Raw genomic sequence first — 230,686 nt, forward strand, 5'->3', positions numbered from 1 at the left:
TATCAAAAATTCTGACATTTGTCACACATTTTTTTTAATAAACAGGTCTTATGGAGGATTGTCATTAAAGTTTTACCTTTGCAGGAACCTCATTATGACTTTTGGCTAAATTCTTCTATCATATATGGGCGTATAGCCGCTAAGAAATACAAGGAACCTGTGACCATCACCATGTCACCTTCTTCCATTCTAACTAGTATCCTGTTCAGCCCCTCTCTCCAATCCTTTTGTATAGTTTTATCTGGATGCCGGCTATTCTGGAAGAGCTCCTCAGCCTTATTCATTCGTTCCAAAGGCATTTCCGTAAAGGTAATACTGGCAGCCCTTTGTCCAATCAAATGAATCATCTGCTTATAATCTTTATCCTTTAAGGCTGCAAATAAAATATGTACATTACGTTTTGGATAGCGATCTTCAATAGTAGAAAGTAAGGCCTCTATACCTGATACATTATGTGCGCCGTCTAAAATGATAAGAGGTTCGTTTGATACGATCTCAAAACGCCCTTTCCATTTGGCGGAAGACAGCCCTTTCCTGATGCTCTCCTCTTGAACAGGAAAGCCATACGTCTCACTTAGCACCAATGAACTAATGACAGCAAGCATCGCATTCTCAACTTGATGGCTCCCAAGCATACCAATGCGCAGATTTTCCAACAGGTGCCCCTTCCATTCCGCCGTAAAAACTTCCTCATCCATTGGCTGCAAATAATTTAACACTTTAAAATCTTTTTCAGAAGCATATAAGACAGCATTCATTTTTTCTGCCTTTTTTACTATAGGGTCAAGGGCTTCTTCATTTTTGACACCTGTAATAACTGAGATACCTTTCTTGATAATTCCTGCTTTTTCTGTTGCAATTTCACCTAATGAATTCCCCAAAATATTCGTATGCTCTAAAGAGATACTGGTTATTATCGCTATAAGCGGTTCAATCACATTAGTGGAATCAAGCCGCCCACCTAGACCGGTTTCAATAATCAGGATGTCTGGCTGCTCATTTCTAAAATGCAAAAAAGCTAATAGCGTGGTTACTTCAAAAGCAGTCAGATAATCTCCATTTTCCTCCGCTTCATTTAAAATGGGAATAATGGAATTCATTAATTCTACTAATTCATTATCCGTGATCATTTCTTCATCAATCATGATTTGTTCATTTAACTTTTCAAGATAGGGAGATGTAAAAGTACCGACCCGGTAGCCCTCTGAATTCAAGATATGTTTCAGATAGGTAAGCGTGGAGCCTTTTCCATTGGAGCCTGCAATATGTATACATGGTATACTTCGCTCAGGATTCGATAGCTTACACAAGACCTTTTCCATTCGGTCCAGTCCAAAATTCATTCCGAGTTTTGCTGTACGACTTGCTAGAAATTCTTCTGCCTGTTGATAATTTCGTATCATTTTTTTCACTCCCACACTGTTTGTCCCGTATGAATTAGTATGACATGATTTAACAAAAACACCCTGTTCAATTGCATCGAACAGGGTGCAGTCTAATTTTTAAGCCAATTCTTCTAAATCTTTCAGACGAGCTTGTACAGCTTCCTGTTTTTCAACATAGTCTGCCAGTTTAGCTCTTTCTTCTTCTATAACCTTTTCAGGTGCTTTTTTCATAAAACCTTCATTGGAAAGCTTTTTCTCAATTCGTTCAACTTCTTTTTTCCATTTATCAAGTTCTTTTTGAAGACGTTTTTGTTCTTCTTCAATATTTAATAGACCTTGCAACGGAAGAATTAATTCAACACCGGTAACGATAGCTGTCATTGCTTTATCATCGACTGGAATATCTGTACCAATTGTTAATTCTTCAGGGTTACAGAAGCGTTCAATATAGCTGCTGTTCTTTTCTAAAACAGCCTGTGTTTCTGCATCTTTAGCTTTCAAAGAAAGCTTGATTTTTTTGCTCAGCGGAGTATTTACTTCAGCACGGATGTTACGAACCGTGCGAATGATTTCTACAAGCAATTTCATTTCATCAGAAGCTTTTTCATCCGTTAAGTCCGGATTTACTACAGGCCATGATGCTGTTGTAATTGACTCGCCCTCATGAGGAAGGTTCTGCCAAATTTCTTCTGTAATGAATGGCATAAACGGATGCAATAATCTCATGGTTTGATCCAATACGTATGCAAGAATAGAACGTGTTGTAAGCTTAGCAGCTTCGTCTTCTCCATAAAGAGGGAGCTTCGCCATTTCAATATACCAATCACAGAAATCATCCCAAATGAAGTTGTATAATGCACGGCCAACTTCACCGAATTCGTATTTATCAGCCAATCTTGTTACGGTTTCAATCGTTTCGTTTAATCGTGTTAAAATCCATTTATCAGCGACAGATTTTTCGCCCGTTAAATCAATCTCTTCATATTTAAGGCCATTCATATTCATTAGACAGAAACGTGAAGCATTCCATATCTTATTGGCAAAATTCCAAACGGATTCTACTTTTTCATAGCTAAAACGCAAGTCCTGTCCAGGTGAGCTTCCAGTTGTTAAGAAATATCTTAGAGAGTCTGCACCATATTTCTCAATAACCTCCATTGGATCTACACCATTGCCAAGTGATTTACTCATTTTCTTGCCATGCTCATCGCGAACAAGGCCATGTATCAATACATCTTTAAATGGACGCTCTCCAGTGAATTCAATTCCCTGGAAGATCATTCTTGATACCCAGAAGAAAATAATATCGTATCCAGTCACAAGAGCTGCTGTTGGATAATAACGTTTAAAGTCCTCTGAATCTGTATCAGGCCATCCCATTGTCGAAAACGGCCATAATGCAGAACTGAACCATGTATCCAATACATCTGTATCCTGCGTCCAGTTTTCAATATCTGCTGGATCTTCCATGCCTACGTATACTTCACCAGTTTCTTTATGGTACCATGCCGGAATACGGTGGCCCCACCAAAGCTGTCTGGAAATACACCAGTCATGGATATTATCCATCCAGTTCAGATATGTTTTTTCAAAACGTTCCGGTACGAATTCTACTTTACCTTCCGTATTTTGTAATTCAATTGCTCGCTCTGCCAAAGGCCCCATTTTTACAAACCATTGTGTGGATAGGTAAGGTTCGACAACGGCACCGCTTCTTTCAGAGTGTCCAACCTGATGGATATGCTCTTCAATTTTGAACAATACTCCCTGATCCTGAAGATCTTTTACTATTTGCTTACGGCAATCGAAACGGTCCATACCTTTATATTTACCAGCCTTCGCGTTCATCGTTCCGTCTTCATTCATAACTAGAATTCGTTCAAGATTGTGACGATTACCAACCTCGAAGTCATTAGGATCATGTGCTGGTGTGATTTTTACAACACCGGAACCAAAATCCATCTCTACGTAATCATCACCAACAATCGGAATTTCTCTTCCTACGATTGGCAGGATAACTGTTTTTCCAATCAAGTGCTTGTAACGGTCATCTTCTGGATGAACGGCAACAGCTGTATCGCCAAGCATCGTTTCCGGACGAGTCGTTGCCACTTCAATATGTCCACTGCCATCAGCAAGAGGATAGCGCATATGATAAAAAGCACCTTTAACTTCTTTATGAATCACTTCAATATCAGATATTGCAGTTTTTGTGCTTGGATCCCAGTTAATAATATATTCACCGCGGTAAATGAGCCCTTTTTCATAAAGTTTAACGAAAACTTCACGTACAGCCTTTGATAGACCTTCATCAAGAGTAAAACGTTCACGTGAATAATCCAGACCCAAACCAATTTTTGCCCATTGTTCACGGATATGAGAAGCATATTCTTCTTTCCATTTCCATGTTTCGTCAACGAATTTTTCACGTCCTAAATCATAACGAGAAATTCCTTGATTGCGCAGTTTCTCTTCTACTTTTGCCTGGGTTGCAATTCCTGCATGATCCATGCCTGGCAGCCATAAAACGTCATACCCCTGCATTCTTTTCATTCTTGTCAAAATATCCTGAAGCGCTGTATCCCACGCATGGCCCAAATGAAGTTTACCCGTTACATTTGGAGGAGGAATTACAATCGTATACGGTTCTTTTTGTTTATCTTGTCCCGCTTCAAAGAATTTTCCCTGTAACCACCAATCGTATCTTCCTTTTTCGATTGACTGCGGATCGTATTTGGTCGGCATTCCAATATCCGTTTGTTGCTCCATATTTCATTCTCCTTTTTATTCATACTTTGGTGAAAATCCCAATAAAAAAACCGTTTCATCCTCTATAAAAAAGGACGAAACGGTATGTCTCGCGGTACCACCTTTGTTCCAACACAAATAAATAATGCGTCGGCACTTCATTTCTTTAACGGCTCTTCACCGGTTATCCGCTACTGGTTGACATGTTCACGGAAACAGCTCCTGGGCGACCTTCTGCGATGACAGATACTGAAGGAATCTTACAGCCGGTGGATTCCTCTCTCTTACAGTCTTCATCACATACTCTTCCCATTCAAAGCTTTTAGAAGATATTCTCATTTCACTTAAGCGGAAATCATTTTTAATACTGTTATCATACATAAGTATGCATCTACTCGTCAATCATTGTTGACGATTTTTTTATTTTTTATTCAATCCATTTAATCAGGCAGAATTTCATTAAATCTTTGAATCAATTGAATTTATTCCCAATGGACAGTCACCCGTCTGGGCAATATTTTATACCCTATCATAAAGGGGGAATACGCATGCGGAAAAAGGTACAATATAATATGCCTCCGTGGATTCGTAATACAAGAAATACGATACAGCAATTCTCTATACCATTTGCTGTCTTTCAAGGTATCCGGACATTCTTTTTTCCAACTACTTTCGATTTACTCCTGTTGTTTTTACTGATTGGTCTTGCCTTAGCTTTCCATTTTGATATTTTGTAATTTATTTAAATCTGTTGACTTTTGACCAGGTGAGTTCTACCTGGTTTTATTTGATACAGTCCTATCTATTGCTTTAGTTAATTGATAGTCTGAAATTTTTTCTCCAACTTCCTCATATTAATTAAGTTTCATCCTTCGCCTTTTTGCTTTCTTCTATTTGCTCCATCCTCATGATAATATATTCAATATTTTTCAATAACCAGTACTGCCTTTGGAATTTTCGGCAAAATTGTAACTCATCCTGTTTATCTTTTTTTCTCAAATATTGTTCAGCCATCTTGATACAATTGGCCGGATAAGCCAAGTAGGATAAAAATAATCGCATTTCTCCTTCCTTGAAAGGGAAATACTTCAGATAGAGATAAATCCACTCCACAATTTCTTCTCCCTGGATCGGGTAAGTTTTTAACTGTTTGACGACGAAAGGCAATAAGTCAAAATAAGGAGGAGCTGTTTTAGTCTGTTCAAAATTGATAAAATGTCCATATCCATTTTCGCTATATAAGAAGTGGTGAATCGAGATGTTTCCATGCGTTACAACACTGCGGACTTTTTCTTCTTCCTTTGTGACTTCAAACCACTCCTTAAGTTTATTTAAGGAATACGTCAGGGCCTGAGATAAGTCATAAAAGCACAGACAAAACAATTGCTCAAAAGGAGACATATACCATTTCTTTTCAATGGATACTACCATTTCACGGATGAATTCCTTTTGTTCCTCCCACTTTTTAACCGTTTTTTCAAAATGTTCTTCCCTTTCCTCTATAGTTGTATTGATATCCTTGACAGATATCGTATGCATTCTTGCCAGTTCCCTGAACATTTGCTGATGACGTTCTGTCCGTTCCTCTATAAGTTCATCCGGCAGCCAAGGCATAAGATAACTGATTTTATCTCGGGTTAACACAGCATATCTGCCATCTATTGCAGGAAAGATCGGAACAATTCGGTTATAACCGTTTTGATAAAGGGTCTGCACATTTTTGATAAAATCTAATCCTCTGGTTGCCGGGATGGTTTTAATCGCAAATATGCCATTATTCGTATATACTTTCTTCACTTTTCCAAAATCCTCGTAAAATTCAAGTTCCAATTGATAATTTTTTAGAAATTCAGCTATCCATTCCTGCTCTTTTCTTAACATTCCTGTGGCACCCTTTCTGCTTGTGCCTTTTTGGATATCCATCTACTCCAACACGACTATACTGATTGTCTAAAAAATCCGCGCCATATATTTCCCCTCTTTATAAAATGGGAACTGCACATCAGTCCTATATTATAAATTTCTAATAAAAAAGCAGAGCCATGAATGCTGCGCTCTGCTGTTAACTGAACCTATTATTTATAAGAAGCAGCAGCTTCAGGGATATAAATTACCTGACCAGCTCTAAGATCGGTTAATTCTATACCATTTACTCTCGCGATATGCTGAACGCTCGTTTTATATCGGTTTGCAAGAACTTCGATACTGTCTCCGCTCTGAACAATGCATACTCTTACTTTTGTTCGCTGGGTCTCTTCCTGCTGTGTAAACAAATCATATAGGAGTGATTTGGATTCACTTTCAGTTTGCTCTGCGTCCCCATTTTCATTTTCTCTTTTTTTCTTTTCTGTAGAGTATTCGTTTGAGCGATACTGTTTCTCTGCATACTTATGGAATGCCTGCTTTTCTTTCTTTTCATGTACCTGGGATTCATCTGTATCTTCTTCTATAGATGATTCCGTTTGATCCGGCAGTTCATCTACTTGGGAGTGCAGATGTTGCACTTTGTTTTTTACAGGACTTTCCTCATTATCGAATTGAATATTAGATGATGATACTTCGTCTAATTTTGGAGGTCCTTCATCAAATGTACGATCACTTGGAATTGAAAATGATTGCTTGGAATTTTCATGTTCCGTTTGGTTATCTGATTGTTCCGGTTCATACGCAAAAGGAGTATATTCCTTTTCCTCTGATTCATCATCTGACAGAACCTCGTCATCTGCTTGTTGTTGATTAACTTGAGGCGTTAGCTTCGATTCAACATAGAAAAGGTTATCTTGTTCAACATAAATATCGGAAGGCGGTGTAAAAGGAGTATAAGTATCAAAAAAATCAACAGGCGGATCAACCTGATTATTCGACTCCTGATTATCTTCTGCGATATCTTCAGCTTGGTTTAAACGGTATAAAGGCACTTCCTCCTGTTCGTCCTCTTGCTCATAATGAACATCTGATTGAATCGCAATCTCCTCTGCAGACTCTTCCACCTCATCAGCCGCTTTATTCCATAAATGAGGATGATGATCTTCCTCGTATTGCTGTGGTTCTTTTGGATAATGAGATGTTTCCACTCTTCCCTCTACCTCTGCCGCTCGCTGCTGATCATCAGGAAGATCCTCATAAACGCCACCAATCCACAAATCTGCTGCAATCTGCAGATATCCCTTTTCCGGCAACCTATAATCAAATGTATGAACACCCACATTAAGATCATCCATATCCCGGACTCTTTCTGCAGGAATCGTAATATCTACTGGAAATTGCTGATGGAATTCAAATAATTCGTGCTCCCCTTGTTCAATAACAGAAACATAACGCCGAAACGGATCATCCGCTCCATCTTTTTGTTCTTTTGTTCCAACCGGTTTATACTCCCCCATTAAATCCAGAGTACCCTTAAGAATGATATACTGTTCTGCCTGATGAGCTGAAACATTTGGTTCAAGTGATATGGAATAGAGTTCTTCAACTTCCTGTCCTCTTTGAAACCACACATTCTCTTCTAATGAAAGCCGCAATAACGATGCATTTTCCTCAGACACACGTTTTCCTCCTTCCAGCCCTTTTCATCTAAATGCCATTATCAACCTATGCTAAAGTTCCTGAAAATATGTTCCATCCTAAGCATATGCCTGTAAAAATAAACCCCCAGAGTTTTCACTCTGAGGGATTTCACTAACCATTTTATTTGTAACGCTTATTAGGAGATTAGCTCCAGTAAAAACTCGGGATGATTCAACTAATGCCTGGCAGCTATAAAAAAATCCCATCGAGCAAAGTATCACTTTATCGTTTAATGGCTTTAAAGGCTTTTTGAGCAGCCTGTATGGTTTTCTGAATGTCTTCATCGCTGTGTTCAACTGAGAGAAAGATTCCTTCAAATTGAGAAGGCGGCAAGAAGACGCCATTTTCCGCCATTTCTTTATAATAATCCGCAAAAAATTGTAGATCTGATTGTTTCGCAGACTCATAATCTGTGACCTGCCCATCCGTGAAAAAGAAGCCAATCATGGAGCCTGCACGGTTACAGGTCAATGGTACATGATACGTTTCAGCTGCTTCTTTAAAACCTGCCTCTAAGATGTCTGCTTTTTTAATAAACTCTTTATACGTATCCTCAGTTAGCTGTATTAATGTTTCATAGCCTGCTGTCATCGCAATTGGGTTACCTGATAATGTTCCAGCTTGGTAGATAGACCCACTTGGTGCAATTTGACTCATAATTTCTTTTTTACCGCCAAATGCCCCTACCGGAAGTCCACCACCAATTACTTTTCCAAGACAAGTTAAATCTGGAGTTATATCAAAATGACCTTGCGCACACTGATAATCAACACGGAAACCAGTCATAACTTCATCAAAAACTAATAAAGAACCATGAGCCTCCGTAATATCCCTTAATCCCTGCAAGAAACCTGGCAGTGGAGGTACCACTCCCATATTGCCTGCAACTGGCTCAACAATAACGGCTGCGATATCTTCACCAAATTGTTCGAAAGCAAGTTCTACACTCTTAAGATCATTGTAAGGAACCGTAATCGTATTCCGCGCAATACCTTCCGGGACTCCCGGGCTGTCCGGCAAACCTAATGTAGCAACACCAGAACCTGCTTTGATAAGCAATGAATCTCCATGCCCATGATAACACCCTTCAAACTTAAGGATTTTATCGCGCCCTGTATACCCTCTTGCCAACCGAAGTGCACTCATAGTTGCTTCTGTTCCGGATGATACCATTCGTATCATTTCAATGGAAGGCACACGATCAATAACAAGTTGTGCTAATTTATTCTCCATAAGGGTTGGAGCACCAAAGCTTGTTCCAGTTTCAGCAACCTTTTTTATCGCCTCCACAACCCGATCGTTTGCATGGCCAAGAATTAACGGTCCCCAAGAAAGAACATAGTCTATATATTCATTGCCATCGATATCATAGATTTTAGACCCTTTCCCCTTTTCCATAAAAATCGGATCCATATTCACTGATTTAAATGCACGAACCGGACTGTTTACACCGCCTGGTAATAAATTTAAAGATTCTTGGAATGCTTTCTTAGAATTTTCATATGAACGCATATATTGCAATCTCCTTTATAGATGGAATTAATTTTCTTTCAACCATTTAGCTGCATCTTTTGCAAAGTAGGTAATAATTAAATCTACACCGGCACGCTTCATGCCTACCAGCATTTCCATCACGATCGCTTTTTCATCGATCCAGCCATTTGCACCTGCGGCCTTAACCATGGAATATTCACCACTTACATTATAAGCTACAAGAGGTAGGTTAACTGTATTCTTCACATCACGAATGATATCAAGGAATGCCAGAGCCGGTTTCACAATTAGGAAATCTGCTCCTTCCATTGCATCAGATTCAGCTTCGCGCAACGCTTCAAGGCGATTGGCATAATCCATTTGATAGGATTTTCTGTCCCCAAATTGCGGTGCACTATTGGCAGCATCACGGAAAGGACCATAAAAAGCGGATGAATATTTAACAGCATAGGACATGATCGGAATATGCGGATAACCTGATTCATCAAGCCCCTGGCGAATGGCCGCTACGAATCCATCCATCATATTGGAAGGGGCAATAATATCTGCTCCTGCTTCAGCCTGGCTGACAGCTGTTTTTACAAGAAGTTCGAGACTTTCATCATTCAGTACTTCTCCGTTTTCAACCATTCCACAGTGCCCATGACTTGTATATTCACATAAGCAAGTATCAGCAACAACCAGGATTTCAGGATAGTGTTCTTTAACAAAGCGAATACCTTTTTGGACAATACCATGAGTGTGAAAAGCACCTGTACCGCATTCATCCTTATGATCTTCATCGGGCACTCCAAAGAGAATGACAGATTTGATGCCAAGTGAAGCCACTTCATCCATTTCCTCTTTTAAACGATCCATAGAAAATTGAAAGATTCCCGGCATAGAAGCAATCGGGTTCTTTTCATTTGTTCCTTCTGTAATAAAAATCGGATAAATAAAATCTTCTACATGTAAATGAGTTTCACGTACAAGCGCTCTCATAGATGCATTTCTTCTTAATCTTCTGTGTCGATCAAATTCAATATTGGCCATTTTAGGACCCTCCTCCATTACGAATAATACTGTGCTAATTCTTTCATCATATCTTCCACGGTATATTGCTTGGGGCATAGTGTAACAGCAATACCAAGCTCTTCAGCTCTTTTCCTTGTAACCGGACCGATGGCAACTGTCACTTTATCTGTCAAGCAGGCAAACAAATTATGTTTTTTCACTATTTTCATAAAATTATTTACAGTCGAAGGACTGGTAAATAAAAGAATATCAATCTTTTTATTCGTAAGTGAATCTACTAAAGCTTGTTCACTTGCAGTGGGCAGACGGTTAGAATAAACAATGGACTCTTCTGTGTGTATACCCGCAGCTGTCAGTCCATTAAATAAATAATCTCTCGACAAGTCACCCTTTATAATAAGGACGGATTCCCTCTTGTCCACGACTTCCATAAATGACGGTAAAAAAGATTCAGCCACGTACTTTGGTGGAATAAAAGATGGTTGCAAACCGTGCATCTGCAGTGCTGCACTCGTTTTCTTCCCAATCGCCGCTATTTTAGGAATTACTTGATCATGTCCCATTTCGTTCATCATATCACAAAATAGATCGACACCCGGCTTGCTTGTAAAAACGAGCCAATCAAAGGATGTGATCCTATTCAACTTTTCCTTAGCTATCTTAAGCAGATTTGCTTCAGGCTTTTGAAATGAAATAAGAGGTACCTTAATTGGTACCCCTCCATGCTCAGCAATCATGGTACACAATTGTTCGGCCTGCGATTCTTCTCTCGTAACTAGTACGCACTTATTCCGAAGAAACATGGAATGCTCCATTTAGCTTTCCATCTCCTCTTTAACCTTTTCGATTAATGCCTTCGCTCCTTGCTCAATCAAACGATTGGCAGCGGTCGCGCCTAAAGACTCAGCGTCACTACCGGAAACTTTTTCTCGATAAATGGTATTCCCGTCAGGCGATCCAACAAGGGCCTGGAAATGTAAAGTTCCTGTTTCATCTTTAAATGCAAACCCTGCAATGGGAACCTGACAGCCACCCTCCATTTTATTCAGGAAGACTCGTTCTGCTGTGACAGCTTCTTTTGTATCCTGACAAGTCAATTTAGCTAGTTCCTTCAATAATTCATGATCATCCGCTCTGCATTCGATTGCCAGTGCACCTTGACCCACTGCTGGAATACACGTATCTTCATCCAGAAAATCACTGACGATATCTTTCTTCCAGCCTAATCTTGAAAGGCCAGCTGCCGCGAGGACGATAGCATCATAATCTTCGTCCTTTAATTTTTGTATACGTGTATCTACATTTCCTCTAATCCATTTAATGGTTAAGTCCGGGCGTTTAGCCAATAATTGAGCACTTCTTCTTAAGCTGCTTGTCCCAACAATCGCACCTTCAGGCAATTCAGCGAGCGTAAGATTATTTTTCGAAATGAGTACATCACGATGATCCTCACGCACAGGAATACAACCAATCGTTAGCCCTTCCGGAAGCTCTGCAGGCATATCTTTCATGCTATGGATAGCCATATCAATTTCACCATCAAGCATGGCTTGTTCAATTTCTTTTACAAAAAGACCTTTTCCTCCCACTTTTGAGAGAGTCACGTCTAATATTTTGTCACCCTTTGTCACGATTTCTTTCAATTCGAATTCAAACGGTAATCCAAGATTTTTCAGCTGATCAATGACCCAATTAGATTGTGTCAATGCCAATTTGCTTCTACGTGAACCAATAATAATTTTTCTCATGATTTACCCTCCATCAATAGACATGAAATGCGGATATACTGCCGAAAAAGAAGAAATTCACTAGCACGAACAAGAATGAACCAATATTCCAATAAGCGAGTGATTTCCCATAAATCCGATTGTTAACTTTAAGATATAAATAGATTCCATATATGATTAGGCAGGCAAATGAGCCAAGAATTTTACTATCATACCAATTAATATCCGAAACTATTATATAGGCCCATTCAAGACCCAGTATTAATGATAATAATAACATTGGAACACCGATTGCTACCAATATATAAGACAGCTGTTCCAGTTTAGCCAGATCTCCCAGCCTGTTCAGCCTTTTCCCCCATTTCTTTCGCTTTAACAAATCATACTGTATTAAATATAAAATAGAAAAGACAAAGGAAAGAGCAAACGCCGCGTAAGATAAAATGGCAACTGTAATATGAATCATGGATAGCTCAGATAACAACTTTGTTTGCGCTTCTGCTGTAGAATAGGCCTCTAATGTTGAGAATATATGAATAACCATTAGCCCAAACCCTATCACGTTTGTAAAAAACATAAAAAAATCTGTCCGCAATATCCGGTTTAGGATAAGTGAGAAGGTAATCAATATCCACACGTAAAAATATAAACCTTCAAATAGGGTCAGAACCGGGAATCTTCCTACTTCAAACATATATAGAAATAAAAAAATTGTTTGCATGAACCAAACAATCGAAAGAAACCAGAAGGCTGCCTTATGAGCCTTCCGATTATTTTGTAAAAAATCTATGAAATAGAATAAGACACTAAGTCCATATAATATAATTGTAATTTCTTGCAATCTATTTAAATTGATATCAATCATATATCCCATCCTTGCTTATTATGGATGTGACACCATTTTTAAGACAGGTCTATTTTGCTGCAATGATTCTTTAGATTGGAATGGCACTATCGCCTTCTCTTCCTGCTCTTGTACATGCTCTTCTATTTTAAAAATTGAAACAAATGCCTGTAAGGCAGCCTCCGGATTGCCCATATCTGCAATATCTTTTGCATAATGAATTGGGTCTTTAAGCATCTGATTGATTATACTCTTCGTATGTTTATTAATGACCTTCCATTCTCTTTCACTTAGGCCAGGTAATTTACGTTGCATGCTTTCCATTGTTTCGGACTGAATATCCAATGCTTTCTCGCGTAATGCAGAAATAACAGGCACAACACCAAGCATTTTAATCCATTGATTGAATTCAACAAGCTCACTTTCAATCATAATCATAATTTGTTCAGCTGCTTCTTTTCTTTCTGCCAGGTTTGCCTGAACAATACCCTCTAAATCATCTATATCATAAAGAAAGACGCTGTCAAGTTCCATCAATTTAGGATCTAAATCACGCGGAACAGCAATATCAACCATGAAAATTGGTCGCCCTTTTCTCAAAATATTGATATTTTCCATCATTTCTTTTGTAATCACATATTCCTTAGATCCAGTCGAACTGATTACAATATCTGCATCAAGCAGGGAACATTGCAGTTCCTCAAGCATTTTTGCCTGACCTGAGAATCTTGATGCTAATTTTTCAGCTTTTTCTAAAGTTCTGTTAATTACCGTCACTTGATTGGCACCACTGCCATATAAGTTTTCAATAGCAAGCTGACCCATTTTCCCTGCACCGACAATCAAAATCTTCTTATCCTGAAGCGAACCAAATATTTTTTTGCCGAGCTCAACCGCCGCATAGCTGATTGATACCGCATTTTTATTTATTTCCGTTTCAGAATGAGCTTTTTTGGCAAGAGTAATTACTCGTTTAAACAGGTTGTTAAACAATACACCAATAGTATTTTCTTCCTGTGCCTGCTGGTAGCTTTTCTTCACCTGTCCAAGAATTTGAGTTTCTCCCATTACCATTGAATTCAATCCACAAGCGACCTGAAATAGATGGTTAACTGCCCCATCCTGTTCGTAAATATATAAATAGGAAGATAGTTCATTTTGATCGATTGAGAACCACTCTGCTAAAAATTCTTTCATATAATATCTGCCGGTATGCAGTTGATCTACTACCGCATATACTTCCGTCCGATTACATGTAGAAATAATGATATTCTCTAAAATGCTTTTTTTGTTACTTAATACTTTCATTGCTTCCGGCAACTGTTCTAGTTCAAAGCTGACTTTCTCACGGATTTCAACAGGAGCGGTTTTATAATTAAGACCAACAACAATTATATGCATTTCCCCTGCCACACCCCCATCTGAGCATATTCTTTTGCAAGTATATCATTGGCACACATGTAATCTTTTCCATAAAATGTGAACATTTTCGTAACTCTTTATCAATTATTCATTTAATTGAGAAATTTTAAGAAATAAAAAAACCTGATATAATCAATGTATAATAAATTAAATATTAATTACCAAATAGTTTCTCATGCAGTAGTATGTGTAAATTAAATCACTAATTGTACATTATCAAAGATTAGAATAATTATCAATAATAATAAACCGGGAGATTACAAATGAAAGAATATCGTTATTTTTCAAGTATTATTTTAATTGGCTTTGGTCTTTTCTATTTTTTAAAGTCCATTAACTATTCTCTTTTATCACCTTATTATTCATGGGGATCTCTTTGCATTATTATCGGTATTGCTTTTCTTGCCGAAAGCAAGTTTGGCAGTCAATCTGACTTTATATTACCGGGGATCTTATTCACTGGATTTGGCTTACACCAGTACATAACAGTACGGCTGGAATACTGGCCAGCTGAGCATACCGTCCTGTTTTTATTGATTAGTTTTGGGTTTTTATTGATTTCTTTAAAGAAAGGGATTGGAAAGAGTTCTGGCATCTTATTTCTTGCTATTGCCATCATCTTTATTTTTCACGAGAAAATACTGACCACACTCGGTCTGGTCCGCTATATAGATTTCTTTAATCATTATTGGCCCGTTTTCCTGATGCTCCTTGGCGGATTCGTACTATTTAAAAAGAAGAAAAAATAAAAGCAGACAGCACGGCAGCCCTAACCATAGTGGTCAGGGTTGCTGCACTAAGCTACCTGCCTTTCTTTTTATAGAAATCTCCAGTCTATTAACAAATGCCAGTTACAATTAACTACATTTGGATTATATTATGCTTTATTTTAAGAGGAGGTGTTAGAGGTTGAAGACAAACACATTTTTCATTCAATTTGCCATCAGCATACTTCTTATTTTCGGAGGAATGTTTACTATCCGTTATTTTAAAACAGGTGAGCTTTTGGTGGACCAAATAGGTATAACCGCCGGTCTACTCATTTTAATCGCTTCCCTCATATGGAGAATTAAATCCAAACAATCTACATAGTAGTTGTATGTCAGATTTTCACATACAATCCATCCTTAAAAAATTCCTGATTTTTAGAATTCTACTTCATTTGTTCGCTCTCTCATCCTCAGATCACTCATCACTTTCTTTTTTATAAATTCTTTAGATATAAGAATGAATTAAGCTGTCTATACATATTAAAAGAGCTGCATAACTAACATGCAGCTCTCTTTTCGCATCATTTTTATATTCGCGCCTGTATCGCATTCCAGGCTGTATCTTTTCCAAGGCCCGTTTCTGAAGAGAACAAAATCACTTCATCTTCTTTAACCATATTGAGTGTTTCTTTCACGACTTTCAGATGCTTTTGCCATTTACCTTTTGGAATTTTATCCGCTTTTGTTGCGATAATGATACAAGGAATCTCATAATGTTTAAGAAAATCATACATCATCACATCATCCACAGATGGTTTATGACGCAGATCAATGATTAAAAGCATCGCACGTAAAGTCTCCCGTGACGTGATATATGTTTCTATCATCCTTCCCCAGGCTTCACGTTCAGATTTAGGTACTTTCGCATATCCATAACCCGGAACATCGACGAAAAATAATTGTTCATTAAGCTTATAAAAGTTCAATGTTTGTGTTTTACCTGGTTTAGATGATGTACGAGCCAACCCTTTCCGATTGAGCATTTTATTTATAAAAGAAGATTTTCCTACATTTGAACGCCCAGCAAGTGCAAATTCCGGAAATCCATCCTTTGGATATTGCTCCGGTTTAACAGCACTCATCACAATCTCTGCTTGAGTAATTTTCAACTTTCTCCACCTACCAATGCATGTTGCAGCACTTCATCAAGTTGTGATACAAATACGAATTCTAATTCTTCACGAACACTTTCCGGAATATCATCAATATCTCTCTCATTATCAATCGGACAAATGATTTTCTTCAATCCTGCCCGATGAGCACTCAATGATTTTTCCTTTAATCCACCAATCGGCAATACGCGGCCACGCAATGTTATTTCACCAGTCATCCCTACTTCCTTACGAATTGCTTTACCCGTAAGCGCTGAAATCAAGGCAGTAGCTATTGTAATACCTGCAGATGGACCATCTTTTGGGACAGCTCCTTCAGGAACATGAATATGAATATCATATTTCTCATAGAAATCCTTGTCAATGCCAAATTCTTCAGCCTTAGAGCGTACATAGCTAAATGCCGCCTGTGCTGATTCCTTCATGACATCGCCAAGCTTGCCCGTTAACTCAAGTTTGCCCTTACCTGGAGATAAAGAAACTTCAATTTGAAGTGTATCTCCACCAAATGTCGTATAGGCAAGTCCAGTTGCTACTCCAACCTGGTCTTCACGCTCTGCTTCTCCATATCGGAAATATGGCTTCCCAAGGAATTCAATTACAACTTTTTCATTGACAATTACTTTCTTTTTTTCACCTGATACAATAATCTTAGCTACTTTACGGCAAACAGCTGCCAGTTGTCTTTCCAACGTACGAACTCCAGCTTCTCTCGTATATTGCCTAATGATTTTGATGAGTGCTTCCTCTTTCATTTGGAGCTGGCTTTTTGTTAACCCATGGGCTTTAATTTGTTTAATCAACAGATGATCTTTAGCAATATGGAGTTTTTCAATTTCGGTATAACCGGAAAGATTAATAATCTCCATACGATCACGCAAAGGTGCTGGAATCGTTGATAAATCATTGGCTGTTGCAATAAACATCACATTGGATAAATCATAGGTTTCCTCAATATAGTGATCGCTGAACGTATGATTTTGCTCAGGGTCAAGTACTTCCAGCATAGCTGAAGAAGGATCTCCACGAAAATCATTGGACATCTTATCAATCTCATCCAATAAGAAAACTGGATTAATGGTTCCCGCTTTTTTCATCCCTTGAATAATACGTCCAGGCATAGCACCTACATATGTACGGCGATGTCCGCGGATTTCTGATTCATCCCGGACTCCTCCAAGTGAAACACGGACAAAATTTCGATTCAGAGATTTGGCAATGGATTTTGCCAAACTTGTTTTACCTACCCCAGGCGGTCCTGCCAAGCATAGAATTGGTCCTTTTAATGAATTAGTCAGCTTCTGAACAGCTAAATATTCAAGCACACGCTCTTTAACCTTTTCAAGACCATAATGATCTTTATCCAGAATGTTTTCAGCTTTTTTGATATTCAGGTCATCTTTTGTTTTATTAGACCATGGAATTACAACCAGCCATTCAATATAATTACGGATTACTGCACTCTCAGCAGAGGTCGCCGGAATTTTTTCATAACGATCCAGTTCCTTAAGAGCCGTCTCCATGACATGGGCAGGCATGCCTGATTCCTTAATCTTCTTAGCCAATTCGGCAATTTCAGCAGCCTTTCCTTCTTTATCACCCAGTTCTTTCTGAATTGCTTTCATTTGTTCACGTAGATAATATTCCTTTTGGGTGCGTTCCATTGACTTTTTAACCCGAAGACCAATCTTCTTCTCGAGATTCAAAACTTCTTTTTCATTATTGATTAAACTAATCACTTTGTTTAATCTTTCTTTTACATCAATCGTCTCGAGTATTTCTTGCTTGTCTTTTAATTTAATCGGCAAGTGGGAAGTTACGATATCAGCCAGTCTGCCCGGCTCTTCTATATCTTCAGTTGAATTATATGTTTCGGTTGTAACCTTTTTTGAGATTTTTATGTACTGTTCAAAGTAATTTAATAAAGTTCTCATTAAAGCTTCTGTTTCTGGATCTTTATCTATTGTATCCTCTATCATTTCCAGCTTCGCAGTGAGGAAATCACTATCATCCTCATAGGAAACCATTTTTGCTCTTGATAAACCTTCTACCAAAACACGAATTGTTCCATTCGGGAGTTTAAGCATTTGTTTTACTTTGGTGAGTGTACCCATTTCATACAAATCATCTTCACTAGGTTCATCTGTAGATGCTTCCTTTTGGGTTGTTAAAAATATCAAATGGTCATCTACCATCGCTTTCTCTAGCGCCTGAACAGATTTTTCCCTTCCAACATCCAGATGGAGAACCATCGTTGGGAAAACAAGCAATCCTCGAAGCGGTAGGAGGGGAACGTTTTTGTCCATAATGTTTGCCATTTGCTGCACCTCCAAGACATGCTAATATATGTATTGATCATAGTCTTTTACCAATTTTATCGTATTTACTTGTTTGTGTCTATTTGGGACGACAAACGAAACCTTGTTACTTTTCTTCCCTATTCCCAAGTGTACGTAACATCTTTTATATTAATTTTAAGATAACATTCTTTTCCTGAAAATATGCAATGTAGACGAAAAAAAGGCTCGCTCTATGCAAGCCTTTTAATATTGCTTCCTTAGCCACTTTCCCTTTCGGATCGTGGCCTATTTTCGATAATAGTATCAATGGCAGTTGTACGATCAAATACTTGTTGAAATACTTCCTTTAGGTGCTTAACTGGTTTAATTTCAATGTTTTCAATTTGGTCTAGAAGAGCTTGTTTATTTTCTTCAGGTATTAGAACCACATCAGCCCCTGCTAATTTAGCTGCCGTCACTTTCGTAAACACACCGCCCACTGGTTTAACCTTCCCGTGAATACTAAGTTCTCCTGTCATCGCCACATTATTCTTTACCGGTATTTGATAAATAGCCGAGTAAATCCCAACGGCCATTGCGACACCTGCCGAGGGACCATCAATCGGTATCCCACCTGGAAAATTAACATGGATATCATATTTATCAGCTGGGACGCCAATTGTTCGTAGGACTGTCACGACATTTTCAATGGAACCCTTCGCCATACTTTTTCTTCTGATCGATTTACCAGCACTATTAATACTTTCTTCTTCTACAATACCTGTAATATTAACAGATCCTTTTTCTTCCGCATCAATAACCGTCACTTCAATTTCAAGTAGTACCCCTGTGCTTGGTCCAGTTACAGCAAGACCATTAACAACACCAATAGCAGATTCATTCGCAATAAATCTTTGATATCTTGGAGACATTTGGCTTGATTGAACAATCCACTCAATGTCTTCATCTTTAATATAATTTCTATTCTCTGTTATCGCTAAACCAGCAGCACTCTGAACCATATTCACAGCTTCTCGTCCATTGCCGGCAAAATTTCCTATAGTATTAAGCCCCCCCATACTGATATCTAAAGAAACACGTGTGGCAGCGTTCCTGGCAACCTGCTTCAATTCCTCTTGATTTAATTCACGAAAGAAAATCTCCAAGCATCTGGAGCGAATCGCGGGCGGAATTTCAGAAGGCGTTCTCGTTGTAGCACCGACAAGCCGAAAATCAGCAGGTAACCCATTTTGAAAAATTTCATGTATATGTTTAGGGATATTCGGATTCTCTTCATTATAATATGCACTTTCAAAATGAACTTTTCGATCTTCCAATACTTTCAATAATTTATTCATTTGTATATTGTGCAATTCTCCGATTTCATCAATAAATAAAATACCGCCATGTGCATTCGAGACTGCCCCCTGTTTAGGCTGGGGAATACCCGCCTGTCCCATCGCTCCAGCGCCTTGATAAATGGGATCATGAACAGAACCGATAAGTGGGTCAGCAATTCCTCTTTCATCGAACCTTGCTGTTGTAGCATCCAATTCAACAAACGTTGCAGTTTGCCTAAATGGGGATTTCAGGTTTGTTTTGGCTTCTTCCAATACCAGTCTCGCAGCAGCCGTTTTTCCAATTCCAGGCGGTCCATAAATTAATACATGCTGTGGGTTAGGACCACATAGTGCTGCTTTTAGTGCTTTAATCCCATTCTCTTGTCCAATAATATCTTCAAACCGTGCCGGTCTTACTTTTTCAGAAAGCGGTTCAGTCAATGAGATAGACTTCATCCGATGAAGCTGATCCATCTCCTTCTTCGCTTCCCTATCAATTGATACCTTCTGTACCCTTTGACCCTTCAACAAATTTAAAAAATACAATCCAATCACTATCCCAAAAAACAACTGGATAACGATAACCACACCCGTCCAACTCATATAAGAACCCTCCTGAAATCACTTCGTTGAGATACAAGCTAGTATCTCCCTAGAAAGGAAGGAATAAACATAAAAAAGCTGAGACGACTGGTCAGCTCCGACAAGCATAAGAGGAGGCGCGCAGGGAGGCGCTTTTTCCTCCCGTAGCGGCTACACTTATGTCTCGAGGAGCTAGGAGTCGAAGCTGGATTGACTAAAAAAGCTGAAACGGCTGACTAAGGAACGAAGACTAATTTCGCCACGTCGTGTGGCAACATCTTCATGACCTACAGGCCCGCGAGGAGCATAAGACAGGGGCTCGGAAGGAGGCGTTCTTCCCTCCTGCAGAGATCATGCTTATGTCCTGAGCTTCTAGCCGTTGAAGCTGGATTACATAAAAAGCTGAGACGACTGGTCAGCTCCGACAAGCATAAGAGGAGGCGCGCAGGGAGGCGCTTTTTCCTCCCGTAGCGGCTACACTTATGTCTCGAGGAGCTAGGAGTCAAAGCTGGATTGACTAAAAAGCTGAAGGGGTACGTCAAGGAACGAAGACTAATTTCGCCACATCGTGTGGCAACGTCTTCATGACCTACATCCTGTAGGCCCGCGAGGAGCATAAGACAGAGGCTCGGAGGAAGAGTACTAAAGGATCAAAGGCTAAGAACGCCACATCGTGTGGCAACGTCTTTGTGACCAACATCCTGTTGCCCTCCGTAGAGGCTATGCTTATGTCCTGAGCTCCTAGGCCCTGAAGCTGAACTCCATATAAAACTTAGACGACTCTTTCTTAGGAGTTTGGCCGGATTTTGAGAAAAGTTGGCTGGATTTACCGGAAGTTTGGCTGGATTAATGCATTTTTTGGCTGGATATCTAGCAGAATAGACTGGATTTACCGATTGTTTAGCATATTCTAATTCCCAAACTTAAATTTTCTTCATTAAATAAAAAAGTGGCTGATCACAATGTGATCAGCCACTTTTTATATGTTATTTTTTATCAAGCAGATGTTTTCTTCTCTACCGTTTCAGTTGTTCCATCTGCAAGAATAATTTTAGGGGATTTGCCTTCTGTGATTACATCAGCTGTAATGATACATTTTTTAATATCATCACGTGATGGAAGTTCAAACATAACATCCAACATGATTCCCTCAATAATGGAACGCAAACCACGTGCACCTGTTTTACGCTCAATTGCTTTTTTGGAGATTTCCAACAATGCGTCATCCTCAAAATCAAGTTCCACGTCATCTAATTGGAGCATTTTTTGATATTGCTTCACAAGTGCATTTTTAGGTTTAGTAAGGATTTGAATTAAAGCATCCTCATCTAATTGTTCAAGCGTTGCAATAACCGGCAAACGTCCGATAAATTCTGGAATCAATCCAAAGCGAAGCATGTCTTCAGGAAGAACTTTGACTAACAAGTTCTTATCAGTCACTTCTTCCTTAGCTGTACCTGATCCAAAACCGATAACTTTTTGGCCGAGACGGCGTTTAATGATAGGTTCAATTCCATCAAATGCGCCACCGCAAATAAATAGAATATTCGTTGTATCAATTTGGATAAACTCTTGATGTGGATGCTTTCTTCCACCTTGTGGCGGTACACTTGCAACCGTACCTTCAAGAATTTTCAACAATGCCTGTTGTACACCTTCACCTGAAACATCTCTTGTAATGGAAGGATTTTCAGATTTACGTGCAATTTTATCAATTTCATCAATATAAATAATGCCTTTTTCAGCTTTCTCTACATCATAATCCGCAGCTTGAATTAGTTTGAGCAAGATATTTTCCACATCTTCTCCCACATAACCAGCTTCAGTCAATGAAGTAGCATCAGCTATAGCAAATGGTACATTTAACAATCTTGCTAAAGTTTGAGCAAGAAGCGTTTTCCCGCTTCCTGTAGGTCCAATTAGACAAATATTGGATTTAGATAATTCTACATCTTCAATTTTGCTATTGGAATTCACACGTTTATAGTGATTGTAAACAGCCACAGCCAAAGATTTCTTAGCGTCTTTTTGTCCAATTACATATTCATCTAGGATCTCTAAGATTTCCATTGGTTTTGGTATATCTTTTAACTCAACTTCTTCTTCAGTACCTAATTCTTCTTCCACAATTTCAGTGCATAGCTCTATGCACTCATCACATATATAAACACCTGGACCCGCTACGAGTTTTCGGACTTGTTCTTGAGTTTTTCCACAGAAAGAACACTTTAATTGCCCTTTCTCATCATTAAATTTAAACATAGTTTCACCCCTTGGTATTATGGACTCTATCATGAAATCTGCAATTCTCTACGGTCAGATTAACAAATGAAGGGTATGTAAGAATTGTAACACACATTGCCCCACTTAAGGTAAGAAAAAGGCCGTACTCATTTTCCAGACTAAATGTCACTTATGTATATGTACATAATATCCATTCTTGACTTCTTTCAACCCTAAAAATCAAAAATGGAAGAGTTTTAACCCCTATTTATTTAGTTAATCTACACTGAATTCATAAAAAAAGCAATTATGTATGTGCTAAAATATTTCGATTCGAAAAGTCGAATCTTCTGGAAATGCGGCCTTTTTATTATGTAAGTATAGTATGTATAAAACAAGGTACGATAAAATCGCACCTTGTTAAGTTAATCATTATGTTAATTATGCTTCTACAGTTTTGCTGTTTTCAACTAATACATCGATTGCTTTTCTTACTAAAAGATCACCTTTAACACTTTCAGTACCGCCAAGTGCTTGAATAATCTGTTCAGCAGTTAAACCGTATTGCTCAGACATTGCTTGTACTTCTGTATTAATTTCTTCTTCAGTAACTTCGACATTTTCTGCTTTGCCAATTGCTTCAAGAGTTAAGTTGATGCGTACACGCTTTTCAGCTTCCTCTTTCATTTGCTCTTTAAGAGCATCTTTATCTTGGCCAGAGAATTGGAAGTACATATCAAGAGTCATACCTTGAGCTTGAAGGCGTTGTTCAAACTCTTGAATCATACGATCCGTTTCAGTTTCAACCATGGCAGCTGGAATTTCGATTTCTGCATTTTCTGCAGCTTTTTCGATAACAGTGTCTTTTACATGATGCTCTGCTTGATGTTTTTTAGATTCAACTAGACGAGTTTTGATTTTTTCTTTAAGAGCTTCTAATGTTTCAACTTCTTCATCCACATCTTTAGCAAATTCGTCATCTAATTCAGGAAGTTGTTTTGTTTTGATTTCATGAATTTTCACTTTGAATACTGCTGGTTTGCCTGCTAATTCTGCAGCATGGTATTCTTCAGGGAAATTAACTTCAACTTCTTTTTCTCCGCCGACTTCAAGACCAACCAATTGTTCTTCAAAACCTGGGATGAAAGAGTTAGAACCAAGTTCTAAAGAGTAATTATCTGCTTGTCCGCCTTCGAATGCTTCGCCATCAACGAATCCTTCAAAGTCTAAAACAACAGTATCACCTGTCTCAGCTTGTCCTTCTTCTTTAATTACAAGTTCAGCGTTGCGTTCTTGTAAAGTTTTGATCTCTTGGTCAATATCTTCATCAGTTACTTCAGTATCGATTTTTGTCACTTCAATACCTTTATATTCACCGAGTTTAACTTCTGGTTTAACTGTAACAGTTGCTTTAAAAATAAGTGCTTCGCCTTTTTCCATTTTCTCGATATCGATTTCTGGACGGTCAACTGGCTCGATTTTAGTTTCTTCGATCGCATTAGCGTATGCTTCTGGAAGAATAAAATCTAATGCATCTTGATAAAGAGATTCAACACCGAATTTCTTTTCAAATAATGCACGAGGCATTTTTCCTTTACGGAATCCTGGCACTTGTACTTGTTTAACCACTTTTTTGAATGCTGAATCTAAGCCTTCGTTCACTTTTTCAACCGGTACTTCAACAGTTAATACTCCGCTGTTACCTTCAAGCTTTTCCCATTTTGCAGACATGGTTTTCCCTCCACTATATATATTCCTAATAATCGTTTTCTCTTAACACGATATTATGTGCAACCAGATTTATTGATTTTAGGTAGTACAGCCTTACTGTACCTATGCATATTGCAACCACTATATTATAACATAGGTTTCCTACGTTTCAAGACTTGGACCCTCAAATAACAGGGAAAGTCATCCTCTCTAAATTCCGTATTTCTTCTATTATTGTATTTACACTCGAATTGGGTTCCTTCATTTGTATGCCATAAGCCTCTGAGACTATTCGAAAATAGGCCTCTGACCAATCCCTCAGATTGGTTATGTTCATTGGGTAAAGCAAAATATTATGCCTTTTGACCATTTCTACCGCTTGCTCAAACATAATTGGATTATTATTTTCCAATCTTTCGCTTAGTTCCTTATGTATTTCCGACAAAAAAAGCGTTTGTTCTATACTTGGTAAATCCATAACGTTCACTGTTAGGGTTTGCCCGAATTTATCCACCTCAACGACCCTATCAACTTCCTGCTCTATTAATAATGTTAAAGCAAAGGTTTTTAAAAATGGATGTTTTTCCTCTATTAGAAATTGGCAAAGCAATCCTACCCATGGTCTAATGTTTTGGCCTGAAAGTGAAGACAGCATAAAAAATTGCTCTTCTTCTGTTCCATTTTCAAGGATATTGGTCAGTTCCTCTTCTTGGATTAGAGTTGTTTCATCATCAGGTTCTTTATACCCTTGTTCTTGCACACCGCTCTGCTCTACAATCCGTTTACTCATGGCCAACAGATGCTCTAACGATTCTACCTTACCCACAGGTACTTGATCTTCCTCGAGCAATGCTTCCACAACGGAAATAATCTCGCGGTGTTCATTCAACTGGAGGAGTATCATTAAATAGATATTGATGACATGAAAATATTCGCCAATTCCATTTCCCATCATCTTTTTCACAATGGCTTTTGCATCTTGATAATTACCCAGCTGTACAAGTGACAGCGCTAAACCAATGTTGATATCTTCATCGTCCGGTTCTAAATCATAAGCCTGTCCAAAAAATTCACGGGCATGTTTAAACTTTTTTTCCTCCATGGCTTGCATCCCTTTTTTCAGGAGTAATTGTGCCAGGTTGGGGAAAGGAATCACCTTTTCATTCTTTGCTTGAATCTTTGTGTTCTTCATAACAAACCGCCTTGATTTTTGAATTGATTGTCGTTAGTTTAGCATGCATTTACATGAAAAACAAAACATTCCCATATAACAGCTTTCCATCATCCATTTGAAAAATACAGAAAGCAGGCATAGACCTTTTACCCTTGGTCTATGCCTGTTTCCTTTCTTCATATTGATTAATTTCCTCACTATATTGCAGTGTTAAGGAAATTTCATCCCAACCATTAATCAGCATATTCTTCCAGTATGGGTGTATATCGAATCTGGCTATGACTTCTTCCTGCGCCCTTAATTCTTGATTAGGCACATCAACCGTCAAATCCATAACTGTTTCCCGTCGTATCAATTCCTTAAGAGAACTCAAAATTTCTTTTTCTAATGTAATAGGTAAGATTCCATTTTGAAGGCAGTTTTGGTGAAAAATATCTGCGAATGATGAAGCTATAATTACTTTAAATCCATAATCTCCAAGTGCCCATGGTGCGTGTTCGCGAGAGGACCCGCATCCGAAATTATCACCTGCGACTAAAAAGGTTGCCCCTTTCGTCTCAGCTTGATTCAGCTCAAAATCCTCTCGCTCTGTCCCATCTGCCTTAAATCGCCAATCAAAAAACACATACTTACCAAAGCCGGTACGCTCAATCCGTTTCAGAAACTGCTTAGGGATTATTTGGTCTGTATCAACATGATCACGATCGAGAATGACGGGTTTACCTGTGTATACTGCCATCTTTTCCAAACTAATGACCTCCATTTCCAAGAATCATCGCTGTTTCCCGGACATCGACAAATTTTCCGTAAATCGCCGCGGCTGCAGCCATACGAGGAGATACTAAATGCGTTCTTGCCCCACTGCCCTGTCTTCCTTCAAAATTCCGGTTTGATGTGGAAGCACAATGTTCACCTGCCGGCACAACATCTGGGTTCATGCTTAAACACATGCTGCATCCCGCTTCTCTCCATTCAAATCCCGCCTCTTTGAAAATGGTATCCAACCCTTCTTCCTCAGCTTTTTTCTTAACGGCCTGTGAACCTGGTACCACCATTGCTCTAATTCCTGCAACAACTGTTTTGCCATCAATCACCTCAGCCGCTTCCCTTAAATCCTCTATTCTGGAATTCGTGCAGGAACCGATGAATACGTGCTGAACAGGGATATCTGTGATTGCTTGCCCTTCTTTTAGTCCCATATATTCAAGTGCACGCTGTAAAGTTCTAGCTGCTGTCGGCTCCATTAAAGTTGAATCTGGAATATTCCCAGTTACTGGACTGCACATTCCTGGATTTGTCCCCCAACTGACCATCGGAGAAATATCTTCTCCATTTATGTAGATTATTTTGTCATATGCTGCATCTTCATCACTGGCTAACTCTGACCAACGCTTACAATAGACTGCAAATTCCTCCGGCTTTGGTGCATATTTACGCCCCTTCATATAAGAAAAAGTTGTTTCATCCGGACTGACCAAACCTGCACGTGCACCACCTTCTATTGACATATTACACATGGTCATTCGCTCTTCCATCGACATATTTCGCACGACTTCTCCCGCATATTCCAAGATATATCCATTGCCAAAATGAGTACTATTTTGCGAGATGATGTAGAGTATGACATCTTTTGCAGTGACACCTTTATGGAGTTTGCCGTTTATTTCAATTTTCATTGTTTTTGGTTTGTTTTGCCAAATCGTTTGTGTCGCCAAGACATGCTCCACTTCACTTGTACCAATTCCAAATGCCAAGGCACCAAATGCGCCATGGGTAGATGTATGGCTATCGCCACATACAATCGTTTTCCCCGGCCACGTCAAGCCTAAATCAGGCCCAATGACATGAACGATTCCCTGATCTTCACTGTCCAGCCCAGCTAAAGGGACAGCAAACTCCTCGCAATTTTTTTCAAGAGCTGTCATTTGCCTTTTTGCCACCTCATCTGTAATGACATAGCGATTAACCGTGGGGACATTGTGATCCATTGTTGCGAAGGTTAAATCGGGCCTGCGTACCTTTCTTTTTTTAAGGCGAAGACCCTCGAAGGCTTGGGGAGATGTCACTTCATGCACAAGATGCAGATCGATGTATAATAAATCTGGTTTCCCCGCCTCCTTGTGAACTATATGATTTTCCCAGATTTTATCCACTATCGATTTACCCACATAGATCCCTCCTTATTTTAATGATTACTTTTCTTATTACTCCATTACGCGTACGCTCCCATAATGTGAAAAATAGCGTCCTTCTGCAAAATTTCTTCCTTAATAGCTTTAGCCATTTCCGTTGTTGACAATGCTTTACTGTCACCTGATATATCCATGGTATATTTACCGGAGTCCAATACATTTTTCACTGCTTGCTCTACCATACTTGCCTCCTTTTCCATCTGGAAGGAATGACGAAGCATCGATGCAGCAGACAGGATCATGCCAATGGGATTAGCTTGATTAAGACCTGTAATATCTGGGGCAGAGCCATGAATCGGTTCATATAGATGCAGACCATTTTCAGAAAGGCTTGCAGAAGGTAGCATTCCAAGCGATCCTGTTAATACACTTGCCTCATCACTCAAAATATCCCCAAACATATTCTCGGTCACAATAATATCAAACTGCCTTGGATTACGGATAAGCTGCATCGCCGCATTGTCTACCAGCATATGTTCAAGACCCACTTCCGGATATCCGCTTGCTACTTCCTCAGCTACCTCTCTCCACATTCGGCTTGATTCTAATACATTTGCTTTATCAACAGATGTCACTTTCCCTTTTCGTTCCTTTGCCAATTCAAAAGATAGTGTAATAATCCTTTTTACTTCTTCTCGTTCGTAATATAGGGTATCAATCGCATATTCCATGCCATCATGATAGTTACGCTCACTCGGTTTCCCAAAATATAAACCGCCTGTCAGTTCTCTCACAATTATAAAATCTGTCTCCTCAATGATTTCTTTCTTCAATGGTGAAGCATCCTGGATGCTGGCATAATAACTAACAGGACGCATATTTGCGTATAAATTTAACTCTTTCCTAATCTTTAATAACCCTTGTTCTGGACGCATCTCCGGTGGATTATGATCCCATTTTGGACCTCCGACAGCGCCAAGCAGCACGGCATCATTCCGTTTGCAAAGTTTGATCGTTTTGTCTGCAAGAGGCGTTTCCTCCGTATCAATGGCCGAACCTCCAATATGCCCATATTCATAGGTGAATTCATGTCCGAATCGTTCACCAATAGCGTTGAGGATTTCGAGGGCTCCTATCATAATTTCCGGTCCAATTCCGTCACCCGGCAATACAGCAATGTTCTTTTTCATTATCGAAATCCTCCTTATTGATTAATTCGTTATGACCATTGATTGATGTTCTTCCGTTAAGATCACACGGTTAACAGCATTTAAATAGGCTTTAGCTGACGCTTCCAAAACATCCTGGGCTAATCCACGCCCGCTCGTTTCTACTCCCTGATAGATAATCTTTACATATACTTGTGCCAACGCATCTCTTCCGCCGCCAACCGATTGAATGCGGTAATCCTGGAGCTTAACCGACTTTTGAATGCAACGCTCGAGCGTATTATATAAGGCTTCAATACTTCCGGCTCCAGTAGAAGCCTCTTGAATCCTGTCATTGTTTATTCCTGACAATGTAACGGTAGCAGTTGGAATCTGGTGGGTGCCATATTGAACCTGGATAGAGATTAATTCGTAATAGCTATCTTCTTTCGTTACTTTCTCTTCTAAAACTAATGCGGCGATATCATCATCTGTCATTTCCTTTTTACGATCTGCCAGGTCTTTGAAAACTTTGAAAAGCTGATTAACTTCTTCATTAGATACATGGAAACCCAACTCCTCTAACTTTGTACGGAAGGCATGGCGGCCCGAATGTTTGCCAAGCACCATGGAGTTAGAGCTTAATCCGACTAATTCCGGTTCAATAATCTCATATGTTGTTTTTTCTTTTAAAACACCATCCTGGTGAATGCCAGATTCATGCGCAAAAGCATTTTTTCCAATAACGGCTTTATTTGGCGGAATCACCATCCCTGTCAGCTTACTGACCAGTTCACTTGTACGTTTGATTTCTCCAAGTACAAGACCTGTTTCTGCCTGATAAAAGTCCCTTCTTGTATATAAACCAAGTGCGATTTCTTCAAGAGCTGTGTTTCCGGCTCGTTCACCAATTCCGTTAATGGTACCTTCAATCTGAGTAGCTCCTGCCAGAATCGCTGCCATCGAATTGGCAGTTGCTAATCCCAAATCATCATGGCAATGGGCAGATAATGTGACTTTTTGAATAGAGGGTACATGTTGCATCAAATAGCGGAAAACATCACCATATTCTTTTGGTGTGATATAACCGACCGTATCCGGAATATTAATAATTTGCGCTCCAGCTTTGATGGCTTCTTCCACAATCCGAGCCAAGAAAGGAAGTTCTGTACGGCACGCATCTTCAGCTGACCATTGAATAACAGGGAAATACTTCGCCGCATAGCGAATCGATGCTACGGCAGCTTCCACCACTTGGTCCTCTGTCATTTTCAGCTTATACTTCCTGTGTATAGGTGAGGTTGCGAGAAAAACATGTACCCTTGGATCGGCAGTATGCTTTAACGCTCCCCAAGCTGCATCAATATCACTTTCCACAGATCTTGCCAGGCCTGTTACCGTTGCATTTTTAACTAAGTCAGCAATTTTCTTAACAGATTCGAAATCACCTGGAGAGGCCGCAGGAAATCCAGCTTCAATGATATCGACCCCCAGCTTCTCCAGCTGCTTGGCTATTTCCAGCTTTTCAGTTAAATTCAATGTGACTCCGGCAGATTGCTCTCCATCGCGCAATGTCGTATCAAAAATGTTAATTTTTCGCACTGCCTACCACTTCTTTCTGTTTCTTTTTTTGCTGCTGAATGAATGGCATCATTTGACGAAGCTCTCTGCCAACTTGTTCAATTGGATGCTCCTTTTCCTGAGCTTGTGTTGCGTTGAATACCGGTCTGTTCACTTGATTTTCAAGCAGCCACCCTTTGGCAAATGTACCATTCTGGATTTCTTTTAATACTTGCTTCATTTCTTCTTTAACTGCAGGACCTACTATGCGTGGGCCTGATACAAAATCTCCCCACTGAGCTGTATCGGAAATAGAATAGCGCATTCCTTCCATTCCGCCTTCATACATGAGATCAACAATTAATTTCAGTTCGTGCAAACATTCAAAATAAGCAAGTTCAGGCTGGTAGCCTGCTTCAGTCAATGTTTCAAACCCTGCTTTAACCAAAGACGTTAAACCGCCGCAAAGAACTGCCTGTTCACCAAATAAATCAGTCTCAGTTTCTTCTTTAAAGGTTGTTTCAAGTGCTCCTGCTCTAAGTGCTCCAATCCCTTTTGCATAAGCCAATGCAACTTCAGTCGCTTCTCCTGAAACATCCTGGTAAATGGCAAACAGTGCCGGAACACCTGCACCCTGTTCATATGTCCTTCTTACTAAATGGCCCGGTCCTTTTGGTGCTACAAGAGAAACATCTACAAATATGGGTGGAATGATTTGATGATAGTGCACATTAAAACCATGAGCGAACATAAGCGTATGACCTTCTCTAAGTACCGGTTCTATTTCTGCTTTATAAACTTTTGTTTGATGTTCATCCGGCAAAAGAATCATGATTACATCCGCTTCTTCACTTGCTTCCTTTACGGATTTAACATCAAAGTCATCTTCCACGGCCTGATTCCAAGACTTACCCTTACGTAGTCCAATGACTACTTCCACACCGCTTTCCCGTAAATTCTGTGCATGCGCATGTCCCTGTGAGCCATATCCAATAACTGCTACCTTTTTATTCGCTAATATTGCTTCATTCGCCTCATTTTGATAGTACATTTTAGCCATAATTGTTCTCTCCCTTACCTTTTTATTTAAACAATTGAATAATTCTTTGATCCCTGGTTGCCCATTTGCGTGGAGCGAGCAAAAGCGGTCGTGCCTGTTCTCGCCAATTCCTTTATTCCATATGGTTTGATTAATTCGATAAAGGCCTCGATTTTATTCGATTCACCAGTTATTTGGATAACGAGGCTCTCCTTTCCAATATCAATAACAGAAGCTCTAAAAGGTTCTATAAGTGAATATATTTCACTTCTCGATTGTGGAGTGGCTGTTACTTTAACCAACGCCAGCTCCCTCGCCACTACGGATTGATCCGTTATATCCTGTACCTTAATCACTTCAATTTGTTTATTTAATTGTTTGGTAATTTGTTCAGCAATTTGTACAGATTCAACATTTACGACACAGGTTATTCGCGCCCGGTCTTCCATTTCCGAGTGTCCAACTGTAATACTCTCAATGTTATAATTCCGTTTTGTGAATAAATTGGTAATCCGGTTAAGTACCCCCGGCCTGTTTATAACGGTTAAAGTGATAATCCTCTTCACTTTTTCTTCACCCCCACCATTTCATTACTCCCTTTCCCGGGTGCAATCATTGGGTATACATTTTCTTCAGGTTCCACAAATATATTGATGAGAACAGGAGTATCTTTACTGAATTCATCACGGAATACCGTCTCCGCTTCTTCTTCCGTTCGCACATCATATCCTTGTATTCCATAAGCCTCGGCCAGCTTGGCGAATGATGGCTGGGACCGAAAAACACTTGCTGAGTAACGCGACTCATAAAAAATTTCCTGCCATTGGCGAACCATTCCGAGAGATCCATTATTAATAATGATAATTTTCACTGGTAAGTTCAGTTCAGCTATAACGGCAAGCTCCTGAATCGACATTTGTATGCCCCCATCACCGTTAATGGAGATAACCAAATTATCCGGTTCTGCAATTTGGGCACCTATCGCAGCTGGCAAGCCAAAGCCCATCGTACCAAGTCCGCCGGAGGTTACCCATGCATTCGGGCGTTTAAATGGATAATACTGAGCAGCCCACATTTGATGCTGCCCCACATCCGTTGTCACGATCGCATCCCCTTTACTCATTTCATATATCATTTCCATGACTCTCTGTGGTTTCATGTACTGACTGTTCCCTTTATCGTAATAGTAGGGTGCACTCTCCAGCCATGTCCGAACTTGCTTCCTCCACTCCTCATTATTAGACCTTTTGCCCTTCTGCTTGACTAATTGTTTGAGAGCGTGTCTGGCATCTCCTACAACCGGAATAGCGGTTGGGACATTTTTACCTATTTCTGCCGGATCTATATCAATATGGGCAACCATTGCATATGGGGCAAATTTCGATAGATTTCCTGTTAACCGATCATCAAATCTGGCACCCATATTGATTAATAAGTCACTTTCATACAAAGCCATATTAGCTGCGTAGATACCGTGCATTCCTCCCATTCCGATATAGAGAGGATGATCCGGAGGAAAACTTCCAAGACCAAGCAATGTATGAACGACTGGGATTTGCTGTTGCTCTGCGTATTCCAGTAAATACGGCGAAGCTTTCGCATGAAGAATTCCTGCACCTGCCAGAATAACCGGTTTTTTTGAAGAGCTGACAGCTTCTACAAGTCTTCTAATTTGTAAATAATTTGGTTCATACTTTGGCTGATAGCCTGGCAAATGGATTGTTTCAGGTTCCTCCTCTATTGCAACGAGCTGAGCCATATCTTTCGGGATGTCGATGAGGACTGGTCCCGGCCTTCCTGTAGAAGCTATATGAAAGGCTTCCTTCACCACTTTTGGGATATCTGCTGTATTTCGAATTTGATAATTATGCTTTGTAATCGGAGTTGTAATCCCTAAAATATCCGCTTCCTGAAAAGCATCTGTTCCAATTACTCCTGTACCAACCTGACCGGTGAAGACGACTAAAGGCAAGGAATCCATCATCGCATCTGCAAGACCTGTAACAATATTGGTTGCTCCAGGACCAGAAGTCGCAATAACCACGCCAGGCTTCCCACTTATCCTGGCATATCCTTCAGCCGCATAAATGGCACCTTGTTCATGCCTTGGCAATACGTGCTGCATTTCCGCCTTATAAAGCGCATCATAAATGGGTAAAACAGCACCACCTGGATATCCAAACAGAACCTCCACTCCTTGCTTTTCCAGGGCATTAACCAACATCTCGGCTCCGCTGATTTTCATTTCAGTTTGTTTCTTTTTCTTCTCAGCAAGAGCTGTTTTCTCCAACATGGAATCTACCTCCCGTTTAGTGATAGGCTCATTTGCCAGGTTCATTTTTTATAAAAATAAAAAAGCCTCTTCATCACATACGTTCCCAATTGAAACGCAGGGATGAAAAGACTTGTTTTCCTTTCCATGGTACCACCCTAATTCATGATCACACTTTCGTATCATGCACTCTTTACATTTTGATAACGGGTTGATCAATTAACCCGGTCTGCATTACTGAAGGGTTTCATACAGACACTCAAAGGGGAGTTCATAATTGGAAACAGCACCGATTCTCAGCACCACCGGCTCTCTGTACCTGTTCAACCCAATTATTACTTATCCTTATCATCGCTTATTTTTATTTAGTTCCATAAAATACAATTAATGGTTTTTTGTTATCTTATTGAAACTTATAATACGACCTTCCGAACACATAGTCAACTGATTTTTCTAAATTATTAGACTATTTAGTTAATTTAACAAGTTGTATACGCTTTCATCGTTTTAACCAAGCCGTTTCTCTGTTTTATTTTTTTGGTGAGCATGGTCATTTGTTTGTATACCTAAAGTGCCACGTTAAAAGAATTGGTTCTAACTCCGCCGGAATCATTTAAACCACATAAAATAAGCTCCCCAGACTGTAGAGAAAGTCCTTATTTTAATCCTCTTCAGGGCGCGGACTATCCACTACTTTCTCAGTGTACTCAAAGTCAAAACCACCAGACATTCATCGTCATGTGCGGGAGACTATGTGAAGGAAGCTGAATACCTTCGCCACACGGAGGAGAATAAACTCATAATGACCGAGAAAATCTATGCAAAGGCTGGAAAAGACTCCCTTTTCGTCGTCTTTGAGTTACCTTTGGACCACCTATGACCGGGTAAAGCCAGGGGAAAGGCGTAGCAAAGGTTGGGGAAGACCCTTATTCCCCGCCTATGAGTTCCATGCAGGCGATGCTTACTTTCGCTGTCATGAACTTAAAGAAGATGTCCATTTGGACTGGGAAAGTCCAAATGGCCTAAAACAGATGCGGATGGGTCTATTCCTCGAGAAAAAGCCACAAAAAGAAGGAATTCAGTAATTGGCCTCTATTAGGCCAATTTGAATTCCTTTTGTCTATAATCTGAGGAGCTAAAGAGCTTCCCGTTTAATTTAATAACTTTTGATGTCAATGTTTTAGTTCTATTTACTGTTATTTTGATCGTCCTCCATGCGAAGAAACTTATGATTAATTGTCACAGGCTCCTTTCAGCTTATGAACTCTGGATATTTTTATACTGGCTTTCATACATTTCATTATAACGGCCATTATGACGCAATAATTCTTCATGCGTCCCACTTTCCTTTATCTGTCCATCATCGATTACCATAATCGTATCTGCTTCACGAATCGTACTTAGCCTATGTGCAATCACGAAACTGGTACGTCCTTTCATCACTTTACGCATTGCATTCTGGATAGCAAGTTCTGTTCGTGTATCGACACTGCTGGTTGCTTCATCCAAAATCAAGATAGCCGGATTCTTCAATATTGCCCGGGCAATAGCTAGCAGCTGCCTGTTCCCATGGCTCAAATTAGCTCCATTTTCTGAAAGTATAGTCTCATAGCCATTTGGCAGTCTGGTAATAAAATAATGCGCATTTGCTGTTTTGGCAGCTATGACCATTTCTTCATCGCTAGCATCCAACCGACCATACTTAATATTTTCTTTAATGCTTCCCGTAAACAAATACGTATCCTGTAATACAATCCCAAATGTATCTCTTAAGCTCTCCCTTGTATAATCACGAATATCTACTCCATCGATTAAGATACTTCCTCCAGATACCTCATAAAACCGAGTTAAGAGATTCGTTATGGTCGTTTTCCCTGCACCAGTTGGCCCCACTAGTGCATTGTGGCTGCCCGCTTTTGCATCAAAACTGATATTTTTTAAGATGAGGTGATTCGCGTCATATCCAAATGAAACATTCTTAAACGTTACATTACCTACTGAATGCAGGAGGGGAACCGCATGCTCACGGTCTTTTGCTTCTTCATTCTCATCAATCACCTGAAAAACACGTTCAGCGCCTGCCACGGCCGACTGAAATACATTAAATATATTTGCCAAATCATTTAACGGTCTTGTAAACTGTCTTGAATAACTGACAAAACTAGCAATCACCCCTACTGTTACAGTCTCATTTATGGCCAATACACCACCCACAATCGCAATCGCAGCGATCCCCAAATTATTAATGGCATTCATTAAAGGCATTAAATACCCCGACCAAATTTGCGCCTTCCTTCCCGATTCAAACAGATTTTCATTAATTGACTCAAAGGTCTCGACGACTTGATTTTCCCGGTTAAATGCTTTAATAATCAACGTTCCGGATATCGACTCTTCTATATGTCCGTTTAATCTGCCTAAATGTTTTTGCTGCTCCCGAAATAAAACACGCGTCCGTTTAGCTATCATTTTCGTTAAAATATACATAAATGGAACCGTAATGCATGCCGCCACAGTCAGTACAGGGCTTAATGTAAGCATCATAATGAATGACCCTGTTATAGTGATTACTCCACCCATCAGCTGCGTTGTGGATTGTGAGATACTGCTTGAAACATTATCGATATCGTTGGTTACTCTGCTCATCATATCCCCATGGGCATGTGAATCAAAATAACCGATTGGCAATTTAAGCAGTTTATGAAATAACTTACTGCGGAGCCCTTGCACAACCCGCTGCGAAACCCTGGCCATCATCCAACCCTGAAAAAGAATCGATATCCCGTCTGTTATGTAAACCGCTGCTAATATGAGGATCATGATATGCAAAAGATTCAGATCAATTGGTTCTGCTGCAATTATATCCACGGTCTTTCCGATCCAATAAGGCACAAATAGGCTGATGAATGAACTAATGACAACAAAAGCAAAAATGATCCAAAGATTTTTCTTTTCGGTCCCAAAAAATCCCCATATTCGTTTTAAAGTTCCCGAAAAATCCTTAGGTTTTTGCACAGGAGCAAAACGTCCCGCACCGTGGCCATGGCCTCTTCCTCCGGCTTTTGGCATTGCAGACTCTGAAGGCCTGCTTCCATTTTCCATTTTATTTGCCATGGCTAATCATCTCCTCACCTATTTGTGATCGTATAATCTCTTGATAAACGGCATTATGATTCCTTAGCTCTTCATGATCACCAATCCCAACGATTTTCCCATTATCCATAATGATGATTTTGTCCGCATCCATAACAGAAGTGATTCTTTGGGCAATTAAAAATATAATCGAACCGTGTGTTCTTCCCTTAAGTGATACCTTCAATTGTTGTTCTGTGACTGCATCAAGCGCGCTGGTTGAATCGTCCAAAATTAATACGGAGGATTTTTTCAACAAGGCCCTTGCAATCGATAGTCTTTGTTTTTGGCCACCGGATAGGTTGATTCCCCCCTGACCAAGATGTGTATCATATCCATCTGGTAAAGCCACTATGAACGAATGGGCACATGCAGCCTTAGCGGCCTGAACCACCTCTTCCATACTGGCATCCCCCTTACCCCAAAGAATATTTTCTTTAATCGTCCCTGTAAATAATACCGATTTCTGCGGCACATATGCGACAGACTCTCTCAATATTGCCGGGTCGATTGTTTGAATATTTACTCCATCCATATAAATGATACCTTTTGATGGCTCATACAAACGCGGGATCAAATTAACCAAACTACTCTTTCCTGAACCTGTTGACCCAATGATCCCCACTGTTTCTCCAGGTTTCACTTTAAAAGTAACATCTTTGACTACATAATCTTCTGTCCCAAAGTATGAAAAGCTGACTTGATTAAAAAAGATGCCTTCTTTATGGTCAGCTTTTTCTTTTGTATCCGGATTTTTTGGAAGCTCTTCCGTATTAAATACTTCTCCAATTCTTCCGGCTGACACCCTTGCGCGTACAAAGAAATTGAATATCATTGAAATCATGGATAAGGAAAACAATATTTGAGTCATATAATTCACATAGGCAACAATTTGTCCAACCTGCATTTGACCATTATTAATATTCCAACCTCCTACTAAAAGGACGAGCACGATTCCAAAATTCACTGTTAACATGATCCCTGGATTAAAAACAGACATGACCCGATTCGCTTTAATAGAAGTAGCTGCCAAATCATCATTACGTTCTTCAAATCGCTCTTTCTCAAACTGAGAGCGATTAAAGGCTCTAATGACACGAATGCCGGATAAGTATTCTCTCATCACTCCGTTCAGTCGATCCGTCACTTTTTGTACTCGGATAAAGAAAGGAAAACTGAGTTTCAGATTCAGCATTATGATTCCAGCAACAATCGGAATAATAATTAATAGAATCCAAGAAATAGAGGCATTTAAACGGACTGCCATGATAATGCTCCCTATACAAATTAATGGTGCCTTCACCATAATTCTCATCAATCCGTTCACAAACACTTGTACTTGTGTTACATCATTTGTGAGCCTGGTGACAAGAGTTGCCGCTTCAAAACGGTTCATTTGCACTAATTTTAGAGATTGAATCTTTTTATATAAATCAGAGCGAAGTTCGGCTCCCATCTTTTGCGAAATATTGCTGGAGATAATATTCCTGCTTATTGCTCCCAATGCACCTATAGCAGTAACAAGCAGCATGACTCCGCCCATATCCAATACATATGAAAGGTCTTTATTTGCCACACCCTTATCTATCATCGTTGCGAGTATCGCAGGCAGAAGCAAATCACAGATGGCTTCAACCATTAAAAATAAAATTGCAACCGTAAATAAAACCCCGTATTTCTTAATATATTTTCGTAAATACCCCATACCCTCACCTTTTTCGTATACCGACATATGACTACATCCTTATTTTGCTAAAACCTTTTCAATCATACAAGCAAAAAGCCCAATTTACCTAACTTTTAAAAAAGCAGTATAAGAGCTTTTTAAAAGGATAGATAAAAAAACACACGGAGTTTCCATATCGGAATCCCGTGTGTTTTCGTAACTTACATATTTGATTTCTTTAGATAGAGATATACCGGGTAGCCTAGTGCTGTTATGGCTAATCCGATTAGAGAATATAAGGTATCGGTAAAGACCGTACATACCAATATATACACTCCACCAATGATTCCGACAAGGGGAACTAATGGATAGAAAGGAACCCGATAAGTCGGAACTAGATCCTTACGCTTTTTACGAAGGATGAAAACCCCGTAAATGGCCATCACAAAGAAAATCCATGTTGCGAATAAGGCCAGAGTAGACAGGGTATTAAACGATCCTGACAAAATATAAATAATTGATAAAACCACTTCAAAAATAAAGACATTAATCGGTGTACTTGTACGACTTTCAACACGTCCCATAACATGATGGAACGGGAAAATCTTATTTTGTGCCATTGCAAATGGAACTCGGACACCTGTCATCAAATATCCATTCAATGTACCAAATATAGAGACCAGAATTCCTATCGAGATAATCGCAGAACCGCCGCTTCCAAAAAGAATAAGGGCAGCATCTGTAGCTACTTTATCTGTCGAAACTATTTCCTGAACAGACAAGACGGAGAAAAAGGCTATATTTATTAGGACGTAAGCTGCAATGATAATCATGATTCCAAACAAAATAGAGCGTGGTAAGTCACGCTGAGGATTTTTCATTTCTCCAGCCATATTCCCAACACTCACCCAGCCTTCATAGGCAAACAATGTACCCAATATCGCAGCACCAAAACTGGTTATTGTAAAACTGTGAACCGCCTCTCCCGTAAAGAGGGTCGCTGTTTCTTTCCCCATTCCATGAATGATCCCAAACGCAATAATGGCGATAATCGGAATCATTTTAGCTATCGTAGAAATGAACTGAATCCTGCCTCCAAGTTTAGTTGAGATGATATTTAGTGCGGCCACAAATACTAAAATACCAATCGCTAACCATTTTTGCTGTAGGTCTGTCATAGGCATAAAGTACGTTGCTTGTGTGGCAAAAATGATGGACAGCGCAGCCAAAATGCCTGGTATATAGATTAACGCTTGAACCCACCCAAATAGGAAAGCAACTTTTTCTCCATAAAGCTCCTTCAAATAAGCGAATACCCCACCTGTCTCTGGGATAGCTGATCCAATCTCAGCCAAAGTCAGAGCAGCTGCCAGGGTAATCAAACCTCCAAGTAGCCAAGCTATAATAGCTGCAACTGGAGATCCTGCGCTTTCCAATACTGGAGTAGCTTTAAAAAATATACCTGATCCAATTACAACCCCAACTACAATAGTAAGGGCTTCTTTCAAACCAATCTCTTTCTTTAAAACAGCTCCCGCTGCATACATGTTCTTCTTTTGATGTTTTGGCATGGCATAATTTTTCCTCTCAAATTAAGTTCTCCATTTCACATATTCAAAATGTTATCTGAAAGAGAGAAGTTATTCAAGAGAATATTAGCGAATTGATAATATTAATATAACAAAAATCCAAATACTTTCAGTTAAGAACCTAAATTATTCTATATTATAAAATTTATAACAATTATAACCAATTATCCATCTCCTTCTATTTACTATTTTATAATATTATTTACCAGAAAAAGAGAGCTTACTGCATACCTTTTATAACAGAATCTGCCCAATATATGGATTATCATACATACACAAATACTGCGTTCGATGACTGATTTGCTGATCAATTTAAAAGTCCTAAATAAAACTGCAACAGATAACTTCCATTAATTACAAAAAAGGGCCCTCTTCCCTTCGAAAACGTTTATAATAAAGTTGAATATCAAATAGGAGGTTAGTATCATGAAAAAACCAGTATATGTCATCACAGGTGGATCAGGCGGAATGGGGAAAGCAACTGCTGAATTAGTTGGCAGGAAAGGGACTGTCCTTTTAGCAGATGTTTCAAATGAACGCTTACTTCAGACAAAAGAAGAATTATCTACAAAAGGAATCACAGATGTACATATCCAAACTGTTGATATTACTTCCAGGGAAAACGTTGCTGCTTTAGCAGAGAAATCTGCTGAACTTGGCACATTAAAAGGATTGGTACATACAGCTGGACTATCTCCTACAATGGCAGATTCCAGACGTATTACAGAAGTTAACCTAGTGGGAACAGGTATTGTTTTAGAGGCTTTCCTTCCACTTGCTACAGAGGGAACAGCTGTCGTTTGCATCTCCTCCATGAGTGGTTATATGGCTCCTCGCCAAGGTCCTTATGACGAAGTGTTAAAGCAGCCATTAGCTGAAAATGTGGTGGAAACGATGGAGCAGTTTGCTCAAGGGAATCCAGGAGCTGCATACACTTTATCGAAATTAGGTGTACAATTAATTGTTGAAGAACAGGCATGGATATGGGGAGAAAAAGGAGCACGTATAACATCATTATCTCCAGGTACAATCAATACTCCAATGGGCCGTCAGGAAGCTTCTAAACAAGCAGAAATGAAAAAGATGCTTGAGATTACACCTTTACGTCGTGAAGGAGAAGCCAAAGAGATTGCTACAGCAGTAGAATTTTTACTCAGCGATGCAGCATCTTATATCACAGGAATCGACTTACGTGTAGACGGTGGTACAGTAGCAAATCTTGCAAAACAAAAATTAACGTCAACTTCAAAATAGCATCATAATGTTCATACTTAATAAAAGATAAGAGCCTCTGTTACACTCATCGAGACGTAACAAGGCTCTTTTTACATGACCAATCATTGCAATCAATTATTTTTATAGCAAAAAGGTAAAATGACATTCCTTATTACCTCCTACCGCAAAATTTCCACTCCAAATGATAGTATGTTTAAAGTAATTGTAGATTTTCAATACAACCAGCAAAAAAAATCGTACCCAAACGGTTTACTGAACCGAAGAATACGATGTTTTTTTAATTTATCTTCCGTCAACGACTTCTTTTAAGATCTCATAAGAACGCTTTTGTTTAGCTGGATCATAGATATAGGATACAGCCATAATTTCATCCACATTATATTTTTCTTGGAATTGGATTAGCTGTTCACGTATAGAATCTTTTGCTCCAAGCAAAGTGACACTGGACATCGATTGAGCCATTTGCTTTTCAGGTCCTCTCCATAATTCATCCATATTTTTAACTGGAGGACTTAATGGGTTTTTTGTCCCGCGCACAACATTTAAGAAAAATTGCTGCATGGTGGTAGATTCCAATTCGGCTTCTTCATCACTCTCCGCAGCAATAACATTCAGGCAGACCATCATATAAGGAGCACTTAGGTATTCAGATGGCTGGAATCGACTTCGATAAATGGAGATAGCTTCTTCTAAATAAGTTGGAGCAAAATGAGCTGCAAATACATATGGAAGACCTAATTTGGCAGCAAGAACAGCTGATTCCGTAGAAGAGCCCAAAATATAGATAGGTATATTCGTGTCGACACCTGGGTACGACCTTACATAGCCCTGCGTCTCTTCCGGTCCTAAATAGGTTAACAAGGATTGTACGTCTGCAGGAAAAGTATAAACGGAATCCTTTTGTGAACGCCTTAAAGCATTAGCCGTCATCATATCTGTTCCAGGAGCTCTACCCAATCCCAAATTCAATCGATTTGGGTAAATTGTAGCCATGGTTCCAAATTGCTCAGCGACAACTAACGGGGAGTGGTTAGGCAGCATAATTCCACCGGATCCCACCTCTATTTGATCTGTGTGTTCCAGAATATGTTTAATTAAAATGGACGTCGCGGAACTAACCATAGTTGGTGTATTATGGTGCTCGGCAACCCAGTACCGCTTATATCCCATTTTCTCCGTGGCTTGTGCAAGTTCCACCATAGAATCAATCGCGCCTTTTGCATCTTGGCCTTTTCGAATAGGAGCTAAATTTAATACTGAAACAGGTATATTTATATTAACAAGTTTATTTGACATGTAGTTTGAATCCTTCCATAATAAAGTTTCCATTTAATAGTAACAAGGATATCACGATAAACAAACAATATTGCTTGAACAGACCATTTTCTAAAATAGACACCAATGTTCATTAGTTGTTTTTCATTTCAATAATCGATATACTAAGCGGACAAGTAATAGAATAAAGGAGTAATCAAATGACAAAAATCGAAGTGGGAGAAATCCTTATATTAGAAGGCGAAGACGGGCAAGAAGAAGAAATTGAAGTACTCGGTACACTAGAGGTAGATGGTTCTGAATATGCCGTTACCGGTCTTGTGGAAGAAATCAAACGCGATACAGAAGAAGATATGGAAATATTCTTCTTCAAAATTGACGAAGACGGTGAACTCCACGAAATAGAAAGCGACGAAGAGTTTCAAAAAGTCGCAAATGCACTTGAAGAGAATATGGAAGACTCAGAGTAATCTCCAGGAAAAAGGTTGTTCCAGATGCTTTTATGGCATTTGGAATAACCTTTTTTCTTCTATTCAGCAATATATCTCTTATACAGGGCATCATTTCATCCATTTATTAAATTGATTCAGGCAAAATAGAATAGTTCACTAAATTCAATTAATCAGCATCCTCTTCTTAATATACCTCCAACTTCATTAGCTTCCATAAGCTCGTCTAATTTCTTTATTAATTTTTCCCATTTTTCCTCTTCTTTTTCTTTGGTTTCTTTTTATATACTTGCTGCCTAGAGGGCTGGTTAAAAAATGAAGATTCACTAATGATATAGTAAGGTTCCATCGCATAAAAAAGATTACCTATTAGTACAGCAATAAATATGACTGTAACAGTCAATAAAAGGAAACCTAAATCCCCAAAGTACAGGATCTCACTTTCGATGATTATTTTAATTAAAAATAAGATTGCTAATATTACAGGAATAGCCATGGCCATCATAAACTTTATAAACGAAATAAATGATACCTCTTTCGATCCCTTTAAATCATTATAAATTAATAGGATTAACAATACGAAATGCATTAGAAAACCAACCATCAGTATATTATGTACGACAGATAGATAGTTATAATAAACATATTGATCTTTTGCAAACATTAATAGAGCAATAAAAGGATCAACAGCCAATTTGTATGAAAATAACAGTTCAGTAAAGGAAGAGAGCTTTTCCAATACTGAATGATTAATTAAAGTAAAAAGAATCAACCATAATATTTGAGCAAAAAAGATTGCCCCTTCCGCAAAAAAAATGAAATGCCAAGTATCTGATAGTGCATCCCAACCTATATTCTCTGCATGAACTACAAATAAAGATATGCCAATAAAAATAACTGAACACAGTAATGAAGCACCCAACATCATTGCTTACATCTATCCCTTCCATAGGTTAATCAAGAAATGCTTAGATTAATCACTTCTTAACATTAGAAATGAAGAGTTATCATCCCCTTTGATCAATGACTTTAGTAAAGAATCAAACTATGTACTTACTATCTAATCACAACAGTAAATTTAACCCATTTTTTATAAAATAAAACAATTTTTGTGAATGTATATTAAAATGATGTATATTTAAGAGAATAAGAGTACACTCAAGCGCCCTAACACTTTTTTATTGTTAAATGTATTACATGAGACTAGTAGAAGCCCTCTATGAACCTAGCTAACAAACCCCCATGAAAACTTATAAAATCATTTGAGCCATTAGCTTCAGAATTAGCAACCTCTTGGAATCATAAAGTTTTTTAATAAAAATTGATTTGAATGGAGGAAATTATGAAGAACAGTCTGAAGAAACAAGTTGGACTTGTTTTATCAGCCACTTTTCTTATCTTCTCATTTAGCCTGCCTGAAAGACCCTCGGCCGGTAAGTTGAAACCACCCGACGAAACCTTCACACCGGGCCAATGGTTCCTGGGTGATCGCCCACCAAATTATAACCCAGCAAAACCTCCAATTGTTTTTGTCCAAGGGAAAAACGGCAGCTCAACCAGTTGGTACGGAGAAACGACATACCATGGCATAAATGATATGTATACAAAAGCATATGAAGCCGGGTATCAAACAGTCTTTGTCCAGCTGTATGATGCAGCCGGAAACGGATCGGAAACTCAGTATACAAACGGAGAATTGCTTGCATCGATGCTTTCCGATATCTCCCAATACTTCAATGGTCAGAAAGTCAACATCATCGCCCATAGCAAAGGAGGCCCAGATACTCAGACAGCGCTTATTCATTATGGTGCCCATCCATATGTCGGCCGGGTCATCACACTGGGCTCACCGCATAGAGGCTCGGAGCTGGCAGACCTGTCATATAGTTGGTATGCAGGATGGCTCGGGGATTTGCTCGGTCAAAATGATGCCGGAACTTACTCTTTGCAGATTGGAGAAATGGCGAGATTCCGTTCTGTCACAGACGGCCATACGAACAGAAATAAGAATAAATACTATACTGTGGCAGGAACGGACCATGGACCTGTTTTATCTGCTCTTTCCCTGGGAGGAGCCTATCTATCTTCCTACGGGGCTAACGATGGACTGGTCACCCTAACAAGCTCTAAGTTGTCCTATGGCACACATCTGTTCACAGATAGCTCGGTTGACCATGATAATATTCGCATGGGCTCTAAGGTATTTTCGCGGATTGAACCTTATTTGAGATCATCCACTGTCACACAAAACGCGGTAACAGCCGATTCATCTGATCAAAATGAATCGGCCATGCAAAGCACATCTTCCCACTATATTCATGGTGAAGCCCTTGTCCAAAACCGATTTGTCCAAAAAGAGATTTACATCCCTGAAAAAACAACCGGTATAATCTCAATCTATACGGCCAGTCCATCCACAGTCGTTGAGCTAATTTCACCGGATGGAGCTACCATTCCCGCTTTAAAGCCGACTATCGACCAGATGATTTTTTCCGGTGCGAGTTTATATACTTTTAATCTTAAAGAATTCCTCCCTGGTACATGGACTGTCCAAATGAAGGCAACGGAAACCCATGATGCCTATCTATTAGCCTCTACTTTTGACGAAAAGGATGTCTATAAACTGGAAATGGCCGGAACTGGCAAAGCAGAGCAAACTGGATTCACAATTCACACTCCTAAAAATGCAAAAACAAGCAGCATATCCATTAAATTAATAGATAAAGCTGGGGTTGAGTTAAAACAAAACATCTTGCCGAAGACCACTAACGGAACCGTTTTATCTGCCAAACTCCCAAAGGTTACGAAGCCTGGCGTCTATAATATGACGATTGATATCAATACCATGCACCCTGACGGAAAAGAATCTGTTCGCACCTTGGTGAGATCTGTTTATATTGATTAACATGCATATCCAACCCTCTTATATATTATTATAAGAGGGTTGTTTCTTTCTTGCTTATTCAGGCTATAAAGCGGCCACAATATATCTTTTTATGCTCTGCTCCAAACAATAATCATCCACTGTGATACAAGTATATTTTCATTTCACCAGGGAATTATATGCAAATCATCCCTATTAAAAGGAGCAAGGTTTATGAATCTACAGAACGGCAAATTTTATTGGCAAACGACTTTTCCAGATCCTCCTTTATATCCACCATTAGAGGAAGATATACTTTGTGATGTTCTTATTGTTGGCGGAGGAAGTTCAGGGGCACAGTGCGCACACCTCTTAAACGAAAAAGGACTTAAGGTGGCAGTAGTAGATAAACGAAGGATTGGCACAGGCAGCACGATGACCAACACTGCCCTCCTTCAATACTTGGGAGATAAGATGTTGTACGAGTTGGTCAATTCTTTTGGTGAAGAATCAGCCATTTACCATACAAAATTATGCGAGCAAGCCATTTCTGAGATTGAAGAAACATCGAAAAAACTAAATATAGATTCCGAGTTTACACGAAGGGATAGCCTCTATTATGCCAGTGACCCCCAAGGAGAGACGAAGTTACAAAATGAATACGATTATTTGATCAATCATGGCTTCCATGTCGATTTGCTTAACGAAAGCCAAATTAAAGAGCGTTACCCATTTTCCAAGCAATCAGCTTTGTATATCCATAACGATGGGGAAATCAACCCATTTAAATATAATCATGGCCTGATTCAAGCAGCCCATCAAAAGGGTGTACAAATATTTGAGGACACGAAGATAACAGGAAAAAAATTCAATGAGGAGTACGCAATATTTCATACCGACCGCAATCATACCATCACAGCAAGAAATGTCATCATTGCTGCCGGCTACGAAGGGCTAGAATTTAAAAAAGATAAGGATTGTCTTTTGACCAGTTCATATGCTGTTATCACCAAACCGATTGAAAATCTACAGCAGTCTGACTGGTATAAGCAAACATTAATTTGGGAAACAGCACGCCCATATATCTATATGCGCACAACTGCAGATAATCGGATTATCATTGGAGGACTTGATGAAAACACAACCTATCCTGAGGATCGTGATTCAAAAATTATTCATAAAAAGACAAAGCTTATTCAAGAATTTAACAAACTATTTCCCAATATAAGAGCTGAACCCGAATATTATCTTGGAGCCTTCTATGGAGGGACACATGATGGGCTTCCACTTATAGGTCAGTATGATGAATTTCCACATTGCCACTTTCTATTTGCTTATGGAGATAACGGACTAGTCTATAGCAGTGTCTTATCTAAAATCATCACAGAAATAATCACAAAAGGTTCCCATCCAGCCTTTCATTTATATAGTCAAAAACGGAGGAGTAGCTGACCTAAAAAGGTCATCTTTATGGATTCTATATCTTAAATGCAAAAGAGGCAAAAACCTTTAAAGGTTTTTGCCTCTTTCTTAAGTTAGCGTCCCAGGAGAGATTCGAACTCCCGACCGACGGCTTAGAAGGCCGTTGCTCTATCCAGCTGAGCTACTGGGACATGTTTATGTTTTTTACTTTGTCCTTAACGACATTTATTATTATATAATCACTTTTATTTTAAGTCAATAACTTTTTTAAAAAAGTTTTTTAAAGTGAAGGGAAGATAACTCAAAAATCTTGATCTGCTTTCCCTTCACTTACTATACAACTTTTTTTTGATTTAGGAAAGTGTTGTTTTCAATTGCCAGCCTGGTAATTTTTCCCCTGACATTGTGTAAAAATCAACGATTGCATTCTGATCTTGCTTTTCGAGAATGACATAGGTTTTATATTGACTCCCTCTAGGGAGTCTAATACTTCCGGGATTAATATACAGGCAGTTATCAATTTTTTCCGCTCCTGCTATATGAGAGTGACCAAAACAAATAACATTTGCACCCATTTCTTTCCCTTTCAAGCTAATATTCATCAGCGTAGATTTAATATTGTATAAATGTCCATGTGTCACGAAAATTGTCCAGTCATCAAGATGTGCTATCAAATCTTCTGGAAAATCATCACCAAAATCACAGTTGCCCTGCACGGTTTGGTAATACTGAATGACTTGATCGTCACAGGACAGTTCTGAATCCCCGCAATGAATAAACAAATCTACCTCATCCTTATGTCTCTCATACAAAACGTGCAATTCTTCCTTTAAGCCATGGCTATCACTGACAATTAAACATTTCATAGGAATTCAACTACTTTTTCATCTAGTACTTTCACTAATTCTTTTAAAGCATTGGCTCGATGGCTGATTCTGTTTTTCTCCCCTGCTTCCAAGTTAGCCATCGTTGTTTGTTTTTCCGGCACAAAGAAAATAGGATCATATCCGAAGCCATTTTCACCATCCGGCGCTTCAGCAATAATTCCCTCACATGTACCGGCTACTGTGATTGGATCCATATTTGGTCCAACCAATGCAATCGCACAATAAAAACGCGCTGTTCGTTTTTTGGCGGGAATACCCTTCATTTCTTCGAGTACCATTTCATAATTAGCTCGATCATCTTTTTCTGGACCCGCATAACGTGCAGAAAAAATACCGGGACGACCGTCCAACGCATCAATAACTAAACCGGAGTCATCGGACAGAACAGGGATTTGCAATAGCTCAGAAATAGCATTAGCCTTCAAAAGAGCATTTTCCTCAAATGTGCTTCCCGTCTCTTCCACATCGATTGCATTTTCAATATCCAATAAGGTGATGACCTTAATGCCTTTTGGGGAAAATAAAGTTTCAAATTCTTTTGCTTTTCCTTTATTTTTGGTTGCAATTAATACGGTTTTCATATTCACTTACTCCTCCCAAGAGAAAAAGCGTATGCATGGTACGCTTTATTGAATTTTAGCTGCTATTTCTCCCAACGCCTCTTGTTGTATAGTGAATAATTGCTGTATGCCTTCACTCGCAAGGTCAAGCAACTCATTTAATTGATTTCTGGAGAAAGTCGCTTCTTCGCCTGTTCCCTGAAGTTCCACGAATTCCTCTGTGCCTGTCATAATAACATTCATATCCACCAAAGCCTGAGAGTCCTCATGATAATTTAAATCAAGAACTACTCCAAACTCTTCAATCATCCCGACTGACGTGGCAGCGAGATAGTTTTTAATTGGATAGGAACTAATTTTTCCCGACTCCTGAAGTTTATCTAATGCAAGAGCCATCGCCACGAATGCGCCCGTAATCGAAGCTGTTCGCGTTCCGCCATCTGCCTGAATAACATCACAATCAATCCAGATTGTTCTCTCACCCAGTGCTTCCAAATCGACTACCGCACGTAATGCACGTCCGATTAAACGCTGGATCTCCATTGTGCGTCCGGTTACTTTCCCTTTTGTGGATTCGCGCATGGTTCTTTGCTCTGTTGCTCGCGGCAGCATCGAGTATTCAGCCGTAATCCATCCCTTGCCTTCTCCACGCATAAAAGGTGGTACACGATCCTCTATACTGGCCGTACAAATCACCTTTGTATCACCTACACTGATCAACACCGAACCTTCAGGGTGTTTTATATAATTTGTTTCTATATGTACGGGTCTTAATTCATTTTTCTCACGACCATCAAATCTCATAAGTACCTCCTAAACTGTATGTATCATGACTAAGTGTAGCATACCCCAATTTAATAAAAAAGCACCCTGTCCAAACATCACAGCCATTTTTGTCCAAATTAAAAACAGGCAAGCTCCAATAAGGAACTTACCCATATTTATTGATTATTAGTATTTACCTGTGTTGACCGTTTCAGGACGTGTTACCGGTTCGGTCAGCTTCTTGCCATCTTCCTTGAGAAGCTCTTTCTCTCCGTTTACTTGAATTGCCACTTTTTTAATGTCCTTTTGTTCAGTCAGGGATAGGACCAGCTCATTCAATAAATGCCCAGAAACGATTTTTTCTTCGTCATCAAAGCTTGAATAAATAGATTCATTGAAATTAAGCGTCACTACGCCGTCTTCTATTTTAGGTTCATCCAATAGGGCAGCATCCGGCCTGAATTCTGTTACTAGCGGCGAAGAATAACCAGGACCTTTAATCAGACTGCTGACAACTGCTTCCACATTATCTTTTTCCTGATTGCTGATTCTTTTTGTCACTGGTACATAATAATAGTTATCTGTTTCACCGGACATATAATAAACTGTGACGGGTCGAGTATTCATAATATCTGTCGACTCTGTAGGATCATTGTTAATTCCCATTAATCTTGACGCACCGTCTTCAATGGCTGTTTTATTAACAGGCATTTCTTTTAACGTTTCCCCTTCAATTTGTAATTTTACTTTATCTACTTTATCAAATTGAGTTAACGTCCATGTCACCGATTCCAGTATTTTCATTTCGTCCTCTGCCTTATAATCCTTAAACTCTTTAGAAAAATCGACGGTGGCTGCTCCATCTTTAATATCTAGACTTTTCACAGTTGTATCTGCCGGCAAGACTGCTTTAAAACCATTCGGAAGCATCTCTGTTACCGGACCGCTCGCCACTAAATATTCTACTGCCTGTTTCGCTACACTTTCTGTATTTGGTAAAGGAATTGTTTGGGGCACAATGTATCCATTTGCATCCATTAAGTATAATTCTGTTTGTATCTTTCCTTGCTCTTCAGTCGTAATCGCTTCTTCCGAGTTCACGGCTTTTTCACCTTCACCCTCTTCCTTTAGATACGTAACATCCTGTGGTGGGTCGATTTCTTCTTTTTTTGGTAAATCGAACAAGCCGCAGCCTGAGACTAAAACAGATGAGATAAGTACCGTAGCGACTAACGTTGATTTCGTTCGTATAGGCATACACCATTCCTCCTAAGACAGTTTGTACTACATATATACGGGGCTTGGCTCATTTTATACCTTAATAGGCAGAAAAAATTCCGCACTAAAAAACCCTCTGCACCATACAGAAGGTAATTAAACACTTCTGAATGTGCAAAGGGTATTATATTTATTCTTCCTATTCACTCTGCTAAAAGCTTAGCATGTTCTACTGTTTCTACCGCTTCACCAAGCCATGAATAGGCTATCGATTTAAACATCCTTCTCGAACCAGTAGTATAGAAGCTATAGGTTGGTTGATTATTCTCCTTATTCAGCATACCTGCATGCTCCAATAAAACACTGGCTTCTCTCGCAGTTTCTTCACCGGAGGATATAACCGTCACATAAGAGCCCATATAATTTGAAATGGGTTCTGTCAGCAATGGATAATGCGTACAACCTAAAATTAATGTGTCCATACTTCTATTTTTCAGAGGCTTTAATGTTTCGGCTACAATTTTTTTTGCAATGGCACTGTTCCATTCACCGCTTTCTACCAGCGGTACAAATTTAGGGCATGCGAGACTTTCAATATGGACTCTTGGGTGAATACTCAATAATGCCTTATTATAAGCTTTGCTGCGCACCGTTCCTTCTGTGCCAATGATACCGATATTTCTTGATTTTGATACATCAATCGCTGCTCTTGCCCCTGGTTGAATAACACCCAGAACCGGGATCGGCAGAGTAGCCCTCATTTCCTCCAGTACCGCAGCCGTTGCGGTATTGCAGGCTATAATAAGCATTTTAATATTCTTCTTTAAAAGGAAATTAGCCATTTGCCATGTAAACTTTCGTACTTCATCCATTGGCCGGGGTCCATATGGACATCTAGCCGTATCACCTAAGTATACTAAGTTTTCATTCGGGAGCTGCCTGATAAATTCTTTAAAAACTGTTAATCCACCAACTCCTGAATCTATAAGCCCTATTGGGTTTTCTCTATCCAAATCAGATCGCCTCTATCTATCTTTTGCTTACACTCTAGCTCTAGTTCTATTTTTCAAACCAGACTGTCTATACATTTTCTTTAGTTTGTCCATTTTCCAATTCATCTTTTAGACACAAAAATAGAGTAGTGAGTCAAACCACTTACTTTGCATTTTACAATGACCTGTATAGTGATTTGTTATTCGCTACTCTTCCTAATTTATGGACTCATAAAGGAATTGTCAAGAACAATGATAATTAGATCAATTGATACATATACTTGAAATAAAGATCATCAAGTGATTCTATAACTCCAATTCACCCATTCGAAGTAGTTCTACGACCGCCTGGGAACGGCCCTTTACGCCCAATTTTTGCATCGCATTGGATATGTGATTTCTCACTGTTTTCTCACTAATAAAAAGGTCCTTGGCGATATCTTTCGTTGTTTTGTCCTGTACCAATAACTCAAATACTTCTCTTTCTCTTTTTGTGAGTAAAGGTTTATGAGTGAAATCGTTCTCCTTCAACTATTGTAACCCTCCTTGCTACCAGCCATAACCTTAGGATTGGGTATATATTTAGTCACGTTAGTGTATGTTACTGGTCTATAAGGAGTGACTATATTTAGATGTGATTAAACGTGTTTTTAAGATTGATGCTGCTTCTTCAATCCTGCAGCAAATAATTCCTTCATTTCATCTGTCCAGGCTACCGGCTTACCGGTGATTCTGGAAATTTGAACAATTGTTCCACGCCCTGTAAAACATGGAACTCCACCTTCCCGTACCCCTAGATAATGAATATCAACCGATGATTTACCTATTCTTTGTGCCTTCACTTTAATATCCAGTTTCTCATCGAAAAAAACTTGATTGAGAAAATCACATTGAAGATCTGCCACAACCGGGATTGTTTCATTGTTTGTATCCACCCAATCCTGCATCATTCCAAGACTTTTAAAATATTCAATTCGCGCTTGTTCAAAATAGGCAAAAGGGACTGTGTTATTCAAATGCCCAAACATATCAGTTTCTGAAAATCTCACATTGATAGGAGAAGAAAAAATAAATTCTTCTTTCCACTCCTCCATATTTTCAATATATGCAATTTTACTCATACGGAAACACACCTTCCCACTTAATGAATGATTATTCATTCATTATACAGAAAAATGTACGGAAATGTAATTATTTTACCGGGGAACTGTGTATTATTTTATCGATAATTGTCTCTTAACGCAGCAAACCTATGACCATTCTTTTACAAAGAATAATCTTGGTATATGGCATGATGAGTAGGTAAGTACGAAACAAACCAAAACCAAACTATTTAATCCTAATGAAAAGACCGTCTCTCAAACTATTGAATGACGGTCTTTTCTTGATACTGCTCTTATTTAAGCCTATGCGATTTTTAAGACGACAGTGAGCTGTTAGTGAAATCAATAGGCTTTCATATCGTCTATCAATCTTCTGGCATTTATCAGAAGTATTCTATTTACCTATCTCTTCTCTATAGCAGAGAGATTTGAATATAAAAAATGATTTTAAATCTTGTCACTTCCAAAGAAATTTTTGAAAGCTTGGATATTTGTATCACGATTTAATGCAGCAATCGATGTGGTTAAAGGAATCCCTTTCGGACAAACTTGCACACAGTTTTGGGAGTTACCGCAATCCTGTATTCCTCCATCACCCATTAATGCATTCAAACGTTCTGCTTTTTGCATCTCACCTGTTGGATGAGCATTAAATAAACGAACCTGCGATACTGGAGCCGGTCCTATAAAATTGGACTTATCATTTACATTCGGGCAGGCTTCCAGACAAACACCACATGTCATACATTTAGATAATTCATAGGCCCATTGGCGTTTTTTCTCAGCCATACGTGGTCCTGGTCCTAAATCGTACGTACCGTCAATCGGAATCCATGCTTTCACTTTTTTAAGTGAATCAAACATTCTGCTGCGGTCTACCTGAAGGTCGCGGATAACCGGGAATGTACGCATTGGTTCCAGTACGATTGGCTGTTCATATTGATCAACCAACGCTGTACAGGATTGCCGGGGCTTACCGTTAATGACCATGGAACAGGCACCGCAAACTTCTTCCAGACAGTTCATATCCCAAGTAACTGGGCTTGTTTTCTTGCCATCCTTTGTAACCGGGTTACGGCGTATTTCCATTAAAGCAGAGATGACATTCATATTTGGTCGATAGGACAGCTCAAATTCTTCAAAATAAGGCTCAGAGTTCGGGTTGTCCTGGCGTTGTATCTTAAACAGTACTTTACTTTCTGTAGCCATAATTAATTTGCCCCCTTGCTCTTAGAGTAATCACGTTTACGCGGCTTGATGAGTGATACATCAATATCTTCGTAATAAATATTTGGTGCAGATTTACCATCTACAAAGTCAGCCATTGTCGTTTTCATGAACTCTTCATCATTTCGTTCAGGGAAATCAGGTTTGTAGTGAGCACCACGGCTTTCATTACGCTGCAGGGCACCAAGTGTAATGACACGTGCCAGCTGAAGCATATTGTATAGCTGACGTGTAAAGGATGCTCCCTGATTGCTCCATTTAGCTGTATCATTAATATTAATGTTTTCCCATCTTTCAAGCAGTTCTTGGATTTTTTCATCCGTTTTTTGAAGCTTGTCATTATAACGAACCACAGTTACATTATCCGTCATCCATTCGCCTAATTCTTTATGGATGGAATATGCATTCTCAGTTCCATTCATGGACATGATCCGATTCCATTTTTCCATTTCAACATACTCATGTTGTACGTATAAGGAATCCGGTAAGGAGTCAGCACTTCTCGCAAGCCCATTAACATAGCGTACAGCATTGGGTCCTGCCACACTTCCTCCATAAATAGCAGATAATAAGGAATTTGCTCCCAAACGATTAGCTCCGTGCTGTGAAAAATCGCATTCACCGGCTGCAAATAAGCCAGGTATTTTGGTCATTTGGTCGTTATCAATCCATAATCCACCCATGGAATAGTGGACAGCAGGGAAGATTTTCATTGGCAATTTGCGCGGATCATCACCTGTGAATTTTTCATAGATTTCAATAATACCGCCTAATTTAATATCAAGCTCCTTTGGATCTTTATGAGAAAGATCCAAGTAAACCATGTTCTCACCGTTGATTCCCAATTTTTGATTCACACACACATCAAAAATTTCGCGTGTAGCGATATCACGGGGAACAAGATTTCCATAAGCAGGATATTTTTCCTCTAGGAAGTACCATGGCTTACCATCTTTATATGTCCAGATACGTCCGCCTTCACCACGTGCAGACTCACTCATCAAGCGAAGTTTATCATCTCCAGGGATTGCTGTTGGATGGATTTGTATAAATTCACCATTTGCATAGGTAGCGCCCTGCTGATACACAATCGCAGCTGCTGCACCAGTATTAATGATGGAATTCGTAGATTTACCAAAAATAATGCCGGGTCCTCCGGTCGCCATGATCACAGCATCCCCGCGGAAAGATTTAATTTCCATAGAGGTTAGATTTTGAGCTACAATTCCACGGCATATCTGTTCATCATCAAGCACCGCTCCAAGGAACTCCCAGCCCTCATATTTCTGTACAAGACCAGCCACTTCATAACGGCGAACCTGTTCATCCAATGCATAGAGTAATTGCTGCCCAGTAGTAGCGCCCGCAAAAGCTGTTCTATGATACTGAGTACCGCCGAAACGTCTGAAATCCAGCAATCCCTCTGGCGTACGGTTAAACATAACACCCATACGGTCAAACATATGAATGATCGATGGAGCCGCATCACACATAGCTTTTACCTGTGGCTGATTAGCCAGGAAGTCACCGCCATAAACGGTATCATCAAAATGTTCCCAAGGTGAATCTCCTTCACCCTTTGTGTTTACCGCTCCATTAATACCTCCCTGGGCACAAACAGAATGAGATCTTTTAACGGGTACGACAGAAAAAAGTTCTACTTTATGTCCTACTTCAGCGATTTTGATGGTTGCCATTAAACCAGCAAGACCGCCGCCGACTACGATTATATTCCCTTTACTCATAAACCGACCCTCTCCTTATTAAACTAGCAGACTCTCCTGCTAAGCTATTGCAATTGTTTAAGCCATGTTGATAAACGCCAGCAGAGTACGAATAGAAACAAAAGCTAAGAATACAAAAACTCCAAGAGTTATATATGTAAATATCCTTTGGGATTTTGGCGTTACGATAAGTCCCCATCTTAACGCAAATGACCATAGCCCGTTTGCAAAGTGAAATATTGCTGAAAGTACACCTACCATATAGAACACAATCATAAATGGATTAGAAAAAATCTCTACCATCATATCCGCATTCGCCGTGTCTCCTAATGCTACCTGTACTCTCGTTTGCCAAACATGCCATACGATGAAAATAACAGTCAGGATACCAGTGATCCTTTGTAAAGCAAACATCCAGTTACGGAAATAGCTATAACTTCCCACTGAATATTTTGCTGTGAAAGCAATATGAAGACCTAATACAGCATGGAATAATATAGGCAAATAAATTAGTACAATTTCCAAGGCAAGCCTAAAAGGCAAATCATGCATAAATTCAGCTGCTTTGTTGAATGCTTCAGGCCCTCTTGTCGCAAAATAATTGACCATTAAATGCTCAATCAGGAATAACCCGATTGGTAATACCCCTAACAACGAATGTAACCTGCGTAAATTAAACTCGCGACGACTCTCCATAGTTACCCTCCCTCTGAAAATGAAAAAATAAAAGTATAGCCTTTGGATAAGGACTATGCCTTAAATAATTGCGAGCAGACCTTCATCATAACCGCAATCATCTAACTCACCACCCATCTAAGATGCTAAAAACATTTTCCTGCAAAATTAATAGATGAATAGTATAAAAAAATAATAATTCCACATATTCTTACAATTATGTGACGGTTTTATTGTACTCCTTTCCACCAAAATGCGTCAAGAAAACGGATACAGAGTTTTCCTTTTTCTCAACATATTTTGGAATAAATGGATATTTTCCTATTTCTATATATTGCCTATCAAATACTTAGTAGAAAATGTATATTTATCCTTGCATCTACTCCCCTATATATAGCTATAATAATGTATGGAAAGAGGGGGAAGTATGGCAAAAGAAGAAAAGTTAGAGTCAGAGGAAATGACACCTGTCACCGACAATGAGCCGTTAATACCTGCATTTGGATATGAAATAATAAGAGAGTTCCTTTTGGAGGATTTATTAGGGAAGGAAGGCCCTCAAATCCTTTATTGGGCTGGAAAACAAATTGGAAGAAGATTTCCGTTATCGAATCCGGAAGAAATCATTACGTTTTTCCATGCTGCCGGATGGGGTGATCTTCGGCTTGTAAAGGAAACAAAAGATGAATTAAAGTGGGAGCTATCTGGTGAATTAATCCAACGTAGATTTTCAATTAACGAAAACGCCAATTTTCAATTAGAGGCAGGCTTTCTTGCCTATCAAATAGAACATCAAAGAAAAGTGGTCTCTGAAAGCTATGAGGAACAAAAGAAACGAGCGAAATTAGTTTACTTTACGGTAAAAAGCGATAATAAGGATACCATTTAAATCAAGACTTTATTTCTCAAAGAACCTATATGCCGATTAAATATGTATTCTAGTAAGAGGGGAGCTCCTGCAGGGGGTTCCCCTACTATTTTATATTTTAATCCGATTTATATTCTTAGCTGTGAAAGATCTGCACTTAATTGGTTTAAACAAAAAAACTGTACCTCAGTTTGCTGGCTTTATATCTGCCAAACAGGGTACAGTTTTCAACTTTTTAATTATTTTTTGGATCTTCATTTAGTTTTTCCAATAAAGCTTGTACGCTCGGTGCAGGAATTCCAAGCTGAGTAATTTCCTCAAATGTGGCTTCCTTCATCTTTTTAATGGATCCAAAATGCTTAAGCAATTGTTTTTTCCGTTTCTCACCAATACCCGGAATACCATCCAATACAGATTGGAAGCTGGATTTCCCCCTGATTTGACGATGGAATGTTATGGCAAAACGGTGAACTTCATCCTGTATTCGCTGCAACAGATAAAACTCCTGACTGGATCTGCCTAACGGAATAATTTCTAAAGGATTGCCGTATAGCAGTACAGAAGTCTTGTGTTTATCATCCTTTGCCAAACCTGCTACAGGTATCTCCATTCCATACTCATCCTCAATCACTTCACGAACTGCTTCAATATGCCCCTTGCCACCATCGACAATTATTAAATCAGGAAAAGGAAGGTTCTCCCGGAGTACTCGAGCATATCTTCTTCTGACAACTTCTCGCATGGAGTCATAATCATTCGGACCAATTACGGTCTTAATTTTATATTTTCGATATTCCTTACGTTCCGGCTTCCCATCAATAAACACAACCATTGCTGAAACAGGATCGACACCCTGAATATTTGAGTTATCAAAAGCTTCGATGCGACGGGGGATATGAATCCCCATAACTTCCCCTAAATTCTCAATTGCCTTAATAGTACGTTCTTCATCTCTTTCAATTAAAGAAAACTTCTCCTGCAAAGCAATTTTGGCATTTTTAACCGCGAGCTTCACTAAATCTTTTTTCGCTCCGCGCTTTGGCTGAGCTACTTTCACATCAAGCAAGCCTTCAGCCAGTTCTAAATCGATATCATCCGTCAGGAGTACTTCTCTTGGTTTAAAATGATTTGATTTTGAATAAAATTGTCCTAAAAAAGTAAGCAATTCGTCGGAAGGATTATCATAGATAGGAAATAACGATACATCCCTCTCAATCAATTTTCCTTGGCGGACAAAAAATACCTGAACACACATCCACCCTTTGTCTACTGCATATCCAAATATATCCCGGTCCGTTAAATCACTGAATACAATTTTTTGCTTTTCCATGGTTGCTTCTATATGTGCAATTTGGTCCCTTAATTCTTTGGCACGCTCAAAATCCAATTCTTCAGAAGCCTTATACATATTCGCTTCCAAATCCTTCTTAATATCCTTAAAACCTCCATTTAAAAATCTCGTAATTTCATCTGTGATCTGCTTATAATCATCTTCTCTGACCACTTTTTCGCAAGGCGCCAAACATTGGCCAATATGATAATACAAGCATGCCTTAGCAGGAAGTGTCGTACATTTCCTAAGCGGATACAGTCTGTCTAATAACTTTTTAGTTTCATTCGCTGCATGTACATTGGGATATGGTCCAAAATACTTCCCCTTATCTTTTTTCACGTTTCTTGTAATAATCAATCTGGGATGCCTTTCCGAGGTTATCTTGATAAACGGAAAACTTTTATCATCTTTAAGCATGATGTTATATTTGGGATCATATTTTTTTATGAGATTCATTTCTAATATCAGTGCTTCCATATTAGAAGAGGTAACGATATATTCAAAGTCCTCGATTTCCGAAACAAGACGTTGTGTCTTCCCATCATGAGAACCGGTGAAATAGGAACGAACCCTATTTTTTAATACTTTTGCTTTTCCTACATAGATGACCACATTTTGGCGGTCCTTCATTATATAACAGCCAGGCTGGTCAGGTAACAACGCAAGCTTATCTTTTATATGCTGCTTCAAAAGGGTTCCCCCCTCTTCAAATAGTATGGTTTCTATTATTATAAACGGAATTTATGAATAAAGGAGGTTTTAATACTTTCCATAAGAAAAAAGACTCCGGTCGTCCGAAGTCTTTTACATTAAACCTTAAGCATGCTTGGAAATTAAATTAACAAGTGCTTCTTTTGGTTGGAAACCGATTACTTTATCTACCACTTCTCCATCTTTAAAAAGAACAAGTGTAGGGATACTCATTACACCAAATTTAACAGCTGTTTCTTGATTTTCGTCTACATCTAATTTAACGATTTTGACTTTACCATCTAGTTCAGCATCAATTTCTTCTAATACAGGTGCGATCATTTTACAAGGTCCACACCAAGGTGCCCAAAAATCAGCTAAAACCAAGCCTTCGCTTGTTTCTGTTACGAACGTTTGATCTGTTACATGAGAAATTGCCATGTTTCTTACCTCCTAAGACTTACATTAAGTAAACTATAAGTGGAGTATACCACTGTTCTATATAGGATGCTACTGTCCTGCTTAATTATCCTGTATTTCAACGTATTAAAAGATACTTGTTTTAACCTTAATTAGAAAAACAGGGTAGCAAATTTGCTACCCTGTTTTTGCCTACTTAAATGATTAAGATTTAACAAGAAGATTTTTGAACTCTTCTGTTAATAAAGGAACTACTTCAAACAAATCACCAACAATGCCGTAATCCGCAACTTTAAAAATATTGGCCTCTGGATCTTTATTGATAGCAACAATTACTTTGGAATTGGACATTCCTGCTAAATGCTGGATAGCTCCGGAGATTCCACAAGCAATGTAAAGATCTGGGGTTACTACTTTACCTGTTTGCCCAATTTGTAAGGAATAGTCACAGTAATCTGCGTCACAAGCTCCGCGTGATGCCCCAACTGCACCGCCAAGGAGATTTGCCAATTCCTTAAGTGGTTCAAAGCCTTCTTCACTTTTCACTCCACGGCCACCGGCAACGATTACTTTTGCCTCTGACAGGTCTACTCCCTCAGTTGCTTTTCGCAATACTTCTTTAATAACTGTACGTAAATCCTTGATATCCACAGATAAAGTTGACACATCACCCGTACGGGACGGATCATGATCGAGCGGGTCAATATTATTAGGTCTGATGGTCGCAAATACTAACCCATCTGTCACAATCCTCTTTTCAAATGCTTTGCCGGAGTATATCGGACGTGTAAATACAATATTTCCACCTGCTTCTTCTACACCAATGGCATCTGAAATTAAACCTGAGTTTAATTTACCGGCGACTCGTGGTGCTAAGTCTTTCCCCAATGATGTATGGCCGAAAATAAGCCCTTCAGGAGATTCCTGTTCGATAACAGCTAATAAAGCTTGAGTATAGCCGTCTGATGAATACTGTTTAAGCAATTCATTCTCAACAACGATTACACGGTCTGCACCGTAATGAATGAATTCCTTGCCGATCTCTGCAACAGACTCTCCAAATACAACACCTACAACTTCTCCACCCTCAGCAACTGTCTTAGCTGCAGCGATTGCTTCATAGGATACATTACGTAGAGAAGAGTCTCTTGTTTCACCCAAAACCAAAATCTTTCTAGACATAATTTTACCTCCCGTTATTTTTCCCTTTGTGTTGGTTGCTATCTATCTCTTCACCAATAAAATGAATGATTCCTTTCATTCATTTTAAATTACCTTCGCTTCAGTGCGAAGCAGGGTAACCAGTTCTTTTATTTGTTCAGGAATTTCTCCTTGTAAGACCTTACCTGCATCTTTCTTAGGCGGCAGATAAATTTCAATACTCTTCGTTTTAGCCTCAACATCTTCTTCTTCAAGTTCGAGATCATCCAATTCCAATTCATCAAGCGGTTTTTTCTTCGCCTTCATGATCCCAGGTAAGGAAGGATAGCGCGGCTCATTTAAACCTTGTTGTGCTGTTATTAATAAAGGCAGAGATGTCTCGATAATTTCAGAATCCCCTTCCACATCTCTGGTAACGGTTACATTTTCACCGTTAATTTCAAGTTTAGTAACTGTGGTTACATAAGGGATATCAAGTAATCCGGCAACACGCGGTCCAACCTGACCGGAACCTCCATCTATCGCTACATTTCCCCCAATAATCAAATCTACTTCTTGTTCTTTCAAATATTGAGCCAATATTTTAGAAGTTGTAAATTGATCTCCATTTTCTACGTCATTTTCAATATTTATAAGAACTGCCTTATCAGCACCCATAGCAAGCGCAGTTCGCAGCTCTTTCTCAGCGTCTTCACCGCCGACTGTAACCACAGTCACTTCGCCGCCTTGTGCATCACGAACCTGGATGGCTTCTTCCACTGCATACTCATCATATGGATTAATAATAAACTCAGCACCATCTTCTTGAATACGTCCGTTTGATAATGAAATTTTCTCCTCTGTATCAAATGTCCTTTTTAGCAAAACATATATATTCATGTTATGCCCTCCTATTGTTCGTATTAATTTTAAAGATTGAGAAAACAATATATAAAACTCCTACTCCCCGAAGTTTTCACTTCGAAGAGCAGATGGTACTCACAGAATGATTCGCTATCACAAGCTTATTTCCCTTTAAATACCGGTAAACGTTTTTCTAAAAATGCTTGAATTCCCTCTTTGGCATCTTCAGTTATAAATATCTTACCAAACTGAATGGCTTCCTCCTCTACCCCTTTGTAATAGTGTTCATGTTTGGAGTAGTTAATAAGATGGATAGCTTTTTCAAGAGCAATCGGACTTTTTCTTGCCATTTTACCGGCAATTTCTTTAACAGCATCCATTAGCTCTTCTTCCTTAAAGGCATGATTTGCAAGTCCTGCTGCAACAGCCTCCAATCCAGAAATAGGTTCAGATGTGAACATCATCTCAGCAGCTTTGGCAGCTCCTACATACCGGGTGAGCCTTTGAGTGCCTGCAAAGCCCGGAATAAGGCCTAGCTGCAGCTCTGGCAAGCCTAGCTTAGCTGACTCCGTTACATATCGCAGATGGCAGGACATGGCGAGCTCCAGCCCACCACCTAATGCCGCTCCATGAATCGCAGCTATGACAGGTTTTTTAAACCGTTCAATTCGTTCGAATAAATCCTGTCCTCTTTTGGAAAGCCTAGAAAAATCTTCTTCAGATGCAACCGTTGTAAACTCTTTAATATCAGCACCTGCTGAGAAAAATTTCCCTTCCCCATAAAGAACAACAACCCGTACATCATCCTTTTGCTCAATTGAATCAAACATAGCAGATAAATCATCGAGTAGTTCAGAAGCCAATGCGTTTGCCGGTGGCCTGCTTATTGAAACATAAGCTACCTGATTCTCCTCGTATACATGTAATGTCTTCATGTGGACTACCCCTTTATTTGACTTAGTTCAGCTGGTTTAAGCACCCAATCCATTGATTATTAATTGTTGAACTGGTTCAGCTTGGTCGTTTAGATTATATTTTTGTTCATTCATTATCCAGGTCGTAACGATTTCATCTAAAGTACCAAATACCATATGGCGCGCCAGACGAACATCAAGATCATGTTTAAATTCACCTTGTTCGATACCGACAATCAGGATTGAATCGACAAGCTTCAAATATCCCTTAAGAACATCGTTAATTTTGTGTCTTATATCTTTATTTGATTGCCGTAACTCCAGCTGCGTGACGATAGCCAAGTGCTTATCCTCAGAAAGAATCTCAAAATGCTTGCGAACAAGCACCAGCATTTTTTCTTTCGCACTGGATACTCTCTCCATCTCTTCTTCAATGCTGGATATAAAACTCCCCAATTTGTCCTGGAACATGGAAATCAAAATATCTTCTTTATTCTTGAAATACAAGTAAATTGTACCATCTGCTACACCCGCCTGTTTTGCTATCTTGGAGACTTGTGCTTGATGGTAGCCGTTTTCAGCAATCACAATAACGGCCGCATCAATAATCTGTTTGTATTTTGGGCGGTCTTTTTTCATTATCATTCTTCCTCCTCTAAAATGAATGAATAGTCATTCATATTTTTATATTAGAGTGGGGGAATTATAAAGTCAAGTAAAATCTAGCCCCTTGATTATAAAAGAACTTCTCGTGAACTTTTATTAAGCTTCTCTTTTATCAATCTTTTGTTGTTTTTGTTTTTCTTCATCCACCAAAACACGTCGCAGGATTTTACCAATGGCTGTCTTTGGCAGCTCATCACGGAATTCATACAAACGAGGTACTTTATAGGCAGCCAAATACTTACGGCAGTACTCATTTAATTCTTGTTCGGAAGCTTCAGCATTTTCCTTCAACACAATGTATACTTTGACAGTTTCTCCACGATAAGGGTCAGGCACTCCCGCTACTACAGCTTCCTGAATGGCTTCATGCTCATACAATACTTCCTCAATTTCACGTGGGTAAATATTAAACCCACCTGCAATAATGATGTCCTTCTTACGATCTACAATGAAGAAATATCCTTCTTCATCCATATAACCCATGTCTCCTGTCAATAACCATCCATTACAGAAAGCGCTTTCCGTTTCTTCCGGACGATTCCAGTAACCTTTCATGACTTGCGGGCCCTTGATTGCCAATTCACCGACCTCACCTGGAGGCAATGGCTCTAAAGTTTCAGAGGAAAGAATAGCAGCGTCTGTACTTGGCCATGGTAATCCAATACTTCCCTTCACACGCTTATCACCCCATAAAAGGTTTGCATGAGTCACCGGGGAAGTTTCTGTCAATCCATATCCCTCAACTAATTTTCCCCCAGTTAGCTTTTCGAATTTCTGCTGGACTTCTACAGGAAGCGCTGCTGAACCACTTATACAGGCATCGATGGATGATAAATCATAATTTGAAATTTCCGGATGATTCAATAAGCCAATATACATAGTTGGAGCTCCAGGAAATAATGTCGGCTTCTCTTTTTGAATAGTCTTCAGAGTCGTGACCACATCAAACTTTGGCAATATGATCATTTCATGGCCTTTCATAATGGAAAGAATAAGAACCGTGGTCATCCCATAGACATGGAAGAAAGGCAATATGCTGAGGACCTTTTCTTCTCCTTCATTATATTTATACAGCCATGCATCACACATTTTTGTATTTGCTACAAGATTATTATGTGTAAGCATAACTCCCTTAGGAAAACCAGTTGTTCCTCCTGTATATTGAAGCAGAGCAAGGTCTTGTTCCGGATCACCTTGATACTCAATTTCAGTTTTAGGAGAAATTTTCAGAATTTCAGACATGAGGTGATGGTTGCCTTTATGCTCAACCTTGACGACCATATTATATTGTTTCTTTTGGATAGAAGGATAAAATAAATTCTTTGGAAATGGTAAAAAATCTTTGATGGAGGCAACGATGATATGCTGTAATTCTGTATTTTTCATGATACTCGAGACGCGTGGAAATAAAATATCCAATGTCACTATGACCTTTGCACCTGAATCCTGCATTTGGTATTCAATTTCTCTTTCCATATACAAAGGATTCGTTTGTACCACTATCGCACCCGCAATCAATGACCCATAATAACTAATGACTGACTGTGGTGTATTAGGCAACATGATGGCTATTCGATCACCTTTTTCAATGCCTAATGTTTTCAAATAATGGGCAAATTGCAGGGCGTATTCATACAATTTCTTGTACGTAATCGACGTTCCCATAAAATGAATAGCTTTCTTAGTTGGATATTTGTGAGCAGACTGTTTTAAATAATCCTGTATTAAATTATGTCCATACTCGATGCTTTTCGGGATTTCTTCTGGATAATGCTTAAACCATGGTTTTTCTTCCGGCAATGTAAAAACCTCCCTTAAAAAGCTAATTCTCCTAGTTAATTATAGTATAATGAATTTTATGTGACAATATTTTACTAATATTCCGTCAATTTAATTTCATTTTTATAGTACTTTACACACAAATGAACAGCATTGATGCAAGCAGACCTTCCAGATTATAAGTAATTGGTCCTCTTCTCAATTTATTGTATGCTTGTCAGCACCTTCCACCTATAGCATAAAAAAGAGCTTAAACAGTGGCTTCACCCAACCGTTTAAGCTCTTTCTCATGCGTAGAAAGTCATGTATATGATCCCGACAAGGATAAATAAAGCAGATACCACCAACAAAATTTTCCCCAGTGTTTCCATGGTTTCCTCCCATATACTCCCTCTTATTTCAATTCTACAATTGTCACACCAATTCCGCCTTCAGACGCTTCCCCAAATCTCATCGATTTGACGGAACGATGATTTTTCAAATAGTCTCTGACTCCCTGCCTCAAAGCACCCGTTCCTTTTCCATGAATGATGGATACACGCGGATAACTGGCAAGCAGGGCATCATCAATATATTTTTCTACTCTTGATAAAGCATTTTCGTATCGCTCGCCACGAAGATCAAGTTCCAGATTCACATGAAAGTCTTTCCCTTTAATCTTAGTAATGGTCTTTGTCTCAACAGGTTTCGGACTCTTTTTAAATTCGAGATCCTTTTCATTTACTTTCATTTTCATAATACCCACTTGGACATTCCATTCATGGTCAGATACCTTTTCTAGTAATTGTCCAATTTGCCCCCATGTGAGTACCTTAACTTCATCACCAGGTTTCAATACCCTCTCCGTTGAAGTCACTTGTTTTCTGGTCTTTTTGGATTCTTCCGGTTTTGCTTCGTTAAGTCTTCTCTTAGCTTCAATTAATTCATGTTCTTTTACATCTGCACTTTTTTCAATACGCAGTTGTCGCAAGTCACGGATAATTTCCTCCGCTTCTTTTTGCGCTTTTTCTATCAGTTGCCTTGCTTCTTGTTTAGCTTTTTCAATCAGAGTATCTTTTTTATCCTGATACTCCATTAATTGTTTTTCCAAATCTGTATGCAGACGTTCTGCATCCTTTAAGTATTCTTCCGCTTCCTGCCAGTCTTTTTCGGCTTCTTTTCGGGAGGTTTCCAATGATGCAATCATGTTTTCAACCTTATTGGACTCTGCTCCAACCATTCCGCGGGCATTGCGAATAATCCGATCATTTAGCCCTAATTTCGTAGAGATCTCAAATGCATTACTTCGCCCTGGTACCCCTATTAAAAGACGATATGTTGGGCTAAGCGTTTCTACATCAAATTCTACACTCGCATTTCTGACGCCTTCTTTATTATATCCATAGGCTTTTAGCTCAGGATAATGGGTAGTGGCAATCACCTTTGCTCCGCGTGAATGTGCTTCATCCAGGATTGAAATTGCAAGTGCTGCCCCTTCTTGAGGGTCCGTACCGGCTCCTAGCTCATCAAATAATACGAGTGACTCAAAGTCCAATGTTTCAAGGATTTCCACAATATTTACCATATGTGATGAAAATGTACTTAAGCTTTGCTCAATGGACTGTTCATCACCAATATCAGCATATACAGATTTGAAAACGGCTAACTCAGAACCGTCCATAGCCGGTACATGCAAACCTGCCATTGCCATCAATGTACAAAGACCTACCGTTTTTAGCGTTACCGTTTTACCACCTGTATTCGGGCCAGTGATCACCATTGTCCCATAAGTATCTCCAAGGATTATATCGTTAGCAACAACTTCTTCTCTCGGAATAAGTGGATGTCTTGCCTTTTTCAACTTAATGATTCCCTGATTATTCATTATCGGCATGGATGCATGAATGGCTTTGGCATATTTTGCTTTCGCAAATGCAAAATCAAGCTTAGCTAAAATAGAGACATTTAGTAAAATATCCTCCGCATGCTCTCCCACTACATTAGAAAGCATTGTCAGGATACGTTCCACTTCTCTGCTTTCTTTGACACGGATATCCTGCAGGGTATTATTTAATTGAACAATAGACTGCGGTTCTATAAACAAGGTTTGTCCTGATGCAGACTGATCATGAATAATACCGCCGTAATGACTTCTGTATTCCTGTTTGACAGGAATGACAAACCGGTCATTTCTAATCGTCACAATTGTATCTGATAACATTTTGGCAGCATTACTGGAACGAATCATACTTTCCAGCTTTTCTCTAACTCTTGCTTCGTTTGTACGCATTTGCTGACGCAATTGTCTAAGCGTGTCACTGGCTGAATCCAGAACCTCCCCATTGTCACCAATTGCCATATTTATATCTTTTTCTAATTCATTCAAGCTTACTAATTGATCTTTATATTCATAGAGGATAGGAAGCTCAATTTCATTTTCCTGCATATCTTCCAAAAATCTGCGTAAATTTCGGCCTGCCCGTAATGTGCTCGATGTTTCCATCAATTCAACCGGACTGAGGACACTGCCTATACGGGCACGTTTAATATGGGATCGAATATCAAATATTCCTCCAAGCGGTACGTTACCCTTTAAGCGGTATACCGTTGCTGCCTGGTCTGTTTCAAATTGAGAACGTCTAACTTCTTCTAAATCGGTGTTTGGCTTTAACTGTTCACTTAAATTCTTCCCTAGACTGGAAGATGCATGCTTTTGCAATTGTGTAATGATCTTTGTGAATTCGAGTGTTTTAAATACTTTATCTTGCATGGAGAAAGATCCTCCTTACTTTTTCTGTTAGTCTCTATTGAGGAATGCTAAAAAATCTTCCTCCAATTGAGTGTTTAATACGCTTTCTTTCTTTAACCAGCCACGCTGGGCATGTGCTACACCCACATCCATATTCTCCAACATATCAATGCTGTGAGCATCTGTATTAATAATGATTTTTACACCGGCATCCTGAGCCTTTTTAACATTCTCCGCTGCTAAATCAAGTCGATTGGGATTTGCATTCAACTCAAGCGCTGTATTTGTTTCTTTAGCCAGTTGAATAAGTAAATCCATATCCACAGCATAACCATCCATTCGCCCGATAACTCTGCCAGTCGGATGTGCGATAATATCGACGTGTTTATTTCTCAATGCGGTTTTCAAACGTTCCATAATCACTTCCTGCGGCTGCGAGAAGGAGGAATGAATAGAAGCAATCACGAGATCCAATTGTTCCAGAATTTCATCATCAAAATCCAAGGTACCGTCTGGAAGTATGTCCATTTCAATACCGGATAGAATCATGATATCATCATATTCCTCATTCAATTTGCGAATTTCTTCTTTTTGCTTCAAAACTCTCTCGGGTGTCAATCCGTTCGCAACTTTTAAATATTGAGAATGATCGGTAATAGCCATATAGCGATATCCTTTAGCACGGCATGCCTCTACCATTTCCCTCAACGTATGGGAACCGTCACTCCAGGTTGTATGCATATGAAGATCACCTTTTATATCCTCAAGGGAAATTAAACCGTAATCAGCATGATACTTCTCAATTTCAGTACCGTCCTGTCTAATTTGCGGAGGAATATATGGCAGGCCAAAATGTCCGTATAAATCTTCTTCACTATCAAATGTTTTTACATTCCCAGTTTCTAAATTCTCTACTCCATATTCACTAACCTTTTCACCGCGTTCTTTCGCTAATTGGCGTAACCGGACATTATGATCTTTAGACCCGGTAAAATAGTGCAATGCCGTTGCAAATTCAGCAGGTTTTACCAATCTGAAATCAACCGCAATTTCATAGTCATATGCTAAAGCGAGAGACACTTTAGTATCGCCAGCTGCAACAATATGGTCAATATTTGTAAGAGAAAGTATCTGCTCCTTCACACTGGACGGGTTGTCCGTCGCTATGATGAAATCCAGATCTTTTATCGTCTCGCGTCCGCGCCTTACACTGCCTGCTCTCGAAAAGCGAACAATATTTTCCATTGCCTGCAGTTTCAATTCGATATCTTCCACAATCGGAAGCATAACGGCCAGAGGCAGACGATCTGGTTTGGTTCCCATTGTTTTAATGGCCTCTAATATATTTTCTTCTGACTTTTTGGCGAAGCCGGCCAGTTTACTGACCTTCCCTTCCTCACAAGCCTTCTGAAGCTCTTCGGCATTTGTTATATGTAATTCTTTATAAAGCTTGGCAATCTTTTTTCCACCAAGGCCTTGCAGACGAAGAAGTGGAATCAGACCTTTTGGCACTTCCTCTTGCAGCTCTTTAAGAACCTCCGAGGATTCTGTTTCGATATATTCTGTAATGACAGCTGCCGTGCCTTTGCCAATACCGCTCAGTTTAGTAAAATCGTCTATCTCAGTCAGGCTTCGTTCATCCACTTCAAGCGCCTGTGCCGCTTTTCGAAAAGCAGATACTTTAAATTGATTTTCACCTTTTAATTCCATATATACAGCTATTGTTTCCAATAGTTTTATGACATCTTTTTTATTTATACTCATATCTGGCACCTACCCGTTTATTCATTTTAAAGATACCTACACCTTCATTATATACAAGCTGAATCAGATACTAAAAAAGAATGACTTCCCTATTGGAAGAGGAAGTCATGAGAATGGATGGAACCACAACTTTGTTACCCAGCTAGATAAGAATGGAGTGTCCATAATAATTGTTTTCGCCAAAGAGGAGTTTTGAATCATTTCTTGCAGGGATTCAATAGGCAGCATTGCAGCAATAAATAGGATAATAAAAGCACCTAAATACGTTTCTACAAAACCAAAAGCTCCCCCCGCCAATTGATTAAATTGTTTCAAAAGCGGTAAATGGGCAAGAAAGTCCAGCATGGAGCCTATTATTTGCAGGGCAATTTTTACAGCAATAAAAATAATAAAAAATGCGATTGCATTATAAAAGGCTGAATCGAGATTTGTTATATTAAATAACATATTAAGAGACGAGTCGGATTCTGTAGATGATGGAAAAGGAATCCACATTTCAAGCTTCGGACCAAGATCTTTATAAAATAATTTAGCTACTACCAAGGCAATAATAAAACTTAACAAATGAACCAGCTGTAAAATTAATCCCCTTCTTAAACCAATAAAAAAACCCATGGTCAAAGCTACTAATATAATTAGTGTAACCATATTATCCTCATTTCTTCTGATGTTTTAACTCTAATTCTAATCCTTCAATTTTCTCTAATAACTTATAATATTCATGCATGGCATTAACCGCAGTTAATACAGCCAATTTTGTCGTATCCAAATTCGGGTTCTTTTGACTGATTTCGCGCATTTTGTCATCCACCGAGCGGGCAACTTGTCGTACATGAAAAGTTGATTCATCCCCTACAATGGTGTATTGTTGTCCATATATATCAACGTTTACCCTGTTTTTATCCGACAAGGTGATTGCCTCCAATCATAATCATAAAAATCCTGTCTACTATCATAACACGAAAACCAAAATCTTGGTATTACTTGATAAAAACTACTATCATTCGTAAATTATCATATACATAAAATTCCGTCCTACCAATAAAAGGGCGGAATTTTAGCTAAAGAGGAGTAGAAAAATGGCGAATACTGTTATTATTGTATCAAAAGAAACGCTCTTAAAAATGAAATCCTATTATATTGATTCTTTAGTACCCAAAACACCACCCGGAGCCGTCTTCTCAGCTAAACGGAATGGAATGACGATTACAGCCTACCAATCAGGTAAGGTTTTATTCCAAGGATCTGTCTCTGATTCAGAAGTAGGTAAATGGAGTAATGGAACAGTCAGTGCTGCTGCTACTAAAAAAAATTCACCAGTTAAAAAAAGAAGTGTATCTGATCATATCTATCGGCCTCCACATACAATCAATGAGTTGAGTATTATTGGAACAGACGAAGCGGGAACTGGCGATTATTTCGGACCTATAACAGTTGCAGCCGCCTATGTTAGCAAGGAACACATTCGGGAACTTGAAAATATAGGAATACGTGATTCCAAAACAATACGCGATCCTCAAATATTAATCCTCGGTAAAAAAATCACAGGGATGATCCCATACAGTCTGCTTGTGCTAAAAAATGAGAAATATAATAGCTTACAGCAAAAAGGTATGAGTCAGGGGAAAATGAAAGCTATGCTCCACGAGCAAGCCATCAACCATTTACTAAGCAAATTAGAAGAAACAAAACCGGATGGGATTCTCATTGACCAATTTTGTGAACCGGATATTTATTTTCGTCACACTAATACGAACGGGAAACGTGATGTCCCTTTATATTTCAGTACAAAAGCTGAAGGAATATCCACAGCTGTGGCAGCGGCATCTGTCATTGCCCGTTATGCTTTCTTAAAACATATGGATCTACTTAGCGAGCAGGCAGGAATGACTATCCCAAAAGGAGCCAGCTCAAAAGTCGATGAAGCTGCCGCTGTCTTTATGGCTAAAAAAGGCGAAAGCGAATTAAACGCCTATGCCAAGCTCCACTTCGCCAATACAGAAAAAGCACGTAAACTTGTCAAACGAATCGGATTATAATAAAAAACTCGGACCGGAAGCATGAAATTGCTTTAGGACCGAGTTTTTTTATGCTGAAATTATGATGTAGTATGACTAGACACGACTTTAACAAATCTTCATATGTTGTATTTCAAAATAATCAAGCCGCTTTTAAGATTCCAGACGATTTTACAAATAATCGAGCCATCTTTATCATTAATCCAGCCAAACTTCACATGATTCCAGCCATTTCACAGCTAATCTCCATAGAGTGGGGATAAAACATCACTCTGCATAGAGATAACCCCCTAATAAATGATCATATTTTATTAAAAGACTAATCTACACAACCCTGGTTATGCGAAATCTAACTTCAGATCGATACTATTGAGCCGATTTTACAAATAATCCAGCCAACTTTATCATTAATCAAGCCAAACTTCGATGCAATCCAGCCAAACTTCACATGATTCCAGCCATTTCAGCTCATAATCCAGCCAATCTCCATAGAGTGGGATAAAACATCACTCTGCATAGAGGTAAATCTTTTTAACTGATTATGCTTAAATGAAAAAACTAATCCTACAAAGCCCTGCTTTTTTACATAAACTAAATAAAAAAAGATTGCTATTTACAGCAATCTTTTTTAGTAAATATACTATTCTCTCTTTGATTAGGGGAGCTGTCTTTCAACTCCCACCAATCATTTGAGTGTTAGTAGCTGAGGAGGCCTAGGAGTATGGCCCTTCAGCTTTTCTTTGGATCTAGCTTCCGGCCCTAGACGCTCGAGGTCGTAAGAATATCCACTACGGGAGGACTACTCTCCCTTCGTGCCTCTTCTTACGCTTGTCGCGTCTGAGCAAGGCCCTTCAGCTTTTCGTCTGATCTAGCTTCGACGGCTAGAAGCTCAGGATGTAGGTCATGAAGACGTTGCCACACGACGTGGCGTATTTAGTCTTCGTTCCTTAATCGAGCCCTTCAGCTTTTCTTTAGATCTAGCTTCGACTCCTAGTCCCTCGAGTCATAAGGATAGCCACTGCGGGAGAATAACACTCCCTACGTGACTCTCTCTTATGCTTGTCGGGCCTAAACAGTCGTCTCAGCCTTTCTAGTTACCCTCTCAATTGTGCTCCGGCTTTTTCTTCTACTGCTAACAGGACTTTGTTGTGGGCTTTGGTTACTTCTTCGTCTGTTAGAGTTTTTTCTGGGTCGAAGTATTTTAGGGAGAATGCTAATGATTTTTTGCCTTCTTCCATTCTCTCTCCTTCGTAAAGGTCGAATAAGTGAACTTCTTTTAATAGTTTTCCGCCCGCTTCTTTGATGATTGTGCTGATTTCTCCTGCTACTGCTTCGGCATCCACCACTAATGCAATATCGCGTGTTATGGATGGGAATCTCGGGATAGCTGTATATTGAATTGGTTGTTGTTCAGCATTTAAAAGTTTTAAAAGAGACAATTCGAATACATAGGTTTCTTTTAAGTCTTCTTTCTTTTCAACTTTCGGATGGATTTGGCCAACGAGACCAAGTAACTCTCCATCTAAAAGCAATTCAGCTGTACGTCCTGGATGCATTCCTTCTACAACTGCCTGTTTCCACTCAATACGGTCCTCTACACCTAGCTTGCGGAATAGACCTTCTAGGATCCCTTTTACGACATAGAAGTCTACTTTCTTCTTCTCTCCTTGCCATAAATTCGTGTTCCACAGACCTGTCACTGCACCTGCAAGATGTTCTTTTTCTTCCGGAAGCTCTGCATCAGACGTTTTTAGGAAAACAGCGCCTGTTTCATAAACAGCCATATTCTCATTTTGGCGGGCTACATTATGTTTTAAAACATCCAGCAAGCCAGGAATCAGGCTCAAGCGAAGGGTACTTCTTTCTTCACTCATTGGCATTGCCAAACGAATACTTTCACGTTGCTCCAATGTATACATAGTTGCCTTTTCTGCAGATGTTAAGGAGTACGTAACATTTTGCATTAAACCTGCTTCTTCCAAATAACGGCGTACAATGCGACGCTTCATTTGATAAGGAGTTAATACACCTGGTTTCGAAGCGCTAACCGGTAATGTTTTTGGAAGATTATCATATCCGTAAAGCCTTGCTACCTCTTCAATAATATCTTCCGGAATCGTAATATCTCCACGGCGTGTTGGTACCGTAATAATAAATTCTTCTCCATCCACTTTCACTTCAAATTGAAGGCGCGTTAAGATATCCTTCACTTCGTTCACTGATAATGATGTACCCAGTACCTTATTAATTTTTCCAAGACTGATACGGATAACCGCTTCTCCAATCTTCATTTCATTAAATTCTGCTTCTCCTTCAAGCACTGTTCCACCGGCAAGCTCTGCGATTAATTCAGCTGCACGCTCTCCTGCTGCACGGACGCGATTTGGATCCACACCTTTTTCAAAACGAGCACTTGCTTCTGAACGAAGGCCAAAATCTTTGGAAGCTTTACGTACAGGACCGCCTGCGAAATAAGCTGCTTCCAGTAATACAGTTGTGGTTTCATCTACAACCTCAGAATTGGCTCCCCCCATCACACCTGCAAGGGCAATAGTTTCTTTTCCATTCGTAATCACTAAATGATCATTGCTTAGGGTACGTTCCGCCTCATCCAATGTTGTTAGCTTTTCACCTTCATGAGCCATTCGAACGACGATTTCTTTAGATTGTAAACGATCATAATCAAACGCATGCAATGGTTGACCATATTCAAGCAAAATGTAGTTCGTAATATCAACCACATTATTATGTGGGCGTATGCCGCTCTTCATTAATCGGCTTTGCAGCCATAATGGAGATGGACCAACTTTTACATCTTTAATCACTTTGGCGATATAAAGAGGATTTTGTTCAGGCACATCCACTTTTACCGTCACATAGTCTTCTGCTTTCTCAGAGCCAGCTTTTACATTTACTTCAGGTAATTTAACTTCTTTACCCAAAATGGCAGCTACTTCATAGGCTACGCCAAGCATGCTTAAGCAATCAGAACGATTCGGTGTTAGTCCCAGTTCAAGAATATGGTCATCTAACCCCAGTTGTTCAAGCGCATTTGTTCCAGGGACCACATCATCAGGAAATACAAAAATACCTGTACTGAATTCTTTTGCGACTACTTTGGCTCCAATACCCAGCTCCGTCAAGGAACAAATCATCCCGTGGGATGCTTCGCCGCGTAGCTTGCTCTTTTTAATTTTAAAATTACCCGGTAAAACAGCTCCTACTTTTGCGACAGGAACTTTTTGTCCTGCTGCCACATTTGGTGCACCGCATACAATTTGAACCGGTTCTTCTTCACCGATATCCACTTTACACACACTCAATTTATCAGCATTAGGATGCTGCACTTTTTCAAGTACATGTCCGATTACCACATTTTGAATCACTTCAGCAGGAGACTCAACACCTTCTACTTCAATCCCGCTGCGTGTGATTTTTTCTGCCAACTCATTGGCATTGATTCCATCTAAATCAACATAATCCTGTAACCATCTATATGATACAAACATCATTTTTCCTCCTATCTAATTCTTACTCATGACGATGAAATTGATTTCCGAAACGAACATCATTTGTATAAAAATGACGAATATCATCAACGCCGTATTTCAGCATAGCGATTCTCTCTACACCCATACCAAACGCAAATCCAGTATATTTTTTGGAATCAAATCCAGCCATCTCCAGAACATTCGGGTGCACCATACCTCCGCCCAGGATTTCGATCCAGCCCGTTTGTTTACAAACAGAGCAGCCTTTTCCACTGCAAATTTTACAGGAGATATCCATTTCAACTGAAGGCTCTGTAAATGGGAAAAAGCTTGGACGAAGGCGAATTTCACGATCTTCACCAAAGAATTTTTTCGCAAATACTTCAAGCGTGCCATTTAGGTCAGCCATTGTAATATTCTCATCGACCACGAGACCTTCAATTTGCATAAATTGATGAGAGTGTGTGGCATCATCGTTATCACGGCGGTACACCTTACCAGGACAGATAATCTTAACTGGTCCTTTACCTTCATGCTTTTCCATTGTACGAGCTTGTACAGGTGATGTATGTGTACGCATTAAAATCTCATCGGTAATGTAGAAGGAATCCTGCATATCCCGTGCAGGATGGCTTTTAGGAAGATTCAATGCTTCAAAATTATAATAATCCTGTTCTACTTCCGGACCTTCAGCCACTGTATATCCCATACCCAGGAAAAGGTCTTCCAATTGTTCCGTAATTTTTGTTAACGGATGGTGGTTTCCTTTCTTAACAGGTGCACCTGGAAGAGTTACATCAATTTGTTCCTTCGCTAATTTTTGATTAACGGCTTCTTCCTCTAAGGCATGTTGCTTTTCTTCAATGGCCGATGCAATGGCTCCTCTGACTTCATTGGCAAGTGCACCGATTTTTGGTCTCTCTTCCGCAGAAAGGCTGCCCATTCCTCTCAGTACCTCAGTGATGGGACCTTTTTTCCCAAGATACGCAACACGAACATCATTCAAGCCTTTAAGATCAACAGCAACCTGCACTTTTTCCAAGGCTTCCTGCTGCAATGCCTGTAATTTCTCTTGCATAATAAAATCCTCCTATTCAAACTTTGATGAAAACCAATAAATGAAAACAACAAAAAACCCCGCCCCCAAAAAGGGACGAGGTTATCATCGCGGTACCACCCTTGTTAGCGTCCTATTTATTCAGGAACGCTCGCTTCATTTAATAACGACATTTCTGCCGGCTAACCTTTACACAAGTTAATTTCCTGTGGTCCCGGTTGCAGCTCCGGAGGTGAATTCACTGCCTGCCTTATCCATAAAAACGCTCTCAGTCTCAGGCGCTTTCTTCCTGTATGGTGGTCCAAACAGCTACTTAGTCCCCATCTTTGCTTTTCATCATCCAATTTTATTTACTCATTATAATCTATATTGGCGTGAGTTTCAAACGTTCATTTCACTCTTTATTTCAGGCCATACATTAGAATACCGGCGGCTACTGCCACATTTAATGATTCACTTTTTCCATATATAGGAATATAAACGTTTTGATCTGTTTTGTCTAAAAGTTCTTTACTGACACCACTGCCCTCATTGCCAACAAGAATAGCAAATCGATCTGCTTTACTGATTTCTCTGTAAGGCTTTGCCCCCTGTAAAGCAGTTCCATATACTTTTACGCCCGATTGCTGTAATTTATCCATCCAAGTCTCCAGGCTGCCTTTACGTATCGGAATATGGAAAAGGCTGCCTTGTGTGGAGCGAACAACCTTTGGGCTGTATGGGTCTGCGCATCCATCACCAAGTATAACCGCATCAAAGCCCGCTGCATCCGCTGTACGGATCATGGTTCCAATATTCCCTGGATCCTGAACTCGATCGATTAATAATACTGCCGAAATTCCTGCTTCTAAATCCTGAAAAGTTGGCTTCTTACAAACAGCCGCTATTCCCTGTGGTGTGTCTGTATCCGAGATCGCGTCAAAGATGTCTTTATGTACACTAAATAGATTAATGTCCCCGACTACCCACTTTTGCGGTAAATCAGTACCTTCCTTTATAATCATTTCTTTCACTAATCCGTGTGCAAGAGCTTCTTCCACTAAATGAAACCCTTCCACAAGGAACAGACCGCTTTTATCTCTGTCTTTCTTTGTCAAAAGTTTTTTCCATTGCTTTACACGTGCATTTTGCATTGATTCAATATATTTCAACATGGTCACCTTCTTATTAAACGTTCTTTCATTATAGCCCATATTTGATACATAGAAAAAGGAAAGAAAAGCAAAACTAAACCTGAGACCAGAATTGGAGGGAATATACATGAATTTAAATCTTAGAAATGCCATTATCCATAACGTAACAGGCAATACTCAGGATGAACTTGAAGCCACTATAGTAGATGCCATCCAAAGTGGTGAAGAAAAAATGCTGCCAGGCCTTGGTGTTTTATTTGAACTTATTTGGCAAAAAGCCTCCGAGAACGAAAAAAGTGAAATGCTCCACCTCTTAGAAAGTGCGCTCAGCAAATAATAAAAACGATGACGGAATTTTCTTTTATTAAAACTCACTAATTGTAAAAACGATCCGCATATTAAAATTCCACTAATACAAATGTTTTTTCAGCTAATTAAAATATCGAACTATTTCCTAAAACTCTCATCTAGAGTTTCGGAATAGTTCGATTTTTATTATTCTTCATCTGTTTATTACCTTTTAATTATTCAGCTTAGAAGTCGATATTTAATCGAAACGCTGATGATATAAATTTATAAACCTGAATATTTGAAGCATTATTGAATCAGACTCTTTTCTTTTTATCGTTGCATAAAAATATGTATAAGAAAAAAAACTCTTCAACTGTTGAATGCCTATATGGCATAAGTTGAAGAGTTTTAGTAAGAAATTAGATTACCATGTCCAATTAAAAGCGACTACTTTAACAGTCTTAGCTTTACCTTTTACGGAAGGTCCGATTTCAGGATAATTTAATTCAAAAGCCGCTTTACCTTTCGGCGTTAACGTTACGTCCACCGAACCGCTCAATACACCTATTAATTTATCGTTCTCGTCATATAGACCAGCAGCCACTCGTATATCGTCCGCTTTTTGATCGCCTTCGTTCACAATAGAGCCTGTTACAATATATGGACTACCGGTATCCCATTCATTCGTGCTCTCTGTTAGCTTCACATTTGAAGTGGTTAAATAATATGGTTTATTTTCTGTTGTATTGAAATCAAGATTTGCATAAGCTTTCTTCAACAAACTAGGATCTGTTACGGTTTCCAAAGTAGTGGTTTCCGTGAAATATGCTGTTTCACCCGGATTTAATACGTCTGGAACAGACAGAACCATACTAGATGTTCCAAGTACATTTTCTTCCGCATCTTCGTAGTTAATTTGAATACTACTGATATCTGCAGGAGCCGTGCCATTATTCGTCACTTCGGCTGAATAATTCACCCAAACCGTATCAATCGAATCTTTCCAACAAGTATACGTTTCTTGAGTGATTTTAACGTCTGCTTTTTTCTTTTCTTCCTGCGCATTGTTAGCTTCAGCTACATTTTCCTTTTGCTCTGATGTAGTTGTTTGCCCTTCACTAGAACATGCTCCAAGAATCATCAACGAAGACATTGCCAACAGCCCAACTGTTTTCTTCCATGACCATTTCATGTTTATTTCTCCTTTGTATGTTTATGTGAATTTTTAAGTATGTTCAGCACTCAAAAACCTTAACTCACGTTTACAAATTATAGTATCCTCAGTATTAATGGTCTAGTTGAAAAAATTGGTTTTTTACTCGTCATATCGAAAAAGATAATTCCCCTATATAGCTCTTTATATTGTTCTAGATTAAATAAAAGGGTCAAAGCTGTCATTTACGAACAGATACTTTACATATCTATTAATAAAATTTCCAAATATTATACTAAAAGGCACAATACGTTTTGAGGTGACCCCTGAGTCAAAATCTAACTTTTGGAGTGAAAGTCATTTTAGTATTGTGCCTTTTATTTAAGCTATAACATTTTATTCATTAATAAGACCCTATGTACAATTCCTTTTACACGATCTCGCAATTAGTCACCATCGTTCTTAATTTCTTCGATCAATCAAACGTAATCTGATCCACCATTTCCCGATTCAGGCGTTTAATCAATTCGACAATAAGAGTCACTGTATTTTCATAATCATCACGGTTTAATATCCCAGCATTAGAATGGATATAACGGGTCGGAATCGTAATTGCAATGGAAGGAACCCCACTGCCGCTTACATGAAACGAACCTGCATCTGTTCCCCCGCCAGGTATATGATCAAATTGATACGGTATATTCAATTCTTCTGCCACATTTATAATAAACTCCCTCAACCCTTTATGAGTTACTAGACTTGCATCATATAAAACCAAGCCAGGACCATCGCCTGCTTTTGTTAAACCGTCTTTTTCAGATAATCCAGGGGTATCAATTGCTACACCCACATCTACAGCGATCGCAATATCCGGTTGCACATAATTAGCTGCTGTTTTAGCGCCGCGCAGTCCAACCTCCTCCTGAACAGTCCCTACTCCAAAAACGGTATTCGGATGGGTCTCTCCTTTTAGGCGTTTTAATGCCTCTATCGCAACCGCACATCCGATCCGGTTATCCCATGCTTTGGCCATCAGCATTTTTTCATTTCTCATGACTGTAAATTCACAATATGGAGTCACCATATCCCCCGGTCGAATTCCCCATTCCAGCACTTCATCCCGGCTCGCAGCACCTATATCAATAAACATATTTTTGATGTCTGCTGGTTTCTTACGTGCTTCAGGTGTGAGGATATGCGGCGGTGAGGAACCAATCAAGCCTGTAATTTGTTCACCCTTGGATGTAGTGATTGTTACACGCTGAGAAAGCATAACTTGTGACCACCAGCCTCCAATCGTTTGAAAAAAGAGAAAGCCTTTATCGTCAATCCGTGTGACCATGAATCCTACTTCATCCAGGTGTCCGGCTATCATAATACGCGGTCCATTTGAGCTACCTGTTTTCTCTGCAACCAAACTGCCGATTCCGTCCGTAGTAATCTTATCGGCATATGGTTCGATTAGCCTTTTCATAACTTTTCTTGGTTCCTCTTCATTACCTGCAATGCCATTAACGTCAGTTAACTCCTTCAGTATAGTGAGCGTATCATCAAGATGTTTCATAAAGGGTGTAGCCTCCTTAAATATGTATATCATTCTGTATGCTTTTATCTGCTTATCTCCTCATTATACATAAGCTCTAATGATTCAGGCAGAATACTTACAATCCCATTAGCATCTATTATAATCGGAACAGGAATATCTTACTCCAACCCTCATACCATTCCTATTCTTTATTCCTGACTTGGATCAGCTATAAACTTCCGTAACGATAACCAAGTTCCTATTAAAAAAGCCTGCCAAACTTATCTTCGCTGATAAGCTTAACAGACTGCCTCAAGTATGACTAAAAAACTCACTCCATTTGATAATAACTTTCTTTTCCCTAAGAAAAAAGAGGAGGAGAACTAATGCTGAAAGGATAATCAATATCATCGTTGGAGAGAATTTGGCAATAGAATGGCCAAATACCGTATAAAAGAATGCCAATGGGATATTTGACCAGAAAACTGCTTTTGCGTAATCAGTAAAGCATTTACTGTTACCGATCAAATAAAAGTTCAGGAGATGGAAATGGATAAATGGGATTAGTCTTAAAACACTTGCCTGCTTTACATTTATCCTGCCTCCGAATTTCAGCGTACGTTCATCCAGCCTTTCAAGCTTACGCTGCAATTTCGGCATTTTAATAATCATGAAATAAAAAATAATCGATGATAGCCATAGTCCCATTAACGATAAAAGTGTGCCAAAAACTGCACCAAACATTATCCCGCCAGCCATGCAAACCACAGCTACCGGAATAAAAATATATTGCCTTACTATATGGAAGAGTACAAAGATAAGAGGTGACCAAAAACCGCCTGCCTCAATAAAAGCGAGCAACATGGTATAGTCGTAGTCCATATTTACACCCCATTCTGCCTTACAATGATGTTTAAGTCTTGGTTTACTTATTAATATATGTTCATGGCATTAATTATGACTGTATGGATAAAAGAATACCCGCAATGATGACGTCCAATATCGCCAGTAAGGGGAATCCTACTGTAAAAGCCATATGTTTTGTTTTATGCCGGAATAGTTGCATACCTAGAGTTCCGCCAATTGCTCCTCCAGCAAGTGCTAAAATCCATAAAGTTTTCTCACTTATACGATATTGATTACTTTTAGCTCTAGTTTTATCTATTTTCATCATAAGTAGTAAGGCCAAATTGATTATGATAAAATAACCGATCAGTATCGCTTTCATATTGTCCTCACTCTCCATATAAAAAGGCGCTCTCAATCGTTTGAGAAGCGCCTCTATAATTATTTATTAAGTTCTTTTTTAGCTGTTTCTGCTAATTGAGCAAATGCTGCTGCATCGCTAACTGCAAGCTCAGCAAGCATTTTACGGTTTACTTCGATACCAGCAAGTTTCAAACCGTGCATTAAACGGCTGTAAGAAAGACCGTTGATGCGAGCTGCTGCATTGATACGAGTAATCCATAATTTACGGAAGTCGCGTTTCTTTTGGCGACGATCGCGGAATGCATATTGCAAGGATTTCATTACTTGCTGATTAGCAACTTTGTATAATGTATGTTTTGAACCGAAATAACCTTTAGCTAGCTTTAATACTTTTTTACGACGTTTGCGCGTCACTGTACCGCCTTTAACACGTGGCATATCTAATTCCTCCTAAAATTGAGCGTTCTCAATTACTTGATATTGTCTAATAGATGACGAATGCGTTTGAAATCTCCGGAACTAACCATTCCACTTTTACGTAGTTTACGTTTTGCTTTAGTAGATTTGTTAGCGAATAAGTGGCTTGTGTAAGCGTGGCTGCGCTTAAGCTTACCAGAACCAGTTTTTTTGAATCGCTTTGCAGCGCCTCTGTGAGTTTTCATTTTTGGCATGGGAAATTTCCTCCTCGAAACATTACTTTTCGTTTTTCGGTGCTAAAATCAAGAACATGCTGCGTCCGTCCATTTTTGGCGCTGTTTCCACAGTAGCCACTTCTTTACATTCCTCTGCAAAGCGAACTAACACGCGCTGCCCGATTTCTTTATGGGTAATAGCCCGTCCTTTAAATCGAATGCTTGCTTTAACCTTATCGCCTTTTTCAAGGAACTTAATGGCATTGCGAAGCTTCGTATTAAAGTCATGCTCGTCGATAGTTGGGCTTAAACGAACTTCTTTTAAACTAATTGTTTTTTGGTTTTTTCTAGCTTCTTTATCCTTCTTCTGTTGCTCGAAACGGAACTTACCATAGTCCATAATACGGGCGACAGGAGGCTTTGCATTCGGTGCAACCAGCACAAGATCCAAATTCGCGCGTGTAGCAATTTCTAATGCCTCAACGCGGGATTTAATTCCAAGCTGCTCACCATTTTGATCAACTAGACGTACTTCTCGGGCACGAATGCCTTCATTTAAGATCAAGTCTTGTTTGCTAATAATAAGCCACCTCCAAGATTTTCTAGCAAATAATACTTCACATGCTTTTTAACATATAAAAAAGGCCGGTGCATGCACACCCGCCCATAAAAAGACATACCGTCTGATTATATCATCTGAACCAGCTAACAACTCATAAAAAGTGTCATACAGGTGAGAAGCGGGTGCTTCTGCTTACTAATGTGTCGTATTTAATTTGCTCACTAAAAATCATTTTAGCATGTTTCGCTGTATAATGTCAATAGAAGCTCACTCGCAGTGACAACAAAAGTTATTCTATCAAATAAAGTCCCTTGTGGCAAGAGGTTTTTGTATAAAGATTATAAAATGAAGAATCTGGCAATGCTTATTTTGTTCTAAAGGGGCACTTTCCAGTCTCTTCATTTAAATATAAAAATAATTGCGGTCTCTGGGTGGTAAATAGATATGGCAAATTTTCTAATCAAAAAGGGACCTACCCAAATTCCAGGAGGCCCCTTTATCTTTAAAGAAATTACTTCAATTCACCCTTAATAGTAGTCAGGAAGTCTTCAAATGGCATAGTTTCTGATTTTTGTTCCCCATACTTACGTACGTTAACTTTGCCGTTTTCCTGTTCCTGATCTCCCACTACAAGCATGTAAGGGATTTTTAACATTTGTGCTTCACGGATTTTATAACCCATTTTCTCATCACGTAAATCTACTTCTACACGTAACCCTGCGCGTTTAAGCCCGGCCTCAATTTCTTTTGCATAGTCAAGATGAACATCCGGAGATACAGGAATAACTTGAACCTGAACTGGTGCCAACCAAGTAGGGAATGCTCCTTTGTATTCTTCAATCAAGAATGCAACGAAACGTTCCATTGTAGAAACAACACCACGGTGAATAACAACCGGACGATGCTGTTTACCGTCTTCTCCAACATACGTAAGATCAAAACGCTCAGGAAGCAAGAAATCAAGCTGTACAGTAGATAGAGTTTCATCTTTTCCAAGCGCTGTTTTAACTTGAACGTCCAATTTAGGACCGTAGAAAGCTGCTTCGCCTTCCGCTTCGTAATAGTCAAGACCCATCTCATCCATTGCTTCCTTCAGCATGGATTGAGCTCTTTCCCACATCGCATCGTCATCAAAATATTTTTCCTTATCAGCTGGGTCACGGTAAGAAAGACGGAAAGAGTAATTTTCCATTTCGAAGTCTTTATACACCTCCAGAATCAGTGTTACGACACGTTTGAATTCATCTTTAATTTGGTCAGGGCGTACAAACACATGGGCATCGTTCAGCGTCATCCCACGTACCCTTTGCAGGCCTGCAAGCGCACCGGACATTTCATATCTATGCATCATGCCCAATTCAGCAATACGGATTGGAAGTTCACGATAGCTATGAATATCATTTTTATAAATCATCATGTGATGCGGGCAGTTCATTGGACGAAGAACTAGCTGTTCATTATCCATGTCCATTACCGGGAACATATTTTCTTGATAGTGATCCCAGTGACCGGATGTTTTGTATAAATCGACGCTGCCCATAATTGGTGTATAGACATGGTCATAGCCAAGCTGTTGTTCTTTATCTACAATATAGCGTTCAATGACACGGCGAATCGTTGCACCTTTTGGCAGCCATAATGGAAGGCCTTGTCCAATCAACTGAGAGTTCATGAATAAATCAAGCTCTTTCCCAATCTTACGGTGATCCCGTTCTTTCGCTTCCTCTAAAAGTCTTAAATGCTCGTCCAAATCTTCTTTTTTGAAGAAGGCTGTTCCATACACACGTTGAAGCATTTTATTATCGCTGTCTCCACGCCAGTATGCACCTGCAATGTTCAATAGCTTAAATTCTTTAATTTTACCTGTTGAAGGAACATGGACTCCACGGCATAGGTCAAAGAATTCACCTTGTTCATAAATAGTGACAGTTTCATCTTCCGGAATAGCATCAATCAATTCCAGCTTGTACTCATCGCCAATTTCCTCAAATAAACGCTTCGCTTCAGCTCGGCTGACTTCTTTACGAACAACATCAATGTTAGCATTAATAATTTTCTTCATTTCTTTCTCAATCAGCGGAAGGTCTTCCGGTGTAATGGATTTATCTAAATCCATATCATAATAGAAACCGCCTTCAATGACTGGACCTACGCCAAATTTTACATCTTTGTAAAGACGCTTAACAGCCTGTGCCAATAAATGCGCTGTACTGTGGCGCAATACCTCTAGAGCTTCCGGTTGATCCGGAGTCACAATCTCTACTGAAGCATCCTCTGTAATTGGTCGGCGCAAATCATATAAAGCTCCATTTACCTTTCCTGCAATTGCTTTTTTCTTTAATCCAGAACTAATGGAAGAAGCAATTTGCTCAGTTGTAATTCCAGATTCAAATTCTTTTACCGCACCATCTGGAAATGTAATTTTGATCATTTCAGCCATGTGAGCCACTCCTTTTTCTTTTTTCTACATAATAAAAAGCCCGTCCCTAATAAATTAAGGGACGAGCTATTGTATACTAAATAAACCCGCGGTTCCACCCAAATTCCGGCGCTGCTATTTTCAGCTCTTCCGGCACTTGTATCTTTTAACGGAGTTCCCGTCAGCCAATAATCACATTCTTGTTTTCCTGGCTGAAGTTCAAAGGCGGTAAGCATTTCAAGTCTATGAGGAAGCTTGCAGCCACTGGCTCCCCTCTCTGTTCACAGCTTTTTAAAACACTCATGTCCTTATCGTAACCTATCGAATATAAAACTTGTATGTAGGTTATTATAAAAGCTTATGATGACAATTGCAAGATAGATTCCATTCTTTTAAAATTAAGTACGTTCTTCTACCTGTTTAACCTGCTCATGAAAATAACTGATTCGAAATAACTGGATTCTCTCTTCAAAAATCTGTTTCAGCGTTGCAATAATTCGATTATCTTCATCGTCCGCATAGATATGAATTCGTTTTGGGGCCAGAGAAACCAGTGGTGCGATGGTGCCCGAATCAATAAACATCGGATTCTCCGCCATCAATTTTCGGTCGATTGCTTTTAGTATATCTTGTTTTGAAATCCGTTGAAAATAACGATTATAAAATTGAAACTCCTCGTGATACACTAAATGAATTTCCTCAACCTGCGGACTCCTTTCTTCAACCACACCCCTTAATACAGAGATAAATTCCTGATAATCCTGCTCGAGTTTGTATTCGTCAATTGCAAATCCAACCAATGAAATAAGCGATGCCTGTATATCCCTAAAACGAAAATTCCATAGGGATTGAAACGAAAAATCGATTTTCTGTTCAACTACTTGCTGCAACAATAGCTTTACTCGGTTTTTTAATTGATCCGGCAGATAATGATCTCCGCAATAGGCAGCCTCACCATCCCATATGAGCAGTGCCATTTCTGCAATTTGGCCAATTTCATCTTCATCCTTATAATAATATCGTTCCCGAATCACATCCCGAATTTTATATTCCAGATGATAGGTAGAGAAAAATGTATATAAAGCCTCAATGAGTGCGTGACAAAAAATTTCCTCCTGATCCGGTTCCCAAAGAAAGGAGACAGATTTTTGGCCATCTTCATGGACAGAATAAATTGCCTGTCGGATAAAAAAATCGTTGTTCTTACATCGAACAAGCCAATTAGCCTGCTCTTCCTGTGAATCAAAATACATCGTAAGCAACCCTATCCCTCCAGACTATCGGAACTCCTAATTTTATATATATGGGGCATGGCATCCCTTTAGAATGGATGGGTGGATATAATTACATAGAAATAAACCTAATACGAAAGAAAAACGCTACCTTTATATTAACCTAAAGCAAATCACTTGGTTCGAACTATAGGACAGGCAATCTTTTTTTTAAACCTGTAGTGTATAACCATTGTTTATGCCAACCTGCACCTTAGCTACATAAAAAACTGCTACTCACTAACAATCCTAACTAACAGGTGATATAACTTTTACACTATGGACGTTCGTTCCTCTTTTTAATCTCATCACTTATTTCCATTAAGGTAAGCAAAATTAAAAAAAGCATCATAAAATTAACTAGTTCCCCTGTAAAAAATGCCAATATAGCAATCAACACAATCCAGAACCAAAAATATTTTCTGTTCATAAATCCATCCCCATTTTTGTTTATATAACTTAATAAATTCGACACTAAAGAAGTGACTTCCTTCTTCCGCTGACCTGTCCCGTTAACGAAGAGGCTATTCAACCAACATTACTGTAATATGGTATTAAATTCTTCTTTATACAATAAACCCTCTTTAAAAAACAAAAAAAATGACCCCGATAAACATCGAGGTCATTCACATTCTTAGGATACAGCTTTATTTGTCATTCATATACTTTTAATCTCTGCGGTTTTTACCGTCCAGTTCAATCGGCTCCGTTAAGTTACGGATTCTCTCCATAATTCGTTTCCCTTTAACCCGTTCTTCTTCCCCGCGCTGTGAATACGTGAAATGGTGTTCTAATTCTTTTATATTGAAATTAGAAGTAAAGAAGGTTGGAAGGTTTTCATGCATCCGATATTGAAGAATAGGACCCAAAACATCATCACGAGACCAAGCACTCATTGTTTCAGCTCCAATATCGTCAATCATTAAAACAGGAACATCCTTTAGGGCATCCACCTTGCGATTATAAGAGTTTTCCGCGAAGGAACCTTTTAATTCTCTTAAATATTCGGGCCAGTACACGATATGAGACGACACGCCTGCTTCAGAGAGTGCATTTGCAATGGCACCAAGCAAATAGGTTTTACCCACCCCAAATTCACCATATAAGTAAAGGCCTTTATGCCGAACACCATTTTTATAGGCGTCAACAAAAATCTTTGCTTTCTCAACCGCTTCTACACGTGCTTCTGTCGTATACTCATCCCAGATTAAATTTGAAAAAGATGCTTCTACAATTTCTTTTGGAACATGGCTGGCATGAATCAGCTTACGTAACCGATTCCTCTCATCCTGCATTATTTTTTTATGACAGGGTTCATAGGTAACATCAATTCGTTTTCCCTGAATAAATAGGCGCGGGTTATGTCCCTGGATAAGATTTTTGCATTCAGATACAGAGGGACAGTGTTCACATGTCTTTGCTTGCATAGTAAACTCATAGAGCTTATTCATACTCTTTTCAATCATGTCACTTGTCAGCTCGCTGCTATGTTCATTTATAAATAACCGGACATCGGGATCTTTTAAAACAATATTTCTCATTTCATCCCATCTCTTTTGAAAACCTTCACGATTTCCGAGTTGATTCAAAGCATCCTGTATATTCTTCATCTCTGTACACCTCCTGCTTTATTTTGTATTTTCATTTTGTAATTTTTCCTTTAATTTTCTGACCCGTTCAGCAATTTCACTGGACTGAGCAACCGGTTCTTTCTTCTTCGTCTCGTCCATCCATTCAGGAATGATTTCCTTCCTGGAATTATTCGTTGTACGGCGTGTTGATTTATTCGCCTTCGTTTTCTTATCCTGAGCCCAGGTTTGATATTTCTTATGTTCACTCAAAGCAGTTTCATACGCTTCACGCACAGTCGTTATATTTTTCCTGGCCCAGTGCGAAGCAATTGTCTCCACATAGTTTGACTGCAATTTCATATCTGATTTTAACATGACATAGTGCAGAAGGACATTGACCACACCCGGTGGAAGCTTTTGATTAACCATAACTTTTTCTACTAATGCCAGATCATTGTCTGAAGGCATTGCCCCTTGTGACAGGCTGACTAAAAACTCTAATGGAGATGTTGTTTCAAAGGTATACAACAAATGTTCCTCCGGTGTTTTTGGCTCTACAATGGTACGCTCATACTCAGGCTGTTTCCGTTCAATCAATGTCGGCATTTCTTCACCATGATTAATATGGAAAAATTCCCTTGCACAGTTTCTAAGCTCTTCTATGTCTATTTCACTATGTTCATTTTGACATCTCAAAATCAATTTGCTCATATCAACTACGCTAATTTTATATAGGTATGACAGCATCGCAATAGCTTCAATTACATTTGGGGTAAATGCTTTTCTCGATATAAAACTGTTTTTAAGGGTGGCAAATAATAATTCGAAATCGAATTGTTCAATTAAATTATGGTTATACCCCCGTGGTTCTTTTGAAAAGAATTGAGTTTCTTCATCTGTCTCCGGATTGATCATTTCTTTTGGATTGCGAAATTCTGATGCAAATACGTCATTGAATGATTGAGTAATTTCCTCATAATCAGTTGGAATGCGTTTATCAGCAAACATGGAGAGCAGTCGTTCATAATGTCTGGATTCGAGTTTTTGCTTTAAGTAAATAGGCAGAAGATCATCATGAAAAAACTTTTCCGGACTTAAAGGACAAAGGATTTCATATATAAAAACATTCCCTTCAGGAGTTACTTTTTTATATGTCTTTAATAATCCTATTCCTTCAAGCCTTTTACGAAATTGAAAAATCTCATCCAAAGGCAAGCCCAGTACATCCATTAACCAACGATGTGTCGTTTGTTTGGAGTACATGTTACCTGTATTGACTTCATTTAATAAGGTCAAATACAAAGAAACAGCCAATCCTCCCACTAACGGCTGATATAAATACTGAATGGATTTGTGATCCATTTCCGATAACTTTTCCTTATATAATACGACATATCTGTCGTTAGGATTTACATACATCCATGAAAATTGCATTGTCTACAAACCTTTCGTAACCTCGGGGTTTTATAGTTGAAAAAAGAGCTAAAGAAACTGTCTTCAGCTCTACTTAATCCTCTTTTTTAATTAGTTCTTTCAACTCATCAATGAATACATTTATATCTTTGAATTGACGATATACAGAAGCAAAACGTACATAGGCAACTTCATCCAACTCAGCCAGCCTATCCATAACCATTTCACCTATTAAGTCACTTTTTATTTCGGAATGCCCTTGATTTCTTATTTCTTTTTCAACATCTGTCGTGATCTCTTCCAATTCTTTCAGGGCAACATGTCGTTTTTCACAAGCCCGAATCAGGCCTCTCAGTATTTTTTCTTTGCTATATTCTTCCCGTGCTCCATCTTTTTTTACAACAATCAATGGTATTTCTTCTACTTTTTCAAATGTTGTAAAGCGAAAGCCACAGGATTCACATTCTCTTCTTCTTCGTATCGAACGTCCTTCATCCGCAGGGCGGGAATCCAGCACTCTTGTCCCATTATGTTGGCAAGTTGGACATATCATATAGATTTGCACCGTCCTTTTCTATAGTTCTATCTTATTAAAACATATCGATTAGGACAAGTCTGTTTGTATAAAATGCGATTTTTTATCCTGGAAATGGCTAACCACCCATAAAAAAAAGAGATGCAGTAAACATCTCTTTTATACTCATTTATTATAAAGCTTTAGCTAGAACAGGACTGACAGCAACAGGACCCATGCCGCGAGGAATTTCAATATGTTCCCGTGTCTGCGCTTTTAAGGACTCCGCAATATAATCGACAGCTGTCTTTGGATCTAAATCCCCACATGTATATACATCGATACTTGCATAACCATGTTCCGGAAAACTATGTATGGTTAAATGTGATTCAGATATAATGACTACTCCACTCACACCCTGAGGTGCAAACTTATGAAAGGTCACTTCTCTAACTTCAGCTCCAGATCTTAGAGCCGCATCTACAAATATTTGTTCAATTTGATTAACATCATTCAATTTAGATAAATCGCAGCCCCATAATTCAGAAATGACATGACGACCTATTGTTTCCATGTTCTAATTCCCCCTTTAGCATTTTTTAAACGAATTTTAATTACTTTCGTTTCTGGCCATTACTACCACGGGGGAAAGTTAGTCCTGAGAGGTCCTAACCCTTTAAGTAGTACTGCCAGGGTGGTGAAGTTTACGAGATTTAGTATATATGGTTTATATTTCATTTGCAATCATACTCTTCAATATTAGTTAATAATTACCACAAAAATAACCTTACGCTAGATGTCACAGCTATTATTAATTGTATCCATTTGTCCGAATAAAAAACAGCCTGTGGCGCCCTTTATTTTCTAAGGACGCTCAGACCGTAACTGGAAATGTTTTTAGTATTTAACTTACTTTTACCTCGTTCTCCTGTAGAAGACGAGCCACGTGATTCACTAATTCTACAACTCGGCATGAATAACCCCATTCATTATCATACCAGGCTAGCACCTTCACTTTATTTGCACCAATAACCATGGTGGAAAGAGCATCTACTATTGCAGAATGCGGATTGGTATTAAAATCTACAGAAACAAGCGGTTCTTTGCAGTACTCAATAATACCAGCCATAGATCCTTCAGCAGCAGTTTTAAATGCTTGATTGATTTCATTTACGGTAACTTCTCTTTTAAGGTCTACTACTAAATCAACTAAAGAGACGTTTGGCGTAGGTATTCTTAATGAAATACCATGCAGTTTCCCTTTCAACTGTGGAAGAACAAGTGCCATGGCTTTGGCTGCACCCGTTGTAGTAGGAATGATACTTTGTGCACATGCCCGGGCTCTGCGTAAATCTTTATGTGGATTATCAATATTGTTTTGATCATTTGTATATGAGTGAATGGTAGTCATCAGTCCATTGTCAATTCCAAATTGTTCGTCCAACACTTTGGCAACAGGAGCAAGGCAATTGGTTGTACAGGATGCATTGGAAATCACAAGATGTTTGTTAATATCTAAATCATCTTCATTCACACCCATCACAATTGTAATGTCCTCATTAGTGCCAGGAGCTGTTAAAACGACACGTTTTGCACCAGCATTTAAATGAAGAGCTGCTTTATCTCGATGGTTAAATTTTCCGGTGGCTTCTATTACAATATCAATCCCAAGGTTTTTCCACGGCAGAAATTCTGGGTTACGATTATTAAGCAAAAGAACTTTCTTCCCATTTATTAATAAATGGTCATCCATAGCACATATTTCACCATTAAACGGACCATGATTTGTATCGTACTTTATTAAATGCGCCAATGTTTCAGGCGGATAGCTGGCATTAATGGCTACTATGTCAAGATGCTCATCCAATATTGCCTTTCGGAAAACCATTCTGCCGATCCGACCAAACCCATTGATAGCAACTCTTGCATTCATTTAATTTCCTCCTATATATAAGTTATACTTTTTATGAAAATTATGTAAATAGTATAACACATTGAAGAAAATACCGCATAGCAAAACACCCATTATTATCCAAATTAATAAGTCCATTTTATGAAAATAATATAAAAAGGCTACCTAAAAGAAATTTCTGAAGTGCACCCCAAAAGTTAGAGTCAAAAAATCTAACTCTTTGGGGGTCACCTCATTCCCTTCAGATAGCCTTATTATTTATACACGTAATTGTTCTATCAGCACATTGAGTTGCTCTTCAGTTTCGAAAAATGGCCCGTTATTATCTATAATATAATCGGCCAATTCTTTCTTATCATTAATGGGCATCTGTGCCTTTATTCTTGCGAGTGCATCACCCTCAGTAAAATGATCCCGCTCCATTAATCTTTTCAATTGAACTTCCGGCTTTACATACACAAGAATGACGCCCTCTACCATATATGTCAAATTACTTTCATATAACAATGGTATGTCCATGAAAACCAAATCTGCCCCCTGCTGAAGTGCTTTTTCGGTTTCTTCAATCATCCATTTTCTTACTGCAGGATGAACGATATGATTTAATATTTGACGTTTTTCGGAATCTGAAAAAACAATGGAACCTAATCTTTTCCTGTCTAATGTACCATCGGATAGGCAAATGTCCTGCCCGAATGCGTTTATGATTTCCTCTAATGCCGGCATACCCGGCTCAACGACTTTTCTTGCTGCAATATCTGCATCAATAACAGGATAGCCTTTAGAAATAAGCCATCTGCTAACACTGCTCTTCCCGCTGGCAATTCCTCCTGTAACTCCGATTATTTTCCCCATATCATTCCATTCCCTGTTAAATTATTTTGGTTAAACCCAGAAAAATAAGTACGAATCCCGGAATAAAAGAAAAGACTTTCGCCATAAATGAATCCTGTAGATACTTCCCTGCCTTAATGCCCAATGTCATTAATAAAGCACTCATACCAAAACAGAGGATTGCTTGGATAAACAAAGGGTAATGCAGAATGCCAGCGCCTATTCCAGCTCCAAATCCATCCAGTGATAGTGCTAAACCAAGAAAGAAAGCTTCTAATCCGGTAATAGTTCCTGAATGATCAAAATCAGCACTTAACGGCTTTTTAAGTATATGAATAACCAGCCCGATAGACTTTATCTCCAGTTGAAACAAGGTTCTTTCATCCACATATGGACAATTGCTTTCATTCCTTTTAAAGTAACTTGAAAGCGTCCAAATACCCAGTACAAGTAAGATTATGCCTCCAAGCTTTCCAGTCCAGGAATGCGCCATAAAATGCTCACTTAATGAACCCATTAACATGCCAAATGCCAAGCTTAATGCCGAGCATCCGGCAATGATGATGATCGAGCGAAACGGTATACTTACTTTTCGCATTCCATAGGTCATTCCAACCCCGCAACTATCGAGACTAACCGCCAAGGCCAATAACAAAATTGAAGCTATGTGCTCCATGCATAGGGGCTCCCTTCCATAATCAATACCCTACTATATGAAAGGAGCCCATATTATGTTCATATCCGTCTAGGATAATGGCTGACATTTTGGGCAGTAGACTGTCCCCCTGCCTCCAACAATAATTCTTTCCATGGTTGTTCCACAAATTTTACATGGCAGCCCTTTTCTTGAATAAGCAAACAACTCCAGTTGAAACATACCCATCTGACCCTGGGAATTCACATAGGAACGTACTGTGCTTCCTCCTTTTTCGATAGCGGTCGCAAGAGTTTCTTTTATTGAAGTATATAGTTTACTTATCTCCTCTTCTGTTAAAGTTGACGCTGCCCGCTCAGGATGGATACCTGAATGAAACAGCGCTTCATCCACATAAATATTACCAAGGCCCGCAACCACTCTCTGATCCAATAAAACCGCTTTGATAAAACGATTGGTCTTACTAAGTGCTCGACTTAAATACTCAGGTGTAAATTCATCCGAAAAAGGTTCTGGACCCACTTTTGAAAGAGGGAGTACATCTAATTCTGTCCCTTTCGAATGCAAATGCATCGTACCAAACTTACGGACATCTCTGTATCTTAATTCAGTATGATCCGTAAATTTGAAGATCACGTGTGTATGCTTATCGGCTGGTTCCGTCTCCTCATAGAGTCCATATTTGCCTTCCATCCGTAAATGGGAAACAAGGCTGTGATCATCTAAATGAAAGATCAGGAATTTGCCGCGCCTCCCAATCGCATGAATGGTCTGTCCCTTTAGCAGCATCCGAAACAGTTCAGTGTCATCCGGTTCTTTTATAATTTTCCCCCATCGTATATCTACATCATCGATTGTTTTTCCAAGAACCAATACTTCGAGGGTTCTCCTGATTGTTTCGACCTCTGGTAATTCAGGCATCCCTTTTCACCCCTTTACTCTATTTAGCATCATACCAGGTGTTCCCAAATGAATAATCCACTTTTAATGGAACTGATAATTCTATCGCATTTTCCATTTCTTCCGGAACAATTTTCTTTAAGATATCCAATTCCTCTGGCGGTGCTTCAAAGATCAGTTCATCGTGCACCTGAAGAAGCATTCGCGTTTGTAAATTCTCTTTCTTTAATCTGGCATTCATCCGAATCATCGCCAATTTAATAATGTCAGCTGCACTGCCCTGAATAGGTGTATTCATGGCAGTTCTTTCTGCAAAACCGCGGACGTTAAAATTGCGATTATTAATTTCAGGTATATATCGGCGTCGTTGCAATAAGGTACTCACATACCCTTTTTCCTTTGCTTCTTCCACAATATCTTTCATATATTGCTGCACACCAGGGAAACTCTCTAAATAACGTTCAATAAATACCCCAGCCTCTTTTCTCGTGATACCGAGACTTTGTGAGAGCCCATAATCACTAATTCCATATACAATTCCAAAGTTTACGGCTTTAGCCTGTCTTCTCATATTCGATGTTACTTGGGTCGCATCCACATGGAATACATCCATAGCGGTCCTTGTATGAATGTCCATATCAGTATTAAATGCTTCAATTAGGTTTTCATCACCCGCGATATGGGCCAGAACACGGAGTTCAATTTGGGAATAATCAGCTGCAAAAATGACCCATCCTTCTTCAGAAGGCACAAAGGCTTGTCTGATTTTTTTACCTTCCTCCAGTCTGATTGGGATATTTTGCAGATTCGGATCTGTCGAACTTAATCGTCCTGTTTGAGTCAAGGCCTGATTGAACCTTGTATGAACCTTCTGATCATCACGAATGACTTTTAACAATCCCTCTATATATGTGGATTGCAGCTTACCCAATTGTCTGTAATGGAGAATTTCCCTGACAATACTATGCTTGCTTTCCAATTTTTCAAGAACATCCGCAGAAGTCGAATAGCCAGTCTTTGTCTTTTTGATAATAGGCAAATTTAATTTTTCAAATAGGATGACTCCAAGCTGTTTCGGTGAATTAATATTAAATGCTTCACCTGCCATATCATAAATTTTAGCTTCAATATCCTTTAATCTGCCGGCAAGCTCCGCTCCCATTTCTTTCAGACGATTCACATCCACCTTCACACCCGTGATTTCCATTTCAGCGAGGATAAGTGCCAGCGGCAGTTCTAAATCCTGAAGCAAGCCAATTTGGTTAAATTCTTCAAGCTTCCTCTCCAGGCTTTCTTTTATGATAGTTAACGACAAAGCTTTACGAGCAATATGTTCTCCTACTTCAGCGATCGGCGGTATCGAACGTTTCGCCCCTTTTCCATAAAAGCTTTCATCTGTTTGGATATGCCCGGCGTTATGCTTTTTAGCAATGTCAGATATATCTACATCCGGTTCTGCGGGATTCAGAACATAGGAAGCCAAATAAACATCAAATTCTATTCCTTTTAAAGCAATGCCATCATGACTTAAAGCAACAATGTTTTGTTTGGCATCATACACAGTTTTTTTATACTCAGGGTTTTCTGCCCATTCTTTAAAAAGAGGAGATTTCACAGCCTTGTCCTTTTCGATAAAGAAAGTCCCATTCTCATTTGATATAGCCAGGCCAATTACCTCAGCTGTATGATAATTCGGGTCAAGCAGCTCCAAATAGAGTGAGGAATGAGCTGTCAGCATATCTTCAGTCACATCTTCTGCTTCCTGATAATCAATTTCTTCAAGCTGGGGCATCTCTTCATGAGCAGTTGGCTCCATTTTTTCGATCAAGGTAGCAAATCCCAATTCTTTATAGATCGATAGGAGCTTTTCCTGATCTGCACCCGAATAGTCTATATTATCAAGTTCCACTTCAATTGGGGCATTTGTTTCAATCGTTGCCAGTTGCTTACTTAAAATAGCCTGATCTTTAAATTCTTCCACTTTTTCTTTTAATTTTTTCCCGCTGATTTCCTCTGGAGAAGCCACAACACGCTCAAGCGTTACAAATTGATTTAATAATTTTAGAGCGGTTTTTTCCCCCACACCCGGGATTCCAGGGATATTATCTGAAGCATCTCCCATCAACCCTTTTAAATCAATAATTTGATTGGGCGTTAAATTATATTTTTCACGAATATGCGCCGGTGTATAATCCTCCATATCCGTGATACCTTTACGGGTAATACGTACAGTCGTTTTATCGGTAGCAAGTTGGGTTAAGTCTTTATCACCGGAAATAATTTGAACTTCATAATCCCCTTTTTCTGCCTCTAGTGCCAGTGTTCCGATAATATCATCGGCTTCATAATTGGCCAGTTCATACCAGGAAATTCCATAGGCATCCAATAATTCACGAATAAACGAAAATTGCTCTGATAATTCAGGTGGTGTCTTTTGACGCCCGCCCTTGTATTCTTTATATGTACTATGTCTAAAGGTTGTTTTCCCAGCATCAAATGCAACTAATATATGTGTAGGATTTTCTTCCGACATAATTTTATTGAGCATCATCGCAAAACCATATATAGCATTTGTGTGGATGCCCTTTTCATTATTTAACAATGGCAATGCAAAAAATGCCCTATAGGCTATACTGTTTCCATCTATTAAGATTAATTTTTTCTTCATGGCTACCTCCAGTATCCATCTATATTTTCAAATAGCTATCAATCAAATAGCTTGTTTAACTAAAATCACCGTGCTGTCAATGGTATGTGAGCACCTAATTTAATCATCATAGCAGGTGCAACCAATGAATACTTATAACAAGGCTTTTATTCTTTCATACGGATATAAAAAACCGTCAGTTCCCCTTATCCACTCTATTTTATCATGACTAGAGTTTGAAAGAAAAATGACGGTTCTTTTTCTATTGAGTTGTCAATTCCTTCATGATTGCCAAGTGATTCGTGCAAATGGATAGTTCTCAACGTTTCGACTGGAATTTAGGAAGGATAATCGTAAAAGTGGTACCAACATTCTTCTGACTTTGAATCGTGATTTCTCCGTTATGTGCCTCCACGATATGCTTCGCAATGGCCAGTCCCAACCCGGTTCCTCCTGATTCCCGACTTCGGTCTTTATCCACCCGATAAAACCTTTCAAATATCCGCGGGAATTCCTTTTCTTCAATTCCAATACCGGTATCCTCTATGGCTATAAATATCTTATCTGATTCTTCTTTAGCAGAAATTCGTACTTTACCGTATGAAGGGGTATAGGAAATCGCATTATTGACAAGATTTATGCTGACTTGTTTAAGTCGAAATGCATCTGCTTCACAAATAATCGGCTTGTTAAAATTCTGCATTTCAAATTCAATATGCTTCTTAGATGCTTTTTTCTCAAGCATAGTGTATGTATCTGTTAAAACAGGAATAATATCAATTTCCTGTAAATCAAGTTGGAAGCCTTGCTGTTCGACTTTTGAAAGCTCCAGTAATTCCTTAATTAATGATTGCAGCCTGTCGCTTTCTTTTAAAATAATAGATAAGAAGTGCTCTAATGCCTGAGGATCATGCATGGCTCCATCAAGTAGTGTTTCTGAAAACCCTTTAATTGATGTAACCGGGGTATTTAATTCATGTGACACATTCGCAACGAATTGTTTTCTTACAGATTCCAATTTTTTTAGCTCTGTAATATCATGGAAAACAAGCAAAATCCCCTTCCATTCACCTTTAGGTCCCATGATTGGTGCACCGTATACTTCAAAATTCTTCCGCTCAATTCCAATGGTCAGGACAATTTGTTTCTTTAACTTTTGCTCCGCCATAAAGATTTCTTCGATGATTGCATTTATTTCTTCATGTTTGATTACTTTATAATAGAGTTCTAATAAGTATTCTTCCTCATCTACCCTGAAAAGGTCCATATAAGCATGGTTAATCATGCTGACAAACCCTTTATCATCAATTAAAAGCAGAGCACTTCCCATGTTTTCAATCAGTGTGCTCAATCTGTCTTTTTGAATTTCATGAGCGATTTTCATTTCCTGCATATTTCGCGCTACTGTATTAATTAATTGGTTAAATACCCCAGTTTCATAATTTCTGCCAACGTACGAACGAGCTCGATAGTTACCTCTCGTTAATTCATAAGCTGCTTTCATCGCACTTTCAATCGGGATTGCAAACTTCTTGATCAGCTGATAGACAAATAAGCCGATCATCAAACAGGCAAAGCCCAAACAGCCAATTAGTATAAACCATACTTTTGTATAAAGAATCGAATCTTCATTCGCAGCCAATAGGAAATAGCTTGTATCCCCATTATCCATTTGAAATGTGTCTACATAGTAATAGGATGGCCCTGTTTTAATTTCCGTTTTTGTCCCTATTTGATTATCTGTTCTTACATCCTCCATAATTGCAGACAGAGAATCAGATTCTTCCCATTCCTTCCATCCTGCAGGCTTCTCTGTTTTATAGAGAATTTCTCCATCCTCCTTCATAACCAGGAAGGAAGATTCCAAATGTTTATTCAACTGTTTGAATTTCATATCTAACTGATTGCTATCTTCTGTTTCATTCAAGTAAAGGCTTAACAGGTGCCCCTCTTCCTTAAGATGGCTGAGCACAGATTTATCATAATAATAAAGGAACAACTTTCCGATTAATAGACCAAAGCAAAGAAGTAAGATTACTGTAGTAGCGGCTATTTCTGCGGTTAGTTTAAGCTTAAATTTTTTCATTCCCTCGGTTCCTCAAGTTTATATCCCAATCCGCGTACAGTTTTGATATATACAGGTTTTTTCGTCTCTTGTTCAATTTTTTCGCGCAAATGGCTAATATGCACATCCACAATACGCGTATCACCGGCAAATTCATAATTCCATATCACATTGAGAAGCTGATCTCTGGTCAGCACTCTTGATTTATTTCTGGCAAGATACTCTAGCAGCTCAAATTCCTTCGGCGTTACCTCCAGTAGCTCGTCCCTCAAATAAGCTTCATACCTATCAGGATAAATCTTTAATTCACCAATTATTATGATATCTGCCTCTTGCTTTTCGACAGAATTTTCCGTTGAGGAGGATCCCATTCCCGCTCTTCTGAGAAGAGCTTTTACACGCGCTACAACTTCTCGCGGGCTAAATGGTTTCGTCATATAATCGTCTGCTCCCAATTCAAGGCCAAGCACTTTATCAAATTCTTCATCTTTAGCTGTTAACATAAGAATTGGCGTCATTAATTTATTTTGTCTCAAAATTTTGCATACTTCTATACCATCCAACTTGGGCAGCATCAAATCCAGGATTATTATATCTGGCGACTCGGCCATAGCCATTCTTTTACCTGTCTCTCCATCCATTGCATTGAGTACATGATAGCCGGCTTGTTCCAGATTATAAGTTAGTAAGGTAATAATCGATTGTTCATCTTCCACTACGAGGACTTTTTTACTCATTGGCCCCTCCTGTAACTTTTTTCACTATACTATTCATTATATATGAACAAACGTTTTTTGGTAGTCTGTGTTACATACACTGTCTAATTGGATTATTTTGTTATCCCACTTTATTCAGTCTCCCCCCTAAAATGCAAAAAAATCGGAGAATAAAATCCTCCGATTTTTTAAACAGCATGAACTTAAGCAAGCACAGACATTACAGAACGAACAGCTTCAGCAGATTTATCAAGCGCTGCTTTTTCATCTTCCAATAACTCAAACTCTATAACTTTTTCAATTCCGTTCGCACCCAGAACAGTCGGAACACCTAAGTAAATTCCATTATATCCATATTCACCTTCCAAGTACGCAATCGCCGGGATTACTCTGCGCTGATCCTTTATAATCGCTTCAGCCATCTCAACAAGTGAAGCTGCGGGTGCATAGTATGCACTGCCGTTACCTAAAAGGTTAACAATTTCTCCTCCGCCCTTCCTTGTACGTTCAACGATTTCCTCCAAACGTTCCTTTGGCAGGAGTGTTTCCAGCGGAATTCCACCAGCATATGAATAGCGTATAAGAGGGACCATATCATCGCCGTGTCCGCCCAATACAAAACCAGTTATATCTTTAACCGATAAATGTAATTCCTGAGCAATAAATGTACGGAATCGTGCCGTATCCAATACACCCGATTGACCAATTACACGATTTTTAGGAAATCCAGTTTCCTTAAATACCGTATAGGTCATGGCATCAACTGGATTAGTTAGTACGATGATATAACTATCAGGAGAATATTTTACAATTTCCTTTGCTACGGATCTCATAATCTTTTGGTTCGTCTGAACAAGATCATCCCGGCTCATTCCTGGTTTACGTGCAATTCCAGCAGTAATGATTACCAGATCAGAATCCTTTGTATCTTCATAATTGGATGTTCCAGTTATGGATGCATCAAATCCCTGTACGGGTGCTGCTTCTGCCATATCCAGAGCTTTACCCTTTGTTGGATTCTCCATTTGCGGAATATCAACCAGCACGACATCCCCCAGTTCTTTTTGAGCTAAAAGAAAGGCAGTTGTAGCCCCTGTAAAACCACTTCCAATGACAGATATTTTTTTTCGGTTAAAAGACATTCTTATCTACCTCCAATTTTTAAAAGGAGCAATCCTTTTTATCGGATCACCCCTCCACAAATCTTTAATCCATATTTTTAATTAGTTCATCAGCAAATTGAGAACATTTCACTTCACTCGCGCCATCCATTAAACGGGCAAAGTCATATGTAACCACTTTTGAATCAATTGTTTTTTCCATTGATTGAGTAATTAACTTGGCAGCCTCATTCCAACCAAGATGCTCAAGCATTAATACACCTGATAAAATAACAGAAGATGGATTTACTTTATCAAGACCGGCATATTTAGGTGCTGTTCCATGTGTTGCTTCAAAAATGGCGTGCCCTGTTATATAGTTAATGTTGGCACCAGGTGCAATTCCAATTCCTCCAACCTGCGCTGCAAGAGCATCGGAGATATAATCTCCATTTAAGTTCATAGTTGCCACTACATCAAATTCCCTTGGTCTAGTTAAAATTTGTTGAAGGAAGATATCTGCAATGGAATCTTTCACAATAATTTTACCGGCTGCCTCTGCATCTGCCTGAGCTTTGTTAGCTGCCTCTGTACCTTCCGCATCCTTAATGCGGTCATACTGTGCCCATGTGAACACTTGATCGCTAAATTCCTCTTCAGCAACCTCATAACCCCAGTTTTTGAAGGCTCCCTCTGTATACTTCATTATATTTCCTTTATGAACGAGTGTAAGAGATTTACGCCCTTCTTTAATTACATAGTTAAGTGCAGCTCTGACAAGGCGCTTTGTTCCTTCTTCGGAAATAGGCTTGATACCAAGTCCGGAAGTTTCAGGGAAACGGATTTTAGAAACACCCATTTCTTCGCGCAGGAAGGTTAGTAATTTTTTAACCTCGTCTGATCCCTTTGCATACTCAATTCCCGCATAAATATCTTCTGTATTTTCACGGAATATAACCATGTCTGTGTCCTCTGGTCTTTTAACTGGTGAAGGAACACCGTTAAAATAACGAACCGGACGCAGGCAAGTATATAAATCAAGTTCCTGGCGCAACGCTACGTTTAAGGAACGGATTCCTCCGCCAACCGGTGTTGTAAGCGGTCCTTTAATCGCAATCAGATAATCTTTAATTACGTCAAGCGTCTCTTTAGGCAGCCATTCCCCTGTCTGTTTAAATGCTTTCTCACCAGCTAATACTTCTTTCCAAACAATTTCTTTTTCCCCATTGTATGCTTTGTTTACTGCCGCTTCTAATACTCTGGATGAAGCTGCCCAAATATCCGGACCTGTTCCATCTCCCTCAATAAACGGAATAATTGCCTGATTGGGTACTTGCAGCACTCCATCGACCACTGTGATTTTTTCTCCCTTGCTCATTCAAACCCCTCCAACATCATTATACAAGGTTAGTGAAACGCTTAGTTTCAGCTAACCTCTTCTCTAAATCTATAAATTTAAGTATAACTATCTTAAAGTTAATTAACAAACCATACTATTGATAACTATCAGATAATTTCAGGCACTTGTTTTTAACGTTCTTCAATCGGAATATATTTTTGCATACCCGGTCCCACATATTCAGCGCGCGGACGGATTAATCGGTTATTTTCATATTGCTCCAGTATATGGGCAATCCAGCCTGACATACGGCTCACTGCAAAAATCGGTGTAAATAAATCATGGTCTATCCCAAGACTATGGTATACAGAAGCAGAATAAAAATCTACATTTGGCGGCAGCGGCTTTTGTGAAGTAACCAACTCTTCGATTTTAGCCGATATTTCGTACCATACTGGTTCACCTGTTAGATTAGTCAGCTTTTGGGACATTTCACGAAGATGTTTTGCCCTTGGGTCTCCCTGTCTGTAAACACGATGACCAAAGCCCATTATTTTTTCTTTATTTGATAATTTAGTTTTTATATAGCTCTCAACATTTTCCACAGAACCTATTTCAGTCAGCATTTTCATAACTGCTTCATTAGCTCCCCCATGCAATGGGCCTTTTAAAGCACCGATTGCTGCTGTAACACCTGAATAGATATCCGAAAGGGTCGCCACACATACACGGGCAGTAAATGTAGACGCATTCAATTCATGGTCAGCATGTAAAACCAAAGCTTTGTTAAAGGCTTCGATTTCAATCTGCTCTGGCTCTTTACCATTTAACATATAGAGAAAATTCTGTGCATATCCAAAATCTTTACGCGGTGCAATAGGTTCTTTTCCTTTACGAATCCGTGAAAAAGCTGTCACAATGGATGGGACTTTGGCTTGCAGACGCAGTGCTTTTCTAAAATTCGCTTCTTCATCCATAATATCAGCTTCTTCATCATATAACCCCAATAAAGATACAGCTGTTCTTAGTGCACCCATTGGATGTACCTTATCAATCGGATACATTTTGAAGTGCTCAATCATTTCATCAGGCAATCCTGCATTTACAGCAAGTTGATTTTTCAAATCCTCTAATTCTAGCTTGTTGGGTAATCTTCGATGCCATAACAAATAAATAACCTCTTCAAAACTTGCATTATCAGCTAAATCATCGATATCGAATCCGACGTATGTCAATGTATCATCGATAATAGAACTGATTGAAGATGATGTAGCCACTATTCCTTCAAGACCTTTTGTAACAGACATGATCCATCTCTCCTTTGCTAGAAATCTCCCCTGTGTTCCTGATTTTCAGTTGATGAATTGGGTAATCGCTTTCCTGTAATGTATGTACTGCCTATAAGCTTTCATCACATTTATATCTCTTACTTATAAGTAAGCGTTATCATAAGAGCATAAAAATTACCCAGCTTCCCCCTTGATGAACGATTGCTCAGAATAACAATAGATTTCACATGAATTTTTTTACAAAAATGTGAAATCTATGTCTTGTTTTCAATTATAAACAATTAAGTGTAATTTGTGAAACGAAAACACCTTACAAAATTCTAAAATTATCCACTTATAAAACTATCTAAATAAATTAATAAGCTGCATCGCCAGATAGGCAATACCCGCTCCGATTAACGGTCCTACAGCTACCCCATTAAATAGACCTACAGCAAGGACTGTACCAAAAACAAGCGCTACCGTTATATGTGGATCATCTACCAGTAGCTGTACGCCATTCTTTGCTATTAATGCAACCGCAATCCCTGAGAGCATGGCAATCCAGGCGTATGGAGATTTCATGGCATCCGCTAACTGCTTAAATCCTATATGACCAGTAGCAATTGGAACTAGTACAGCAATCGTAATAATCGTAACCCCCCAATTAATCCCCTTTGCCTGAATTTGGCTGAACAACTTACCATCTAAACCAACTATTTTCATGACAATTAAAAAGAAAGCAGCAAATGTAAGTGAACTATTCTTTGCAACTAATCCTATAGCTAGTAAAATCCCCAAAAATATGTATGGACTATACATGGTGTCTCTTCCTTCCTGTTGAAAAAATATAGATATCAAAGTAACGCAAATAAGTCTGATTATTTCAAAAAATAGCTCTTTTGGCAATATATGAACTTTCCTTAGACTAAAGTAAAGACTATAATTAAATTTAGAAAGCGAAATAAAGGAGGACCGAATGAACCTTGAACATCTTTATAAAGTTTTACGCTTTGTGATTGTTATTGTTGGGGTATACCTGTCCTTTTATTTACTGCTTCTTACAGCTAAATATACGTACCCATTTATTATTGGCTTAGCGTTTGCCTATCTGCTTAAGCCCTTTATCTCATTCTTAACAAATAAACTTAAGATACCAAGAAGCTTATCCGTTATACTTTCTATGCTTGTTACCGTTGCACTTATTGCTGGTTTGATTACTTTTCTTGTATCTGAAGTGGTTGTCGGTATCACCTATTTGTCAGAAGTATTACCTGAACATTTAAATACGATGATTGTATTTACTCAAAATTACTTCACAAACCATATACTTCCATTTTACCAAAAAATTATATCCTTCTTTAATACCCTCGATACCGGACAGCAGGATACGATTCTGTCCAATATTGAGCACATAGGGAAGGAAGCAGGCAGCATGATAGGATCAATCCTTCAGTCCAGTTTAGGCTTTATCCCTGTTTTTATTGGCTGGCTCCCAAGCGTGGGAACAGGGACCCTATTTACTTTGCTGGCAACATTTTTCATTGCAAAAAGATGGGATAAATTACTTCAATACAGCGAAAAAAGCCTGCCGAATAAAGCAATGTATAATCTAAAGAATGTGCTTAAAGAGTTGGAAAAAGCATTATTTGGATTTATAAGAGCACAACTCACTTTAATATCCATAACCGCATTGATTGTTCTGGTGGGTTTGTTAATACTGCGGGTGAATTATGCTATAACGATTGCCCTTATTATCGGCTTTGTTGATTTACTACCCTATCTTGGTACAGGATTAGTATTTATTCCATGGATCATTTATGAACTGATTATTGGCAACCTCGGCTTAGCACTTGGACTTGGTATTTTATATACCGTGGTAATCGTCCAAAGACAATTCATGGAACCAAAAATTCTTTCCTCCAGCATTGGCCTTGATCCATTGGCGACACTAGTTTCAATATTTGTCGGATTTAAACTGATCGGGTTCCTAGGTTTTATCGTTGGGCCGATTGTCCTAGTTATCTTGCGCACATTATATAAATTGCATATCCTTCAGGATTTGAAAAACTTTATCATGGGCCCTAAACCTCCCATTATTAGAAAATAAATGGAAGGGCTGCTTCTAACGATTTTTATCGCTAGAAGCAGCCCCCTGATTTATCGAATAATTGTAATCGTCTTACGTGATTTGTTCATGTATTTTGTAAGCAAAGTATAAAGGATTGGCTTAAAACCTTTCCTTGTATAGGGAATAAGCAATAGAAACCCAGCAAAATCACTAATAAAACCAGGCAGCAAAAGCAGGAAACCTCCGACCAGAATACAAATCCCGTTAAAGACTTCTTCACCCGGCATAAACCCTTTACTCATTTGTTCTTGTGCACGTCGAATGGTTTGAAGGCCCTGTTTCTTAGCCAAAAATACCCCGATTATTCCGGTAAAAAAGATAAGGAAAACAGTCCAGCCAATTCCTAAATATGAACCGGAAACCAACAACACGATAATTTCTATAATCGGTATAAGAATGAAAAATATGGTTGTAAGCTTCATTCATAACCTCCTAATTGCCAAATGTTATTACGCCATTTCGTTTTAGTTTAGCATAATTCATAGTCAAGGATTAAAAAAAGAGCTGTTTAAATTAGCAAACAGCTAAACAAACAGCTCCATTTCCATCCTGCTTATTACAGAATTCCAGTATTTCCTTCGTAAATACGGCCACTGCGGCTATCTACAGTTATAACTTGGTTATGCGTAAATAGGCTTGTTGCATTTTCAACTCCAACAATAACCGGAATACCCTGGCTTAAACCTACAACAGCAGCATGACTCGTTAAACCGCCTTCTTCTGTTACCAAGGCTGCGCATTTTTCAATTGCTGGCATCATGTCTTTATCAGTTGCATTTGTAACTAAAATAGATCCTTCTTGAACTTTAGCAATCGCATCTTCAGCATTGTTCGCAATCACAACGCGGCCGCAAGCAGATTTTCGTCCAATTCCTTGGGCACTTGCTAACACAGATCCAATTAGATGGATTTTCATAATGTTTGTTGTACCTGATTCATTCACTGGTACACCTGCTGTGATAATAACCAACTCACCTGGTTTTACCAAGTTTTGCTCTGTAGCTGCTTGTACTGCATTTTCAAGCATGTCATCAGTAGTTGTTGTAAGAGTACCCAAAATTGGATAAACACCGGATACCAATGCTAATCGTCTCATAACTCTTTCATCAGACGTGATTGCGATAATAGGTGTTTTAGGACGGTAACGGGAAATCACACGTGCCGTTGAGCCGCTTTGTGTTGGTGTAATAATAGCTGAAACCTTTAAGTTTAAAGCTGTATGGGCTACAGATTGTCCAATTGCATCCGTCACACTATAATCATGATCTTTACTGCGAGCGGATAGAATGGCCTTATAATTTAAAGCAGTTTCTGCTTTACTAGCAATATTATGCATCGTTTGAACCGCTTCAACTGGATAATGGCCGGCAGCTGTTTCACCAGAGAGCATAATTGCATCCGTTCCATCAAAGATTGCGTTTGCCACGTCACTTGCTTCCGCACGTGTTGGACGCGGATTACGTTGCATAGAATCAAGCATTTGTGTTGCTGTAATAACCGGTTTTCCCAGTGTATTGCAGCGTTTAATTAAATCTTTTTGGACAAGAGGTACATCTTCAGCAGGAATTTCAACGCCAAGATCTCCACGTGCTACCATTAGACCATCAGAAACCTCTAAGATTTCTTCAATGTTTTCTACACCCTCATGATTTTCGATTTTCGGGATGATTTGGATATGACCGGCATTATGCTTTTCAAGTAATTCTCTGATTTCAAGAACGTCCGCGCCTCTTCTAACAAAGGAAGCTGCAATAAAATCAACTTCTTCCTGAATACCGAAAACGATATCTTCAGCATCCTTCTGTGTAATTCCCGGTAATTTCACAGAAACTCCTGGTACGTTTACACCTTTTTTGTTCTTAATCATTCCCGTGTTAAGAACTTTTGTATAGATTTCTTTTTTATCCTTATCCAAACCGGTTACTTCAAGGCCGATTAAACCATCATCTACCAAAATTCTGGATCCTTCATGAACATCATCAATGAGACCTTCATAAGTAATTGAGAATTTTTCCGGAGTACCAAGTACTTCAGTCATAGAAATCGTGACATCTTGACCAGCCACTAATTCAAAGCCATCATTCTCCATATTATGTGTGCGAATTTCCGGACCTTTTGTATCAAGTAAAATTCCTACAGTTTTGCCAGTTTCTTTAGCAGCCTGACGAATAGTTTGTATTCTTGCACGATGTTCTTCGTGACTGCCATGAGAAAAGTTAAGACGGGCAACATTCATTCCTGCCTCCATTAATGCTTTTAACTTTTCTAATGTCTCACTGGCTGGTCCAATCGTACATACGATTTTTGTTTTACGCATGTTGTATCCTCCTATTTTTACTTCTTAATTAAATTGAAAGCTCCTGAGATAATTCATACATTTTTTGGTCAATCGCATGCGGCATCTTTAACGCTTCAATAATGTCATAATCAACTAATTTGTTGTTAACGATTCCTACTGCGCGACCTCCTGTACCTTCAAGAAGCAATTCAACAGCTTTAGCAGCCAACCGACTGGCTAAAACGCGATCAGTCGCTGTTGGTGATCCCCCGCGCTGAACATGTCCTAAAACAGTCACGCGCGTTTCATGACCAGTGCGTTCCTGGATTTCTTTACCGATTTCCATACCACTGCCTACACCTTCAGCAACAATAATAATACTGTGTTTCTTTCCTCTATCATGCCCACGCTGCAGCTTATTAATGATATCATTCATATCATAGTTTTCTTCAGGAATAAGAATAGATTCCGCTCCACCGGCAAGTCCTGCCCATAATGCAAGATCTCCGGCATTTCTTCCCATAACCTCTATGACGTATGTTCGTTCGTGTGATGTTGCTGTATCTCTGATTTTATCAATAGAATCAATAACTGTGTTCAAGGCTGTATCAAATCCAATTGTGAATTCTGTCCCTGGAATATCATTATCAATCGTTCCAGGTACACCTATACATGGAAATCCATGCTCTGTTAAGGCTCTGGCTCCACGATAAGACCCATCTCCACCTATAACGACAAGCCCTTCAATTCCAAATTTCTTTAATTGCTCAATTCCCTTTAATTGAACATCTCTTTCCTTGAATTCTGGACAACGAGCAGTATACAGCATCGTTCCGCCTCTATGTATAATATCTCCTACTGAACCAATCTCCAGCTTTTTAATGTTTCCATTCAGAAGGCCTTGATATCCGTTATAAATTCCATAAACCTCTAAATCGTGGAAAATGGCTTTTCTTACAACGGCACGTACCGCAGCATTCATGCCTGGTGAATCTCCCCCACTTGTTAATACACCTATTCTTTTCATGATATCACCCCGTGTTTAGTATTATCCTCATTGAGTATACATCTGTAATAGACAGAAACACAATCACGAAATATAAGTTGTTTCCGTTTAATCATATTCACATCGCATCCTTATTCTATGATAACAAAAACCTTTCGTAAAGCCCCTTGTACCAAGGAAATTTTTATGAAAACGGTGCCATGATGGTTGTTCTTCAATATTTTTCAAGGTAATTTTAAATAATGGACATTTCTTGTATTTTTCCCTAAACCACAAAAAAAGAAACGTACATCTAATATGTACGTTTCAGATTGTAGACAAAAGGAATTCAGAATGACCCAATAGAGGCCGATTTCTAAATTATATATTGAATGAATGTCATTTTGATTAATACGAACGGATCAATACTTGGACGCCCACGTTCAGCCGAATATTTATCCTCAACCAGTGGATAGATAAACGAAAAATCAATGGCGGCTTCTACTTTACAAACCAAATGGTTCTCCGGACAAGTTGTTCTAACGTAATCACCTCTAACTGTTCACGATTCATTTGCCTATAGAGGATTTCTGGTTAAACAGAGAACGCAGTGACCTTTTTCTGCAGAATGGGTGGTGAGACTCCTGCGGGAAGAACAAGCGTATCGAGACCCCGCAGTGCAAAGCACGAGGAGGCTTGATGCTTGCCCGCGGAAAGCGAGCCCATTCTGCAGAAAATAGCGTGAACTGGATAGAAGAGGACAGAGAAAACAAAAAACTGTAGACAAGGTCCCCTAAAATAAGGACTTTGTCTACAGTCTGAAACGTACATCTAATATGTAGTACGTTTAATGATTTGTTGCAAAGTGAGCTGAAAAATCATACTTCCCTATATTTTTATATTTGTCATACCTTCTATTAACCAATTCCTCGCTGCTCATTTCTTTTAATTGATCCAACGACTTCTGTAAGATTTTATCTATTTCCTTTGCCTGATCTTTCACCGAACGGTGGGCACCCCCAAGTACTTCAGGAATAATCTCATCTATAATGCCCAACTCTTTCAAATCAGGTGCCGTAATCTTCATCGATTCTGCCGCTTTCTTTGCCATGGAGGCATCTTTCCAAAGGATGGATGCCGCACCTTCAGGAGAAATAACTGAGTAGGTGGAATTCTCAAGCATATGGATATGGTCACCCACACCAAGAGCCAATGCTCCTCCACTTCCCCCTTCGCCAATTACAATACATACGATAGGTACTTTTAAGCCAGCCATTTCGAATAAATTCCTGGCGATAGCTTCACTTTGTCCCCGTTCTTCTGCCGCCTTACCAGGATAGGCTCCCTTTGTATCAATAAAACAGATAATAGGTCTCTTAAATTTTTCTGCCTGCTTCATTAATCGTAAAGCTTTTCTGTATCCTTCCGGATGAGGCATACCAAAATTTCGGCGAATATTATCTTTCGTGTCTTTGCCCCGCTGATGGCCAATTACGGTCACTGGCATTCCATGATATTTGGCTATACCGCCTACTATTGCTTCATCATCACCAAAAAGTCGATCCCCATGACACTCAAAGAATGACGTAAATAACTGTTCTATGTAATCGCAGGTGGTAGGCCGCAATGAATACCTGGCTATTTCCACACGATCCCATGGCTTTATATTTTGATACAACTCTTTTTCCAATTCAGCCAGCCGTTCATCCAGCTTTATAATCTCCTCTGTAAAATCTCCATCCGAATATGTAGTCATTTTCTTCAATTCATTTATTTTTTTTTGAAGATCCTGTATTGGTTTTTCAAATGACAATTCTCCCGGCATCATTTATCCCCCCCTGTTGTATGAATATCAATAATAGCAGCCAATGTCTGTTTCATTTCACATCTTGGCACCACTGCATCTAGTTGACCATGTTTTAACAGGAATTCAGCTGTTTGAAAATCCTCCGGTAATTTTTCGTGGATGGTTTGCTCAATAATACGGCGACCGGCAAATCCTATTAAAGCACCAGGTTCTGCAAGATTATAATCCCCGAGTGATGCGAAACTTGCTGACACCCCACCAGTTGTCGGATGAGTCATAACTGAAATAATCAGTCCCGACCGTTCACTAAACCGTTTTAAAGCCGCACTTGTTTTCGCCATTTGCATGAGACTTATAACTCCCTCTTGCATTCTGGCTCCACCAGAGGCCGTAAATATAACAAATGGCAACTTTAATTCATCCGCTTTTTCAATAGCCCTTGTAATCTTCTCACCAACCACAGAGCCCATACTGCCCATCCGAAAGGTAGAATCCATTATGGCAACGACAGTGGTCTGACCACCGATTCGACCTACCCCTGTTACTACCGCTTCATTCTGATTCGTCTTGTTTCGATCACTATTTAGCTTTTCAGTATAATTAGGGAAATTCAATGGATTTCCAGAAATCATTTCCCGATCGTATTCCTCAAATGAATCCTTATCCAATAAGCTGCTTAAACGTTCAACGGCATTCATCGGGTGATGATACCCACATTTTGGGCAAACTTTATCATTCTTTAATATTTCTTTTGAGTAATTAATATTTTTACAGGATGGGCATTTCATCATAATTCCTTCAGGTACATCTTGTTTAGCTTGCTCGGAAGGAATAGTTGCATACTTCTTTTTCTTTGTGCGAGAAAACATGTCTTTCAACAAAGCTCTCGATCCCCTTTCGTATTACAATGAACCTACTCATTATTTCATCAGCCAGTGATTTCAGAAAAGCACCTTATCTATTATACCTGCCTTCCATTCAGATATATACAGACTATGGTAATAGGACAAACTACTTGGTGGACTCCGTTTCCTCTCTTCTGCTGCAAAGGACGTGGTTACTTAGAAAATTTATTATGTTTAATTATTTCCTTTAATGACTTAGTAAAACAAAAAAAACCTTTAAACCTCTCAATCCTATGTCCTAGTGAAGTCATTGAATTAAAAGGTTTGTAAGGTTTAGGAATTTGGCCTTATATAGTTTACAAAATGTACCTTTATAAGGCCAATATATGATGGTTTTTTATTCACTTATCACAAAATCTCTGATGTTTTCTCTGATTTTTGTCTCGTATATTTCAAGTGCTTCATCTTTTTGGCCGTTCTCAAGTAAAGCAGCCAAAATGATATACTGCTTCGGATCCTTAATGAAAAATTCATAGCCCGATGCTTTGCAATAACTATTTACCGTTTTCCATATTCTCTCCATCAAACGATTTTCTGTCAATTCGGCCAATTTGGAGAAGTAAGCCTCATCTGTAAATGCGTTGTTTTTGGCCCAATTATAAAAATCTTTAATAGCCTCTGGATTCCTTTGATTAAATTCAGCCATTATTCGTATACAATCTTTTTCCAGCAATATTTTCACTTCAATTAAATCTTTCTTTGTTTTACCTTCTAAAATAAAAAATGAACCGAGTAATTCTACAAGCTTATGCTCCTGGAAATCATGTATGAATGTACCTTCTCCCCTTCTTGTTTCAATCAGCCCTAAAAGTTCCAGTGCTCTCAAAGCTTCTCTGACTGAGGAACGGCCAACATTTAATCGATCTGACAGTTCCCTTTCAGAAGGAATTTTATCTCCTGAAACAAGATGGTCTTCTTCAATCATTCTTTGCAGTTTACGAACTATCTCTAAATATACTTTGGATTGTCCCTCAGTTTGCTGTTGCATCTGTCATCACTCACTTTTTCCAATGGAGGATAGTAATTCTGTCTTCTTTCTGATTTCTTCAGGGTCAACTTTTAATCTGGCAACCCCTGTTTCCATAGCCGCTTTTGCTACTGCTGCAGCTACTGCCGGCGCAACCCGTGGATCAAAAGGTGCCGGTATGACATAATCCGCGTGTAATTCTTCGTCTGCAATCAGATTGGCAATCGCCTCAACAGCTGCAACTTTCATTTTCTCATTAATATGAGTCGCTCTGACATCAAGTGCCCCTCTAAAGATTCCCGGGAAAGCTAATACATTATTTACCTGATTAGGAAAATCTGATCTTCCCGTACCCACAACAGCTGCTCCCGCTTCTTTAGCCAATTTCGGCATAATTTCAGGAACTGGATTAGCCATTGCAAAAATGATTGGATCAGGGGCCATAGATTTAATCATTTCTGATGTCAATGCACCAGCAACCGATACGCCGATAAAGACATCTGCATCTTTAATGACATCTTCCAAACTTCCTTCCATTCGATCTCTATTGGTGTATTTAGCGACTTGAGCTTTTACAGTATTCATACCATAAGCACGATCTTCGTAAATGGCACCTTTACTATCGCACATGATTAAATCGCGTACACCATAGTTATAAAGAAGTTTAATAATAGCTATACCGGCAGCCCCCGCGCCGTTCGCTACCACTTTTATCTCAGACATTTTTTTATTGGACAGTTTCAGGGCATTGACCAGACCTGCAACCGTCACAATCGCTGTACCATGCTGATCGTCATGGAAAACGGGGATATTTATTTCTTTTTTAAGTCTTTCTTCAATGACAAAACAATTTGGAGCAGCTATATCTTCTAAATTGATTCCGCCAAAGGTAGGTTCAAGTAATTTTACGGTCTCTACAATTTTATCAACGTCGTTTGTATTTAAACAGATTGGGAATGCATCGACTCCCGCAAATGCTTTAAATAGTAATGCTTTGCCTTCCATGACCGGCAATGCTGCTTCCGGGCCGATATTTCCAAGACCTAATACCGCTGTTCCATCTGATACCACGGCCACCATATTGCCCTTAATAGTATATTCATATACTGCCTCAGGCTTATCATGTATAAGTTTACATGGTTCGGCTACACCAGGAGAATATGCAAGACTTAAGTCATGTGCATTCCGCAGAGGTACCTTGGCTACCGTTTCCAGTTTCCCTTTATTTAAACGATGCATATGCAACGCTTCTTCTCTTAATGTCAATTACCTACACCCCTTTTTATTATATAAAGACAATTAAATCCATTTTTGGTCAGGCCTGAAATTATACTGTAAATATATCACAATATTCAGTCTTGTACATAGTTAATCTTCTTTGATTAAAACATTTCCTTCCCCTATAATTCCTTCTAAATCTGCTAATAAGGCAGGTGTAGGGTTCACCCAATTTTCTCTGGATAACTGTATGGTTTTTGCCTCTTTTTCATAATATACATATACTTTGGTGTTCCCACGGTATCGGTTCAGAATGTTTCGAATGGCCGTTAATGTTTTACTCGTTTGAACATTCGGAGCAACCTTTATATATACCGATTTGAAGAGTTCTTTTATTTGTGGAATATTATTCTCTAAATCATACATATTTTGAATAACAAATTGTTTCTTACTATTCCGTTCTTCCAGCTTTCCTTCTATTAAAACTAAACTTCCTTCTTTTAATAACGACGAGTATTGCTTGTACACATTTGGGAAAGCAACACCCTCCATATCGCCCGTTTCATCGCTTAAAAACAAGAAAGCCATACTTTCCCCCTTCTTCGTGCGAATTGCTTTAACGGATTGTATATAAGCTCCAATGAATCCAGTTGAGTTCAATGAGAACTTAGAAAGAGGCAGTGCCCCTGCATTTTTCAATAACGCCCTTGACCCGCTGATGGGATGTTCAGATAAGTATAAGCCTAGAACCTCTTTTTCTTTTTGTAATTTTTTATCCGTTGGCATCGAATCTACCACTATATATTTCGGCTTAATAAACAGATCATCAGCATCAAAAAAGCCGTCATCTTCGGAATCAGGACGAACCAATTCGGCATGTTCCAGTGCCACATCGATACTTGCCAGAATGCTTGCGCGGTCCATATTAAACTCATCAAATGCACCGGCATAACATAAATTTTCCAATACTTTTCTATTTATTATGCGTAACGGAATACGTATACAGAAGTCAAACAAGTCTTCGAATGGGCCATTCTTTCGTGCCGTAACGATTTCTTTTAAGACAGACGCTCCAATTCCTTTCACGGCTGCCAGGCTATAACGTACGCCTTGCTCTCCTTCAAGAACAAAAGGGAAGTGGCTTTTATTGATTGATGGTGGATAAACAGTATACTCTTTTGATTTTAATTCCTGGACATACTGAGCTATTTTCTCATCGTTTCCAATCACCGAAGTCATTAATCCAGCCATAAAGCTTGGAAAATAATTTGCCTTTAAATACGCCAACTGATAAGCAATTAAGCTGTAAGCGACCGCATGGCTTCTATTAAATCCATAGTTTGCAAACCGGACGATTAAATCATACACTTCATTAGCTATATGATGTTCATATCCTTTAGAAATAGCTCCTTTTACGAAATGAGCTCTTTGTTCATCCAGCACATCCTTTTTCTTTTTGCTCACAGCTCGTCTCAGTAAATCCGCTTCTCCTAAGCTGAAGCCGGCCATCGTGGAAGCAATCTGAATAATTTGCTCCTGATACACGATAATCCCGTAGGTAGATTTCAGAATCGTTTCCAATTCGGGAATAGGAAATGCAATGGGCTCACTCCCATGTTTACGATTTATAAAAGCAGGGATATTGTCCATTGGACCCGGTCTGTACAATGCATTAACTGCTACTAAATCTTCAAAGACGGTTGGTTTTAGTTTTTTGAGGACATTTTGCATGCCCGCAGATTCGAATTGAAAAATCCCAGAAGTTAAACCCTTGCTTAATAATTCAAATGTATTCCTATCATCCAATGGAATCTGATTTAATGTAATCCTTTTACCAGGCATCCGATTAATCTGTTTTATAATTTGATCAATTAAGGTTAAATTCCGCAGGCCTAGAAAATCCATTTTCAAAAGGCCGATTTCTTCTAAAATCTCCATTGGGAATTGAGTTAAATAAACACCTTCATGTCCATCCTGGATCGGTATTAAGTCTGTCAGCGGCTGATCCGTTATAATCACACCTGCCGCATGAATGGATGTATGTCTCGGGAGGCCTTCCCATTTCCTTGCAATTTCATAGATTTGTTTATGAAGGGCCGATTCGTCCCTCCATGAACGAAAACGACTGGATTCAGATTCAGCCAATTGTATGGTTAACCCGTTGATGGAAGGCAAGGAGCGGGAAAGCATATCCAGCTCCTTCGTATTTAAACCACATACTCTTCCTGCATCACGCAAGGCTGCCTTTGCTCCAAATGTACCAAATGTGATGATTTGAGCCACATGGATAGGCCCATATTTATTTGCTACATAACGGATTATTTCTTCTCTGCGGTTATCCGGAAAATCAATATCAATATCAGGCATTGTAACCCTCTGCGGATTCAAGAATCTCTCAAATAAGAGGTTATATTTGATAGGGTCTACATTCGTGATTCCCAGTACATAGGCAACCATTGACCCTGCAGCCGAACCACGTCCCGGCCCTGTTAAAATTCCTTGTCTATTGGCATGATTCATAAAGTCCCAAACGATCAAAAAATAATCACTGAATCCCATAGATGATATAACAGACAGTTCATATTCCAAACGTTCATAATGCTTTTTATCAGGATTAGAATAACGTTTCGCGAATCCTTTCTTGCAAATTTCCGTCAAATACTGTTGAGCTGACAAATCATTTGGTACTGGGAACTTCGGAAGTAATCTTTGATTAAATTCTAAGGTTACTTGGCATTGTTCAGCTATTCGGACAGTATTTTCGAGTGCATCTACATCGGATGAATACCATTCCATCATTTCCGATCGGCTTGCAAAATGCTTCCTTTCACCCTTAGGCAATTCAGTATAATCCAGTTCTTCTATCTTTATATTATTTTTTAAACACATCAAAGCCTGATAAGCGAGTGAGTCTTCCTCTTTCAAATAGCAGATATGGTGAGCAGCGACAAGCTGGGTGTTTGTTTGATCAGCCAATTGCTTGACCGCCTCACGTGCCATGTTGTCTGAATGCGATTCAGGCAGTGTAAGATAAAAAGAAAGATCACCAAACAATTTTTTATATTTCAGAAGGATTTTCTCTGCCTCACTGACACGGTATGTAAGCGCACTCTCGATTTCCCCTTCTCTCCCAGGAGAGATTGCAATTAACCCTCTTGCATATCCTTTCAACCATCTGAAAGGCAAACCATTTGGAGATTTCGTTTGAATCGCGCTCGATATTTTCATCAGATTGTGATAGCCCTCATTATCCTTCGCCAGTAAAATCAGAGGGTAGCTTTCCTTTTCTTCATCATCAAATATATCTGCAGTCAAACCGATAATAGGCTTAATTCCTTGTGCCATACATTCCTTGTAAAAAGACACAGCCCCATACATAACATTACGATCTGTTAGTGCTATACTGCTGAAACCATTATTCTTCGCTGAGGTAATGATATCCCTTATTGATAACGTACTCTCTAGAAGACTATAAGCGCTATATACATGAAGATGGATTAATGACATTACAAGTCACATCCTTGTTAACATTTTATTAATCAGTAGAAATTTTCTCTTATATCTATTATAGAAGTCCCATGCAAAAAAAGAAAATATGTTCGGTAAAGTTTTGATAACTTTTTCTAAGTTACATATTAAGTACTACACCCTCATATATATGTAAAAAAACAAAAAGGACGAGGATGATGAACCAAGCTTTTTTACCAGCTTTTATAAACAGTTTCTTCATATCATTTGGCGTTTTACTAGGCGGGTCGTTAATTGGTGGATTGGCTGCTTTCATAACCGGTCAACCCCCATTAACTCATGTATACCGGCTTTCAGAAGGATTGAGAATTTGGGCTATAGTAGCAGCTATCGGCGGGACATTTGATGCGGTCTATTCATTTGAACGAGGCATCTTTCACGGCGCGACCAAAGATTTATTCAAACAAATTTTAATAATTATTTCTGCACTTGGAGGAGCACAGGCGGGCGCACTTATTATCCAATGGTTGACACAGGAGCAACTGAATCCATGAGAATCCCTCCGTATTATAGAAACCCCCTGTGGCAGCGTTTTTTTGCAGGAATGATTATGGGGGCCATTATAGGCTGGGGTCTTTTTTTGTATATGTTTGGGGACTTGCAGGAAAAACAGATTCAATTGATTGAAACGCAACAAGATGCCATTAAAGATTTACACGATGAGCTTGAGATATGGCAAAATGAATATGAAATTTTAAACAAAAAAAATGAAAGTAAATTACTTGTGCAGGATATATCTATCCGTATAATAAACTATAAAAAATACAGATTGGATCCCCTCAGTATTTTTGAAGTAGAGCAAAGCATTAAGAAGGACTTTGACAGTTTATTAGGCAAAGATTTGGAAAGTGTCAGCCGCGGAAAAGAGCTCCTTAAAAGAGCCATTATTAATAAGGATATCAAATTAAACGGCAGGCACTACCAAGTGGAAATTAAGGAATTAATTATTTATACACATATCGAGATTGATTTATCGATTAAACAAATATAATAACAGCCGGGCACCTCATACCTGGCTGTTATTAATTTATTTAGACTAAGTAGTCAGAACAAACCTGGACGAGATCAGCGAGCACATGATCCATATCTTCCCAATTGTAAATGGTCGCGCCTGATGCCATAGGGTGACCCCCTCCATTGTATTTCATAGCCACCTTATTAATAACAGGTCCTTTGGATCTGAGGCGAACACGAATTTCCTCATCTTCTTCTATGAAAAATACCCATGCATTGATTCCCTTTACTGAACCTAATGTACTAACGAGTAAAGAGGCTTCAGAGGGTTTCACACCGAATTTGTTCATCGTCTCCTGCCTAATAACGACTACGCCTACTCCTGGATTAATTATTTTGAAGTTTTCAAATACATACCCATTCAGGCGAACGACCGATTCATCCACATCATACATGCCATTGTATATGTCGGAGCGATTAAATCCATACTGAATAAGCTCACCCGCATACAGGAATGTTTTGTCAGTCGTGCTTGGGTAAAGGAATCTTCCCGTGTCACCAACTATCCCCGCATACAATAAGCGTGCTGCTTCTTGATTCATACGGAACCCTTTATCTTTACCATACTCAAATAATTCATAAATCATTTCACTGCAGGAACTGGCTGATGTATCTACCCATAAAAGATCTCCATAAGGATCCTCATTCGGATGATGATCTATTTTAATGAGCATATCGCCTTTCGTGTAACGCTGATCACAGACCCTTGCCTGATTGGCTGTATCACAAACAATAACCAATGCCCCTTTATATACTTCATCAGAAATGACATCAAGCCTCTTTAAAAAGTGTAAAGACTCCTCTTCTTGCCCAACCATGAAAACACGTTTATCCGGAAACGAATACTTAATCATTTCTCCTAATCCGCATTGTGATCCATAGGCGTCAGGGTCCGGACGAACATGCCTGTGCAAAATAATCGTATTATATGTTTTTATTGCTTCTATAATCTGTTCTTTCATCGCTCTTCTCCTTTTAAGTTGCTTATTTATGTATACAATGCATCTGCTATCCCTAGTAAAGGATATAGAAAGGTCTGCTAAAATCCATATTGGTACATTTTTTCAAAATCTTGTACAATATAGGGATACAAACCATTTGGAGGCACAATGTATGATTATATTCGTATTTTTGATTGTCATGTCTTTTTCTTTTTTTATTTATTATAAGACAAAATATTTCAGAACCAAGCTACCTATGCAGCGAGCACATCTAACCGGTAAATCATCAATCTCTTTAGGATTGTTTGTAACTCTGTTTGGCCTTAATCAGCTATTCCTATTTCAATCGACTGTTACCTTTATCGTTGCTGCAATCTTCATCCTAGTAGGTGGAATGAGTGTTTATAACGGTATAAAAATGTATAAATACTATGCTCCCCTGGCTGAAGAAGAATATCATGCAGCTATGAAATAATGTATCACGGAAATACCAAAAAATAAGCAAATTGCCTTTATAGTAACTATAAAGGCAATTTTTTTATAACAGATTACGTTCTCTCTAATAATTGGCATGTCATCATCGCTTTTCCAACCAATTTGCCCTCATTGAAGACTTCTATATCAACTTTTCCAAACTTCCGGCCAATTTCCAGAACCTTTGGAACGATTTTGAGTCTGCTCTCCAGCTGTACAGGCTTAAGGAAATAAATTGTCATATTTTCAACAACTAAATCCCCGCGTTTATATCCTCTCATCACTCTGTTCGTCGCTTCAATGACCATAGCCGTGAATACGCCATAAGAAATGGTACCCAACTGGTTAGTCATTTGCGGCGTCACTTCACACTGATACGTATCCTCACCTTGAACAACAGTCATTTGATTCGCTATGACATCATCAATTGTTTCTCCAACCTGCGGCTGACGCTGGCTCATTTGCAGTGCCTTCAGGACATCTTGTCTGCTAATGATTCCAATCAACAGATTACGATTATCTACGACCGGCAGTAATTCAATACTTTCCCAAACCATCATATGGGCAGCTGAAGCCACACTTGTTTTTTCACCTACAAAGATAGGATTCTTAGTCATCACCTTTTCAATCTGCACGGAAGCGTCATGACCCAGAATATCCCTGGATGTAACCATTCCCTGCAAACGAAGACTTTCATCCACTACCGGAAAGCGGCTGTGTTTTGTTGTTCTATTCAGCTCCGTCCATCTTTCGATTGTGTTGCCCACTTTCAGGACTTCTGTTTGCTGAATTGGAATAAGAATATCTTCAACAAGTAAAATTTCTTTCTTGATAAGCTGATCATAAATTGCCCTATTAATCATTGTAGCAACCGTAAAGGTATCATAGGATGTAGAAATTACGGGCATTTGTAACTCATCAGCCAGCCTTTTTACGGATTCAGCTGTATCAAACCCGCCGGTAATGAGAACAGCTGCTCCTGCTGTTAATGCAAGTTCATGCGCCTTAACACGGTTCCCGACAATTAGAAGATTGCCCGCCTCTGTGTAACGCATCATGGCTTCCAGTTCCATAGCTCCGATGACAAATTTATTCAGGGTTTTATGAAGCCCTGTTCTGCCTCCGAGTACCTGACCATCCACTATATTGACTACCTCAGCAAATGTCAATCTCTCTATATTTTCTTTTTTCTTGCGTTCAATACGAATCGTTCCAACTCTTTCAATCGTACTGACATACCCTTTATTTTCTGCCTCTTTAATTGCTCGATAGGCGGTCCCCTCACTAACGCTTAGCGCTTTTGCAATTTGCCGTACCGAGATTTTTTGACCGATCGGAAGTTCATCAATATATGCTAGTATTTGTTCATGCTTAGTAGCCAAACTATTCACCCTTTTTCGTTATCCATTATTACTATTATAATGGGAAACGCTCCAATCAATCAACGTGACCTTTTATATTGCTTGGAAATAAGGGGTTTTTCTGCTTTTTTTGCCTGTACGGTTGTCCCTTTTTTGCCTTCATTATAAAGAATAGCTGATAGATTCCCTCCCATTACACTAAAGACCAGTGCAAGCCATGCGGATGAAAAAAGACTTTCTTCCAGATTCCCTTCAAATGATAAATAGGGAAGCGCCCATATCATCATGGCTAAACTGCTGACCAGACATATTCCATAACGGATTTTCATTGATTCATCCCTCCTATAGAATAAATATATGAATAAACGAAAAAAAAAGAAGCACACATATAGCTCTATGCTTCATGCGTGCTTCAATTCTTTATAATTCAATAGACTCTCCCGGATTCATTACTTGAACAAGATTCTTCCCACATAAGGAGGCAAAATAATAAGGATCCTGCTTAATAGGAGGAAACGTATTATAGTGAATAGGAACTACTAGTTTAGGATGTAGAAACTCTGCAGCCAAGGCAGCATCCTCCGGCCCCATAGTAAAATTGTCTCCTATCGGCAAGAAGGCTAAATCAATAGGATGACGATCACCAATCAGCTTCATATCCGAGAACAACCCTGTATCTCCAGCATGATAAATTGTTTTATCCTCAGCTGTAATCAATAGTCCAGCAGGCATTCCGCCATAAATCATTTGACCATTTTCCTCGAATCCTGTTCCATGAAAAGCTTGGGTAAGTTTAACTCTTCCAAACTCAAAGTCATATGCTCCTCCAATGGACATGCCATGTGTTTTTACACCTTTCCATCCCAGGTATGTACTTAATTCAAAATTACAAATAACAAGCGCATCATGATCTTTTGCTAACTGAACCGTATCCCCTAAGTGATCATCATGTCCATGGGTAATTAAGATATAATCAGGCTTTAGATCTCCAACTTTTAAATCAGTGAGATCATTTCCTGTAATAAACGGATCGATCAGCAGCTGCTTTCCTCTAGTTTCAATTTTTACAACGGAATGGCCATGGAAAGATACTTTCATTTAATTCAGCCCTTTCTCTGTTTTTTTCAATAAATACCCTTTTTCTTAAGTTATCTAACAATTTACTTTATACTATATAATTGATAATCTACTGTCATAGTAACATTTACATAAATTTTAATGGAGGTACGATATGAGTAAATTGAACCAATTGGCAAATTGGCTGACCGAAAAACAGGCTGATGCTGCTTTTATTACATCTACAGAAAATGTATTTTATCTTAGCGGGTTCTATAGCGACCCTCATGAACGCTTATTGGCTGTACTCGCATTTCCTACTGAAGAACCTATATTAATATGCCCACAAATGGAGGTTCCAGATGTAAAACAGGCTGGCTGGCGTTATGAAGTACTAGGGATATCCGATACACAAAATCCTTGGGAAGTCATTAAGGAAACATTGAATAAACGGAACATTACTATTCAAGCCTTAGCAGTAGAAAAAGAACATTTAACGATGGAACGTCTTGAAGGACTTAATTCCATCTTGAATCATCCTACATACTTATCAGCAGAAGAAAAAATGCGCCAAATGCGTATGATAAAAAGTCCATCTGAATTAAAAATCATTAAAGAAGCGTGTCGCCTTGCTGATTATGCCGTAAAAATTGGAACTGAAGAAATTGCAGAAGGTAAAACTGAAATGGAAATACTGGCTGCATTAGAGTATCAATTAAAAAAAGAAGGCGTATCGGAAATGTCTTTTGCCACAATGGTACTGACTGGTGACAATGCCGCTTCCCCTCATGGAGTTCCAGGACAGACTAAAGTCAAAAAGGGTGATTTGGTCCTCTTCGACTTAGGTGTAGTCGTGGATGGATATTGTTCCGATATCACACGTACAGTTGCTTACGGGCAAATAAATGAGGTCCAAAAGGAAATCTACGATACTGTACTCGAGGCCCAAATTGCTGCTGTTCAAGCATGTCGACCTGGTAAAACGTGCGCCGAAATTGATTTAACAGCCCGTACTATTATCAGAGATAAAGGGTATGGTGACTACTTCCCTCATCGCCTTGGCCATGGACTTGGCATCAGCGTGCATGAATATCCTTCCTTGACTGAAATAAACACTCTGCCTCTTCAGGAAGGAATGGTCTTTACAATCGAACCTGGTATATACGTGCCTGGCAAAGCCGGTGTACGGATTGAAGATGATTTGTATGTGACAGAAAACGGTGTGGAGATACTCACTAAATTCCCTAAAGAACTGGTAACCATTTAATAGTCAACAGACAGCGAGGATCACTCGCTGTTTTTATATGATTAAAAATAGAAACATCTAGCCGGGGTAAGAAAATTTCAATTTATATGCGACTCCAATAGTTATTTTATAATAATAATTCAAAAAATAATATATTTGAATTTGTAGTATTTTTATGAAATTAAACTTCTTTTCATAATATGTTCATATAATTTTCCGACTTTTCGTGTAATTTGTAGTATAATATAAATATACTTAAAGGAGGAGATTAATATGGCAATATCCTATAATAATATCCTTGTGGCAGTAGACGGTTCACAGGAAGCAGAATGGGCGTTTAAAAAAGCAATTGATGTGGCTAAACGAAATGATGCCAGATTAGTATTAGCTCATGTTGTCGACAACCGTACCTTTGCCGCAGTTGAAGCGTACAGCATTTCCATTTCTGAGAGTGCTGAACAATATGCAAAAGACCTTTTAGAAGAATATAAACAAATGGCACTTGATGCAGGCGTCAGAGATGTTGCCGTCTGTATTGAATTTGGCTCTCCAAAAGTGAAAATTCCTAAAGATATCGCCAAATCCTATAATGTGGACTTGATTATATGTGGCGCAACTGGTTTAAATGCCGTTGAACGTTTCTTTATCGGAAGCGTTTCAGAACATATTATCCGTTATGCAAAATGCGATGTAATGGTTATCCGTTCCGACGAGAAACCAGCTTAATAAAAAGTAACAGAGTAATCCGATTTAAACAGCAAAAATCCCATGTCTTTGGCACATGGGATTTTGCTGTATGATAGCTATTAATCAAGTAAACTCTTTGCTTGATCAATGGCCAGTCTCACTTGGTTAAAGCCTGTTCCCCCCGAGCTATTTCTTCTTCTCACAGCCTCTTCTGGTTTCAGTGCTTCATATACATCTTTTTCGATAAGTTCGGATGCTTCTTTTAATGTTTCGAATGGAATATCGAGAAGGTAATACCCTTTTTGTATACAAAAGAGTACTAATTTACCGACAATTTCATGTGCTTCGCGGAAAGGAATACCCTTTGCTGCCAAGTAATCCGCCAGTTCGGTCGCATTTGAAAAATCATTATACACCGCTTCCTTCATCACATTGGTATGAACTTTCATGGTTTCTATCATTCCATTAAAAATCTTTAAAGATCCTTTTACCGTTATGACTGTATCAAACATCCCTTCTTTATCCTCTTGCATATCTTTATTGTAAGCAAGCGGCAAGCCTTTTAAAAGTGTTAATAATCCAAACGCATTTCCATATACTCGGCCGGTTTTACCGCGAATCAGCTCAGCCATATCTGGATTTTTCTTTTGCGGCATTATACTTGAACCGGTTGAAAACGTATCATCCAACTCTATAAAATGAAACTCCTGACTGGACCATAGTATAATTTCTTCGCTGAATCTGGACAAATGCATCATGATTAAGGAGGCATTATTCAGGAATTCTGCAATGAAGTCCCGATCACTTACCGCGTCTAAACTATTTTTATATATTCCATCAAACCCCATTAACTCAGCCGTCAGTTCACGGTCAATCGGAAATGTGGTACCAGCCAAAGCACCTGCTCCAAGAGGCGATAAATTAATTCTCTTTAAGCTGTCCTGCAAACGATCCTTATCACGCTGCAGCATCCAAAAATAGGCCATGAAATGATGACCCAGTGATATAGGCTGAGCTCTTTGCAAATGGGTATATCCCGGAACAACTGTCTCAATATGTTTCTCAGCCACCTGAATCAGCGTTTTTTGAAATTCCGTAATTCCATCGATGATTTCAGAGACCTGAGCACGTAAATATAAATGCATATCGGTTGCCACTTGATCATTACGGCTTCTGGCTGTATGCAATTTACCTCCCAAAGGACCAATTTCATCTATAAGTAATTTCTCTAAATTTAAATGGATGTCTTCATATTCTACAGAAAAAGATAGCTCTCCTTTTTCAGCCTTTGCTTTTAAAGAGTTCAATCCCTTTTTAATGATATCAACTTCTTCTTCCGCCAGGATTCCACATGCACCAAGCATCGTCACATGGGCGAGGCTTCCTTCGAGGTCTTCCATGACCAACTCCTGATCAAAAGAGATGGAAGCACCAAAAGAATCAATCCATTCTTCGGCGGTTTTAGTAAATCTGCCTCCCCATAGTTTTTTCACACAGACACCTTCTTTTGATTATGAACCTGACTGTTTACTTTTGTAGGCAGTCCCCATAAATTGATAAAGCCAACCGCACTTTCATGATCAAATTCATCTGCTGATGTATAAGTTGCCAGATTTTCATTGTACAGAGAGTATTCAGATTTTCGACCTTCTATAATGGCATGCCCTTTAAATAGTTTAACGCGCACAACACCTGTAACAAAGCTTTGAGATTGTTTCAAAAACGCTATCAGAGAGTCTTTTAGAGGCGAGAACCATAAGCCTTCATAGATAAGCTCTGTTAGTTTCTTCTCAATAACCGGCTTAAAGTGTGCCAGTTCCTTTACCATTGTTAAATCTTCAAGCTCCTTATGCGCTTTAATTAATGTCAGCGCACCTGGACACTCATATATTTCTCTTGATTTAATTCCAACCAGTCGATTTTCTACATGATCAATTCTGCCAACACCATGTTTACCGGCAAGATCATTAAGATTTAGGATCAATGTGGACAATGGATACTCTATTCCATTTAAGGCAACAGGAACTCCTTCTTTAAAAGTGATTTCTACCATATCCGGGGCATCAGGAGTATGTTCTAAAGCTTCTGTTAAATCATATGCTCCTTCCGGAGGAGCTGCCCAGGGATCCTCAAGAACACCGCATTCATTGCTGCGCCCCCATAAATTTTGGTCAATAGAATATGGACTATCCAAATTGATTGGAATTGGTATATTGTTTTGTTTAGCATATTCAATTTCCTCTTCACGAGACCAGCCCCATTCTCTGACAGGAGCAAATACTTTTAAATCAGGATTTAATGCCTGAATAGACACTTCAAAACGTACCTGGTCATTCCCTTTACCTGTACAGCCATGTGCAACAGCTACCGCATTTTCCTTTTCCGCTACTTCTACCAGCTTTTTAGCTATTAACGGTCTCGATAAAGCTGATATCAACGGATATTTCCCTTCATACATCGCATGCGCCTGAAGCGCTATCAAAGCAAAATCATTCGCGAATTCTTCCTTTGCATCTATAACATAAGAAGTACAGGCACCAACCTTTATAGCCTTTTCTTTTATAAAATCTAAATCTTTACCTTCTCCTACGTCCAGGCAGCATGCCACAACGTCATACCCCTTCTGTTTTAACCAGGATATAGCAACCGATGTATCTAATCCCCCTGAATAGGCAAGAACTACTTTATCTTTATTCATGAACGATCCCCTCCGATGTATATTTATTCAATAAATAATATTTTTATGCATTAGAATATGTTATTCACTTTACCAACAATATGTTACTTTTTCAAGTGTTAACTGAAAATTTATTTTTAATTGAATTGTTTTACCATAGATGTAACACCTTGATAAAAAAAGAAATTAGTATATAACTGTCAACTTGTGTAAACTATTTTTATGAATTAAACTTTGGGGAGTGAAACAAGATGGACGATATTTTTATTTACAATGAACGCCTCGGTATACCGATTCCTCGTTTAAAGCAAGACTTCTTTGTCTATCCATTAGCCATGCAGCAAGCTATTCTTGTTCACTGGGAACAGATTAGAGGGACAATTCCGGAACGTATAACACAATTAGAAAGACTGATTCATCATAAATTAAATCTCTTAAATAATGAGGACGATTTTGAAGCAGCATGTACTCTTAATTATGAAATCGCTGAACATGCCGCAATCATTAATGATTTATGGATTTGGTACCGAACCAACCAGGATATAACAAGTAAGACTCATTCATAATGGATAAATCAATTAAAAAACCGCCCTTTTTTAGGGACGGCTCTTATTATTTTATTCACTTATTATGCAATTTCCAATGTACCAAGAGGTTTCACACCTTTGTTGATCTATACCTTCATTCATGATGAAAGACTCTCTTTCTCACTTAAGTATCGGTACTTATAAAATTTATCTGCGAAATCCGTCACTCTTTTAGTTAAGCGGTAATTTGCACTTGAACCAATCGCCGCACTGATAACCGGGAATCCTTTAAATACCTTTTTCCGAAAGAAATAAATAGCCATTGCCTTCATCATTTGTTTAATAGGCTGGTCAAACCAAAATATATTACTCATCTCTTCCTCCCCTTCATAAAAATAAGATGGGGGATGTTCCAGATCTTCCATTAGTGTTTCCCAGAAATATTTTTGCATTCGATCAGGCATTGTACCTGCATGGAATACCTTTAATGAAAGCATAATCTCATAAGGTGTATTCATTTCATAACCATATGAAATACCAATCAACTGAATGCTCCTTAAGTTGATTACCATTTGAGCCGGCAAATCTGCTGCCAATACTAAGCCACCATTAATAGCCGAAAATCCCCCCTGTACGAAAGAATAAAGCCGATGTCTGGCTACTTGCTGTTCAGCAATATAGGAGAGCTGATCAATGGAAAGATCTTTTAAGTCACTCAAGGTAGAGATATTTTCATTAAAAATACGCGCATTTGTGACTATTCGATTCCGTGCATCTATTTGAAATTGGGATTCATGAATCATGGCATGCAGGTGAAATAACCAATTATCCATTCTAGAGAAAAATTCCTGTTGTGTACTCTCCGGCAACAGCCTGAACATATTCTCAATCCATCGATCATAATACGTTTCAAAATCGGTTGGTTCACTTGCTTTCATTTCTGCTTCCCATTCTTTTAATTCCATCCAAATTTCCTGATCTCGTTTCGTAAATGCCATATAATCACCTCTTTAAATGGTCTATTATAAAAAGTATATCACATATTAACCTAATTTCTTCCTTCCGCAAAATATCATTACATTTGGTCATATCTGATTTGTATAGATGAATTAAATGGGTAAAATTCACTTATAAATATCGTACAAATTGATACATATAGAGAGGAATTAAATAGATTAAGCAGGGGAGATTAGCGGTTTTGGTAGTCAAACATAGCAGTTATGTATGTCACGATAATAAAAAAGCAAATATCGTAAAATTTTCATATTCATAAATAAACAAGGAATTCAGAATATGGGCCCTAATGCCATTTCTAAATTCCCTTTCAAATAGCTAAAAAGGAAAAACACCAAAGTGATTTTCCTTTTTATAGCCAGTTATTAATGTGTTAAACGTACTACATCACGGGCAATCATTACTTCTTCATCTGTTGGGATGATAATAACTTTAACCGGTGAGTATGGGTGGTTTACAAACTGTTCTTTTCCACGTACGTTATTTAAAGCTGGATCCCAGTATACGCCCATGAATTCCAAGCCTTTTAATACACGCGCACGAATTTCAGAACTATTTTCACCGATACCTGCAGTGAAGATGATTGCGTCTACGCCATTCATTTTTGCTGCATAGGAACCGATGTATTTGTGAATTCCATCTGCAAATTTAGATATAGCCAATTCAGCGCGCTCGTTACCTTCTTCAGCAGCTTGTTCAATATCACGCAAATCGCTGGAGAAACCGGAAACACCAAGCATACCGGATTTTTTATTAAGAATATTGATTACATCTTCAGCTGTTTTGCCTGTTTTAGACATTAAGAATGGGATTAAAGCAGGGTCTAAGCTTCCAGATCTTGTTCCCATTGTTAAACCTTCCAATGGAGTGAATCCCATTGTTGTATCGATTGATTTTCCGCCTTCAATTGCTGTAATACTTGCTCCATTTCCTAAGTGGCAGGAGATTAAGCGCAATTGCTCAAGTGGACGTTTTAATAACTCTGCTGCACGCTCGGATACATATTTATGAGAAGTTCCGTGGAAACCATATTTACGGATTCCGTAATCTTTATAGTAGTCATATGGCAAGCTGTACAGATAAGAGCTTTCAGGCATTGTTTGGTGGAATGCTGTATCGAAAACAGCAACCGCCGGTACGTTTGGTAATACTTCACGGAAAGCTCTGATACCAGTTGCGTTAGCACGATTGTGAAGCGGCGCTAATTCAGCCAAGTCTTCAATTTGTTCTAACACTTCATCTGTAATAACAGCAGAATCCTTAAAGATTTCTCCACCATGTACAATTCTGTGTCCAATTCCTTCAATTTCTTCAAGAGAATTGATGATTTTATATTCAGTAAGCTTTTCAAGCAAAAGCTTTACGGCAACAGAATGGTCAGGTATTTCTGTAACCATTGTTTTCTTTTCACCATTTACCGTAATTGTAAAAATGGAGTCTTGAAGTCCGATTCTTTCTACAATCCCTTTAGTGATTACAGTCTCCTCAGGCATCTCAAATAATTGAAATTTTAAAGAGGAACTTCCTGCATTAATCGCGATTATTTTTGACATATATTCTCTGCTCCTTACATTTGTGAATAGACGTAGATGTTACACGATAACTGTTTATTTAGAGGTTCTCGATTCCAATTAAAACATTGAAACAGCGTTCTCGCAAGCCGAAATTACTTTGTTACCGTTTTCACAATGATATTATTTTATTCTAATAATTCCTACTTGTCAAAAAAAAGCAGTGATGGTCATCGATTACCTATATTTACTTTTCTTCTTCTATCCATGCATCTATTTTATTTAACATGGAGGCTGTAGCTTCCCGGTCAGATAGTTTTGGCATATTAACGAGCAATACCTGTTTTGGTGCTTTTATATCATTCCCTTTTTTCTGCAGGATAAGAATGCTTTTTGACGATTGCTTAGACTGGAATAAACTCTCAGGCAGCTGAATCATCCCTTGAATATACCCCTCTTCATGAATAAACTGATGGAGTGCTTTAGCCTCTGATGTGTTGAATAGATCATTAGGAATTAAGAAAAATAAATAAGCCCCTTCTTTTGCGTACGTAAAACTTTGTTCTATTAATAAATGGTGGGCATAGGACATTCCGTTTTCTGATTTTAATTTAAACTCTGCCGCTCGTTGATCGTTTGGATAATAGCCAATTGGCAAATCACAAACAATTGCATCAGCGGGATTAATAAATAATGGCTGCAAACTATCCTGATGTAAAAATTGGATCGGATGTCCAATTAAATTAGCTCCGCAATAAGCCAACCTTATTAACGTATCATCTACTTCAACGCCTGTAGCATCTACTTCTTTATTATCTATCGTATTCAACACAGAAAACAGAAGGTTGCCTGTTCCAACTGCCAGATCTGTTATGGTTAATGATTCTTGTTTTTTTGTGAACTTTTCAAGCAGGTAAGCAAATAAGAATCCTAATGCATCCGGAGTCATTTGATGATTAGCCTGAACATTGGTTCTCATGGACTTCAATACGGCTAATTGCCAACCTTTTCGGATATCCTCTTTACTAAACTGATCTAAAGGTTTATCCTGATAGCTTTTCTTTAATCGTTTGACTGCCAGTTCACTCAATTCCTCCTGAAGTACGGCATCGTGGAACCAATTTTCTCCCGTATCCGCAATTGCTTCCATTTCGGTAATTCCTAGCTCCTCTTGTATTATCTTCGCTGTTGATGTTATCAATTCGTATATTGTTTCAACATTTGTTGTAATCATTATCATTTCCTCCAGCTTTTTGCACATTTACTTTCCCCATTGTAGTATTACGTTTCCTAAAGAACAAGTCTAATTCATTCATAAAACAAAGAAGACTTATCTCACGCCAAAAAAACGCCCCTTAATGTTAGAATCTCTGTCTAACTTCAAGGGGCAGTTCATTTCTTTTATTTTAAAATTTATTTCGCAGCTTTTGCCGCTTCAAGTGCCGCTTCATATTGCGGATGAGTAGTGCCTTCAGGAACATACTCCACATATGTTATTTTATTAGCGCTGTCGATAACAAAGACAGAACGGGCCAATAAACGTAATTCTTTCATCAATACACCATACGCTTCTCCAAAAGAACCATCACGGTGATCAGACACCGTCATCACATTTTCTAAACCTGCTGCTGCGCACCAGCGTTTTTGAGCAAAAGGAAGATCCATGCTAACCGTCAGTACAACAACATCCTCTAATTTTGCTGCCTCTTCATTGAATTTTCTAGTTTGTGCATCACAAACACCTGTATCCAAAGATGGTACAACACTGATAATTCTTACTTTCCCGTCTGTATCCTTCAGGGTTACTGGGGATAAGTCATTTGCCAGCACTGTAAAATCTGGTGCAGAATCACCTGCTTTTAATTCTTTACCAATCAAAGTAACCGGATTTCCTTTAAATGTTACTGTTGCCACACCAATTCCTCCTTATGTCCCGATATTATCTCTTCAATTTTAAGTATAGAGATATTCATACTTTTTGTAAAAAAATAACCACATTCGCATATGAAATGTGGTTACATTAAAATTCTTACTACCATTTACATGAAATTGTTCTCTGAATCACCTGTAGACGAGTCAGATGAAGACGGATTGGAGTTATTTTTTTTATTGCCATCTCCCATCTTGGAAATCATAGATCCTACTTTATCCATTGCAATCGGCGCTGACTCGAGTATTTTCTCAATAAGATGTGTGCTTTCATCTAGATGAAGCATTTTCACCCCTTGTGCATTTACAATCAGAAAAGCAATCGGCGTAATCGAAACTCCACCTGCACTTCCTCCGCCAAATGGATGACGATGCTCTTCGCCAGTTCCCTGGGTACTCCGGCTAATTTGATAGTCGCTTCCGCCGGCTGCATAGCCAAAACCAACCTTTGACACTGTCATAATCACACTGCCATCAGGGGTTTCTACAGGATCACCAATTATTGTATTGACATCAATCATACTTTTTAAGTTTTCCATAGCCGAATTCATTAGGCCTTCGATTGGATGATTGGACATTTTAAAACCTCCTGTATATCCGCATTTTGTACTTTCATTTCCTCAGTAATAGACGTGCCAGTTTCCAACCTGTATGAATAGTTTTTGCCATTCGCAGACGGGCTATGCATTCGATTTTAGTTTCAAATGGCTTCTTAACCGAAAAATGCGGAATGATTTCAATTTCAGGAAGTACTGTTAATAAAAAATATTGGCTGATGATGCTGATAATCCCACCAGATAAGCCCCATAATACTCCTGTTGCCAAAGCTGTAGTGGATGCTTCTCCAGTGCCATAATGGATTTCCATTTGTAAGTCTGATAATTCGATTTTAGAGGTAAACTTCTTTGTGTCCGATTGATAAATTCTTAATTGAGCCAATATCTCCTTCAGCTGTTGAAAGGCAACCTGAATATCTTCCATTGATATAGATTCTGTTTTAGCAGAGGCTCGATGGGGCGATTGATTAACTTGCCGATAGGTACTTTCTTGGTAAGAAGAAGGTTGAAATTTTTTATCAGACAACTGTACTTCTTTAGAATAGCTAATAAGCCCTCTCCATAACCGAATATTAATAACTGCTCTATCCCTTTCTTGACCGTGATAGTATTCAATATGTATGGTTACTTTCGATAGTAAAAAGATGGATATAAGAATCAGCACAACCAAACTAATCAGTAATATAAGCTTCATCGTTTATATCCCTCCCAATATGTTTTCAAACAAACAGTATAGTCAGGAATGGCGCTATTTAAACTTATTTAAATAAAATGAGTTTTTAAGGTTAAAAAAAAGACTCCTTCAAAAAAATTGAAGGAGCAGTTTTTTTTTAATTCATCCATTTCGTTTTTCTAACACAACTACCGTATCACTGAACATATCATGAAAGCCTTGTTTCTTCGGATTAAAGGCAATGACGATGTAGCCGAGCATGAACATGGCTGAAATATATCGGCCAATCCATTCCCTAAAGATCACCGATTTCCAATCCAAAGGCTCTCCATTCAGCAAAACAACTCGAAGGCCCATAATCATTTTCCCGAGAGTTTGAGATAGTAATTTGGTAGTAAGAACGAAGTAACCGAAAAATACTATGGAATCCACAATTAGATAGATGGATAAGATTCCTGTATCTTCCATAGGAATATCAAATATCCTAAAGATTGGTTTAATAAATAATCGACTTAAACTACCTATTACAATTAAATCAATGAGATATGCCCAAAACCTCATCCAAAAACCCGCACGTTGATGACCCAGAACAGAGTCAGGAGGCTGTACTTGTTCAGTTAAAGTCATCTCTTCTTGATAATCGGTCATACTTGTATCCTCCTTAATCCGCAGAATATAAATACATCATCCGTGGTGATTGATTTTCAGTCATTAAATTTTTAATTGTGCTTACCTCATCGACAGTACCGATCCATTGTTGCATTTTCATAGTAAATAATGAGCCTAGGCTACCTGATTCGGCTAAACGAACCACTTGTGCCTCTTTTAAATTTTCATTCTCTTTCATATTGGTAATGACATCCTCTAAATAGCCAAACTCATCGATCAAATGATTTTCCTTTGCCTGGCGTCCATCATATACTCGGCCATCGGCAATTTTTCTTACTTCTTCCTCAGACATATTCCGACCTTCTGCAATGACCTTCACAAATTGATCATAGGAATTAGTAACCATGGATTGAAGAATTTCCTTTTCATCATCCGTTACTTCTCTGAATGGGTTCATAAGATCCTTAAACTTACCGCTTTTAATGGTGACCATATCAATTCCATACTTTTCTGCCAAACCTTCGAAATTATAACTTTGCATAATGACTCCAAGTGATCCTGTCAATGTTTCCGGGCTGGCAAATATCTTGTCTGCCGGTGTTGAAATATAGTATCCACCGGACGCAGCCTGTGCACCCATAGATACATAAATTGGTTTTTTTGTTTCTTTTTTAATTTGCATTAATTTATTATGGATTTCTGCACTTTCCACAACACCGCCACCAGGACTGTTGACTCGTAAAATAATTCCTTTCACCTTATCATTGTCCTTGATAGCATTTAATCTTTCCATAAAGGATCGGTGATTATAGGCTTCAGTTGTAAAATAGCTTTCTTCCTCGCCTGTGTCCTGAATGACCCCTTCTACATCCATGACTACGATTTGACTGTTCACATCCCCTTCTTCAATGATGTCCTCCTCATATAAGGCATCTTCAAATAAGTCAGTCATAACAGATTCTTCACTAGAAAGTGATGAGACTGTATTCATGAGAATGGATACAAAAAATACTACTGCTGCTATTCCAAGTGCCAACCATCTTTTTTTGCTCATACTATTTTGTCCCCCAATCTACTTAAGTAATTCAAATGTTCTTATAATTCATGATAGAATGATTATATCACCATATTGGGTAAAATTAGTATTAGATTTACCTAAACCTACAAGGAGGGACAAAATGGGAGAACGCAGAAATATCTTTTTTTATTACAAACAAGGGCACGAAATAGTTGAAAGAATCAACACATTAAAGGAAAAAATAGTCAACTTTGGATTTACTACAGTTGATGAACATAAAGATGCCAACATTATTGTTAGTGTTGGAGATGATGGTACATTTCTACAGGCAGTACGTAAAACGGGGTTTAGAGAGGATTGTCTATATGCAGGCATTTCACTGAATAAACAATTAAATATGTATTGCGATTTTTATATCAATGATACTGAAAGCATGGTAGAAGCCGTCACTAAGCCCGTCATTGAAGTAAGAAAATATCCTACTATTGAAGGAACAATCGATCATGAAATACGTTTTGAGTGCTTAAATGAATGTACCTTCCGTTCGGCATTAGTTAAAACACTTGCTATAGATGTTCACATTGATGATATCTTCTTTGAGACATTCCGTGGCGATGGTATGATTATATCCACACCGACAGGAAGTACAGCCTACAATAAGTCAGTCAATGGTGCAGTTGTAGATCCTTTGCTTGACTGTATGCAGGTGAGTGAAATAGCATCAATGAATAATAACCATTATCGTACTCTTGGTTCCTCTTTCATTCTGGGGCCGAATCGCACGCTCTCCCTTCAAGTTAAAGATATTGAAAACGATTACCCGATTATTGGGATGGACAATGAAGCCATGAGTATTCAAGCAATCGATCGATTGGATTTTAAATTGAGCGGAAAATATATTAAAACAGTTAAATTACGCCATAATTCTTTTTGGGAAAAAGTACAAAGAACATTCCTCTAAGAGATTTCTACACTAAACAAAAAGGATGATTCTACTGAGGATCATCCTTTTTGTTGATATGACTAGCGCATTTTATATAATTCAGATTCCTTGTTTCTTAAGTTGACACGCATGATTTTGCCGCTGATTGTTTTGGGCAATTCCTCCACAAAGGCAATTTTTCTTGGATATTTATAGGGAGCAGTCAGTTGCTTCACATGGTCTTGGAGATTCCTAATTAGTTGAGGGTGATTAGGATCCACCCCTTTTTGTAAAACAATGAATGCCTTTACCACTTGTCCTCTCACATCATCCGGACTCCCAACAACAGCACATTCTTTTACATATGGATGCTTAACCAAGGCGTCTTCCACCTCAAATGGTCCTATTGTATACCCAGAACTGATGATGATATCATCACGTCGTCCTTCAAACCAAAAATACCCGTCTTCATCTTTTTTCGCTTTGTCTCCAGTTATGTAAAATTCACCTCTAAACTGCATAGCTGTACGTTCCGGATCCTTATAATAATTTTTAAATAATGCAGGGGTAGTTATATGGACAGCTATGTCGCCAACTTCGCCATTTTGGCAGATCCGTCCCTCATCATCAATGATTTCTACTATATTTCCCGGAGTTGGCTTTCCCATGGATCCTGCCTTTACCTTCATCCCCTTCATGACACCCACAAGAAGGGTATTTTCTGTTTGCCCATATCCATCACGTACAGTAATTCCAAAATGTTTTTGAAACGTATCAATCACTTCTCTATTAAGCGGCTCACCCGCTGAAACCGCACTGTGTAAGCTTCTAAGGCTATACCTGTTAAGATGATCTACCTTTGCCATTAATCGATATTCTGTAGGCGTACAGCATAAAACCGTTATCAAATGCTCATCAATTAGTGATAAATATTTATCTGCTTCAAATTTGCCATGGTAAACAAAACCCGTAGCACCCGAACCAAGGACAGATAAAAATGGACTCCAAATCCACTTTTGCCAACCAGGACCTGCTGTTGCCCATACAACATCTTTTTCACTGATTGACAACCAATTTGATGCTGCGGTCCTGAGATGTGCAAATGCCCAGCCATGAGTATGAACTACTCCTTTCGGTTGCCCCGTAGTACCAGATGTATAGGATAAAAAAGCTATATGATTTCTGCTTGTTTTTGCTATTTTTAACTCCCCAGATGCATGTACCATTTTTTCATCCAGCTGAATCCATCCTTCTTCATTGCCATTAATGACAAAAGATTTCTTCGCTATAATTTCTGTAAATAAAGCGGTATAGGGTTTATGGACAATGATAGCCTTGGCTTCTGAATGTGTACTTCGATACGCAAGATCCTTTTTTCGCAGCATTTCCGAACATGGTATGACCACTGCTCCAATTTTTAATATAGCTAAATAGATTACATAAGCTTCAATTAAACGAGGTATCATTACTAATACCTTGTCCCCCTCACTCAGCCCTTCCTCCATCAAAATATTACCAACCTTATTCACTTTTTTCATTAATTCTCCATACGTAATCTGTTGCTTCTCTCCAGATTCATCCTCCCAAATTAAAGCTGTTCTCATGCCATCCTTTTTATATTTCTCCACTTCACTGACTAGATTATATTGTTCCGGTGCGATTAGGCTGTGATTTTCCAACTCTCTTTCCTCCCTTATACAAATAATGGTAATCAACCTCCATTATACATCCATATAAAGAAAAAGTCAGAAATATCAATTATTTTAGGTAAGATTCTTAACAAGCAAGAACAAGAGACGGGCAAGTAGAGATTTTAACCTATAAAAAAAAGAAAGCGGACCTAAATCCGCTTTCTGTAGCCATGTTATTTAATTATTTGGAGTATCCTCCACCCAATTGTTGTTCAGCCATTTGTACTAAACGTTTTGTGATCTCTCCACCAACTGAACCGTTAGCGCGAGCTGTTGTTTCTGCTCCAAGTTGTACACCAAACTCAGAAGCAATTTCGTATTTCATTTGATCAAGAGCTTGTTCAACTCCTGGTACCAACAGATTGTTTGTGTTGTTTGACATGTGTTTTTCACCTCCTTGTGATAATAGAGTGTGTAAAAACACATATCTTCATTCTAGATTAAGAATGGTAATTGTTCACAAATAGGTTTAGAATAATTCTTCTGTTTCGGATTTCTCCTTTTTACCTGTAAAAATCAGCATTTCCGTATTCTCAAGGGCCTCACTTATCAGAGGATCAAAATCGACATAGCTTTCATAATGACCGACTTTTTCTCTTTTTGGCTTTGTTTTTGGATTGGAAGGTGTAAACACTGTACAGCAATCCTCATAAGGGCGGATCGATATATCATGGGTATCAATTTTCTCAGCAATCTCGATAATTTCGGTTTTATCCATTGCTACAAGCGGCCTAAGAATCGGAGTATTGGTTACCTCATTTATGGTATACATACTTTCCATCGTTTGGCTGGCTACCTGCCCTAAACTTTCTCCCGTTACAATCGCAAGCCCATTTTGTTTCTCCCTGATTGCATCTGTGATTTTTAGCATCAATCTTCGTGTAGTCGTCATTGTATAATTATCTGGTATTTGTTTCTGGATCAACTTTTGAATTTCGGTAAATGGTACAACATGTAACACCATTCGCCCATTCACTTCTGCCAGCTTATTAGCCAGATCTATTACCTTTTGTTTCGAGCGTTCGCTTGTGAAGGGAGGACTGTAAAAATGCACACACTCTATCTCCACTCCCCTCTTCATGGTTAAATAACCGGCGACTGGGCTATCTATCCCTCCTGAAAGCATAAGCATAGCTGAACCACTGCTTCCAATTGGCAATCCTCCAGCTCCAATGATTTTTTCACCAGTTATATAAGCTGCATCTTTTCTGACTTCCACCCTCAACTTCAAATCCGGATTATGGACATCTACTGTTAATCCGTCCACATGCTGCAAACAATAGCCCCCCACTAATCCATTTAAATCATACGTCGAATACGGAAATGTCTTATCAGCACGTTTAGCATCAATTTTAAATGTACTGATTTTCCTCGTTAAATGATTGATATAAAACAAAGCAGATTCCTGGATTGCAGAAATTTCTTTATCTACTTTCAATGCCGGACTTACGGATGAAATCCCATATATTTTTTTAACAATATCAATAATAGGTTGGTGATCTGCACCTTGTAAGTGGATGTACATTCTCTCATGCTGCGCCTCAATACGTACCTCCGGATAATCTACCAATGCATTTTTTATATTTTTACGTAATTGAGCAATAAAGCCTTTACGATTTCGTTTCTTTAATGTAATCTCACCATAGCGGATTACAATATGATCAAATTTTGTCATTTCTTTCTTACCTCACTTAACATTTGGATGGCTCTTTCAATTTCCATAATTGCTTTGTCTATCTCTTCGGGTGAATGATCATAATCTAAACTGATTCTTATAGAACTACCGGCTATTTTCTCATTTTTCCCCATAGCGAGAAGTGTTTGGCTAACCGTTTTTTTCTTTGAGGAACAAGCACTGTTTGTTGATACATAGATCCCAAACTCCTCCAAAGTATGAACGAAGGTTTCTGATTTAAGTCCAGGAATGGAAAAATTAATAATATGCGGAGCTGCATGTTCTTTGGGTGAATTAATCACAACATTTTCTATGCTGGATAGACCATGAAGAATCCTGGAACGCCACTCGCTCATTTTGACAATGCCGTCATTGCTCTTTTCTTTAGCCAATCTCATTGCTTTAGCTAACGATACAGCACCAGCCAAACTTTCTGTGCCGCTGCGCAGCCCTCTTTCCTGGTTGCCCCCTGACATTAAGGCCGAAAGTGTAACCCCTTCCCTTGCGTAAAGAATTCCGGTTCCTTTCAGTCCATGAAATTTATGTCCTGATAAAGAATATAAATCGATATAAGCATCACGTAAAGATAGTTCAACTTTACCAAATCCCTGAACTCCATCTACATGAAAATGTATTTTAGGATAATTCTTTAGTAAATCACCGATTTCATAAATTGGCTGTATAGTGCCTACTTCATTATTAACATGCATGACCGACACTAAAATGGTATCTTCACGTATTGCTTCCTTTACTTGTTGTAATTCCACTCTGCCATCTTGATTGACCGGCAGATAGGTTACCTCGTATCCCATCTTCTTTAACTGTTCAAATGGTTTTGTTACGGAAGGATGTTCCACGGAGGACGTAATAATATGCTTCCCTCTATTTCGATAATTTTCTGCTATCCCTTTAATAGCTAGATTATTGCTCTCAGTCCCTCCCGAGGTAAAGATAATTTCAGTACCCTTTACTCCCAGAAGACTTGCAATCTGCTCCCTTGCCTGTGTCAACAGCTTCTCAGACTTGTTTCCGAAACCATGCAAAGAAGATGGATTGCCCCAATAATCTTCTGAAACCTTTGTAAAAGAATCAATAACTTCCTTATAAGGTTTTGTTGTTGCGCTATTATCTAAATAAATCATGCTTTTTCCCCTTCCTATCAATAAGAAAATGTAGCATATCCCATTCTGTTTATAAAGTAATTTTCTCTATTGGCTTCATCTTATGCCGAAATGACAAAGTAAAAGACCAGACTGGTAAGTCCAGACTGGTCTATACATGGCTATGTTCAAGAAACTCCTGAATTTTTTTTAGTGAACCCGGTTCTACTTTTTCAATCGCTTCAGCAGCTTGCTCTAATGCATCCTGGTATTGATAATTACGGAATTGCTTTTCTGCTTCAGTCAGGGCAACAGCGACTGTTGGGTATTGGCTTCTGTATCGGTTTCCATATTGGATGACCTTCTCAGCCAGCAGCACTTGTTCAGTCAATTCAACAGTAGCCTCCTGAACACGACTAACCGCAACACTTGCGATATCAAGATGATGCATGACCGCATTCATATTCAATGGTTTTTCTTCTAATTTCCCTACTACTTCCGCAATACTTTCCTTTGCCTGAACAACCATTAATTCATAGGAAGTCGGTAGACCTGGAATATTGCTTGCTTTAATGATACGTATGGATTCCGACATGTTTTTTTGCAGCTTTCTGATCAAGTCTCTTGATTCCATTTCATCCTTACGAAGAGTATTTAATTTCTCTTCAAATTCTTTTTGCAAGCCTTCCAGTTCATCCAATTTGGAATCAAGCCCTATGATGTCCTCTTTCAATGCAGTATAAGCGGTCTCTTTTTCTACTATTTTTTCTTTGAGCATTTCCCATTTTGATTTTAAGGTAATCAGCGTTTTGTCTATATTAGATCGTGCTTCCAGTTCTTTTTCAGGCATTTGATAAATTTGTTTAACCAAATCGGTCTCTTCATCAAGCCTATCGAGCTGGTCAATTGAATTATCCAGCTTTTGCTGATATAAATCTTTAACGGATAAGACATACTGACGGGCCATAACCTCTTTTTCCAGAAGGTCATAATAGGATTGAATGGATACGTTTAATTCTTCAATCCCTTTTGCGGCTTCTTCGATATTGGTTTCCACAATATTATTCCTGTATGTCTCTAAATCCTGTTCCATTTTTTCGATTTCTGTCTCAAAATACATATGGCCCAGCGGATATCCTTGCTCACACATTTCCGCATATCCCATTTTCAGTTCATGTAAAAGTCCTGGTATATGTATTTGGCAATGTCCAATTAAATCGGGAATGACATCTAATTTCTCTTTTAGATTTTGCAATTTAGCCTGTATTCCAAGGACTTGCTCTCTGGCTTCCAAATAATCTCCCGATTCTGTCTGATTAGTAAATATTTCGAAATCTTGAGCAAGCTTGTCAAATTCCTCTTCAAGTTTTTCCGCTGCTTCTCCGTAACTATGACGATGCGCCAATAGTCGTTTCTTTTCTTCACGGTATGCTAGTAAAAGCTCTTCAACCAGTTTTTTATTTTGTTCCTCGCTGCCCACAAGTTCATTCAGTTCATGGAGCATGGCTGAGAGCGTTATTTCTATTTCATCCATAACATGCTCCATTTGCCTTTGAACCTGTACAGATTTATTAAACCGGTACTTGTCTGCATATTCTTCTGCATCAAACAGCAACGTCTCAACCTCGGCAAGGCGATCAGTTTGAATGATATCCCATTCATTGCGCCATCTTTCAAACATTCTTTCTGTTTGCCCAGTCATATTCAAGCTTTTTACCCGGGCCAGTTCTTCTGCGATTGGCCTGTTCATGATGTCTATTTTTTTATCTGCAAGTCGATCTATTTCTCTGTAGTGCTTCTTCCTTGCCAATATTCCAACAATAAAAGCAATGAAGATAATCACCAGTATCCCTATCACATACTTCATATGAAGCCTCCTATTCAACACGAGACAAATAATATCTAAATAAGTTCATATCAATGATTTAATGATAACATGGTATAAAGTATTTTTAACTAATAAAATCTACTTTTTCTGCAAAAAATTGTCCAATGCTCTCTTTTAGTGTCCAGAAATTATTAAGAATACGATAATTATGTCGAAAAGGAGGTCCTTTTTAATGAGAATGAAGGACGGACACGTACATACCTCTTATTGTCCGCACGGAAGCGATGAACCTATTACTGCTTATATCGAAAAAGCGATTGATTTGGGATATGAAGAAATCACATTTACAGAACACGCACCTTTACCCAAGGGATTCCTAGATCCAGCACCTACACGTGATAGTGCCATACAAATGGAACAGTTATTCCTATATATAGAGGAGATAAAGCGCTGTAAACAGAAGTATAAAGCGAAGATTACCATTAATATCGGGCTGGAAGTCGATTATATAGAAGGCTGGGAAAACGAGACAAAAACATTCTTGAATGAAATTGGCCCTTATTTGGATGATTCCATCCTATCTGTTCATTTTTTAAACAATAATGACCGATGGTTTTGCCTCGATTACAGTGAAACGGAATTCGCTTCTATGATTAAACAGTACACGTCTGTCGATTTATTGTATAAAGCCTATTTCCATACGCTTCAAAAATCGATCATAAGTGATTTGGGACCATTTAAGCCTAGAAGGATCGGCCATATCTCTTTGATAACAAAATTTCAGAAAAAGTTTCCAAGCAAAGTGGATTTAGAAACCTATTTACTGCCAATCCTTTCATTAATTAAAAGACATAGATATGAACTGGATGTAAATACGGCTGGTCTTTTTAAATCTTTATGTGGTGAAACATATCCCCCTCTTCCTATAATTGAAGCAGCCATGAATATGGGGATTCCCCTCTGTTATGGGTCTGATGCTCACCATCCAACCGATCTTGGAAGAGGTTTAGATACACTGGGACACCGCAAATAGTAACTTAAAGTTAAAATGTTTAGCATCTGATTAGATGGGAACAGGACAAATACGATCTTCAAATAGACAGTCTTTAAGGAAACGTTCAATTTCTAATTGATAGGTGTTTATAAAATATAATTCGTTTGGGAATAATTGCCAAACCTCTATGAAGTACTGAGCCTGAATAAATGGTTCATTCAGCAAGGCTTTAAGTTTCATAACAAACATAGATCGATTAACCTTTTTCAATTCACCACAATCCATACCGGTATCAAGGAATAAATTGATAAAATATTTTTCTTTCGATAAATAAGTTGTATAAATTTCCCTGTTCAAACTTGAGTCTACCGAAATTTCTCTTAATACCAGACGAGTTAACCAATATTTATCTCTATAATACCGCAAACAAAATTTGGTATACTTTAAGATGCATTCTTTAGGACCAATTATTGGGAGCTGCTCAGCTATATTCTCAATTCCTTTCGTATAGCCTTCAAAAAAATCTGTAAAGCAATATTCAAGAAGACCTTGTTTATGCTGAAAGTGATACGCGATATTAGCAGAGTTACCTCCGGCACGACGGGCGATGTCTCGGATTGAAGTTGCCGAGTAACCTTTCATATAGAATAAATAGACAGCAGCTTCAAAAATGTCATCTTTTTTAGTAGATAGTTTATCCATAAATTCATCTCCCCCTATGATGGACATTTTCAGGAAATATTAAGTGATACAACTGTCTTAACATGCCAAACAGGTCTTTCACCTGGATTATCCCCTTATATGAAGTACTTCTTCTTTTAAGGGACTTATCCTCCTATAACTTATCGACAAAAAGCACGTACTGACTATGGTTAGATATTATTTTCAAATGAGAATGACAAGGAAAGGAGAATGATGATGTTTCAAGCCGAAAAATATACCAAACCGAAAGAGGAAAACTATCAATTAGTGGCAAAACAACTTAAAGCACTTATGGAGGGGGAAACCAATTTAATCGCCAATTTAAGCAATGCATCAGCCTTATTAAATCAATTTTTAGATGATGTAAACTGGGTCGGCTTCTATCTTTATGAAGAAAATCAGCTTATTCTTGGCCCATTTCAGGGTCTTCCAGCCTGTATACGAATTCCTTTAGGCCGGGGAGTATGCGGAACAGCAGCTGAAAAAAGAGAAGTAATCAGGGTAATGGATGTTCATCAATTTCCCGGACATATCGCTTGTGATGCTGCATCCCAATCAGAAATTGTTCTCCCAATACTGAAAGATGACCGTCTTATTGGCGTACTCGATATAGACAGTCCATCAAAGAACCGGTTTGATGAAGAGGATGAAAATGGTTTAAAACAATTTGTTGATACACTTGTTCAATCCATCAAATAAATAATAGGGCTAAGCTGGTAATGATGTGACCCCCAAAAGTTAGTTTTCACTCTAACTTTTGGTGTGCGGAACCGGCTTAGCCCCATTTAATTTAATTGGATACTACTACTTGATTTTTACCTAATCTCTTCGCTGAATACAGGGCATCGTCAGCCTGCTGGAAAAGGTTTTTGATTGTATTGTTTTTGTCCTTGGTTGATTCCCAATAAGATACACCACACGAGATGGTAACCGGGGGTTTGGTTTCTTTCCTTACTGTTTCAACTAGCCTTTCCGCAACTGCTTCCCCAACACTTCTCGTTGCCTTTGGAAGAAAAATAGCTAACTCTTCTCCTCCCCACCTAGTACCTATATCCGTGTCTCTAATACTGTTCTTAATTAAATCTGCCACCTGAATAAGGACTTCATCGCCTGTTTGATGTCCATATGTATCATTTGTCAATTTGAAGTCATCAATATCAATTAATATAAAAGTTCCCTCAGTTTCAGAATTAATTAATTCAAGCATTCTTTCTTCAAGATAATTCCTTGAATAAAGGCCTGTTAAATAATCTGTAATCACCATTTTTTCAAGTTCTTCTCTTAAAATAGAGTTAACAAAAGACATAGAGGAATGATGAATAAGAGATTGCATTAATTTAAACATATCAAATGTAAAATGATACGCTGTTCGATGAAGGACGATACAAAAGCCATCCAGTTTTCCACTATGTATCATTGGAAAGGCCATCAGTGATTTATAGTAGCCATCCTGTCCGACTTTATCAAAATCCATGTCTCCGATGTACAAAGCTTCCCGATCCTGTTCCAAACTGTCTTTAACATATTGAATATAGCCCTCGGATGCATCATCATTGAAAAAAGGTGAACTTCCCGGCACAAGTTTTGTCTGTCCATTATTAATCATAAAAAATCCCACTTCTTCCGCCAGGAAAGATTTATTAATTTGTTGTTTCATATAACTAACCGTTTCACTAAGCCTTAAAGTAGAATTGAGGCGATGTGAGGTTTCATTAATCAGTCGTAAATCTGCAATTAAACGTTTCGATTGCTCATATAATTGAGCGTTTTCAAGTGCCCCTCCAGCCGTATTAGCCAACAGCGAGATAAATTCAATCTCATTATCAGGGAATATGACTGTTTCTGGTGCAATGACCTGTAAAACCCCATAAACTCCCTGCTTACCTAATAATGGTGCATATAAAACAGAATTATTCATTTCTGCCGTATTTTCAAATTGAACACTGCCAGATACATAAGCCTGCATGGCAGATAAATTTTCTCCATCCATTTCAAGGCTTTTAATTGGAAGATTTAATGTGTTATCACTATCTTGTGACATTAATAAATAATACACAAAGGACGGGTATACTTCACGCAGCGTATCAATTACTTCAGCCAAAACGGAATGCATATTCATAGAGGAGTGAAACTCAGTCGTAATCCGTTGCAATAGTTTATAACGCTTTTCTTCTTTTTTCCTATTAGAAATGTCAATTGCCTTATAAAACAATTCGCCTATCACTGCCCTCAATTCTGAATAATCAATCCAATTATCTTTTTTTATCCCTTTATTTTCTGAAAGAACGACAAACAGTCCCATCATTTCTCCATCATGATGCAAAGGAATTCCAAGTGCATGTGAGGTTTCATTTAATGATAAACAAGCCCCCTCGCACAATTCTTTTCGCGATGATTCCAGCACAGTATCAAGCGAAATATTGTTGACAAAGTGATTGTGACGATCTGTCTTCGAAGCTATCTTTTCAAGGCAAACCCTTTGTTTCCATGGATCGTTAAAGTAACAGGCAATCTCATCCACCATTAACAATTCCATCAAGAATTCTATCATTTTATCCGTAAATCTTTCTAAAAAGAGATCATTATCATCTTTAATCATGCAGTTTACAAATATGCTTTTTATTTTTAATTCCCAACTCTGACTCAATTGATTATCTATCATCAAATTAATCAACACCTGTGGTTATCTTTCATCCCATAATTAGATGGAATTAGATAGATTTTTTAAAAAAGTGATACTTTATACCTATTTTACCAATATATACTAAAATAATCACTACTTTCTTTCAATATATTTATATTTATTTATTTTAACCAGTGAGGGATATATCTTTTATAGTTATCCCAACCTAAAGAAGTTCTTGACTTATACCCCACTAAGTTATACAATAATCTTTGTGTAAAATATCGCAGCTTATGTTCGCTTCATTATTTGTTCATTTCATTCCTCTTACAAGAGGTGTATCTTGTAACCCGCTGCTGCTAGGGCGAAGGTACATGAAAATGAAATGGCAGTAATGATTGTAAACAGCGGTTTTTATTTTACAAAAATAAAAACATTTCAAGGAGGAGTCCTCTTATGGCTCGTTATACAGGTCCAAGCTGGAAATTATCCCGTCGTTTAGGTATTTCCCTAAGCGGTACAGGTAAAGAATTAGAAAAGCGTCCTTACGCTCCAGGACAACACGGTCCTAACCAACGCAAAAAGATTTCCGAATACGGTTTGCAATTGCAAGAAAAACAAAAACTTCGTCACATGTACGGTGTGAACGAACGTCAATTCCGCACAATGTTTGATCGTGCTGCTAAAATGCCTGGTAAACAAGGTGAAAACTTCATGATTCTTTTAGATTCTCGCCTTGATAACATTGTTTACCGTTTAGGTTTAGCACGTACTCGTCGTCAAGCACGTCAGCTTGTAAACCACGGACATATCTTGGTTGATGGACGTCGCGTAGACATCCCATCTTACCGTTTAGCTCCTGGCCAAGTTATTGGCGTACGTGAAAAATCCCGCAACCTTGATATCATCAAGGAAGCAATCGAAGTAAGCAACTTCGTACCTGACTACCTAACTTTCGATGCTGACAAGTTAGAAGGTACATTCACACGCTTACCTGAGCGTTCTGAATTACCAGCTGAAATTAACGAAGCTCTTATCGTTGAGTTCTACTCTCGTTAATTAATACGCTTTGTAAATAGCGTAAGTAATAGCCCTAGAAACCTTGTTCAATCATTGGTTCTAGGGTTATTTTTTTCTGTATTATAGAATATGTGATTCTCCCCCAATGCTTGCCGAGGGCGGAATTGTTAACCGACTACTTAAAATGGATAGACAGACGCTTATCTATTTTTTAATCAGTTGCCAATGAATTTGTAAATAGTCCTTCTGGAAGAATAACAGGACAGTAGCCTTTTGAACTTTAATTACATACCAATATCCTCTGCTCATATAAGATTAAATAATGTTGAGTTGGTATTCCTAATAAGGACAAGTTGTAGCCAATTGAAAAATGTTGATCATTTTGCAGTGAAACAATCCCAATATATTTTTCTCAACAAGAAAAAGCCCACTATGAAAAGAAGGCTTTAAGAGTATGCATTATTAATCATGTACTTTTCCAAATTTCCAGACTGGTACCTTCTTGCTGAATTTAACCTTTAAAGCATCTAACATTGTCTTTCTATTAAAGTGACTTACAAATAAAAAAATAAAGGAAGCGCAAAAAAATAGTACCCTAAATCAAATTCCGCATGTATTCTTCAATTTTTAAAATAGAATCTTCATACCGCAGCGACAGTGCTGTCTCCCTTCCTTTTTCACTTAAAGATTTCCGTAGTTCTTTATCTTTTAGTAGTCTTTCTAAATGATTAGCGAATTGTTCAACATCCCCTGGATCTGCTAATAGACAATTATGCTCGGATACCGCATAATCCCTTACTCCGCCACAATCTGACGAGATGACAGGCGTTCCGCATGACATTGCTTCTAAAGGAGGCAATCCAAATCCCTCATACCATGATGTAAATAAAAGTAAATCTGCTTCCTGATAATTTTGAATGAGCACTTCTTGACTTGGATGTACAATTGTTTCAATTGGAAAAGTCGTATGATTAGATGGAGGTGATTGGCACACCCACTTCACGTGAAAACGCAATCCTCGATCCCAAACTAATTGCAGGGCATTAATTGCATCGATAAAAGATTTAAAACGTAAATGTGGATTCCCAACTAATAACACGGTCAATAAATCTTTATCTTCCTTTTTTTCAATTGGTTTATATACATTGACATCTATTCCAATCGGAATGACCTCGGATGTAATCCCGAATCGGGCCTTTAACGAACGAGATACAAATTTCGAAATACTTGCAATAGGTATATCTGACCTATAACATGACTCCAAGTACAATTTTATATTATTAAATTTGTTGTATTCTGGAACATCGCCAAACAACAATTCATGCCCTTGTTCATAATAGAAAACAGGTGTATTTATATCTTTTAATTCTAATAGTTGTGGATACCAGCCTGCGACTACAACATCACAGTCATCCACATATTTTTTAAAATGTTCATAAGGTGGAATAATCACTTCACGATCTACTTCTATATCAGTCCATGGCGGCAATGCTCTTTGCCCTTCCAGGTTTCCTCGATAATAGACTGTAACATGGTGACCTTTACTTCTCAGCATTTCCATCTGAGCCAATAACATTTTAAGTCCACCAGTTAAATTTCGATGAGGCAACAGGTAGCCGATTTTCATGGGACTATTCTTTCCTTTAAAAGACTTCCTCCTATTCGTAGGATAAAATTTAAAGATATTGGCACCATTATTGCCAACCATCACTTGACTGAATTGAAAATCATAATCAATAAAATCGACTATATTCCATCGACTTTTATGTGTTTCGAGTATATTTCCTAAGTATTCTCCTTGGGGTGCCGGCATAATCGGAGTAGATACAATTAAAGATTTATTTGTAACTTCCAATAATTTATCGATTATGCGTAAGCCTTCTTCCTTATCAAAATGTTCTAAAACATCAATTAATAAGAGTGTGTCATATTTCTGTATTAAGGTAGGTAACACAGAATGAATATCACCATAATACATTTTATTATATACATAATCATGAATTGGGTTATTATAGCCTTCAAACCCTTCGATCCCATCCAGTTGCAGATGCCAGGTTTCCTTATCATAACGTTCGTATGGTATGTCAATGCTTTCACGCAGTAAGACACCGTATTTACCAAATCCCACACCTATATCGAGGATCGATTGAGGACCATCCATAAAAACTAAATCAATGATAGCTGGAACTGCTTGATACCAACTTGTCGGCAAATTTACACCTCCTCTTTAGTCGAAAAGCTTAAGTTCTACGCTCCGCAAAATTATAAGCATCTTTAAATTTTTCCGTAGTAGCTTCTTCATCTTTTACGGTCATGCATAAACTAGCTATGAGCATCTTACACCTCCACACGCTCTCCTCCTAAGTGTATGTTTCCATAACTTGTCTCATGATTATTAGACTAACCTCTGTTTATAGAAGAATAGCTTCCTTCAGAGGGTATACCCAGGTGTTATTGTTTTTGAAAGGCTCTTTTCGTTAAGATTGTTGCTCCTGGAGTAAATTCTATACTTTATTAACAATAGAAGAGGCATTTAGCTTATACACTCTCTTCTTACCTGAATAGATTATATACAGGACAATCCTTGTTTTATCATTCGAGTTAGGAAGGACTGTTCAAGAAATTATAAAGGAGAAATCATATGTCACAACCAAACATCCCCAATATTTCCCCTGCTATTACAATTACAAGGGATGATGCCATTAACCTACTCTTAGCCTCCATTGCCATGGAAGAACTAGGGCTCGCCCATATTATTAATGCCGAAGGAGAAAAACTTCAGTACGCACTTGGCACATTACCTGGTTTGACTCCACTAGCTTCCTTAGACGATATCTTGCAAGTTAATACCAGTGTGCAAGATACACTGGAATTAGCGATAAAAAAAGAACTACTACTAGACAGCAAATTAAGGCAAGTGACTGAAATTACGGATGGAAATGGGCCTACGGGCGCTACGGGGGCTACTGGAGTCACTGGACCTACTGGCGACCCTGGTGCTACTGGACCTACTGGACCTACTGGACCTTCCGGCGATCCTGGTGCTACTGGATCTACGGGCGCTACTGGACCTACCGGCGACCCTGGTGCTACTGGACCTACTGGACCTTCCGGTGACCCTGGTGCTACTGGACCTACTGGTGCTACTGGACCTACCGGCGACATTGGAGCTACCGGTGCTACTGGACCTACCGGCGACATCGGGCCTACTGGGGCTACTGGACCTACTGGCGACATTGGAGCTACTGGTGCTACTGGACCTACCGGCGACATCGGGCCTACTGGTGCTACTGGACCTACCGGCGACATCGGACCTACTGGGGCTACTGGACCTACTGGCGACATCGGAGCTACTGGTGCTACTGGACCTACCGGCGACATCGGACCTACCGGCGCTACTGGACCTACTGGAGTCACTGGACCTACCGGCGACATCGGACCTACTGGTGCTACTGGACCTACCGGCGACATTGGAGCTACTGGCGACATTGGAGCTACCGGTGCTACTGGACCTACTGGCGACATCGGACCTACTGGTGCTACTGGACCTACTGGTGACATTGGAGCTACCGGTGCTACTGGACCTACCGGCGACATCGGACCTACCGGCGCTACTGGACCTACCGGCGACATTGGAGCCACCGGCGCTACTGGACCTACTGGCGACATTGGAGCTACCGGTGCTACTGGGCCTACTGGTGACATTGGAGCTACCGGTGCTACTGGACCTACTGGCGACATCGGACCTACCGGCGCTACTGGACCTACTGGCGACATTGGAGCTACCGGTGCTACTGGACCTACTGGCGACATCGGACCTGCCGGCGCTACTGGACCTACCGGTGACATCGGACCTACTGGGGCTACTGGACCTACCGGCGACATCGGTCCTACTGGGGCTACTGGACCTACGGGCGACATTGGACCTACGGGCGCTACTGGATCTACTGGAGTCACGGGACCTACCGGCGACATTGGACCTACCGGTGCTACTGGACCTACCGGCGACATCGGACCTACCGGTGACATCGGACCTGCCGGTGCTACGGGACCTACTGGCGACACTGGCGCTACTGGACCTTCTGGACCGACCGGCGACACTGGCGCTACTGGACCTGGTGCTATCATTCCATTTGCCTCTGGCATACCTTTGATACTCACTACTGCACTAGGCGGAGTAGCTGATACGACAGGTCTTGTAGGGTTTGGAAATTCAGTAGCCGGGATTAGCCTTCTTGGAGGGCTTATCGATCTCACAGGTACTGGTGGAACTGGAACTCTCCTAAACTTATCCTTTTCAGTTCCGCGTGACGGAATTATCACATCAATTGCAGCTTACTTCAGCACTACAGCGGCACTGGCTCTTGTAGGATCTTCTATAACGATTACAGCACAGTTATATAGATCAACCACTCCAGATAATATCTTTAGTCCAATTCCTGGAGCTTTAGTAACATTAGCCCCATCACTCACAGGTTTAGTTGCAATTGGTGAGATTAGCAATGGTCTTACTACAGGATTATCGATTCCGGTTGCACCAGAAGATCGTCTACTATTGGTTTTCTCTATCACGGCTACTGGTCTTTCTTTAATAAATACTGTCTTAGGTTATGGAAGTGCGGGTCTTGTAATTAGTTAATCCCATTAATAAGAATTGAATTTATTTGAAACTCTAGGAATATCACCTTAGCTGGTGGTATTCCTTTTTTAATTATCTAGATAATTAAACATGAAAACTACACAATTTTAAATAGAGGGAGAGAAAACTTTCTACGGATGAACGGATGAATCCTTTCCCGAACTAGCACCTAATTATTTGCCTTGAATACAATGTTATATAGTTAGGTGGTTATCACATCATGGTTCTTTAGAGATCACTATATTTTGTAATCTTTGTAATGAACTTTAATATTTCTAAATAATAATAGAATGTCGCTACTAGAAATAACTTGATCGTTTAACCTGGCTATTTCTGAACAAGACAAAATAAAGAAAGTGGTGAAATTTATGTCTCTCCCTAATATACCGAATATTACACCAGTAATTTCACTAAATCGCTGCGACACTATTAATTTACTTCTATCTTCTATAGCTTTAGAGGAGATTGGCTTGTCCCATATACTAAATGCAGAAGGAGAAAAACTTCAAGCATTTCTTAAATGTTCCCCCAAAAATTCAAATGATTTTTTGGACATTAATGAAAGCGTAAATAAGACACTTCGTACAGTTGTGAAATCTCAAATTTTGCTGGAATTTAAACTAGATGACGTTATTGATCTAGCTAGAAAAGCACATTGTAAAGATGAATGTGGCGATGATTGCTATAAGCATCATAGAAAACACCATAATAAAGATGAAGATTGCGAGGATTGTCATAAGGATCACAGAAAACATCATAATAAAGATGAATATTGTGAGGATTGTGGTAAGGATCATAGAAAACATCATCCTGTAGATGAATGTTGTGAGGAATATTATGAGGAATATTGTGAGGATTGCCGTAAGAATCGTGGTAAACACCATACTAAAGATGAATATTGCGAGGATTGTCGTAAGAATCATAGTAAACATCATACACAAGAATTCTTGTAATCATTGTAAAGACGGAACACTGGGATGAGATGTTTAAGATGTGATGTGAGCCTATATAAAAATTCTCCATATTATTAAATACTACCTCATAAAGAAAGGAGAGCAATTGAAAATGGATGATGTCATAGCTCATAAAAATGGAGAATTAGAGTATATAAATTTCTTTCATTCTTTTTTACTATTTCTAACTAAAACATTCGACTCCATTTTATCTCATGAATCGTTACCTTTCAAAGAAAGCAATCAAATGGAACGGAATGTTATGACCTCCCTCTCTTTATTGTGGACTTTGCATGTATCCATTTTTTCCAAAAGAATATTAAATTCTAAAGCTTCACACGAAAAGTCAATCCTACAAACCTTTGATGAAAATCAATCAGAAACGATTCTGCCTCTTCTTCAACAATTAAAGAAAGAAATTGAACAATATCCTTTTTTTAACAAAAGTTATAAGATCCAATGCGAATATATGTTAGAACAAATTCTTCAATATTATCATTTAAAATCTACTGCCACATCTATCATAGTAGAATCAAATCTTAAAGCTCCTCCTCCCTGGTTATTAAAGAACTTTTAAACAGGATGGTTATAATTAGAACACCTTATAGGACATCTTTAGGAAGTGAGTTTATGAATAATTATCCATCAATTACTCTCTGTATGATTGTGAAAGATGAAGCTGATTGCATTAAGGATTGTTTAGAAAGTGTCAAAGGAATAGTTAGTGAGATTATCATTGTAGATACAGGTTCTACAGATCAAACAATTGAAATATGTGAGAATCATGGTGCGAAAGTATATGCTTATGAGTGGAAAAACGATTTTTCGGATGCACGGAATTATGGATTATCTTTTTCAACAGGAGATTGGATTTTATGGTTAGATGCAGATGAAGAATTAGATGCCGCTAAAAAAGCCCAAATTCCAGAGATTTTAGCAAAGACGAATGCCCAACTACTTTCTCTACCTGTCCTAAATTATTATGGAAAAACAAAACCTGTTGATAACAATGATGCCTATTTGATATACCAATTGCGGCTGTTTCGTAATCATATAAATATTACCTTTCAGAATCGGATACACGAGACAATTGTTCTACCGCCTGAAGTAACGGAGAAAGATATTGAAAACATTGCAGTGCCTATTCATCATTACGGTTATATGCTGGAAGTAACGGAAACGAAACAAAAGGGAAAACGAAACATTCAAATTTTGCAACAAGAATTATCTGATCCTGTGCACAGTCCTTGGATAGAATACCATTTGGCAAGTGAGTTTTATAGGCAGGAAAACTATCAACAAGCATTTCAGTTAGTAAACCAATCCATTTTACTTTTTTTGCAAAACAACCAGATGCCGCCTTCCCTACTTTACAAAATGAAATATGCGATATTAATAGAAACAAATAGTCTGGAAGGTGCGTGGCCAAGTATTGAGAAGGCGCTTCTTCTCTATCCAGATTATGTAGATTTACATTTTTATATGGGCTATATTCTATATAAAATGGAAAAATACACCGAAGCATTACAAGCATTTGAAAAATGCTTGGAACTAGGAGATGATCATACAAAACATCTTGTTTTAAAAGGGATGGGAAGTTTTAGAGCATGGAGATACAAAGGATTGTGTCTTGAACAACTGGGCAAGTTAGATGAGGCACAAGAAGCATATCTGTGCGAAAAGAATACAAAGATGAATTAGTGTTGCATTAAAATATGTTTTTAATATTACAACCCAAAAATTTTCAAAATGAAGACTCTTTATTCCATCCAGAGTCTTCATTGATTTTTCATCTACTCTTTTCCTTTTAAAATAACTTTTCTTAAGTCTATCCGAGAGTGCTGAAAAAATTTCATAAATCTGATGCAAAGCTAAAAAGGCTGCTTTCCGTTCGTCATTGAACGCAAAGCAGCCTTTATTCATGGTCCAATTTAATCCTGTTTCTTTCATGAAATCATAACTCAACTCAGATTGATGGCAAATATGACCATCGAACCTTGAAACTATAACTCTTCTTTACTCAATGTATCTATATCTCATTGATTAATATTTTTAAAAAACTCCTCATTATATTTTACTTTAGCGTCATTCGGCCGAAACTTTTTAGCTTGATTATTATGTTCTTCCGCAAGTCTAATGTCGCCTATTTCCCAATAGCACACACATAACTGAAGATGTGGATACCAGGTTGAGTAAGCCTCTTGCTTAAATCCTTGGTGATCACCTTCCTCTATTTCAATGGCTAAGCGATACCATATTATGGCCTCTCTAAATTTCCTTTTGCCTTTATAGTAATCTCCTAGTCTACAAGAAACTTCCGGGCGTGGAACATCATAACAGATCGACATTACTAATGCTTCTTTTTCTTTCTCTAAATTGCCGAGATTTCTATAACATTCCGCCATATTTATACATGCTCGGATTTCGTCCTCAACCCAGCCTTTTTTTGTCGCTAAAAATGCTTGATAATAAAGAATTGATTTGTGAAACTGAGCATGGTCTTTTAATTCATTTGCATAATAATAAATATCTCTTGGTGTGAATTCTTCTCCGCTTTCCAAGCGATACTCATAAATTTTAAGGTTGCGGTCGCTTTGAATAGATTGAGACGACTTTTCATTTTTTCTGTGTGTTATCGCTATGTCAGCAAAAAAAATATTGCCACCAACTTCTAAATATTCATGGACAGGACCAATCCATTTAAAGTTGTTTTTCCGTTTAACTAGACGATTTCTTCTGAAACTAAAGCTTGGATTTCCATATTCATCAAACGCAATATGATAAATCATTGATACTGCATCAATGGAAAGATCAAGTTTATTTTTTAAACTTTTAAATTTTTGCAGATCCTCTTTAAGGAGAATGTCATCCGCATCTAACCATAAGATATAGTCCATTGTTGCATGGCTGAAAGCAAAATTTCTTGCAGCAGAAAAATCATTAATCCATGGAAAATCAATAACTTTTTCCGTGAAGTCTTTTGCAATGTCCTTTGTCTTATCTGTCGAACCTGTATCAACAATAATTATTTCATCACAAATTTCCTTTACACTGCTTAAACATTGATGTAATACTTCTTCTTCATTTTTCACGATCATACAAAGAGATATTGTATACATTATCCATCACCACCAATTGGAAATTTCTAATAATATATGGTGTTTTAAAATATTTGGAAACCAAGTTAAATATCTTATGCAAGTTAAATCAAAAAAGAACGTAATAATACAAACCATTTCTTTGTACCTTGAATAGTCTAGATAGAACAACTAAGTACGTCGCATAACGCTGGTTAACTATACTGGGTTGTTTAATTAAAAGAAGAAAGAGAGATGTTTTGATGTATGTCCCAGTCAAATATTCCTAATATTACACCAACAATTACAATCGATAGGGATGATGTAATTAACCTGCTCCTTGCTTCCATTGCATTGGAAGAATTAGGGCTCGCTCACATCATTAATGCGGAAGCAGAAAAAATTCAATATGCTCTTGGAACCTTACCTGGATTGACTCCAACAGCTACATTAGCACAATTATTAGCAGTGAATGACAGCGTTGAAGATATACTTGATTTGGTAATAAAGAAAGAATTGCTTTTAGAAAATAAATTAAAAGAAGTAATCAGAATTATTCCTCTACCATGAAAATCTGACTCCAGCATTATTCTCTGGAGTCTTCTTATGTTTCTTGATGTTCTTTTGAGATCCACCCCTAAGCAATACCTTTTTTAGTGGTAAGTAAACTCTAATAAAGATACAAGTAATCCTATCTTTTCAAATAGGCTGCGTACTCACTTCCCATATTCAGATAAAGAATCTGCTCGCTTATTTTTTAATGAAAGAACTGTCAATACTTCCGCTTTATTTACAACTTAAGGGACATTTGACTTACCAGCTTCTCCTCACCTGAATAGAATGTAAACAGAGCAAACCTTTTTTATCATTTACGTAATATGAGGGACTGTTCAAAAAAAGTAAAGGAGAAATCATATGTCACAACCAAACATTCCTAATATTTCCCCTGACATTACACTTACAAGGGATGATGCCATCAACCTACTTTTAGCTTCCATTGCGATGGAAGAATTAGGGTTAGCCCATATCATTAATGCCGAAGGAGAAAAACTACAATATGCACTGGGTACAATACCTGGTTTGACTCCACTAGCTTCGTTAGACGATATCTTGCAAGTGAATACCAGCGTCCAAGATACGCTGGAATTAGCAATGAAAAAGGAGATATTACTAGACAGCAAATTAAGGCAAGTGACTGAAATTACTACTGGAAGTGGACCAACTGGAGCTACGGGGGCTACTGGACCTGCTGGCGCTACTGGTGCTACCGGGGTTACCGGCGCTACTGGTGCTACTGGTGCTACCGGGGTTACTGGCGCTACTGGGGTTACCGGCGACACTGGTGCTACAGGAGCTACTGGGGTTACCGGCGCTACTGGGGTTACCGGCGCTACTGGGGTTACCGGCGCTACTGGGGTTACCGGCGCTACTGGGGTTACCGGCGCTACGGGCGACATCGGACCTACTGGACCTGCTGGCGCTACTGGTGCTACCGGGGCTACCGGCGACATTGGACCTACTGGGGCTACTGGTGCCACGGGCGCTACCGGTACCACGGGCGCTACCGGCGACACTGGGGCTACTGGCGCTACGGGTGCCACGGGCGCTACCGGCGACATCGGTCCTGCTGGCGCGACGGGAGCTACGGGTGCTACCGGCGACACTGGTGCTACAGGTGCTACGGGCGCTACCGGTGACACTGGTGCTACAGGTGCTACGGGCGCTACCGGCGACACTGGAGCTACAGGTGCTACGGGCGCTACCGGCGACACTGGAGCTACTGGTGCTACGGGCGCTGCCGGCGACATCGGTCCTGCTGGCGCGACGGGAGCTACGGGTGCCACGGGCGCTACCGGCGACATCGGTCCTGCCGGCGCTACGGGTGCCACGGGTGCTATCGGCGACACTGGAGCTACTGGCGCTACGGGCGCTACCGGCGACATCGGTCCTGCTGGCGCGACGGGAGCTACGGGTGCCACGGGCGCTACCGGCGACATCGGTCCTGCTGGCGCGACGGGAGCTACGGGTGCCACGGGCGCTACTGGCGACATCGGTCCTGCTGGCGCGACGGGGGCTACCGGCGACACTGGGGCTACTGGTGCCACGGGCGCTACCGGCGACATCGGTCCTGCCGGCGCTACTGGGGCTACTGGCGACACTGGTCCTGCTGGAGCTACAGGTGCCACGGGCGACACCGGTCCTGCTGGAGCTACAGGCGCTACCGGCGACACTGGTCCTGCCGGCGCTACGGGGGCTACGGGCGACACTGGTCCTGCTGGAGCTACAGGTGCCACGGGCGACACCGGTCCTGCTGGAGCTACAGGTGCCACGGGCGACACTGGTCCTGCCGGCGCTACCGGCGACACTGGTCCTGCTGGAGCTACAGGCGCTACCGGCGACACTGGTCCTGCCGGCGCTACGGGGGCTACGGGCGACACTGGTCCTGCTGGAGCTACAGGTGCCACGGGCGACACCGGTCCTGCTGGAGCTACAGGTGCCACGGGCGACACTGGTCCTGCCGGCGCTACGGGGGCTACGGGCGACACTGGTCCTGCCGGCGCTACAGGTGCCACGGGCGACACCGGTCCTGCTGGAGCTACAGGTGCCACGGGCGACACTGGTCCTGCCGGCGCTACCGGCGACACTGGTCCTGCTGGAGCTACCGGCGCTACTGGCGCTACGGGGGCTACGGGGACAGGATTAGCAGAATTCGCGTATATTTATAACCTAACTGCTCAAACGGTTGCAATAGAAGCGGATGTTCCTTTTGATTCAAATGGAGTTCTTACTGCTGGTATTACACATGCTCCAGGAACCCCTTCAATCCTATTTTCCGTGCCAGGTCTATATGAGGTCACTTTTTCCGTGTCTGGTACAGAACCAAACCAATTTGCACTATTTTTAAATGGTACGGAGGTTCCTGGAACAGTCTACGGTTCAGGTGCTGGTACACAGCAAAATAGCGGGCAAGCAATTTTTGCCATAGCAGCTGGCCAAACTCTTACTCTTCGCAATCATTCTTCTGCTTCAGCGATTGGTCTTGCGAGCGTAGTCGGAGGCACACAAGCAAACGTAAATGCTTCTGTTGTTATTAAGAAATTAGACTAATTTCGAATGTAAGTATAACTCTTGAAAGAAAAATACACCGCCTTCAGATTTCCTACCTGCTGGCGGTGTATTTTTTTGATGAATCTACGACAAAGTTTCTCGCATCTGGATGTGCATTGGATTAGTTTTAGCACTGAAGCATCATTAATTACGGAAAGTCCCAATTATTTCCACCAAATTGAACATTATGCATTTTTTGAAAATCATCGGAACCTTTTCCCTACATTAAAAGAGCTGCCTAATTCAGACAGCCCCTCACACATATATATTATACGTACTTAATAAGCGTGTATTTCTTTTTACCGCGGCGAATTACCGTGAATTGTCCTTCTAATTTATCAGCTTCTGCCATTGTATGAGCGAGGTCTGTGACTCTTTCTCCGTTGATGTAAATGGCTCCATTTGTGATATCCTCACGTGCCTGGCGCTTAGACGAAGAGATTTTTGCATTTACAAGTAAATCTACTAATAGTAATTCTTCGTTGCTGCCAACTTCAAAGCTCGGAACATCCTTGAAGCCTTGGCGAATTTCTTCTACTGATAATTGTTTAATATCCCCGCTGAATAAAGCCTTAGAGATATTGATGGCTTGCTGTAAAGCTTCTTCCCCGTGCACAAGCTTTGTTACTTCTTCAGCAAGTGCCTTCTGAGCCGCACGTTTTTCCGGAGCTTCAGCAACCTCTTTCTCAAGCGCTTCAATCTCTTCTTTGCTTAAGAATGTAAAGTATTTAATGTATTTAATGACATCGCGGTCATCTGTATTAATCCAGAACTGGTAGAACTCATACGGAGATGTTTTTTCACGATCAAGCCAAATCGCTCCGCCTTCTGTTTTACCAAATTTAGTTCCATCGGATTTCGTAACAAGAGGAACCGTTAAACCAAAAGCTTTTGCATCTTCCTTCGTTTTACGAATCAATTCCAGCCCCGCTGTAATATTTCCCCACTGATCACTTCCACCGATTTGCAAACGGCAGCCTTGTGTTTCGTATAACTTAAGGAAATCAAGAGATTGCATAATCATGTAGCTAAATTCGGTAAATGAAATACCTGATTCAATACGAGATTGTACCGAATCTTTTGCAAGCATGTAGTTAAGACCAAAGTTTTTACCAATATCCCTTAGGAAAGTAATTAAGTTCATATTGCCAATCCAGTCATAGTTATTGGCCATGATTGCTTTATTCTCGCCAGTTTCAAAATCAAGGAAACGGGAAAGTTGATCTTTGATACGTGCAGTCCATTGATGAACAACGTCCTCCGTGTTTAACGTACGCTCTGCCTTTTTACCACTAGGATCTCCAATCATTCCTGTTGCTCCGCCAACTAATGGGATTGGCTGGTGCCCAGCTAACTGGAAGCGTCTCAGGATTAAAATAGGCAGCAAATGGCCAATATGCAAGCTATCAGCAGTCGGATCGAAACCGGCATATAATTTCACGCTTTCTTCCTGTAATAATTTTTCCAAACCCTCTTCATCAGTAAATTGATTTACCAGACCTCTGAAACGCAAATCATCTAAAATATTCATTATTCTCCACCTCTTATTATTTAAAATAATATAAAAAAACGCCCCTTCATTAAAATGAAGGGACGATTAACTATCGCGGTACCACCCAACTTGCGAAACATGACAATTGTCTCGCCGCTTATCTTTTTAACGGAAAGGTTCCGGCATTCGCTACACAGCTTTATACAAAGCTTTCCCGAATACTGCTCGAGGAGGTAATTCATTATTCCGCTTGTACCGGTTTGCACCAACCACCGGCTCTCTATAACATTGGCGGACTAACTACTGGGTTCCTGTAATCGCATCAACTATAAAATTAAATGTTATGCTTTTTTTACCATAACAGCATACTCCTTGTCAAACCCAATAATTGTATTGTTTGTTATTAAGAAGAAACTATATCTACCAGAACCCTTGCTTATGCTATAATGTATGTGATTTGTTGGGAGAGTGAATGAATGAAAGATATGTTTATAAAACTTAAAGAAAGACTCACACCATTTTATAACTATATAACCACACCAACTGTAAAGCGAAAAGCAAGAATTTCCTATCAGGTAATTTGGAATTATTTATTAATCTTTCTGATTGTATGTATCATAGGGATTGCTTTTGCAGGAGGCGTTGGGGCCGGTTACTTTGCGTCAATGGTAAAGGATGAACCGATCAGGAGCAAAGAGCAGCTCCTATCCAGTATGTCCAATTATGAAGAAACATCTGAGATTTATTTTGCAGGCAATGTATATATGGGGAAGATGCGGTCAGATCTAGAGCGAAAAGAAGTTAAACTGGAAAATGTTTCAGATCATGTCAAGAAAGCATTGATTTCCACTGAGGATTCCTATTTTTATGAGCATAAAGGTGTTGTACCAAAAGCCATTATTCGAGCTTTACTTCAAGAAGTGACAAATGCTTCTGTCCAATCAGGGGGAAGCACACTGACACAGCAATTAATTAAACAACAAATATTAACAAATGAGGTTTCCTTTGATCGTAAAGCCAAGGAAATCCTGCTGGCACTTCGCCTTGAGAAATTCATGGAAAAAGATGAGATTCTAGAAGCCTATCTTAATATCTCGCCATTTGGCCGAAATTCCTCCGGCCGTAATATTGCCGGCGTCCAGGCAGCAGCGGACGGTATATTTGGCGTAAATGCCAAAGATTTAACTCTACCACAAGCAGCCTTTATTGCAGGAATGCCCAAAAATCCATACCTTTATACACCATTTACTCAATCTGGTGAAGTGAAGGAGGATGTTACTCCTGGTATCAACCGGATGAAAACGGTCCTGAAAAGAATGTATACAAATGGTGCCATTACAAAAAAAGAGTATGAAGCTGCGTTAAAATATGATATTACGAAAGATTTTGCCAAGAAACAGTCATACCCTACTGAAAAGTACCCATACTTAACCTATGAAGTAGAGAAAAGAGCAATTGAACTCATGATGCCAATATTGGCAAAGCAAGATGGTCTTTCAAGCAAAGATTTAGAAAAAGACGACGATCTTTATAAACAATATTATACCTTGGCTGATCAGGCCATTCGACAAAACGGCTATCAAATCCATACAACCATTAACCAAAAAATGTATGACAATATGCAGAAAGTCACTAAAAATTTTCCTTATTATCAGGGTACTCGACAGGTAACGAAAACAGATCCTGAAACGGGGAAAACCTATATAGAGAATGAACCAATTGAAGTTGGTGCTATGCTCATTGAAAACTCAAACGGAAAAATACTTAGCTTCGTTGGAGGCCGTGATTTTGAGCGAGAGCAGCTTAATCATGCCACAGCTGCTGTCCGTTCCAATGGATCAACGATGAAGCCACTACTTGTATATGCACCAGCGATGGAGTATGGAGTTTCTTATCCAGGTAAAACGTTGGTCAATGCTCCTGTGAACATTCGCGGTTGGAGTCCAGGAAACTATGCCGGCGGAGGGATTACCGGAATAACCTCTGCACGTGAAGCGCTAAAGAGATCTTATAATATACCGGCAGCGGTTCAATATGCAGAAATTTTAAATCGTAAACCGGTAACATTTCTCGAAAAAATGGGCTTCACTTCTTTAGAAGAGCAAGATTATACAAACCTAGCCACTTCTTTGGGTGCATTGGCCAGAGGCGTAACCGTAGAAGAAAATACAAATGCCTATGCAACATTTGCAAATGGCGGACAATTCGTAGATAGCTATATGATTGAAAAAATAGTAGACTCAAACGGAAAAACTATTTACCAACATAAAAAGACGAAGACGAATGTCTTCAGTCCGCAGACAGCTTATTTAACAATCGATATGATGAGAGATGTCATCAGTTCCGGAACAGCAGCCGGTTTAAACAGTAAATTGAAGTTTTCAGCGGACTGGGCCGGCAAAACAGGTACAAGTCAGAAGTACCATGATGCCTGGATGGTTGCTACAAATCCAAATGTTACATTTGGGGTTTGGATGGGATATGATTCAAATGCATCTGTGGATACATATGGAATGAGTTATTCACAGCGAAATCAAACCTTATGGGCACAGTTAATAAATTCCGCTTATGATGTTGCACCAAACATAGTTGGGCCTTCAAAGCGGCACCAAATGCCAGGCGGAATTGTATCCAGATCCTATTGTTCGTTGAGCGGATCATTAGCATCTAAAGCCTGTGCAGATGCGGGACTCGCAAAATCTGATTATTTCAATGCCAAGTATCTTCCTTTATCTGAGAATGGCAACCTTCCGACATCAAGTGAAAGATATGTATTTATAAATGGAAATAAATATGTAGCACTGGATTCTACTCCGGAGGAATTCACAGAAACTGGTCTTGTTATCAATGCTGACTTCTCTAACATTGTAGGTGCAAAATACCTTATTGATAAATCAACTATTACGCCAAAAGGCTCTGATTTTGAGAATTCGTTCGTGGGCGGATCGAAAATGAATGATAATGGAAAGGCTCCTGGAGCACCATCAGTTACTTCAAAAGAGAATGTTATTAGCTGGAGTTCTCCTGGAGATTCTGATATCGTCGGCTACCGCGTATACGTAAATGGCAGCAAAGTAGCCAGCATCAAAGGAAATAATTCGCTAAGCTATAAAACAGATGGTAAAGGATCGTATTACATTACTGCGGTAGATATAGCAGGTAAGGAATCTGCCCCATCCTCCATGATTAAATATAAAGCAGAGACTAAGGCTAAAGAAGTTAAAAAAGAAACCTCTACAGATAAGAAAGAAACAAATGATAAGAAGAAAACTACAGATAAGAAAGAGCCAGTACCTGTAGAAAATTCAGAAGAAGAATAAAATAAAAGGCTGTTCCAGGTTGTTTAACCAGACTTGGAACAGCCTTTTCTACATCCTATTATAATCGTATACATAGACTATATAGTAGGAACTTAAATTATTACTTTGTCCATCCAAAACTCTCGCTACAAAATAGTAAGCTTCGGCTTGTATACACAAACAATAATAGGTAAAATATGTATAAGGTTCGATTGGAGGATAATGATGTGCAGATAAAAAGTTTTATCGTGACTTTTGGATCATTTATAGTGACAACCATCATACTTTATTTTCTTGGTGAAATGTTTAATATATCTTGGTTGCAGATGCACTATGAATACAGAAATGTTTCAAATGAGTTCTATCTTTCAATAGGGTCATTTGTACCCATCCTTATCGGTTTAATAACAAGCTTTTTGGCTGAAAAGTTTTATATATACAGGTATACAAACACAAGATAGTAAATCTATATCAAATTTTTACACATGATTTCCCCTTGTAATTCATCGATCGTACAAACCTTTTCGCTTCAAAATCCCAAGTTAATTAAAATTTTTCTCGAATGGATATTAGTTGGATCGATAATTACCTTTAGTTTCTTCAATTTTGATTCTTTAGCTTTTTCGATTAATGTTTTAGCAATTTCCGTTCCATAGCCTAAACCCCAATATTTTGGCAATATCATATATCCAATTTCAGCTTCTTTAAGCCATTCTTCATTTTTGTTACATGACCCAGTCCAATAAATTCACCAACATTGTCAAAGATTTTATATGTACCGAAATTTTCGTTTTTATATTTCTCATTACGCTCTACTAACTTATGAAAATTTACTTAAGCTTCCTCAAAAGAAATCGAACGGACTTTTATTTGAGCCATAACCTTCTCATTCCTTACAAGGCTATAATAATCCATAAAATCGTTTTCTTGAACCTTTACTAGTTTAATTTTCATTACCTTCTCCCTTTCCCTATAATTAAAAATATATATGCTGAGGCATAATAGAAAATAAAAAGAGGTGTTCATAAGGTCATCGAAACCTTATAAACACCTTTGTTTTTAATCTTCCATTGTTGATAAGTCACCTGTAGGCAATTCAAGCTCCCAGGCCTTCAATACTCTTCGCATAATTTTACCGCTTCGTGTTTTCGGCAGCTTTTCCTTAAACTCAATCTCTCTTGGTGAAGCGTGAGCAGCAAGCCCTTGTTTAACAAATAGCCTGATTTCTTCTTTAAGCTCATCCGAAGGCTCGTATCCGGACCTGAGAGCAATAAACGCTTTAATAATTTCGCCGCGTACCGGATCCGGTTTGCCTATTACTCCTGCTTCAGCAACTGCTGGATGTTCAACCAACTTGCTTTCAACTTCAAACGGTCCTACCCGTTCTCCGGATGTCATAATGACATCATCGATTCTGCCTTGGAACCAAAAGTACCCATCTTCATCCATGTAGGCAGAGTCCCCCGAAACATACCATCCGGAAGGCATAAAGTAGGATTCATATTTTTGCTGGTTATTCCAGATTTGTCTCATCATAGATGGCCAGCCTTTTTTGATTGCTAAATTGCCCATCCGATATGGAGGCAATTCATTCCCCTGATCATCCACTATAGCAGCCTCCACCCCAGGGATCGGTTTCCCCATAGAGCCTGGTTTAATCTCCATACATGGATAATTACAAATAAGCTGAGCTCCGGTCTCTGTCATCCACCATGTATCGTGGATTCGTTTTGAGAATACTTTTTGCCCCCACTTAATGACTTCAGGATTTAAAGGCTCCCCAACACTGAGCACATGGCGGAGACTGGATAAATCATATTGTTTTACCACCTCATCGCCAGCTCCCATGAGCATGCGGAATGCTGTAGGAGCACTGTACCAAACGGTTACATGGAAATCTTCAATGGTTTGGTACCAAGCCTCCGGGCTAAACCGTCCTCCAGTGACCACAGAAGAGGCACCATTTAGCCAAGGAGCAAATATCCCATAAGACGTTCCTGTGACCCACCCTGGATCTGCTGTACACCAATATACATCCTCTTCTTTTAAGTCGAGTACCCATTGACCGGTTTTCAAATGTTGGATCATTGCATTATGTGCATGCAAGACACCTTTAGGCTTACCCGTTGAACCCGATGTATAATGGAGAATTAACCCATCTTCCCGGTCCACCCATTCTATCTCTAATTTTTTCGACGCATTTTCATATTTACTGTTAAAATCTATATATTTGCCAGTCTCCTCTACTTGATCTCCCACTACAAAAATATGCTTTAAAGCCGGAAGATCATCCGTAGGTATTCTGGATACTAATTCAGGCGTTGTGACGATTACACTGGCTTCACTGTCTTCTAAGCGATCTTTAACCGCTCCTTCCATAAAGGCTTCAAATAAAGGTCCCACAATCGCTCCCAATTTAATGGCACCAAGAACAATAAAATACAATTCCGGTGATCTTGGCATAAAAATAAATACCCTGTCACCTTTTTTTACATTGCCGGATTCCTTCAGTACATTTCCTGCCTTATTCGATAAATCTTTCATATCACTATATGTATACTTCTCATAGCGATTAGGGTCTTTATAATATAATGCTACCTTATTGCGCCTGAAATTTTCAGTGTGTCTATCAATACATTCGTATGCTGCATTCACTTTTCCTGTGGTATGCCAAGAGAATTCCTTTTCTACATCCTTCCAGTCAAATGATTTATAAGTACCCTCATAGTTTGCTAAATTATAATCCCCTTTTTCAATAGAAAGCGCTTCCAGTTTCATAATTATTTCCCCCCTGATCATGATAATATATTGATAGTATAGTACAAAATCCAATTTATCTCAATTTTTTAAATATTTTATTAAATTAAGACAATATGGTACAATCTTTATAATTGTAGTGACTTTTAAGATAAACATACCTATTCATTTTAAAATAGCAGAATAAGAACTCTGAATTTCCACTACATCTGACCTAAAAAGTTCATATCATGGAACGTTTACTTATTTTAAAGTACTGTATAATAGCTTTAAAATGTGACCTGGGTGGTGTATGAATGGAACATAAGAAAACGTATTATTCGAAAGAATTTAAAACGCCTCGCGGGCCGCTTGTTATTGAGGGTCCAGTCTCACATAATCAATTGGAGGATCTCCAATTTCATGAAGGCCTTGTTGCCTTTAGAGTTCCCGAAAAACAGCACAAGGCTCTCATACAAATCAGTAGCCTTCCTGAAGGCCGAATTATTATTGCGAGGAATCGCGATGTAATTGTTGGATACGTTACGTATTTATATCCTGACCCTTTGGAACGCTGGTCAGAGGGAAAGATGGATGATTTGATTGAACTCGGTGCTATTGAAGTCATTCGTGAATACCGTGGCTGTTCGGTCGGTAAAAATCTACTTCGAGTGGCTATGATGGATGAGTGGATGGAAAATTACATCATTATTACGACAGAATATTATTGGCATTGGGATTTAAAAGGCAGCGGCTTAAATGTATGGGAATATCGAAAAATGATGGAGAAAATGATGAGTGCCGGTGGATTGGAATGGTATGCTACTGATGACCCTGAAATATGCTCCCATCCGGCTAATTGTTTAATGGCCAGAATAGGGAAAAATGTAGATAAAGAGAGCGTTCAAAGATTCGATCAATTAAGATTCATGAATCGGTATATGTATTAACGATTACCGATTGTCGACTTTTCGAGGGGGGCTACTTGTGATTATTGAGGATATCATGATTAAAGATGTGATTACGCTGCAAAAAAATGCCACACTCCAGCAGGCAATTGATCTGGTGAAACAAAAGAAAATTAGGCATATACCAATCATAGATGATGAACAGCAATTAATTGGCCTATTATGTGATGTGGATATCCGCTCTGCAACTCCATCTATCTTCCATATAGAAGAATTCAAGGAAGACCTTTTAAAACCAATAAGCGATATCATGATTACCGATGTTTATACAGCACACCCTCTTGATTTCGTAGAAGAGATTGCCTTTGTGTTCTATGAACAAAAGATATCCTGTATGCCTGTAATCAGTGAGAACAAATTGGTCGGGATTGTTACGGAAACCGATCTTCTGCATACGTATGTTGAACTTACAGGGGCCAATCAGCCTGCCTCTCAAATTGAAGTGAAAGTCACCAATAAACCAGGTACGCTTAGTGAAATTGCGGAAGTTATTAAAGGACAAAATGTGAATAGCATTTTCATTTATCCGTATAAAGAAGACCCCGCTTTTAAAATTCTAGTCCTGAGAATTCAAACAATGAACCCTCTGAAGATTGTTCAGGGGCTGAAATCGGCCGGATATGAAGTAGTGTGGCCAAATGTTCCGGAGAGCAACCTATGAAGGAAGCTTCATTTGTTTATTCAGCCGATTTACTTTCCTATAAATTTAATGATGAGCATCCATTTAACCAAAAACGTCTGCAAATAACAGTGGATTTATTAAAAAAAATGGATGCCCTGAAAGAGGAAGACTGTATCAAACCCAGAATGGCCACAGATGAAGAGTTAAACCTCGTGCATGACCTCGAATACATCCATTCAATCAGATTGGCTGGACAAGGTAAACTTGACCCTGACAAAGCATTAAATTATGGAATTGGCACCGAAGATACCCCCATATTTCCGGGTATGCACGAGGCAAGTGCCTGGCTAGTCGGAGGGACATTATCTGCCGTGGATGAAGTAATGGAAGGGCGTGCTCAACATGCTTTGAATCTTGGTGGGGGTTTGCATCATGGTTTTAGAGGCAAAGCCTCTGGATTCTGTATCTATAATGACAGTTCTGTTGCCATTAAGTATATGCAGAAGAAATATAATGCCAGAGTACTTTATGTTGATACGGATGCACATCATGGAGATGGGGTTCAATGGACTTTTTATGATGACCCTTCTGTTTGTACCCTGTCTATCCATGAAACCGGGCGTTACCTATTCCCAGGTACCGGGAATATTACTGAACGGGGAAGCGGCAAAGGATATGGATTTTCGTTTAATATCCCGCTTGATGCCTTTACGGAAGATGAATCATGGCTCGATTGCTATGAGAAATCCTTTCAGGCTGTTATCGAATTTTTCCGGCCAGACGTTATCTTAACGCAAAATGGTGCGGATGCCCATTACTATGACCCATTAACACACCTTTCCGCTACTACAGCTATCTATCAATATATACCCAAGCTTGCCCATAAGCTTGCACACAAGTACTGCCAAGGAAAATGGATCGCAGTCGGAGGCGGAGGGTATGATATATGGAGGGTGGTACCGCGAGCCTGGTCGTTAGTATGGCTTGAAATGACCAATAACCCGAATCGCACAGGTCAGTTGCCAAAAGAATGGACTAATTATTGGTCTGCATTGGCACCTGTCACTTTACCAAGTACATGGGAGGATCCACCTGATATGTATACGCCTATCCCTAGGAAAGGCGAGATTACGGAAAAGAACGCCAAAACCCTTAAAAAGGCACTTTACACGATTTCATAACCCTGTTGATCAGATGAGGAATCTATTTTATGGAGTAGTACTCATACAAAATTATTTTATTACTAAAAATTCTTATTAAACCGTCACAAACAACATGTTATACAACTAAAGATGAGGACAAAGATATTATGAATACAATTAATTATATAAAAAAAAGCTGACCCATTTGTATGAATGTTCACAAAATGGCTCAGCTTTTTTAATTTTTATTTTGTAGAGTCTCTCTCTTCAATTCTGTATGGAAGAATCACAGTGGATTCATCCACCTCTTCCTTGTTCATAAGCTTTGTCAGCAAGCGCATCGAAACAGCACCGATATCATATAATGGCTGAACAACCGTCGTTAGACGAGGGCGTACCATTAAAGATAATCTTGTATTGTCAGAGCTTATTACCTCAAGATCATCCGGTATAGATATTCCTTTATCCTGTGCTGCATGGATGATACCAAGAGCAGCTTCATCTGAACATACAAAAATAGCGGTCGGCTTATTCTCCAATTCCATCAATTGGTTCAGAGCTTCAATACCATCATCATAAGTTGTATCTGTCTCCACTACATAGTCCTCATTGAATGGAAGATTAGCCGCTTCTAATGCTTTACGATATCCCGGCATCATTTTTTCCTTTATAATTGCGTTCTGTAAAGAACCTGTAACTATGGCAATTTTCTTGTGTCCATTTTTAGCAAAGGATGTTATTGCATCTATAACGGCTTGTTCATAATCAATATTTACAGATGGGATTTGATTTGAATCTTCAATTGTTCCAGCCAATACAATTGGAACCGATGATTTCTTAAACTCTTCAATATGTTGATCTGTCATATTTGAACTCATAAATACAAGTCCATCCACTTGTTTACCAAGCATTGTTTGAATCAAATGCATTTCCTTGTCTTCATTTGAGTCAGAGCTGCTTAAAATAATGTTGTATTTGTACATTGTAGCAATATCTTCTATGCCTCTTGCAAGCTCTGCAAAAAAGATACTGGAGATATCCGGAATAATTACTCCAACTGTTGTTGTTTTTTTACTTGCCAGTCCACGAGCTACCGCATTTGGTCTGTAGCCAAGTCTTTCAATCACTTCATTTACTTTTTTACGCGTTGCCGGTTTAACATTTGGATTACCGTTGACAACACGTGATACAGTAGCCATAGAGACACTAGCCTCTCGAGCTACATCATAAATTGTAATATTCATTTTTTACACCGCCCAACTCTCTCTTATCTTACCCTAATAGTATTGAATTTAAGTACCATTTAGTATGTTATTATAATAATACTCTACCCTCTAAATTCGTGCAAATAAACACTTTATCAATTTTCTTACTATTGTTTATATAACTAAACAGTCAGTCTAATTTCAACCAAGAGTGATTCTTCATCTCTTTGCAAGACAATATCCGTTAAAACATCCCTATGCCAATCACATGATAGCGGGATTTTCCTTTAATTATTCAAAAAATGGGTTCTTCCCATCTTTTTTTGCAGCTCTGTTAAACTTAAATGTTGTTATCCGTCCCTAGCTCTGGCCTTCGATTTCCGGCGGTCCGGGAGCCTCCTTGGGATTTACGCCTGTTGGGTTTCCCTTGGCCTTTCTTTTCTAAGCAAGGAGTCTCAGGCCATCCACAACTATCAACCAGCTAATAAATCAACAATGAACTCTAAAAAAGCCTTTTATAAGAATAAATGAATGAAAAAGAGCTGCCAGGTAGCAGCCCTTACTATTATACTCTGATTCCTGTATTTTGAGTGAATTGATTAATCTCTTTTACAAACGTATCAAATTGGTTGAGATCCATTTGTTGTGCTGAATCAGACAACGCAACCGCCGGATCCGGATGAACTTCAGCCATGACCCCGTCTGCTCCTATCGCCAAAGCGGCCTTAGCAGTTGGAATTAATAGATCTCTACGACCTGTAGAATGCGTTACATCAACAAACACCGGTAAATGAGTTTCTTTTTTTAGTATAGGCACCGCTGAAATATCAAGTGTATTCCGTGTAGCCTTTTCATACGTTCGAATACCGCGTTCACATAATATAATATTTCCATTTCCCTGTGCCATTATATATTCAGCCGCATTAATAAACTCTTCAATCGTTGCCGCCAGCCCTCTTTTTAGAAGAACAGGTTTATTAACCGCTCCTGCGGCTTTAAGTAACTCAAAGTTCTGCATATTACGGGCACCGATTTGAATAACATCAATATACTTAACCGCCTTCTCAATATCGGCTGGATTTACAATTTCACTTATGACAGCCAAGTCAAATTCATCAGCGACCCGTTTCAGAATCTTTAATCCTTCTTCACCCAATCCCTGGAAGTCATAAGGAGATGTCCGTGGTTTATACGCTCCGCCTCGAAGTAATTTATATCCTTTATCTTTAACAGCTTTTGCCACTGTCGCTACTTGTTCATAAGATTCTACCGCACAAGGGCCAAAAACAAAAGATGGTTGTCCATTTCCAACCTTCTCGCCCTTTATATCAATGATTGTATCTTCTGGATGTTTCTTACGGGAAACAAGCAGCGCTTTACGATGATCATCTTCCTGCAATTCAAGACTGGCTTTAAATATTTCTTTAAATATATGTTCAATGGTTGATTTTTCAAATGGTCCATCATTATTTTGGATAAGTGTATTAAGCATTTCTCTTTCTCTCACAGGATCATAACGATATTGACTTTGTTTTCCTTTTAATTCACCAATTTGTTGTACAACTTTACCTCGTTCATTAATAAGCTGTAATAATTGCAGATTTAAATTATCCAGTTGTTCTCTTAATACATCTAGTTCTTTATTACTCAATATCACTCATCCTCTCTGTTTCTGCTTCCCGAGTTTTAACACTTTGGCACAGGTTATTTAAAATTATAAAAATTTCGAATTCCCTTAGTAAAATATTTTACATTTCAGTATATAATTGAAACTATTATAACGGATTAAATTCATATTGTCACTATTAAAACCTTTATTAATAAAACGCTTTTAAGCATTAAAGCGTAAAAGGAGAGGTAAATCCTTGACCAAAAAAATCTTTGCTCTTGATATCGGGACACGCTCAGTTGTAGGAATCATATTAGAAATACGCCAAGATAAATATGTGGTTACAGATGTATTGGTAAGGGAGCATACAGAGCGCGCGATGCTGGATGGGCAAATTCATGACGTCGTTTCCGTCTCCAACGTTATACTTAATATTAAGCTATCATTAGAAAAAAAGCACGGACCTCTTACTAAAGTATGTGTAGCAGCGGCAGGACGTGCTTTACGCACAGAAATCGGGAAATCGTCTATAAACATAACCGGAAAACCCATCCTTTCTGCCGATGATCGCATTCATCTTGAATTAGCGGCTGTACAACAAGCCCAATTTAGAGTAGCTGACAAAGAAGAAATCCAAAATAATTATCATTATTACTGTGTAGGATATTCTGTTCTTCACTATTATCTGGATGGGCAGGAAATCGGAAATTTGCTTGATCAAAAAGGTGACTTAGCTGAGGCAGAAATTATCGCCACTTTTCTTCCAAGAGTCGTTGTTGAATCGTTATTTGCTGCTCTGAAAAGGGTTGATTTGGAACTTGAAGCTCTTACTCTTGAACCAATTGCTGCCATTCATGTCCTTATTCCCCCTTCTATGAGAAGACTTAATATTTGTCTAGTTGACATTGGAGCCGGTACCTCTGATATAGCACTAACAGATGAACGAACCATTATCGCTTACGGAATGGTCCCTGTTGCCGGAGATGAGATAACGGAAGAGATCAGCGACCAGTATCTACTAGATTTTCCAAACGCAGAAGAAGTTAAGCGATCCATTAATGAAAATGACTTGATTAACGTTCAAGATATCTTGGGTTTTGAATCAGAGATACCAAAAGAAGAAATGCTTATGGCCATCCAGCCAGCCATTGAAAAATTAGCAGATTCCATTTGTCAGGAAATTTTACGATTGAACAATGATAAGGCCCCTCAAGCAGTTATGCTTATTGGTGGAGGTAGCTTAACACCTCGTCTACCAGATATTCTAGCAGATAAATTAAATCTGCCTGCCAATAGAGTCGCTATACGCGGAATAGATGCCATTAAAAATTTAGAAATGGAGTCTGATCTTAAGAAGGGACCTGAATTGGTTACCCCAATCGGAATTGCCATTTCATCAGAGGTTAATCCTATTCACTATGTTTCTGTCGAGGTTAATGGCATTCCTGTTCGTTTATTTGATTTAAAACAACTGACAATAGGAGATGCTTTGCTAGCAGCAGGACTGCATTTAACAAAACTTTACGGTAAACCCGGTAATGCAAAGATCGTAAGTATTAATGGGAGAAATATTACAATACCAGGCAGTCATGGCGAGCCACCGCTTATCAGAAAGAATGATGAGAATTGCCCACTTGATGCGGCATTAACTCCGGGGGATCAAGTGTGGATAGAAAAAGGAAAAGATGGCAAAGAAACTTCTGTTATTTTAAGTGAATTACTTGATGAACTGCCAAACAGGAAGATTTATATAAATGAGGAAAAATACGAAATACCGTGTACCTTATTCGTTAATGGATTTCCTGCTGACGGTCATGAGAAAGTTCATGATGGTGATCAGATTATATTTAGAATGCCTGAAACCGTACAAGATGCATTGTTATTTGCCGGATTGAACTCTATATTAGAAGAACTTATGTCGTTCAATCTATTTATCAATGGCCAGCAGGAAAGCTTTCCTTCATTTTCAGGTGCCGTATATGTTAACGGTAAAGCTGTGTCATTCAATTATCGGATATCCGATAATGATCACCTTACCTTAATCCGCAGAAAGCCAGTAACTGTCAAAGATTTGATAGCCGTATATAGCACCGGTAATATGAATCAAATCTCTGTTACATTTAATGATAAACCACTTACCTTAACAAATAAATCCTATTCGGTTTATCGGGGAAATACTGCCTTAAGTGAAACTGATATTCTTTTAAATAGAGAGTTAATTCAAGTAAGATTTGAAAAAACCTCCTCTTTTATATTTCAGGATCTTTTTCGATACATTGATATAGAATTACCCAAGGACAATCCAGGTGGGTTTCACCTTATTCGAAATAAACATGAAGTTACGTTTTACGATGAAATCCGAAACGGTGACCACCTTGAAATTGTCTGGTTTCATACTAATCCATCACCAATAAATAAACCGGTAAGGAATTAATTTCCTTACCGGTTTCTATTTAGCTATACTCTTTAATCGCTTGTTCGAGATTTTCATTTGTAATTCTTCCATGTGAGGTGTTCCACACGGCCTTTCCATTTTTAAACAAAATAGCTTGGGGCGTTTCATGTTTGATTCCTGTCAAATCTCGGACATACTCAGATAGTGGTTTAGCTTCCTGTACAGCCAAATAGGCTGTTTTGACAGCAGGATGCTCCTCAACAAACTTCGTATATTCATTAAAAGCTTCTCCGCTAATAGGACACGTAAGGCTATGTTTCAGAAGCAGAAAAACATTATGTTCTAAAAGTTGCTGAAATTCCACTTGACTTTCAACCTTCTTCATCATTCTTCACCCCATTTTATTATTCTCTGAAACCATAATTATTTTTTATTTGATGGATTTTTTGAATTGGATGATGAATTGCCTTTATTACCATTTGATTTAGATGAATTTGAACCATATTCAACTTTCACTGTATTATTTGAACTGCCAGAAGGAGTTTTACCAGACGTAGTATTTCCACTGGCTGTCGAATTGAATCCAGTTTTTTCAGAAGCATATGTTTCTTTTTTAGCTGTATTTTTATTGTCTATGTTTTCTTTACCTTCATACACGTCATCCGGAGAATCAACTACAACATTGCTATCTGCCGTTTTATCCGTTTGTTTTTCATCTGTAGCAGAAGATTGGCTATCACTGTCTTCACTTGCACTGTTTCCAAATTTTTTCTTGACTGCCTCTGTTAATGGCGCACTTTTTTCTTTAGCTACAGAAATCCATCCTGTTCCTTTTTCAGTAGCTGTTTGTTTAAGGGCGATTCCTTTTTCAGTAGCTGTTTGTTTTAAAGCAGTCCCTTTTTCAGTAGCCGTTTGTTTTAGAGCGTTCCCTTTTTCCATCAAAGGCGCACCTTTTTCCATTAATGCACTGCCGTGTTCAGATAACTCACTGCGAAGCTCTTTTCCCGACTTAGGAGCTAAAAATAGCGCTGTAGCTGCTCCAACAAGTCCTCCTACGATAGCTCCTACTACAAAATCTTTTGTAGACATACCATTATCTTGATTAAGGTTTTCATTTTTATTATTCATTCTTTAACATCTCCTTTTTATTTGTTGATTAAGATTGAGAACGTTGATATCTAGTTTCTTGTGTCGGTAAACTTATATTTCTTTCAACTTCAGTGTCAGAATATACTTCCATATTCTGTTCAGCTTTATGCTTTTTCCACTTATTCACGAGTTCAATGCATACATTCCCCCATTGTACTACTTGGGTGATTTTTTCGTTATTTTGACTCGCTGCCAATTGAACGCGATTTGTAACCTGATCAATTGTTTGATTCACTCGATGAATCGAGCCTCCTACACCTTTTACAGCATCTACAACAGTATTTAAATTCTCTGATTTCTGCTGAATATCTTCCGCCAGAGCGTTCGTTTTATGCAATAACAATGTTGTTTCTGTTGTAATGCCCTGCATTTGAGTTTCCAATCCTGTTAGCGTACTGGAAACGCTCTCCATTGTTGTTTGAAGGGATTTCAATGTTCTTGAAAGATAAATAACAAGAACCAGGAACGCAATGGCGATTACAGCCACACTTAAATATAAGATAATTTCCATCGTCTTCACTCCATCTCTAGATTATAATTAGTTTTTACCCTTTATTGACACTTTTAAACTATATAAGGGTTTCTTATTCCTACATTCTTCAATTCGTCTTAATATTATAGATAAAGTAAGATACAATATAATTATAATAAAGTTAAAAGGAGAATTATATGAGGGATCCAAGAATTCAACAATTAGCTCATAATTTAATCAACTATTCCGTAAAGTTGCAAAAAGGGGAAAGAGTGCTTATCGAGAATTTTGGCATTCAGCCAGAATTAGTAAAAGCATTGGTACAAGAAGCCTATCAAGCTGGTGGATACCCATTCGTCTCCACAAAAGATCAAACCATAGAAAGACAGCTTTTATTGGGTGCAACCGAAGAGCACTATAGCTTAATAGCAGAATTCGAAGCACAGGTTATGAATAAAATGGATGCTTATATTGGTCTGCGTGCAGGTAATAATATTTCTGAACATTCTGATGTACCTGCCGAAAAAATGAAAATATACGGACAAACTATTCAAAATCAAGTACACAGAGATATCCGGGTACCGAAAACTAAATGGGTAGTCCTTCGCTATCCAACGAATTCAATGGCTCAGCTTGCCAAAATGAGCACAGAAGGTTTTGAAGATTTCTATTTTAACGTGTGTAATTTAGATTACGCTAAAATGTCTGAAGCGATGAACAGTCTCGTAGATTTAATGAATCAAACAGATAAGGTGCATATCAAAGGTCCAGGGACCGATTTACATTTTTCCATCAAAAACATTCCAGCTGTTAAGTGTGCAGGTGAGCGCAATATTCCAGACGGTGAAGTATATACTGCTCCTGTACGTGATTCTGTAAATGGAACCATTACGTACAATACCCCTTCGCCATATCAAGGATTTACATACGAAAATGTATGCTTAACATTTGAAAATGGAAAAATTATAAAAGCAACAGCCAATGACACTGAGAGAATTAACAAAGTATTCAATAGCGATGAAGGTGCACGTTATATTGGTGAATTTGCAATTGGAGTTAATCCATATATAACCAAGCCTATGCAGGATATTCTTTTCGATGAAAAAATTGATGGCAGCTTCCACTTCACACCGGGCCAAAGCTATGACGAGGCACCTAATGGAAACCATTCCAGTATCCACTGGGATTTAGTGAATATCCAGCGTAAAGATTATGGAGGCGGAGAAATTTATTTCGATGATCGCTTGATCAGGAAAGATGGCAGATTCGTCATCCCGGAATTAGAAAAACTCAATCCTGAAAATCTCAAATAAACCAAAAACCCTCCAAGAGCTCATTAGTGTCCTCTTGAAGGGTTTTTTAATACATTTATTTTGTTAAAAAATTTTCATAGGCAGCCTGCACTTTTTGAATATCTCCAGCACCCATAAATAGTAACACACCATTTTTGTGGTTTTTCAAGATTGAGGGATCTTCTTCCTGTATAATCTCGGCACCTTCCACCTTATTGCAAAGGTCTTTCACTGTTAGCTTTCCATTCAGCTCTCTTGCTGATCCAAAAATTTCGCAAAGGTATACTTTATCCGCTTCTTTTAAGCTTTCAGCAAAATCATCCAAAAACTTTTGAGTTCTGGAGAAAGTATGAGGCTGGAATACAGCTACAACTTCCCGGTCCGGATATTTTTGGCGAGCTGAATCAATTGTTGCTTTAATTTCTGTCGGGTGATGTGCATAGTCATCAATTAAAATTTGCTGATCAACTTTTTTTTCGGAAAAACGTCTTTTAACGCCAGTAAACGACATTAATCGATCTTTAATGATTTCTACATCAATGTTCTCATATTGACAAAGCGCAATGACAGCTAGAGCATTTAAAACGGTATGACGACCGAACATAGGAATCGTAAATGTCTCATAATAATTGTTTCTTACATGTACATCGAATGTTGTCCCAGCCTCTGACGTAATAATATTCTTAGCCTGAAAATCATTTTCTTCGTTAAATCCGTAAAAAATGACTGGTACTTTCGCTTGGATTTTTTGCAATTGCTCATCATCACCACAAGCAATAATCCCTTTGTTTACTTGAAGTGCCATCTCCTGGAAAGCAGAGAACACATCATCAAGATTCGCAAAGTAATCCGGATGATCAAAATCGATATTGGTCATGATGGCATAGTCCGGTTCATAGGATAAGAAGTGACGTCGATATTCGCAAGCTTCAAATACAAAGTATTTAGAATCTGCCTCTCCCTTACCTGTTCCATCACCAATTAAAAATGAAGTCGGCTCAGCTCCGCTGATTACATGAGACATTAAGCCTGTAGTCGAGGTTTTTCCATGTGCCCCTGTGATTGCTATGCTTACGAACTTTTTAAGAAAATCTCCAAGAAAACGTGGGTAGCGAATGACTGGCAAACCAAGTTCCAAAGCTTGAACAATCTCATCATGACTGTCTGGAAATGCATTACCCGCTATAATCGTCATGCCTGGCTTAATATTCTCTTTATTAAATGGCAATATGTTGATGCCGGCATTTTCAAGCGCAATTTGAGTAAAAAAACGTTTTTCATAATCAGATCCCTGTACTTGATATCCCATATCATGCAGGATTTGGGCTAACGCGCTCATCCCGGATCCTTTTATGCCTACGAAGTGATAAACTGTCATAGAATGAACCTCCAACAAACGTCAATGCTGTACAACAGTATATGACGGTCTCTATTTTTTGCTATTTGCAGTTTCCCTGCATCGCCTTTTTAGGCTTTACTAAAGCTTATTTGTAGGTAAAGAAGTGAAATAAACTGTAGGAACGAAACAACCAATGTATATCTTCATTACGTTAAAGATATAACTTGTATGATTATAAACCTATATATCAATTTCGTACAATTTTTATCACTCATTTTCTCATATATATAGTATTGCCTTCCCTGGCGAATACTCATAATTAAATTATAAAATACTTTCTCCCTTATTTATAAAGGGGGTTGAGATTCATGGATAGCTTCTAAATCAGATTCAGATATGAGAACATCACGAGGTTTGCTTCCTCTTGATTCTGATAGAATCCCTTCCCTCTCAAGCATATCAATCAGCCTCGCTGCCCTATTATAACCTATCCTAAAACGCCTTTGCAGACTGGATATTGATGCTCCACCCATCTCAACTGCAAATTCGCACACTTCATAATAAAGTTCATCCTTTTCTTCTATATGTTCACTTGTTTTTACCAATTCATTCGGCTCAAACATATAGGATGGTTTTGCTTGATTACTTACATGTTTCACTACATTCTCAATTTCATCATCCGTTACAAAGGTACCTTGCAGTCGAACTGCTTTAGATGTGCCATTTTCTAAAAACAGCATATCGCCTCGACCCAGCAGTTTTTCAGCTCCGCTTTGATCAAGAATTGTACGTGAATCGACCTGAGAGGAAACCGAAAAGGCAATTCTCGTAGGAATGTTTGCTTTTATCAAACCTGTAATGACATCTACGGATGGCCGTTGTGTCGCCACCAGTAAATGAATCCCACACGCTCTTGCTTTTTGTGCAATTCGGCAGATTGCTTCTTCTACGTCAGCCGGAGACATCATCATTAAATCAGCTAATTCATCAATCACAATAACTAAATACGGAAGCTTATGCTCAATTTGCCCGGATGCCAGTACCTTTTCATTATATCTGACAATATCCCTCGAACCTGAATGGGCAAACAGCTCATATCGCCGGTCCATTTCTTCCACCGCCCATTTCAGGGCCGCAGTCGCAGCTTTTACATCCGTAATAACTGGCGCTGCCAAATGAGGGATATGATTGTATGGTGCAAGTTCCACCATTTTCGGATCAATCAATAAAAGTCTGACATCTGAGGGATGGGATTTATATAATAAACTGATTAATACTGAATTAATAAAAACACTTTTCCCGGATCCCGTTGAGCCTGCTACTAAACCATGAGGCATTTTCTTTAAATCAGTTGCAATCGCGTTGCCGGATATATCCAACCCAACTGCGACCGCAAGTGGCGAAGGATTTTCAATAAAGGATTTTTCCTCTAAAACTTCACGCAAATAAACAGGTCTCGTATTTATATTGGGAATTTCAATCCCAATCATTCTTTTTCCAGGAATCGGTGCTTCTATACGAATATCTTTTGCAGCCAGGCTTAATTTCAAATCATCACTTAAATTTGTGATTTTACTGACTTTAACACCAGGTTCAGGCTGAACTTCAAATCGTGTTACGGAAGGACCCTGAGAATACGTGAATACTCTGGCCTTGACATTAAATTGTTCAAGCGTATCATCTAGCAAAGCTGCTTGTTCGGCGAGCCAATCAGCATCTTCCTCGATATCCACTCTTGGATTCAAGATAGATATATCTGGATACAGATAGGATTCAATCAGTTTTTTTTTAGGCGTCTCCTGGATTTCTACCTTTTTATCCGTATTCATAACTGTTTTCGTATCTGTTTTCGGATAGCGATTGGCAGCTCTGGGATCTTTATCATTCTTTAGCATTAATACGTTAAAAGGTATATGTTTTCTACGTTCTTTAATGCGTTTTTCCCTTTCTATTCTGCGTCTTTCTTCTTCATCCATAACAATAGTTGCCTCTTCTGCTACTGTTCTATTTTGTTCTGATAGAGTCATTTCCTGTTCAGATGAATTTTCACTATCCACAGATGGATTAGAGCTGTCTAGGCCATTGATTTTATTCATTGATTGTTCTTCAAACGGAATTATGGATTCTGTAACAATAGGTTCGTCCTTTGGATCTTCATAGCTGGAACGCTCTTCATCTAATCTGCCAAGCGGACTGATATTCTGTCTATCTTTCTCAGAATCCATAATTTCTATATCTTCTCTGTATTTTTCACTTTCCTGCTGATTTTCTTCAACATTCATTTCCGATTCAAAGGATACTGTCTTCTCCATCTGGGAATCAGATACTTCTATATTTTCTGGTACCTCATTGTCTGAAGGTTGTATTAAGTAAACCGGCTCTGATTTCTCTAGATGAGATTCAGACTCCAACTTATCAACATCAACTTGTTCCTCAATATCTTGATGAATGAGTGGTATGGAAGGGGTATCCATCTGCTCTTCCGCCTGGAAGTCAGTATCCAATACCGGCAAATCCTCTTCCAAAATTTCTTCTATTAAAATCTCATCTTCCGGGATTGCTTTATCTTCCAAGGCATAATCAACATTCAAAACTGCCTTATTCATTTCTTCTATAATCTGATCTTCATCTGCTGATCCCCACTGAATTTCATTCGTGGCAGCAACCTCTCCATTTTCTGCAGAAGTGGAATTGATAGATCCCTGATCATTTTTATCCTTCATTTCTTCTGGATTAGACCCTATAATACCATCAAGGTTAGGTGCATATGGTTGAACAGTTTTTTTATCTTCCACTGTCTGCTCATGCTCAGAATTTAGCGTTAAATGAGTCTGTCCTGCATTATCAATTGGATGCTCTTGTTTTGCTTGCAAAGGGCCTTCTTTCTTTCCATGCATAATAGCAAGTACTGAATCCAGTGTCGTTTCGGATGGTAATTCATATTCGACCGCTTTAGGGTTTTTAGTTCCAGTCTGTCTATTTTGAAATCCATAGATTGGTGATGGGATTTCTGTTCGTCTAAAAGGTATTTTATTCTGCATAATTTTGTTTTGTTTAGGTTCTGGTTTTTCTATGACTACTCTTTTAAAAGGAGACTGTCCAGAAGAAGCAACCGGAGAATGTACAGTTTCCCTCAAAAACCTTTCCTTCTTCTCGCCCAATTCTTTTTGTTTCTTTTTTTGGTCTTTTAATTTCAATAACTCTTCATCAGAAATTAATGGGAATTTAAAATTATTCTTTGGATATTTATATTGAATTTTAGCTTCAACATCAATTTGCTTTTTTTGCATTTTACTTTGTTTTGTTACTTGTTTTGTTACTTGTTTTGTTACTTGTTTAGGTACTTGTTGAATGGTTTGATGGCTGTTAGGAGGTTTTACTTCCTCCTCTACGTCCTCATAGAACCAATCAACGATTTTTTTGAAAAAGCTCATAGCCTTCCTCACACTTTCTATTGTTGTTATAAATTACTATTACTATTTTATCAAAAGATTCGTTTTTTTAAGGTACATCTCTTTTAATTGGTATGAATTCCCTGTCTTTATTGACCTTCTTCCGGCCTATTCTTTGCTAAAATAAAGATAGGCTCTAATTCGCCATTATCATATAAGAATGGAAGAGCTGTAACCGGCACATTCCCATTCGTGAAAAAGTGCATAGTCATTTGTGCCAAAATGTCAAACCCTGCATCATTTTGAACATCTGCAATGATTAGTACATCCTGATGTGGAATAGCCACTGCCATTGTCCCTTTCAGATCTTCCTTCCATCTTTTCATTTGTGAATCGATGAGTACTCTTGAAGCATCATATCCATCATTATGGTTAATAAAATAAAAGTCATTTCCCCGCACACTGTCTTTTTTGGGGCTAATCGGTAATGACCTTACATTAAACATAGCCATGGAACGAATAGAGTCCTGATTCCATCCTTCTTTACTCATTAACTCTTCATCAATTAACCTATACGTACTACCCAAATCTAAAGCATAATAAACCCTTGTTTCAGCAGTATGCTCATCCGTGATAAATGGTATATTTTCACGGGACTCCAAAGGAAATGAGGTAGAACGGATAACTGGATAAATTAATTTCTCATTGCCCTCTAATGATTGTTCAGTTCCCATCACTTTCGTTGATTCTTTAATATAATAAAGGATTTCATCAATTGCTTTTTGACCGGATTGCTCATATTTTGATACAAGTGGTGATAATCCAATTGTTATTCCCTTGCCCGTCTCTTTATTTTCAATTCTTAATTCCTCTTTATCACGATTATAGGTAAAGCTTAGATTTCTATCAGCCAAACTTTCCATCAATAGAGTTTTCATTTTAATAGTTGTCATTTTCATAGGGATTCCTCCTTACCATTACTATAGCTTAAATAAACCCATGCCGCTAAATAAAGTTATACTTTGCTCTATGGAGTGTTTCTTTCATCCCCACTGAGCATTAGGTGTACTAATTGGATTCCAACTGGCGCTTATCTCTCACTTAACCTTAAACTGCAGCTCCCGGTTTGAAGTGAGAGTCTAAGCGCCAGTTAGAATGGGATAAAAAAAAGCCCCCATATAGGGGGCAGTATAATAGTTTATCATAATGATGCAATGAAATCTTCAATTTGCTCCTGTGTTTTACGATCTTTATTTACATATCGCCCGAGCTCTTTTCCGTTTTCAAAAGCAATAAAGCTTGGTATTCCAAATACATCTAACTTGATACATAAATCAAGAAATTTATCCCGATCGACATAAATGAAGGTGTACTCGTTATTTGCTGCCTCAACGTCTCCAATAAATGGTTCTATGTATCTGCAATCCGGGCACCAATCGGCAGAAAATAAGAGCATAACTTTCCCATTCGACATCAATTCATTATACTGCTCCATACTTTCTAACTTTTTCATATACATCCTCATCCTCTCAATATTCTCTTGTATGAATTATCATACCCAAATAGGCAAAGAATTTCTATTCTAAAGTCGTATTTTTAGTTTCCTTGCCAAGAATAAGAACCGATAACATCCCAATAATGATAGAAATACCAAAAAGGAAGAATATTTTATCAATAGAAGTATTGGCAGCGAGTAAATTTCCTACAACGAGAGGACCAAGGACTCCTCCTATTCTTCCCACTGCTGCAGCCATACCTGTTCCGGTACCGCGTATAACAGTTGGATACTGTTCCGGAGAATAAGCATACAACGCTCCCCACGCACCTAGGTTAAAGAATGAAAGCAAACACCCTGAGATCATCAACGCTGGTAACGTTTCTGCACTACCAAAGAAATAGGCACTAACAGCTGTACCGAACAAATAGGTCACCAATACAAATTTGCGGCCGATTTTCTCAATAAACCAGGCAGCCGTGAAATATCCTGGCAATTGTGATAACGTCATAATGAGAACGTATTGGAAACTTTTGATCAGAGTAAACCCTTTTAAGACCATAACACTTGGAAGCCATAGAAACATTCCATAATAAGAAAATACGACACAGAACCAAAGAATCCAAAGCATAAGCGTCTTTACAGCGTATTCTTTAGTCCATAATGCCTTAAGCGAATTTGCAACAGATAATGTCTCCTTGTTCCTCACCATTTGGAACTTCTCAGAATCAGGAAGGTGTATTCTTAAATAAATGGCATATAAAGCCGGAATTGCACTAATTAATAAAGCAATTTGCCAGCCATATGTCGGTATGACAAAGTATGAAATAAGTGCAGCGACCAGCCAGCCTGCAGCCCAAAAACTTTCGAGGAGCACGACGATTCTTCCTCTTCTGTTTTCCGCCACACTTTCAGAAACTAAAGTGGAAGCAACCGGCAATTCACCACCAAGTCCCAATCCAATGATGAATCTGAAAATAAGAAAAACCGACAAGCTTGTAGTCAATGCAGAAAATCCGCTTCCTAATGAAAATAATAATAGCGTAATAATTAATACTTTTTTTCGCCCAATCCTGTCAGCCCAAATCCCAAACACAAGAGCCCCTACTGCCATTCCTATTGAATTCACACTGCCAATCCATCCCATTTGTTCTGAATTTAAATTCCATTCTATTTGCAGGGCTGCAATAATGAATGAAAGCATACCAACATCCATAGCATCAAAAAGCCATGCCATTCCAGCTATTCCAAGCAATTGACGTTCTTTCTTTTTCCCCTTCTCCATACCGTTATCCTCCCTGAATCACATCTTTTCCATAAGTTGTAATTTTTTTATCTCTATCCAGTAGATTAACTTCTGTCAAGACACCTGTCAATAACTATTTACATATTAAATGAGCTTCAATTGTTGCACTGTAATACATTTCTTTTATTGACACCAGTCACTTTTACATTTCAAGCAATCGCTATCTTTGATAAAATGAATAGAAAAGTTGGAAGGAGCATAATGATGACCTTAACCATTTATCTCGCCGGAGAAATCCATAGTCAATGGAGAGAAGAAATTAAGGAAAAGGCTGCAAAAAAACAGCTTCCTGTTCATTTCAAAGGGCCTAATGAAAATCATTCCCTCTCAGATGAAATAGGAGAGAAAATTTTAGGAATTCAACCCAATGCTATTTTCAAAGACCAGGCAGCTTCCTCTATTAATAACTTAAGAACGGAGCTTTGGATCAACAAAGCTGATATGGTGATTGCTTTATTCGGAGAGAAATATAAACAGTGGAACACAGCAATGGATGCAAGTATGGCTGTAACGTTAGGCAAGCCGCTCATCCTCATTAGGCCTGAATCTCTTCACCATCCTCTTAAAGAACTTTCCAGAAAAGCAAATGTCACAGTCACAGACGTTGATCAGGCTATATCTATACTTGAGTATATACTAGAGGATTAAACATGAAGGAAGACCGCCATTCAATCTAATTCGGCGGTCTTCTATAGATTCTACGGGTTTTATCTTATCGCCAATGTTATCATTCTAGTAAAATCATTAGAGAAAAGGTGAGAATTAGTATGAAAAAACGTCTCGTTTCCCTGATTGTATTTGTTATCAGAATCCTTTTCTCTTCCAAAATAAAGGAACATGAGGAAATCCACCTTATAGCAAAGGATGAGAAATACTAATACATCACAAACCCGCCGCTATCTTCTTTGTTCTTTTATTTGATACTCATATTGGCCAACCAATAATTCAACAATATGTTCATACATTTGTGCTCTAGTAATGCGACCATTTGAAAAGATACCTACGGCTCCTTCTGATTTCCGGATATCCTGTTTCTTTGTATATTCATCCATAACTGGCCCAAGCTCTCTACCAGAGTAAAGCTCATCAGCTATTTCATCAGGCAATTTAATTCGTGCACCGCCACTTACATATCTTTCACCCTCTTTAGTGACCAGTGCACCCCAATTGCAAATAAACAACCCATAAGGAGTTTTCACTACTCCTCCTTCAAGTCCCAGTCCAAAATCCGACTGACTTTCTTTCATGGCATTCCTGGCTCTGTTAAGAGCACCCTCTATCGTTTCTTCATCCGAAAAAGGCTGCTCACTTACTTCAGATGGTACATCAATTGAAATAAGATCAGCTGATAGTTCCCGGCCAGCTAATTCTCCAGCTTTCATTTTCGCTGGATTTTTAGAACCAATAGCGATTTTAACCATATAAATCTGCATCCTTTCCTAAAAAAGAAGACAGATCTTTGCCTCTGCCTTCCCTAGAACCTTGTATTAACCGTTTTGTTTGATTGTTTCAACTGTTGTTTTATCGCAGCTCTTAACCAATTTAACCATTAGTTCTTTGGCTGCGGCATAGTCATCAACATGCAAAATGGATGCATGTGTATGAATATATCGTGAACATACACCTATAACAGCACTTGGTATACCACGATTTGTAATATGGACTTTCCCTGCATCTGTTCCACCATTCGGAGCCACAAAATATTGATAGGGGATTTGGTTGGATTCCGCTGTATCCAATATAAATTCTCTCATCCCTTTATGCATAACCATGGAACGGTCATAGATTCTCAGTAAAGGACCTTTCCCCAGATATCCAAAAACAGATTTACTTCCTGACATATCATTGGCAGGACTGGCATCACACGCAAAGAAAATATCTGGATCAATCATAGTTGCTGCAGTCCCGGCGCCACGTGTACCCACTTCCTCCATGACGGTTGCACCGCTGTAGAGAATATTAGGCAAAGTCTCATTTTGAAGCTCTTCCAGTAATTCGATTGCCAATCCACACCCATACCGATTATCCCATGCTTTGGCAAGGATTTTTTTAGGATTCGCCATCGGCGTGAATTTACTGTATGGAATAATTTGCTGACCCGGTTTCACTCCCATTGCGATTGCATCCTCTTTATCGTCTGCACCAATATCAATCAGCATATTACCGATTTCCATAGGTTTGGATTTTTGAGCATCACTCAGCAAATGCGGCGGGATGGAACTGACTACCCCAATAATAGGACCCGTCTCTGTATATACCTGTACTCTTTGCGCAAGTAACACTTGCCCCCACCAGCCTCCGAGAGTTTGAAAACGAAGCAAACCTTCAGGGGTAATAGATGTTACCATAAACCCAACTTCATCCATATGCCCCGCCACCATAATTTTAGGGCCTTGTTCATTCCCGCGTTTAACCCCAAAAATACTGCCAAGGCCATCTTGGATGATTTCATTTGTGTATTTCGATAATTCTTTTTTCATAAAGGCCCGTACATCATGCTCAAATCCAGGTGCTCCCGGAAGTTCGGTAAGAGCTTTAAATAAATCTAAAGTAGACTGCTTCATATATGTATCCCCTTTACCCTATTATTTTCTATTATATATATTCCATTCTACAAAACCGTACTACTAAATACTATAGAGATGGTTGTTCCTGGTTAAAAGATAGCATCATTTATGCTTAAAATGTATAATGAATGGGAATAGATTAACCTAGCAAATGTAAGAACAAAGCTATTACCGATTTGATTGGAGGAATACACATGAATTGGAAAACACTTATTTCAGGTGTTGCAGCCGGTTTTGCAGCTGGTTATGTCGTTAAAGAATTGACAGATCAAAACAAGATGGCCTCGCCTGAAAAGATTTTATCTACCATTAAAAGTACGCTTGGTCAGGACGGAGAAACATTCAGAGGTTCCTGGATTATGATGAAACCTGAAAAGTATACAAAAAACGAATTGGATTATGATGTATATAAAGGTGGACTTACGAAGCAAGAAGGTATTGATTCTACGCAGTATGAATTTATTGCTGATGCTACAACAGGTACTATCATTGATTTTTATGAACAAGTTAGATAAATGGACAAAATAGCCTGCTACCATTCAATTGAATGAAAGCAGGCTATTTTTTAATGATTTCGCTCGCGCTCTACTTTTTCTATGATTTCTTTTCCGCTGACATCCCATTTAATCGCACGGTACGCATAATCATGATAAAAAGTAAACCAAGCTTGATTTTCAATTCCTTGTTTAATCCACTTTTCTTTTGCACTGATAGAGTCCATAGGGTAATCATCATAAGCCAAAACCCAAAGAGGGTTTTGATGGGCATGAGTCGGCATGAGATCGCCCATGTGAATCAAGCGCTCATTACCTTCCTCGAACACGATAATACTATGACCATTGCTGTGACCTCCTGTATGGATCATCCTCAGTCCTTCTGTAATATGCACTTCATTTTCAAATGTTTTAACCTGAGAAACAATCGGTGTCCAATTTTCTTCCCAATACGTATTACGAGAACGAATATTAGGGTTTTTCATTTCATCCCATTCAATTCTTGATGTATAAATCATTGCATGGGGAAATAAACTGACCAATCTGCCTTCCTGATAACCGGTTAAGCCGCATGCATGATCAAAATGCATGTGAGTCATCAAGATTGTATCGATATCAGAGTATGTCAATCCAAGATGATTCAAGGATTCTTCAAGTTTAGACTCTTCACCGACACCATAATTTCGAATTTGTTTTTCAGATAGCTTTCCATTTCCAAGACCAGCTTCAATTAAATAATTGCTATGTTCTGTCTGTACCAAGATGGGGTCTGACCTTAACTCTATTTGATTTAATTCATTAACAGGATAACGCTTTGACCACAACGGTTTAGGAACCACGCCAAACATGGCTCCACCATCCATATGAGTATCTCCGCCATTTAACCACGTCAATGTAAACTTACCAAAGCGTAAAGTCTCCAAACTATTAAGCCCCCTTATTTCGATTGTGTTTGGACAGATCTTAAATTGTGCCACCCATTAAATGGTTAAAAGGACACTTCACAGCGATAGATGGGATTACCTTTTGCTGAGAATTTTTGTTCATACTCAGTCATGATATTTCCTTCCATATCACTATTGTGTAAATCTAAACTAACCTCTTTTAATGTCATTCCATATTGAGAGAAGCTTACAAGAGAATATTCAAATAATCCTCTGTTATCTGTCTTAAAATGAATTTCGCCATGTTCGGGTAAAATTCCTTTATAAAGATCGAGGAATGTCTTATAAGTTAATCTTCTCTTCGCATGACGTTTTTTCGGCCATGGATCAGAGAAATTTAAATAGACACGTGAAACTTCTCCCTCTGCAAATATATTTGGCAGCTCTTCTGCATTAATATTCAGCAGCTTAACATTTGGAAGATTGGATTCTAACAATCGATCAAGTGCCGTTACTATGACACGCTCTGCCAATTCAATACCAATATAATTAATAGTTGGATTCTGTGCCGCCATGCCGTTAATAAATTGCCCTTTACCAGTACCTACTTCTATATGAATGGGATTATTATTTCCAAACACTTCATTCCATGAACCTTTTTTTGTAGCTGGCTCCTGAATGCAATAATAAGGATTAGCCATAAGCTTATCCTTAGCCCATGGTTTATAACGTTGTCTCAATTTTGTGCACCTCCGCTAAAATACGTAAAAAAAGAGTAGCATAACATTTTATAAAATACCACTCTTCTTTTAAAACAAAATAAAAACCGGCCTATGCCGGTTAACATATGAATAAATTTAGCCAAACCTTCACAACCTAGAACTGAATATGAAGAGAAGGGTTGTGGATAATTTGCCATTATCACAAAATCATCACTGGATGTTAGTAAAAGATATTTTAAATAACCATCAAGAGGATTGCTGCGGTTCACAATCTGAAGTTGAACAGCTGGAGAGAACCGTTAAATCCCTGATGGTTCAACCCGGTCTTGATGATAATACAAAAGCCGTACTCGATGAGATTTACCAATACAGCCAAAGCGGCATCCATGCCGCAAACCTGGAAAGTCATATAGAAGCACATCAGCAAAAACTTTCAGATTGGGTTCAAGATATTGATCAATATTCCTGAGCAAATTTCAAATACTCGATATACCGGTTCATTTCATGTAACCGGTTTTTTCGTTTGTGCAACACTATATTTTGAATAATCTGCGCCAACACATGCCATTTCATTCTTAGCTTAAGGTCTTCCGTGAGTTGCAATCCGTACTTGGATAGCCACTCCTTCCAGTCCTCTTGTTTCACATAAGAATACAAAAGCATACCAAAATCCATAGCTGGATCTGCAATGATTGCTCCATCCCAATCAATCAAATATAACTCACCATTGTCGTTTATGAGGAGATTATTATGATTAATATCACCATGGCATACCACTTGCTGATCACTATTGACCTCTTGTATATGTCTTTCCATAAACGCAAGCGTATCTTGAATACTTGGATGATTTCCTAATTCCGTATCAAGGGAGTTTTTTACGGATATTAGGATTTGTGTAGGCGTTTGGGCTGTTTTACCGAGGCGCTCGAGCATATTTAATAACGGCTTGGAAAGATGGATTTTCTGAAGTAATTCAGCAACAGCTTCTTCACTCATTTCAGTAGGAGATAATTCCCTTCCATTCATCCATTCCTGTGCCGTAATCACATCTCCATTTTCAAGCCTTTTGGTCCAAATTAGTTTTGGTACTATTCCTTCAGCTGAAAGCACAGCTAAGAAAGGAGATGAATTCCTTTTTAAAAATAGCCTTTGCTCATCATGCCTGGCAATAAATGCTTCACCTGTTGCCCCTCCAGCAGGGGTTATCTCCCACTCTCGCCCTAAATAATCCATGGTATTCACCTTCAATAGTCTTTTCTTTTGTGGCATGGTTGTATGTATAAATAAAAAAGACAGCCATTGACTGCTTTTCTCTCCAATAGCCATCTTTTTAAATTTTAGTAGGTTTAGGATACATTCGTCAAGTGTTCCTGACTATTATTCCTGTACAAATACATATGTTCTTAATGGTTTAAGGGTATATTCTCTTATACTCTTTTGGATTACCAGGTCTTCCTGCCCTTCATAACACCTATCACAAAGAGTATTCCATTCGGTATCACCTGGCAGTGTAATCGTAGTATCCGCTTCAGCATGATGGAAAATAACCAATATATTTTTCCACTTTCCATAATCTCCGACATTCTCATACATTAGCGCATGGCAATTTGGATCAATATCCACTATTTTCGTGTAGTGCTCAATTTCTTCACGTGTCCGGAAGCGGAATGCACCATGGCTTTTTCGAATCTGTATCAAGCATTTTATATAGGAAATCGTTTCATCATTTTGCTCTCTTAGATCCCAATTCAGTTCATTAATCCAATCCGGTGAACAATAACTGTTTTCGATTCCTTGTTTGGTTCTAAAAAACTCCTGTCCACTATGCAAAAATGGGATGCCTTGTGAAAGTAAGACAATACTTGTCGCAAACCTGTGGCGGCTCTGCCTTATTTCATTTGATTCCATCCCATTGGCCAGCTGGAGTCGATCCCATAATGTATGATTGTCATGACATTCCACAAAATTAACGGATTGTTCAGGCATTAATGGATATTCAGATCCTGTATTGGTGACAAGCTGAAAGAAGTCACCTGGCTCAACTTTTTTACCTGAGATATAACCAACATCTTTTAAATCAAAATTACTTCCTTTAATGGTGTCTCTGAATCGATCATTAAAAAATCCAATTCCTCTCAATTTAGAGGCGTTTGCAATCGTTGATTTTTGTTCAGCTGGAAGTGCAGTATGTAAATCCCAACCTTCACCCAAGAGGATTGCATCCGGTTTAACTTCCCTGACAGCCTGTTCGATTTCTTTCATTGTGTCAATGTCAATTAAGCCCATTAAATCAAAACGGAATCCATCTACCTGAAAATATTCCAGCCAATATTTAACAGATGATACAATGAATTTCCGCACCATAAATCTTTCTGAGGCCACATCATTTCCGCATCCGCTTCCATTGGCTGGCATTCCATTTTCATCATAGCGGAAATAATAGCCTGGAACTATTTTTTCAAAATTAGATAATTCTTTTTTGAACAAATGATTATATACCACATCCATAATGACACCGAGACCATTTTTATGGAGACTTTTTATCAGTTCCTTTAATTCTTCTATTCGATTAAATGGCACATGCGGATTAGTGCTATAGAATCCAACAGGGGAGTTAAAGTGACGGGGGTTATAACCCCAGTTATACTCTTTGCCAATGATGGTCTCATCAATACCGGAGAAATCATTGACTGGCAAGAGTTCGATATGGGTTACACCAAGTTCTTTCAAATAACTAATCCCAGTTGAATAGCCTTTATTTGTTTTCGTGTTTTCTTCAGTAAACGCTAAGTATTTTCCTTTAGCATTCATCCCACTATTATGATGATGAGAAAAGTCACGTACATGCGTTTCATAGATAATTGCATCCACATGGCTTTCTAATGGTGGAATTTGATAGGTATGTCTTTCAATCTCTTCCGGATCTATAATGGCACTGTACTGACCATTTACAGATACTGCTTTTGAATATGGGTCGGTTGCCTCTCTCCAAATATGATTGACACGAACTAAATAGGAATAAAAATAATCCTTTAAATCATTATGAATAGTTAATGACCATACGCCACGTTCACCGCGTTGCATAGCCACTGTTCCTTTTTCTGCTCCAAAATGATTAATCAGCTTAACCTTTACATTGGTAGCAGTTGGTGCCCATAGCTTAAAAACCGTCTTTTCTTTTGTATAGACAGCTCCTAGATCATCCCCATCATAATGATAATATTCATCAAATTCCGGAGTTCTGATAACAGCTCCTGTACGCAGGCTAAAAGCCATTCCTTTATCGTCTTCTATTTGATATTCTTCACCCAGCGGTATTTCAAATGGAGCCATACATATATATTTTATGTATTGCTCTAGTTGAATGACTTCCTCAACCTTTAATACCCCAATTTTCTGACCTTCGAAAAAGATCGTAAATATGGGAGTATCGTTATTGCGATAATTTAGCGGAATTAAAATCGTAATTTGATTTAATTTGTCCAAAAAAGCTGAAAACCTATCTGAATACACAATGCTCACTCTCCTATAGCTGCAATATTTACTTTGTGATGATGCATCTCAACGGTTATCTTGTTAGTGCCTATATAATCGCCGTCTGCATGGATAAGTGCTGGTTGTTCAGATGAAAGTTTTATTTGTTTCCCTTTTAACTCCTGTACTCCCTTTATTTTAAGATGACCGCCCCATAATACCGTTACGAACATCAAAATAAGTTTTATTTTGGAGATATTATGTACGATTATGATATGAAAAAGCCCGTCATCCGGTTTCGAGTTTGGTGAAATCTTTATTCCTCCGCCAAAAAAGGGCTGATTGGATATCGTCACAAGCCAAACATTCGTAAAATGGTGGTCCCTGTCATCTATTGAAAGAGAAATATGAGTCGGTTTATACGTTAACCATTTAATAAAAAAGAAATATAAATAAACAAGCTTACCAGCACCTATTTTATTAAAGTAATATTTGAATTTTGACTCATTTACAGCTTTCGCAACAGCTGCATCCAATCCCATACCCAAACTATTAATAAAGTAACCCTCTTGATTAGTTTTATAGAATCCGAGATCAATAGATGTCGTTTTCCCACTATATTGGCATAATTTCTTCCATGCTTTTATAGGATTTTTATCAATATGGTATCCCCTCGAAAAATCATTTCCGGATCCTGCAGGAATATATGATACTCTGGCATTTTTATATTCGGCAGCACCATTTATTACTTCATGAATCGTCCCATCTCCCCCTACAGCGATAATCAATGAATCATTCTTTTTCTCCAAAATTTCCTTTGTAAGCCTCTGCGCATGCCCTTCATATTCTGTATAGTTAAATTGGTAATCGACTCTTTCCCGATCCAAATATTTCTTTAGCTTTTTCCAGATTTTCAAGCTTCCTTTATTCTTCGCGGCAGGATTTATAATGAAATGAAACTTTTCCTTACTCATTAAAGATTCCCTATAAACCGCTCTCTCTATCAAGCTCCTCCAACTCCTCTTCCAAATCCATTCTAATTTTGTAGGAAGCACTGCAATAATCCAATAAGGTTTGCCCTGACTTAAGCTGTTGGTTCTTAATAGGAGACTGATTATTGCGCATACCTTCAAACCATTTTGGATAAGAACGCTTATCAATCATCATCTCTGTATGTATGGCATTTACATCATCAATATACCCATTACGGCAAAGGATTCCTTTCCTGATCGGCATATCGATTCCCTTACTGCTCAAAATCCGGTTAATGATTTGCTCCATACGATTTATGGATATATACGGATTCAATACTTTTTTATCAACCCGATTATGATGTCTTCTGGTCCAGAACCTTCCTTTTTCCGCCAGAAATACAGCATCCTCTTCCGCTTCAAGAAATGTTAAACACCATATTTCTGTAGGTGTCATCACCAGGATATCCAATTCAACCGATGCATTTTCAAACTGGAAGACCGGCTTGTATAGAATTAAGCAATTATCAGGAAAGCGTTGCAAAAAATAGCGCAGCTTTTGGTCATGTATATAATTGGCATTAACTACGGATTTTTCTCTTAGGGTAGAACTGGCCCATTTAAGCTGAAAATGAAAAATCCGGTCTAAAAATTGCTGTTTTAGATCATTTTCTGTACGTGGAATGGATTTTAAAAATCGCCCCAGTTCCTGTTCAGGTTTTTCAGTCGTATGTACTTCCTGAAGAGAGACAGACTCTATCCCCTTTACTCTATTAAAAATTTTCATGAACTTTTCCGATAGCTGACTTTTTCTAACTGGTTCATTCTGTTTTCCATCGGAGTCAGAATTCTCAGCACCAATTATCCAATCATTAATATCGCTATTTTCATAGGCTTTTTTCAATTTGGTCCACTGTTGGTTTTTTAAACGTACAAACTGAGAAGAATAATGATAAATATCCTGTTCGTAACGGGATACATAATCCTGCAGTTTAATTAATTGTGCCATCCCGTTTTCCCCCATGCTCTTTTTTTCTTTTTGTCTTTTTTGACTAAAATGATTTGGATAATAGGCTGTAAAGCTTTCACAAATAATATTGATCTAATTAATCATTATGCCTTTATGTCAATGGAAAACGTACAATAGGTTCGTATTTAGGAACAGAGTGGCTATTAGTTTGATAAAGTACAAGATGTTGTACCCTAAATTCCGGTAGGACAGGGAGAGATTTTTCAACCTGTCCAAAACGATCTCTGTCCATATCTTCAAGACATTTTCTCGCTATCGTGATATGAGGATTAAATGGCTTTGTATCCAGCTTGAAACCGATCTCTGAGCAGACATGCCATACATCCTTCTGCATTTCATATAAAGACAACTGCTTCCTCATCCCCGCCCATAGGATTCTTGGTCTTTTCTCAACGCCAAAAGTACCCAATCCTGTTATGGTTAGCGGGAATGAAGTATGATGTTTAACCCCAGTTTGCATTTGTTGTACAGCATTCTCCAGTAATTCCTGAGATGCACTGCCGAGAAAGGCTAATGTAATATGATAATCACTCGGATGAACCCAACTTTTGTATGAATAGGTACGACTTAATTCATCGGCCCAATGACTCAACCCTTCTTTTACTTCACTAGGTAACTCAATCGCAAAAAAATAGTGGTTCTGTCTATTCATCGGTTCATCTCCCCTATATTTTAACATAATGGTAGCTCTGCTATTTTAACTGTTTTGACAGTTTAGAATAAATTTTCATCCTTGTCTGAAAGTTGCTTCCATATGAAAAGAGTTCAGGGATATTATTCCCCAAACTCTTTTCACTTTACTTCAGTTCTCCACATTCTTTCTCTATTTCAACAAGAAAAGCTTCTTGAAGCTTTCTTGTTGTACCATATGTCTCTTTCCCAACCACTTGGCCATTGATCTTCACAATAGGTGTAATTTCTAATGTAGTACTGGTCAAAAAAACCTCATCTGCAGACAATAATTCCTCTGTCGTAAATGTCCTTTCTTTATAGGGAATCGAAAGATCCTCACAAAGTGTCAAAACCATCTGCCTGGTAATTCCATTTAAAATCAAATTATTTGCAGGATGTGTAATCAGTGTGCCATTCACAATGATTGATACATTCGTATGACTGCCTTCTGTTACGATCCCATCTCTGTGTAAAATAGCTTCCCTACACCCTCGCCTAACGGCATCTTCATAAGCGAGGATATTGCCAAGAAGATTTAAACTTTTGATGTCACAATGAAGCCAACGTTTATCATCAATAATACAGGCTTCAACCCCCGATTCCATCAGTAGTGATGGGCGGTCAGATTCTCTTGTATAGGCTACAAATGTCGGTGGTACGTCTTTACCTGGAAAAGCATGATTCCTCGGTGATACTCCCCGGCTAAATTGAAGGTATATTGTACCTGAATGTAATCCGTTTTTTGAGACCAGCTCTTCTAGAATCTCTTTAACCTGCTCGGAGCTGTAGGGAATCGTTATACTAATTTTTTGCGCACTCACATATAAACGCCGACTATGCCCCTCCCATGCAAATAACTTTCCATTATAAACACGAATAACTTCGTAAATACCATCACCAAATTGATAGCCCCGATCTTCTATATCAATTGCAATCGTTTCTCTTTTTGAAAGTGTGCCATTGTAAACAATATAATCCATTTCCCCAGCTCCCCTTGTGTTAGATTATCTTGTTAATTCGTAGATGGCTTGTGCATACATAGCTGTTGCTTTTAATAAATCATCAATCATGATGTATTCGTCTTTTTGATGAGCTACATCTTCTCTCCCAGGAAATAAAGGACCAAAAGCGACTGCATTTTTCAACGCACGTGCATACGTTCCGCCGCCAATAGCCAGTAATTCTGGTTCCTCACCAGTATGTTCCTGATAAATTTTTTGCAATGTTTTAACCAATTCGCTTTTAGAATCAACATGGTGAGGCCCCAAATGGGTTTTCATATTGACTGTAAACTGGTGCTTGGCAGCAATCTGTTCAATTGTTTTCCATCCATTCTCAAAATCATATGTAACAGGATAGCGCAAATTAAAAGCAATCTTACCGAACTGCCCATTTTTATAGGCAATGATTCCATAATTGATTGTTAAATCTCCGGTAATATCATCAGAGTAAGCAACTCCCAGCTTTTTCCCTCTAGATTCACCGCTTAAATACTGATGGATGAACTCGAAAAATACACGGTCATCCCCTTGTAAAGGCATAGTGAAAAGAAAATCCGCTAGCTTAAGACCTGCATTTAGTCCAAAATCAGGTTCCATACCATGTACAGAAATCCCTTCGACTATAAATGTTAATTCCTCGTTTGAACCAGTATACGAACCTTTTAAATCGTTTTCTTTCAGGTAAAGTTGAAATTTTTCTTTCCATTCGTTTGCTTCATCGGAATTTAGAGAAATGATTGCCTTTGCTGATTCAGGGACCATATTAAAACGCTGACCTGCTTCAAAACTTTTTACCACTAAGGAATCAGCAGTTGCTTTTTTGGGTATCATGTCCAAGGTGAAATCGGCTATTCCTTTCTCAGCATAGATAATTGGAAAATCTGCATCTGGCACAAATCCAACTGTTGGCATTTCTTCTTTTTCGAAGTAATGATCCATACAGCGCCAATCACTTTCTTCATCTGTCCCCAAAATTAATCGAACCCTTTTGTTTAAATCAATTCCCAGATCTTTCATGATCTTCATAGCATAATAAGCAGCCATGGTGGGACCTTTATCATCGATAGCACCGCGCGCAAATATTTTTCCATCTCGGATTTCTGCTGAGTAAGGGTTGCTTGTCCAACCTTCTCCTTCAGGTACTACATCTAAATGTCCAAGAATACCAAGTAATTCATCTCCACTCCCCATTTCCAAATGGGCTCCGTAGTTATCAATATTTTTAGTAACAAATCCATCTTTTCCTCCGAGCTGAAGCATAAAATCAAGTGCTTCTTTTATTCCTTTACCGAAAGGAATATCAGGAGTTGCTGTGGATTCATCAAGCGTACTTTTAATCCGGAGAAGTTTTTGAGTGTCCGCAATCAAATCATTTTTTCTTAGTTCCACTTCTTTTTTCCAATTAAATTCCATTCAATGTATCCTCATTTCTATTTTTTTATAGTGCTCATTACCGTTATTATAGCTAATTTACACATGATTAGCATTTTTTGTTGGTCCATATCACTGCGTTTTCTCTATCATATAGATTGAAGGGATGAAAAATTTCACAGAGATTGTCATAGCATCTGCATTGCAAAAATAGATATTAGTTAAATGAATTTTCATTTAATTTTATTGTAAATTATGGATTTAAAATGTGGAGAGGGGTATTATATTACTAGAAGGACTAACTTTTTGAAGTCCACTGCGATAAAGGAGTGCTGTATAAGTGATTACTTAAAGAAGTGGGATGGTTAACAACCTTTATACCTTGTAGGTTAGATGATGTTGCCATTGGAAACTATCCATAAGGAGTGGTTTTTTGAAACCTTCAACAAACCGTATGCTTACCAGAATTAAGTCCATTTATATGTTTATCGTTCATAACGGTACAGTAACAACTCAGGAGTTAGTGGATGAATTTGGAATCACTCCACGTACTATTCAGAGGGACTTAAATGTGTTGGCTTATAACGAACTTGTTGTCAGCCCCAGTCGTGGAAAGTGGACCACCACTCAAAAGAAAGTAAAATTAACTTCGTAATGATTTACACAGTTTTCCCTAAAAAAAAGAAGACCGCTTTTTAACGGTCTTCTTTTTCCGGAGTACGTGTATTTAATAATCTGATCTCTTCGTCTGTCATTTCCCTATACTCTCCTAGTTCTAATCCTTCATCCAAGCTAAGCTCGCCCATCTTAATCCTTTTCAAATATACTACTTTTTTGCCTACAGCTTCAAACATCCGTTTAACCTGATGGTATTTTCCTTCTGTAATAATGACTTCTATTTCTGATTTAAGACCGCTTGAGAGGATCGTTAATTTTCCAGGCTTCGTTATATACCCATCATCCAGCGTAACTCCATTGGCAAATTGTTCAATATCTTCTTCGGTTACATTCCCTTGAATGATGGCGTAATAGGTTTTAGGAACATGTTTCTTAGGAGCAAGTACCTCATGAGCGAGATGCCCATCATTCGTAAGAACCAGCAGCCCTTCAGTATCCCGGTCCAATCTACCAACTGGAAACGGCTTTTTGATTGCATCTTCCGGCTCCAATAAATCAAGTACAGTTTCGAGCCTTTCGTCTTCTGTTGCAGAGATATATCCAGCCGGTTTATTCATTACCAGATAGATATATTCCTTATAGATAACTTGCTCCCCATAAACCGTAATGAAATCTTTATCCGGATCGACATGCTTTTTAGCATCGGTTACTTTCACTTCATTACAAAGAACAGAACCAGATTTAAGCAATTGTTTAACCTCTTTCCGGCTTCCATAACCGGAGTTTGCCAATAATTTATCAATTCTCATCTATAAATCACCTATTTTTCTTTTTTGAATAGACTGTTGCTGAATATGAAATTAAGGAGTGGTCGAAATTTATGGATTATCAGCAACAACCCCCTTACGATCATGATAATAGACAGCAATTACCTCAACCAGCCGGGTTTCCTGGTCCAGGAGGCATATTTCCTGGTTTAGGTGGAGTTAATGCCCGTATAGATCGGCTTGAAAACCGCTTTGAGCGTCTGGAACGACAATTTGAACGACTTGATCGGCGTGTATCCCGCATAGAACGGGCACTTGGAATGCGGTACTAATTATTAGAATGGCCTGCTTTTAAAAATAAGCAGGCCTTCCAAAAAAGATTTCAACATTATCGTTTAATTATTTGCTTCTGCTGAAGCGATTCAATTTCAGCCTGCGTAACAATCCATCCGTCCGCTCTCCGAAAATAACATGTAATAATCCACTTTTCACGGATAAGTAAAAGTAAATCAGAACACCTATTGGAACAGTAATCGCCACCCTGAAGACGGCAACCATTTGGCCTTTTGAACCAACCCATTCAGCCAGCATATAATCCAGTCCCCATATAACAAGAGCCATAATTAAGGCAAATATGAGTGATAATAACGCTCTTCTCAGCACGCTTTTAATTCGATAACCAGTAAAGTAATAGATAACATATAAATTGATCAACGTACAGACCGCATAGCCGATAGCAGTGGCATAAACCGCTCCCCTTGTTTCAAACATTTTTATTAAAGGGATATTGAGGCTTAGCTTTATAAGTATTCCTGTTAGTAAACTAAGGACTGTAAAGCGTTGTTGGTTAATACCCTGCAAGATCGCTGCTGTAACAGAAAATAAAGCAAATAGAATCGCAACCGGCGCATAGACCTTTAGTACTTCGGATCCTAAATCAAAAAATCCATAAAACGAACCATATACGCTATCAGATAACACACTTATACCGACAACAGCCGGAATCAGGATAAACAACAGCGTTTGGAATGTTTCTGTTAATTGTTGTTTGTAAAGCTTCCAATTCTTTTCAAAAAATGATTTCGTTACACTTGGAACAATCGACAGTGAAAATGCCGTAGCCAGTGTCATCGGTATAAGGACAAGCTTTTGTGTTGTCACATTCAAAACGCCAAATGCCACATCCGTCGTTCCTTGTTCTCCAATTGAAACCATTGCTCTGTTAAATGTAACCGTATCGACCATCTGGAATAGAGGCATTGCCAATCCTACGAAAATAAATGGTATGGAGGAAACGATGATTTCTTTATAGATTTCCTTAAGGGATATATCTATTTCATTATTCCCTTCACTCATTAGTAAATCGAGATGGCGTTTCCGCTTTTTCCAATACCACAATAGAACCATCAATCCGGATATTGCTCCGATAAAAGCTGAAAATGTAGCCACACTCATAGCCTGTACGACATCCCCGCCAATTACATTTAGGACGATATATGCACCTGCCAGCATAAAAACAATCCGAATGATTTGCTCTATAACCTGCGAAACGGCTGTCGGCCCCATAGACTCATATCCCTGGAAAAAACCACGCAGTAAACTTTGCGACGGTACCAGAATAAGCGCAAAACTTACCGCTCGAATAACTGATGTAACTTCCTCAATGGAATATTTTTGTGTATCCATCATGGCTGCAAGTCCCGGTGCGCTCACATACATAAGGAGAAAAGCTGCAATCCCCGTCAACATCATAATCTTGCGGCCCGATTCAAATAGTTTGCGCCCTACCGCATATTCACCCAACGCATTATATTTAGCAACAAATTTAGCGACTGCTAAAGGAATACCTGCTGTTGCTATACTGATAAAAATGGTATAGGGTGTATACGCAAAACCATATAATGCCATCCCTTCCGTCCCTACGATTTTATTAAAAGGAATAACATATAACAGTCCAAGCATTTTTGATAAAACCATACCAATTGTTAGTATAAAAGTTCCTCTAATAAGTTTCGATGACATGTAACAATCCCTTTCACTCTTTCCCTTAATCTGTAAGAAATATATTTTTATGATTCTTTATATATATTTGTTCACTATTTTGTAGTTTACTCTTTTCTTCTCTTTTTGACAATTGAACATCAATTTGTTCACGACTTTTGCCTTATTAGTAAAATCACTTATAATAGAACCATATTAGCATGTTTTAGAAATGAGATGGAATAATGAGATATGATGTGATTATTATAGGAGGAGGCCCTTCCGGTTTAATGGCTGCGATTGCGGCTGCTGAAAGTGGTGCTTCCACTTTACTTCTAGATAAAGGAACCAAACTCGGCCGAAAACTGGCCATTTCAGGCGGCGGCCGGTGCAATGTAACCAATCGCCTGCCAATTGATGAAATTATCAAGCATATTCCCGGAAACGGTAAGTTTTTGTACGGAGCATTCTCTGAATTTGATAATGAAGGAATTATTTCCTTCTTCAAAAACCTGGGAGTCGAATTAAAAGAGGAAGACCATGGCAGAATGTTCCCAGTTAATGATAAAGCCCAATCTGTTGTAGATGCGATGCTCAGTCGTCTAAAGGAATTGGGGACCGATATACGCACTGACTCACCAGTAGCAGATGTTCTGTATGATTCCGACAAAGTAATAGGCATACAGACTAGAGCAGGCGAGATCATAGAGACAGACTCCGTTGTCATTGCCGTTGGCGGTAAATCTGTTCCGCACACAGGATCAACTGGGGATGGCTATGCCTGGGCTGAAAAAGCCGGACATACTGTAACAGAGTTGTTCCCAACTGAAGTTCCTCTAACGTCTGCTGAGGATTTTATCAGACAAAAAACATTGCAGGGTCTCTCCTTGCGCGACGTTGCGATCAGTGTGCTTAATCCTAAAGGAAAAGCTTTAATTACCCATCGAATGGATATGATCTTCACACATTTTGGTTTATCTGGTCCAGGTATTCTCAGATGCAGCCAATTCGTTGTCAAAGCTCTAAAAAAATGGAACCTTAAAGAGGTTATTGTTCAAATCGATGCTCTGCCTGACCTAAATGAAGAACAAGTATTTCAGCAGATTATTAAAACAATTAAATCTGACGACAAAAAAGCAATAAAGAACAGCTTAAAAGGTCTATTGCCTGAAAGGTATTTATTATACTTATTAGAGCGGAATCAAATTGATCCCTCCGCACAAGGTGCTACTATAGCTCATGAGAAATGGCGTGCTTTAAGCAGCGATATTAAAAAGTTCCCTGTCCGCATCAATGGTACGCTTCCTTTAGAGAAGGCTTTTGTAACAGGCGGTGGAATTTCCGTTAAAGAAGTTGAACCCAAAACTATGGCCAGTAAATTAATGAATGGCCTATATTTCTGCGGAGAGATTTTGGACATCCATGGATATACGGGCGGCTATAATATTACTTCAGCTTTAGTTACGGGCCGCTTAGCAGGGTTAAATGCTGCAGGGAAAAAATGAGTATTTAAAAGAAATAGAAAGGATGGTGCATATGCAGGATATAGCCCAAACGATTAAAAATAATAAGCTGTTTAGTCCGCTTATTTATACCATATTTATACTCTATTTAGCCATCCTTTCCTATCTGTTGTTTTTTGGATATTACAGACAAGAGGATAGAATAGAATCTTATAATCTTGTTCCTTTTAAAACGATCAATATGTACATCACTTTTGCTGATTACTTCCACTTCAAAGTATGGTTCACGAATCTATTCGGGAATGTTCTCGCTTTTATGCCATTTGGATTTTTTCTGCCAATTGCCTTTAAAAAGCTAAGGAATTTTCTGCTTATTACTTTTCTGTCTTTCCTGTTTTCTTTATTTGTGGAGACGATGCAGCTAACGTTTCATGTCGGTGGTTTTGATGTGGATGATATTCTATTAAATACAGTCGGCGGTTTCTTCGGATACCTGGTTTTCAAGCTTATTTACAAGCTATCTAAAAGACCAGTAGACCAGTAAACCAGTAGGCAAGAGGAATTCTGTTGAAGCAGACCATAATTAAAAACAGATAGAGAAAACGGACTGGTTTCTTTATCTGTTTTTTAATTTTTATTGGAGATAGCCGTATTTTCAAGGAAATGCGCACTCATGAGATCGCTTACCTAATCATTCATAGGTAAAAGACTCTAAGAATCAAACCCCTTTTATTATACTCATTTTTTATAAATGACCATGGCACTGAAACAATATATTTGGTCATCCTCATCCTCTTCACCGAAAGCGGCAATATTATATTTGATATCTACAATCCTGTCATCATCTATATGTTCAAGGAAATGGTTCATACCCTTTTCCAAATCTCTTTCGTGTTCATAATCAAACATTTTTACTTGGATCACAGCAAAGACACCTCCTGTTTTTAACTATCTTTGCCGAGTTTTTCTATTTTTATACTATTCAGAATTCAAGTTCCCCTTGCCATTTTATCATGCCGCCTTCCATAGAGGCTGCCTTGTATCCTCTCTCCTTGAGATAGTGTGCTACATCCTCACTTCTGACCCCTGCATGGCAGATGAGAATATGTTCAATATCTTTATCAAGATCACCAAGCCAATCTGGTATTTCTCCCATTTTGATTTGAATTGCTCCGGGAACCATTCCATTTATAACTTCATAATCCTCCCGAACATCAATGATGGATAACTCTTCGCCATTTTCTATTCTTATCCGCAGCTCTTCCGGTTTAATAATCTTTATATCTTCCATCTAAAAATCCCCCTTATTAAAAAGCCGCCTTACGCTTATGATAATCGTAAGACGGCCACATTCATTAATTTGCTACGATATTAACTAATTTTCCAGGAACAGCAATCACCTTGCGGATTGTTTTGCCATCGATTTGTTCTTGCACCTTCCCATTTTCCATTACGATTTTTTCCATCTCTTCTTTCGTAATGCCGGCAGGTACCTGAAGTTTAGCTCTCATTTTACCGTTTATTTGAATAACAATTTCAATTTCATCATCAACCAATTTGGACTCATCATATGCAGGCCATGAAGCATAAGCAAGTGTTTCATTATTGCCAAGTCTGCTCCAAAGTTCTTCGGTCATATGAGGACAAATAGGTGATAATAGTTTCACAAAGCCTTCCATATATTGAATTGGAAGTATTTCCGCTTTATATGCTTCATTGATGAATACCATCATCTGTGAAATAGCTGTATTAAAATGGAGAGCTTCCAAATCCTCCGTTACTTTTTTAACAGTTTGGTGATACATTTTCTCAAGATGAGTATCAGTGGATTCAGTGATTTTATCATTTACTGTACCGTCATCGTTGATAAACAATCTCCAAACACGATCAAGGAAACGTCTGGAGCCGTCAAGACCGTTTGCAGACCAGGCAATCGATGCATCAAGCGGACCCATGAACATTTCATATAGACGAAGTGTATCAGCCCCATGGCTTTCTACGATATCATCCGGATTTACTACATTCCCTTTGGATTTACTCATTTTTTCGTTATTTTCCCCAAGTATCATTCCTTGGTTAAATAGCTTTTGGAAAGGTTCCTTTGTTGGAACAACACCAATATCATACAAGAATTTGTACCAGAATCTCGCATAAAGCAAGTGAAGTACCGCATGTTCCGCTCCACCAATATACGTATCTACCGGCATCCAATGCTTAAGCTTTTCAGGATCAGCGATTGCCTCTGGATTTTTCGGATCGATATAGCGCAGGAAGTACCAGCAGCTGCCCGCCCATTGAGGCATTGTATTTGTTTCGCGTCTTCCTTTACGGCCGTTCTCGTCCACTACATTTACCCACTCTTCAATATTGGCAAGTGGAGATTCACCTGTACCGGATGGTTTAATTTCCGTTGTTTTCGGAAGCATAAGCGGAAGCTCAGATTCAGGTACAGCTGACATCGTACCATCTTCCCAATGAATAATTGGAATAGGCTCTCCCCAATAACGCTGACGGGAGAAGTTCCAGTCACGCAAGCGATAAGTTACTTTCTTCTCACCGATTCCTTTTTCTTCAAGCCAATCGATCATTTTGCTAATTGCTTCTTCTTTATTTAAGCCATTCAAGAATTCAGAGTTTACATGTTCTCCTTCTCCTGCATAAGCCTCTTTTTCAATATTCCCGCCTGCCACAACTTCACGAATTGGCAACTCAAATTTCTTAGCGAATTCATAGTCACGTTCATCATGAGCCGGAACTGCCATAATGGCACCTGTACCATAGCTCATTAATACATAATCAGCAATCCAGATTGGAATCTCTTCCCCATTTACCGGATTGATAGCATAGGCTCCTGTGAATACACCTGTTTTCTCTTTAGAAAGCTCTGTTCTCTCAAGATCGCTCTTAGATTGAATTTCCTTTTTATATGCTTCAACAGCCTCTTTTTGCTCTGGTGTTGTAATTTTATCCACAAGTGGATGTTCAGGAGACAAGACAGAATACGTAGCCCCAAACAATGTATCTGGACGTGTTGTGAATACCGTATAGGATTCTTCTGTATCCTTAATCTTAAAAGTTACAGATGCTCCTTCTGAACGTCCAATCCAGTTACGTTGCATATCTTTAATGCTTTCAGGCCAATCCAATTCATCAAGGTCCTCAATTAAACGATCCGCATACGCCGTAATTCTCAATATCCATTGACGCATAGGCTTACGAATAACTGGATGTCCGCCTCGCTCACTTTTTCCATCAATAACTTCTTCATTAGCCAAAACTGTCCCCAGTGCCGGACACCAGTTAACCGGTATTTCAGCCATATAAGCAAGTCCCTTTTCGTATAGCTTCAAGAAAATCCATTGCGTCCATTTATAGTACTCTGGATCAGTCGTATTGATTTCCCTGTCCCAGTCATAGGAGAATCCAAGTGATTTAATCTGGCGCGTGAATGTGCCAATATTTTTAGCTGTAAACTCTTCCGGATCATTTCCTGTATCAAGAGCGTACTGCTCCGCAGGCAAACCAAATGCATCCCAGCCAATTGGATGAAGTACATTATATCCTTGCATACGTTTCATGCGAGATAGAATATCTGTTGCAGTATATCCTTCAGGATGCCCTACATGAAGGCCAGCTCCTGATGGATAAGGAAACATATCCAAAGCGTAAAATTTACGCTTTCCTACATGATCAGTCGTTTTGAATGTTTTGTGTTCTTCCCAATAAGATTGCCATTTCTTTTCAATCTCTACATGATTGAAACTCATCCTAATTCCTCCTACATTGTTTAAAATTTGTTGTACCTAAAGCTTCTAAAACAATAAAAAAAGCCACTCATCCCTACGAAAGGGACGAGAGGCTGTCATTAACTTCCCGCGGTACCACCCTGATTGATGCACACATTCGCATCCGGCTCAACTCTTTAACGCAGATATACGGCAAACCTTACTTTTAGTTCAGGTCTGCAACTCCAGGGTGAGTTCATAATGTGCTCTGTTGACTTGCACCACCCGTCAACTCTCTAAAAGAAACACAATTACTACTGATCCCTATCAATGTTATTTAGAAGATATATACATACATTGTATGTAAATCAGGTAAAAAGTTCAAGTCCATTCAGTCTGTTTTTTCAATCATTGACAAGATGAGCTTTTATTATACAGGTTTAATAAAAATTTATGTGTGATTGTTAGGGGGAAACTGGGGGCTGGATTAATCTCAGTTTTGGACGGAATAATCCTTCATTCGGCTGGTAATCGGTCAGATTCAGCTCTATTCTCTTGTCGTTCAGCTAGATTCCGCCGCATTCCCCCACCACTCACCTCTTACAAAAAAACCAACAAGCACAGCCATATAGACTGTGCCTGCTGTTTTTTTATATTGCTTTGGATGAACTGTTGCTTTAGTTTGTTGGCCTCCAGATGCTTCGTTCATCTTCTTAGCCCTCTTTATAATATCTTGATCTTACCGGCCTCGATATCTTGATTATTAATTCCATTACGAGTCTTTTGCGGATGATTATGTTTAGAACGTTATCGCATAGTGAATACCCCCTTAGCGTCTGCGCACAACCATTGCATGCTGAATATCCTGAACCTGTATTTTCATACGGTTCAACATATCACGCTGTTGATCATTTGCATTGGCGTCCATAGCCTCTAACTCATTAAATGAGTTTTCCAATCTGACCAATGCCTCGGTATATCCTGCTTCATTGTAATGCTCCTGTTTTGCAGACTCCTTGTATTGCTCTTCTGCGAATTCAATTGCATTAGCACATCGTTCCATACACTCACCCATGGATTTTCGTGTAGCCAAAGATACCCTCTCCTTTTTTCATTGGATTGGTTTACAAAAGCTCATCCATTATCCATTATGCCCCTTTGAAATTAAAAAGATTAGTGATTTTAATAGCTGCTAATAATAGTCAATTGGAAAGTATACATCAGCGTGGTAAAATGGAGTTTATGTTCTTGAAATCTAAACAGGGGGTTTTGTAATGAGTCAGGTTAACCCTTTTCAATATGCAAGTGATGATAAACGCTATCATACATGGAATTATCATCTTCGCAATCATTTTGGCCACAAAGTATTTAAAGTTGCTCTTGATGGTGGATTTGATTGCCCAAACCGTGACGGTACAGTAGCATTTGGCGGTTGTACCTTCTGCAGTGCAGCAGGATCCGGTGATTTTGCCGGTAATCGTGCCGAGGATTTGCAAAAACAATTTGCCGATATAAAAGCAAAAATGCACCAAAAATGGAAAGATGGCAAGTACATGGCCTACTTCCAGGCTTATACAAATACCCATGCTCCCGCCCCAGTATTACGGGAGAAATTCGAAACCGTTATGAATGAGGAAGGTGTGGTGGGTTTATCCATTGCCACTCGACCGGATTGTCTTCCTGATGATGTCGTAGAATATCTCGCAGAATTAAATGAACGAACATACCTATGGGTTGAGCTTGGCCTGCAAACTGTTCATGAAAAAACGGCTAATATCATTAACCGTGCACATGATTATCAAACATATGTAGAAGGTGTAAACAAGCTCCGCAAACACGGTATACGCATTTGCAGCCATATTATAAATGGCTTACCGCTTGAGACTCCTGAAATGATGATGGAGACAGCTAAAGAAGTAGCTAAACTCGATGTTCAGGGGATTAAAATCCACTTATTGCATCTGTTAAAAGGTACTCCGATGGTAAAACAATATGAAAAAGGAATGCTTGAATTTTTATCATTCGATGATTATGTCAAACTTGTCTGTGATCAGTTGGAAATTCTTCCTCCTGAGATGATTATCCATCGTATTACAGGTGATGGACCGATTGATTTAATGGTTGGACCGATGTGGAGCGTTAATAAATGGGAAGTGTTGAATGCCATTGATGCTGAATTGAAACGCCGTAATAGCTATCAAGGAAAGTTCTATATACCTAATAAGGCTGTTGTGACATATGAAGCTTGATCGTATTCTCCCCTTTGCAAGACTTTTGCTGGAAAAAGCAGTTAAACCCGGTGATATTGCCATCGATTGTACAATGGGCAATGGGCATGATACCGTTTTTTTAGCAAAATTAACAGGTCCCGACGGTCATGTATACAGCTTTGACATTCAGCAGTCTGCCTTGCTTAAAACAAACGAGAGGCTGATTACAAACGAGCTTCGGGACCAGGTAACATTGATTCATGCTGGTCATGAACGCTTACAGGAATTTATCCAACCGAATAAACCTGTGACGGGTGCTATCTTTAATCTGGGCTACTTACCAGGCGGTGATAAAGATATTATCACCACGGCACCTACGACTATCCAGGCTGTCACTCAATTGCTCGAAATCATGGAGCCGGAGGGCATTATTGTCCTTGTTATTTATCATGGTCATCCGGGTGGAGATATTGAGCGTGACGAATTAATTAAATTTGTTACAGAGCTTCCACAGGATACTGCTCATGTGCTGGAATACCGATTTATGAATCAAAAAAACAACCCGCCATTTATTATCGCCATCGAAAAACGATAAAAAAGTGTGAGCTGCGAGAGCTCACACTTTTTTGTAGAATCATTTATAGATCTCAGGAGTAAAAAAGATTTGCGGTTTTCCGGCGATTGGATGAGGGCGACTCACCAATTCTACCTCATATACAGATGAAAGCAACGCTTCATCAAAGAGTAATTCTATTCCTCCGTCCGCCACTTTCCTTCCATTTTTAAGCAATACACATCTATCTGCATACAAAGCCGCCATATTTAAATCGTGCAGGATGGCAACAATCGTCAGTCCTTCCTCAACCTGAAGTCTCTTAAGTAAATTCAATAATTCAATAGTATGCTTTACATCCAGATGATTCGTAGGTTCATCAAGAAACAGGAGCTTGGGCTGCTGGGCTAACGCTTTTGCTAAAAGAACACGTTGTTTCTCTCCGCCACTCAATGACGAAAAGTAGTCATGTTTGAATTTCAGCGCGTCTGTCTGGGCAAGGCACTTATCTACAATAGAGTAATCCTCAGATTGATAATGATTAAAGAACCCTTTCCCCTGATATGGATATCGGCCCAGTAAAACAATTTCTTCCACCGTAAAATCCAAACTCACTACATGTTCCTGGCTTAGCACTGCGGCTATTTTAGCTAATTCTCCAGCTTTATAGGATGATGTTTTTCTACCTTGAATTGTTGTGGTTCCCTCTTTATATTCCATTTTCCCCAATATACTCTTAATCAGTGTCGTCTTTCCGCTTCCATTTGGTCCAAGAAGTGCAAAAAATTCTCCTCTTTCTACCTTTAAAGAAAAATCCTGAAGAACTCGTTTATTTTTATGATAGCCTGCACTGAGGTTTTCTACATTTAACATGTCATATTCCTTCTTTTTATCCGTTCTTTAATCAGTAAAATGGTAAATACAGGTGCACCAATTAAGGCTGTAATCACACCTATTGGCAACTCCTGGGGATTGATTATGATACGTGCAATCATGTCAGCCAATACCAGATACCCACCACCGATAATCATGGATAAAGGCAGTAGATGCCTGTGATCAGCGCCGGATATAAGGCGAACCAGATGAGGAATGACCAATCCCACAAAGCCGATTGCTCCTGAAACGGCAACTGCCGCTCCTGTTAATAGGCCAGCACCTATAATAATCATGATTTTTTTTCGTTTTACATTAATCCCACTGTATTGAGCAGATTGATCACCAAGTGCCAACCCATTTAGTTCTCGATAATGATACATAATAATAGATGCCCCTATAACAAAGAAAGGAATCAGTATACTGAAGTGTCCCCAGTTTTTCATGGCAACACTGCCCATAAGCCAGTTTAATACTTCTCTCATCCGATCTCCTGATGAGAGGGCAATGATAAGAGAGACTACCGCTCCAATAAATGAATTCATAATAATTCCCGCAAGAATAATGGTTTCATTTGCGTAGGTCACACTCGCCGCCTTTGTGATACCAAACACGATCAGCAAGGCTATAAAACTGAATAAGATTGCAACAAGCGGTAAGGTAAAAGAACCAAAAAGTGCTATTTCAATGTTAAAAAATAGGACAACCACTGCACCAACCGATGCGCCGGATGAAACACCAATAGTATATGGATCAGCGAGCGGGTTTTGCAGAAGCCCCTGGAAAGCAGCTCCGGCCAGTGCGAGTGCCGCCCCAACAAATAAAGCAATCAACACCCGCGGTAAGCGGATATTCCAAATAATCATTTCGATATTTTTGGGTCCTGTATAGAAGGAATCCTGACCTGTCATGTTTTTTAAGAGGATTCCAAGAATATCCTTAATCGACATGTCCACACTGCCTATAAACAGGCCGAGCAATGCAGCGAACAGCATAAAAAGGACACTTACTGCATAAATACCGGTTGTTATTTTTTTATTTTTCATTTGTAAACTTCAATTCCTCTTTACTCCAATGGCAGCGAACCTCGGATTATTCTTACACTTTTTCAAAATCGGATAAATAACTTTAAAACAAAAAATCCTTAGCTCTGGAGGTATTGAGCTAAGGATTCACTTTTTTATCATTGTGAATGCAATAAGCCTACTTTTCCCACCGAAAAATAAGTACTGAAACTTTAAAAGCAGGTTTCCTGGCTTTTACTAATCAACCTGATTTAGTAATTACAGTAGCGGGGGCTGCAACGGTCTTGAACCGTTTTCCCTTTTATCCTCGTGACTCGAGGCACTTTTAAAGTATATAATTTTATTCTCATAATAATAGAAGGATTGACTATTGGCAATTTCAATTGTCCCTGTATAAGCCAGCTTCTTTGGCAATTAATTCAAAAGATTTTACTTTTGCCTCATATGAATGGGTAATCGTCACGAGCATAATCTCATTCGCGTTAAACCGTTTTCTAAGCTCTTCGATTTTTCGCAAAACCGTCTTCGGAGATCCAATGATCATTTTTCTTCTATTGTAATCGATACGTGCCATTTCAAATTGAGACAAAGCCATTTCATGGATTTCTTTCGGATGCGGTGTTCCTTCCCGTATAATTCCCTGTGAAAGAAATAGTAAGGATAAATCCAAAGATCCAGCCAAGTATTCTGCTTCTTCATCTGTATCGGCACATACTGTAAATACGGTAACCATGCCCAATGGCCTCTGTCTTAAATCAGATGGACGAAAAGTATCATAATAATGCTTCATATTTTCTTCAGCATATTCACTGTTAATAAACAGGGCAAAATTATAAGGCAAGCCTTTATATGCGGCAAGAGCAGCACTTGATGAACTTGACCCTAGCATCCACAATTCCGGAGGATCTTGAATAACAGGAGTGGCAGATAATCCATAAAGAGGATGTGATTCAGGCAGGTGATCATATAAATACCAAGTTAATTCATCCACCTGTTCAGGAAACCGATGAAGATCACGTACTCTGCCTTCCTGTAATGCTTGTGTTGCTCTCGGCATCCCACCAGGAGCTCTGCCAATACCCAAATCTATTCTTCCTGGAGCTAAGCCGGACAATACCCTGAAATTTTCAGCCACTTTATAAGCACTGTAATGAGTGAGCATCACTCCGCCTGTTCCGACTCTTACCTTATTTGTTTGAGCAGCAATCCATGCGGCAAGAACTTCAGGTGAAGATCCAGCCAATCCTTGGCTATCATGGTGTTCACTCACCCAAAATCTTGAATACCCCAACTCCTCAGCCAATCTTGCCAGGTTGACTGTATTAGCAAGCGTCTGCTCCGAAGGTTCTCCGACAGAGCGTGGTGATTGGTCTAGAATACTTAACTTTATCCCATCCGTACCATCCCCTAACGTTTTAATGCTATACTCGACTCTTTTTTTTCATCCTCTTAAATGCATGATACAGCTTACTGTTCCAATAAAAGAAATACGCTGATCTGCCGGCCAGTTTCAATAGTTTTTTCGTGTACTGATTAACCGCCTTCTGACTTTTAACCTTGGAATCGGCTAAATAAATACCCATTAACCCTTGATTAATCATCCTATGAAACTTACTGTCCGGTATTTTCGTGACATTCTCACTGGCTTGTTCAACAAAATAACAGAGCCTTTCAATCATTTGCTCTTCGGTTTCATAATAAAAGCAGAAATTTAGATCATTACCAAGACGATCTTCCTCCTGATCAATGAAATAATCCAGCATAATATGCAATCCTTGAACATATGGAAAATATGACTCATATATATTCTCTGCCAGTTGTTCCGTAAACTCTTTACGATATGCATAAGAAACTAAACAAAAGATTCCTAACGTTGATCCTGCACAGGCACTAAATTCATACCATGATAAATCTTCTGGAAGGTCCCGTTTATTTTCATTAAACCAGGTTTCTAATCTATGTACCCGTTCATCCCACTTAACATGCTTATGTATTTGCAAATCACAATAATAGGTGCAAAGTTTTTTTAAATATGGCTCTATATACCTGTAATGCTCCAATTTCGTTAAAATAGACTGACAGGTATGTACCAGATCTGTTAAATACCCTCCATCATCCTGATCTTCTCTAAGTTCATAATAATTCCTTGTCAAGCTCTCCGGATTTAGGGCATCCTTCATGGATTGATGTAATAAAGCAAAATCTTCAGGGTCAAGAGATGTACTGCGGTCGCATAAATTATCAAGATAATCACTGATGGTTTGGTATGCTACAATAAAACGGATGACATCCTCTTTTCCTGAACCTGCCGCGAGAGCTAATATAGATCCTCCCTCGCAATGAAACGTTTTATGAGCGATACTGGCGAGGGCCTGAGTACGCAGCTCTTCATTGGGGATTTTTTCAGCTTTTGACTGCCAACCCATAAGTTCACGATGAACAACAGGAAATATACCTTGGTATACTTCCTTGACCAGGCCAATATCACTTTGGGGTAACTTCATGTATGTTCCATCTCCTTAAACCTTAAACGATATACCCTATATTTCGCAAACGTGCTTCAATAAAACTCTTTGCATATAGAAATACATCTTCTCTCTCTGGCTCATTAAATATTTCATGGTATAACTTCGGCCATTCTTTATAATGCTTTTCGGATGCCGGAAAATAGTTAAACCATTCTCTTACCATAGCCTTGTCCACTATTTTGTCTTCACCTGCCTGCATGACCAGAACAGGTATATCCGGGAAATCCTCGTAAAAATCAAAGGCTTCCTTCATAGCTTTTACCAATTCACGATACCACCTGACAGATACACTTGTAACGTAAAGTGAATCATTTAAATCAAACTCAATGACCTCAGGATTTCTCGTTGCCATCTGAACCGTTAGACCTGATGGTTTTTTATATGTAGGATAAACAAGATTTAACACACGAGACATAGTTTCGAGAAATTTTGGAGGGTGAATTAATGTTCCAAAGCAAGGCGAAGACAGAATTATACCTGCTAAATTGTACTCCTTATGTTGCAGCATATTAATAATAATTAGTCCTCCCATACTATGGCCCAGCATAAATACCGGCAAACCAAATGTATAAGCTTCATTCACCCATGAATCGACCTCTTCAATATACTCATCAAATGAATTAATATGACCGCGGTTTGTACGTGAAGTCATGCCTTGCCCCGGTAGATCCCCAATAATTACGTGATATCCTTCCGCCAGCCAGCTCTCAACTAACCATTTATATCTCCCTGAATGCTCCATGGCACCGTGAACAATAACGATTACACCATAGGCTTTCCCCTCAGCTTCCCACTTTTTCATAGATGAACTCCTCCTGTATGATGTTTAGCTATATTTTATTTACACATCCTCGCTTTATATGTACACTTTGATTAACTATCTATTTTACAGTAGAAAGCGGAGGTTATGTAATGAAATTATATCAATATATAGATAAAATTCCTTCTATCGATCAATCTGCTTATTTAGCTGATCATGTAATTGTCAGCGGCGATGTCACAATTGGCGAAAATTCAAGTGTCTGGTTTAACACGGTTATCAGAGGTGATGTCGCGCCTGTTATAATAGGTAGAAATGTGAATATTCAAGATAATTCAGTTCTCCATCAGAGTCCAAACAACCCATTAATACTTGAAGATTTTGTTACAATCGGACATCAAGTGATTCTACATAGTTGTCATGTAAAGAAAAATGCTTTAATTGGGATGGGCTCCATTATCCTTGACGGAGCAGAAATTGGAGAAGGTGCCTTTATCGGTGCTGGCAGTTTAGTATCTCAGGATAAAAAAATCCCTCCCAACACACTCGCTTTTGGCCGCCCTGCTAAAGTAATTCGTGAATTAACGGATAAAGATCGTAAAGACATGGAAAGAATCAACAAAGAATATGCACAAAAAGCCCGCTACTATTCAAGTATACAACCTTTAAAACAGAATAACTAATTATCGTTTTTGAAAAGGGTATACTCTTTACTGTATACCCTTTCCCTCATTTGTTTAGCTATAAATGGTGAATCTTTATTAATCTAATATCAGGAGTAAAATAATGAATCTCTTCATTTTAATGTTCTTGTTGTTTATTCTCGTTTCAACAGTTGTTTATCTCCTACGCAGAGTTCGCCCTTTAACAATCTCGATCAGTTTTCTCATAATGATTATTTTATTGTATACAGGCTGGAAAAGCTATAACTCTAGTTTCTCATTTGCAAATCAGCTTTATAAAATGGTGATAAAACCGGTAAATTACACAGTTTCTAAAACCAAAGATCATTTGCCGGCATCTAATCCATCCATAAAAACCAAGGTGCTGCTTGATGTACCTATAGTCAAACAGTTGCCTGAGCTTCCAAGAGGCTGTGAAGTAACCAGCTTGGCCATGCTTCTTCAATACGCCGGTATGGATGCGGAAAAACTAACTCTTGCCAAGCAAATAAAAAAGAATCCTGCCAAAATGAAAAATATAAACGGACAAATTTATTACGGTGATCCCAATGATGGATTTATTGGAGATATGTATTCCACTAATAAACCCGGGCTTGGAGTGTATCATACCCCCATTAAAGAACTGGCAGAACGTTATATGCCCGGCAATATAATTGATTTTACCAATAGTGATTTCAATCAAATCAAAAAATATCTCTCAACTAAACGACCTGTGTGGGTCATCATTAATACGGCTTATCGAAAATTAGACCCATCGTACTTCCATACTTGGACAACACCAAATGGAAAAATATCTATTACATATAAAGAGCATTCGGTTGTAGTGACAGGATTTGATCAGGATTTTATCTATTTTAATGACCCATTGACCGGAATCAAAAATAAAAAAGCACCCGCCGCTGATTTTGAAGAAGCGTGGGTGCAAATGGGTAAACAAGCCATAACCTATAAAAATTAAATGAACTGCTCTCTCAGCATATCCTTTTCAGCTTCAGCCTGAAAAGGATATTTTTCTTCGACATAAACCGAGTACCATATCATGAATACTAAAACGGTCCATAACTTCCGGCTATTATCAGCCCTGCCTGTTACATGATCGTCCATTAGGTTCATAACCACTTGCTTATCAAGCAAATGATCAGTTTGGCTTTCATTAATGATTTTTATTGCCCAATCATACATTTCATTTTTTAACCAATGACGAATAGGTACTGGGAAACCTAGTTTTTTACGATTCAACACATGATCCGGAATAATTCCTTCTGCCGCTTTTCTAAGAATATATTTTGTTGTTCCATGCGCCGTTTTTAAATCCGTAGGTATACCTGACGCTACCTCAAATATTTTTTTATCAAGAAATGGGACACGAAGCTCCAGGGAATGAGCCATCGTCATTTTATCTGCTTTCAATAATATGTCTCCGCGCAGCCACGTATGAATATCAATATACTGCATTCTGCTCACATCATCATAATCGGATGTTTCTGCATAAAACGGATGTGTAATGCTCGTATAGTCCCGACCTTCTTTATAAAGCTTATAAAGTCTCTTCTTTTCTTCCTCCATAAACATCTTGGCATTTCCCAAATAACGCTCTTCCAGTGGAGTACAGCCGCGCTCGATGAAGCTCTTGCCTTTTACTCCTTCAGGCATCATGGTTGCAATTTGTTTAAGTGCTTTTTTCATAAACACAGGTATTTTATTAAACATAGCCAGGGATTGAGGCTCACGATAAATATTATAGCCCCCAAATAATTCATCTGCCCCTTCACCTGAAAGAACCACTGTTACATGCTTACGCGCTTCCCTTGCCACAAAATATAAAGGAACACATGCGGGATCTGCCAATGGATCATCCATATGCCACATAATGTTTGGCAATTCTTTCATATATTCTTCTGGCGTAATGATATAGCTGATATTTTCTACCCCTAGTTTATCAGCTGTTTCTTTCGCCACATCAATTTCACTGAATCCATTTTGTTCAAATCCAACAGAGAATGTTTTTATTCCAGGATGATATTCTTTTGCAATAGAAGCGATAATCGTAGAATCAATTCCTCCAGAGAGAAACGAACCTACTGGAACATCACTGCGCATATGCATTTTAACACTGTCATACAAAACATCCTGAATCTCTTTTATCCAGTCCTGTTCACTGCGGTGAACCGGTTTAAAATCAGCTTTCCAATATTGACGAATTTTCATTGGCTTGCCAATGCTCTTGGTAAAGCAATGTCCAGGCATCAATTTTTTTATATTCTTCGTCATAGTAGCCGGTTCTGGAGTAAACTGATAGGTAAGATAGTGTTGTAAAGACACGGGATCTAATTCAGAGTTTTCCAGTGCATGCAATATACTCTTTTTCTCTGACGCAAAATATGTTTTTTCCCCATCTTCAAAATAAAAAAATGGTTTAATACCAAATGGATCACGAGCACCAAAAACAGATTTTTCCTGTTTATCCCATATTACAAATCCAAACATTCCACGAAGCAATTCGACTGCCTTCTCTCCATATTGAACAAAAGCTGCCAAGATTACTTCAGTATCTGAGTTTGTAGAAAATTTCATACCTTCTTTTACCAGAACTTCTTTTAATTCCAGGTAGTTGTAAACTTCCCCATTAAAAATAATCCAATAGCGTTCATTTTCATACGTTAAAGGCTGATGACCACTTTCAATATCAATAATACTCAACCTTCTAAATCCAAGCTGAATATGTTCATCTATATAAAAGCCCTCATCATCCGGTCCTCTATGTGTAATTAAATCATTCATACTCTTTAATAGTTCGACATCCTGATTTTTCAGCAGTCGATCATGCATACATCCAACAAATCCACACATTACTTTTCACCTACTCATTTCACTTAAAGATAGTTCATACTTTTCAGACAATAAAATCCTATCAAAAGACAGTATGTTATAAACAGTTCTATCGGTAAAAATACTTATAGAAAATATAACCACTAAATTTCCAAAATATAACACACCCAAATTCTACCACTGTTCGACAAAAAAAAAAAGAGGCATTTTTATGCCTCTTACGGATTGTAGACAAAATGAATTCAGAATGGCTCTATAGGTGCCATATTATGAATTCATTTGTCCTATTATCTGCAGTATGCCCGCGGAAAAGAGCATAAATCGGAAAGGAGAGAATAGCAAAAACAAAAAAACTGCAGACAAGGTCCCCTAAAATAAGGATTTTGTCTACAGTCTGAAAGAGGTATTATATTACCTCTTTCATTCTACTTCTTATAAACCAGCCCCAGTACGTAAAACCGCCACTTTATCTGTTCTCTCCCATGGAAGATCCAAATCATTGCGACCAAAATGGCCATAAGCTGCTGTTTGCTTATAAATTGGACGTCTTAAATCAAGCATTTTAATGATGCCAGCAGGTCTCAGATCAAAGTTAGCACGTACTAATTCAATTAATCTTTCCTCATCAACTTTACCAGTACCGAAAGTATCTATTGAAATAGATACCGGCTTTGCCACACCGATTGCATAAGCCAATTGGACTTCGGCTTTATCAGCAAGACCCGCGGCGACAATATTTTTAGCTACATATCTGGCTGCATAAGCTGCAGATCTGTCTACCTTCGTAGCATCTTTACCAGAGAATGCTCCTCCACCATGGCGTGCATATCCACCATATGTGTCAACAATAATTTTACGTCCCGTCAGGCCAGCATCCCCTTGTGGTCCGCCAATAACAAAACGGCCTGTTGGGTTAATAAAGTATTTCGTCTCTTCATCTATAAGATGAGCAGGAACAACCGGCTTGATCACTTGTTCTTTTAGATCTTTCTTAATTTGTTCAAGTGTTGTTTCCGCGTCATGTTGAGTGGAGATAACGATTGTATCTATTCTAACTGGTTTTTTGTTTTCATCATATTCTACCGTAACTTGTGTTTTTCCATCCGGGCGCAAATATGGCAAAATATCCTGTTTACGAACTTCAGCCAGCCTTCTGGATAATTGGTGAGCAAGAGAGATTGGAAGAGGCATTAATTCTTCTGTCTCATTGCAGGCAAATCCAAACATAAGTCCCTGGTCCCCCGCTCCAATAGCTTCAATCTCTTCATCAGACATTGTACCTTCTCTTGATTCCAAAGCCTGATTTACACCCTGGGCAATATCAGCGGATTGTTCATCAATCGCGGTTAAGACAGCACAAGTTTCTGCATCAAATCCATATTTAGCTCGCGTATAACCAATCCCTTTGATGGTATCGCGAACTATTTTTGGAATATCAACATACGTAGATGTAGTGATTTCCCCAGCAACTAGAACTAAACCAGTAGTAACAGAGGTTTCACAAGCTACCCTTGCATTTGGATCCTTGGCTAAGATTTCATCCAATATAGAATCTGAGATCTGATCGCAAATTTTATCTGGATGACCTTCTGTTACAGATTCTGATGTAAACAAATGTCTTTTATTAGACATATTTTTTCCTCCTTCAACTTCCCTGTTTAATGGCTACTCATTATCATTAATTATCTCCTGATTATATAAAAAAAGACCTTTCCTCCTTTAAAAAGAGGAAAGGTCGAAGTCTCAGAAATCTGCCTTTCACTCTCATCGTTCAAGGCAATATAACCTTGCATCAAGTTAGCACCTTTGCGTGATTACAAATGAATCAAACTGCAGGTTGCCCCGGCTTCATAGAGCTCGTCTCTCCACCGAGTCTTGATAAGAGTATCCATATCAAATGTATATGATATCTTATCCAATAAATCCTGTCAATAAATAAATAGGAATATATTGTTAGGTTGACACATGGCATTTAGAATGACCGAGGAACAGAATAACTCAAAGTATAAAATTCGCATTCTAAAAATAATATTGATATAATTAATGTATGAAAATTCAAAATAACCAGATAGAGATATTCCGCTTCATTTTTAGATAAATTATCAAAGAATACGTCATTATATACTTTATTTATTATCTAAATATAATTATATAGCCCTTATCTTGAAAAATAATATAATTAGTATGGATAATTAAATTAAATGTGTTATACTAATTTTCATATAATATACTTACCAAAATTCTGGAAAAGGATGATCTCGTATGACCTATATAGGAGTTTCCAATGAATTGAAGCAATCACTTACTCATGATAATATTCATATTCAGCTTTCTGTGCCACAGTTAGTTGAAAAAGTATTAACCCGAAAAGAGGGAGTCCTTACATCTACCGGAGCTGTTAAAGCAGAAACAGGCAAATATACCGGTAGATCCCCAAAAGATAAATATATTGTTGAAGAAGCTTCCACTAAAGATAAAATAGCCTGGGGGAGCGTCAATCAGCCTATATCAGAAGCTGTTTTTTCAAAACTATATGAGAAAGTAATGGATTACCTCGAAAAAAGAGACGAATTATTCCTCTTTAATGGATTTGCCGGTGCTTCAAAAGATTACCGCCTTCCCATTCAAGTCATTAATGAATATGCCTGGCATAATTTATTTGTTCATCAGCTTTTTATTCGACCTACTGAAGAAGAGCTCAGTCATCATTCACCTGAGTTTACAATTATCTCAGCCCCTGGCTTTAAAGCAGATCCTCTAGTGGATGGTACACATTCAGAAACATTTATCATTATTTCTTTTGAGAAAAAGGTCGTTTTAATCGGAGGCACTGAATACGCTGGAGAAATGAAAAAATCCATTTTCTCTATTATGAATTACTTGCTCCCAGAGAAGAATGTATTTTCCATGCATTGTTCGGCTAATGTAGGATTCGAAGGCGATGTTGCTCTTTTCTTCGGTCTGTCCGGGACAGGAAAAACCACTTTATCAGCCGATCCAAACCGTCGTTTAATTGGTGATGATGAACATGGCTGGTCACCTGAAGGTGTATTTAATATTGAAGGCGGATGTTACGCCAAATGCATTAATCTTTCACAGGAAAAAGAACCTCAAATATTTAACGCAATCCGGTTTGGTTCTGTGCTGGAGAATGTAATTGTGGACGAACATACGAGAGTTGCAGACTATGATAATGGGATGCTGACAGAAAATACACGTGCAGCTTACCCTATAGAAGCCATGCAAAACATCGTCAAACCAAGTATTGCAGGACATCCTAATACAATCATCTTTTTAACAGCTGATGCTTTTGGTGTGTTGCCTCCAATCAGTAAATTAACAAAGGAACAGGCCATGTATCATTTCCTAAGCGGTTATACAAGTAAGTTAGCCGGCACTGAACTCGGAATTACTTCACCGCAGGCAACCTTTTCTACCTGCTTCGGATCACCGTTCCTTCCGCTGCATCCAACAAAGTATGCTGAGATGCTGGGTAAAAATATTGAGGAACATCAAGTTCAGGTATATTTGGTTAACACAGGCTGGACCGGAGGCGAATATGGAACCGGTAGCCGTATGAAGCTTTCTTATACACGATTGATGATTCAGGCTGCATTAGAGGGCGAACTGACCAATATCGAAACGGTTCAGGACAGTATATTCGGACTCGCGATTCCTTTACATGTTCCTGGGGTTCCTGATGAAGTTTTACAACCACAGAAAACTTGGAAAAATCAAGAAGCCTATTATACAAAAGCCAATGAGCTGGCTAATAAGTTCAGAGAAAATTTCAAGGAATTCAAAAATATCAGTCCTGAAATAGAATCAAAAGGCGGACCGGTTACGATTTAATAAGCAATGGTGTCTTAAAGTCATTACATATGGCTTTCAAGGCACCATTTTTTATTCACGTCTTAATACTAACGATCCGGTAATTTCTTAAAACAAAAACAAACCTTATGCCAAACAAAGTTCAGGGAAAGGTTCGTTATTGCATTCTTTATTGAATTTTAATTACTGGAATTTAGAGAAATCAATTCATATGTAACAGTTGTATACTTTTTTTCCCATTCTACTTTTCTTATCAGCGCTGTTCCTCGCGATTCTCCGTCAAGCGTTCTTCTGACCTCTATCGGAATCTCGATTGGATATAAGCGATATCCTTCTTTTTTTAGAATAAAGAGATTCTCCCCGATTCTTTTTTCACTTGCCTTTGTCACAATGAGTGTATTCAATTCCATTGGCATACCCAAGTCTCCCACTCCCCTCTTTCATGTTTTTATTTCAATAGTACCATTTGAGGCTGCTTCTTTCATCCATTTCGTCAAATCAGCTACGATCTGTCGATTCATTTTAGGAGGGAAATAATGAGTATAATCCTTAAAGTACCACGCCTCTACACTCTTTCCTTGATCCTTCAACCGCGTTCTCAATGTATTGGCGTGTTCAATTGAAACATTCTCATCTTTCTCACCATGAATAATCAGAACATCACATGTGATTTTATCAATATTATATAAGGGAGTACGATATTTATATTCATCCGGCAGCTTGTTCGGCGTACCTCCAATGACTCTTTTTAACATTCTTCTCAGATCTATTCGCTCCAGATAGGTCAAAACCATATCTGATACTCCTCCCCATGTCACAAGTGAAGCTGCATCCTGGCAGTATATAGCGGTCCACAATGCCATAATGCCTCCACGAGAAAAGCCGAAGATATGTACCCTGTTTGGATTTACTTTTTTGTGCTGCTTCAAGAGTTCGAATCCCGCAATGGCATCCCATCGATCCTCTCCGGCAAAATCTTCTTCTCCTTCTCCCCCCTGATTACCACGATAAAATGGAGCAAACACAACAAATCCCTGACTGGCAAACTGAATGATACGGCCTGGACGGACTTTTCCAACGTTTTTAATGCCTCCCCGTAAATATAAAAATCCATCTATTATTTCATTTACTTTAGGCTCAGCTAAGAGGCCCTTAACCAGCAGCCCATTCGATAAATAGGTGACCAAAAATAAGTCTATATCCGGATGCGGTGATGGATATCGACGTTTATCTATGATACTTCCCAGTGACGATTGTAGTTTCTGCATAACCCGGACTCCTCTACGATGTATTATGGGCATTCACACATATATACCCTATACATACAATACGATTAACTAAACTTTGGCATACATACTGCCTACTAAGGAGGAAATTCCCTTGAAACATTATCTTAAAACCAGCTTCTTCTGTATGATCTCTATTCTGCTTATCTTTAGCTTATCGGCTTGCAAAGATAGTGAACCAACTGAAAAAATGACAAAAGTTAAAGTATCAGAAGTCACTCGCTCCATTTTTTATGCACCTGAATATGTTGCTCTGGCAAAAGGTTTTTTTAAGGATGAAGGACTCGACGTAGACCTGCAGACCGCATGGGGCGGTGACAAAACAATGACTGCGCTTCTCTCTGGCGGCGCTGATATCGCGCTTGTCGGATCGGAAACTTCGATTTATGTTCATGGACAAAATTCAAGAGATCCTGTTATTAATTTTGCCCAGCTTACACAAACAGATGGCACCTTCCTTGTTTCAAGAGAGAAAATCGATAACTTTGACTGGAATATGCTAGAAGGCAGTACATTTCTCGGGCAGAGAAAAGGCGGTATGCCGCAAATGGTTGGAGAATATGTGCTAAAAAAACATGATATCAATCCTCAAAAAGATCTAAAATTAATTCAAAATATTGATTTTGCCAATATTGCCAATGCCTTTGCTTCAGGAACAGGCGATTATGTACAGTTATTTGAACCTCAGGCAAGTGTTTTCGAAAAAGAAGGAAAAGGACATATCGTTGCTTCCTTCGGAAAAGAATCAGGGCATGTGCCATACACCACCTTTATGGCAAAAGAAAGCTATTTGAAGGAAAATGAAGATTTAGTTAAAAGTTTTACAAAAGCAATTTATAAAGCACAAAAATGGGTTGAAGAAACAGATTCCGGTGAAGTCGCAAAAGCGATCCATCCGTATTTTGAAGATACAGATGTTGAGATTATTGAAATGGCTATTGATCGATATAAATCACAGGAATCCTTTGCCCTAAATCCAATTCTCGACGAAGAAGAATGGCTAAATCTACAGGATATCATGAAAGAAGCTGGTGAAATAGATTCATTTATTGATCACAAAACCCTCGTCAATACAAAAATTGCAGAGGAAGTTTCCAAATAAGGTAAGGAGGCAGAAGATATGCCTTTATTAACAATAGAGAATGTATCACATCTCTATTTATCTAAAACACAAGCATCTATAGCGTTAGAAAATATATCGCTAACGGTCGAGGAAGGAGATTTTATTTCTTTCCTTGGCCCAAGCGGCTGTGGCAAAACTACACTGCTGTCCATTATATCCGGTCTCTTTAATCCTAGCGAAGGAAAGGTAAAGCTATATGGAAAAGATGTCCTTACTAATCGTCAGGATATCGGATATATGCTGCAGCAGGATTATTTATTTCCATGGAAAACGATTAAAGAAAATATTCTGATTGGACTAAAATTATTAAAGCAGCTAGATCCGAAGCAAGAAGAACGAGCAATCTCCTTATTAGATGAAATCGGTCTAAAAGATGTATTAAACAAATTCCCAAGAGAACTATCAGGCGGAATGCGACAGCGGGCCGCTCTTGTAAGAACCCTGGCAACAAATCCAACCCTTCTCTTGCTCGATGAACCTTTTTCTGCTCTGGATTTGCAAACCAAACTCAAACTCGAGGATATTGTTGCAAGCACATTGAAATCCTTTAAAAAAACCGCCATTCTAGTTACACACGATATAGGAGAAGCCGTCGCCATGAGTGATCGTGTCTTCCTGCTTTCTCCTAAACCGGGAAAGATTCATATGGAGTTTGATATCCCAATAGAGTTAAGAGCGTTGTCCCCATTTGAAGCAAGAAATCATCCAGACTATTCAGATGTATTTCAGCTTATATGGAAGGAGATGGAACAGTTTGGCGGATCATAACCATAAAATAAACCTTCTCCACAAAAACTATATCCAACAATTAAAAAGCACTCAACATAAAGTTTGGCTCTATCAGGCTGTTATATTCGTTTTATTTTTTGCCTTTTGGGAAATGGCAAGCCACTTTAACTGGATAGACCCCCTCCTGTTCAGCTCTCCTTCCAGTATCGCCCAGATGCTGATTGAAAAAATACAGGATGGCAGCCTGCTCAGCCATCTCGGATTGACGTTGTTTGAGACGGTAGTCAGCTTTATATTAGGAACATTATTAGGGACACTTCTAGCAGTTGCCTTGTGGTGGTCTCCAATGCTATCCAAAGTATTGGACCCTTATTTAGTTATCTTTAATGCTATGCCAAAGGTTGCGCTTGGACCTATTATTATTGTAGCGATGGGACCGGGATTGTCATCTGTCATCACCAATGGAATCATTATCTCAGTCATTGTTACAACCATTGTCGTCTACACGAGCTTCAAGGAAATTGATTCTAATTATATAAAGGTACTGGAAACATTTAATGCTGGCCGTATGCAAATCTTTAAGGAAGCGGTCTTGCCGTATTCCTTTCCAGTCATCATATCCACATTGAAGGTAAATGTCGGTCTGGCTTGGGTTGGTGTCATTGTCGGAGAATTCCTCGTTTCTTCTCAGGGACTTGGATATTTAATTATCTATGGTTTCCAGGTGTTTAATTTCACACTTGTTTTAATGGCTTTACTCCTTATAGCTGTATTTGCAACGATTATGTATAAAATGGTCGAGTTTATCGAAGCTAAATTGATACGTGACCGTTTACTGTAAATGTAATTGATTAATTTTATCCAGGCATATCAAAATTACCTGGTCTTTCATGATGAAACTGAATCGTGCGCTCTTTTGAAAATCACACGGCAGTTCGGACAGTATAACGGGTCCATCCGTTTCCATATAATCCTCTTTCGACGTAATAGCAGTTAGCTCTGCATAAAAAACAGCCTTTATAAAAGCACCGGCTGGATCGAATACTTTATACTCACCAATTGGAGTCAGCTGATTTGCTTCTCCCCCTGTTTCTTCATGTACCTCGCGAAGGGCAGCCTGAACAGGGGTTTCATTTTTTTCTACCTTCCCTCCAGGAAATTCGATACCTCTTTTGGTATGATTAGTAAGAACCCATTTTCCTTTATACCGGCATATGACTAATACATGGCCAGCTTCATTTTCAAAATGACCTTGTTCTTCATGGAAGTGGACCTCATTACCGTTACTATCTTCAAATATTTCCATCCCGTTTCTCCGCCTTTCTTGTTTTAGTTAGCTCAATTATATCAAAAAGGTAACTCATTTATTACAGAGCTGGTCAGCTAAGCGTTTAACTCTCATCTCCTGAAATCTTGAACAATTATCAAATATTGGGCCCACACAGATTGAATTGATAATAATTTCTACTTAACAAGAGTACATTTATAAAGGTTGGGGTAAATAATTACTATATGAATCGTGATTTTCAAATTTGAAAGGAGTTCTTTTCAGTGAATTTTATTGATGAATTGTACCAATTGTATCGTGATAAATTAACTGGCGATGACGAGGATATTGATATACTAGCTTTAGCCGTATTGGAACAACTCGATCGTAAGGATGTTATGCAATTAATTAACGAACTGGAAGATCGGGAGCTATATAATCTAATGGGGATATACATAATTGATAGCCTAAAAAAACGATTTGCAAAGGAAGATATCCAATCACCCACCTCAAAATATTTACATTAATATAAACGAATACATAGACAAACCTTCTGTACAGGAGGTTTTTTTTATTTCTGAAGATTCCTATTTATAAAGCATTACTAGCTCGATCAGTAACAGACATGGACAACTACATATTGGAAGATGATTTTAACGGCAATGGTATAATGAAAATGAAAGACTGGGGGGAAGCACATGGGAATGACAGGTATATTTGTGATAGGCTCAATTATAATCGTGCTGGTAATAGGAATTACTGCACTTGTTACGAATAAAGCATACGAATACAAACACACCATTGACCCATTAGATCAAAATTCACATATAGACGGGGAAGAGATTCATCAATCTAGAACCTCCGGAGTAAATGACAATAAAGAATCCCCATATTAAATGGGGATTCTAGTTCTTTTAAGCAAATACTTGTTTCAAATCTTCCTTGCTTTGTGTTAACCAAAATTTCATTAACTTTTTTGCACCTTCGAGATCATGAAGCTTAGCTTGACCGCATTGCTTTTCATTTGCTGCTGGAATTTCTGTGATCTCAACAGCTTCTTTCATCGTTTTATCGAGTACGTCAATAATCTCCTCGACTGTTGGTTCACCACTGACCACCAAATAAAAACCTGTTTGGCATCCCATTGGAGAAATATCAATTATATCAAAGTGAGAATAACCTTCAGAATACTTCCTGATATTAAATGCTAATAGATGCTCTAAAGTATGAATAGCATCCGGCTTCATAGCCTGTTTATTAGGCTGGGAGAAACGAATATCAAATTTATTAACAACTCCATCGCTTCCAACCTTATGAACTCCACAATGACGAACATACGGGGCTTTAACAGCATTATGATCCAATTCAAAACTTTCAACAGATGGCATAATAAAACCTCCCTTTCAACTATTCCTTATTTTACCTTTTATTGCTTGATATTTCATCCCTAAAGTTTGAAGTTTGCCACATAAGGCATTATGATATGATTGTATGAAATGAATCTCCAAAAGGAAGCCTATATAATGAAAAAAATATTATTAAAAATAGTCCGCTTTTATCAAATAGCCATTTCACCCTTAAAGCCGCCCAGTTGCAGATTTTATCCAACATGTTCCCAATACGGCATAGAAGCAATTGAACGTTTCGGCCCAATGAAGGGTACCTGGCTCACCATAAAACGTATATCTAAATGCCATCCTCTTCATGCTGGCGGTTTTGATCCTGTACCTCCAAAACAAGAAAAAAAAGACTCTTGATTTACCGGAAAAAGCCGTGTATCATACTTTATAGATATGTAAATCGTAATCTTTTCGATTTATCTTTTTTTTGTTAAATAAATCGTAATGAATACGATTAATGGGAGGATACTGCTATGAAAAAAACATCATTTATATTCGCCCTCATACTTGGGGCATCTATTTTTCTTACTGGATGCAAGGGTGACAATAGCACGGCTAACACCCAAAATGAAAATCAACTCTCCATTTATACAACTGTCTATCCATTAGAATATATGACCAAACAGATTGGCGGAGACTATGTAAATGTCTCATCTATTTATCCAGCAGGTGTAGATGAGCACACGTTTGAACCAACACAACAGGATATTATTAATATCGCTGAATCTGATTTATTTTATTACATTGGATATAATCTCGAAGGATTTGCAAACAATGTAACCAAAACACTTGCTAACGAAAACGTTGAAATGATTGCCATTGGCGAAAAGGTAGAACTTGATGCTCATGAACACGAAGATGATCACGAAGATGACGGTCATGATCACGGAACAGTCGACCCACACCTTTGGATCGATCCGCTATACGCAAAGGAAATGGCAAAACACATTAAAGATTCAATGATTGAGAAAATGCCAGAACAAGAACCAGCATTCGAAAAAAATTACGAAGCATTAGTTAAAAAATTTGATGAGTTGAATACAGAATATACAAACGTATTCAGCAAGGCAAAACATAATGAATTCCTTGTTTCTCATGCAGCTTTTGGTTACTGGGAAGAACGGTACGGTACGGAACAAATAAGCGTGGCTGGTCTATCCACTTCTGAAGAACCAACTCAAAAATCACTTGAGAAACTTGTGGATACTGCCAAGGAACATGAACTTAAATATATACTAGTAGAACAAAATGTTAACAGTAAATTAACTGACATTATACAAAAAGAGGCTAAACTGACATCATTGCCTATTCATAATTTATCTATTCTAACACAGGATGATATCGATAAAGGGCGCGATTATTTTTCTATTGCGAAAGACAATCTAGACTCCCTTCAAAAAGCCTTGAACTACTAATAATATGTGATAGCCCGAAATCTTGATGATTCGGGTTTTTTTCTTCCTATATTTACTTTACATATGAGAGAGCAATTGATACATGATACAAAGTAAAGGAGGGATTTTTTCTATGCCTAATGGTGTTAAGTGCTCCGTAAACAGCTGCCATTTTTGGAAACAGGGTAATAAATGTGCAGCAGAAAAAATACAAGTAAATATGTATTCTGAGGAACGCGCTTTAAGAAGCGGCGATACTGGGTGTAAAACCTTTCGTCCATCTGATTTTTTATAAAAGAAAGGCTGTCATTCATAAATGGATATCAATCACATACTCCATGATTTTCAAAAAGATTTACAGGATACCAATGCTTTAACCTTTCCGATTTGCGTGGATTCCTTTACAAATTATTGGAGTACGGAATTCGGCTCCCTGGATGAATTACCAAAGGAAGTAGACCATCTTATAGCAAAGCGCGGATTGGAATTGGGTTTACTGGAAAATGAATGAAGAAAAGCGCCCGATAATTGATCTGACCCAAGAAAGTTAGACATATGTATTTAGGCTACTTCAAGGACCTGAGTTCGGTATTCCACCGGGCTTAGGTCTTTTAATTTTGATTTCATTCGTTTGTTATTATAATAGTAAACATATTCTGCCAGCTCTTTCTCAAAATGCTCCATACTTTCGAATTCTTGTAGATAAAGTAGCTCGGATTTTAATAAGCCAAAGAAATTTTCTATGACTGCATTATCTAAACAGTTGCCCTTACGGGACATACTCTGTGTAATCTTATGTTGTTTTAATGTTCGTTGATATTGTTTCATTTGATAGTGCCACCCTTGGTCCGAATGAAGAATGACTTCATCACCAGGTTGAAGACGAGTTATTGCTTGTTTTAACATATCGTCTACCAACTTATACACCGGTCGGCTCATCACCGAATAGGCAATAATTTCACCGTTACACAGATCTAGTACTGGCGATAAATAACGTTTCTCACCAAATAGATGAAATTCTGTCACGTCTGTTACCCATTTCTCATTCATGTTTTCTGCTTTAAAATTCCGTTGTAAAATGTTTGGTGCAATTTTTCCGACGTTTCCCTTATAAGAACGGTATTTTTTCATTCGAACTTCGCATTTAATGCCCATGGTATTCATCAATCTATTAATTGTTTTTGGATCATGATTAAAACCATATTTCTTTAATTCTTTAGTTATTCGACGATACCCATAACGCCCTTTATGTTCGTGATAAATGGAATGAATAGCAGCTTTTACGTTGGCGTATTTATCATCACGACTCAAATGCTTTTCCCAGTAATAATAAGTGCTGCGTGGAATATCGGCGACTTTGATTAACTCCACCACTTCATAGATTTCCTTTAGTTCATAAATTACTTGCGCTTTGATTTGGTTGGTAATTTTTCTTGCATTTGAACTAAAGTGTTTAACTTTTTTAAATACGCATTCTCCATTTCCAGTTGCTTTATACGTGCTTCAAGTTCTTCTACAGATCCTTCTGCCGGTACAGGCTTCATTGTTTTTTTCGTGTTCTTTTTCATGGATGTTTGCCCCTTTTTCTTAGAAACAAGGGCATCATAACCGCCAATTTCAAACTTCTTCTTCCAATTTCGAATCATGCCCGGAGATGAAATGTTAAATATCGCAGCTGTGTCAGTTGAAGATGTACCTGTTTCGTTCATATAATTTAGTACACTTATTTTATACTCAGCAGAATAGTTTGTATAGGGTTTTAAGAATGCCTCTTTACCGTTCGCTTGATAAAGGCGAACCCAGACACTCATAACCCGTGTTGTAACACCAATATCTTTCGCAATTTCATTCATGCTTTCATATCCATTTACATAACGTTGAACCGCTTGGATTCTTTGTTCAACAGTTGATT

At 38.7% G+C, this 230,686-nt stretch carries 205 protein-coding genes, 1 tRNA gene, 2 pseudogenes, 2 riboswitches and 5 other annotated features (1 of these 215 only partly in view); of the genes and pseudogenes, 55 read left to right on the plus strand and 153 right to left on the minus strand.

The window, feature by feature from the left end:
- Positions 1-92: 92 nt before the first annotated feature.
- Together AC4G3K_RS04105 and AC4G3K_RS04110 are read right to left on the minus strand one after the other, a co-directional pair.
- Positions 93-1,403 (minus strand): bifunctional folylpolyglutamate synthase/dihydrofolate synthase, encoded by a 1,311-nt coding sequence (locus AC4G3K_RS04105; protein WP_491132546.1) that lies wholly within the window; start codon positions 1,401-1,403, stop codon positions 93-95.
- Between the two features lie 99 nt (positions 1,404-1,502).
- The gene (locus tag AC4G3K_RS04110; RefSeq protein ID WP_491132547.1) at positions 1,503-4,154 is read right to left on the minus strand and encodes a valine--tRNA ligase; all 2,652 of its coding nucleotides are present in this window, start codon (positions 4,152-4,154) and stop codon (positions 1,503-1,505) included.
- Positions 4,155-4,221: 67 nt separating this feature from the next.
- Positions 4,222-4,459: a binding site (T-box leader), on the minus strand.
- 222 nt (positions 4,460-4,681) lie between these two features.
- Between AC4G3K_RS04110 and AC4G3K_RS04115 the strand changes: the two genes are divergently transcribed.
- Positions 4,682-4,870, plus strand: a complete 189-nt coding sequence (locus AC4G3K_RS04115) for a YszA family small membrane protein (RefSeq protein WP_491076016.1) — start codon at positions 4,682-4,684, stop codon at positions 4,868-4,870.
- Positions 4,871-4,991: 121 nt separating this feature from the next.
- Here AC4G3K_RS04115 and ysxE read toward each other — a convergent pair whose 3' ends face one another.
- From ysxE to hemA, 8 genes are all read right to left on the minus strand, one after another.
- Positions 4,992-6,014: a spore coat protein YsxE gene (gene ysxE, locus AC4G3K_RS04120; RefSeq protein WP_491076017.1), complete on the minus strand. Its 1,023-nt coding sequence runs from the start codon at positions 6,012-6,014 to the stop codon at positions 4,992-4,994.
- 194 nt (positions 6,015-6,208) lie between these two features.
- Positions 6,209-7,678: a LysM peptidoglycan-binding domain-containing protein gene (locus AC4G3K_RS04125; protein ID WP_491132548.1), complete on the minus strand. Its 1,470-nt coding sequence runs from the start codon at positions 7,676-7,678 to the stop codon at positions 6,209-6,211.
- Between the two features lie 244 nt (positions 7,679-7,922).
- Complete coding sequence (gene hemL, locus AC4G3K_RS04130) at positions 7,923-9,212, minus strand: glutamate-1-semialdehyde 2,1-aminomutase (protein WP_491076019.1); 1,290 nt, start codon at positions 9,210-9,212, stop codon at positions 7,923-7,925.
- Positions 9,213-9,239: 27 nt separating this feature from the next.
- Positions 9,240-10,226, minus strand: coding sequence for a porphobilinogen synthase (hemB, locus tag AC4G3K_RS04135; RefSeq protein ID WP_491076020.1), 987 nt, complete (start codon positions 10,224-10,226; stop codon positions 9,240-9,242).
- A gap of 17 nt (positions 10,227-10,243) precedes the next feature.
- Positions 10,244-11,023: a uroporphyrinogen-III synthase gene (locus AC4G3K_RS04140; RefSeq protein WP_491076021.1), complete on the minus strand. Its 780-nt coding sequence runs from the start codon at positions 11,021-11,023 to the stop codon at positions 10,244-10,246.
- Positions 11,024-11,956, minus strand: a complete 933-nt coding sequence (hemC, locus tag AC4G3K_RS04145; RefSeq protein ID WP_491076022.1) for a hydroxymethylbilane synthase — start codon at positions 11,954-11,956, stop codon at positions 11,024-11,026.
- 13 nt (positions 11,957-11,969) lie between these two features.
- A complete protein-coding gene (locus tag AC4G3K_RS04150; protein WP_491076023.1) occupies positions 11,970-12,800 on the minus strand; it encodes a cytochrome C assembly family protein in 831 nt (276 codons plus the stop codon).
- An 18-nt stretch (positions 12,801-12,818) separates the two neighbouring features.
- Positions 12,819-14,180: a glutamyl-tRNA reductase gene (gene hemA, locus AC4G3K_RS04155; RefSeq protein WP_491076024.1), complete on the minus strand. Its 1,362-nt coding sequence runs from the start codon at positions 14,178-14,180 to the stop codon at positions 12,819-12,821.
- Between the two features lie 284 nt (positions 14,181-14,464).
- Here hemA and AC4G3K_RS04160 point away from each other — a divergent pair, with 284 nt between their 5' ends.
- Positions 14,465-14,950, plus strand: coding sequence for a hypothetical protein (locus AC4G3K_RS04160; protein WP_491076025.1), 486 nt, complete (start codon positions 14,465-14,467; stop codon positions 14,948-14,950).
- Positions 14,951-15,110: 160 nt separating this feature from the next.
- A complete protein-coding gene (locus tag AC4G3K_RS04165; protein ID WP_491132549.1) occupies positions 15,111-15,293 on the plus strand; it encodes a hypothetical protein in 183 nt (60 codons plus the stop codon).
- A gap of 205 nt (positions 15,294-15,498) precedes the next feature.
- Here AC4G3K_RS04165 and yihA read toward each other — a convergent pair whose 3' ends face one another.
- From yihA to ilvB, 13 genes are all read right to left on the minus strand, one after another.
- Positions 15,499-16,080 (minus strand): ribosome biogenesis GTP-binding protein YihA/YsxC, encoded by a 582-nt coding sequence (yihA, locus tag AC4G3K_RS04170; protein ID WP_491076027.1) that lies wholly within the window; start codon positions 16,078-16,080, stop codon positions 15,499-15,501.
- Positions 16,077-18,401, minus strand: a complete 2,325-nt coding sequence (gene lon / locus AC4G3K_RS04175) for an endopeptidase La (RefSeq protein ID WP_491132550.1) — start codon at positions 18,399-18,401, stop codon at positions 16,077-16,079. The genes yihA and lon overlap by 4 nt, the downstream gene beginning before the upstream one ends.
- A 239-nt stretch (positions 18,402-18,640) precedes the next feature.
- The gene (gene lonB, locus AC4G3K_RS04180) at positions 18,641-20,305 is read right to left on the minus strand and encodes an ATP-dependent protease LonB (RefSeq protein WP_491132551.1); all 1,665 of its coding nucleotides are present in this window, start codon (positions 20,303-20,305) and stop codon (positions 18,641-18,643) included.
- 975 nt (positions 20,306-21,280) lie between these two features.
- A complete protein-coding gene (gene clpX, locus AC4G3K_RS04185; RefSeq protein WP_491076030.1) occupies positions 21,281-22,546 on the minus strand; it encodes an ATP-dependent protease ATP-binding subunit ClpX in 1,266 nt (421 codons plus the stop codon).
- Between the two features lie 402 nt (positions 22,547-22,948).
- A complete protein-coding gene (tig, locus tag AC4G3K_RS04190; protein ID WP_491076031.1) occupies positions 22,949-24,238 on the minus strand; it encodes a trigger factor in 1,290 nt (429 codons plus the stop codon).
- Between the two features lie 163 nt (positions 24,239-24,401).
- Positions 24,402-25,409: a tetratricopeptide repeat protein gene (locus AC4G3K_RS04195; protein ID WP_491076032.1), complete on the minus strand. Its 1,008-nt coding sequence runs from the start codon at positions 25,407-25,409 to the stop codon at positions 24,402-24,404.
- A gap of 139 nt (positions 25,410-25,548) precedes the next feature.
- Positions 25,549-26,139: a 3-isopropylmalate dehydratase small subunit gene (leuD, locus tag AC4G3K_RS04200; RefSeq protein WP_491076033.1), complete on the minus strand. Its 591-nt coding sequence runs from the start codon at positions 26,137-26,139 to the stop codon at positions 25,549-25,551.
- A 1-nt stretch (position 26,140) separates the two neighbouring features.
- Positions 26,141-27,559, minus strand: coding sequence for a 3-isopropylmalate dehydratase large subunit (leuC, locus tag AC4G3K_RS04205; protein ID WP_491076034.1), 1,419 nt, complete (start codon positions 27,557-27,559; stop codon positions 26,141-26,143).
- Between the two features lie 44 nt (positions 27,560-27,603).
- Positions 27,604-28,713 carry a 3-isopropylmalate dehydrogenase gene (gene leuB, locus AC4G3K_RS04210; protein ID WP_491132552.1) on the minus strand — a complete coding sequence of 370 codons (1,110 nt, stop codon included), beginning with the start codon at positions 28,711-28,713 and terminating at the stop codon, positions 27,604-27,606.
- Positions 28,714-28,734: 21 nt separating this feature from the next.
- The gene (locus tag AC4G3K_RS04215) at positions 28,735-30,273 is read right to left on the minus strand and encodes a 2-isopropylmalate synthase (protein ID WP_491076036.1); all 1,539 of its coding nucleotides are present in this window, start codon (positions 30,271-30,273) and stop codon (positions 28,735-28,737) included.
- Positions 30,260-31,291 (minus strand): ketol-acid reductoisomerase, encoded by a 1,032-nt coding sequence (gene ilvC / locus AC4G3K_RS04220; RefSeq protein ID WP_491132553.1) that lies wholly within the window; start codon positions 31,289-31,291, stop codon positions 30,260-30,262. The genes AC4G3K_RS04215 and ilvC overlap by 14 nt, the downstream gene beginning before the upstream one ends.
- A 26-nt stretch (positions 31,292-31,317) precedes the next feature.
- The gene (gene ilvN, locus AC4G3K_RS04225) at positions 31,318-31,836 is read right to left on the minus strand and encodes an acetolactate synthase small subunit (protein ID WP_491132554.1); all 519 of its coding nucleotides are present in this window, start codon (positions 31,834-31,836) and stop codon (positions 31,318-31,320) included.
- A complete protein-coding gene (gene ilvB / locus AC4G3K_RS04230) occupies positions 31,833-33,563 on the minus strand; it encodes an acetolactate synthase large subunit (protein ID WP_491132555.1) in 1,731 nt (576 codons plus the stop codon). The genes ilvN and ilvB overlap by 4 nt, the downstream gene beginning before the upstream one ends.
- A 95-nt stretch (positions 33,564-33,658) precedes the next feature.
- Positions 33,659-33,903 (minus strand) — a binding site (T-box leader).
- A gap of 457 nt (positions 33,904-34,360) precedes the next feature.
- Between ilvB and AC4G3K_RS04235 the strand changes: the two genes are divergently transcribed.
- A complete protein-coding gene (locus tag AC4G3K_RS04235) occupies positions 34,361-34,627 on the plus strand; it encodes a hypothetical protein (RefSeq protein WP_491132556.1) in 267 nt (88 codons plus the stop codon).
- 172 nt (positions 34,628-34,799) lie between these two features.
- Here the strand turns inward: AC4G3K_RS04235 and AC4G3K_RS04240 are convergent, their stop codons facing one another.
- The 3 genes from AC4G3K_RS04240 to AC4G3K_RS04250 form a co-directional block, all read right to left on the minus strand.
- Complete coding sequence (locus AC4G3K_RS04240; protein WP_491132557.1) at positions 34,800-36,656, minus strand: ABC transporter ATP-binding protein; 1,857 nt, start codon at positions 36,654-36,656, stop codon at positions 34,800-34,802.
- The gene (locus AC4G3K_RS04245; protein ID WP_491132658.1) at positions 36,646-38,379 is read right to left on the minus strand and encodes an ABC transporter ATP-binding protein; all 1,734 of its coding nucleotides are present in this window, start codon (positions 38,377-38,379) and stop codon (positions 36,646-36,648) included. Before AC4G3K_RS04245 ends, AC4G3K_RS04240 begins: the two co-directional genes overlap by 11 nt.
- A 182-nt stretch (positions 38,380-38,561) precedes the next feature.
- A complete protein-coding gene (locus AC4G3K_RS04250) occupies positions 38,562-39,911 on the minus strand; it encodes an APC family permease (RefSeq protein WP_491132558.1) in 1,350 nt (449 codons plus the stop codon).
- Between the two features lie 444 nt (positions 39,912-40,355).
- On the opposite strand from AC4G3K_RS04250, the gene AC4G3K_RS04255 reads away from it, so the two are divergent.
- The gene (locus AC4G3K_RS04255; protein WP_491076041.1) at positions 40,356-41,183 is read left to right on the plus strand and encodes an SDR family oxidoreductase; all 828 of its coding nucleotides are present in this window, start codon (positions 40,356-40,358) and stop codon (positions 41,181-41,183) included.
- Between the two features lie 264 nt (positions 41,184-41,447).
- On the opposite strand, the gene AC4G3K_RS04260 is transcribed toward AC4G3K_RS04255, so the two are convergent.
- Positions 41,448-42,461, minus strand: a complete 1,014-nt coding sequence (locus AC4G3K_RS04260; RefSeq protein ID WP_491132559.1) for an LLM class flavin-dependent oxidoreductase — start codon at positions 42,459-42,461, stop codon at positions 41,448-41,450.
- 179 nt (positions 42,462-42,640) lie between these two features.
- Between AC4G3K_RS04260 and AC4G3K_RS04265 the strand changes: the two genes are divergently transcribed.
- Positions 42,641-42,910, plus strand: coding sequence for a DUF1292 domain-containing protein (locus AC4G3K_RS04265; RefSeq protein WP_491076043.1), 270 nt, complete (start codon positions 42,641-42,643; stop codon positions 42,908-42,910).
- Positions 42,911-43,127: 217 nt separating this feature from the next.
- On the opposite strand, the gene AC4G3K_RS04270 is transcribed toward AC4G3K_RS04265, so the two are convergent.
- Positions 43,128-43,817: a hypothetical protein gene (locus AC4G3K_RS04270; protein WP_491132560.1), complete on the minus strand. Its 690-nt coding sequence runs from the start codon at positions 43,815-43,817 to the stop codon at positions 43,128-43,130.
- A 414-nt stretch (positions 43,818-44,231) separates the two neighbouring features.
- On the opposite strand from AC4G3K_RS04270, the gene AC4G3K_RS04275 reads away from it, so the two are divergent.
- Positions 44,232-45,794, plus strand: a complete 1,563-nt coding sequence (locus AC4G3K_RS04275) for an esterase/lipase family protein (RefSeq protein ID WP_491132561.1) — start codon at positions 44,232-44,234, stop codon at positions 45,792-45,794.
- Between the two features lie 192 nt (positions 45,795-45,986).
- A complete protein-coding gene (locus AC4G3K_RS04280) occupies positions 45,987-47,204 on the plus strand; it encodes an NAD(P)/FAD-dependent oxidoreductase (protein WP_491132562.1) in 1,218 nt (405 codons plus the stop codon).
- Between the two features lie 87 nt (positions 47,205-47,291).
- On the opposite strand, the gene AC4G3K_RS04285 is transcribed toward AC4G3K_RS04280, so the two are convergent.
- The 11 genes from AC4G3K_RS04285 to AC4G3K_RS04335 form a co-directional block, all read right to left on the minus strand.
- Positions 47,292-47,365: transfer RNA gene (locus AC4G3K_RS04285), tRNA-Arg, on the minus strand.
- 162 nt (positions 47,366-47,527) lie between these two features.
- Positions 47,528-48,040 (minus strand): metallophosphoesterase family protein, encoded by a 513-nt coding sequence (locus tag AC4G3K_RS04290; protein WP_491132563.1) that lies wholly within the window; start codon positions 48,038-48,040, stop codon positions 47,528-47,530.
- Positions 48,037-48,642 carry an XTP/dITP diphosphatase gene (locus AC4G3K_RS04295; RefSeq protein WP_491132564.1) on the minus strand — a complete coding sequence of 202 codons (606 nt, stop codon included), beginning with the start codon at positions 48,640-48,642 and terminating at the stop codon, positions 48,037-48,039. Before AC4G3K_RS04295 ends, AC4G3K_RS04290 begins: the two co-directional genes overlap by 4 nt.
- Positions 48,643-48,687: 45 nt before the next feature.
- A complete protein-coding gene (gene rph / locus AC4G3K_RS04300; protein WP_491132565.1) occupies positions 48,688-49,425 on the minus strand; it encodes a ribonuclease PH in 738 nt (245 codons plus the stop codon).
- Positions 49,426-49,572: 147 nt separating this feature from the next.
- On the minus strand, positions 49,573-50,643 hold the full coding sequence (locus AC4G3K_RS04305; protein ID WP_491132566.1) for a GerMN domain-containing protein: 1,071 nt from the start codon (positions 50,641-50,643) through the stop codon (positions 49,573-49,575).
- Positions 50,644-50,807: 164 nt separating this feature from the next.
- Positions 50,808-51,617 carry a glutamate racemase gene (racE, locus tag AC4G3K_RS04310; protein ID WP_491076051.1) on the minus strand — a complete coding sequence of 270 codons (810 nt, stop codon included), beginning with the start codon at positions 51,615-51,617 and terminating at the stop codon, positions 50,808-50,810.
- 285 nt (positions 51,618-51,902) lie between these two features.
- The gene (locus AC4G3K_RS04315; protein WP_066108719.1) at positions 51,903-52,127 is read right to left on the minus strand and encodes a helix-turn-helix domain-containing protein; all 225 of its coding nucleotides are present in this window, start codon (positions 52,125-52,127) and stop codon (positions 51,903-51,905) included.
- A gap of 119 nt (positions 52,128-52,246) precedes the next feature.
- Positions 52,247-52,717 (minus strand): acyl-CoA thioesterase, encoded by a 471-nt coding sequence (locus tag AC4G3K_RS04320; RefSeq protein ID WP_491132567.1) that lies wholly within the window; start codon positions 52,715-52,717, stop codon positions 52,247-52,249.
- A 429-nt stretch (positions 52,718-53,146) separates the two neighbouring features.
- A complete protein-coding gene (gene sdhB, locus AC4G3K_RS04325; RefSeq protein ID WP_491076053.1) occupies positions 53,147-53,908 on the minus strand; it encodes a succinate dehydrogenase iron-sulfur subunit in 762 nt (253 codons plus the stop codon).
- 2 nt (positions 53,909-53,910) lie between these two features.
- On the minus strand, positions 53,911-55,671 hold the full coding sequence (sdhA, locus tag AC4G3K_RS04330) for a succinate dehydrogenase flavoprotein subunit (RefSeq protein WP_491132568.1): 1,761 nt from the start codon (positions 55,669-55,671) through the stop codon (positions 53,911-53,913).
- A gap of 57 nt (positions 55,672-55,728) precedes the next feature.
- Positions 55,729-56,346, minus strand: coding sequence for a succinate dehydrogenase cytochrome b558 subunit (locus AC4G3K_RS04335; protein ID WP_491076055.1), 618 nt, complete (start codon positions 56,344-56,346; stop codon positions 55,729-55,731).
- 406 nt (positions 56,347-56,752) lie between these two features.
- Here AC4G3K_RS04335 and AC4G3K_RS04340 point away from each other — a divergent pair, with 406 nt between their 5' ends.
- Positions 56,753-57,214, plus strand: a complete 462-nt coding sequence (locus tag AC4G3K_RS04340; protein WP_491076056.1) for a YslB family protein — start codon at positions 56,753-56,755, stop codon at positions 57,212-57,214.
- 214 nt (positions 57,215-57,428) lie between these two features.
- On the opposite strand, the gene uvrC is transcribed toward AC4G3K_RS04340, so the two are convergent.
- The 11 genes from uvrC to zapA all read right to left on the minus strand — a co-directional run bounded on the left by uvrC (position 57,429) and on the right by zapA (position 70,407).
- Positions 57,429-59,216 (minus strand): excinuclease ABC subunit UvrC, encoded by a 1,788-nt coding sequence (gene uvrC, locus AC4G3K_RS04345; protein ID WP_491132569.1) that lies wholly within the window; start codon positions 59,214-59,216, stop codon positions 57,429-57,431.
- A 126-nt stretch (positions 59,217-59,342) separates the two neighbouring features.
- A complete protein-coding gene (gene trxA / locus AC4G3K_RS04350) occupies positions 59,343-59,657 on the minus strand; it encodes a thioredoxin (protein ID WP_491076058.1) in 315 nt (104 codons plus the stop codon).
- Positions 59,658-59,840: 183 nt separating this feature from the next.
- A complete protein-coding gene (locus tag AC4G3K_RS04355) occupies positions 59,841-60,818 on the minus strand; it encodes an electron transfer flavoprotein subunit alpha/FixB family protein (protein WP_491132570.1) in 978 nt (325 codons plus the stop codon).
- A gap of 84 nt (positions 60,819-60,902) precedes the next feature.
- On the minus strand, positions 60,903-61,676 hold the full coding sequence (locus AC4G3K_RS04360) for an electron transfer flavoprotein subunit beta/FixA family protein (RefSeq protein WP_491132571.1): 774 nt from the start codon (positions 61,674-61,676) through the stop codon (positions 60,903-60,905).
- Positions 61,677-61,801: 125 nt separating this feature from the next.
- On the minus strand, positions 61,802-62,575 hold the full coding sequence (locus tag AC4G3K_RS04365) for an enoyl-CoA hydratase (protein WP_491132572.1): 774 nt from the start codon (positions 62,573-62,575) through the stop codon (positions 61,802-61,804).
- A 36-nt stretch (positions 62,576-62,611) separates the two neighbouring features.
- Positions 62,612-63,193 carry a fatty acid metabolism transcriptional regulator FadR gene (gene fadR, locus AC4G3K_RS04370; protein WP_491076062.1) on the minus strand — a complete coding sequence of 194 codons (582 nt, stop codon included), beginning with the start codon at positions 63,191-63,193 and terminating at the stop codon, positions 62,612-62,614.
- 123 nt (positions 63,194-63,316) lie between these two features.
- Positions 63,317-65,020, minus strand: coding sequence for an AMP-binding protein (locus AC4G3K_RS04375; protein WP_491132573.1), 1,704 nt, complete (start codon positions 65,018-65,020; stop codon positions 63,317-63,319).
- Positions 65,021-65,393: 373 nt separating this feature from the next.
- Positions 65,394-67,748, minus strand: a complete 2,355-nt coding sequence (locus AC4G3K_RS04380; protein ID WP_491076064.1) for an endonuclease MutS2 — start codon at positions 67,746-67,748, stop codon at positions 65,394-65,396.
- 27 nt (positions 67,749-67,775) lie between these two features.
- Positions 67,776-69,491, minus strand: a complete 1,716-nt coding sequence (gene polX / locus AC4G3K_RS04385) for a DNA polymerase/3'-5' exonuclease PolX (RefSeq protein WP_491132574.1) — start codon at positions 69,489-69,491, stop codon at positions 67,776-67,778.
- A 105-nt stretch (positions 69,492-69,596) separates the two neighbouring features.
- Positions 69,597-70,139 carry a CvpA family protein gene (locus tag AC4G3K_RS04390; protein ID WP_491132575.1) on the minus strand — a complete coding sequence of 181 codons (543 nt, stop codon included), beginning with the start codon at positions 70,137-70,139 and terminating at the stop codon, positions 69,597-69,599.
- Between the two features lie 7 nt (positions 70,140-70,146).
- Positions 70,147-70,407 carry a cell division protein ZapA gene (gene zapA, locus AC4G3K_RS04395; protein WP_491076247.1) on the minus strand — a complete coding sequence of 87 codons (261 nt, stop codon included), beginning with the start codon at positions 70,405-70,407 and terminating at the stop codon, positions 70,147-70,149.
- 163 nt (positions 70,408-70,570) lie between these two features.
- On the opposite strand from zapA, the gene rnhC reads away from it, so the two are divergent.
- Positions 70,571-71,530: a ribonuclease HIII gene (gene rnhC, locus AC4G3K_RS04400; RefSeq protein ID WP_491132576.1), complete on the plus strand. Its 960-nt coding sequence runs from the start codon at positions 70,571-70,573 to the stop codon at positions 71,528-71,530.
- 1,073 nt (positions 71,531-72,603) lie between these two features.
- Here rnhC and pheT read toward each other — a convergent pair.
- The 3 genes from pheT to AC4G3K_RS04415 form a co-directional block, all read right to left on the minus strand.
- Positions 72,604-75,018: a phenylalanine--tRNA ligase subunit beta gene (gene pheT, locus AC4G3K_RS04405; RefSeq protein WP_491132577.1), complete on the minus strand. Its 2,415-nt coding sequence runs from the start codon at positions 75,016-75,018 to the stop codon at positions 72,604-72,606.
- A gap of 22 nt (positions 75,019-75,040) precedes the next feature.
- Positions 75,041-76,078, minus strand: a complete 1,038-nt coding sequence (pheS, locus tag AC4G3K_RS04410) for a phenylalanine--tRNA ligase subunit alpha (RefSeq protein WP_491132578.1) — start codon at positions 76,076-76,078, stop codon at positions 75,041-75,043.
- Positions 76,079-76,458: 380 nt separating this feature from the next.
- Positions 76,459-77,250 carry a TrmH family RNA methyltransferase gene (locus tag AC4G3K_RS04415; RefSeq protein ID WP_491132579.1) on the minus strand — a complete coding sequence of 264 codons (792 nt, stop codon included), beginning with the start codon at positions 77,248-77,250 and terminating at the stop codon, positions 76,459-76,461.
- A gap of 67 nt (positions 77,251-77,317) precedes the next feature.
- Here AC4G3K_RS04415 and sspI point away from each other — a divergent pair, with 67 nt between their 5' ends.
- A complete protein-coding gene (sspI, locus tag AC4G3K_RS04420) occupies positions 77,318-77,527 on the plus strand; it encodes a small acid-soluble spore protein SspI (RefSeq protein WP_491076070.1) in 210 nt (69 codons plus the stop codon).
- A 378-nt stretch (positions 77,528-77,905) separates the two neighbouring features.
- Here the strand turns inward: sspI and AC4G3K_RS04425 are convergent, their stop codons facing one another.
- From AC4G3K_RS04425 to AC4G3K_RS04545, 25 genes are all read right to left on the minus strand, one after another.
- A complete protein-coding gene (locus AC4G3K_RS04425; protein WP_491132580.1) occupies positions 77,906-78,673 on the minus strand; it encodes an FxLYD domain-containing protein in 768 nt (255 codons plus the stop codon).
- A gap of 436 nt (positions 78,674-79,109) precedes the next feature.
- On the minus strand, positions 79,110-80,198 hold the full coding sequence (locus AC4G3K_RS04430) for a M42 family metallopeptidase (RefSeq protein ID WP_491132581.1): 1,089 nt from the start codon (positions 80,196-80,198) through the stop codon (positions 79,110-79,112).
- Positions 80,199-80,471: 273 nt separating this feature from the next.
- Complete coding sequence (locus AC4G3K_RS04435; RefSeq protein WP_491076073.1) at positions 80,472-81,041, minus strand: TVP38/TMEM64 family protein; 570 nt, start codon at positions 81,039-81,041, stop codon at positions 80,472-80,474.
- 73 nt (positions 81,042-81,114) lie between these two features.
- Positions 81,115-81,387, minus strand: a complete 273-nt coding sequence (locus AC4G3K_RS04440) for a DUF1294 domain-containing protein (protein WP_491076074.1) — start codon at positions 81,385-81,387, stop codon at positions 81,115-81,117.
- Positions 81,388-81,446: 59 nt separating this feature from the next.
- Complete coding sequence (gene rplT / locus AC4G3K_RS04445; protein ID WP_066108802.1) at positions 81,447-81,806, minus strand: 50S ribosomal protein L20; 360 nt, start codon at positions 81,804-81,806, stop codon at positions 81,447-81,449.
- A gap of 32 nt (positions 81,807-81,838) precedes the next feature.
- On the minus strand, positions 81,839-82,039 hold the full coding sequence (rpmI, locus tag AC4G3K_RS04450; protein ID WP_049669916.1) for a 50S ribosomal protein L35: 201 nt from the start codon (positions 82,037-82,039) through the stop codon (positions 81,839-81,841).
- 22 nt (positions 82,040-82,061) lie between these two features.
- Positions 82,062-82,583, minus strand: coding sequence for a translation initiation factor IF-3 (gene infC / locus AC4G3K_RS04455; protein WP_491076249.1), 522 nt, complete (start codon positions 82,581-82,583; stop codon positions 82,062-82,064).
- A 47-nt stretch (positions 82,584-82,630) separates the two neighbouring features.
- Positions 82,631-82,762 (minus strand) — a sequence feature (ribosomal protein L20 leader region).
- 311 nt (positions 82,763-83,073) lie between these two features.
- On the minus strand, positions 83,074-85,002 hold the full coding sequence (gene thrS, locus AC4G3K_RS04460; RefSeq protein ID WP_491076075.1) for a threonine--tRNA ligase: 1,929 nt from the start codon (positions 85,000-85,002) through the stop codon (positions 83,074-83,076).
- Between the two features lie 377 nt (positions 85,003-85,379).
- The gene (locus AC4G3K_RS04465) at positions 85,380-86,234 is read right to left on the minus strand and encodes a putative sporulation protein YtxC (protein WP_491132659.1); all 855 of its coding nucleotides are present in this window, start codon (positions 86,232-86,234) and stop codon (positions 85,380-85,382) included.
- Between the two features lie 295 nt (positions 86,235-86,529).
- A complete protein-coding gene (locus AC4G3K_RS04470; protein WP_491076076.1) occupies positions 86,530-86,682 on the minus strand; it encodes a hypothetical protein in 153 nt (50 codons plus the stop codon).
- Between the two features lie 238 nt (positions 86,683-86,920).
- Positions 86,921-87,862, minus strand: a complete 942-nt coding sequence (gene dnaI / locus AC4G3K_RS04475) for a primosomal protein DnaI (protein ID WP_491076077.1) — start codon at positions 87,860-87,862, stop codon at positions 86,921-86,923.
- Between the two features lie 18 nt (positions 87,863-87,880).
- Positions 87,881-89,257, minus strand: coding sequence for a replication initiation and membrane attachment family protein (locus tag AC4G3K_RS04480; RefSeq protein ID WP_491076078.1), 1,377 nt, complete (start codon positions 89,255-89,257; stop codon positions 87,881-87,883).
- A 73-nt stretch (positions 89,258-89,330) separates the two neighbouring features.
- Positions 89,331-89,789 carry a transcriptional regulator NrdR gene (nrdR, locus tag AC4G3K_RS04485; protein ID WP_491076079.1) on the minus strand — a complete coding sequence of 153 codons (459 nt, stop codon included), beginning with the start codon at positions 89,787-89,789 and terminating at the stop codon, positions 89,331-89,333.
- Positions 89,790-89,943: 154 nt separating this feature from the next.
- Positions 89,944-90,324: an adenosylmethionine decarboxylase gene (speD, locus tag AC4G3K_RS04490; RefSeq protein ID WP_491076080.1), complete on the minus strand. Its 381-nt coding sequence runs from the start codon at positions 90,322-90,324 to the stop codon at positions 89,944-89,946.
- A gap of 330 nt (positions 90,325-90,654) precedes the next feature.
- On the minus strand, positions 90,655-91,683 hold the full coding sequence (locus tag AC4G3K_RS04495) for a glyceraldehyde-3-phosphate dehydrogenase (RefSeq protein WP_491076081.1): 1,029 nt from the start codon (positions 91,681-91,683) through the stop codon (positions 90,655-90,657).
- Between the two features lie 237 nt (positions 91,684-91,920).
- A complete protein-coding gene (gene coaE, locus AC4G3K_RS04500; RefSeq protein ID WP_491076082.1) occupies positions 91,921-92,517 on the minus strand; it encodes a dephospho-CoA kinase in 597 nt (198 codons plus the stop codon).
- A 16-nt stretch (positions 92,518-92,533) separates the two neighbouring features.
- Positions 92,534-93,172 (minus strand): sporulation membrane protein YtaF, encoded by a 639-nt coding sequence (gene ytaF / locus AC4G3K_RS04505; protein ID WP_491132582.1) that lies wholly within the window; start codon positions 93,170-93,172, stop codon positions 92,534-92,536.
- Positions 93,173-93,241: 69 nt separating this feature from the next.
- The gene (mutM, locus tag AC4G3K_RS04510) at positions 93,242-94,072 is read right to left on the minus strand and encodes a DNA-formamidopyrimidine glycosylase (protein ID WP_491076084.1); all 831 of its coding nucleotides are present in this window, start codon (positions 94,070-94,072) and stop codon (positions 93,242-93,244) included.
- A gap of 19 nt (positions 94,073-94,091) precedes the next feature.
- The gene (gene polA / locus AC4G3K_RS04515; RefSeq protein ID WP_491132583.1) at positions 94,092-96,719 is read right to left on the minus strand and encodes a DNA polymerase I; all 2,628 of its coding nucleotides are present in this window, start codon (positions 96,717-96,719) and stop codon (positions 94,092-94,094) included.
- A gap of 298 nt (positions 96,720-97,017) precedes the next feature.
- On the minus strand, positions 97,018-98,784 hold the full coding sequence (gene pnpS / locus AC4G3K_RS04520) for a two-component system histidine kinase PnpS (RefSeq protein ID WP_491132584.1): 1,767 nt from the start codon (positions 98,782-98,784) through the stop codon (positions 97,018-97,020).
- The gene (locus AC4G3K_RS04525) at positions 98,781-99,500 is read right to left on the minus strand and encodes a response regulator transcription factor (RefSeq protein WP_491132585.1); all 720 of its coding nucleotides are present in this window, start codon (positions 99,498-99,500) and stop codon (positions 98,781-98,783) included. The genes pnpS and AC4G3K_RS04525 overlap by 4 nt, the downstream gene beginning before the upstream one ends.
- Positions 99,501-99,682: 182 nt before the next feature.
- Positions 99,683-100,621 (minus strand): malate dehydrogenase, encoded by a 939-nt coding sequence (gene mdh, locus AC4G3K_RS04530; RefSeq protein WP_491132586.1) that lies wholly within the window; start codon positions 100,619-100,621, stop codon positions 99,683-99,685.
- A 64-nt stretch (positions 100,622-100,685) separates the two neighbouring features.
- Positions 100,686-101,957, minus strand: coding sequence for an NADP-dependent isocitrate dehydrogenase (gene icd, locus AC4G3K_RS04535; RefSeq protein WP_491076089.1), 1,272 nt, complete (start codon positions 101,955-101,957; stop codon positions 100,686-100,688).
- Positions 101,958-102,109: 152 nt separating this feature from the next.
- Complete coding sequence (gene citZ, locus AC4G3K_RS04540; RefSeq protein ID WP_491076090.1) at positions 102,110-103,225, minus strand: citrate synthase; 1,116 nt, start codon at positions 103,223-103,225, stop codon at positions 102,110-102,112.
- Between the two features lie 324 nt (positions 103,226-103,549).
- The gene (locus AC4G3K_RS04545) at positions 103,550-104,008 is read right to left on the minus strand and encodes a DUF441 domain-containing protein (protein ID WP_491132587.1); all 459 of its coding nucleotides are present in this window, start codon (positions 104,006-104,008) and stop codon (positions 103,550-103,552) included.
- 157 nt (positions 104,009-104,165) lie between these two features.
- Here AC4G3K_RS04545 and ytvI point away from each other — a divergent pair, with 157 nt between their 5' ends.
- Positions 104,166-105,296 carry a sporulation integral membrane protein YtvI gene (gene ytvI, locus AC4G3K_RS04550; protein WP_491132588.1) on the plus strand — a complete coding sequence of 377 codons (1,131 nt, stop codon included), beginning with the start codon at positions 104,166-104,168 and terminating at the stop codon, positions 105,294-105,296.
- 50 nt (positions 105,297-105,346) lie between these two features.
- Here the strand turns inward: ytvI and AC4G3K_RS04555 are convergent, their stop codons facing one another.
- The 9 genes and pseudogenes from AC4G3K_RS04555 to dnaE all read right to left on the minus strand — a co-directional run bounded on the left by AC4G3K_RS04555 (position 105,347) and on the right by dnaE (position 116,984).
- Positions 105,347-105,739 carry an FxsA family protein gene (locus AC4G3K_RS04555; RefSeq protein ID WP_491132589.1) on the minus strand — a complete coding sequence of 131 codons (393 nt, stop codon included), beginning with the start codon at positions 105,737-105,739 and terminating at the stop codon, positions 105,347-105,349.
- 134 nt (positions 105,740-105,873) lie between these two features.
- A complete protein-coding gene (gene pyk / locus AC4G3K_RS04560) occupies positions 105,874-107,634 on the minus strand; it encodes a pyruvate kinase (protein ID WP_491076094.1) in 1,761 nt (586 codons plus the stop codon).
- Positions 107,635-107,662: 28 nt separating this feature from the next.
- Positions 107,663-108,622, minus strand: a complete 960-nt coding sequence (pfkA, locus tag AC4G3K_RS04565) for a 6-phosphofructokinase (RefSeq protein ID WP_491076095.1) — start codon at positions 108,620-108,622, stop codon at positions 107,663-107,665.
- Positions 108,623-108,962: 340 nt separating this feature from the next.
- Positions 108,963-109,153: pseudogene (locus tag AC4G3K_RS04570) on the minus strand (transposase); the annotation flags it as partial.
- Between the two features lie 274 nt (positions 109,154-109,427).
- Positions 109,428-110,405 (minus strand): acetyl-CoA carboxylase carboxyl transferase subunit alpha, encoded by a 978-nt coding sequence (accA, locus tag AC4G3K_RS04575; RefSeq protein WP_491076251.1) that lies wholly within the window; start codon positions 110,403-110,405, stop codon positions 109,428-109,430.
- Positions 110,405-111,268, minus strand: a complete 864-nt coding sequence (gene accD / locus AC4G3K_RS04580; RefSeq protein WP_491076096.1) for an acetyl-CoA carboxylase, carboxyltransferase subunit beta — start codon at positions 111,266-111,268, stop codon at positions 110,405-110,407. The genes accA and accD overlap by 1 nt, the downstream gene beginning before the upstream one ends.
- 361 nt (positions 111,269-111,629) lie before the next feature.
- Positions 111,630-112,280 (minus strand): FadR/GntR family transcriptional regulator, encoded by a 651-nt coding sequence (locus AC4G3K_RS04585; RefSeq protein ID WP_491132590.1) that lies wholly within the window; start codon positions 112,278-112,280, stop codon positions 111,630-111,632.
- Positions 112,281-112,286: 6 nt separating this feature from the next.
- Positions 112,287-113,525 carry an NADP-dependent malic enzyme gene (gene ystJ, locus AC4G3K_RS04590; RefSeq protein WP_491076098.1) on the minus strand — a complete coding sequence of 413 codons (1,239 nt, stop codon included), beginning with the start codon at positions 113,523-113,525 and terminating at the stop codon, positions 112,287-112,289.
- Between the two features lie 102 nt (positions 113,526-113,627).
- Positions 113,628-116,984: a DNA polymerase III subunit alpha gene (gene dnaE, locus AC4G3K_RS04595; RefSeq protein WP_491132591.1), complete on the minus strand. Its 3,357-nt coding sequence runs from the start codon at positions 116,982-116,984 to the stop codon at positions 113,628-113,630.
- A gap of 179 nt (positions 116,985-117,163) precedes the next feature.
- Here dnaE and ytrH point away from each other — a divergent pair, with 179 nt between their 5' ends.
- Both ytrH and ytrI read left to right on the plus strand, forming a co-directional pair.
- Positions 117,164-117,499 carry a sporulation membrane protein YtrH gene (ytrH, locus tag AC4G3K_RS04600; protein ID WP_491076252.1) on the plus strand — a complete coding sequence of 112 codons (336 nt, stop codon included), beginning with the start codon at positions 117,164-117,166 and terminating at the stop codon, positions 117,497-117,499.
- Positions 117,496-117,996, plus strand: coding sequence for a sporulation membrane protein YtrI (ytrI, locus tag AC4G3K_RS04605; protein ID WP_491076100.1), 501 nt, complete (start codon positions 117,496-117,498; stop codon positions 117,994-117,996). The genes ytrH and ytrI overlap by 4 nt, the downstream gene beginning before the upstream one ends.
- Before the next feature lie 40 nt (positions 117,997-118,036).
- On the opposite strand, the gene AC4G3K_RS04610 is transcribed toward ytrI, so the two are convergent.
- Positions 118,037-118,981 carry a DHH family phosphoesterase gene (locus tag AC4G3K_RS04610; RefSeq protein ID WP_491076101.1) on the minus strand — a complete coding sequence of 315 codons (945 nt, stop codon included), beginning with the start codon at positions 118,979-118,981 and terminating at the stop codon, positions 118,037-118,039.
- Between the two features lie 151 nt (positions 118,982-119,132).
- Between AC4G3K_RS04610 and AC4G3K_RS04615 the strand changes: the two genes are divergently transcribed.
- Positions 119,133-119,435, plus strand: a complete 303-nt coding sequence (locus tag AC4G3K_RS04615; protein ID WP_491076102.1) for a YtpI family protein — start codon at positions 119,133-119,135, stop codon at positions 119,433-119,435.
- Positions 119,436-119,508: 73 nt separating this feature from the next.
- Here the strand turns inward: AC4G3K_RS04615 and AC4G3K_RS04620 are convergent, their stop codons facing one another.
- The 3 genes from AC4G3K_RS04620 to AC4G3K_RS04630 form a co-directional block, all read right to left on the minus strand.
- Entirely contained in the window at positions 119,509-120,816 is a 1,308-nt protein-coding gene (locus tag AC4G3K_RS04620; protein ID WP_491076103.1) for a DRTGG domain-containing protein, read from the minus strand.
- Positions 120,817-120,875: 59 nt separating this feature from the next.
- Complete coding sequence (locus tag AC4G3K_RS04625; protein WP_491076104.1) at positions 120,876-121,124, minus strand: hypothetical protein; 249 nt, start codon at positions 121,122-121,124, stop codon at positions 120,876-120,878.
- A gap of 91 nt (positions 121,125-121,215) precedes the next feature.
- The gene (locus AC4G3K_RS04630) at positions 121,216-121,893 is read right to left on the minus strand and encodes a metal-dependent hydrolase (RefSeq protein ID WP_491076105.1); all 678 of its coding nucleotides are present in this window, start codon (positions 121,891-121,893) and stop codon (positions 121,216-121,218) included.
- A gap of 133 nt (positions 121,894-122,026) precedes the next feature.
- On the opposite strand from AC4G3K_RS04630, the gene AC4G3K_RS04635 reads away from it, so the two are divergent.
- Together AC4G3K_RS04635 and AC4G3K_RS04640 are read left to right on the plus strand one after the other, a co-directional pair.
- On the plus strand, positions 122,027-123,118 hold the full coding sequence (locus AC4G3K_RS04635; RefSeq protein ID WP_491132592.1) for a M24 family metallopeptidase: 1,092 nt from the start codon (positions 122,027-122,029) through the stop codon (positions 123,116-123,118).
- A gap of 252 nt (positions 123,119-123,370) precedes the next feature.
- Positions 123,371-123,823, plus strand: a complete 453-nt coding sequence (locus AC4G3K_RS04640) for a universal stress protein (protein WP_491076107.1) — start codon at positions 123,371-123,373, stop codon at positions 123,821-123,823.
- A gap of 80 nt (positions 123,824-123,903) precedes the next feature.
- On the opposite strand, the gene argH is transcribed toward AC4G3K_RS04640, so the two are convergent.
- Both argH and AC4G3K_RS04650 read right to left on the minus strand, forming a co-directional pair.
- Positions 123,904-125,277, minus strand: coding sequence for an argininosuccinate lyase (gene argH, locus AC4G3K_RS04645; RefSeq protein WP_491132593.1), 1,374 nt, complete (start codon positions 125,275-125,277; stop codon positions 123,904-123,906).
- Complete coding sequence (locus AC4G3K_RS04650) at positions 125,274-126,482, minus strand: argininosuccinate synthase (protein WP_491132594.1); 1,209 nt, start codon at positions 126,480-126,482, stop codon at positions 125,274-125,276. The genes argH and AC4G3K_RS04650 overlap by 4 nt, the downstream gene beginning before the upstream one ends.
- A gap of 230 nt (positions 126,483-126,712) precedes the next feature.
- Here AC4G3K_RS04650 and AC4G3K_RS04655 point away from each other — a divergent pair, with 230 nt between their 5' ends.
- Positions 126,713-127,027, plus strand: a complete 315-nt coding sequence (locus tag AC4G3K_RS04655; protein WP_491132595.1) for a hypothetical protein — start codon at positions 126,713-126,715, stop codon at positions 127,025-127,027.
- A 119-nt stretch (positions 127,028-127,146) separates the two neighbouring features.
- On the opposite strand, the gene AC4G3K_RS04660 is transcribed toward AC4G3K_RS04655, so the two are convergent.
- From AC4G3K_RS04660 to sppA, 8 genes are all read right to left on the minus strand, one after another.
- Positions 127,147-127,986, minus strand: a complete 840-nt coding sequence (locus AC4G3K_RS04660; protein WP_491076111.1) for an EcsC family protein — start codon at positions 127,984-127,986, stop codon at positions 127,147-127,149.
- A 381-nt stretch (positions 127,987-128,367) separates the two neighbouring features.
- Positions 128,368-129,555, minus strand: a complete 1,188-nt coding sequence (locus AC4G3K_RS04665; RefSeq protein WP_491076112.1) for an acetate kinase — start codon at positions 129,553-129,555, stop codon at positions 128,368-128,370.
- A gap of 205 nt (positions 129,556-129,760) precedes the next feature.
- A complete protein-coding gene (locus AC4G3K_RS04670) occupies positions 129,761-130,747 on the minus strand; it encodes a class I SAM-dependent methyltransferase (protein WP_491076113.1) in 987 nt (328 codons plus the stop codon).
- Between the two features lie 179 nt (positions 130,748-130,926).
- Positions 130,927-131,427: a thiol peroxidase gene (gene tpx / locus AC4G3K_RS04675; protein ID WP_491076114.1), complete on the minus strand. Its 501-nt coding sequence runs from the start codon at positions 131,425-131,427 to the stop codon at positions 130,927-130,929.
- 125 nt (positions 131,428-131,552) lie between these two features.
- Positions 131,553-132,020 (minus strand): GerW family sporulation protein, encoded by a 468-nt coding sequence (gene ytfJ / locus AC4G3K_RS04680; RefSeq protein WP_491076115.1) that lies wholly within the window; start codon positions 132,018-132,020, stop codon positions 131,553-131,555.
- Between the two features lie 34 nt (positions 132,021-132,054).
- Positions 132,055-132,693, minus strand: a complete 639-nt coding sequence (locus tag AC4G3K_RS04685) for a DUF2953 domain-containing protein (RefSeq protein WP_491076116.1) — start codon at positions 132,691-132,693, stop codon at positions 132,055-132,057.
- A gap of 141 nt (positions 132,694-132,834) precedes the next feature.
- Positions 132,835-133,320: an RDD family protein gene (locus AC4G3K_RS04690; RefSeq protein WP_491132596.1), complete on the minus strand. Its 486-nt coding sequence runs from the start codon at positions 133,318-133,320 to the stop codon at positions 132,835-132,837.
- A gap of 13 nt (positions 133,321-133,333) precedes the next feature.
- A complete protein-coding gene (gene sppA, locus AC4G3K_RS04695; protein ID WP_491132597.1) occupies positions 133,334-134,335 on the minus strand; it encodes a signal peptide peptidase SppA in 1,002 nt (333 codons plus the stop codon).
- Positions 134,336-134,459: 124 nt separating this feature from the next.
- Between sppA and AC4G3K_RS04700 the strand changes: the two genes are divergently transcribed.
- Positions 134,460-135,260, plus strand: a complete 801-nt coding sequence (locus AC4G3K_RS04700) for an NAD kinase (protein WP_491076119.1) — start codon at positions 134,460-134,462, stop codon at positions 135,258-135,260.
- Positions 135,261-135,322: 62 nt separating this feature from the next.
- Here the strand turns inward: AC4G3K_RS04700 and mbcS are convergent, their stop codons facing one another.
- The 5 genes from mbcS to ezrA all read right to left on the minus strand — a co-directional run bounded on the left by mbcS (position 135,323) and on the right by ezrA (position 141,554).
- Positions 135,323-136,900 (minus strand): acyl-CoA synthetase MbcS, encoded by a 1,578-nt coding sequence (mbcS, locus tag AC4G3K_RS04705; RefSeq protein WP_491132598.1) that lies wholly within the window; start codon positions 136,898-136,900, stop codon positions 135,323-135,325.
- A 193-nt stretch (positions 136,901-137,093) separates the two neighbouring features.
- On the minus strand, positions 137,094-137,294 hold the full coding sequence (locus AC4G3K_RS04710) for an alpha/beta-type small acid-soluble spore protein (protein WP_491076121.1): 201 nt from the start codon (positions 137,292-137,294) through the stop codon (positions 137,094-137,096).
- 87 nt (positions 137,295-137,381) lie between these two features.
- On the minus strand, positions 137,382-138,587 hold the full coding sequence (gene thiI / locus AC4G3K_RS04715) for a tRNA uracil 4-sulfurtransferase ThiI (protein WP_491132599.1): 1,206 nt from the start codon (positions 138,585-138,587) through the stop codon (positions 137,382-137,384).
- Entirely contained in the window at positions 138,584-139,729 is a 1,146-nt protein-coding gene (locus tag AC4G3K_RS04720) for a cysteine desulfurase family protein (protein ID WP_491076123.1), read from the minus strand. Before AC4G3K_RS04720 ends, thiI begins: the two co-directional genes overlap by 4 nt.
- Positions 139,730-139,859: 130 nt before the next feature.
- On the minus strand, positions 139,860-141,554 hold the full coding sequence (gene ezrA, locus AC4G3K_RS04725) for a septation ring formation regulator EzrA (protein ID WP_491076124.1): 1,695 nt from the start codon (positions 141,552-141,554) through the stop codon (positions 139,860-139,862).
- 199 nt (positions 141,555-141,753) lie between these two features.
- Here ezrA and hisJ point away from each other — a divergent pair, with 199 nt between their 5' ends.
- Entirely contained in the window at positions 141,754-142,548 is a 795-nt protein-coding gene (gene hisJ, locus AC4G3K_RS04730; protein ID WP_491076253.1) for a histidinol-phosphatase HisJ, read from the plus strand.
- A 30-nt stretch (positions 142,549-142,578) separates the two neighbouring features.
- On the opposite strand, the gene refZ is transcribed toward hisJ, so the two are convergent.
- Positions 142,579-143,211 (minus strand): forespore capture DNA-binding protein RefZ, encoded by a 633-nt coding sequence (gene refZ / locus AC4G3K_RS04735; RefSeq protein WP_491076125.1) that lies wholly within the window; start codon positions 143,209-143,211, stop codon positions 142,579-142,581.
- A gap of 216 nt (positions 143,212-143,427) precedes the next feature.
- Here refZ and AC4G3K_RS04740 point away from each other — a divergent pair, with 216 nt between their 5' ends.
- Positions 143,428-143,910, plus strand: a complete 483-nt coding sequence (locus AC4G3K_RS04740; RefSeq protein ID WP_491132600.1) for a GAF domain-containing protein — start codon at positions 143,428-143,430, stop codon at positions 143,908-143,910.
- A 91-nt stretch (positions 143,911-144,001) separates the two neighbouring features.
- On the opposite strand, the gene AC4G3K_RS04745 is transcribed toward AC4G3K_RS04740, so the two are convergent.
- The gene (locus AC4G3K_RS04745) at positions 144,002-145,873 is read right to left on the minus strand and encodes a sensor domain-containing diguanylate cyclase (RefSeq protein WP_491132660.1); all 1,872 of its coding nucleotides are present in this window, start codon (positions 145,871-145,873) and stop codon (positions 144,002-144,004) included.
- Positions 145,874-146,290: 417 nt separating this feature from the next.
- On the opposite strand from AC4G3K_RS04745, the gene rpsD reads away from it, so the two are divergent.
- Positions 146,291-146,893, plus strand: a complete 603-nt coding sequence (gene rpsD, locus AC4G3K_RS04750) for a 30S ribosomal protein S4 (protein ID WP_491076126.1) — start codon at positions 146,291-146,293, stop codon at positions 146,891-146,893.
- Between the two features lie 556 nt (positions 146,894-147,449).
- On the opposite strand, the gene AC4G3K_RS04755 is transcribed toward rpsD, so the two are convergent.
- Complete coding sequence (locus AC4G3K_RS04755) at positions 147,450-149,066, minus strand: glycosyltransferase family 4 protein (protein ID WP_491076127.1); 1,617 nt, start codon at positions 149,064-149,066, stop codon at positions 147,450-147,452.
- Between the two features lie 429 nt (positions 149,067-149,495).
- Between AC4G3K_RS04755 and AC4G3K_RS04760 the strand changes: the two genes are divergently transcribed.
- The 4 genes from AC4G3K_RS04760 (at position 149,496) to AC4G3K_RS04775 (ending at position 154,147) form a co-directional block, all read left to right on the plus strand.
- Positions 149,496-151,493 carry an exosporium glycoprotein BclB-related protein gene (locus tag AC4G3K_RS04760; protein WP_491132601.1) on the plus strand — a complete coding sequence of 666 codons (1,998 nt, stop codon included), beginning with the start codon at positions 149,496-149,498 and terminating at the stop codon, positions 151,491-151,493.
- 368 nt (positions 151,494-151,861) lie between these two features.
- Positions 151,862-152,446 carry an alpha-helical endospore appendage domain-containing protein gene (locus tag AC4G3K_RS04765; protein ID WP_491076129.1) on the plus strand — a complete coding sequence of 195 codons (585 nt, stop codon included), beginning with the start codon at positions 151,862-151,864 and terminating at the stop codon, positions 152,444-152,446.
- Between the two features lie 106 nt (positions 152,447-152,552).
- On the plus strand, positions 152,553-153,023 hold the full coding sequence (locus AC4G3K_RS04770) for a hypothetical protein (protein WP_491132602.1): 471 nt from the start codon (positions 152,553-152,555) through the stop codon (positions 153,021-153,023).
- A 53-nt stretch (positions 153,024-153,076) separates the two neighbouring features.
- Positions 153,077-154,147 (plus strand): glycosyltransferase family 2 protein, encoded by a 1,071-nt coding sequence (locus AC4G3K_RS04775; RefSeq protein ID WP_491076131.1) that lies wholly within the window; start codon positions 153,077-153,079, stop codon positions 154,145-154,147.
- A gap of 335 nt (positions 154,148-154,482) precedes the next feature.
- On the opposite strand, the gene AC4G3K_RS04780 is transcribed toward AC4G3K_RS04775, so the two are convergent.
- Positions 154,483-155,565, minus strand: a complete 1,083-nt coding sequence (locus AC4G3K_RS04780; RefSeq protein ID WP_491076132.1) for a glycosyltransferase family 2 protein — start codon at positions 155,563-155,565, stop codon at positions 154,483-154,485.
- Between the two features lie 225 nt (positions 155,566-155,790).
- Between AC4G3K_RS04780 and AC4G3K_RS04785 the strand changes: the two genes are divergently transcribed.
- Both AC4G3K_RS04785 and AC4G3K_RS04790 read left to right on the plus strand, forming a co-directional pair.
- On the plus strand, positions 155,791-156,093 hold the full coding sequence (locus AC4G3K_RS04785; protein WP_491132603.1) for an alpha-helical endospore appendage domain-containing protein: 303 nt from the start codon (positions 155,791-155,793) through the stop codon (positions 156,091-156,093).
- Positions 156,094-156,438: 345 nt separating this feature from the next.
- Positions 156,439-158,631 (plus strand): alpha-helical endospore appendage domain-containing protein, encoded by a 2,193-nt coding sequence (locus tag AC4G3K_RS04790; RefSeq protein ID WP_491132604.1) that lies wholly within the window; start codon positions 156,439-156,441, stop codon positions 158,629-158,631.
- Positions 158,632-158,899: 268 nt separating this feature from the next.
- Here the strand turns inward: AC4G3K_RS04790 and tyrS are convergent, their stop codons facing one another.
- Entirely contained in the window at positions 158,900-160,165 is a 1,266-nt protein-coding gene (gene tyrS / locus AC4G3K_RS04795) for a tyrosine--tRNA ligase (protein WP_491076256.1), read from the minus strand.
- A gap of 52 nt (positions 160,166-160,217) precedes the next feature.
- Positions 160,218-160,450 (minus strand) — a binding site (T-box leader).
- A gap of 149 nt (positions 160,451-160,599) precedes the next feature.
- Here tyrS and AC4G3K_RS04800 point away from each other — a divergent pair.
- The gene (locus AC4G3K_RS04800) at positions 160,600-163,443 is read left to right on the plus strand and encodes a transglycosylase domain-containing protein (protein ID WP_491132605.1); all 2,844 of its coding nucleotides are present in this window, start codon (positions 160,600-160,602) and stop codon (positions 163,441-163,443) included.
- 508 nt (positions 163,444-163,951) lie between these two features.
- Here the strand turns inward: AC4G3K_RS04800 and AC4G3K_RS04805 are convergent.
- Both AC4G3K_RS04805 and acsA read right to left on the minus strand, forming a co-directional pair.
- A pseudogene (locus tag AC4G3K_RS04805) lies at positions 163,952-164,376 on the minus strand (GNAT family N-acetyltransferase).
- A 105-nt stretch (positions 164,377-164,481) separates the two neighbouring features.
- Positions 164,482-166,200 (minus strand): acetate--CoA ligase, encoded by a 1,719-nt coding sequence (gene acsA / locus AC4G3K_RS04810; protein ID WP_491132606.1) that lies wholly within the window; start codon positions 166,198-166,200, stop codon positions 164,482-164,484.
- A gap of 275 nt (positions 166,201-166,475) precedes the next feature.
- Here acsA and AC4G3K_RS04815 point away from each other — a divergent pair, with 275 nt between their 5' ends.
- Genes AC4G3K_RS04815 through AC4G3K_RS04825 form a run of 3 tightly spaced genes read left to right on the plus strand, consistent with a single transcriptional unit; the run spans position 166,476 to position 168,929 of the window.
- The gene (locus AC4G3K_RS04815) at positions 166,476-167,108 is read left to right on the plus strand and encodes a GNAT family N-acetyltransferase (protein ID WP_491132607.1); all 633 of its coding nucleotides are present in this window, start codon (positions 166,476-166,478) and stop codon (positions 167,106-167,108) included.
- Positions 167,109-167,145: 37 nt separating this feature from the next.
- Positions 167,146-167,787 carry an acetoin utilization AcuB family protein gene (locus AC4G3K_RS04820; protein ID WP_491132608.1) on the plus strand — a complete coding sequence of 214 codons (642 nt, stop codon included), beginning with the start codon at positions 167,146-167,148 and terminating at the stop codon, positions 167,785-167,787.
- On the plus strand, positions 167,784-168,929 hold the full coding sequence (locus AC4G3K_RS04825; protein ID WP_491132609.1) for an acetoin utilization protein AcuC: 1,146 nt from the start codon (positions 167,784-167,786) through the stop codon (positions 168,927-168,929). Before AC4G3K_RS04820 ends, AC4G3K_RS04825 begins: the two co-directional genes overlap by 4 nt.
- 206 nt (positions 168,930-169,135) lie before the next feature.
- Here the strand turns inward: AC4G3K_RS04825 and ccpA are convergent, their stop codons facing one another.
- The gene (ccpA, locus tag AC4G3K_RS04830) at positions 169,136-170,134 is read right to left on the minus strand and encodes a catabolite control protein A (protein ID WP_491076140.1); all 999 of its coding nucleotides are present in this window, start codon (positions 170,132-170,134) and stop codon (positions 169,136-169,138) included.
- Positions 170,135-170,660: 526 nt separating this feature from the next.
- Positions 170,661-171,746, minus strand: coding sequence for a bifunctional 3-deoxy-7-phosphoheptulonate synthase/chorismate mutase (locus AC4G3K_RS04835; RefSeq protein WP_491076141.1), 1,086 nt, complete (start codon positions 171,744-171,746; stop codon positions 170,661-170,663).
- Between the two features lie 214 nt (positions 171,747-171,960).
- On the opposite strand from AC4G3K_RS04835, the gene AC4G3K_RS04840 reads away from it, so the two are divergent.
- Positions 171,961-174,138, plus strand: coding sequence for a cell division protein FtsA (locus tag AC4G3K_RS04840; RefSeq protein ID WP_491076142.1), 2,178 nt, complete (start codon positions 171,961-171,963; stop codon positions 174,136-174,138).
- A 19-nt stretch (positions 174,139-174,157) separates the two neighbouring features.
- Here AC4G3K_RS04840 and ytxJ read toward each other — a convergent pair whose 3' ends face one another.
- The 3 genes from ytxJ to AC4G3K_RS04855 are packed head-to-tail and all read right to left on the minus strand — an operon-like array spanning position 174,158 to position 175,759.
- Positions 174,158-174,484 carry a bacillithiol system redox-active protein YtxJ gene (gene ytxJ, locus AC4G3K_RS04845; protein WP_491132610.1) on the minus strand — a complete coding sequence of 109 codons (327 nt, stop codon included), beginning with the start codon at positions 174,482-174,484 and terminating at the stop codon, positions 174,158-174,160.
- A gap of 38 nt (positions 174,485-174,522) precedes the next feature.
- Complete coding sequence (locus AC4G3K_RS04850) at positions 174,523-175,227, minus strand: YtxH domain-containing protein (RefSeq protein ID WP_491076144.1); 705 nt, start codon at positions 175,225-175,227, stop codon at positions 174,523-174,525.
- A gap of 28 nt (positions 175,228-175,255) precedes the next feature.
- A complete protein-coding gene (locus AC4G3K_RS04855) occupies positions 175,256-175,759 on the minus strand; it encodes a DUF948 domain-containing protein (protein WP_491076145.1) in 504 nt (167 codons plus the stop codon).
- 158 nt (positions 175,760-175,917) lie between these two features.
- Here AC4G3K_RS04855 and AC4G3K_RS04860 point away from each other — a divergent pair, with 158 nt between their 5' ends.
- Entirely contained in the window at positions 175,918-177,033 is a 1,116-nt protein-coding gene (locus AC4G3K_RS04860; RefSeq protein WP_491132611.1) for an aminopeptidase, read from the plus strand.
- A gap of 55 nt (positions 177,034-177,088) precedes the next feature.
- On the opposite strand, the gene murC is transcribed toward AC4G3K_RS04860, so the two are convergent.
- From murC to AC4G3K_RS04885, 5 genes are all read right to left on the minus strand, one after another.
- The gene (gene murC / locus AC4G3K_RS04865; protein ID WP_491076147.1) at positions 177,089-178,390 is read right to left on the minus strand and encodes a UDP-N-acetylmuramate--L-alanine ligase; all 1,302 of its coding nucleotides are present in this window, start codon (positions 178,388-178,390) and stop codon (positions 177,089-177,091) included.
- A gap of 308 nt (positions 178,391-178,698) precedes the next feature.
- Positions 178,699-181,785 carry a DNA translocase FtsK gene (locus AC4G3K_RS04870; RefSeq protein ID WP_491132612.1) on the minus strand — a complete coding sequence of 1,029 codons (3,087 nt, stop codon included), beginning with the start codon at positions 181,783-181,785 and terminating at the stop codon, positions 178,699-178,701.
- A 107-nt stretch (positions 181,786-181,892) separates the two neighbouring features.
- Entirely contained in the window at positions 181,893-182,702 is an 810-nt protein-coding gene (locus tag AC4G3K_RS04875; protein WP_491132613.1) for a DUF1444 domain-containing protein, read from the minus strand.
- 242 nt (positions 182,703-182,944) lie between these two features.
- A complete protein-coding gene (locus AC4G3K_RS04880; protein WP_491076257.1) occupies positions 182,945-183,277 on the minus strand; it encodes a thioredoxin family protein in 333 nt (110 codons plus the stop codon).
- A 43-nt stretch (positions 183,278-183,320) separates the two neighbouring features.
- Positions 183,321-184,523, minus strand: a complete 1,203-nt coding sequence (locus tag AC4G3K_RS04885; protein WP_491132614.1) for an MFS transporter — start codon at positions 184,521-184,523, stop codon at positions 183,321-183,323.
- Positions 184,524-184,748: 225 nt separating this feature from the next.
- Between AC4G3K_RS04885 and AC4G3K_RS04890 the strand changes: the two genes are divergently transcribed.
- Complete coding sequence (locus tag AC4G3K_RS04890) at positions 184,749-185,192, plus strand: YtoQ family protein (RefSeq protein ID WP_491076258.1); 444 nt, start codon at positions 184,749-184,751, stop codon at positions 185,190-185,192.
- 248 nt (positions 185,193-185,440) lie between these two features.
- Here AC4G3K_RS04890 and AC4G3K_RS04895 read toward each other — a convergent pair whose 3' ends face one another.
- Entirely contained in the window at positions 185,441-185,965 is a 525-nt protein-coding gene (locus AC4G3K_RS04895) for a DUF84 family protein (RefSeq protein ID WP_491132615.1), read from the minus strand.
- A 66-nt stretch (positions 185,966-186,031) separates the two neighbouring features.
- The gene (locus AC4G3K_RS04900) at positions 186,032-187,108 is read right to left on the minus strand and encodes a M42 family metallopeptidase (protein ID WP_491132616.1); all 1,077 of its coding nucleotides are present in this window, start codon (positions 187,106-187,108) and stop codon (positions 186,032-186,034) included.
- Between the two features lie 197 nt (positions 187,109-187,305).
- Between AC4G3K_RS04900 and AC4G3K_RS04905 the strand changes: the two genes are divergently transcribed.
- Positions 187,306-187,626, plus strand: a complete 321-nt coding sequence (locus tag AC4G3K_RS04905; RefSeq protein WP_491132617.1) for a hypothetical protein — start codon at positions 187,306-187,308, stop codon at positions 187,624-187,626.
- 50 nt (positions 187,627-187,676) lie between these two features.
- Here the strand turns inward: AC4G3K_RS04905 and AC4G3K_RS04910 are convergent, their stop codons facing one another.
- Positions 187,677-188,528 (minus strand): YtnP family quorum-quenching lactonase, encoded by an 852-nt coding sequence (locus AC4G3K_RS04910; protein WP_491132618.1) that lies wholly within the window; start codon positions 188,526-188,528, stop codon positions 187,677-187,679.
- A 65-nt stretch (positions 188,529-188,593) separates the two neighbouring features.
- Positions 188,594-189,229 (minus strand): tRNA (guanosine(46)-N7)-methyltransferase TrmB, encoded by a 636-nt coding sequence (gene trmB / locus AC4G3K_RS04915; RefSeq protein ID WP_491076155.1) that lies wholly within the window; start codon positions 189,227-189,229, stop codon positions 188,594-188,596.
- Between the two features lie 172 nt (positions 189,230-189,401).
- Here trmB and AC4G3K_RS04920 point away from each other — a divergent pair, with 172 nt between their 5' ends.
- Complete coding sequence (locus tag AC4G3K_RS04920; RefSeq protein WP_491076259.1) at positions 189,402-189,680, plus strand: YtzH-like family protein; 279 nt, start codon at positions 189,402-189,404, stop codon at positions 189,678-189,680.
- On the opposite strand, the gene AC4G3K_RS04925 is transcribed toward AC4G3K_RS04920, so the two are convergent.
- From AC4G3K_RS04925 to pepV, 7 genes are all read right to left on the minus strand, one after another.
- Positions 189,668-190,444, minus strand: a complete 777-nt coding sequence (locus AC4G3K_RS04925; protein ID WP_491076156.1) for a phosphotransferase — start codon at positions 190,442-190,444, stop codon at positions 189,668-189,670. The genes AC4G3K_RS04920 and AC4G3K_RS04925 overlap by 13 nt on opposite strands.
- 144 nt (positions 190,445-190,588) lie before the next feature.
- Complete coding sequence (gene pulA, locus AC4G3K_RS04930; protein ID WP_491132619.1) at positions 190,589-192,724, minus strand: type I pullulanase; 2,136 nt, start codon at positions 192,722-192,724, stop codon at positions 190,589-190,591.
- A gap of 5 nt (positions 192,725-192,729) precedes the next feature.
- Positions 192,730-193,659, minus strand: coding sequence for a diacylglycerol/lipid kinase family protein (locus AC4G3K_RS04935; protein ID WP_491132620.1), 930 nt, complete (start codon positions 193,657-193,659; stop codon positions 192,730-192,732).
- A 10-nt stretch (positions 193,660-193,669) separates the two neighbouring features.
- Complete coding sequence (locus AC4G3K_RS04940; protein WP_491132621.1) at positions 193,670-194,665, minus strand: nuclease-related domain-containing protein; 996 nt, start codon at positions 194,663-194,665, stop codon at positions 193,670-193,672.
- Positions 194,666-194,777: 112 nt separating this feature from the next.
- Positions 194,778-195,338, minus strand: coding sequence for an RNA 2',3'-cyclic phosphodiesterase (thpR, locus tag AC4G3K_RS04945; protein ID WP_491132622.1), 561 nt, complete (start codon positions 195,336-195,338; stop codon positions 194,778-194,780).
- 145 nt (positions 195,339-195,483) lie between these two features.
- On the minus strand, positions 195,484-196,338 hold the full coding sequence (dat, locus tag AC4G3K_RS04950; protein WP_491132623.1) for a D-amino-acid transaminase: 855 nt from the start codon (positions 196,336-196,338) through the stop codon (positions 195,484-195,486).
- A gap of 24 nt (positions 196,339-196,362) precedes the next feature.
- Positions 196,363-197,772, minus strand: a complete 1,410-nt coding sequence (gene pepV, locus AC4G3K_RS04955) for a dipeptidase PepV (RefSeq protein ID WP_491132624.1) — start codon at positions 197,770-197,772, stop codon at positions 196,363-196,365.
- A 391-nt stretch (positions 197,773-198,163) separates the two neighbouring features.
- On the opposite strand from pepV, the gene AC4G3K_RS04960 reads away from it, so the two are divergent.
- Complete coding sequence (locus tag AC4G3K_RS04960; protein WP_491076163.1) at positions 198,164-198,385, plus strand: DeoR family transcriptional regulator; 222 nt, start codon at positions 198,164-198,166, stop codon at positions 198,383-198,385.
- 40 nt (positions 198,386-198,425) lie between these two features.
- Here AC4G3K_RS04960 and AC4G3K_RS04965 read toward each other — a convergent pair whose 3' ends face one another.
- Positions 198,426-199,157, minus strand: a complete 732-nt coding sequence (locus AC4G3K_RS04965; RefSeq protein ID WP_491076164.1) for a pseudouridine synthase — start codon at positions 199,155-199,157, stop codon at positions 198,426-198,428.
- 71 nt (positions 199,158-199,228) lie between these two features.
- On the opposite strand from AC4G3K_RS04965, the gene AC4G3K_RS04970 reads away from it, so the two are divergent.
- Entirely contained in the window at positions 199,229-199,447 is a 219-nt protein-coding gene (locus AC4G3K_RS04970; protein ID WP_491076165.1) for a hypothetical protein, read from the plus strand.
- A 67-nt stretch (positions 199,448-199,514) separates the two neighbouring features.
- Here AC4G3K_RS04970 and AC4G3K_RS04975 read toward each other — a convergent pair whose 3' ends face one another.
- On the minus strand, positions 199,515-201,137 hold the full coding sequence (locus AC4G3K_RS04975; RefSeq protein WP_491076166.1) for a putative polysaccharide biosynthesis protein: 1,623 nt from the start codon (positions 201,135-201,137) through the stop codon (positions 199,515-199,517).
- Between the two features lie 203 nt (positions 201,138-201,340).
- Between AC4G3K_RS04975 and AC4G3K_RS04980 the strand changes: the two genes are divergently transcribed.
- Together AC4G3K_RS04980 and AC4G3K_RS04985 are read left to right on the plus strand one after the other, a co-directional pair.
- Complete coding sequence (locus tag AC4G3K_RS04980; protein WP_491132625.1) at positions 201,341-202,600, plus strand: BaiN/RdsA family NAD(P)/FAD-dependent oxidoreductase; 1,260 nt, start codon at positions 201,341-201,343, stop codon at positions 202,598-202,600.
- Positions 202,581-203,102: a VanZ family protein gene (locus AC4G3K_RS04985; RefSeq protein ID WP_491076168.1), complete on the plus strand. Its 522-nt coding sequence runs from the start codon at positions 202,581-202,583 to the stop codon at positions 203,100-203,102. Before AC4G3K_RS04980 ends, AC4G3K_RS04985 begins: the two co-directional genes overlap by 20 nt.
- Positions 203,103-203,296: 194 nt before the next feature.
- Here the strand turns inward: AC4G3K_RS04985 and AC4G3K_RS04990 are convergent, their stop codons facing one another.
- The 5 genes from AC4G3K_RS04990 to AC4G3K_RS05010 all read right to left on the minus strand — a co-directional run bounded on the left by AC4G3K_RS04990 (position 203,297) and on the right by AC4G3K_RS05010 (position 207,376).
- Positions 203,297-203,482 (minus strand): sporulation protein Cse60, encoded by a 186-nt coding sequence (locus AC4G3K_RS04990; RefSeq protein ID WP_491076169.1) that lies wholly within the window; start codon positions 203,480-203,482, stop codon positions 203,297-203,299.
- A 58-nt stretch (positions 203,483-203,540) separates the two neighbouring features.
- Positions 203,541-203,849, minus strand: a complete 309-nt coding sequence (locus tag AC4G3K_RS04995) for a rhodanese-like domain-containing protein (RefSeq protein WP_491076170.1) — start codon at positions 203,847-203,849, stop codon at positions 203,541-203,543.
- Between the two features lie 64 nt (positions 203,850-203,913).
- On the minus strand, positions 203,914-206,325 hold the full coding sequence (gene leuS, locus AC4G3K_RS05000) for a leucine--tRNA ligase (RefSeq protein WP_491076171.1): 2,412 nt from the start codon (positions 206,323-206,325) through the stop codon (positions 203,914-203,916).
- Between the two features lie 77 nt (positions 206,326-206,402).
- Positions 206,403-206,623, minus strand: a binding site (T-box leader).
- A 222-nt stretch (positions 206,624-206,845) separates the two neighbouring features.
- Entirely contained in the window at positions 206,846-206,992 is a 147-nt protein-coding gene (locus AC4G3K_RS05005) for a hypothetical protein (protein ID WP_491076172.1), read from the minus strand.
- Between the two features lie 120 nt (positions 206,993-207,112).
- Positions 207,113-207,376 (minus strand): YtzC family protein, encoded by a 264-nt coding sequence (locus tag AC4G3K_RS05010; protein WP_491132626.1) that lies wholly within the window; start codon positions 207,374-207,376, stop codon positions 207,113-207,115.
- Positions 207,377-207,557: 181 nt separating this feature from the next.
- Between AC4G3K_RS05010 and mnmL the strand changes: the two genes are divergently transcribed.
- Both mnmL and mnmM read left to right on the plus strand, forming a co-directional pair.
- Entirely contained in the window at positions 207,558-208,532 is a 975-nt protein-coding gene (mnmL, locus tag AC4G3K_RS05015) for a tRNA modification radical SAM protein MnmL/YtqA (RefSeq protein ID WP_491076174.1), read from the plus strand.
- The gene (gene mnmM, locus AC4G3K_RS05020; RefSeq protein WP_491132627.1) at positions 208,522-209,088 is read left to right on the plus strand and encodes a tRNA 5-(aminomethyl)-2-thiouridylate-methyltransferase MnmM; all 567 of its coding nucleotides are present in this window, start codon (positions 208,522-208,524) and stop codon (positions 209,086-209,088) included. The genes mnmL and mnmM overlap by 11 nt, the downstream gene beginning before the upstream one ends.
- A 39-nt stretch (positions 209,089-209,127) precedes the next feature.
- On the opposite strand, the gene AC4G3K_RS05025 is transcribed toward mnmM, so the two are convergent.
- The 5 genes from AC4G3K_RS05025 to AC4G3K_RS05045 all read right to left on the minus strand — a co-directional run bounded on the left by AC4G3K_RS05025 (position 209,128) and on the right by AC4G3K_RS05045 (position 214,274).
- The gene (locus tag AC4G3K_RS05025) at positions 209,128-209,919 is read right to left on the minus strand and encodes an ABC transporter ATP-binding protein (protein ID WP_491076176.1); all 792 of its coding nucleotides are present in this window, start codon (positions 209,917-209,919) and stop codon (positions 209,128-209,130) included.
- Positions 209,913-210,965 carry a FecCD family ABC transporter permease gene (locus tag AC4G3K_RS05030; protein WP_491132628.1) on the minus strand — a complete coding sequence of 351 codons (1,053 nt, stop codon included), beginning with the start codon at positions 210,963-210,965 and terminating at the stop codon, positions 209,913-209,915. Before AC4G3K_RS05030 ends, AC4G3K_RS05025 begins: the two co-directional genes overlap by 7 nt.
- 179 nt (positions 210,966-211,144) lie before the next feature.
- Positions 211,145-211,286: riboswitch (cobalamin riboswitch) on the minus strand.
- Between the two features lie 37 nt (positions 211,287-211,323).
- Positions 211,324-212,334, minus strand: coding sequence for an LLM class flavin-dependent oxidoreductase (locus AC4G3K_RS05035; protein ID WP_491132661.1), 1,011 nt, complete (start codon positions 212,332-212,334; stop codon positions 211,324-211,326).
- Between the two features lie 31 nt (positions 212,335-212,365).
- Positions 212,366-213,448, minus strand: a complete 1,083-nt coding sequence (locus tag AC4G3K_RS05040; protein ID WP_491076178.1) for a tetraprenyl-beta-curcumene synthase family protein — start codon at positions 213,446-213,448, stop codon at positions 212,366-212,368.
- Between the two features lie 22 nt (positions 213,449-213,470).
- Positions 213,471-214,274, minus strand: a complete 804-nt coding sequence (locus AC4G3K_RS05045) for an alpha/beta hydrolase (protein ID WP_491132629.1) — start codon at positions 214,272-214,274, stop codon at positions 213,471-213,473.
- A 110-nt stretch (positions 214,275-214,384) separates the two neighbouring features.
- Between AC4G3K_RS05045 and AC4G3K_RS05050 the strand changes: the two genes are divergently transcribed.
- Together AC4G3K_RS05050 and AC4G3K_RS05055 are read left to right on the plus strand one after the other, a co-directional pair.
- Positions 214,385-214,915: a gamma carbonic anhydrase gene (locus AC4G3K_RS05050; protein ID WP_491076180.1), complete on the plus strand. Its 531-nt coding sequence runs from the start codon at positions 214,385-214,387 to the stop codon at positions 214,913-214,915.
- A 103-nt stretch (positions 214,916-215,018) separates the two neighbouring features.
- A complete protein-coding gene (locus AC4G3K_RS05055; RefSeq protein ID WP_491132630.1) occupies positions 215,019-215,873 on the plus strand; it encodes a C39 family peptidase in 855 nt (284 codons plus the stop codon).
- Here the strand turns inward: AC4G3K_RS05055 and asnB are convergent.
- On the minus strand, positions 215,870-217,765 hold the full coding sequence (gene asnB, locus AC4G3K_RS05060) for an asparagine synthase (glutamine-hydrolyzing) (protein WP_491132631.1): 1,896 nt from the start codon (positions 217,763-217,765) through the stop codon (positions 215,870-215,872). The genes AC4G3K_RS05055 and asnB overlap by 4 nt on opposite strands.
- Before the next feature lie 411 nt (positions 217,766-218,176).
- Positions 218,177-219,376, minus strand: coding sequence for a methionine adenosyltransferase (metK, locus tag AC4G3K_RS05065; protein WP_491132632.1), 1,200 nt, complete (start codon positions 219,374-219,376; stop codon positions 218,177-218,179).
- Positions 219,377-219,505: 129 nt separating this feature from the next.
- Positions 219,506-219,629, minus strand: a riboswitch (SAM riboswitch).
- 377 nt (positions 219,630-220,006) lie between these two features.
- Here metK and pckA point away from each other — a divergent pair.
- Positions 220,007-221,596, plus strand: a complete 1,590-nt coding sequence (gene pckA / locus AC4G3K_RS05070) for a phosphoenolpyruvate carboxykinase (ATP) (RefSeq protein ID WP_491132633.1) — start codon at positions 220,007-220,009, stop codon at positions 221,594-221,596.
- Between the two features lie 158 nt (positions 221,597-221,754).
- On the opposite strand, the gene AC4G3K_RS05075 is transcribed toward pckA, so the two are convergent.
- Positions 221,755-221,997, minus strand: a complete 243-nt coding sequence (locus AC4G3K_RS05075; protein ID WP_491132634.1) for a DUF2584 domain-containing protein — start codon at positions 221,995-221,997, stop codon at positions 221,755-221,757.
- Between the two features lie 18 nt (positions 221,998-222,015).
- Entirely contained in the window at positions 222,016-222,843 is an 828-nt protein-coding gene (locus AC4G3K_RS05080; protein WP_491132635.1) for an alpha/beta hydrolase family protein, read from the minus strand.
- Between the two features lie 145 nt (positions 222,844-222,988).
- Here AC4G3K_RS05080 and AC4G3K_RS05085 point away from each other — a divergent pair, with 145 nt between their 5' ends.
- Genes AC4G3K_RS05085 through AC4G3K_RS05095 form a run of 3 tightly spaced genes read left to right on the plus strand, consistent with a single transcriptional unit; the run spans position 222,989 to position 225,554 of the window.
- Complete coding sequence (locus tag AC4G3K_RS05085; RefSeq protein ID WP_491132662.1) at positions 222,989-223,963, plus strand: ABC transporter substrate-binding protein; 975 nt, start codon at positions 222,989-222,991, stop codon at positions 223,961-223,963.
- 18 nt (positions 223,964-223,981) lie between these two features.
- Entirely contained in the window at positions 223,982-224,752 is a 771-nt protein-coding gene (locus AC4G3K_RS05090; protein WP_491132636.1) for an ABC transporter ATP-binding protein, read from the plus strand.
- Entirely contained in the window at positions 224,739-225,554 is an 816-nt protein-coding gene (locus AC4G3K_RS05095) for an ABC transporter permease (RefSeq protein ID WP_491076188.1), read from the plus strand. The genes AC4G3K_RS05090 and AC4G3K_RS05095 overlap by 14 nt, the downstream gene beginning before the upstream one ends.
- Here AC4G3K_RS05095 and ytkD read toward each other — a convergent pair.
- Positions 225,546-226,019, minus strand: coding sequence for an RNA deprotection pyrophosphohydrolase (ytkD, locus tag AC4G3K_RS05100; protein ID WP_491132637.1), 474 nt, complete (start codon positions 226,017-226,019; stop codon positions 225,546-225,548). The genes AC4G3K_RS05095 and ytkD overlap by 9 nt on opposite strands.
- A gap of 245 nt (positions 226,020-226,264) precedes the next feature.
- On the opposite strand from ytkD, the gene AC4G3K_RS05105 reads away from it, so the two are divergent.
- Both AC4G3K_RS05105 and ytzI read left to right on the plus strand, forming a co-directional pair.
- Positions 226,265-226,507 (plus strand): DUF6154 family protein, encoded by a 243-nt coding sequence (locus AC4G3K_RS05105; RefSeq protein ID WP_491076190.1) that lies wholly within the window; start codon positions 226,265-226,267, stop codon positions 226,505-226,507.
- Positions 226,508-226,678: 171 nt separating this feature from the next.
- Positions 226,679-226,876 (plus strand): YtzI protein, encoded by a 198-nt coding sequence (gene ytzI, locus AC4G3K_RS05110; RefSeq protein ID WP_491132638.1) that lies wholly within the window; start codon positions 226,679-226,681, stop codon positions 226,874-226,876.
- An 18-nt stretch (positions 226,877-226,894) separates the two neighbouring features.
- Here the strand turns inward: ytzI and AC4G3K_RS05115 are convergent, their stop codons facing one another.
- A complete protein-coding gene (locus tag AC4G3K_RS05115) occupies positions 226,895-227,368 on the minus strand; it encodes an S-ribosylhomocysteine lyase (RefSeq protein WP_491076192.1) in 474 nt (157 codons plus the stop codon).
- 135 nt (positions 227,369-227,503) lie between these two features.
- On the opposite strand from AC4G3K_RS05115, the gene yidD reads away from it, so the two are divergent.
- The 4 genes from yidD (at position 227,504) to AC4G3K_RS05135 (ending at position 229,285) form a co-directional block, all read left to right on the plus strand.
- On the plus strand, positions 227,504-227,737 hold the full coding sequence (gene yidD, locus AC4G3K_RS05120) for a membrane protein insertion efficiency factor YidD (RefSeq protein WP_491076193.1): 234 nt from the start codon (positions 227,504-227,506) through the stop codon (positions 227,735-227,737).
- Positions 227,738-227,853: 116 nt separating this feature from the next.
- Complete coding sequence (locus tag AC4G3K_RS05125) at positions 227,854-228,795, plus strand: metal ABC transporter solute-binding protein, Zn/Mn family (RefSeq protein ID WP_491132639.1); 942 nt, start codon at positions 227,854-227,856, stop codon at positions 228,793-228,795.
- 112 nt (positions 228,796-228,907) lie between these two features.
- Positions 228,908-229,069, plus strand: coding sequence for a DUF1540 domain-containing protein (locus tag AC4G3K_RS05130; protein ID WP_491076195.1), 162 nt, complete (start codon positions 228,908-228,910; stop codon positions 229,067-229,069).
- A gap of 21 nt (positions 229,070-229,090) precedes the next feature.
- Entirely contained in the window at positions 229,091-229,285 is a 195-nt protein-coding gene (locus AC4G3K_RS05135) for a hypothetical protein (RefSeq protein ID WP_491132640.1), read from the plus strand.
- Between the two features lie 50 nt (positions 229,286-229,335).
- Here the strand turns inward: AC4G3K_RS05135 and AC4G3K_RS05140 are convergent.
- A protein-coding gene (locus AC4G3K_RS05140) for an IS3 family transposase (RefSeq protein ID WP_491132024.1) occupies positions 229,336-230,686 on the minus strand; the annotation gives its coding sequence in 2 pieces (ribosomal slippage) (positions 229,336-230,225 and positions 230,225-230,686; 1,359 coding nt in all) (it continues 7 nt past the right edge of the window).

The sequence above is a fragment of the Bacillus sp. z26 genome, assembly GCF_058313635.1.

Coding starts and splice junctions, on each gene's coding strand:
- AC4G3K_RS04105 (WP_491132546.1), bottom strand. CDS start 1,403: ATGATACGAAATTATCAACAGGCAGAAGAATTTCTAGCAAGTCGTACA.
- AC4G3K_RS04110 (WP_491132547.1), bottom strand. CDS start 4,154: ATGGAGCAACAAACGGATATTGGAATGCCGACCAAATACGATCCGCAG.
- AC4G3K_RS04115 (WP_491076016.1), top strand. CDS start 4,682: ATGCGGAAAAAGGTACAATATAATATGCCTCCGTGGATTCGTAATACA.
- ysxE (WP_491076017.1), bottom strand. CDS start 6,014: ATGTTAAGAAAAGAGCAGGAATGGATAGCTGAATTTCTAAAAAATTAT.
- hemL (WP_491076019.1), bottom strand. CDS start 9,212: ATGCGTTCATATGAAAATTCTAAGAAAGCATTCCAAGAATCTTTAAAT.
- hemB (WP_491076020.1), bottom strand. CDS start 10,226: ATGGCCAATATTGAATTTGATCGACACAGAAGATTAAGAAGAAATGCA.
- AC4G3K_RS04140 (WP_491076021.1), bottom strand. CDS start 11,023: ATGGAGCATTCCATGTTTCTTCGGAATAAGTGCGTACTAGTTACGAGA.
- hemC (WP_491076022.1), bottom strand. CDS start 11,956: ATGAGAAAAATTATTATTGGTTCACGTAGAAGCAAATTGGCATTGACA.
- AC4G3K_RS04150 (WP_491076023.1), bottom strand. CDS start 12,800: ATGATTGATATCAATTTAAATAGATTGCAAGAAATTACAATTATATTA.
- hemA (WP_491076024.1), bottom strand. CDS start 14,180: ATGCATATAATTGTTGTTGGTCTTAATTATAAAACCGCTCCTGTTGAA.
- AC4G3K_RS04160 (WP_491076025.1), top strand. CDS start 14,465: ATGAAAGAATATCGTTATTTTTCAAGTATTATTTTAATTGGCTTTGGT.
- lon (WP_491132550.1), bottom strand. CDS start 18,401: ATGGCAAACATTATGGACAAAAACGTTCCCCTCCTACCGCTTCGAGGA.
- lonB (WP_491132551.1), bottom strand. CDS start 20,305: ATGAGTTGGACGGGTGTGGTTATCGTTATCCAGTTGTTTTTTGGGATA.
- clpX (WP_491076030.1), bottom strand. CDS start 22,546: ATGTTTAAATTTAATGATGAGAAAGGGCAATTAAAGTGTTCTTTCTGT.
- tig (WP_491076031.1), bottom strand. CDS start 24,238: ATGTCTGCAAAATGGGAAAAGCTTGAAGGTAACAGCGGAGTATTAACT.
- AC4G3K_RS04195 (WP_491076032.1), bottom strand. CDS start 25,409: ATGAAGAACACAAAGATTCAAGCAAAGAATGAAAAGGTGATTCCTTTC.
- leuB (WP_491132552.1), bottom strand. CDS start 28,713: ATGAAAAAGAACATTGCTGTATTGCCGGGTGACGGAATTGGACCGGAA.
- ilvC (WP_491132553.1), bottom strand. CDS start 31,291: ATGGCTAAAATGTACTATCAAAATGAGGCGAATGAAGCAATATTAGCG.
- ilvB (WP_491132555.1), bottom strand. CDS start 33,563: ATGTTGGAGAAAACAGCTCTTGCTGAGAAGAAAAAGAAACAAACTGAA.
- AC4G3K_RS04235 (WP_491132556.1), top strand. CDS start 34,361: ATGCAAAGGCTGGAAAAGACTCCCTTTTCGTCGTCTTTGAGTTACCTT.
- AC4G3K_RS04240 (WP_491132557.1), bottom strand. CDS start 36,656: ATGGCAAATAAAATGGAAAATGGAAGCAGGCCTTCAGAGTCTGCAATG.
- AC4G3K_RS04245 (WP_491132658.1), bottom strand. CDS start 38,379: ATGGGGTATTTACGAAAATATATTAAGAAATACGGGGTTTTATTTACG.
- AC4G3K_RS04250 (WP_491132558.1), bottom strand. CDS start 39,911: ATGCCAAAACATCAAAAGAAGAACATGTATGCAGCGGGAGCTGTTTTA.
- AC4G3K_RS04255 (WP_491076041.1), top strand. CDS start 40,356: ATGAAAAAACCAGTATATGTCATCACAGGTGGATCAGGCGGAATGGGG.
- AC4G3K_RS04260 (WP_491132559.1), bottom strand. CDS start 42,461: ATGTCAAATAAACTTGTTAATATAAATATACCTGTTTCAGTATTAAAT.
- AC4G3K_RS04265 (WP_491076043.1), top strand. CDS start 42,641: ATGACAAAAATCGAAGTGGGAGAAATCCTTATATTAGAAGGCGAAGAC.
- AC4G3K_RS04270 (WP_491132560.1), bottom strand. CDS start 43,817: ATGATGTTGGGTGCTTCATTACTGTGTTCAGTTATTTTTATTGGCATA.
- AC4G3K_RS04275 (WP_491132561.1), top strand. CDS start 44,232: ATGAAGAACAGTCTGAAGAAACAAGTTGGACTTGTTTTATCAGCCACT.
- AC4G3K_RS04280 (WP_491132562.1), top strand. CDS start 45,987: ATGAATCTACAGAACGGCAAATTTTATTGGCAAACGACTTTTCCAGAT.
- AC4G3K_RS04290 (WP_491132563.1), bottom strand. CDS start 48,040: ATGAAATGTTTAATTGTCAGTGATAGCCATGGCTTAAAGGAAGAATTG.
- AC4G3K_RS04295 (WP_491132564.1), bottom strand. CDS start 48,642: ATGAAAACCGTATTAATTGCAACCAAAAATAAAGGAAAAGCAAAAGAA.
- rph (WP_491132565.1), bottom strand. CDS start 49,425: ATGAGATTTGATGGTCGTGAGAAAAATGAATTAAGACCCGTACATATA.
- AC4G3K_RS04305 (WP_491132566.1), bottom strand. CDS start 50,643: ATGCCTATACGAACGAAATCAACGTTAGTCGCTACGGTACTTATCTCA.
- AC4G3K_RS04320 (WP_491132567.1), bottom strand. CDS start 52,717: ATGAGTAAAATTGCATATATTGAAAATATGGAGGAGTGGAAAGAAGAA.
- sdhB (WP_491076053.1), bottom strand. CDS start 53,908: ATGGCTACAGAAAGTAAAGTACTGTTTAAGATACAACGCCAGGACAAC.
- sdhA (WP_491132568.1), bottom strand. CDS start 55,671: ATGAGTAAAGGGAATATAATCGTAGTCGGCGGCGGTCTTGCTGGTTTA.
- AC4G3K_RS04335 (WP_491076055.1), bottom strand. CDS start 56,346: ATGGAGAGTCGTCGCGAGTTTAATTTACGCAGGTTACATTCGTTGTTA.
- AC4G3K_RS04340 (WP_491076056.1), top strand. CDS start 56,753: ATGGCAAAAGAAGAAAAGTTAGAGTCAGAGGAAATGACACCTGTCACC.
- trxA (WP_491076058.1), bottom strand. CDS start 59,657: ATGGCAATTTCTCATGTAACAGATCAAACGTTCGTAACAGAAACAAGC.
- AC4G3K_RS04355 (WP_491132570.1), bottom strand. CDS start 60,818: ATGTCTAGAAAGATTTTGGTTTTGGGTGAAACAAGAGACTCTTCTCTA.
- AC4G3K_RS04360 (WP_491132571.1), bottom strand. CDS start 61,676: ATGAATATATATGTTTTGCTAAAAAGGACATTTGATACAGAGGAGAAA.
- AC4G3K_RS04365 (WP_491132572.1), bottom strand. CDS start 62,575: ATGAAGACATTACATGTATACGAGGAGAATCAGGTAGCTTATGTTTCA.
- fadR (WP_491076062.1), bottom strand. CDS start 63,193: ATGAAAAAAGACCGCCCAAAATACAAACAGATTATTGATGCGGCCGTT.
- AC4G3K_RS04380 (WP_491076064.1), bottom strand. CDS start 67,748: ATGCAAGATAAAGTATTTAAAACACTCGAATTCACAAAGATCATTACA.
- polX (WP_491132574.1), bottom strand. CDS start 69,491: ATGAGTATAAATAAAAAAGATGTCATAAAACTATTGGAAACAATAGCT.
- AC4G3K_RS04390 (WP_491132575.1), bottom strand. CDS start 70,139: ATGGTTACACTAATTATATTAGTAGCTTTGACCATGGGTTTTTTTATT.
- rnhC (WP_491132576.1), top strand. CDS start 70,571: ATGGCGAATACTGTTATTATTGTATCAAAAGAAACGCTCTTAAAAATG.
- pheT (WP_491132577.1), bottom strand. CDS start 75,018: ATGTTTGTATCATATAGATGGTTACAGGATTATGTTGATTTAGATGGA.
- pheS (WP_491132578.1), bottom strand. CDS start 76,078: ATGCAAGAGAAATTACAGGCATTGCAGCAGGAAGCCTTGGAAAAAGTG.
- AC4G3K_RS04415 (WP_491132579.1), bottom strand. CDS start 77,250: ATGGGCTATAATGAAAGAACGTTTAATAAGAAGGTGACCATGTTGAAA.
- sspI (WP_491076070.1), top strand. CDS start 77,318: ATGAATTTAAATCTTAGAAATGCCATTATCCATAACGTAACAGGCAAT.
- AC4G3K_RS04425 (WP_491132580.1), bottom strand. CDS start 78,673: ATGAAATGGTCATGGAAGAAAACAGTTGGGCTGTTGGCAATGTCTTCG.
- AC4G3K_RS04430 (WP_491132581.1), bottom strand. CDS start 80,198: ATGAAACATCTTGATGATACGCTCACTATACTGAAGGAGTTAACTGAC.
- AC4G3K_RS04435 (WP_491076073.1), bottom strand. CDS start 81,041: ATGGACTACGACTATACCATGTTGCTCGCTTTTATTGAGGCAGGCGGT.
- AC4G3K_RS04440 (WP_491076074.1), bottom strand. CDS start 81,387: ATGAAAGCGATACTGATCGGTTATTTTATCATAATCAATTTGGCCTTA.
- rplT (WP_066108802.1), bottom strand. CDS start 81,806: ATGCCACGTGTTAAAGGCGGTACAGTGACGCGCAAACGTCGTAAAAAA.
- rpmI (WP_049669916.1), bottom strand. CDS start 82,039: ATGCCAAAAATGAAAACTCACAGAGGCGCTGCAAAGCGATTCAAAAAA.
- thrS (WP_491076075.1), bottom strand. CDS start 85,002: ATGGCTGAAATGATCAAAATTACATTTCCAGATGGTGCGGTAAAAGAA.
- AC4G3K_RS04465 (WP_491132659.1), bottom strand. CDS start 86,234: ATGTATTTTGATTCACAGGAAGAGCAGGCTAATTGGCTTGTTCGATGT.
- AC4G3K_RS04470 (WP_491076076.1), bottom strand. CDS start 86,682: ATGAACAGAAAATATTTTTGGTTCTGGATTGTGTTGATTGCTATATTG.
- dnaI (WP_491076077.1), bottom strand. CDS start 87,862: ATGAAGAATATACAGGATGCTTTGAATCAACTCGGAAATCGTGAAGGT.
- AC4G3K_RS04480 (WP_491076078.1), bottom strand. CDS start 89,257: ATGCAATTTTCATGGATGTATGTAAATCCTAACGACAGATATGTCGTA.
- nrdR (WP_491076079.1), bottom strand. CDS start 89,789: ATGATATGTCCAACTTGCCAACATAATGGGACAAGAGTGCTGGATTCC.
- speD (WP_491076080.1), bottom strand. CDS start 90,324: ATGGAAACAATAGGTCGTCATGTCATTTCTGAATTATGGGGCTGCGAT.
- AC4G3K_RS04495 (WP_491076081.1), bottom strand. CDS start 91,683: ATGAATGCAAGAGTTGCTATCAATGGGTTTGGTCGGATCGGCAGAATG.
- coaE (WP_491076082.1), bottom strand. CDS start 92,517: ATGGGGAAAATAATCGGAGTTACAGGAGGAATTGCCAGCGGGAAGAGC.
- ytaF (WP_491132582.1), bottom strand. CDS start 93,172: ATGGAGCACATAGCTTCAATTTTGTTATTGGCCTTGGCGGTTAGTCTC.
- mutM (WP_491076084.1), bottom strand. CDS start 94,072: ATGCCTGAATTACCAGAGGTCGAAACAATCAGGAGAACCCTCGAAGTA.
- polA (WP_491132583.1), bottom strand. CDS start 96,719: ATGAAGAAAAAATTAATCTTAATAGATGGAAACAGTATAGCCTATAGG.
- pnpS (WP_491132584.1), bottom strand. CDS start 98,784: ATGAAAAAATTTAAGCTTAAACTAACCGCAGAAATAGCCGCTACTACA.
- AC4G3K_RS04525 (WP_491132585.1), bottom strand. CDS start 99,500: ATGAGTAAAAAAGTCCTCGTAGTGGAAGATGAACAATCGATTATTACC.
- mdh (WP_491132586.1), bottom strand. CDS start 100,621: ATGTCTTTTAACCGAAAAAAAATATCTGTCATTGGAAGTGGTTTTACA.
- icd (WP_491076089.1), bottom strand. CDS start 101,957: ATGAGCAAGGGAGAAAAAATCACAGTGGTCGATGGAGTGCTGCAAGTA.
- citZ (WP_491076090.1), bottom strand. CDS start 103,225: ATGTCTGTTACAAAAGGTCTTGAAGGAATAGTGGCTACATCATCTTCA.
- AC4G3K_RS04545 (WP_491132587.1), bottom strand. CDS start 104,008: ATGTATAGTCCATACATATTTTTGGGGATTTTACTAGCTATAGGATTA.
- ytvI (WP_491132588.1), top strand. CDS start 104,166: ATGAACCTTGAACATCTTTATAAAGTTTTACGCTTTGTGATTGTTATT.
- AC4G3K_RS04555 (WP_491132589.1), bottom strand. CDS start 105,739: ATGAAGCTTACAACCATATTTTTCATTCTTATACCGATTATAGAAATT.
- pyk (WP_491076094.1), bottom strand. CDS start 107,634: ATGCGTAAAACAAAAATCGTATGTACGATTGGACCAGCCAGTGAGACA.
- pfkA (WP_491076095.1), bottom strand. CDS start 108,622: ATGAAAAGAATAGGTGTATTAACAAGTGGGGGAGATTCACCAGGCATG.
- accA (WP_491076251.1), bottom strand. CDS start 110,405: ATGCCGGGAGAATTGTCATTTGAAAAACCAATACAGGATCTTCAAAAA.
- AC4G3K_RS04585 (WP_491132590.1), bottom strand. CDS start 112,280: ATGCAACAGCAAACTGAGGGACAATCCAAAGTATATTTAGAGATAGTT.
- dnaE (WP_491132591.1), bottom strand. CDS start 116,984: ATGTCATTAATCCATCTTCATGTATATAGCGCTTATAGTCTTCTAGAG.
- ytrH (WP_491076252.1), top strand. CDS start 117,164: ATGAACCAAGCTTTTTTACCAGCTTTTATAAACAGTTTCTTCATATCA.
- ytrI (WP_491076100.1), top strand. CDS start 117,496: ATGAGAATCCCTCCGTATTATAGAAACCCCCTGTGGCAGCGTTTTTTT.
- AC4G3K_RS04610 (WP_491076101.1), bottom strand. CDS start 118,981: ATGAAAGAACAGATTATAGAAGCAATAAAAACATATAATACGATTATT.
- AC4G3K_RS04615 (WP_491076102.1), top strand. CDS start 119,133: ATGATTATATTCGTATTTTTGATTGTCATGTCTTTTTCTTTTTTTATT.
- AC4G3K_RS04625 (WP_491076104.1), bottom strand. CDS start 121,124: ATGAAAATCCGTTATGGAATATGTCTGGTCAGCAGTTTAGCCATGATG.
- AC4G3K_RS04630 (WP_491076105.1), bottom strand. CDS start 121,893: ATGAAAGTATCTTTCCATGGCCATTCCGTTGTAAAAATTGAAACTAGA.
- AC4G3K_RS04635 (WP_491132592.1), top strand. CDS start 122,027: ATGAGTAAATTGAACCAATTGGCAAATTGGCTGACCGAAAAACAGGCT.
- AC4G3K_RS04640 (WP_491076107.1), top strand. CDS start 123,371: ATGGCAATATCCTATAATAATATCCTTGTGGCAGTAGACGGTTCACAG.
- AC4G3K_RS04650 (WP_491132594.1), bottom strand. CDS start 126,482: ATGAATAAAGATAAAGTAGTTCTTGCCTATTCAGGGGGATTAGATACA.
- AC4G3K_RS04655 (WP_491132595.1), top strand. CDS start 126,713: ATGGACGATATTTTTATTTACAATGAACGCCTCGGTATACCGATTCCT.
- AC4G3K_RS04660 (WP_491076111.1), bottom strand. CDS start 127,986: ATGGCATTTACGAAACGAGATCAGGAAATTTGGATGGAATTAAAAGAA.
- AC4G3K_RS04665 (WP_491076112.1), bottom strand. CDS start 129,555: ATGTCAAAAATAATCGCGATTAATGCAGGAAGTTCCTCTTTAAAATTT.
- AC4G3K_RS04670 (WP_491076113.1), bottom strand. CDS start 130,747: ATGATTACAACAAATGTTGAAACAATATACGAATTGATAACATCAACA.
- ytfJ (WP_491076115.1), bottom strand. CDS start 132,020: ATGTCCAATCATCCAATCGAAGGCCTAATGAATTCGGCTATGGAAAAC.
- AC4G3K_RS04685 (WP_491076116.1), bottom strand. CDS start 132,693: ATGAAGCTTATATTACTGATTAGTTTGGTTGTGCTGATTCTTATATCC.
- AC4G3K_RS04690 (WP_491132596.1), bottom strand. CDS start 133,320: ATGACCGATTATCAAGAAGAGATGACTTTAACTGAACAAGTACAGCCT.
- sppA (WP_491132597.1), bottom strand. CDS start 134,335: ATGAGCAAAAAAAGATGGTTGGCACTTGGAATAGCAGCAGTAGTATTT.
- AC4G3K_RS04700 (WP_491076119.1), top strand. CDS start 134,460: ATGGGAGAACGCAGAAATATCTTTTTTTATTACAAACAAGGGCACGAA.
- AC4G3K_RS04710 (WP_491076121.1), bottom strand. CDS start 137,294: ATGTCAAACAACACAAACAATCTGTTGGTACCAGGAGTTGAACAAGCT.
- thiI (WP_491132599.1), bottom strand. CDS start 138,587: ATGACAAAATTTGATCATATTGTAATCCGCTATGGTGAGATTACATTA.
- AC4G3K_RS04720 (WP_491076123.1), bottom strand. CDS start 139,729: ATGATTTATTTAGATAATAGCGCAACAACAAAACCTTATAAGGAAGTT.
- ezrA (WP_491076124.1), bottom strand. CDS start 141,554: ATGAAGTATGTGATAGGGATACTGGTGATTATCTTCATTGCTTTTATT.
- hisJ (WP_491076253.1), top strand. CDS start 141,754: ATGAAGGACGGACACGTACATACCTCTTATTGTCCGCACGGAAGCGAT.
- refZ (WP_491076125.1), bottom strand. CDS start 143,211: ATGGATAAACTATCTACTAAAAAAGATGACATTTTTGAAGCTGCTGTC.
- AC4G3K_RS04740 (WP_491132600.1), top strand. CDS start 143,428: ATGTTTCAAGCCGAAAAATATACCAAACCGAAAGAGGAAAACTATCAA.
- AC4G3K_RS04745 (WP_491132660.1), bottom strand. CDS start 145,873: ATGATAGATAATCAATTGAGTCAGAGTTGGGAATTAAAAATAAAAAGC.
- rpsD (WP_491076126.1), top strand. CDS start 146,291: ATGGCTCGTTATACAGGTCCAAGCTGGAAATTATCCCGTCGTTTAGGT.
- AC4G3K_RS04760 (WP_491132601.1), top strand. CDS start 149,496: ATGTCACAACCAAACATCCCCAATATTTCCCCTGCTATTACAATTACA.
- AC4G3K_RS04765 (WP_491076129.1), top strand. CDS start 151,862: ATGTCTCTCCCTAATATACCGAATATTACACCAGTAATTTCACTAAAT.
- AC4G3K_RS04775 (WP_491076131.1), top strand. CDS start 153,077: ATGAATAATTATCCATCAATTACTCTCTGTATGATTGTGAAAGATGAA.
- AC4G3K_RS04780 (WP_491076132.1), bottom strand. CDS start 155,565: ATGTATACAATATCTCTTTGTATGATCGTGAAAAATGAAGAAGAAGTA.
- AC4G3K_RS04785 (WP_491132603.1), top strand. CDS start 155,791: ATGTCCCAGTCAAATATTCCTAATATTACACCAACAATTACAATCGAT.
- AC4G3K_RS04790 (WP_491132604.1), top strand. CDS start 156,439: ATGTCACAACCAAACATTCCTAATATTTCCCCTGACATTACACTTACA.
- AC4G3K_RS04800 (WP_491132605.1), top strand. CDS start 160,600: ATGAAAGATATGTTTATAAAACTTAAAGAAAGACTCACACCATTTTAT.
- acsA (WP_491132606.1), bottom strand. CDS start 166,200: ATGAAACTGGAAGCGCTTTCTATTGAAAAAGGGGATTATAATTTAGCA.
- AC4G3K_RS04815 (WP_491132607.1), top strand. CDS start 166,476: ATGGAACATAAGAAAACGTATTATTCGAAAGAATTTAAAACGCCTCGC.
- AC4G3K_RS04825 (WP_491132609.1), top strand. CDS start 167,784: ATGAAGGAAGCTTCATTTGTTTATTCAGCCGATTTACTTTCCTATAAA.
- ccpA (WP_491076140.1), bottom strand. CDS start 170,134: ATGAATATTACAATTTATGATGTAGCTCGAGAGGCTAGTGTCTCTATG.
- ytxJ (WP_491132610.1), bottom strand. CDS start 174,484: ATGAAGAAGGTTGAAAGTCAAGTGGAATTTCAGCAACTTTTAGAACAT.
- AC4G3K_RS04850 (WP_491076144.1), bottom strand. CDS start 175,227: ATGAATAATAAAAATGAAAACCTTAATCAAGATAATGGTATGTCTACA.
- AC4G3K_RS04855 (WP_491076145.1), bottom strand. CDS start 175,759: ATGGAAATTATCTTATATTTAAGTGTGGCTGTAATCGCCATTGCGTTC.
- AC4G3K_RS04860 (WP_491132611.1), top strand. CDS start 175,918: ATGAGGGATCCAAGAATTCAACAATTAGCTCATAATTTAATCAACTAT.
- murC (WP_491076147.1), bottom strand. CDS start 178,390: ATGACAGTTTATCACTTCGTAGGCATAAAAGGATCCGGGATGAGCGCG.
- AC4G3K_RS04870 (WP_491132612.1), bottom strand. CDS start 181,785: ATGAGCTTTTTCAAAAAAATCGTTGATTGGTTCTATGAGGACGTAGAG.
- AC4G3K_RS04875 (WP_491132613.1), bottom strand. CDS start 182,702: ATGAAAATGACAACTATTAAAATGAAAACTCTATTGATGGAAAGTTTG.
- AC4G3K_RS04885 (WP_491132614.1), bottom strand. CDS start 184,523: ATGGAGAAGGGGAAAAAGAAAGAACGTCAATTGCTTGGAATAGCTGGA.
- AC4G3K_RS04890 (WP_491076258.1), top strand. CDS start 184,749: ATGACCTTAACCATTTATCTCGCCGGAGAAATCCATAGTCAATGGAGA.
- AC4G3K_RS04895 (WP_491132615.1), bottom strand. CDS start 185,965: ATGGTTAAAATCGCTATTGGTTCTAAAAATCCAGCGAAAATGAAAGCT.
- AC4G3K_RS04900 (WP_491132616.1), bottom strand. CDS start 187,108: ATGAAGCAGTCTACTTTAGATTTATTTAAAGCTCTTACCGAACTTCCG.
- AC4G3K_RS04905 (WP_491132617.1), top strand. CDS start 187,306: ATGAATTGGAAAACACTTATTTCAGGTGTTGCAGCCGGTTTTGCAGCT.
- AC4G3K_RS04925 (WP_491076156.1), bottom strand. CDS start 190,444: ATGGATTATTTAGGGCGAGAGTGGGAGATAACCCCTGCTGGAGGGGCA.
- AC4G3K_RS04935 (WP_491132620.1), bottom strand. CDS start 193,659: ATGAGTAAGGAAAAGTTTCATTTCATTATAAATCCTGCCGCGAAGAAT.
- AC4G3K_RS04940 (WP_491132621.1), bottom strand. CDS start 194,665: ATGGCACAATTAATTAAACTGCAGGATTATGTATCCCGTTACGAACAG.
- thpR (WP_491132622.1), bottom strand. CDS start 195,338: ATGAATAGACAGAACCACTATTTTTTTGCGATTGAGTTACCTAGTGAA.
- dat (WP_491132623.1), bottom strand. CDS start 196,338: ATGGATTATATTGTTTACAATGGCACACTTTCAAAAAGAGAAACGATT.
- pepV (WP_491132624.1), bottom strand. CDS start 197,772: ATGGAATTTAATTGGAAAAAAGAAGTGGAACTAAGAAAAAATGATTTG.
- AC4G3K_RS04965 (WP_491076164.1), bottom strand. CDS start 199,157: ATGAGAATTGATAAATTATTGGCAAACTCCGGTTATGGAAGCCGGAAA.
- AC4G3K_RS04970 (WP_491076165.1), top strand. CDS start 199,229: ATGGATTATCAGCAACAACCCCCTTACGATCATGATAATAGACAGCAA.
- AC4G3K_RS04975 (WP_491076166.1), bottom strand. CDS start 201,137: ATGTCATCGAAACTTATTAGAGGAACTTTTATACTAACAATTGGTATG.
- AC4G3K_RS04980 (WP_491132625.1), top strand. CDS start 201,341: ATGAGATATGATGTGATTATTATAGGAGGAGGCCCTTCCGGTTTAATG.
- AC4G3K_RS04985 (WP_491076168.1), top strand. CDS start 202,581: ATGCTGCAGGGAAAAAATGAGTATTTAAAAGAAATAGAAAGGATGGTG.
- AC4G3K_RS04995 (WP_491076170.1), bottom strand. CDS start 203,849: ATGGAAGATATAAAGATTATTAAACCGGAAGAGCTGCGGATAAGAATA.
- leuS (WP_491076171.1), bottom strand. CDS start 206,325: ATGAGTTTCAATCATGTAGAGATTGAAAAGAAATGGCAATCTTATTGG.
- AC4G3K_RS05005 (WP_491076172.1), bottom strand. CDS start 206,992: ATGAACGAAGCATCTGGAGGCCAACAAACTAAAGCAACAGTTCATCCA.
- mnmL (WP_491076174.1), top strand. CDS start 207,558: ATGAGTCAGGTTAACCCTTTTCAATATGCAAGTGATGATAAACGCTAT.
- mnmM (WP_491132627.1), top strand. CDS start 208,522: ATGAAGCTTGATCGTATTCTCCCCTTTGCAAGACTTTTGCTGGAAAAA.
- AC4G3K_RS05025 (WP_491076176.1), bottom strand. CDS start 209,919: ATGTTAAATGTAGAAAACCTCAGTGCAGGCTATCATAAAAATAAACGA.
- AC4G3K_RS05030 (WP_491132628.1), bottom strand. CDS start 210,965: ATGAAAAATAAAAAAATAACAACCGGTATTTATGCAGTAAGTGTCCTT.
- AC4G3K_RS05040 (WP_491076178.1), bottom strand. CDS start 213,448: ATGAAGTTACCCCAAAGTGATATTGGCCTGGTCAAGGAAGTATACCAA.
- AC4G3K_RS05045 (WP_491132629.1), bottom strand. CDS start 214,274: ATGAAAAAGTGGGAAGCTGAGGGGAAAGCCTATGGTGTAATCGTTATT.
- AC4G3K_RS05050 (WP_491076180.1), top strand. CDS start 214,385: ATGAAATTATATCAATATATAGATAAAATTCCTTCTATCGATCAATCT.
- AC4G3K_RS05055 (WP_491132630.1), top strand. CDS start 215,019: ATGAATCTCTTCATTTTAATGTTCTTGTTGTTTATTCTCGTTTCAACA.
- asnB (WP_491132631.1), bottom strand. CDS start 217,765: ATGTGTGGATTTGTTGGATGTATGCATGATCGACTGCTGAAAAATCAG.
- metK (WP_491132632.1), bottom strand. CDS start 219,376: ATGTCTAATAAAAGACATTTGTTTACATCAGAATCTGTAACAGAAGGT.
- pckA (WP_491132633.1), top strand. CDS start 220,007: ATGACCTATATAGGAGTTTCCAATGAATTGAAGCAATCACTTACTCAT.
- AC4G3K_RS05080 (WP_491132635.1), bottom strand. CDS start 222,843: ATGCAGAAACTACAATCGTCACTGGGAAGTATCATAGATAAACGTCGA.
- AC4G3K_RS05085 (WP_491132662.1), top strand. CDS start 222,989: ATGATCTCTATTCTGCTTATCTTTAGCTTATCGGCTTGCAAAGATAGT.
- AC4G3K_RS05090 (WP_491132636.1), top strand. CDS start 223,982: ATGCCTTTATTAACAATAGAGAATGTATCACATCTCTATTTATCTAAA.
- ytkD (WP_491132637.1), bottom strand. CDS start 226,019: ATGGAAATATTTGAAGATAGTAACGGTAATGAGGTCCACTTCCATGAA.
- ytzI (WP_491132638.1), top strand. CDS start 226,679: ATGGGAATGACAGGTATATTTGTGATAGGCTCAATTATAATCGTGCTG.
- AC4G3K_RS05115 (WP_491076192.1), bottom strand. CDS start 227,368: ATGCCATCTGTTGAAAGTTTTGAATTGGATCATAATGCTGTTAAAGCC.
- yidD (WP_491076193.1), top strand. CDS start 227,504: ATGAAAAAAATATTATTAAAAATAGTCCGCTTTTATCAAATAGCCATT.
- AC4G3K_RS05125 (WP_491132639.1), top strand. CDS start 227,854: ATGAAAAAAACATCATTTATATTCGCCCTCATACTTGGGGCATCTATT.
- AC4G3K_RS05130 (WP_491076195.1), top strand. CDS start 228,908: ATGCCTAATGGTGTTAAGTGCTCCGTAAACAGCTGCCATTTTTGGAAA.
- AC4G3K_RS05135 (WP_491132640.1), top strand. CDS start 229,091: ATGGATATCAATCACATACTCCATGATTTTCAAAAAGATTTACAGGAT.